The 230,686-nt window shown below is 39.5% G+C and carries 244 protein-coding genes, 1 tRNA gene, 2 other RNA genes, 3 pseudogenes and 2 riboswitches (2 of these 252 running past the window's edge); of the genes and pseudogenes, 205 read left to right on the forward strand and 45 right to left on the reverse strand.

The genetic code is table 11. From position 1 onward, the window contains the following. From LXM54_RS00895 to LXM54_RS00905, 3 genes are all read left to right on the forward strand, one after another. Positions 1–806, forward strand: partial view of a TolB family protein gene (locus tag LXM54_RS00895; protein WP_233313163.1) — the 3' portion only. Its footprint begins 307 nt before the window's first position; only the last 806 of its 1,113 coding nucleotides appear in the window; the start codon falls outside the window, past its left edge; the stop codon is at positions 804–806. A gap of 80 nt (positions 807–886) precedes the next feature. Beyond that, complete coding sequence (locus tag LXM54_RS00900; protein ID WP_233313165.1) at positions 887–1,201, forward strand: MTH1187 family thiamine-binding protein; 315 nt, start codon at positions 887–889, stop codon at positions 1,199–1,201. A gap of 28 nt (positions 1,202–1,229) precedes the next feature. Continuing rightward, positions 1,230–1,865 carry an MBL fold metallo-hydrolase gene (locus tag LXM54_RS00905; RefSeq protein ID WP_233314706.1) on the forward strand — a complete coding sequence of 212 codons (636 nt, stop codon included), beginning with the start codon at positions 1,230–1,232 and terminating at the stop codon, positions 1,863–1,865. 34 nt (positions 1,866–1,899) lie between these two features. Here LXM54_RS00905 and LXM54_RS00910 read toward each other — a convergent pair whose 3' ends face one another. The 4 genes from LXM54_RS00910 to LXM54_RS27825 form a co-directional block, all read right to left on the reverse strand. Beyond that, on the reverse strand, positions 1,900–2,619 hold the full coding sequence (locus LXM54_RS00910) for a helix-turn-helix transcriptional regulator (protein WP_233313166.1): 720 nt from the start codon (positions 2,617–2,619) through the stop codon (positions 1,900–1,902). A gap of 226 nt (positions 2,620–2,845) precedes the next feature. Next, positions 2,846–2,917 (reverse strand) — tRNA-Gln (locus LXM54_RS00915). A 58-nt stretch (positions 2,918–2,975) separates the two neighbouring features. Further along, positions 2,976–3,071: a YjcZ family sporulation protein gene (locus LXM54_RS00920; protein ID WP_233313168.1), complete on the reverse strand. Its 96-nt coding sequence runs from the start codon at positions 3,069–3,071 to the stop codon at positions 2,976–2,978. A gap of 137 nt (positions 3,072–3,208) precedes the next feature. After that, positions 3,209–3,343, reverse strand: coding sequence for a hypothetical protein (locus LXM54_RS27825; protein WP_267913252.1), 135 nt, complete (start codon positions 3,341–3,343; stop codon positions 3,209–3,211). A gap of 153 nt (positions 3,344–3,496) precedes the next feature. Here LXM54_RS27825 and comGA point away from each other — a divergent pair, with 153 nt between their 5' ends. The 8 genes from comGA to LXM54_RS00960 are packed head-to-tail and all read left to right on the forward strand — an operon-like array spanning position 3,497 to position 7,695. Beyond that, on the forward strand, positions 3,497–4,558 hold the full coding sequence (gene comGA / locus LXM54_RS00925) for a competence type IV pilus ATPase ComGA (protein WP_233313169.1): 1,062 nt from the start codon (positions 3,497–3,499) through the stop codon (positions 4,556–4,558). Then, entirely contained in the window at positions 4,533–5,585 is a 1,053-nt protein-coding gene (gene comGB, locus LXM54_RS00930) for a competence type IV pilus assembly protein ComGB (RefSeq protein ID WP_233313171.1), read from the forward strand. Before comGA ends, comGB begins: the two co-directional genes overlap by 26 nt. 11 nt (positions 5,586–5,596) lie before the next feature. Continuing rightward, complete coding sequence (gene comGC, locus LXM54_RS00935; protein WP_233313173.1) at positions 5,597–5,899, forward strand: competence type IV pilus major pilin ComGC; 303 nt, start codon at positions 5,597–5,599, stop codon at positions 5,897–5,899. Next, positions 5,896–6,339 (forward strand): competence type IV pilus minor pilin ComGD, encoded by a 444-nt coding sequence (gene comGD / locus LXM54_RS00940; RefSeq protein ID WP_233313175.1) that lies wholly within the window; start codon positions 5,896–5,898, stop codon positions 6,337–6,339. Before comGC ends, comGD begins: the two co-directional genes overlap by 4 nt. Next, complete coding sequence (locus LXM54_RS00945) at positions 6,323–6,643, forward strand: hypothetical protein (RefSeq protein WP_233313176.1); 321 nt, start codon at positions 6,323–6,325, stop codon at positions 6,641–6,643. Before comGD ends, LXM54_RS00945 begins: the two co-directional genes overlap by 17 nt. Further along, complete coding sequence (comGF, locus tag LXM54_RS00950) at positions 6,597–7,079, forward strand: competence type IV pilus minor pilin ComGF (RefSeq protein WP_233314707.1); 483 nt, start codon at positions 6,597–6,599, stop codon at positions 7,077–7,079. Before LXM54_RS00945 ends, comGF begins: the two co-directional genes overlap by 47 nt. Then, positions 7,076–7,456 (forward strand): competence type IV pilus minor pilin ComGG, encoded by a 381-nt coding sequence (comGG, locus tag LXM54_RS00955; protein WP_233313178.1) that lies wholly within the window; start codon positions 7,076–7,078, stop codon positions 7,454–7,456. Before comGF ends, comGG begins: the two co-directional genes overlap by 4 nt. A gap of 59 nt (positions 7,457–7,515) precedes the next feature. After that, a complete protein-coding gene (locus LXM54_RS00960) occupies positions 7,516–7,695 on the forward strand; it encodes a YqzE family protein (RefSeq protein ID WP_233313179.1) in 180 nt (59 codons plus the stop codon). 47 nt (positions 7,696–7,742) lie between these two features. On the opposite strand, the gene LXM54_RS00965 is transcribed toward LXM54_RS00960, so the two are convergent. Beyond that, complete coding sequence (locus LXM54_RS00965; protein WP_233313180.1) at positions 7,743–8,540, reverse strand: YqhG family protein; 798 nt, start codon at positions 8,538–8,540, stop codon at positions 7,743–7,745. Continuing rightward, positions 8,509–10,218, reverse strand: a complete 1,710-nt coding sequence (locus LXM54_RS00970; RefSeq protein ID WP_233313181.1) for a DEAD/DEAH box helicase — start codon at positions 10,216–10,218, stop codon at positions 8,509–8,511. The genes LXM54_RS00965 and LXM54_RS00970 overlap by 32 nt, the downstream gene beginning before the upstream one ends. Before the next feature lie 371 nt (positions 10,219–10,589). After that, a riboswitch (glycine riboswitch) is annotated at positions 10,590–10,680 on the forward strand. 275 nt (positions 10,681–10,955) lie between these two features. On the opposite strand from LXM54_RS00970, the gene gcvT reads away from it, so the two are divergent. The 3 genes from gcvT to gcvPB are packed head-to-tail and all read left to right on the forward strand — an operon-like array spanning position 10,956 to position 14,867. After that, positions 10,956–12,053, forward strand: coding sequence for a glycine cleavage system aminomethyltransferase GcvT (gcvT, locus tag LXM54_RS00975; protein WP_233313182.1), 1,098 nt, complete (start codon positions 10,956–10,958; stop codon positions 12,051–12,053). A gap of 20 nt (positions 12,054–12,073) precedes the next feature. Then, the gene (gcvPA, locus tag LXM54_RS00980; protein ID WP_233313183.1) at positions 12,074–13,420 is read left to right on the forward strand and encodes an aminomethyl-transferring glycine dehydrogenase subunit GcvPA; all 1,347 of its coding nucleotides are present in this window, start codon (positions 12,074–12,076) and stop codon (positions 13,418–13,420) included. After that, positions 13,413–14,867 carry an aminomethyl-transferring glycine dehydrogenase subunit GcvPB gene (gcvPB, locus tag LXM54_RS00985; protein WP_245399880.1) on the forward strand — a complete coding sequence of 485 codons (1,455 nt, stop codon included), beginning with the start codon at positions 13,413–13,415 and terminating at the stop codon, positions 14,865–14,867. The genes gcvPA and gcvPB overlap by 8 nt, the downstream gene beginning before the upstream one ends. Before the next feature lie 86 nt (positions 14,868–14,953). Here gcvPB and LXM54_RS00990 read toward each other — a convergent pair whose 3' ends face one another. Continuing rightward, entirely contained in the window at positions 14,954–15,334 is a 381-nt protein-coding gene (locus tag LXM54_RS00990) for a rhodanese-like domain-containing protein (RefSeq protein WP_233313184.1), read from the reverse strand. A gap of 191 nt (positions 15,335–15,525) precedes the next feature. Here LXM54_RS00990 and LXM54_RS00995 point away from each other — a divergent pair, with 191 nt between their 5' ends. Both LXM54_RS00995 and splB read left to right on the forward strand, forming a co-directional pair. After that, positions 15,526–16,362: a lipoate--protein ligase family protein gene (locus tag LXM54_RS00995; RefSeq protein ID WP_233313185.1), complete on the forward strand. Its 837-nt coding sequence runs from the start codon at positions 15,526–15,528 to the stop codon at positions 16,360–16,362. Positions 16,363–16,481: 119 nt separating this feature from the next. Further along, positions 16,482–17,507 carry a spore photoproduct lyase gene (splB, locus tag LXM54_RS01000; protein WP_233313187.1) on the forward strand — a complete coding sequence of 342 codons (1,026 nt, stop codon included), beginning with the start codon at positions 16,482–16,484 and terminating at the stop codon, positions 17,505–17,507. A 42-nt stretch (positions 17,508–17,549) separates the two neighbouring features. Here the strand turns inward: splB and LXM54_RS01005 are convergent, their stop codons facing one another. Next, on the reverse strand, positions 17,550–17,753 hold the full coding sequence (locus LXM54_RS01005; protein ID WP_233313189.1) for a spore coat protein: 204 nt from the start codon (positions 17,751–17,753) through the stop codon (positions 17,550–17,552). A gap of 202 nt (positions 17,754–17,955) precedes the next feature. Between LXM54_RS01005 and LXM54_RS01010 the strand changes: the two genes are divergently transcribed. Beyond that, positions 17,956–18,840 (forward strand): patatin-like phospholipase family protein, encoded by an 885-nt coding sequence (locus tag LXM54_RS01010; RefSeq protein WP_233313190.1) that lies wholly within the window; start codon positions 17,956–17,958, stop codon positions 18,838–18,840. 110 nt (positions 18,841–18,950) lie between these two features. Here the strand turns inward: LXM54_RS01010 and LXM54_RS01015 are convergent, their stop codons facing one another. Continuing rightward, complete coding sequence (locus LXM54_RS01015) at positions 18,951–19,325, reverse strand: SA1362 family protein (protein WP_233313192.1); 375 nt, start codon at positions 19,323–19,325, stop codon at positions 18,951–18,953. Between the two features lie 171 nt (positions 19,326–19,496). After that, on the reverse strand, positions 19,497–20,435 hold the full coding sequence (locus LXM54_RS01020) for a DUF1385 domain-containing protein (RefSeq protein WP_233313193.1): 939 nt from the start codon (positions 20,433–20,435) through the stop codon (positions 19,497–19,499). Between the two features lie 206 nt (positions 20,436–20,641). Here LXM54_RS01020 and LXM54_RS01025 point away from each other — a divergent pair, with 206 nt between their 5' ends. The 4 genes from LXM54_RS01025 to ssrS all read left to right on the forward strand — a co-directional run bounded on the left by LXM54_RS01025 (position 20,642) and on the right by ssrS (position 23,207). Then, entirely contained in the window at positions 20,642–21,190 is a 549-nt protein-coding gene (locus LXM54_RS01025; protein WP_233313194.1) for a YqhR family membrane protein, read from the forward strand. Between the two features lie 126 nt (positions 21,191–21,316). Beyond that, the gene (locus LXM54_RS01030) at positions 21,317–22,378 is read left to right on the forward strand and encodes a M24 family metallopeptidase (protein WP_233313195.1); all 1,062 of its coding nucleotides are present in this window, start codon (positions 21,317–21,319) and stop codon (positions 22,376–22,378) included. Positions 22,379–22,399: 21 nt separating this feature from the next. Next, entirely contained in the window at positions 22,400–22,957 is a 558-nt protein-coding gene (gene efp / locus LXM54_RS01035) for an elongation factor P (RefSeq protein ID WP_233313196.1), read from the forward strand. Between the two features lie 57 nt (positions 22,958–23,014). Next, positions 23,015–23,207, forward strand: a non-coding RNA gene (gene ssrS, locus LXM54_RS01040) — 6S RNA. 240 nt (positions 23,208–23,447) lie between these two features. Here the strand turns inward: ssrS and LXM54_RS01050 are convergent. Then, a pseudogene (locus LXM54_RS01050) lies at positions 23,448–23,846 on the reverse strand (M23 family metallopeptidase); the annotation flags it as partial. Positions 23,847–23,954: 108 nt separating this feature from the next. Beyond that, positions 23,955–25,328, reverse strand: a complete 1,374-nt coding sequence (locus LXM54_RS01055) for an alkaline phosphatase (protein WP_233313197.1) — start codon at positions 25,326–25,328, stop codon at positions 23,955–23,957. A 190-nt stretch (positions 25,329–25,518) separates the two neighbouring features. Between LXM54_RS01055 and spoIIIAA the strand changes: the two genes are divergently transcribed. The 20 genes and pseudogenes from spoIIIAA to spoIVB all read left to right on the forward strand — a co-directional run bounded on the left by spoIIIAA (position 25,519) and on the right by spoIVB (position 43,577). Further along, positions 25,519–26,445 (forward strand): stage III sporulation protein AA, encoded by a 927-nt coding sequence (gene spoIIIAA, locus LXM54_RS01060; protein WP_442780415.1) that lies wholly within the window; start codon positions 25,519–25,521, stop codon positions 26,443–26,445. A 3-nt stretch (positions 26,446–26,448) separates the two neighbouring features. Next, complete coding sequence (gene spoIIIAB / locus LXM54_RS01065; RefSeq protein WP_233313198.1) at positions 26,449–26,964, forward strand: stage III sporulation protein SpoIIIAB; 516 nt, start codon at positions 26,449–26,451, stop codon at positions 26,962–26,964. Between the two features lie 18 nt (positions 26,965–26,982). After that, entirely contained in the window at positions 26,983–27,189 is a 207-nt protein-coding gene (gene spoIIIAC, locus LXM54_RS01070; RefSeq protein ID WP_127737492.1) for a stage III sporulation protein AC, read from the forward strand. A gap of 11 nt (positions 27,190–27,200) precedes the next feature. Then, the gene (gene spoIIIAD, locus LXM54_RS01075; RefSeq protein WP_233314711.1) at positions 27,201–27,593 is read left to right on the forward strand and encodes a stage III sporulation protein AD; all 393 of its coding nucleotides are present in this window, start codon (positions 27,201–27,203) and stop codon (positions 27,591–27,593) included. Positions 27,594–27,621: 28 nt separating this feature from the next. Then, complete coding sequence (gene spoIIIAE / locus LXM54_RS01080) at positions 27,622–28,839, forward strand: stage III sporulation protein AE (protein ID WP_233313199.1); 1,218 nt, start codon at positions 27,622–27,624, stop codon at positions 28,837–28,839. A 9-nt stretch (positions 28,840–28,848) separates the two neighbouring features. Then, positions 28,849–29,475 (forward strand): stage III sporulation protein AF, encoded by a 627-nt coding sequence (gene spoIIIAF / locus LXM54_RS01085; protein WP_311315886.1) that lies wholly within the window; start codon positions 28,849–28,851, stop codon positions 29,473–29,475. 7 nt (positions 29,476–29,482) lie between these two features. After that, the gene (spoIIIAG, locus tag LXM54_RS01090) at positions 29,483–30,157 is read left to right on the forward strand and encodes a stage III sporulation protein AG (protein WP_233313200.1); all 675 of its coding nucleotides are present in this window, start codon (positions 29,483–29,485) and stop codon (positions 30,155–30,157) included. Between the two features lie 13 nt (positions 30,158–30,170). Beyond that, positions 30,171–30,746 (forward strand): SpoIIIAH-like family protein, encoded by a 576-nt coding sequence (locus LXM54_RS01095; protein WP_233313201.1) that lies wholly within the window; start codon positions 30,171–30,173, stop codon positions 30,744–30,746. Positions 30,747–30,987: 241 nt separating this feature from the next. Further along, a complete protein-coding gene (gene accB / locus LXM54_RS01100) occupies positions 30,988–31,467 on the forward strand; it encodes an acetyl-CoA carboxylase biotin carboxyl carrier protein (protein ID WP_233313203.1) in 480 nt (159 codons plus the stop codon). A gap of 18 nt (positions 31,468–31,485) precedes the next feature. Then, positions 31,486–32,844, forward strand: coding sequence for an acetyl-CoA carboxylase biotin carboxylase subunit (gene accC, locus LXM54_RS01105; RefSeq protein WP_233313204.1), 1,359 nt, complete (start codon positions 31,486–31,488; stop codon positions 32,842–32,844). A 14-nt stretch (positions 32,845–32,858) separates the two neighbouring features. Then, positions 32,859–33,266, forward strand: coding sequence for an Asp23/Gls24 family envelope stress response protein (locus tag LXM54_RS01110; RefSeq protein WP_233313205.1), 408 nt, complete (start codon positions 32,859–32,861; stop codon positions 33,264–33,266). Between the two features lie 280 nt (positions 33,267–33,546). Further along, positions 33,547–33,936, forward strand: coding sequence for a transcription antitermination factor NusB (gene nusB, locus LXM54_RS01115; RefSeq protein ID WP_233313206.1), 390 nt, complete (start codon positions 33,547–33,549; stop codon positions 33,934–33,936). Between the two features lie 110 nt (positions 33,937–34,046). Beyond that, the gene (gene xseA / locus LXM54_RS01120; protein ID WP_285109839.1) at positions 34,047–35,393 is read left to right on the forward strand and encodes an exodeoxyribonuclease VII large subunit; all 1,347 of its coding nucleotides are present in this window, start codon (positions 34,047–34,049) and stop codon (positions 35,391–35,393) included. A gap of 6 nt (positions 35,394–35,399) precedes the next feature. Further along, entirely contained in the window at positions 35,400–35,633 is a 234-nt protein-coding gene (gene xseB, locus LXM54_RS01125; RefSeq protein ID WP_233313209.1) for an exodeoxyribonuclease VII small subunit, read from the forward strand. A gap of 4 nt (positions 35,634–35,637) precedes the next feature. Continuing rightward, complete coding sequence (locus LXM54_RS01130) at positions 35,638–36,525, forward strand: polyprenyl synthetase family protein (RefSeq protein ID WP_233313210.1); 888 nt, start codon at positions 35,638–35,640, stop codon at positions 36,523–36,525. A 417-nt stretch (positions 36,526–36,942) separates the two neighbouring features. Next, a pseudogene (dxs, locus tag LXM54_RS01135) lies at positions 36,943–38,846 on the forward strand (1-deoxy-D-xylulose-5-phosphate synthase). Then, entirely contained in the window at positions 38,843–39,664 is an 822-nt protein-coding gene (locus LXM54_RS01140) for a TlyA family RNA methyltransferase (protein ID WP_233313212.1), read from the forward strand. The pseudogene dxs and the gene LXM54_RS01140 overlap by 4 nt, the downstream one beginning before the upstream one ends. Positions 39,665–39,920: 256 nt before the next feature. Then, entirely contained in the window at positions 39,921–40,370 is a 450-nt protein-coding gene (gene ahrC / locus LXM54_RS01145; protein WP_233313215.1) for a transcriptional regulator AhrC/ArgR, read from the forward strand. Positions 40,371–40,385: 15 nt separating this feature from the next. Then, the gene (recN, locus tag LXM54_RS01150; protein ID WP_233313216.1) at positions 40,386–42,074 is read left to right on the forward strand and encodes a DNA repair protein RecN; all 1,689 of its coding nucleotides are present in this window, start codon (positions 40,386–40,388) and stop codon (positions 42,072–42,074) included. Between the two features lie 216 nt (positions 42,075–42,290). Further along, complete coding sequence (gene spoIVB / locus LXM54_RS01155; RefSeq protein ID WP_411229318.1) at positions 42,291–43,577, forward strand: SpoIVB peptidase; 1,287 nt, start codon at positions 42,291–42,293, stop codon at positions 43,575–43,577. Positions 43,578–43,612: 35 nt separating this feature from the next. Here spoIVB and LXM54_RS01160 read toward each other — a convergent pair whose 3' ends face one another. Then, on the reverse strand, positions 43,613–44,530 hold the full coding sequence (locus LXM54_RS01160; RefSeq protein WP_233313220.1) for a 1,4-dihydroxy-2-naphthoate polyprenyltransferase: 918 nt from the start codon (positions 44,528–44,530) through the stop codon (positions 43,613–43,615). Between the two features lie 419 nt (positions 44,531–44,949). Between LXM54_RS01160 and spo0A the strand changes: the two genes are divergently transcribed. After that, positions 44,950–45,747, forward strand: a complete 798-nt coding sequence (spo0A, locus tag LXM54_RS01165) for a sporulation transcription factor Spo0A (RefSeq protein ID WP_233313221.1) — start codon at positions 44,950–44,952, stop codon at positions 45,745–45,747. 115 nt (positions 45,748–45,862) lie between these two features. Here the strand turns inward: spo0A and LXM54_RS01170 are convergent, their stop codons facing one another. Then, positions 45,863–46,348, reverse strand: coding sequence for a hypothetical protein (locus tag LXM54_RS01170; RefSeq protein WP_233313222.1), 486 nt, complete (start codon positions 46,346–46,348; stop codon positions 45,863–45,865). A 183-nt stretch (positions 46,349–46,531) separates the two neighbouring features. After that, positions 46,532–46,852, reverse strand: coding sequence for a winged helix-turn-helix transcriptional regulator (locus LXM54_RS01175; RefSeq protein WP_233313224.1), 321 nt, complete (start codon positions 46,850–46,852; stop codon positions 46,532–46,534). 240 nt (positions 46,853–47,092) lie between these two features. On the opposite strand from LXM54_RS01175, the gene LXM54_RS01180 reads away from it, so the two are divergent. The 15 genes from LXM54_RS01180 to LXM54_RS01250 all read left to right on the forward strand — a co-directional run bounded on the left by LXM54_RS01180 (position 47,093) and on the right by LXM54_RS01250 (position 63,063). Beyond that, positions 47,093–48,790, forward strand: a complete 1,698-nt coding sequence (locus LXM54_RS01180; protein ID WP_233313225.1) for an NAD-dependent malic enzyme — start codon at positions 47,093–47,095, stop codon at positions 48,788–48,790. Between the two features lie 203 nt (positions 48,791–48,993). Continuing rightward, a complete protein-coding gene (locus LXM54_RS01185; RefSeq protein WP_233313226.1) occupies positions 48,994–49,950 on the forward strand; it encodes an AEC family transporter in 957 nt (318 codons plus the stop codon). Between the two features lie 611 nt (positions 49,951–50,561). Further along, on the forward strand, positions 50,562–50,762 hold the full coding sequence (locus LXM54_RS01190) for a cold-shock protein (protein ID WP_127737529.1): 201 nt from the start codon (positions 50,562–50,564) through the stop codon (positions 50,760–50,762). Between the two features lie 84 nt (positions 50,763–50,846). After that, complete coding sequence (locus LXM54_RS01195) at positions 50,847–51,572, forward strand: glycerophosphodiester phosphodiesterase (protein WP_233313227.1); 726 nt, start codon at positions 50,847–50,849, stop codon at positions 51,570–51,572. 196 nt (positions 51,573–51,768) lie between these two features. Further along, a complete protein-coding gene (locus tag LXM54_RS01200) occupies positions 51,769–53,403 on the forward strand; it encodes a sigma 54-interacting transcriptional regulator (RefSeq protein WP_233313228.1) in 1,635 nt (544 codons plus the stop codon). A gap of 40 nt (positions 53,404–53,443) precedes the next feature. Next, entirely contained in the window at positions 53,444–54,517 is a 1,074-nt protein-coding gene (gene buk / locus LXM54_RS01205; RefSeq protein WP_233314713.1) for a butyrate kinase, read from the forward strand. 21 nt (positions 54,518–54,538) lie between these two features. Continuing rightward, positions 54,539–55,960, forward strand: coding sequence for a dihydrolipoyl dehydrogenase (lpdA, locus tag LXM54_RS01210; protein ID WP_233313229.1), 1,422 nt, complete (start codon positions 54,539–54,541; stop codon positions 55,958–55,960). A 53-nt stretch (positions 55,961–56,013) separates the two neighbouring features. Continuing rightward, the gene (locus LXM54_RS01215) at positions 56,014–57,006 is read left to right on the forward strand and encodes a thiamine pyrophosphate-dependent dehydrogenase E1 component subunit alpha (protein ID WP_233314714.1); all 993 of its coding nucleotides are present in this window, start codon (positions 56,014–56,016) and stop codon (positions 57,004–57,006) included. Between the two features lie 14 nt (positions 57,007–57,020). Continuing rightward, positions 57,021–58,004 carry an alpha-ketoacid dehydrogenase subunit beta gene (locus tag LXM54_RS01220; RefSeq protein WP_233313230.1) on the forward strand — a complete coding sequence of 328 codons (984 nt, stop codon included), beginning with the start codon at positions 57,021–57,023 and terminating at the stop codon, positions 58,002–58,004. 26 nt (positions 58,005–58,030) lie between these two features. Further along, positions 58,031–59,302 carry a dihydrolipoamide acetyltransferase family protein gene (locus LXM54_RS01225; RefSeq protein WP_233313232.1) on the forward strand — a complete coding sequence of 424 codons (1,272 nt, stop codon included), beginning with the start codon at positions 58,031–58,033 and terminating at the stop codon, positions 59,300–59,302. A gap of 110 nt (positions 59,303–59,412) precedes the next feature. Then, positions 59,413–59,850, forward strand: coding sequence for a BrxA/BrxB family bacilliredoxin (locus LXM54_RS01230; RefSeq protein WP_233313233.1), 438 nt, complete (start codon positions 59,413–59,415; stop codon positions 59,848–59,850). Positions 59,851–60,093: 243 nt separating this feature from the next. Next, a complete protein-coding gene (locus LXM54_RS01235) occupies positions 60,094–60,867 on the forward strand; it encodes a transporter substrate-binding domain-containing protein (RefSeq protein WP_233313234.1) in 774 nt (257 codons plus the stop codon). 85 nt (positions 60,868–60,952) lie between these two features. Then, complete coding sequence (locus tag LXM54_RS01240; protein ID WP_233313235.1) at positions 60,953–61,612, forward strand: amino acid ABC transporter permease; 660 nt, start codon at positions 60,953–60,955, stop codon at positions 61,610–61,612. Continuing rightward, positions 61,605–62,327 (forward strand): amino acid ABC transporter ATP-binding protein, encoded by a 723-nt coding sequence (locus tag LXM54_RS01245; protein WP_233313237.1) that lies wholly within the window; start codon positions 61,605–61,607, stop codon positions 62,325–62,327. The genes LXM54_RS01240 and LXM54_RS01245 overlap by 8 nt, the downstream gene beginning before the upstream one ends. A gap of 214 nt (positions 62,328–62,541) precedes the next feature. After that, complete coding sequence (locus tag LXM54_RS01250; protein WP_233313238.1) at positions 62,542–63,063, forward strand: L,D-transpeptidase; 522 nt, start codon at positions 62,542–62,544, stop codon at positions 63,061–63,063. Positions 63,064–63,200: 137 nt separating this feature from the next. Here LXM54_RS01250 and prli42 read toward each other — a convergent pair whose 3' ends face one another. After that, the gene (gene prli42 / locus LXM54_RS01255) at positions 63,201–63,293 is read right to left on the reverse strand and encodes a stressosome-associated protein Prli42 (RefSeq protein WP_233313242.1); all 93 of its coding nucleotides are present in this window, start codon (positions 63,291–63,293) and stop codon (positions 63,201–63,203) included. A gap of 163 nt (positions 63,294–63,456) precedes the next feature. On the opposite strand from prli42, the gene LXM54_RS01260 reads away from it, so the two are divergent. The 4 genes from LXM54_RS01260 (at position 63,457) to gndA (ending at position 68,118) form a co-directional block, all read left to right on the forward strand. Beyond that, positions 63,457–64,581 carry a tripeptidase T gene (locus LXM54_RS01260; protein ID WP_233313244.1) on the forward strand — a complete coding sequence of 375 codons (1,125 nt, stop codon included), beginning with the start codon at positions 63,457–63,459 and terminating at the stop codon, positions 64,579–64,581. A 209-nt stretch (positions 64,582–64,790) separates the two neighbouring features. Beyond that, complete coding sequence (locus tag LXM54_RS01265; protein ID WP_245399879.1) at positions 64,791–65,267, forward strand: chemotaxis protein CheW; 477 nt, start codon at positions 64,791–64,793, stop codon at positions 65,265–65,267. Positions 65,268–65,290: 23 nt separating this feature from the next. Further along, a complete protein-coding gene (locus LXM54_RS01270; RefSeq protein WP_233313246.1) occupies positions 65,291–66,547 on the forward strand; it encodes a DNA polymerase IV in 1,257 nt (418 codons plus the stop codon). 161 nt (positions 66,548–66,708) lie between these two features. Beyond that, entirely contained in the window at positions 66,709–68,118 is a 1,410-nt protein-coding gene (gene gndA, locus LXM54_RS01275; RefSeq protein WP_233313247.1) for an NADP-dependent phosphogluconate dehydrogenase, read from the forward strand. Between the two features lie 49 nt (positions 68,119–68,167). Here the strand turns inward: gndA and LXM54_RS01280 are convergent, their stop codons facing one another. After that, complete coding sequence (locus LXM54_RS01280) at positions 68,168–69,277, reverse strand: metallophosphoesterase (protein ID WP_233314716.1); 1,110 nt, start codon at positions 69,275–69,277, stop codon at positions 68,168–68,170. An 88-nt stretch (positions 69,278–69,365) separates the two neighbouring features. Next, the gene (gene zwf / locus LXM54_RS01285; protein ID WP_245399878.1) at positions 69,366–70,871 is read right to left on the reverse strand and encodes a glucose-6-phosphate dehydrogenase; all 1,506 of its coding nucleotides are present in this window, start codon (positions 70,869–70,871) and stop codon (positions 69,366–69,368) included. 386 nt (positions 70,872–71,257) lie between these two features. Here zwf and rnz point away from each other — a divergent pair, with 386 nt between their 5' ends. The 3 genes from rnz (at position 71,258) to msrA (ending at position 73,720) form a co-directional block, all read left to right on the forward strand. Then, positions 71,258–72,187 (forward strand): ribonuclease Z, encoded by a 930-nt coding sequence (gene rnz, locus LXM54_RS01290; protein WP_233313249.1) that lies wholly within the window; start codon positions 71,258–71,260, stop codon positions 72,185–72,187. Positions 72,188–72,214: 27 nt separating this feature from the next. Continuing rightward, positions 72,215–73,006: an SDR family NAD(P)-dependent oxidoreductase gene (locus LXM54_RS01295; protein ID WP_233313251.1), complete on the forward strand. Its 792-nt coding sequence runs from the start codon at positions 72,215–72,217 to the stop codon at positions 73,004–73,006. A gap of 198 nt (positions 73,007–73,204) precedes the next feature. Next, positions 73,205–73,720 (forward strand): peptide-methionine (S)-S-oxide reductase MsrA, encoded by a 516-nt coding sequence (gene msrA / locus LXM54_RS01300; RefSeq protein WP_233313252.1) that lies wholly within the window; start codon positions 73,205–73,207, stop codon positions 73,718–73,720. 48 nt (positions 73,721–73,768) lie between these two features. On the opposite strand, the gene LXM54_RS01305 is transcribed toward msrA, so the two are convergent. Both LXM54_RS01305 and LXM54_RS01310 read right to left on the reverse strand, forming a co-directional pair. Beyond that, positions 73,769–74,206: an ASCH domain-containing protein gene (locus LXM54_RS01305; RefSeq protein WP_233313253.1), complete on the reverse strand. Its 438-nt coding sequence runs from the start codon at positions 74,204–74,206 to the stop codon at positions 73,769–73,771. Between the two features lie 40 nt (positions 74,207–74,246). Continuing rightward, the gene (locus tag LXM54_RS01310; RefSeq protein ID WP_233313254.1) at positions 74,247–75,155 is read right to left on the reverse strand and encodes an alpha/beta hydrolase; all 909 of its coding nucleotides are present in this window, start codon (positions 75,153–75,155) and stop codon (positions 74,247–74,249) included. Positions 75,156–75,460: 305 nt separating this feature from the next. Here LXM54_RS01310 and LXM54_RS01315 point away from each other — a divergent pair, with 305 nt between their 5' ends. Beyond that, positions 75,461–75,910: an OsmC family protein gene (locus LXM54_RS01315; RefSeq protein ID WP_233313256.1), complete on the forward strand. Its 450-nt coding sequence runs from the start codon at positions 75,461–75,463 to the stop codon at positions 75,908–75,910. 20 nt (positions 75,911–75,930) lie between these two features. Further along, positions 75,931–76,176, forward strand: coding sequence for a YqkE family protein (locus LXM54_RS01320; protein WP_233313257.1), 246 nt, complete (start codon positions 75,931–75,933; stop codon positions 76,174–76,176). 37 nt (positions 76,177–76,213) lie between these two features. On the opposite strand, the gene LXM54_RS01325 is transcribed toward LXM54_RS01320, so the two are convergent. After that, a complete protein-coding gene (locus LXM54_RS01325) occupies positions 76,214–77,125 on the reverse strand; it encodes an aldo/keto reductase (protein ID WP_233313258.1) in 912 nt (303 codons plus the stop codon). A gap of 73 nt (positions 77,126–77,198) precedes the next feature. Continuing rightward, positions 77,199–77,351, reverse strand: coding sequence for a Z-ring formation inhibitor MciZ (gene mciZ, locus LXM54_RS01330; RefSeq protein ID WP_233313259.1), 153 nt, complete (start codon positions 77,349–77,351; stop codon positions 77,199–77,201). A gap of 93 nt (positions 77,352–77,444) precedes the next feature. Between mciZ and LXM54_RS01335 the strand changes: the two genes are divergently transcribed. Then, positions 77,445–77,987: an NUDIX hydrolase gene (locus LXM54_RS01335; protein ID WP_233313260.1), complete on the forward strand. Its 543-nt coding sequence runs from the start codon at positions 77,445–77,447 to the stop codon at positions 77,985–77,987. A gap of 9 nt (positions 77,988–77,996) precedes the next feature. Continuing rightward, positions 77,997–79,169, forward strand: a complete 1,173-nt coding sequence (locus LXM54_RS01340) for an endonuclease Q family protein (RefSeq protein ID WP_233313261.1) — start codon at positions 77,997–77,999, stop codon at positions 79,167–79,169. 52 nt (positions 79,170–79,221) lie between these two features. On the opposite strand, the gene LXM54_RS01345 is transcribed toward LXM54_RS01340, so the two are convergent. Beyond that, entirely contained in the window at positions 79,222–79,779 is a 558-nt protein-coding gene (locus tag LXM54_RS01345) for a GNAT family N-acetyltransferase (RefSeq protein WP_233313263.1), read from the reverse strand. Positions 79,780–79,934: 155 nt separating this feature from the next. On the opposite strand from LXM54_RS01345, the gene spoIIM reads away from it, so the two are divergent. From spoIIM to LXM54_RS01390, 9 genes are all read left to right on the forward strand, one after another. After that, positions 79,935–80,603: a stage II sporulation protein M gene (gene spoIIM / locus LXM54_RS01350; protein WP_233313264.1), complete on the forward strand. Its 669-nt coding sequence runs from the start codon at positions 79,935–79,937 to the stop codon at positions 80,601–80,603. A gap of 123 nt (positions 80,604–80,726) precedes the next feature. Next, complete coding sequence (fur, locus tag LXM54_RS01355; RefSeq protein ID WP_233313267.1) at positions 80,727–81,176, forward strand: ferric iron uptake transcriptional regulator; 450 nt, start codon at positions 80,727–80,729, stop codon at positions 81,174–81,176. Positions 81,177–81,309: 133 nt separating this feature from the next. After that, positions 81,310–81,537 carry a YqzK family protein gene (locus tag LXM54_RS01360; protein WP_233313269.1) on the forward strand — a complete coding sequence of 76 codons (228 nt, stop codon included), beginning with the start codon at positions 81,310–81,312 and terminating at the stop codon, positions 81,535–81,537. Between the two features lie 6 nt (positions 81,538–81,543). Then, a complete protein-coding gene (gene xerD / locus LXM54_RS01365) occupies positions 81,544–82,434 on the forward strand; it encodes a site-specific tyrosine recombinase XerD (RefSeq protein ID WP_233313270.1) in 891 nt (296 codons plus the stop codon). A gap of 167 nt (positions 82,435–82,601) precedes the next feature. Continuing rightward, positions 82,602–83,786, forward strand: coding sequence for a phosphopentomutase (gene deoB / locus LXM54_RS01370; RefSeq protein WP_233313272.1), 1,185 nt, complete (start codon positions 82,602–82,604; stop codon positions 83,784–83,786). A 12-nt stretch (positions 83,787–83,798) separates the two neighbouring features. Continuing rightward, on the forward strand, positions 83,799–84,620 hold the full coding sequence (locus LXM54_RS01375; protein ID WP_233313274.1) for a purine-nucleoside phosphorylase: 822 nt from the start codon (positions 83,799–83,801) through the stop codon (positions 84,618–84,620). Between the two features lie 26 nt (positions 84,621–84,646). Further along, positions 84,647–85,951 (forward strand): pyrimidine-nucleoside phosphorylase, encoded by a 1,305-nt coding sequence (locus LXM54_RS01380; RefSeq protein ID WP_233314717.1) that lies wholly within the window; start codon positions 84,647–84,649, stop codon positions 85,949–85,951. Between the two features lie 115 nt (positions 85,952–86,066). Further along, positions 86,067–86,411, forward strand: a complete 345-nt coding sequence (locus LXM54_RS01385) for a DUF6176 family protein (protein ID WP_233313279.1) — start codon at positions 86,067–86,069, stop codon at positions 86,409–86,411. Between the two features lie 118 nt (positions 86,412–86,529). Continuing rightward, positions 86,530–87,945 carry an amidohydrolase gene (locus LXM54_RS01390; RefSeq protein ID WP_233313281.1) on the forward strand — a complete coding sequence of 472 codons (1,416 nt, stop codon included), beginning with the start codon at positions 86,530–86,532 and terminating at the stop codon, positions 87,943–87,945. 45 nt (positions 87,946–87,990) lie between these two features. On the opposite strand, the gene map is transcribed toward LXM54_RS01390, so the two are convergent. After that, complete coding sequence (gene map / locus LXM54_RS01395; RefSeq protein ID WP_233313282.1) at positions 87,991–88,737, reverse strand: type I methionyl aminopeptidase; 747 nt, start codon at positions 88,735–88,737, stop codon at positions 87,991–87,993. Positions 88,738–88,964: 227 nt separating this feature from the next. Between map and LXM54_RS01400 the strand changes: the two genes are divergently transcribed. The 9 genes from LXM54_RS01400 (at position 88,965) to lysA (ending at position 96,538) form a co-directional block, all read left to right on the forward strand. Further along, a complete protein-coding gene (locus LXM54_RS01400; protein ID WP_233313284.1) occupies positions 88,965–90,128 on the forward strand; it encodes a D-alanyl-D-alanine carboxypeptidase family protein in 1,164 nt (387 codons plus the stop codon). 125 nt (positions 90,129–90,253) lie between these two features. Continuing rightward, the gene (spoIIAA, locus tag LXM54_RS01405; RefSeq protein WP_233313286.1) at positions 90,254–90,604 is read left to right on the forward strand and encodes an anti-sigma F factor antagonist; all 351 of its coding nucleotides are present in this window, start codon (positions 90,254–90,256) and stop codon (positions 90,602–90,604) included. Beyond that, positions 90,605–91,045 carry an anti-sigma F factor gene (spoIIAB, locus tag LXM54_RS01410; RefSeq protein ID WP_233313288.1) on the forward strand — a complete coding sequence of 147 codons (441 nt, stop codon included), beginning with the start codon at positions 90,605–90,607 and terminating at the stop codon, positions 91,043–91,045. It abuts the gene before it with no gap. Between the two features lie 12 nt (positions 91,046–91,057). Beyond that, on the forward strand, positions 91,058–91,813 hold the full coding sequence (gene sigF / locus LXM54_RS01415) for an RNA polymerase sporulation sigma factor SigF (protein ID WP_233313290.1): 756 nt from the start codon (positions 91,058–91,060) through the stop codon (positions 91,811–91,813). Between the two features lie 118 nt (positions 91,814–91,931). Further along, complete coding sequence (locus LXM54_RS01420; protein WP_233313291.1) at positions 91,932–92,552, forward strand: stage V sporulation protein AA; 621 nt, start codon at positions 91,932–91,934, stop codon at positions 92,550–92,552. Beyond that, the gene (locus tag LXM54_RS01425; RefSeq protein WP_233313293.1) at positions 92,542–92,961 is read left to right on the forward strand and encodes a stage V sporulation protein AB; all 420 of its coding nucleotides are present in this window, start codon (positions 92,542–92,544) and stop codon (positions 92,959–92,961) included. The genes LXM54_RS01420 and LXM54_RS01425 overlap by 11 nt, the downstream gene beginning before the upstream one ends. Before the next feature lie 34 nt (positions 92,962–92,995). Further along, positions 92,996–93,577, forward strand: a complete 582-nt coding sequence (locus LXM54_RS01430) for a stage V sporulation protein AE (RefSeq protein ID WP_233313295.1) — start codon at positions 92,996–92,998, stop codon at positions 93,575–93,577. Then, positions 93,558–95,030 (forward strand): spore germination protein, encoded by a 1,473-nt coding sequence (locus LXM54_RS01435; protein WP_282581399.1) that lies wholly within the window; start codon positions 93,558–93,560, stop codon positions 95,028–95,030. The genes LXM54_RS01430 and LXM54_RS01435 overlap by 20 nt, the downstream gene beginning before the upstream one ends. Positions 95,031–95,212: 182 nt before the next feature. Next, positions 95,213–96,538: a diaminopimelate decarboxylase gene (lysA, locus tag LXM54_RS01440; protein WP_233313303.1), complete on the forward strand. Its 1,326-nt coding sequence runs from the start codon at positions 95,213–95,215 to the stop codon at positions 96,536–96,538. Positions 96,539–96,576: 38 nt separating this feature from the next. Here lysA and LXM54_RS01445 read toward each other — a convergent pair whose 3' ends face one another. Beyond that, a complete protein-coding gene (locus LXM54_RS01445; RefSeq protein WP_233313305.1) occupies positions 96,577–97,443 on the reverse strand; it encodes a DUF1002 domain-containing protein in 867 nt (288 codons plus the stop codon). Between the two features lie 448 nt (positions 97,444–97,891). Here LXM54_RS01445 and LXM54_RS01450 point away from each other — a divergent pair, with 448 nt between their 5' ends. Then, the gene (locus LXM54_RS01450; protein WP_233313307.1) at positions 97,892–98,260 is read left to right on the forward strand and encodes a GNAT family N-acetyltransferase; all 369 of its coding nucleotides are present in this window, start codon (positions 97,892–97,894) and stop codon (positions 98,258–98,260) included. Positions 98,261–98,318: 58 nt separating this feature from the next. Here the strand turns inward: LXM54_RS01450 and LXM54_RS01455 are convergent, their stop codons facing one another. Next, complete coding sequence (locus tag LXM54_RS01455) at positions 98,319–98,843, reverse strand: DUF309 domain-containing protein (RefSeq protein ID WP_233313309.1); 525 nt, start codon at positions 98,841–98,843, stop codon at positions 98,319–98,321. 193 nt (positions 98,844–99,036) lie between these two features. Here LXM54_RS01455 and LXM54_RS01460 point away from each other — a divergent pair, with 193 nt between their 5' ends. From LXM54_RS01460 to LXM54_RS01520, 13 genes are all read left to right on the forward strand, one after another. Next, positions 99,037–99,792 (forward strand): segregation/condensation protein A, encoded by a 756-nt coding sequence (locus tag LXM54_RS01460; protein WP_233313310.1) that lies wholly within the window; start codon positions 99,037–99,039, stop codon positions 99,790–99,792. Next, entirely contained in the window at positions 99,789–100,370 is a 582-nt protein-coding gene (gene scpB, locus LXM54_RS01465; protein WP_282581398.1) for an SMC-Scp complex subunit ScpB, read from the forward strand. The genes LXM54_RS01460 and scpB overlap by 4 nt, the downstream gene beginning before the upstream one ends. A gap of 132 nt (positions 100,371–100,502) precedes the next feature. Then, positions 100,503–101,396, forward strand: a complete 894-nt coding sequence (locus LXM54_RS01470; protein ID WP_233313312.1) for a superoxide dismutase — start codon at positions 100,503–100,505, stop codon at positions 101,394–101,396. 154 nt (positions 101,397–101,550) lie between these two features. After that, positions 101,551–102,699, forward strand: a complete 1,149-nt coding sequence (locus LXM54_RS01475) for a D-alanyl-D-alanine carboxypeptidase family protein (protein ID WP_233313313.1) — start codon at positions 101,551–101,553, stop codon at positions 102,697–102,699. Then, a complete protein-coding gene (locus LXM54_RS01480; protein ID WP_233313314.1) occupies positions 102,692–103,279 on the forward strand; it encodes a nucleoside recognition domain-containing protein in 588 nt (195 codons plus the stop codon). Before LXM54_RS01475 ends, LXM54_RS01480 begins: the two co-directional genes overlap by 8 nt. 7 nt (positions 103,280–103,286) lie before the next feature. Beyond that, complete coding sequence (locus LXM54_RS01485; protein WP_233313315.1) at positions 103,287–103,820, forward strand: spore maturation protein; 534 nt, start codon at positions 103,287–103,289, stop codon at positions 103,818–103,820. A gap of 157 nt (positions 103,821–103,977) precedes the next feature. After that, complete coding sequence (locus LXM54_RS01490) at positions 103,978–104,706, forward strand: pseudouridine synthase (protein ID WP_233313316.1); 729 nt, start codon at positions 103,978–103,980, stop codon at positions 104,704–104,706. Between the two features lie 225 nt (positions 104,707–104,931). Then, the gene (locus LXM54_RS01495) at positions 104,932–105,648 is read left to right on the forward strand and encodes a response regulator transcription factor (RefSeq protein ID WP_233313317.1); all 717 of its coding nucleotides are present in this window, start codon (positions 104,932–104,934) and stop codon (positions 105,646–105,648) included. Next, entirely contained in the window at positions 105,645–107,411 is a 1,767-nt protein-coding gene (locus LXM54_RS01500) for an ATP-binding protein (RefSeq protein WP_233313318.1), read from the forward strand. Before LXM54_RS01495 ends, LXM54_RS01500 begins: the two co-directional genes overlap by 4 nt. Before the next feature lie 184 nt (positions 107,412–107,595). After that, positions 107,596–108,165: an RNA polymerase sigma factor SigX gene (gene sigX / locus LXM54_RS01505; protein WP_325169552.1), complete on the forward strand. Its 570-nt coding sequence runs from the start codon at positions 107,596–107,598 to the stop codon at positions 108,163–108,165. Next, positions 108,140–109,333 (forward strand): hypothetical protein, encoded by a 1,194-nt coding sequence (locus LXM54_RS01510; protein WP_233313320.1) that lies wholly within the window; start codon positions 108,140–108,142, stop codon positions 109,331–109,333. The genes sigX and LXM54_RS01510 overlap by 26 nt, the downstream gene beginning before the upstream one ends. Positions 109,334–109,620: 287 nt before the next feature. Beyond that, the gene (locus LXM54_RS01515; RefSeq protein WP_233313321.1) at positions 109,621–110,502 is read left to right on the forward strand and encodes a M23 family metallopeptidase; all 882 of its coding nucleotides are present in this window, start codon (positions 109,621–109,623) and stop codon (positions 110,500–110,502) included. Positions 110,503–110,719: 217 nt separating this feature from the next. Beyond that, a riboswitch (FMN riboswitch) is annotated at positions 110,720–110,852 on the forward strand. A 165-nt stretch (positions 110,853–111,017) separates the two neighbouring features. Then, entirely contained in the window at positions 111,018–111,608 is a 591-nt protein-coding gene (locus LXM54_RS01520) for an ECF transporter S component (RefSeq protein ID WP_233313322.1), read from the forward strand. A gap of 44 nt (positions 111,609–111,652) precedes the next feature. Here LXM54_RS01520 and LXM54_RS01525 read toward each other — a convergent pair whose 3' ends face one another. Then, complete coding sequence (locus LXM54_RS01525) at positions 111,653–111,901, reverse strand: ferredoxin (RefSeq protein ID WP_233313323.1); 249 nt, start codon at positions 111,899–111,901, stop codon at positions 111,653–111,655. Between the two features lie 245 nt (positions 111,902–112,146). On the opposite strand from LXM54_RS01525, the gene LXM54_RS01530 reads away from it, so the two are divergent. The 5 genes from LXM54_RS01530 to LXM54_RS01550 all read left to right on the forward strand — a co-directional run bounded on the left by LXM54_RS01530 (position 112,147) and on the right by LXM54_RS01550 (position 116,669). Further along, positions 112,147–113,202, forward strand: a complete 1,056-nt coding sequence (locus tag LXM54_RS01530; RefSeq protein WP_233313324.1) for a helix-turn-helix domain-containing protein — start codon at positions 112,147–112,149, stop codon at positions 113,200–113,202. After that, positions 113,199–114,710 (forward strand): RecQ family ATP-dependent DNA helicase, encoded by a 1,512-nt coding sequence (locus LXM54_RS01535; RefSeq protein WP_325169543.1) that lies wholly within the window; start codon positions 113,199–113,201, stop codon positions 114,708–114,710. The genes LXM54_RS01530 and LXM54_RS01535 overlap by 4 nt, the downstream gene beginning before the upstream one ends. After that, positions 114,703–115,281: a CPBP family intramembrane glutamic endopeptidase gene (locus LXM54_RS01540; RefSeq protein ID WP_233313325.1), complete on the forward strand. Its 579-nt coding sequence runs from the start codon at positions 114,703–114,705 to the stop codon at positions 115,279–115,281. Before LXM54_RS01535 ends, LXM54_RS01540 begins: the two co-directional genes overlap by 8 nt. Before the next feature lie 35 nt (positions 115,282–115,316). Continuing rightward, positions 115,317–116,144: a LysM peptidoglycan-binding domain-containing protein gene (locus LXM54_RS01545; RefSeq protein WP_233313326.1), complete on the forward strand. Its 828-nt coding sequence runs from the start codon at positions 115,317–115,319 to the stop codon at positions 116,142–116,144. 66 nt (positions 116,145–116,210) lie between these two features. Continuing rightward, a complete protein-coding gene (locus tag LXM54_RS01550) occupies positions 116,211–116,669 on the forward strand; it encodes a YpbF family protein (protein WP_233313327.1) in 459 nt (152 codons plus the stop codon). 44 nt (positions 116,670–116,713) lie between these two features. On the opposite strand, the gene LXM54_RS01555 is transcribed toward LXM54_RS01550, so the two are convergent. The 3 genes from LXM54_RS01555 to LXM54_RS01565 are packed head-to-tail and all read right to left on the reverse strand — an operon-like array spanning position 116,714 to position 117,790. After that, positions 116,714–117,283 (reverse strand): manganese catalase family protein, encoded by a 570-nt coding sequence (locus tag LXM54_RS01555; protein ID WP_233313328.1) that lies wholly within the window; start codon positions 117,281–117,283, stop codon positions 116,714–116,716. A gap of 22 nt (positions 117,284–117,305) precedes the next feature. Beyond that, positions 117,306–117,566, reverse strand: coding sequence for a spore coat protein CotJB (locus tag LXM54_RS01560; protein ID WP_282581436.1), 261 nt, complete (start codon positions 117,564–117,566; stop codon positions 117,306–117,308). Continuing rightward, a complete protein-coding gene (locus tag LXM54_RS01565) occupies positions 117,566–117,790 on the reverse strand; it encodes a spore coat associated protein CotJA (RefSeq protein ID WP_233313330.1) in 225 nt (74 codons plus the stop codon). Before LXM54_RS01565 ends, LXM54_RS01560 begins: the two co-directional genes overlap by 1 nt. A gap of 362 nt (positions 117,791–118,152) precedes the next feature. Between LXM54_RS01565 and LXM54_RS01570 the strand changes: the two genes are divergently transcribed. From LXM54_RS01570 to rpsA, 14 genes are all read left to right on the forward strand, one after another. Next, positions 118,153–118,662: an ankyrin repeat domain-containing protein gene (locus LXM54_RS01570; RefSeq protein WP_233313331.1), complete on the forward strand. Its 510-nt coding sequence runs from the start codon at positions 118,153–118,155 to the stop codon at positions 118,660–118,662. A 1,059-nt stretch (positions 118,663–119,721) separates the two neighbouring features. Beyond that, positions 119,722–120,642, forward strand: a complete 921-nt coding sequence (locus tag LXM54_RS01575; RefSeq protein WP_233313332.1) for an ABC transporter ATP-binding protein — start codon at positions 119,722–119,724, stop codon at positions 120,640–120,642. Continuing rightward, a complete protein-coding gene (locus LXM54_RS01580) occupies positions 120,639–121,430 on the forward strand; it encodes an ABC transporter permease subunit (RefSeq protein ID WP_233313333.1) in 792 nt (263 codons plus the stop codon). The genes LXM54_RS01575 and LXM54_RS01580 overlap by 4 nt, the downstream gene beginning before the upstream one ends. Positions 121,431–121,925: 495 nt before the next feature. After that, positions 121,926–122,720: a metallophosphoesterase gene (locus tag LXM54_RS01585; RefSeq protein ID WP_233313334.1), complete on the forward strand. Its 795-nt coding sequence runs from the start codon at positions 121,926–121,928 to the stop codon at positions 122,718–122,720. A gap of 83 nt (positions 122,721–122,803) precedes the next feature. Beyond that, complete coding sequence (locus LXM54_RS01590) at positions 122,804–123,388, forward strand: adaptor protein MecA (RefSeq protein WP_233313335.1); 585 nt, start codon at positions 122,804–122,806, stop codon at positions 123,386–123,388. A gap of 584 nt (positions 123,389–123,972) precedes the next feature. Next, positions 123,973–125,250 carry a Glu/Leu/Phe/Val family dehydrogenase gene (locus LXM54_RS01595; protein WP_233313336.1) on the forward strand — a complete coding sequence of 426 codons (1,278 nt, stop codon included), beginning with the start codon at positions 123,973–123,975 and terminating at the stop codon, positions 125,248–125,250. A gap of 130 nt (positions 125,251–125,380) precedes the next feature. After that, positions 125,381–126,343, forward strand: coding sequence for a YpdA family putative bacillithiol disulfide reductase (locus LXM54_RS01600; RefSeq protein WP_233313337.1), 963 nt, complete (start codon positions 125,381–125,383; stop codon positions 126,341–126,343). 46 nt (positions 126,344–126,389) lie between these two features. Further along, on the forward strand, positions 126,390–127,064 hold the full coding sequence (gene prsW / locus LXM54_RS01605; protein ID WP_233313338.1) for a glutamic-type intramembrane protease PrsW: 675 nt from the start codon (positions 126,390–126,392) through the stop codon (positions 127,062–127,064). 168 nt (positions 127,065–127,232) lie between these two features. Further along, positions 127,233–128,267, forward strand: coding sequence for a spore cortex-lytic enzyme (gene sleB / locus LXM54_RS01610; protein WP_233313339.1), 1,035 nt, complete (start codon positions 127,233–127,235; stop codon positions 128,265–128,267). A gap of 16 nt (positions 128,268–128,283) precedes the next feature. Beyond that, the gene (gene ypeB / locus LXM54_RS01615) at positions 128,284–129,630 is read left to right on the forward strand and encodes a germination protein YpeB (protein ID WP_233313340.1); all 1,347 of its coding nucleotides are present in this window, start codon (positions 128,284–128,286) and stop codon (positions 129,628–129,630) included. Positions 129,631–129,779: 149 nt separating this feature from the next. Beyond that, on the forward strand, positions 129,780–130,442 hold the full coding sequence (locus LXM54_RS28195; RefSeq protein ID WP_233313341.1) for a flagellar brake protein: 663 nt from the start codon (positions 129,780–129,782) through the stop codon (positions 130,440–130,442). 95 nt (positions 130,443–130,537) lie between these two features. Next, on the forward strand, positions 130,538–130,720 hold the full coding sequence (locus tag LXM54_RS01625; RefSeq protein ID WP_233313342.1) for a YpfB family protein: 183 nt from the start codon (positions 130,538–130,540) through the stop codon (positions 130,718–130,720). A gap of 202 nt (positions 130,721–130,922) precedes the next feature. Then, the gene (gene cmk / locus LXM54_RS01630; RefSeq protein ID WP_233313343.1) at positions 130,923–131,597 is read left to right on the forward strand and encodes a (d)CMP kinase; all 675 of its coding nucleotides are present in this window, start codon (positions 130,923–130,925) and stop codon (positions 131,595–131,597) included. A 177-nt stretch (positions 131,598–131,774) separates the two neighbouring features. Further along, positions 131,775–132,917: a 30S ribosomal protein S1 gene (rpsA, locus tag LXM54_RS01635; RefSeq protein ID WP_233313344.1), complete on the forward strand. Its 1,143-nt coding sequence runs from the start codon at positions 131,775–131,777 to the stop codon at positions 132,915–132,917. Positions 132,918–133,004: 87 nt separating this feature from the next. Here the strand turns inward: rpsA and LXM54_RS01640 are convergent, their stop codons facing one another. Further along, complete coding sequence (locus LXM54_RS01640; RefSeq protein ID WP_233313345.1) at positions 133,005–133,151, reverse strand: YpzI family protein; 147 nt, start codon at positions 133,149–133,151, stop codon at positions 133,005–133,007. 145 nt (positions 133,152–133,296) lie between these two features. On the opposite strand from LXM54_RS01640, the gene LXM54_RS01645 reads away from it, so the two are divergent. The 26 genes from LXM54_RS01645 to LXM54_RS01770 all read left to right on the forward strand — a co-directional run bounded on the left by LXM54_RS01645 (position 133,297) and on the right by LXM54_RS01770 (position 158,242). Then, complete coding sequence (locus LXM54_RS01645; protein ID WP_233313346.1) at positions 133,297–133,902, forward strand: YphA family membrane protein; 606 nt, start codon at positions 133,297–133,299, stop codon at positions 133,900–133,902. Further along, positions 133,902–134,792: a YIEGIA family protein gene (locus LXM54_RS01650; protein WP_233314720.1), complete on the forward strand. Its 891-nt coding sequence runs from the start codon at positions 133,902–133,904 to the stop codon at positions 134,790–134,792. The genes LXM54_RS01645 and LXM54_RS01650 overlap by 1 nt, the downstream gene beginning before the upstream one ends. Continuing rightward, positions 134,789–134,974, forward strand: a complete 186-nt coding sequence (locus LXM54_RS01655; protein ID WP_233313347.1) for a capping complex subunit for YIEGIA — start codon at positions 134,789–134,791, stop codon at positions 134,972–134,974. Before LXM54_RS01650 ends, LXM54_RS01655 begins: the two co-directional genes overlap by 4 nt. Positions 134,975–135,268: 294 nt before the next feature. Next, entirely contained in the window at positions 135,269–136,579 is a 1,311-nt protein-coding gene (gene der / locus LXM54_RS01660) for a ribosome biogenesis GTPase Der (RefSeq protein ID WP_233313348.1), read from the forward strand. 15 nt (positions 136,580–136,594) lie between these two features. Continuing rightward, positions 136,595–137,644, forward strand: a complete 1,050-nt coding sequence (locus LXM54_RS01665) for an NAD(P)H-dependent glycerol-3-phosphate dehydrogenase (RefSeq protein ID WP_233313349.1) — start codon at positions 136,595–136,597, stop codon at positions 137,642–137,644. A gap of 558 nt (positions 137,645–138,202) precedes the next feature. Further along, positions 138,203–139,681: a stage IV sporulation protein A gene (spoIVA, locus tag LXM54_RS01670; RefSeq protein WP_233313350.1), complete on the forward strand. Its 1,479-nt coding sequence runs from the start codon at positions 138,203–138,205 to the stop codon at positions 139,679–139,681. Positions 139,682–140,099: 418 nt separating this feature from the next. Beyond that, the gene (locus LXM54_RS01675; RefSeq protein ID WP_016203034.1) at positions 140,100–140,372 is read left to right on the forward strand and encodes an HU family DNA-binding protein; all 273 of its coding nucleotides are present in this window, start codon (positions 140,100–140,102) and stop codon (positions 140,370–140,372) included. Positions 140,373–140,571: 199 nt separating this feature from the next. Continuing rightward, on the forward strand, positions 140,572–141,135 hold the full coding sequence (folE, locus tag LXM54_RS01680; protein ID WP_233313351.1) for a GTP cyclohydrolase I FolE: 564 nt from the start codon (positions 140,572–140,574) through the stop codon (positions 141,133–141,135). A gap of 137 nt (positions 141,136–141,272) precedes the next feature. Next, positions 141,273–142,064, forward strand: coding sequence for a heptaprenyl diphosphate synthase component 1 (locus tag LXM54_RS01685; protein WP_233313352.1), 792 nt, complete (start codon positions 141,273–141,275; stop codon positions 142,062–142,064). Between the two features lie 5 nt (positions 142,065–142,069). Further along, positions 142,070–142,777, forward strand: a complete 708-nt coding sequence (locus LXM54_RS01690) for a demethylmenaquinone methyltransferase (protein WP_233313353.1) — start codon at positions 142,070–142,072, stop codon at positions 142,775–142,777. 46 nt (positions 142,778–142,823) lie between these two features. Further along, on the forward strand, positions 142,824–143,786 hold the full coding sequence (hepT, locus tag LXM54_RS01695) for a heptaprenyl diphosphate synthase component II (protein ID WP_233313354.1): 963 nt from the start codon (positions 142,824–142,826) through the stop codon (positions 143,784–143,786). Between the two features lie 86 nt (positions 143,787–143,872). Beyond that, on the forward strand, positions 143,873–144,319 hold the full coding sequence (gene ndk, locus LXM54_RS01700) for a nucleoside-diphosphate kinase (protein WP_233313356.1): 447 nt from the start codon (positions 143,873–143,875) through the stop codon (positions 144,317–144,319). A gap of 222 nt (positions 144,320–144,541) precedes the next feature. After that, a complete protein-coding gene (locus LXM54_RS01705) occupies positions 144,542–145,315 on the forward strand; it encodes a CheR family methyltransferase (protein WP_233313357.1) in 774 nt (257 codons plus the stop codon). Between the two features lie 101 nt (positions 145,316–145,416). After that, positions 145,417–146,589 carry a chorismate synthase gene (gene aroC / locus LXM54_RS01710; RefSeq protein ID WP_233313358.1) on the forward strand — a complete coding sequence of 391 codons (1,173 nt, stop codon included), beginning with the start codon at positions 145,417–145,419 and terminating at the stop codon, positions 146,587–146,589. Next, a complete protein-coding gene (gene aroB / locus LXM54_RS01715) occupies positions 146,589–147,668 on the forward strand; it encodes a 3-dehydroquinate synthase (protein WP_233313359.1) in 1,080 nt (359 codons plus the stop codon). The genes aroC and aroB overlap by 1 nt, the downstream gene beginning before the upstream one ends. 3 nt (positions 147,669–147,671) lie before the next feature. Continuing rightward, on the forward strand, positions 147,672–148,037 hold the full coding sequence (gene aroH / locus LXM54_RS01720; protein WP_233313360.1) for a chorismate mutase: 366 nt from the start codon (positions 147,672–147,674) through the stop codon (positions 148,035–148,037). A 31-nt stretch (positions 148,038–148,068) separates the two neighbouring features. Further along, positions 148,069–149,172, forward strand: a complete 1,104-nt coding sequence (gene hisC / locus LXM54_RS01725) for a histidinol-phosphate transaminase (RefSeq protein ID WP_233313361.1) — start codon at positions 148,069–148,071, stop codon at positions 149,170–149,172. 28 nt (positions 149,173–149,200) lie between these two features. Beyond that, positions 149,201–150,304: a prephenate dehydrogenase gene (locus LXM54_RS01730; RefSeq protein ID WP_233313362.1), complete on the forward strand. Its 1,104-nt coding sequence runs from the start codon at positions 149,201–149,203 to the stop codon at positions 150,302–150,304. 26 nt (positions 150,305–150,330) lie between these two features. Then, the gene (gene aroA / locus LXM54_RS01735) at positions 150,331–151,617 is read left to right on the forward strand and encodes a 3-phosphoshikimate 1-carboxyvinyltransferase (RefSeq protein ID WP_233313363.1); all 1,287 of its coding nucleotides are present in this window, start codon (positions 150,331–150,333) and stop codon (positions 151,615–151,617) included. Between the two features lie 124 nt (positions 151,618–151,741). Continuing rightward, the gene (locus tag LXM54_RS01740) at positions 151,742–152,644 is read left to right on the forward strand and encodes a hypothetical protein (protein ID WP_233313364.1); all 903 of its coding nucleotides are present in this window, start codon (positions 151,742–151,744) and stop codon (positions 152,642–152,644) included. Positions 152,645–152,656: 12 nt separating this feature from the next. After that, on the forward strand, positions 152,657–153,919 hold the full coding sequence (locus LXM54_RS01745) for a tetratricopeptide repeat protein (protein ID WP_233313365.1): 1,263 nt from the start codon (positions 152,657–152,659) through the stop codon (positions 153,917–153,919). Positions 153,920–153,998: 79 nt separating this feature from the next. After that, complete coding sequence (locus LXM54_RS01750) at positions 153,999–154,547, forward strand: ReoY family proteolytic degradation factor (RefSeq protein WP_233313366.1); 549 nt, start codon at positions 153,999–154,001, stop codon at positions 154,545–154,547. Positions 154,548–154,674: 127 nt separating this feature from the next. Beyond that, positions 154,675–155,262 carry a DUF1405 domain-containing protein gene (locus LXM54_RS01755; protein ID WP_233313367.1) on the forward strand — a complete coding sequence of 196 codons (588 nt, stop codon included), beginning with the start codon at positions 154,675–154,677 and terminating at the stop codon, positions 155,260–155,262. Positions 155,263–155,341: 79 nt separating this feature from the next. Beyond that, a complete protein-coding gene (gene ypjB, locus LXM54_RS01760) occupies positions 155,342–156,136 on the forward strand; it encodes a sporulation protein YpjB (protein ID WP_233313368.1) in 795 nt (264 codons plus the stop codon). 67 nt (positions 156,137–156,203) lie between these two features. Next, positions 156,204–156,878 (forward strand): zinc metallopeptidase, encoded by a 675-nt coding sequence (locus LXM54_RS01765; protein WP_233313369.1) that lies wholly within the window; start codon positions 156,204–156,206, stop codon positions 156,876–156,878. 140 nt (positions 156,879–157,018) lie between these two features. Beyond that, complete coding sequence (locus LXM54_RS01770) at positions 157,019–158,242, forward strand: MFS transporter (RefSeq protein ID WP_233313370.1); 1,224 nt, start codon at positions 157,019–157,021, stop codon at positions 158,240–158,242. A gap of 26 nt (positions 158,243–158,268) precedes the next feature. Here LXM54_RS01770 and LXM54_RS01775 read toward each other — a convergent pair whose 3' ends face one another. Continuing rightward, a complete protein-coding gene (locus tag LXM54_RS01775) occupies positions 158,269–159,147 on the reverse strand; it encodes a YitT family protein (protein WP_233313372.1) in 879 nt (292 codons plus the stop codon). A gap of 253 nt (positions 159,148–159,400) precedes the next feature. On the opposite strand from LXM54_RS01775, the gene LXM54_RS01780 reads away from it, so the two are divergent. From LXM54_RS01780 to LXM54_RS01860, 17 genes are all read left to right on the forward strand, one after another. Continuing rightward, complete coding sequence (locus LXM54_RS01780; RefSeq protein WP_233314721.1) at positions 159,401–159,724, forward strand: nucleotide pyrophosphohydrolase; 324 nt, start codon at positions 159,401–159,403, stop codon at positions 159,722–159,724. A gap of 72 nt (positions 159,725–159,796) precedes the next feature. Continuing rightward, positions 159,797–160,603: a 4-hydroxy-tetrahydrodipicolinate reductase gene (dapB, locus tag LXM54_RS01785; protein WP_233313373.1), complete on the forward strand. Its 807-nt coding sequence runs from the start codon at positions 159,797–159,799 to the stop codon at positions 160,601–160,603. 11 nt (positions 160,604–160,614) lie between these two features. Continuing rightward, positions 160,615–161,037 (forward strand): methylglyoxal synthase, encoded by a 423-nt coding sequence (mgsA, locus tag LXM54_RS01790; protein ID WP_233313374.1) that lies wholly within the window; start codon positions 160,615–160,617, stop codon positions 161,035–161,037. Further along, a complete protein-coding gene (bshB1, locus tag LXM54_RS01795; protein WP_233313376.1) occupies positions 161,006–161,746 on the forward strand; it encodes a bacillithiol biosynthesis deacetylase BshB1 in 741 nt (246 codons plus the stop codon). Before mgsA ends, bshB1 begins: the two co-directional genes overlap by 32 nt. Continuing rightward, positions 161,743–162,885, forward strand: a complete 1,143-nt coding sequence (gene bshA / locus LXM54_RS01800; RefSeq protein WP_233313377.1) for an N-acetyl-alpha-D-glucosaminyl L-malate synthase BshA — start codon at positions 161,743–161,745, stop codon at positions 162,883–162,885. Before bshB1 ends, bshA begins: the two co-directional genes overlap by 4 nt. Continuing rightward, the gene (locus LXM54_RS01805; RefSeq protein ID WP_233313379.1) at positions 162,882–164,078 is read left to right on the forward strand and encodes a CCA tRNA nucleotidyltransferase; all 1,197 of its coding nucleotides are present in this window, start codon (positions 162,882–162,884) and stop codon (positions 164,076–164,078) included. Before bshA ends, LXM54_RS01805 begins: the two co-directional genes overlap by 4 nt. After that, entirely contained in the window at positions 164,063–165,046 is a 984-nt protein-coding gene (locus tag LXM54_RS01810) for a biotin--[acetyl-CoA-carboxylase] ligase (RefSeq protein WP_233313380.1), read from the forward strand. The genes LXM54_RS01805 and LXM54_RS01810 overlap by 16 nt, the downstream gene beginning before the upstream one ends. 244 nt (positions 165,047–165,290) lie before the next feature. Continuing rightward, positions 165,291–166,124, forward strand: a complete 834-nt coding sequence (gene panB / locus LXM54_RS01815; RefSeq protein ID WP_233313381.1) for a 3-methyl-2-oxobutanoate hydroxymethyltransferase — start codon at positions 165,291–165,293, stop codon at positions 166,122–166,124. Beyond that, a complete protein-coding gene (gene panC / locus LXM54_RS01820) occupies positions 166,121–166,966 on the forward strand; it encodes a pantoate--beta-alanine ligase (RefSeq protein ID WP_233313382.1) in 846 nt (281 codons plus the stop codon). Before panB ends, panC begins: the two co-directional genes overlap by 4 nt. Before the next feature lie 30 nt (positions 166,967–166,996). Continuing rightward, on the forward strand, positions 166,997–167,380 hold the full coding sequence (gene panD, locus LXM54_RS01825) for an aspartate 1-decarboxylase (RefSeq protein WP_233313383.1): 384 nt from the start codon (positions 166,997–166,999) through the stop codon (positions 167,378–167,380). A 208-nt stretch (positions 167,381–167,588) separates the two neighbouring features. Continuing rightward, the gene (gene dinG / locus LXM54_RS01830) at positions 167,589–170,372 is read left to right on the forward strand and encodes an ATP-dependent DNA helicase DinG (protein ID WP_233313384.1); all 2,784 of its coding nucleotides are present in this window, start codon (positions 167,589–167,591) and stop codon (positions 170,370–170,372) included. A 119-nt stretch (positions 170,373–170,491) separates the two neighbouring features. Continuing rightward, positions 170,492–170,965 carry a cell wall elongation regulator TseB-like domain-containing protein gene (locus tag LXM54_RS01835; RefSeq protein ID WP_233313385.1) on the forward strand — a complete coding sequence of 158 codons (474 nt, stop codon included), beginning with the start codon at positions 170,492–170,494 and terminating at the stop codon, positions 170,963–170,965. Positions 170,966–171,085: 120 nt separating this feature from the next. Next, a complete protein-coding gene (locus tag LXM54_RS01840) occupies positions 171,086–172,288 on the forward strand; it encodes a pyridoxal phosphate-dependent aminotransferase (RefSeq protein WP_233313386.1) in 1,203 nt (400 codons plus the stop codon). Positions 172,289–172,572: 284 nt separating this feature from the next. Beyond that, positions 172,573–173,865, forward strand: a complete 1,293-nt coding sequence (asnS, locus tag LXM54_RS01845; protein WP_233314722.1) for an asparagine--tRNA ligase — start codon at positions 172,573–172,575, stop codon at positions 173,863–173,865. 157 nt (positions 173,866–174,022) lie between these two features. Then, positions 174,023–174,721 (forward strand): DnaD domain-containing protein, encoded by a 699-nt coding sequence (locus LXM54_RS01850; protein ID WP_233313387.1) that lies wholly within the window; start codon positions 174,023–174,025, stop codon positions 174,719–174,721. 149 nt (positions 174,722–174,870) lie between these two features. Next, a complete protein-coding gene (gene nth / locus LXM54_RS01855; protein WP_233313388.1) occupies positions 174,871–175,530 on the forward strand; it encodes an endonuclease III in 660 nt (219 codons plus the stop codon). After that, positions 175,527–176,039, forward strand: coding sequence for a YpoC family protein (locus LXM54_RS01860; protein WP_233313389.1), 513 nt, complete (start codon positions 175,527–175,529; stop codon positions 176,037–176,039). Before nth ends, LXM54_RS01860 begins: the two co-directional genes overlap by 4 nt. A 37-nt stretch (positions 176,040–176,076) precedes the next feature. Here the strand turns inward: LXM54_RS01860 and LXM54_RS01865 are convergent, their stop codons facing one another. Together LXM54_RS01865 and recU are read right to left on the reverse strand one after the other, a co-directional pair. Next, on the reverse strand, positions 176,077–178,800 hold the full coding sequence (locus LXM54_RS01865) for a PBP1A family penicillin-binding protein (RefSeq protein ID WP_233313390.1): 2,724 nt from the start codon (positions 178,798–178,800) through the stop codon (positions 176,077–176,079). Between the two features lie 47 nt (positions 178,801–178,847). Further along, positions 178,848–179,453, reverse strand: a complete 606-nt coding sequence (gene recU / locus LXM54_RS01870; protein WP_233313391.1) for a Holliday junction resolvase RecU — start codon at positions 179,451–179,453, stop codon at positions 178,848–178,850. 92 nt (positions 179,454–179,545) lie between these two features. On the opposite strand from recU, the gene LXM54_RS01875 reads away from it, so the two are divergent. The 4 genes from LXM54_RS01875 to LXM54_RS01890 all read left to right on the forward strand — a co-directional run bounded on the left by LXM54_RS01875 (position 179,546) and on the right by LXM54_RS01890 (position 182,040). Next, a complete protein-coding gene (locus LXM54_RS01875; protein WP_233313392.1) occupies positions 179,546–180,529 on the forward strand; it encodes a DUF2515 family protein in 984 nt (327 codons plus the stop codon). Between the two features lie 147 nt (positions 180,530–180,676). Beyond that, positions 180,677–180,937, forward strand: coding sequence for a hypothetical protein (locus LXM54_RS01880; protein ID WP_233313393.1), 261 nt, complete (start codon positions 180,677–180,679; stop codon positions 180,935–180,937). 50 nt (positions 180,938–180,987) lie between these two features. Further along, positions 180,988–181,344: a YppE family protein gene (locus tag LXM54_RS01885; protein ID WP_233313394.1), complete on the forward strand. Its 357-nt coding sequence runs from the start codon at positions 180,988–180,990 to the stop codon at positions 181,342–181,344. A 168-nt stretch (positions 181,345–181,512) separates the two neighbouring features. Further along, positions 181,513–182,040 carry a YppG family protein gene (locus tag LXM54_RS01890; protein ID WP_233313395.1) on the forward strand — a complete coding sequence of 176 codons (528 nt, stop codon included), beginning with the start codon at positions 181,513–181,515 and terminating at the stop codon, positions 182,038–182,040. Positions 182,041–182,100: 60 nt separating this feature from the next. Here LXM54_RS01890 and LXM54_RS01895 read toward each other — a convergent pair whose 3' ends face one another. Both LXM54_RS01895 and LXM54_RS01900 read right to left on the reverse strand, forming a co-directional pair. Beyond that, positions 182,101–182,253, reverse strand: a complete 153-nt coding sequence (locus LXM54_RS01895) for a YpzG family protein (RefSeq protein WP_233313396.1) — start codon at positions 182,251–182,253, stop codon at positions 182,101–182,103. A gap of 116 nt (positions 182,254–182,369) precedes the next feature. Continuing rightward, entirely contained in the window at positions 182,370–182,849 is a 480-nt protein-coding gene (locus tag LXM54_RS01900; RefSeq protein ID WP_233313397.1) for an Hsp20/alpha crystallin family protein, read from the reverse strand. 170 nt (positions 182,850–183,019) lie between these two features. On the opposite strand from LXM54_RS01900, the gene LXM54_RS01905 reads away from it, so the two are divergent. From LXM54_RS01905 to LXM54_RS01940, 8 genes are all read left to right on the forward strand, one after another. Continuing rightward, the gene (locus tag LXM54_RS01905; RefSeq protein ID WP_233313398.1) at positions 183,020–183,814 is read left to right on the forward strand and encodes an alpha/beta fold hydrolase; all 795 of its coding nucleotides are present in this window, start codon (positions 183,020–183,022) and stop codon (positions 183,812–183,814) included. A 221-nt stretch (positions 183,815–184,035) separates the two neighbouring features. Next, positions 184,036–186,282, forward strand: coding sequence for a DEAD/DEAH box helicase (locus tag LXM54_RS01910; RefSeq protein WP_233314723.1), 2,247 nt, complete (start codon positions 184,036–184,038; stop codon positions 186,280–186,282). 55 nt (positions 186,283–186,337) lie between these two features. Further along, positions 186,338–187,597 carry a ribonuclease H-like domain-containing protein gene (locus tag LXM54_RS01915; protein WP_233313399.1) on the forward strand — a complete coding sequence of 420 codons (1,260 nt, stop codon included), beginning with the start codon at positions 186,338–186,340 and terminating at the stop codon, positions 187,595–187,597. Between the two features lie 318 nt (positions 187,598–187,915). Beyond that, on the forward strand, positions 187,916–188,299 hold the full coding sequence (locus tag LXM54_RS27845; RefSeq protein WP_267913266.1) for a CotD family spore coat protein: 384 nt from the start codon (positions 187,916–187,918) through the stop codon (positions 188,297–188,299). Between the two features lie 241 nt (positions 188,300–188,540). Next, positions 188,541–189,101 (forward strand): DUF1273 domain-containing protein, encoded by a 561-nt coding sequence (locus tag LXM54_RS01925; protein WP_233313400.1) that lies wholly within the window; start codon positions 188,541–188,543, stop codon positions 189,099–189,101. Positions 189,102–189,174: 73 nt separating this feature from the next. Continuing rightward, on the forward strand, positions 189,175–189,480 hold the full coding sequence (gene gpsB / locus LXM54_RS01930) for a cell division regulator GpsB (RefSeq protein WP_233314724.1): 306 nt from the start codon (positions 189,175–189,177) through the stop codon (positions 189,478–189,480). 81 nt (positions 189,481–189,561) lie between these two features. Beyond that, positions 189,562–189,945: RNase P RNA component class B (gene rnpB / locus LXM54_RS01935), an RNA gene on the forward strand. Between the two features lie 182 nt (positions 189,946–190,127). After that, positions 190,128–191,261 (forward strand): THUMP domain-containing class I SAM-dependent RNA methyltransferase, encoded by a 1,134-nt coding sequence (locus tag LXM54_RS01940; RefSeq protein ID WP_233313401.1) that lies wholly within the window; start codon positions 190,128–190,130, stop codon positions 191,259–191,261. A gap of 337 nt (positions 191,262–191,598) precedes the next feature. Here the strand turns inward: LXM54_RS01940 and LXM54_RS01945 are convergent, their stop codons facing one another. After that, complete coding sequence (locus tag LXM54_RS01945) at positions 191,599–191,892, reverse strand: hypothetical protein (protein WP_233313402.1); 294 nt, start codon at positions 191,890–191,892, stop codon at positions 191,599–191,601. Positions 191,893–192,391: 499 nt separating this feature from the next. Between LXM54_RS01945 and LXM54_RS01950 the strand changes: the two genes are divergently transcribed. The 3 genes from LXM54_RS01950 to LXM54_RS01960 all read left to right on the forward strand — a co-directional run bounded on the left by LXM54_RS01950 (position 192,392) and on the right by LXM54_RS01960 (position 196,411). Beyond that, positions 192,392–192,559, forward strand: coding sequence for a hypothetical protein (locus LXM54_RS01950; RefSeq protein ID WP_233313403.1), 168 nt, complete (start codon positions 192,392–192,394; stop codon positions 192,557–192,559). A gap of 266 nt (positions 192,560–192,825) precedes the next feature. Beyond that, positions 192,826–194,745, forward strand: coding sequence for an ATP-dependent DNA helicase (locus LXM54_RS01955; protein WP_233313404.1), 1,920 nt, complete (start codon positions 192,826–192,828; stop codon positions 194,743–194,745). 151 nt (positions 194,746–194,896) lie between these two features. Next, the gene (locus tag LXM54_RS01960) at positions 194,897–196,411 is read left to right on the forward strand and encodes a carboxypeptidase M32 (protein WP_233313406.1); all 1,515 of its coding nucleotides are present in this window, start codon (positions 194,897–194,899) and stop codon (positions 196,409–196,411) included. A gap of 307 nt (positions 196,412–196,718) precedes the next feature. Here LXM54_RS01960 and LXM54_RS01965 read toward each other — a convergent pair whose 3' ends face one another. Beyond that, positions 196,719–197,171, reverse strand: a complete 453-nt coding sequence (locus LXM54_RS01965; protein ID WP_233313407.1) for a chemotaxis protein CheX — start codon at positions 197,169–197,171, stop codon at positions 196,719–196,721. A gap of 615 nt (positions 197,172–197,786) precedes the next feature. On the opposite strand from LXM54_RS01965, the gene LXM54_RS01970 reads away from it, so the two are divergent. The 3 genes from LXM54_RS01970 to LXM54_RS01980 all read left to right on the forward strand — a co-directional run bounded on the left by LXM54_RS01970 (position 197,787) and on the right by LXM54_RS01980 (position 203,280). Beyond that, on the forward strand, positions 197,787–201,398 hold the full coding sequence (locus tag LXM54_RS01970; protein WP_233313408.1) for a dynamin family protein: 3,612 nt from the start codon (positions 197,787–197,789) through the stop codon (positions 201,396–201,398). Positions 201,399–201,412: 14 nt separating this feature from the next. After that, entirely contained in the window at positions 201,413–202,249 is an 837-nt protein-coding gene (locus LXM54_RS01975; protein WP_233313409.1) for a sulfurtransferase, read from the forward strand. A 176-nt stretch (positions 202,250–202,425) separates the two neighbouring features. Continuing rightward, positions 202,426–203,280: a 5'-3' exonuclease gene (locus tag LXM54_RS01980; protein ID WP_233314725.1), complete on the forward strand. Its 855-nt coding sequence runs from the start codon at positions 202,426–202,428 to the stop codon at positions 203,278–203,280. Positions 203,281–203,318: 38 nt separating this feature from the next. On the opposite strand, the gene sspL is transcribed toward LXM54_RS01980, so the two are convergent. Continuing rightward, on the reverse strand, positions 203,319–203,450 hold the full coding sequence (gene sspL, locus LXM54_RS01985; RefSeq protein WP_233313411.1) for a small, acid-soluble spore protein L: 132 nt from the start codon (positions 203,448–203,450) through the stop codon (positions 203,319–203,321). Positions 203,451–203,569: 119 nt separating this feature from the next. On the opposite strand from sspL, the gene LXM54_RS01990 reads away from it, so the two are divergent. Both LXM54_RS01990 and LXM54_RS01995 read left to right on the forward strand, forming a co-directional pair. Then, positions 203,570–204,064 carry a divergent PAP2 family protein gene (locus tag LXM54_RS01990; protein WP_233313412.1) on the forward strand — a complete coding sequence of 165 codons (495 nt, stop codon included), beginning with the start codon at positions 203,570–203,572 and terminating at the stop codon, positions 204,062–204,064. Between the two features lie 28 nt (positions 204,065–204,092). Further along, positions 204,093–204,362, forward strand: a complete 270-nt coding sequence (locus LXM54_RS01995) for a DUF6123 family protein (protein WP_233313413.1) — start codon at positions 204,093–204,095, stop codon at positions 204,360–204,362. Between the two features lie 89 nt (positions 204,363–204,451). Here the strand turns inward: LXM54_RS01995 and LXM54_RS02000 are convergent, their stop codons facing one another. Next, positions 204,452–204,862 (reverse strand): reverse transcriptase-like protein, encoded by a 411-nt coding sequence (locus LXM54_RS02000; protein WP_233313414.1) that lies wholly within the window; start codon positions 204,860–204,862, stop codon positions 204,452–204,454. Between the two features lie 174 nt (positions 204,863–205,036). Here LXM54_RS02000 and LXM54_RS02005 point away from each other — a divergent pair, with 174 nt between their 5' ends. Both LXM54_RS02005 and LXM54_RS02010 read left to right on the forward strand, forming a co-directional pair. Further along, a complete protein-coding gene (locus LXM54_RS02005; RefSeq protein WP_233313415.1) occupies positions 205,037–205,690 on the forward strand; it encodes a reverse transcriptase-like protein in 654 nt (217 codons plus the stop codon). A gap of 47 nt (positions 205,691–205,737) precedes the next feature. Then, positions 205,738–205,947, forward strand: coding sequence for a zinc-finger domain-containing protein (locus LXM54_RS02010; protein ID WP_233313417.1), 210 nt, complete (start codon positions 205,738–205,740; stop codon positions 205,945–205,947). Between the two features lie 40 nt (positions 205,948–205,987). On the opposite strand, the gene cspD is transcribed toward LXM54_RS02010, so the two are convergent. Then, on the reverse strand, positions 205,988–206,188 hold the full coding sequence (gene cspD / locus LXM54_RS02015; protein ID WP_009791749.1) for a cold-shock protein CspD: 201 nt from the start codon (positions 206,186–206,188) through the stop codon (positions 205,988–205,990). Between the two features lie 384 nt (positions 206,189–206,572). Here cspD and LXM54_RS02020 point away from each other — a divergent pair, with 384 nt between their 5' ends. The 5 genes from LXM54_RS02020 to mntR all read left to right on the forward strand — a co-directional run bounded on the left by LXM54_RS02020 (position 206,573) and on the right by mntR (position 211,445). Next, the gene (locus LXM54_RS02020) at positions 206,573–206,884 is read left to right on the forward strand and encodes a hypothetical protein (protein ID WP_233313419.1); all 312 of its coding nucleotides are present in this window, start codon (positions 206,573–206,575) and stop codon (positions 206,882–206,884) included. A 342-nt stretch (positions 206,885–207,226) separates the two neighbouring features. Next, complete coding sequence (locus LXM54_RS02025) at positions 207,227–207,526, forward strand: hypothetical protein (protein ID WP_233313421.1); 300 nt, start codon at positions 207,227–207,229, stop codon at positions 207,524–207,526. Positions 207,527–207,529: 3 nt separating this feature from the next. Further along, a complete protein-coding gene (locus tag LXM54_RS02030; RefSeq protein ID WP_233313422.1) occupies positions 207,530–208,507 on the forward strand; it encodes an aromatic acid exporter family protein in 978 nt (325 codons plus the stop codon). Positions 208,508–208,633: 126 nt separating this feature from the next. Then, positions 208,634–210,793 (forward strand): type IA DNA topoisomerase, encoded by a 2,160-nt coding sequence (locus tag LXM54_RS02035; RefSeq protein ID WP_233313424.1) that lies wholly within the window; start codon positions 208,634–208,636, stop codon positions 210,791–210,793. A gap of 226 nt (positions 210,794–211,019) precedes the next feature. Beyond that, on the forward strand, positions 211,020–211,445 hold the full coding sequence (mntR, locus tag LXM54_RS02040; protein WP_233313426.1) for a transcriptional regulator MntR: 426 nt from the start codon (positions 211,020–211,022) through the stop codon (positions 211,443–211,445). An 84-nt stretch (positions 211,446–211,529) separates the two neighbouring features. Here the strand turns inward: mntR and LXM54_RS02045 are convergent, their stop codons facing one another. Beyond that, positions 211,530–211,736 (reverse strand): hypothetical protein, encoded by a 207-nt coding sequence (locus LXM54_RS02045; RefSeq protein WP_233313427.1) that lies wholly within the window; start codon positions 211,734–211,736, stop codon positions 211,530–211,532. A 143-nt stretch (positions 211,737–211,879) separates the two neighbouring features. Here LXM54_RS02045 and LXM54_RS02050 point away from each other — a divergent pair, with 143 nt between their 5' ends. Next, positions 211,880–212,575, forward strand: a complete 696-nt coding sequence (locus LXM54_RS02050; protein WP_233313428.1) for an AIM24 family protein — start codon at positions 211,880–211,882, stop codon at positions 212,573–212,575. Between the two features lie 76 nt (positions 212,576–212,651). On the opposite strand, the gene metA is transcribed toward LXM54_RS02050, so the two are convergent. Further along, on the reverse strand, positions 212,652–213,560 hold the full coding sequence (gene metA / locus LXM54_RS02055) for a homoserine O-acetyltransferase MetA (protein ID WP_233313429.1): 909 nt from the start codon (positions 213,558–213,560) through the stop codon (positions 212,652–212,654). Between the two features lie 424 nt (positions 213,561–213,984). On the opposite strand from metA, the gene LXM54_RS02060 reads away from it, so the two are divergent. The 4 genes from LXM54_RS02060 (at position 213,985) to LXM54_RS02075 (ending at position 217,559) form a co-directional block, all read left to right on the forward strand. Further along, positions 213,985–215,655 (forward strand): formate--tetrahydrofolate ligase, encoded by a 1,671-nt coding sequence (locus tag LXM54_RS02060; protein ID WP_233313430.1) that lies wholly within the window; start codon positions 213,985–213,987, stop codon positions 215,653–215,655. A gap of 15 nt (positions 215,656–215,670) precedes the next feature. Then, positions 215,671–216,228, forward strand: coding sequence for a hypothetical protein (locus tag LXM54_RS02065; protein ID WP_233313432.1), 558 nt, complete (start codon positions 215,671–215,673; stop codon positions 216,226–216,228). Then, entirely contained in the window at positions 216,225–216,701 is a 477-nt protein-coding gene (locus LXM54_RS02070) for a glutathione peroxidase (RefSeq protein WP_233313433.1), read from the forward strand. The genes LXM54_RS02065 and LXM54_RS02070 overlap by 4 nt, the downstream gene beginning before the upstream one ends. Before the next feature lie 63 nt (positions 216,702–216,764). Next, the gene (locus LXM54_RS02075) at positions 216,765–217,559 is read left to right on the forward strand and encodes a type II pantothenate kinase (RefSeq protein ID WP_233313435.1); all 795 of its coding nucleotides are present in this window, start codon (positions 216,765–216,767) and stop codon (positions 217,557–217,559) included. An 80-nt stretch (positions 217,560–217,639) separates the two neighbouring features. Here LXM54_RS02075 and LXM54_RS02080 read toward each other — a convergent pair whose 3' ends face one another. Further along, the gene (locus tag LXM54_RS02080) at positions 217,640–218,224 is read right to left on the reverse strand and encodes a MerR family transcriptional regulator (protein ID WP_233313436.1); all 585 of its coding nucleotides are present in this window, start codon (positions 218,222–218,224) and stop codon (positions 217,640–217,642) included. Positions 218,225–218,504: 280 nt separating this feature from the next. Here LXM54_RS02080 and LXM54_RS02085 point away from each other — a divergent pair, with 280 nt between their 5' ends. The 3 genes from LXM54_RS02085 (at position 218,505) to LXM54_RS02095 (ending at position 223,144) form a co-directional block, all read left to right on the forward strand. Then, positions 218,505–221,567, forward strand: a complete 3,063-nt coding sequence (locus tag LXM54_RS02085) for a GNAT family N-acetyltransferase (RefSeq protein WP_233313438.1) — start codon at positions 218,505–218,507, stop codon at positions 221,565–221,567. A 21-nt stretch (positions 221,568–221,588) separates the two neighbouring features. Then, positions 221,589–222,446: an amidohydrolase family protein gene (locus LXM54_RS02090; RefSeq protein ID WP_233313439.1), complete on the forward strand. Its 858-nt coding sequence runs from the start codon at positions 221,589–221,591 to the stop codon at positions 222,444–222,446. A gap of 107 nt (positions 222,447–222,553) precedes the next feature. Next, entirely contained in the window at positions 222,554–223,144 is a 591-nt protein-coding gene (locus tag LXM54_RS02095; RefSeq protein ID WP_233313441.1) for a hypothetical protein, read from the forward strand. Between the two features lie 452 nt (positions 223,145–223,596). Here LXM54_RS02095 and LXM54_RS02100 read toward each other — a convergent pair. Beyond that, positions 223,597–223,870 (reverse strand): annotated as a pseudogene (locus LXM54_RS02100) (IS1595-like element ISSpps1 family transposase); the annotation flags it as partial. A gap of 358 nt (positions 223,871–224,228) precedes the next feature. On the opposite strand from LXM54_RS02100, the gene LXM54_RS02105 reads away from it, so the two are divergent. The 8 genes from LXM54_RS02105 to LXM54_RS02140 form a co-directional block, all read left to right on the forward strand. After that, a complete protein-coding gene (locus LXM54_RS02105; protein ID WP_233313443.1) occupies positions 224,229–224,885 on the forward strand; it encodes an HD domain-containing protein in 657 nt (218 codons plus the stop codon). Continuing rightward, positions 224,866–226,749: an ABC-F family ATP-binding cassette domain-containing protein gene (locus LXM54_RS02110; protein ID WP_233313444.1), complete on the forward strand. Its 1,884-nt coding sequence runs from the start codon at positions 224,866–224,868 to the stop codon at positions 226,747–226,749. The genes LXM54_RS02105 and LXM54_RS02110 overlap by 20 nt, the downstream gene beginning before the upstream one ends. Before the next feature lie 33 nt (positions 226,750–226,782). After that, positions 226,783–227,913: a conserved virulence factor C family protein gene (locus LXM54_RS02115; protein WP_233313446.1), complete on the forward strand. Its 1,131-nt coding sequence runs from the start codon at positions 226,783–226,785 to the stop codon at positions 227,911–227,913. Between the two features lie 96 nt (positions 227,914–228,009). Continuing rightward, entirely contained in the window at positions 228,010–228,294 is a 285-nt protein-coding gene (locus LXM54_RS02120) for a YrhK family protein (RefSeq protein WP_233313448.1), read from the forward strand. A 79-nt stretch (positions 228,295–228,373) separates the two neighbouring features. Next, entirely contained in the window at positions 228,374–228,808 is a 435-nt protein-coding gene (locus LXM54_RS02125; protein WP_233313449.1) for a BrxA/BrxB family bacilliredoxin, read from the forward strand. A 100-nt stretch (positions 228,809–228,908) separates the two neighbouring features. Beyond that, complete coding sequence (locus LXM54_RS02130; protein ID WP_233313450.1) at positions 228,909–229,679, forward strand: class I SAM-dependent methyltransferase; 771 nt, start codon at positions 228,909–228,911, stop codon at positions 229,677–229,679. Between the two features lie 177 nt (positions 229,680–229,856). Further along, positions 229,857–230,447 carry a YpjP family protein gene (locus LXM54_RS02135; protein WP_233313451.1) on the forward strand — a complete coding sequence of 197 codons (591 nt, stop codon included), beginning with the start codon at positions 229,857–229,859 and terminating at the stop codon, positions 230,445–230,447. 89 nt (positions 230,448–230,536) lie between these two features. After that, positions 230,537–230,686: the 5' portion of a TerD family protein gene (locus LXM54_RS02140; RefSeq protein ID WP_233313452.1), read on the forward strand. It continues 432 nt past the right edge of the window; the window shows 150 of its 582 coding nt (coding positions 1–150); the start codon lies at positions 230,537–230,539; the stop codon falls past the right edge of the window.

Genomic DNA, 230,686 nt, shown 5'->3' on the forward strand with positions numbered 1-230,686 from the left:
ATTCTGCTATAACAGCAGTGAAAATAAGCCCTGACTTATCCAAATTGCTCGTATTTACAAATGAAGAGGACTTTCAAGGCAACATAGTGTTAATGAATAAAGAGGGAAAACAGCTATTTTCTAAACAGCTGCAAAGCTATGATGCTGAGTTTGTCTGGAATCCATATGACGAAGATCAAGTGCTTGTTTCCTCTTTTACAAAGGAATGGGCCAGCACCTCCTATCTCTTATCTATAAAGAATGAGAAGCTCCAGGAAGTCGAGCTTGACAATCCGTTTATCGTTTGGGCAGATAAGGAAACAGTCGCCTATTTAGGCTGGAAGGAAGAGACTTCTTTGTCGTCTCCTGTAACAACTAAAAATATAAAAACTGGTGAACAAACAGTAATTAGCGAAAATAACGCCTACTCTATAGGCAGTAATGGCCAAGAGATTTTTACAATTTCCGATGACTCGCAAGATATGCAGATGGCTCAATATACATTCTATGACAAGCTTAATGCCAAAGCTGCTATTTCTCTGCCCCGCTTGTCCAACTACTCGGATTGGCTTATCCCATATAATGATGCAGCAGACGATCAGCTGTTTACATTTTATCCAGAGAGTTCCGGTGATGCGACAAATTATACAGAAGGTTACTCATTTGTCTCCATAGACACGGGAAGTGGAGAAAAGCCTAAAGTGATAAAGGAAGGATTGGAGAACGAACCAATCAGTATATCACCTGACGGCAAGTGGGCATTGTATGGTTTTTATCTGGAGAAACTGATTAATCTTGAGACAGGGGAAGTTATTCCCCTGTCTTAACTAAATGAAGCAGATGCTTGAGATTCCCAATAAATTATGACATCATAAAAGAATATGGAAAGCTTTAAGGAGGACTTACAGTGGCAATAGTAGATGTAACAGTTATCCCAATTGGGACGGAGACACCAAGTGTCAGTGCCTATGTGGCAGATATCCAGAAAGTATTAAAGACATACGAAGAAAAAGGGGCAATCAGATTTCAGCTGACGCCGATGAATACGATAATTGAAGGAGAATTACCTGTTTTGTTTGAGGTAATCCAAGCAATGCATGAGGTGCCTTTCTCTAAAGGGCTAGTTCGTGTTGCTACAAATATACGGATAGATGACAGACGGGATGTAAAAAGGAAGATGGAAGAGAAAGTCGACAGAGTGCTTAGCCATCTTAAAGACTAATCATTAAAAGAAAAGTGGTGACATGATGATTCAATATAAACAGATGCCATTGGGGCCAATTCAGACAAATTGTTATTTAATCTGGAATGATAAAAAGGAATGCTTGATAGTAGACCCAGGCGAGAATGGGGGCAAAATTACGAGCACAATCAGGGAAATGGGGCTTCAGCCAATTGCGATTTTGCTGACACATGCTCATTTCGATCATATCGGTGCTGTGGAAACAGTTCGCAATGAATATAACATCCCTGTCTTTATACATAGCAAAGAAGATAAGTGGCTGAGTGATCCAAAGCTAAACGGTAGTTCTGCATTCAGACTGCCAACACCTGTGGTCGCACAGCCTGCAGATCATTTTCTTGACGAAAATCCAGCGATGACTATTGGCGGTTTTACTTTTGCCGTACTGGAGACACCGGGCCATTCCCCTGGCAGTGTTACTTTTTATTTCCCGGAAAGCGGAGTAGCATTTTCAGGAGATGCTTTATTTTATGAAAGCATTGGCAGAACAGATTTGGCAGGAGGTAATCATCGCACCTTGCTTGCAAGCATTCACGATAAACTTCTTACACTGCCAGAGGAAACCGTTATTTTGTCTGGGCATGGCAGAAGTACAACCATTGCCCACGAAATGGATCATAATCCTTATATTAATGGATTTTAATAAATAAGCGGAAAGGGTATCTTTCAGCTTATTTTTACTTAGTTATGTGAGCTGGTTCACATACATACGCCTTATAGGCGCATTGTTGGCAGCCTGTAATCATATTTCGCCGCTCTGACAGCAATACATCAGGGAAAACAGCTTCAAACATGCCAATAAAAAACTGCTGGTGCATCATACACACCTTATCCTTATGCTCGTTTGCCGCTTCCTTAAAGGGACAGTTGAAGATTTCAAAATATATGCTTTGTTCGTCGTCATCCCATTCCAATTCTGGTTTTAACCCGGATATGAGGGCAGCTTGCTTTAAAAGGTGCAGCTTATCTTGCTTAGAAAGAGCTCCTGAATTTAGGGGACTGCGGGCAATTTCCTGCTCCATCATCTCTTTACCAAAGGCGAATCCAGTTTCATACAATGCTTTGCTTCCATCTGCTCCGAGCTTTTCTAAAGATTTTAAAAGGATGCTGCTCAGCAGCTGATAGTTGCGGAAAGGAAAACTCAATTGAATAACTTCAGATGAGAGACGGTATAATTTACTTGGCCGGCCGCCTCTGCCGGTTTTTTTCGTCTCAGAATGAAGCATACGAACATCTTCAAGTTTGGAAAGATGAAGTCTTGCGACATTTGGGTGGATGGAGAATTGATCAGCAATCTCCTGAACAGTTACATCGCGGTGGCGGTTTGTTATATATTGATAAATATAAAACCGAGTTGGGTCGGATAATACATTAGTGATTTTTAGTGTCTGTTCCATAAGTTCTTACCTCCGTTTTTTCAGTATTTTTGTTCATTATAATATAGCAATCCACCATAACCACGGTAAGAACTATTTGTTTAGAAAATGTTCACATCTTTTCGACAGGAAAATTCACAAAATATACATTTTTACAGCATAATCACGATTTTCATATTGTTAACTTAGCTAAAACATGATGAATACAGAAAAAAAGCGTGAAAAGGGGATGCTTTTCACGCTAAAACTGGGCTAGCTGGATTCGAACCAACGAGTGACGGAGTCAAAGTCCGTTGCCTTACCGCTTGGCTATAGCCCAAAAATATAATCTTATAATATTATTATGGATACTATAACTCAAAATATACACTTTTTAATTAATAAACATATGCAGAACCGATAATGATCAAAAGGATAAACAACACAACAAGCAATGCAAAACCGCCGCCAAATTCAAAACCTGCTTCTCCCATTTGTGAGCACCTCCAACTTTAAACATAATGTATCGTATGCCCTTACAGGATAATTGTTTTTTAAATAGGCTTATCTCCCTTCAAAATGGACAGCAGCCCAAGCAAGACTGCTGTTCAACTTTCAAAGGTCTGCCTTATTATTTATCCTCTTTTTTAATTTTTACATGATCAGGCCGCTTTGGATTTGTTGCTTTTCCTGCATCCGGCCCAGTAAGTGTATTCCGCTTATCAAGAACTCTTCCTGAAAATTCAACTGGATCTCTTCTTTCCACAAGTACCACCCCCTTTTCTTAGAATGGTCAGCTAGCAGAAAGGTAATGCATATATTGCTTGAAAAAAAGCTAGAAGAATTGACGAATAATAGAGGGAATAAAAAAAGTCTGTCGAAATATAGAATGAACCAAAAAGAAAGGATGTGCAGACTTTTGATTTCTATTGAAGCTTTAGCGAACCGTATTATTCGGGAAGCTGTAGAAGCGAATGCCACAGATATTCACATTGTTCCGAAAGGAAAAGAATCGCATTTGCAATTTCGTATTTCCCACTCTTTATACCCCAGAATGACACTCCCTGTGAATCAATGCGACAGACTTATTTCCCATTTTAAGTTTACCGCCTCTATGGATATTGGCGAAAGGCGGCGCCCGCAAAACGGTGCTATCCGTACAAGTGCAAACGGGGAAAACATCAGCCTCCGACTGTCCACCTTGCCTGCAAGTCCCCACGAAAGCCTCGTCATCCGTCTGCTGCCAGACAAGAATAGTATACCGCTCACCCGTATATCTCTTTTCCCAAACACCACTAAAAAGCTTCTGTCACTGCTTAAACATGCCCATGGGCTTGTTATTTTCACAGGGCCGACTGGGTCAGGCAAAACAACAACCCTTTATTCTCTTCTCAGCAGCAGCTCCTATCTGTACAAACGAAAAATCATTAGTCTCGAGGACCCAGTTGAAAAGCCGCAGGATAACGTGCTTCAAGTGCAGGTTAATGAAAAAGCAGGCATTACGTATTCAGCGGGGCTAAAGGCAATATTGCGCCATGATCCAGATGTAATTATGGTTGGCGAAATAAGGGATGCAGAAACAGCTCGAATTGCTGTCAGAGCCTCGTTAACAGGGCATCTAGTGCTTGCGACGATGCACACAAGAGATGCGAAAGGGGCAATCTATCGACTCATGGAATTCGGCATCAGCAAGTGTGAGGTGCAGCAAACTTTAATTGCTGTTACAGCGCAAAGGCTTGTCGAGCTTGTTTGTCCTTTTTGCGGTCCTGTTTGTCTGCCCTTTTGCTTTCAGCTTCAAAACCGCATAAACAGAGCCAGTGTTTTTGAAATAATGACAGGGAGGACCATTCAGTCCATTCTCGCTGAAACCTTTGCTGAAAAGCTTAATCCTCGTCCTGATTTAAGAGAGGCTATTAATAAAGGAGTTGCCCTGGGGTTTGTAAAGGAGACAGAGTATGGTCGCTGGATTTATGAAGATTAATAAAGACAGCTGGAGCTTACAGGAGCAATCGATGTTTTTGAAAGTTATCGGAGAGCTGCTGACACAAGGATATTCCCTTTCCGAAGGGGTTCGCTCAAGTGTTTACTATTTGCCTGCCAACAAAAAAGAGGATATTATGTCTGTGCTCGGATCTTTAAAAGGGGGAAACTCCTTTTGCGATAACCTGGCAAGACTTAAATTTAATCAGCAGACGATCAGTTATGTATATTTTGCAGAAAAGCATGGCGGCTTTGCAGGTGCGTTTATGGATGCGAGCACTATTATGGAAAACCGGCTGCGAACAATTCAGCAATTGCAGAAAATCCTCTATTATCCTCTTTTCCTCATTGTTTTTACCCTAGTTTTATTCTATTTTGTCCACCAAGTGCTGCTTCCCCAATTTTCTTCTCTCTTTTTAACAATGAAACTGGAAACAAATCTGTTTATGGTATTCATTATCGGTGCAGGAAAAGCAATGCCTATTCTGATGTTGTCAGCTGTTTGTTTTGCATTGACTTTAGTGTTTTATTATTTCAAGTTCTTTCGGAAGAAAGATGCACTCGAAAAACTGCGCCTGTTTACAGCCATTCCAATTGCGGGCAAATGTTTTTCCCTTTATTACACCCATGTGTTTTCTCTGCAGCTTAGTCACCTGTTAGCGGGCGGTTTTTCTATTTACGAAGCATTAACATTTTTTCAAAATAATAATCAGCATGCCTATTTTTCTTTGGCTGGAAAGAAGGTCATCGAACAACTGAAGAAAGGGGAAAGAATGGAGCATGCATTTGTTGTGCTAACCTTTATGGAGAAGGAGTTTTGCCGAATATTACAGCATGGACAAGAGAACGGCAAGCTTGACCGGGAGCTTCTCTTTCTCAGCCGTTTCTGTATGGAAAACCTTCAAGACAGGGTTGCTGGACTTTTAAAGAAAATTCAGCCAATCATTTATGGTTTTATTGGAATCCTAGTTATTTCCATCTATCTTGCTGTGCTGCTGCCAATGTTCGAATTATTAAATGGATTATGAAAGGAGAAAAGATGAAAAACGAAAGCGGATTTACGCTAATAGAAATGATGATAGTCCTTTTAATCATCTCGATATTATTGATTATCACACTGCCTAATATTACGAAGCATAACTCAAAAATCAATTCGACTGGCTGTGAGGCCTTTGTGAAAATGGTTGAAGCAGAGGTGCAGGCCTATTATATGGATAAAAACAGTTATCCGCAAAGCATGAATGCCTTGGTGGATGAGGGTTATTTAAAGGAAGGGCAGACGACTTGTCCGAATGGAAAAGAGCTGTCCATTGAGAATGGTGAAGTAGAAGTGCAGAGATGAAAATAAATTCTCAAAGCGGTTTTACTTTGCTGGAAATGCTTGCTGTTCTATCTATAGTACTTGTCCTCCTCGCAGTTACTCCTATTTTATTAAAGCCTCAATCTGAATTGCTTCAGGAAAGAACCTTCTTTACTCAATTGCAAACAGACCTGTTCTACGCACAAAACTATGCGTTAGCTCACCAGAAAACTGTTTACGTCCAAATTAACCCGGCCGATAAAAGATACTATATTCGCGGAGATTTGAAGACAGGGAGAATTGTAGACAGGATTTATCATGACAGCATTAAGATAAACGAGGATGCTGTTCCCATTTATTTTACGATAACACCAAGCGGCAATGTTTCTAAATTTGCGTCCTATCGGATTAGTATTGGCAGCAAGAAATACCTTTTTACCATTCAAATTGGGAGAGGGAGGTTTTATGTTAAAAAACAATAGGGGATTTCTCCTTCCTGAGTTTTTTCTGGCTATTGGTACATGGCTAATAATTGCCTGCTTTTTTATACCTGCATACATTCATTTGCTTCAGCAAATGAAAGCAATCGAACAGGATTTAACAGCACACCAGCTATTATATGAATGCTTGTTGAAATGGAGGGCTGAGGAGTCTGTCCGCCCCTTAACGCAGACAATCGAGAAGGAAAATATCGTTTATAAGATCAGCTGGAAAGACGGAAAGGAGGCGTGTATTGAATATGTGGATGTATTTAAGAAAACACAGGCAATCTGTGAAGATAGTTAAAGGGGAGAACGGATTTCTGCTAACAGAAATGCTTGTTGCCTTGTCTTTGTTTTTAGTATTTTGTGCTTTTTTTCCCCTCGCTATCAAATTAACAACAGATGGAGCAATCATTTCCAGCAGTCTTCGCAGTCTTGAATGGGATGTGTTTTTGCATCAGTTAAAAAAAGAGGTGCGATTAGCTGAATCTGTCCGCGTAACAGAGCAAAAGCTCCATCTAACTGTTGAGGAAGAGAATATCCACTATGAGTTATATGGAAATAAAATCAGAAGAAGAGTTAATGGAACAGGTCATGAAGTATGCCTGCAGGAAGTAAAGGCAGTTAAATTTGAAGCAATCCAAAATGGTGTCATGATAGCTGTGACAGACAGCCTTCAGATTAAACGGGAGGCTGCTGTCTACTCTTTTCTACGGCTTGCAGAGGAAAGCCCATTATGATTAAGACAGAAAATGGCTTTATATATCCTGTTACCTTATCTGTTTATCTGCTAGTGATCTGTTTTTTTCTAGTCATAACAGGTATCTATATCAATGAGAAAAGAATTTACAACGACTCGAAGCTGCTTCTTATTCAAGAATATTATTTTATGAGTACAGTAAAGCAATTGGAGGAAGAGCTAAGGGCAGATCGACATATGTTAACGGGAGAGTTTCATTATCGAACAGGAGAGGTTGCTTATACAGTTGAGCAAGTATCGGACGATGTATTAAAGGTGGAATACCGTTTGTTTGCAGACAAAATGGAACCAATGAAAGCCTACAGCTATTTTGACAGGGGAGAAAACCGCATGACAAAGTGGGTAGAGGTTAAATAAAAAGGTATAGAGTAAAGATAGGTTGGTTAAACTAATCGGTAAAAAGATTAAGGTGAGTTATGAAAACAAATGATTATGTAAAATATTTAACGCAGACATTTGTACAGTACATGGACCAACCGAAAGAGGAACGTCAAAAAATAAAGGCGGCAAAGCGTGGGGAAAAAGAGCCGTTTATGCTGAGATGGTTTGGAATACTTCCGTATGTGTTCGTTTATTTTTTCAGGAAAAAATATTAATAGGCAAAAGGATGAATCCTAAGATGTTTGGGATTCATCCTTTTTATTTATACGGCATCAGAAGCTAAATAAAACAGTCCGCCATTTATGATAGAAACATTGATTTTTGGTTCATATTGTTCTTTTAATGCCAGCCGTTCAATCTCCAAGCTTTCCATCCGGTCTTCTTCTGCGTCTTCATAAAAATGCTCCAGCAGCTTTAAGTCCTTCGACCATCTTCCTTTCGCTTCTTCCGCCCATTGATGATCCTCTTGGAGGATAGTTTGTTTAATTGTGTTCTCAATCCTTATCATCCCGCTTTTAGGCATTATTAACGGTGAAAGTGTGAAGGCATAGTCTGGTATTTTGGCAGAAAGATTAAGCTTATTCACCGTTTGATGAAAGTTATCGACTAGCTGACCGTTAATAAGCTGCAGTCCAATAGAGCGAAACACATCCCTTTTGCGGTCGCATTGGTAAGAAATTTTCACGTTCATAGACAGCCAAGGACGCAGTGGTGTGTGCATATTTTTTTGTCCTGGAATATTCTCATATAAACGAATATATCCAGATAGTCTTTTGGCGCAGGAAAACAATTGATGCAATCTTGGAGATCCAAAATGAATCAGCTCTCCTTTTAAATCCTGTGGTGCTCTATTTGGATCTGTTATTAATGTAAGTCTGGCGGGGTTAGGGACACCGCCAGTTTTTTCTACATAGTGCCAATAAAAGGGGCGGTTCATCAGCTCTTTATCTAAATCAATTGTCAATTGTACAATCATATAGCCCTCATTTTCTTCTATCAGCTCACAATCATTTGCCTGAAAAAACTGTTTAAGAAATTGATGAATTTCTTGCTGCTTCATAGTTGTCACCATCCTTTAGATTTTGCGCAAATTCTATCATACTTGTGAGGTTATCCATCTTAATGCGCATCTCTCCCTCTGAATTTGAATTGGTGAATATATCATCCATATATTCTTCCATATTGCCAAAGTCCAGTTTTGTGAGAATATCGTCCAAATCGCCGATAACTTTTTCAAAAAGATGAATTTTTTCATACAATAATTTAAGAATATGGTCTTCAACAGTATCTCTTATAGCAAAGTTGTAAATCATCACATCCTTTTTCTGACCGAGTCTATGAATCCGGCCAATCCGCTGTTCAAGTCTCATTGGATTCCAAGGAAGATCAAAATTGATGATATGGTTGCAAAATTGCAAGTTAATGCCTTCTCCGCCTGCTTCAGTGGCAATCAACACTTGAGCATGGTTTTGGAACAAGTCACGCATCCAGTCCTTTTTCCCTCTTTTAAATCCGCCTCTAAAAGGAACGGAAGTGATGCCATGCTGCTTTAAGTACCATTGAAGATATAACTGAGTTGCTCTGTATTCTGTAAAGATAATCACCTTATCATCGACATTTTTTATGAGCTCGAGCGCTTTTTCTGCCTTGGAGTTTTTCGTGATTGCCATGATTTTGCTGCCGAGCAGCTGGATTTTATCTTGAAACTCCTGAGTGGGATTTTCGGTTTTTTTCATCATGTTCTGCAATGTATAATACACAGCTTCTCTGCTGCTGCAGGCTTCTCTCTGTAATGTTATCATCGAGAATGGACTTCTTGTGCCCGCTTTCTCATCGTCAGCCTCATAGCCTTTGAGAGATTCGATAGTGTTATAAAGTTCTCTTTCTTCCTCTGTAAAATCAATCGTAACGGCTTCAACAACCCGTTTTGTCCACTCAATTCCCGTATCGCTCCTGCGATTTCGAATCATTACCTTATTAACAAGTTCTTTTAAATGCTCATCATCATTAACAGAGCGTGAATCCTTTTTATATTTTTCGTAAAAGGCGGTTTCACTGCCTAAATGTCCAGGCTTCAATAAGGAAACAAGATTGAAAATTTCACTCACCCTGTTTTGAATAGGGGTTGCTGTCAGTAATAAACAGAATTTCTTTTTAAGATTTTGGACAAATTCATAGTTTTTTGTTTTATTGTTTTTTAATTTATGAGCCTCATCAATGATGACAAGGTCATAGTCCAAATTGTTGATGATACTTCTATGTGGTTCTCTTTTAGCTGTATCAATAGAAGAAACGACAATATCACACTGTTCCCAAACATAGCTTTTCCTTTGCGACACAGCCGGAATGAAAAATTTGCTGTTTAACTCCATTGACCATTGTGTGACAAGGGAGGCAGGAACAAGTATCAGCACTTTTTTTACTAACCCTCGAATCATATATTCCTTTAGAATAAGCCCAGCCTCAATGGTTTTTCCTAACCCGACCTCATCAGCCAGGATTGCTTTCCCGTTCATATCCTCGATTACTTTTTTGGCAACCTCCAACTGATGGGGCAACGGTGTCAAATCAGACAAATGCTTTGGTGCCTGCAAGCCTTCAAATTCAGGAATGATTGTATGCTGTTCTACTTCCAAAGCTAATTGGAACAGCTCCCAATTAGACCATGGACCATCATCATTCATTTTTTTCAGCAATTCTTCCTTCCAGGTTTGGTCGAAGTTGATGTTAATTGTCATATGCTGCCATCCTTTCTGTTATTTACTGGTACGTATGAACGATATAGAACATCTTGAATTATCAAAAAATATTCAAAAATCATAAAAAAGTTATTGCCTTGATATGATTGTAAATGTTAGGATAGTGGTGTAAAAAGTTTTCTGTTTTGTCGTATTTTTGGATATTTTGTCGGTAAAACATGAACGAATTTAGCGTTATTGTATAAAAATAATCGTCTTTACTAAAAAGAACGATTTTTAAGAATTTTTCATAGTTATCTATTAGTATGGCCATATTGAGGCAATCTATCCATTTGAACAGGAGAGCATTGCTAAAAAAACCAATATAACCTTAGAAGTTTTATTATTTAAATTTTATATATACATAGCGGATGATAAATAGGGGAGAGACTACATTATGTAGCGCCGAAGGAGCAAGCAAATCCTTGTGAATCTCTCAGGCAAAAGAACTCTATTTTGACGCAGCTCTGGAGAGTGCTGAGATTTCAGAAATATTGGAATCAGCTAAAAAGTAAATCTACTTTTTGACAGCCACCAAAGGGGACACCCGATTCATTTCGGTAAACTTTCAGGTGCAAGGACAGAGACCTTTCTTTATCCAAAGGATATTAGGGGAGGTTCTGTCCTTTTTTGCGTGCTTTTACAGTCCCCCCTAAGATAGGATAAACGTAAAATCCGGTTAAGCAGTGGATCTTATCATGCAATAGGAAGATAAATAGTGGAATGGGGATGAGAGGATGAATGAATTAAAACAGACCCCTTTGTATGAACTGTACAAGGAGTATGGAGGCAAAACGATTGATTTCGGCGGATGGGATTTGCCTGTTCAGTTTTCCAGTATTAAAGAAGAGCATGAAGCAGTTCGCACAAAAGCTGGATTATTCGATGTTTCTCATATGGGAGAGATTGAGGTAAAAGGTAAAAACAGCTTAGATTATCTGCAAAAAATGCTGACAAACGATGTCTCTAAAATCCAAATCGGCAAAGCGCAATATTCAGCGATGTGCTATGAAAACGGCGGAACAGTCGATGATCTTCTCACATACAAGCTTGGCGAAAACCACTATTTGCTCGTGGTTAATGCATCCAATATCGATAAGGACTTCGCATGGCTTGCAAGCCATGTAGAGGGAGAAGTAGAGCTGTCAAATCTATCAAGCGATTATGCTCAATTGGCTCTGCAAGGCCCGTTGGCAGAAGAGACGCTTAAGAAAATCAGCAGCGCTAATATAGCTGAACTCGGTTATTTTCAATTTCAGCATACAACTGTCAGCGGCAAGGAGGTACTGTTGTCAAGAACAGGCTATACAGGCGAGGATGGTTTTGAACTATACTGCAACAAAGAGGATGCTGCCCATCTGTGGAGAGAGATTTTAGATGCTGGGAAGGATTCCGGTGTTATTCCATGCGGTCTAGGTTCAAGAGATACGCTTCGCTTTGAAGCGACTTTAGCTTTATACGGCCAGGAGCTTAGCAAGGATATTTCTCCATTGGAAGCAGGGATTGGATTTGCCGTAAAGCTGAATAAAGAAGCTGACTTTATCGGCAAAGCTGCCTTGAAAGAACAGAAAGAATCTGGATTGCAAAGAAAGCTTGTTGGGATTGAAATGATAGATAGAGGGATTCCACGACATGGCTACAAAGTCTATGAAAACGGTGCTGCTATCGGTGAAGTAACAACAGGAACACAATCACCGACATTAAAGAAAAACATCGGTCTTGCGCTGATTTCCAGCAATTATGCAGAAGTCGGTAAGGAAGTGGAAGTGGAAATAAGAGGGAAGCTTGTAAAAGCACAAGTGACAGCTACTCCATTTTATAAAAGGAACAAGTGACAATGACAGGAGGAATAAGAATGAAACACCGCTATTTGCCAATGACTGAAGAAGACAGAAATGCCATGCTTAAAGCAATTGGGGCAGATTCTGTTGATGAGCTGTTTTCTGATATCCCTGAAAGTGTACGGTTTAAAGGGGAATACAATATTAAAAATGCGAAAAGCGAATCTGCACTATTAAAGGAACTAAGCAAGCTGGCTTCAAAAAATGCAGACAGCAAGTCAAATGTCTCCTTTTTAGGTGCAGGAGTTTACGATCATTATGCTCCTGTTATTGTCGATCATGTTATTTCAAGATCGGAATTTTACACAGCATATACGCCGTATCAGCCAGAAATTTCCCAAGGGGAATTACAGGCAATCTTTGAGTTCCAGACAATGATTTGTGAGTTGACAGGCATGGATGTTGCCAATTCCTCCATGTATGATGGTGCAACTTCACTTGCAGAAGCTGGAATGCTCAGCGCCGGTGCAACAAAAAGAAAGAAAATTCTCCTGTCAAGCTGTGTTCATCCTGAAGCAAAAGAAGTCGTAAAAACTTATGCAAAAGGCCAGTATATTGAAGTGGTTGAAGTGCCGCATAAGGATGGAATTACAGATGTGGAAGTGCTGAAAACTCATATGGGTGATGATGTAGCAGCAGTTATGATTCAATATCCTAACTTCTTTGGCAGAATCGAGCCTTTGAAGGAGCTCGAAGAAGTCATCCATGCCAATAAAGCAATGTTTGTTGTATCAAGCAATCCGCTAGCTCTTGGAGCATTAACACCACCTGGAGCGTTTAAGGCAGACATCGTCGTTGGTGATGCCCAGCCTTTTGGAATCCCACAAGCATTCGGCGGACCGCACTGTGGATATTTCGCTGTTACTTCTAAATTGATGAGAAAGGTGCCAGGAAGACTTGTCGGACAAACGGTTGATGAGAACGGAGCTGTCGGTTTTGTTTTGACACTTCAGGCTCGTGAGCAGCATATTCGCCGTGATAAAGCGACGTCCAATATATGCTCCAACCAGGCGCTGAATGCTTTAGCTGCGTCTGTGGCAATGACTGCACTTGGAAAACTTGGGGTTAAGGAGATGGCATTGGCCAACATTCAAAAAGCTCATTATGCAAAGATGAAATTGAAGGCAGCTGGCTTTGAGATTCGCTTTGAGGGACCTTCTTTTAATGAATTTGTAGTAGATTGCAAGTCTCCGGTTGCTGCTATTAACAGAGCATTGCTGAAAAAAGATATAATTGGCGGTTATGACCTCGGCAGGGACTATGAGGGAATGGATCATTGCATGCTGGTTGCTGTAACAGAGCTGCGTACAAAAGAAGAAATCGACGAATTTGTCAAGGAATTGGAGGATTATCATGGATAAACATCAACCCCTCATTTTTGAAAACAGCACACCCGGGCGAATCGGTTACAGCCTGCCAGAAATGGATATCCCAGAACTAGACGTAAACGAGCTGATTCCAGCAGAGTATATTCGCACGGCACCGCCAGAACTTCCAGAGGTTTCAGAGCTGGATATTATGCGTCATTACACCGCTCTTTCTAAACGAAATCATGGGCTTGATTCCGGATTCTATCCACTAGGTTCATGCACGATGAAGTATAATCCGAAAATCAATGAAAATGTAGCAAGGTTCAGCGGATTTGCTCATATCCATCCATTGCAGGATGAAAGCTCTGTTCAAGGTGCACTGGAGCTGATGTATGATCTCAAGGAGCATTTAATGGAGATTACAGGTATGGATGAAGTGACACTTCAGCCTGCGGCAGGTGCTCATGGAGAATGGACAGGATTAATGATGATTCGTGCATACCATGAAGCAAATGGAGATACATCTCGCACAAAGGTAATCGTCCCAGATTCTGCACACGGAACAAATCCTGCATCGGCGACAGTTGCCGGCTTGGAAACAATCACAGTAAAATCGGATGAAAATGGTCTTGTTGATTTGGAGGATTTGCGAAGAGTGGTCGGTGAGGATACAGCAGCACTTATGCTGACAAATCCAAACACACTAGGGCTATTTGAAGAAAATATTCTCGAAATGGCCCAAATTGTCCATGACGCAGGCGGCAAATTATACTATGACGGGGCAAACTTGAATGCTGTTCTTTCTAAAGCAAGACCTGGCGATATGGGATTTGATGTTGTTCATTTAAATCTTCACAAAACATTTACAGGACCTCATGGCGGCGGCGGTCCAGGTTCAGGTCCAGTTGGAGTAAAGTCTGATTTGATTCCATTTCTTCCAAAGCCAGTCATTCAAAAGGTTGGAGAGGAATATGTATTTGACTATGATCGTCCATTATCTATTGGAAGGGTTAAGCCTTTTTACGGGAACTTCGGAATTAATGTCCGTGCATACACATATATCCGCTCCATGGGACCAGACGGCTTAAAAGCAGTTACGGAAAACGCAGTTCTTAATGCGAACTATATGATGAGAAGATTAGCGGAATTTTATGATCTGCCATTTGACAAACACTGTAAGCATGAGTTTGTATTAAGCGGGCGCCGTCAAAAGAAACTCGGTGTTCGTACATTGGATATTGCGAAAAGACTGCTTGATTTCGGCTACCATCCGCCGACAATTTATTTCCCGCTTAATGTAGAGGAATGTATTATGATTGAGCCAACAGAGACAGAATCAAAGGAAACATTGGATCAATTCATTGATGCAATGATTCAAATTGCTAAAGAAGCAGAAGAGACACCAGAGGTTGTTCAGGAAGCACCGCATACCACAGTAATCGGACGTCTTGATGAGACGCTTGCTGCGAGAAAGCCAGTTCTTCGCTATCAAAAATAAATAAAGTAGGATTCCCCCCCCGTTGTCATAGAAGCAATGGGGGGAATTTATGTACATAAAAAAGGACACTAAAAAGTGTCCTTTCATCATTTTGTTTTTACTTTTCCAGACCATTTTTTAAAGCCGCCTTGCAGCTGTGTAAGCTGTCTGTAGCCTTTACGGTGTAAAAATTGAGCGGCTCTTCCGCTTCTCATCCCGTTTTGGCAATATAAGTAAACAGGCTTGTCCGAACGAATTTCCCCTTTTCTCATTTTTAATTGAGATAGAGGAATGTTTCTTGCCCCAAGTACGTGTCCAGCATTAAATTCATTTGGTTCTCTGACATCAATCAGCTGGGCTTTTCTGTACCCTTGGCGGAACTCCTCTTCTGAAATCGTTTTAACTATCTTGCGTTGATAGAGGTATACGATTATAGAATAGATAGCAAAAATTGCTATCGCAATTAAAAGAGTATATACTGCTTGCAATTCTCATTTCTCCTTTCGAATACATGTTGCTCTACTTCTATTATATAAGTGAAACCTTATTGTAGTAAAGCAATAGTTTACAGGGAATGCTGGCAAGTTTTTTTACAGCTTGTTTCTTTTCAACTATTGATGTTTTTGATAGACTTAATCACGTGCATAATACATATTTTAACGTAAAAGAGGGTTTACTTATGATGAAAGAAACATGGAGATTTATTGATTCTGGCAACTGTTCCCCTTCTTTTAACATGGCATTAGATGAGGCGCTGCTAGATTGGCATTCTGCTGGAGATTTTCCTCCTGTTATTCGCTTTTATGGATGGAATCCGGCAACATTATCTATCGGCTATTTTCAAAGAGTAGAAAAAGAAATTGACATGGACGCTGTAAAGGAATTGAACTTAGGGTTTGTGAGAAGGCCTACAGGGGGAAGAGGCGTGCTTCATGAGCATGAGTTAACATATAGTGTTATTGTGTCTGAGGAGCATCCGGATATGCCGAAAACAGTAACAGAAGCATATCGGGTTATTTCAGAAGGTATTCTGCAAGGCTTCCAGCTTCTCGGCCTTGATGCGTATTTTTCCGTTCCGAAAACAGAAGAGCAAAAAGCTTCACTAAAGAATCCGCGCTCTGCCGTATGCTTTGATGCGCCAAGCTGGTATGAGCTTGTAGTGGAAGGCAGAAAGGTTGCAGGCAGTGCTCAAACTAGACAAAAAGGCGTAATCTTACAGCATGGCTCTATTTTGCTTGATCTTGATGAAGACAAGCTGTTCCGTCTGTTTAAATATTCGAGTGAACGAATTAAAGAGAGGATGCAGGCGGCTTTTAAGGAAAAGGCAGTAGCAATCAATAATTTGACAGACAAGAAAATTACAATTGAGATGGCAAAAAAAGCATTTAAAGAAGGATTTGAGCGAGGTCTCAATATTGACTTGCAGGAATATGAGCTTAACCAACAGCAGCTGGACTATGTAGAAAAGCTCGCTAAAGAAAGATATGAAAACAATGAATGGAACTTTAAAAGATAAAAACAAGCTAAACGGCTTATATCGATTGAGGATGGGGATAATTCCCTGTCCTCTTTTTTTTGTTTTAGCAAACATTAAACATATAGCCATAATAAATTACGAAAGGGCGAAATTTTACTATGAAGCCGTTTGTTCCCCAATTAGTTTATATAGAACCGAAAGCATTAGAATACCAGTTAGGAAGAGAACTAAAGGAAAAATTTGAAAAGATGGGTCTTGAAATAAGAGAAACGACCTCGCATAACCAGGTGAGAGGCATTCCAGGTGAAACAGAGCTTCAGCAGTACAGAAATGCTAAATCTACTCTTGTTGTCGGCATCAGAAAAACATTAAAGTTTGATACGTCAAAACCATCAGCAGAATATGCCATTCCGCTTGCGACTGGCTGTATGGGGCATTGTCATTATTGTTATTTGCAGACAACGCTTGGAAGCAAACCGTATATACGGACATATGTCAATCTGGAGGAAATATTTGATCAAGCGCAAAAATACATGGACGAACGAGGCGATCAAATTACAAGATTTGAGGCTGCATGTACATCAGATATTGTAGGACTTGATCATTTAACGCATTCTTTGAAAAAAACAATTGAATATTTCGGACAGCAAGACAGAGGCCGTCTGCGTTTCGTAACAAAATATCACCATGTCGACCATTTGCTTGATGCAGAGCATAACGGCAGAACAAGATTCCGGTTCAGTGTGAATTCCCGTTATGTAATAAAAAATTTCGAGCCTGGGACTTCTACCTTTGATGAACGGCTAGAGGCTGCCAGAAAGGTAGCTAATGCAGGCTATCCACTTGGCTTTATTGTCGCGCCTATTTATTTGCATGAAGATTGGAAGGAAGGCTATTACGAGCTGTTTGAAAGGTTGTCCGAAAGTCTGCAGGGCGTCAATCTCTCTAATCTGACATTCGAGCTTATTCAGCATCGCTTCACAAAGCCAGCTAAAAGAGTCATTGCAAAAAGATACCCGAAAACTAAGCTTGAGATGGATGAGGAAAAAAGAAAATATAAATGGGGCAGATACGGCATAGGAAAGTATGTTTATCAAAACGATGAAGCAAAAGATATGGAGGATACAATCAGAGGCTATGTATCTCAGTTCTTTCCTGAAGCAGAAGTTGCTTACTTCACATAAAGATGATGCGCATAACAAGAGTTATGCGCATTTGTCATTATATTAATAATAATATCCTCCGTAAGGGTAGCCGAAGCCGCCATAAGGATAACCGTATCCTCCATAAAGGGCAGGGCCAAGCAGAGCTCCTGTCGCAAGTCCGCCTAAAACACCAAGACCAAATCCTGCTCCTCCAAATCCAGGTCTTCCATAACCAAATCCAGGTCTGCCAAATCCATAAGGTCTTCGAACATCGTGATGCTTCATGATGAAATACCTCCATTTTTTTTATCTATACGCTTTTATTTTATGTGCAGCAACCTATAAAAGATTGGATGAATGTCCCAGCATGTAAATAAATCAATAGGGAATTGTGGATTTACGTAAATAAATGGCTTGCCTGCTGTACTATTTTTCTGTTTTCGATATTAAAGTGTAACAATGCTGCAATAAAAGGGGAGAAGGCATTATGCACATAGATGGAGTGTTTTCAGGCGGTGGCATAAAGGGTCTTGCCTTGATCGGGGCATGTGAAGTGCTGGAAGAAAAGGGATTTGAGTTTGTTAGAGTGGCAGGGACAAGTGCTGGTTCTATTATTGCCGCGTTTGTTGCTGCGAAGTATACGAGTAAAGACATTGCGAAAATGCTGGAAGAACTCGACTTGTCCACACTTCTGGATGAACGCAAGCTTCTCGTTCCATTTCCATTTGCGAAATGGCTGTTTCTTTATTGGCGACTTGGCTTATATAAAGGCAATGCATTAGAAAGGTGGCTGGAGGAGAAGCTTGCTTATAAAGGGATTAGGACATTTGCAGATTTGCCTCCAAACTCACTGCGGGTGATTGCATCTGATATTACAAATGGTGTGATGGTTGTTCTTCCAGATGACTTGCCTAAGTATGGAATTGATCCAGGCAGTTTCTCTGTTGCAAAGGCCATTAGAATGAGCTGCAGTCTTCCTTTCTTTTTTGAACCAGCAACCCTTGGAACAAAACAAAATAAAAGCATTATTGTAGATGGTGGCGTTCTCAGCAATTTTCCGATGTGGCTTTTTGATAAAGAAAATGTAAAAAAAATCAGACCGGTTATTGGGCTAAAGCTAAGTCATAAACAGTCAGAGCATCCAAAACATATGATAAAAAACGCTTTTCATTTGTTTGGTGCAATGTTTGAGACAATGAAGGATGCTCATGATTCCAGGTATATTTCGCGCAAGCATGAAAAGAATATCATATTCATTCCCTCTGAAGGAGTTATGTCTACTGAATTCACCTTAACGAAAGAAAAACAAGTTGAAATAATTCAGATGGGCCGAGACTATGCCAATAAATTCCTACGCTCATGGACTTATTAATAAAAAAAGTCGAACCTGCCTTTAGGATAAGTTCGACTTTTTTTACATATAACAAAAATATTTATAAATGGCAAAAAGGAGGCAGGGAATTTGCCTTCTTTAAAAACAGGTCAAAAAGTTGCCCGATTTTTCTTTTTGCTTTTTTTTCCTTCAATGACAGTCAAGTGTGCACTGCTCGCGCTTCTCTTCTTGCCTTTGAAGGATGCAGGTTTTGCTTGGACGCCTTGCTTTGGCAAGGTTTTCCCTTTTGTATGTTGTCTTTTTTTCGATCTTTTTGCTGCTTTGACAAAAGCCTTCTGCTCTTTTCTTTCAGGGCTAGCTTTGGAAAAACGTCGCACGATAAACCAGATGAGAAGTCCAACAACAACTAAAGAGAGTATGTTTTGCATAAACCCAACAGGATTGGAAACAACAGACGATACCAAACCTATTAAAGCAAGTAAGCAGACGATTCCAATAACAAAAAAAGGAATTCGATTCTTCAAGAAAAAGCCACCTCCCTAAAAGCATGATGAGCATTTTTTACAACTTTTAAACTCGTATTAAAAAAAGTTTATTCACAGCTACGAAAATTGTTGCTTTGGTGAAGCGCTGTACAAAATAATTTTTTTTGGTGTCCTATAATATGCAATATCCCCTAAATATAAGAATATTAATCAGCTGCTAACTAAAATTGTATTTTCTGTTTCTTCTTCTCTGCGCTTTAATTCCTTAAAGGAATAAATGGCTACTTCTACTTGATCGTCTGTCGGCTCTTTTGTTGTCAAAAGCTGCAGCCAAAGACCTGGCAATCCTAAGTATTTTAAAACCGGGATATTTCTCAATTTATTTGTAAATTGCAGCACCTCAAATGAAATTCCAAGCACGACAGGAATTAAAGCAATTCTGCTTACTATCCGTTCAACAAATGAATCTGTCGGGAACAGCAAATATAGAAAAAGACCAACAAATACGGTAAACAAAATAAAGCTGCTGCCGCATCGATAATGGAGCCTTGATTGAGCTTGAACATTTTCTACGGTTATTTCTTTGCCATTTTCAAAAGCATTGATCACTTTATGCTCCGCACCGTGGTATTGAAAGACCCGCTTTATAAGAGGGGTTAAGGAAACAAAGTAAATATAGCCAAGCAAAAGCAGCAGTTTAATGAAGCTTTCAAGCAAAATTTGAGCAACATGTCCGCTTATAACAGGCTTGAAAAACTCAGCCAAAAAGGCAGGAACTAACGTGAAGATAAATTTGCCGAACAGAAAGGAAAGTATACCGATTGCTGCTACCCCTAAAATCATTGTCATTTTAGAAGGTTCCTTTTCTTCAATTACATTATCGTCGGCAGGGTCTACGTCATAGCGATCTGTGGAGAAATTTAAATGCTTTGTACCATTTCCGCTTGATTCAATGATGGCTACAATCCCTCTGATAAAGGGGATTTTTTTTAATTTAGCCAGCTTCGGATTATGTTTTCTCGGCAAATGGAAGTAATCAATCGATTGATCTTTACGTCTTATAGCAGTCACATAATGATGTTTTCCGCCAAACATAACACCTTCTACAACTGCCTGTCCTCCGAATACTGGTTTTTGCTTATTTGACATGAATATTTACACCAACCTCAGGTTAAATTAGGGTGGAAAAGCAAATGCGTAATTGTTTTCTCTGTTGGATGTGAGAGGTTGTCTCAAATCACTGTAAAACCCCTAATTACATATTACTAAAAATTTAGAGAAACAACTAGCCTGATGAATTAGGAGCATTTGCAAAAAGGAAGGTATGGAAGAATCTTTTGCAGGAGGCATAGGAAATGAATAATGAAAATGAAAGAGAAGCGGAAAATATCAGCGGAATTTCAAAGGAGCCATCCATGCATTTCATCAGCCTTGTTGTCTGGACAGGATTATTTGGCGGAATTTTTTGGGCGTTCATCGGATTCATCGCTTATTATTTTCATATGACAGAAATAAGGCCGAATGTCATCTTGGAGCCATGGGCATTAGGAAGCTGGAAGACTAGCTGGCTTGGAACCATTATCAGCATTTGTGCTATCGGATTTTTTTCTTTAATGGCTGCTTTCGGCTATTATCTTTTGCTGAGAAGATTCAAGTCCTTCTATATAGGTTTAGGATTTGGCATAATGGTTTTTGGTGTGGTCTTTATTATCTTAAATCCTATTTTTCCGAGTATAAAGCCATTTTTGCAGCTCAGTCTGAATACCATTATTACGTCAGTTTGTCTGTACATGCTGTGGGGGGTATTTGTCGGTTATACGATTTCTTATGAGGAAAGCGAAATACGGACAAAAAAACAAAAAGAAAAGAAGAGTGAGGCGAACATTTCGGGTAGTGAAGGATAATTAATATATGATAGAATGTTCTACATGAGCATTCTTTTTTTATAGCAGGCAAAATTTTTAAATTATTTATCAATGAGTTTGCACATTCGGAAAAAAACGAAACTAGTAATCGGGGAGAGAACCTTAATGGAGAAATTAAAAAAATTACGAGAAGCTTTGGCAGCTGCAGGTGTTGACGGAATTGTAATAGCAAGCAATTTTAACCGCCGTTACATCTCTAACTTTACAGGCTCAGCAGGTGTTGTGTTAATCAGCGGGGAAGAAGCTAAGTTCATTACAGACTTCCGTTATACAGAACAAGCAGCCAGCCAATGTGTTGGTTTTGACATTGTTAAACATACAGGCCCAATTCAAAAGGAAGTGGCAGAACAAGCAGAAAAGCTTGGTATAAAAAAATTAGCTTTTGAACAGGACTATATGACTTTTACAGAATACAGGCTGTATGAAACAACGTTTAAAGGAGAACTTGTACCAGTTTCAGGCATTGTAGAAAAGTTACGCTTGATTAAGAGTAGTGAAGAGATTAAGATATTAAAGGAAGCAGCGGAGATTGCAGATGCCGCTTTTGCCCATATCCTTAAATTTATTACGGTTGGGAAAACAGAATTGGAAGTTTCGAATGAATTAGAGTTTTTTATGAGAAAAGCAGGTGCAGTATCATCATCCTTTGATACAATTGTCGCTTCTGGAACAAGATCTGCATTGCCTCACGGTGTGGCATCAGAAAAAGTGATTGAAGCCGGTGATTTTGTGACAATGGATTTCGGAGCATATTATAAAGGGTATGTTTCTGATATTACGAGAACAATTGCTGTTGGCAAACCAGACGATAAGCTAAAGGAAATATATGATATTGTCCTCCAAGCTCAGCTGAAAGGAATGGAAGGAATCAAGCCGGGTCTTACTGGCATTCAGGCAGATGCGCTGACTCGTGATTACATAAGTGCACATGGGTATGGTGAATATTTTGGCCACTCTACAGGTCATGGAATCGGTTTAGAGGTCCATGAAGGTCCTGGACTATCCTATAAATCGGAAACAGTCCTTGAGCCCGGCATGGTTGTAACAGTTGAACCAGGCATCTATATTCCAGGTCTGGGTGGGGTTCGCATAGAGGATGATACCATCATAACAGATGATCATAATGAAGCTTTAACCCATTCACCAAAAGAATTGATTATTTTATAGGACTTAACAGGAGGATCTTTTATGATTTCAGTAAACGATTTTAAAACAGGTTTAACAATTGAAGTGGATAACGGAATTTGGCGTGTCTTGGATTTCCAACATGTTAAACCAGGAAAAGGCGCTGCATTCGTGCGTTCTAAATTAAAGAACTTACGTACAGGAGCAGTTCAAGAAAAAACATTCAGAGCTGGCGAAAAGGTTGGAAAAGCACAAATCGACAACCGTAAAATGCAATACTTGTATGCAAGCGGCGATCAGCATGTATTCATGGACCAAGAATCATATGATCAAATCGAGCTATCTGCTGATGCGATTGAATATGAATTAAAGTTCTTGAAAGAAAACATGGAAGTTCATATCATGATGTACCAAAGCGAAACACTTGGCGTAGAGCTTCCAAATACAGTTGAGCTTGAAGTAACAGAAACAGAGCCTGGCATTAAAGGGGACACAGCTTCTGGCGGTACAAAGCCTGCAATCTTAGAAACAGGTCTTTCTGTGCAAGTTCCTTTCTTTATTAACCAAGGCGACAGATTGATTATCAATACAGCTGAAGCGAGCTATGTTTCCCGCGCGTAATTAGTTTACGGTTTTTACCATTTGCGTTTCAGGATGGGATGCTGTATTATATAAATATAAACGCTGCGTTGTACGTTATCGTATGAAGTTTCAACCTTTATCGTTAATTAGGGAGTTCTATATTAAAGAAGGATCAGCATGCCTTTATGACATGTTCCTAAAGGACATATGAAGAAATCTTTTGCGAACACCCACCTGGTGGAGCAGGTTTTGAAACTCCATACACCTAAGCGGCAAATGCGGCAAAAAAGAAGAGAACTTTGTTCTCTTCTTTTTTTTTGTATCTGCAGGGACAAAATTAAGAATTACTTGGAATGACAAGCTTTTGACCTACATAGATTTGATTGATGTTTCCGATATTGTTGGCCTCTGCAATGGCTCCGACAGACACGCCATACTTCTGGCTGATTTCAGAAAGCGTATCACCGGCAACAACAGTATAAGATTTAGCAGGCGTGGCAGGAGCGGTAGTTGTTTGCTGGTTTTCCTCCAAGTAAGGAAGGGGATTGACAGCATTGGACTTGGCACTGTTCCATCTGCCTTTGTGAAGTTCAAAATGCAGATGTTGCCCAGTAGATTGCCCTGTACTGCCCATAATGCCAATTGTTTGTCCAGCTTTCACTCGTTCACCGACAGATACTCTTCTGGAACCTGCGCGCAAATGTGCATAAACAGTTTCCCAAATTTGCCCGCCGAGCTGATGGACAATCATAATGCACTCCCCATAGCTTGAAGAAACATAAGAGCGGGAAACAGTTCCGTCAGCAGCAGCTGCAATTGGATTTGTCCCGGATTTCGCAAAGTCTACCCCGAAATGCTTGTTTGATCCAGAGTAGCGAAAAGGATTGCTCACATTGGTAACGGATGTTGGCCGCCTAAACATGGATATCACCTCCATGATAGGATATTCAAAACAGAAAGTAAAAGTTTGGACAAGTATTGTCCATTTTCAAGGAAAAAGGCAGAGCGACTAAAAAAGCTCTGCCTTTTTCCTTATTTACTTAACAAAATCATAGCCTTTTAATTTGGCTATAATCTTTGGAATATCTGTATTTTCAATCACACCATGAAATTCCTCTGCACCTTTGCCAACTGCGAACAAAGCAATCATATTGCCTGTATGACCGCCTGTTGTGCTGCTGAGCTGCTGGGTTGGTCTATCCATTAAGCCGGCGTGAAAATGAGAGGCGATCATTCCCCCGATTTCTCTGCCGACCTTTTGTTCAGGGTAGAGTTTGCCATTGTCCTTTTTAATTTTTTTATTAAAGTCAGCTAATTGTTCCTCTGTTAGCGTGATGTGTGCATATGTTTGGAATACAAAAAGAATGCTTTCTTTCGTGTAGGTGCCCGTTTTTTCGTCTTTTTGTAATTTTTGGGCCATTAATTCAGGACTTATAGAAATGTTCTTCAACCCTTTTATGTCTAACGGCTCTGTCAACGATAAACCCATCGTTTCGTGATCTGCAGCGACAAGTACTAATGTGTCGTTTCTTTTTTGCGCCCACTCCACACAATATTTAACAGCTTCATCAAATTCAACCGTTTCCTTCCAAATGCCAGTTAAATCGGCGGAGTGAGCGGCATGGTCAATTCTTGCACCTTCAATTACTGCAAAAAAGCCTTTATCTCCCTTTGCGAGAGTTTCTAGCGTCTTGTTCGTCATTTCTGATAAAGTAGGTTCTTTGCTTTTTAGTTCTTCCCGATCTTGTTTATAGGAGAGATGTTTGCTGGCAAATAGACCTAATAGCTTACTTCCTTTCATTTTGGCAAGCTCCTCATTCGTAGTGGCAAGAGAATATCCGAGGTCTTTATATTTTCTTACGAGCGCTTCGTCTTTTCCAAAATACATAGAACCGCCGCCCATAATTACGTCAATCTGATTTTTTAACTGTTGTTTGGCAATTTCCTCTTGATCTGCCCACCTGTCTTTAACACTAGCTGTAAAGCTGGCAGGAGTTGCATCTGTCACACTATTAGTCGTAACAATTCCTGTCTTGCTCCCATTTTCCTTAAAAACATCCAGTATGCTTGGGTGTTCTTTACCGTCTGGGGTGAGACCGATCATTCCGTTGTTTGTTTTTTTGCCAATGGCGATTGCTGTTCCTCCTGCAGCAGAATCGGTCACATTATTGTTGGCAGAATATGTTTTAACTAAAGCTGTGTATGGCAGGGATTGTAAAAACAAACCGCCACTTTTCCCATGCTCAAAAACACTGGCAATCTCCATTTGACCCATTCCCATTCCGTCTCCAATCAGAAGAATCACATTTTTAGGGGCGCCGTTTGCTGGCTCTGCTGAACAAGCAACGCTCCCGGAAATGGTACATATGGCAATCACGATACAAATGCAGCGAATTATTGTGTTTTTCATCGTTTAGTCCCCTTTTATAAGAATTGTTTCTTATATCTTTTGGAATCAATCTTCATTTTAGTCGCCAGTTAAAAGAATAGGCAGGCATATTATGGTTTTTGTTTTCATACATTCTAGTAAGTGGCATAGTAAGCCATCCGTTTTAATGATTTAGGATTGATGGACAACCTTTATAAAGGAGAAAAGCGCTGTGAAAACACTCTATTCATTTTTGCCTAAAAAAATTGCCGATTCTATACTCACACTTACTCCTGCTGAACGAGAGCAACTAGAAGAAATCAGAATCCGTATTGGAAGGCCTTTGGAGGTTTCCTTCCATGACGGCGTACGGTTTATTGATATGGATATGACGCGTGAGGATGCCCTCCAGCTTCTCCATAAACTAAGCCATTATTCGGTTTATACACTAGAAGAAGAGCTTAAGAGAGGTTATATCACTATAGAAGGCGGTCATCGCGTTGGGCTTGCAGGCAAGGTTATCCTCGAAGACAGTGCAGTCAAGGCGATTCGGGATGTCGCTTCCTTTAATATTCGGATCGCAAAGGAAAAAATCGGTGCGGCTGAGCCTTTTTCTCCGTTTTTATATAACGGCTCGCGTTGGCTGCATACGATGATTATCGGACCCCCGCAAACTGGAAAAACAACAGTATTACGCGATATTGCCAGAATCATTTCAACAGGGAACAGCAAGGCTGGTATCGGACCGCTAAAGGTCGGGATTGTCGACGAGAGATCGGAAATCGCCGGGTGCATGGATGGAATCCCGCAGATGACCTTCGGGACGAGACTAGATGTGCTTGATTCCTGCCCAAAGGCGGAAGGAATGATGATGATGATTCGCTCGATGAGCCCTGATGTGCTAATCGTTGACGAGGTTGGGCGCAAAGAGGATGGAGAGGCGATTCTGGAAGCGGTGAATGCAGGTATCCAGCTGATGATGTCAACACATGGAACTTCATTTGATGAAATTAAAAACAGACCAACATTAAAGCCGATTATCGAAACAGGAATTTTTGAACGATATATTGAGCTGAGCAGAGCAAACGGTCCAGGGACGGTCAGTGCAATAAAGGATGGACAAGGTAGGGCTCTTGTGCAGGAAATGAAGGTGATGTAATAGATGATGAAAATAGTTGGAGCAATTATTATTCTTGCCTCCACAAGCTTTGGCGGCATGGAACTAGCCAAGACATTTAGCGAGCGGCCGAAGCAGCTAAGACAGCTTAAATCGGCATTGCAGTCATTGGAGGCAGAAATTATGTACGGCCATACACCGTTACATGAAGCAGCACGCCGGTTATCTGAGCAGCTTCAGCAGCCTTTAAGTCATTTCTTTGCGAGCTTTTCCGAAAAGCTGATGACGGAAGATACAACAGTAAAGGATGCTTGGACAACCTGTCTTGATGATATTTGGAAAAGAACAGCGATGAAAAAGCCTGAACTGGAAATCATGAAGCAATTCGGTGAAACACTGGGCAGACATGACAGAATCTCACAGCAAAAACAAATCCTGCTCACATTAACGCATATCGACAGAGAAGAACAAGAGGCAAGAGATATTCAACTGAAATATGAAAAGATGATAAAAAGCTTAGGCGTGCTCTCAGGGTTATTAATTGTCATTTTATTGATGTAGGTTTAGGAGGAGACATACATGGGTTTAGAGGTGGATATTATCTTCAAGATTGCAGGTGTCGGCATCGTAGTCGCCTTTTTGCACACGATACTGGACCAGGTAGGTAAGAAAGAGTATGCACAATGGGTTACATTATTTGGCTTTATCTATATTTTATTCATGGTTGCCAACATCGTAGATGACTTATTTCAAAAAATTAAATCGGTATTCTTATTCCAGGGATAAAGGGGGATACGATCATTGAAATACTTCAAATAGTCGGAGTAGCCTTAATCTCGACATTCTTAGCCCTAATTATAAAAGAGCAAAAACCTAATATCGCCTTTTTGTTAGTTGTATTTGTCGGCTGTGTGATTTTTCTGTTTCTTGTGGATCAAATCGCATCCATCATTGAAATGGTAGAAAGAATTGCCTTGAACGCAAAGGTGAATACCGTTTATGTGGAAACGATTTTAAAAATAATCGGCATCGCCTATATTGCTGAATTTGCCGTGCAAATAACAAAGGATGCTGGTCAAGGTGCGATTGCCTCTAAGATAGAACTTGCCGGAAAAATACTGATTCTCGCCATGGCCGTGCCGATTTTAACTGTTCTTGTAGAAACAATTATTAATATGATTCCTAATTAGTAAGACGCTTTAATCTCGAGGTGGACTGATGAAAACGAAACTAAAAGTTGCGCTACTATTCCTATTCACATTCTTTTTTGTATTTAATCCAGTTGTACAAGCAGCACCTCAAGAAGCTACAGAAGAAGAACCAACTGAGCAAAATGCAGCATTAAGCGCGGAAGAGGTCGTTCAAACTCAAATAGATAGCTTGGACTTATCCGAATTAAAAGGTTTCTGGGAAAGTATCACATCCGAGTATGGAGGGTATTTGCCAGAGATTCAGAAAGGGAGTCTATATGATTTTCTTAAAGGAGAAAAAGATTTTGATTACAGCATGTTTTTCTCTGGATTAGTTAAGTTTATTTTTCATGAAGTTGTCGTGAATGGCAAGCTCCTTGGTTCTCTTATTCTATTAACTGTTTTCAGCATGCTGTTGCAAATGCTCCAAAATTCATTTGAAAAGAGCTCCATCAGCAAGGTTGCTTATGCGATTGTATTTATGGTGATTATCATACTAGCATTGAACAGCTTTCATGTAGCTATAACATATGCCAATGAGGCGATTGGCACGATGACAAGCTTTATCCTTGCTTTGGTTCCGCTCCTGCTGGGATTGATGGCAGCATCTGGAGGAGTAATTTCAGCGGCGTTTTTTCATCCGGTAATTCTGTTTCTTATGAATACAAGCGGTATGCTGATCTCCTATATTGTGCTGCCCTTGCTGTTTTTAGCTACCTTGCTGCATATTGTCAGCAGTTTGTCAGAGCAGTATAAAGTCACACAGCTAGGTAATTTGTTGCGCAATATCTCTATCGGAATTCTTGGGTTATTCCTAACAATATTCTTAGGTGTTATATCTGTTCAAGGGATATCAACTGCTGTTACGGACGGGGTTACATTGCGAACAGCGAAATTTGTGGCAGGCAATTTCATTCCAGTCATCGGCAGAATGTTCACAGACACAGCAGATACAGTTATTAGCGCATCCCTTTTGCTTAAAAACACAGTTGGGATTGCAGGTGTTGCCATTCTGCTGTTAATCGTTGCTTTTCCTGCATTGAAAATTCTAGTGATTTCCATCATTTATAAATTTGCCGCAGCACTTCTTCAGCCACTTGGCGGAGGTCCTGTCATCAACTGTCTAGATATTATCAGCAAAAGTGTTCTGTATGTATTTGCTGCCTTGGCGATCGTTTCCTTCATGTTCTTTTTAAGTCTTACAGTCATTATCGCTGCAAGCAATGTGACGATGATGATGAAATAAGGTAGGTGAGTGAATATCAGTTATATAACAGAATGGGTCACCAATATAATTCTTTTTGTACTGCTTGCAACAGTCATCGATATGCTGCTGCCGAATTCAACATTTCAGAAATATGCGAAGCTCGTTTGCGGTCTGCTGTTGATCACGGTTATCTTAACACCTGTGTTCAAGCTTGTTTCCGGTGACTTTGAACAAGTGCTCAAAGCAGCTACTATCAATCTTCCAGAAGAAAAAAATATAGAAAATTCGATAGAATCGCAAAAAAAAGAAATACAAGCATCACTTGATGAATATACATTAGAAAAAATGGCTGTCCAACTGAAGGAGGATGCCAACAAGGAGTTGATAGCAGATTACGGTGTCGAAATCGATTCGATTAAACTATCGCTGAATGACCAAACAGAGCAAAGCTTTCCAGAGAATTTAGACAAACTTGTCCTCGTCTTGAAAGAGGCAGACGAAAACAATCAGGGGGCAGTGGAAGCAGTCAGCCCAGTATCTATTGACACACAGCAACCCCTTCTTGCAAGCAGTGACAAGGAACAAGTAGATAATGCAGATATTGTTTCATTTCTATCGGGAAAATGGGATGTACCACAAGATAGCATTGACATCCTAGCTAAAGGAGGGGAATAGTGCAGATATGGGAAAAGACAATGAAAATGACCACGAAAAGGACAAGACGCAAGGCCCGATCACCTTTTTGAAAAAGCTGATGTCTGGCAATAACAACAAGAAGCAAAACAAGGCTCAATACTTGATAATAGTCGTCCTGTTTGGAGCGGGAATCATGCTTTTAAGCAATATGTTCTTTAAAAACGACAACTCCGATGTATCTGCATTCAGCCAGAATGCGGAAAACACGTCCGAGCAGGCTGAAGAAGTTTTCGGACAGAAATCAAGCGGTTCATCTGATATTACTGATTACGAGAAACTATATACAGAAAAGATCAAAGAGGCAGTCAATTCAATGGCTGGCGTGAAAGACGCCGTTGTTTATGTGAACATTGATGGCTCTGAGAAAAAGGTATATGAGAAAAATCAGACAACTTCAAGTCAAACAACTGAAGAGGAAGACCCGCAGGGCGGGAAACGAACTGTGGAGGAAAACTCTTCAGAAGAGACGCTCGTTACTGTACCAAATGGAGATAAACAAGTTCCGATTGTGGTGGAAACAAAGAAGCCGACTATTAGAGGTGTTCTCGTCATCGCAAAAGGAGCTGAAAATATAAAAGTAAAAAGCATGATAGTCGAGGCTGTAACAAGGGCTTTAGATGTCCCAAGCCATCGGGTATCTGTTCAAGCAAAACAAAACTAAGGGGGATTCATAAATGTTATTGAAAAAACAAACTGTATGGTTATTGACAATGTTAAGCTTAGTGGTTGTATTGACTGTGTACTACACAACATCACCAGAACAGACAAATGAATTTGCTGCTACAGAAAGTAAGCAAACAGAAGATACAGCCAAGGAAAATGCAGCTGGAACTGAAAATGCTGAGCAAAGTGCAGAAACAAAAGGAGCAGAGGATGGCAGCTCTGTATCTACAGTCGCTTCAGATGAAGTGTTTGAAGAAATGCGCCTGCAACTTGATGAACAGCGCAGCAAGGAAGAAGAACAGCTGACAGAGACAATTTCAGAGGCAAAAACAGCAGAAGAGAAAAGTGCAGCTCAAGACAAAATTGATGAAATAAGAACACTTTCCGATAATGAAAAAATGGTGGAAACATTGATTAAAGCAGAAAATTATGAGGATGTACTTGTCCGCACTGTTGACGGCAAAGTTAATGTCACTGTAAAAGCAGAAGAGCTTTCTGCAGAAGCTGCAAATGATATTGTTCAGTTAGTAAGAGAAAACTTAAATCAGCCGAACGCATTTGTAGCAGTTACATTCGATCCAAAATAAGAAATTGCCGGCAAAAAGGAAAAGGCGACTTTTCCTTTTTGCTCTTTTTATGTCAAAACAGAAAATATGCTGTGAATAGTTATTTTCAGCAGAAAATGGTATGATAATTCAGCAGAAGGAATAAAAAACTGCAAGAAAAATGATACTGAATGATAGAAGTGGTTGAACTATTAGAAGGTCTTATCGTATGATATTAGTAGCTAGTCATAAAGAAATGTAATTAAAGGAGTGCAAGAATAGCATGTTGAAAATAGAAGAAATTAAGGATTTAATCAACCTAATCAATGATTCAAACATCAGCGACTTTGTATATGAGAACGAAGGAGCAAAGGTAGAAATCAAAAAAAATCGCCCTGAAGTGCAAGCAGTAGCAGCTGTAAGTGCACCAGCACCAGCACCAGTACCTCAAGTTCAAGCAGTTCAGCCTCAAGCTGTGCAAGCTGCTCCAGAAGCTAAGCAAGCAGATGTAGCAGCAGAGAACCTACATAAGGTAACTTCTCCGATGGTAGGGACATTTTATCAATCAGCAACACCAGATGCTGCTGCATATGTTTCAGTTGGAGATAAAGTGTCAAAAGATACAGTAGTATGTATTGTGGAAGCAATGAAGCTATTCAATGAAATCACGGCTGAGGTTGAAGGGGAAATTGTCGAGATTCTTGTTAAAGACGGCGAGCTAGTAGAATATGGTGAACCTTTATTCTTAGTGAAGGCACTGTAAGAAGAGAGGGTTTAACATATGATTAAGAAACTGTTAATCGCAAACAGAGGAGAAATTGCGGTCCGCATTATTAGAGCGTGCCGTGAAATGAATATTGAAACAGTAGCAGTCTACTCAGAAGCAGACAGAGAAGCGCTTCATGTCCAGCTTGCAGACGAAGCTATCTGCATTGGGCCGACTTCTTCAAAGGAAAGCTATCTAAACTTTACAAACATCATCAGTGCAGCAATGCTGACTGGCAGTGATGCCATCCATCCAGGCTACGGATTTTTGGCAGAAAATGCTGACTTTGCGGAGCTTTGCCGTGACTGCAATATCACCTTCGTTGGACCAAGTCCAGAGGCGATCAATAAGATGGGAACAAAAGACATTGCCAGAGAAACAATGCGTGAAGCTGGTGTGCCGATTGTACCAGGCTCCCAAGGTATCATTAAAGATTTAGAAGATGGTATCAGCTTAGCAGAGAAAATCGGCTATCCTGTTATTATTAAAGCAACTGCAGGCGGCGGGGGTAAAGGTATCCGTGTTGCCAGAACAAAAGAAGAGCTGATTAGTGGAATCAACATTACTCAGCAGGAAGCTTTGACAGCTTTCGGTAATGCTGGTGTATACTTGGAGAAGTTTATTGAAGACTTCCGCCATGTAGAGCTGCAGGTACTTGCTGATAACTATGGCCATGTTATTCACTTAGGTGAAAGAGACTGCTCTATCCAAAGAAGACTGCAAAAGTTGCTGGAAGAGACGCCTTCTCCTGTTTTGACAGAAGAAATTCGCAATAAAATGGGAGCTGCAGCAGTTAAAGCGGCAGAGGCAGTACAATATTCTGGTGCAGGTACAGTTGAGTTCATTTATGATTATCAAAACGAACAATTCTATTTCATGGAAATGAATACACGTATTCAAGTGGAACATCCGGTTACAGAAATGGTCACAGGTATTGATTTGATAAAAGAGCAAATACTAGTAGCATCTGGAAAACCATTGGCTATTACGCAAAAGGATGTAGAATTTAACGGATGGGCAATCGAATGCCGCATCAATGCTGAAAATCCAGCTAAGAACTTTATGCCTTCTGCCGGGAAAATCAATATGTACCTTCCGCCGGGCGGTTTAGGTGTTCGTGTTGATTCAGCAGCGTATCCTGGTTATACGATCCCGCCGTATTATGACAGCATGATTGCTAAAGTTATTACATATGGCGCAACAAGAGAAGAAGCAATATCACGTATGAAGCGTGCTCTTAGTGAATTCGTCATTGAGGGTGTTCATACGACAATCCCATTTCACTTGAAACTCCTTAATCATGAAAAATTTGTGGAAGGAAACTTCAACACAAAATTTTTAGAGATGTATGATTTGATGAAATCTGAAGATTAAAGGGAGGAACCAATATGAGCGAATCAACTATTTTAGATATGAACCAGGAATTTAACGGCTTAGGAAAAGTTGAAATTGCCCCTGAAGTCATAGAAGTAATCGCTGGAATTGCCGCATCTGAAGTGGAGGGCGTAGCCCAAATGAGAGGAAACTTTGCCTCTGGTGTTGTAGAAAAGCTTGGGAAAAAGCTGCACAACAAAGGAGTTAAGGTAGAACTTGCAGATGAAGGTATCAAGGTGGATGTTTATTGTGTCATGAATTTTGGCGTTTCCATCCCGCAAGTGGCACAGCAAATACAAGATAATATTCGCCAAACACTGATCAATATGACGGCGTTAGTGGCTGAAGAAATAAATATACATGTGGTTGGCGTTCAGTTTGAGAATGCTAAGCAAGATACAGAAACACAGCAAGAGATGTAAAAAAATAAGCTGCTATTAGGATATGCTTAACTTTCTATACATTTAGCGTTCCAAACTATGTGTAGAGAAGTAGCTATCCATGGCAGCTTTTTTCTTTGTCTGATTCATTCGTGAATAGCAGTTTCAAGCTATATATGCTATTATCTTTTTAGCAATGTTTGCAAAAATAGCATGAATGAGATCAAATAGTATAAAAATAAGAGTCCATGACAGGATTTTTTAGAGAAAAACATGACAAGCATGCAAATTACATGCAAGTGTTTAAAGGAGCATAAAGGAAATGAAAAGAAGAACGGCAAGAGAAAAGGCGCTTCAAGCATTATTTCAAATTGACCTGAGCGATATAGACAAAAATGAGGCAATCATCCATGCATTAGACGGAGAAAAGCCGGATGCCTATTTGTCTGCACTGGTGAATGGTGTGCTGGACAACCAGTTATCTATTGACGAGCATATTAAGAAGCACTTGGAAAACTGGACGATTGAAAGAATTGCCAATGTCGACAGAAATCTGCTTCGCATAGCTGTTTATGAACTTGTTTACAATACAGAGGAAGTGCCGCAAAATGTAGTAATTGATGAAGCGGTAGAAATTGCAAAAGCATATGGTGATGATAAATCAAGCAAGTTTGTTAATGGCATCCTTTCTAAAATTAAAAACAGTTTGTAAGGCTTGACTAAAGGGAATAAAAGAGTGCATGCCAAATAGGGCTTACTCGTCATTCGAAAGGGAAAAGCAGGACTACTGCCATTCCCTTTTATCCTGTATAGGAGCGTTATATAATGGAAAATAGATATTTAACAATACAAGCATTAACAAAATACATAAAAAGAAAATTTGATGCAGATCCCCATTTGCAACATGTCCATGTCAAAGGAGAAATATCCAATTTTAAACAGCATAGCAGCGGGCATATGTACTTTACATTAAAGGATGATAAAGCAAGAATTCTTGCCGTTATGTTTTCAAGAAACGCACAAGGCATGAAATTCAAGCCTGAAAACGGCATGAAGGTACTTGTAAAGGCATCTGTTACCGTATATGAGCAAAGCGGTCAATACCAAATGTATGTGCAAGAAATGAGGCCAGACGGTGTCGGCGACTTGTATTTGGCATATGAACAGCTAAAGAAAAAATTGGAGGCAAGTGGACTGTTTTCTCCTACATATAAACAAGCAATCCCAAAATATCCTGATACAATCGGGATTATCACTTCTCCTACAGGTGCAGCCATCAGAGATATACTCATCACCATCAAAAGGCGTTATCCAATCGCTAAAATCATCATTTTTCCTGCACTAGTTCAAGGAGAGGCAGCAGCACCTTCTATTGTAAAAGCAATTGAAAAAGCTAACAATCTAACGGGCCCATCCATTGATGTATTGATTGTCGGAAGAGGCGGCGGTTCGATTGAGGAGCTTTGGGCATTTAATGAAGAAGCTGTTGCTAATGCTATATTTGCATCGAAAGTTCCGATTATATCTGCTGTAGGGCATGAAACAGACTTCACGATCGCTGACTTTGTTGCAGATTTGAGAGCTCCAACGCCAACTGGAGCAGCCGAAATGGCAGCACCGCATATGGAAGAGCTTATGGAAAGAGTGCTGACCCGTAAGGCAAGGCTCATTCGCGGAATGAAAGAAAGGGTCGACAAGGAAAAGCACAGACTCGGAAAGATGGAAAAATCATATGCCTTTCGTTATCCAAAGCTACTCCTTGACCAAAAGATGGAACAATTGGATAGGCAAAATGAATTATTGCAGCGCAATATTAAAAAGCTGCTTGCATCAAATGAAGAGAAGCAGGAAGTTCTGGCACGCCGCCTTCTCAGACGTCATCCACAAGAGCTGCTGAGTCTTGCAGAAAAGGACCGAATCAGCCTAGAAAAAAACCTTGTTCGAAATATGAGTTTAATATACCAGAACAAAGCACAGATGTTTCATTCCATCATTGGCAAAATGGATGCATTGAGTCCATTGAAAATCATGGAAAGAGGCTATAATCTTGCTTATTCAACTGAAGGGAAATTAATTTCCAGCATAAAACAAGTAACCGAAAATGAAAAAATAGAACTGCGGCTTTCGGATGGAACAGTAAAAGCTCAAGTGACATCTATTAAGGAGTGAATAAATATGTCTAAAATAACCGGCTTATCCTTTGAAGAAGCGATGGAAGAGCTAGAAAAGATTGTGGAAAAGCTTGAGGAAGGCGATGTGCCTCTTGAGGAAGCAATCAATACTTACAAAAGAGGGATGGAACTATCGAAGTTTTGTCATGATAAACTAAAAAATGTGGAAGAACAGCTTGCAGAAGTTGTCCTCGATAATGGACAAAAAGAAGCATTTTCCATAGGCGAGGAGGAATAAGCGCTTGTCCGGACTTTCTTTAGCAGCTTTTACAGAAAAATATAAAAAACTAGTTGAACAGCAATTAAAAGACAGCGTTTCACAACTGGCAGCCCCGGAAGTTATTCTAGATTCCATGCACTATTCTCTTTCTGCCGGCGGCAAGCGCATCCGCCCGTTGCTCACTTTCGCCACAATGGCGGCTTTTGGGAAAGATCCCGAATCTGGACTTATACCCGCTGCGGCAATTGAAATGATACATACATATTCATTGATTCATGATGATTTGCCAAGCATGGATGATGATGATTTGCGAAGAGGTATTCCTACTAACCATAAAGTCTATGGTGAAGCTATTGCCATTCTTGCAGGAGACGCCTTACTTACATACAGCTTTCAGCTTGTAACAAGCATGAAAGACACTGACGCAGATAAAAAAATTAAAGTGCTGGAAATTATTGCGAAGGCTGCAGGTGCTGAAGGTATGGTCGGCGGTCAAGTCGGCGATATTGAAGGGGAAGGAAAACAGCTTTCTAAACAAGATCTTGAATATATCCATGTCCATAAAACAGGCAAAATGCTCGAGGCAAGTGTCTTAGTCGGCGCTCATCTTGCAGACGCAAAAAGCGAGCAGATTGAGCTTTTAACAGCTTTTGCTTATCACTTAGGTCTAGCCTTCCAAATCAGAGATGATATTTTAGATGTAGAGGGCGATGAAGAACTGATCGGCAAGCCTCTTGGAAGTGATGAAGATAATCATAAGAGTACATATCCCGCTCTCCTGACAATGGACGGGGCAAAAAAAGAGCTCGCTTATCATATTGCTGCTGCTAAGGAAAAGCTCGCCGGTTTATCGCTGGAAACTAAACTGTTGGAGGAAATGACAGATTTAGTCGGTAATCGTAACAGCTAAAAACATGTTTAACTAATAATTGAATTAGGGTATATTTGGGAGAAGACACTTCTTTTTTTTAGGACAAGTTAACCCTGCTACGTAAAGAATATACGTAAATACGACCGTTATCACTTTGTGTTAGCGGTTATTTTTAGGAGCTTTATGTTAAAATAAACATGAATGGTACTTTTTATGTGAAAAAGGTGTTCGGATTTAAGTTTTCTTTTTTAATATATATTTACCACTTAGTAAGAACTATATAGAATTACTTCCTATTAAGGATGTTTGAATGGTATAATACATATTTAATATGTATAGCTAATAATAAAGGTTAGATGATAATAAAGCATACATAATTTTAATTTATTTATAAAAAAGGAAATAAACACGGTTTTTTATATAAGGTTTAAATTGAAGGAAAGAGAGTTGTTAACGATGGATTTATCGTCAATAAAGAATCCAGCCTTTCTCAAAGACCTATCGATCGAAGAACTTGAGAAGTTGAGTGAAGAGGTTCGTCATTTTTTAATAAATAAACTGTCGGATAAGGGCGGACATCTCGGTCCGAATTTAGGTGTAGTCGAGTTGACAATCGCATTGCATAAATGTTTTGATAGCCCGAAAGACAAGTTTATTTGGGATGTAGGACATCAAGCATATGTGCATAAAATCTTGACAGGCAGAGCGAAGGATTTTGATACGCTCAGACAATATAAAGGGTTATCAGGATTTCCAAAAATGAATGAAAGCGAGCATGATGTTTGGGAAACTGGTCACAGCTCTACCTCTTTATCAGCGGCAATGGGTATGGCAGTTGCTCGTGATTTGAAGAAGGAAGACTCTTATGTTGTGCCAATCATTGGTGATGGTGCTTTAACAGGCGGAATGGCGTTAGAAGCTTTAAACCATATTGGCGATGAGAAAACTAATATGATTGTGATTCTTAACGACAATGAAATGAGCATTGCACCAAATGTTGGAGCATTGCATCATGTGCTTGGAAGACTGCGGACAGCCGGTAAATATCAATGGGCGAAAGATGAACTGGAAATGCTCATGAAAAAAATCCCCGCAGTTGGCGGGAAGCTGGCAGCGACAGCAGAAAGAATTAAAGACAGTCTAAAATATCTGCTTGTTTCTGGTGTGTTCTTTGAAGAGCTTGGCTTCACATACCTAGGTCCGGTCGACGGCCATAACTATGAAGATTTAATGGAACATTTGAATTATGCAAAGAAAACGGAAGGCCCGGTCCTTTTGCATGTATTGACGAAAAAAGGCAAAGGCTTTTCACCTGCTGAGAAGGATAAGGTCGGCACATGGCATGGAACAGGTCCATATAAAATTGAGACAGGTGCTCTAGTGAAGCCTGCCAATACTGCCCCAGCATGGAGCAAACTTGTCAGTGATACGGTGCTTAAGCTTGCTAGACAGGATGAAAGAATTGTCGCCATTACGCCTGCCATGCCTGTTGGGTCTAAACTTGAAGCCTTTGCGCAAGAGTTTCCGGACAGAATGCTAGATGTGGGAATTGCAGAACAGCATGCAGTTACACTTGCAGCAGGGCTTGCAACCCAAAACATGAAGCCGTTTTTGGCGATTTATTCTACTTTTCTGCAAAGAGCATATGACCAGATGCTTCACGATGTATGCAGACAAAATCTGAACGTCTTTATTGGTATTGACCGCTCAGGACTTGTAGGTGCAGACGGAGAGACACATCAAGGTGTGTATGACATTTCCTTCCTTCGCCATATGCCGAATTTAGTAATAATGATGCCGAAAGACGAGAACGAAGGTCAGCATATGGTTCATACAGCGCTTAGCTACAATGATGGACCGATTGCAATGAGATTCCCTCGAGGCAACGGGCTTGGTGTTCCGATGGACGAAACATTACAGTCAATTCCAATTGGAACTTGGGAAGTGCTGAGAGAAGGCACAGATGCAGCTATTTTGACATTCGGTACAACAATCGGAATGGCGATGAAAGCTGCTGAAATTCTTGAAAAGCAAGGAACATCTGTTAAAGTCATTAATGCAAGATTTATCAAGCCATTGGATGAGCAGATGCTAAATGAATTGTTCAAACTCCAAATGCCAATATTAACAATAGAAGAAGCAGTATTGCAAGGCGGTTTTGGCAGCTATGTTCTTGAATATGCACAAGGAGCTGGCTTTGGGTCTACTGTTATTGACAGAATGGGAATTCCTGATCAATTTATAGAGCATGGAGATGTTGATTCCTTGTTGGCAGAAATTCACTTAACAACAGAAGAAGCGGTTAAAAGAATTAACTCGATTGCGAGAAAAAAACAAAAAAGGGCTTAGATAATAGATGAAGAAAGAACGCATTGATGTTTTATTAGTCGAGCAAGGATTATTTGAAACGAGAGAAAAAGCAAAGAGAGCCATCATGGCAGGAATTGTGTATTGTGATGAGGAGAGACTGGATAAGCCGGGCGAAAAAATCCCGGCAGAATCCAAGCTTACTGTCAAAGGAAAAACGCTGAAATATGTGAGCCGCGGCGGCTTGAAGCTGGAAAAAGCACTGGAAGTCTTTGATTTAACAGCTCAAGACAAAGTTTTGCTCGATATAGGCGCGTCAACAGGTGGTTTTACAGATTGCGCCTTACAAAATGGTGCGAAAATGTCCTATGCACTTGATGTGGGCTATAACCAGCTTGCCTGGAAGCTTAGACAAGATGAAAGAGTAGTTGTAATGGAGCGCACTAACTTCCGTTATGTTACTCCTGCAGATTTAGAAGGAGAAATGCCGAATTTTGCATCCATCGATGTTTCTTTCATTTCTTTAAAGCTGATTCTTCCTGTGTTGAAAACCTTGCTGGTTTCTGGCAGTGATATTATTGCATTAGTTAAGCCGCAGTTTGAGGCAGGCAGAGAGCAAGTCGGCAAAAAGGGAATTGTCCGCGATAAAAAGGTTCATATGGATGTACTCGAAACGATTATTGAGTTTTCGAAGAAGGAAGGCTATCAAATCAAAAACCTGTCCTTTTCACCGATAACAGGCGGAGATGGGAACATTGAATTCCTTCTCCATTTATATTGGTCTGAAAATCAAGACGGAACAGATGCACAAATCCACATAAAAGAAGTCGTAGATTCTGCACATGAGGAACTGAAAAAAGCAAAGCAGTAAGTTAATAGGGACTCTTCTGAAAGGAATAAGTTCACACTTATTCCTTTTTGGATTGCAAAAGAATACATACAAATTATAGAATAAAGATACAATGAATATACAAGGATTAAGAAGGTTTTTGTCAAACGATGGCGAAATATAGGAGTATAGACTTTAAAGTCTGCATAATGCAGACAAAAAAATGTACTTAACTAAAAACTTTTTAAATCACAACTCTAAAAAAAGTGGACAAATTGTCCATAAAGGAATGATAGATATGAATAAAGGCCAAAGGCATATAAAAATAAGAGATATTATTGCCAATAATGAAATAGAAACACAGGATGATCTTGTAGATGAGCTGAAGAATGCTGGTTATAATGTGACACAAGCAACTGTTTCAAGAGATATTAAGGAGCTTCATCTTGTAAAGGTGCCGTTGCAGGACGGCCGCTACAAATACAGCTTGCCGGCAGACCAGCGCTTTAATCCGCTGCAGAAACTAAAAAGAACGCTAATGGATGCATTCGTAAAAATTGATTCTGCAGGAAATTTGCTCGTATTGAAATCACTTCCTGGCAATGCACAAGCAATCGGTGCGCTGATCGATAACCTTGATTGGGATGAGATTTTAGGGACCATTTGTGGAGATGACACATGTCTTATTATTTGCCGTACTGCAGAAGACGGACAAACGATTACAGACCGCTTTCTTGATATGTTGTAAAAGAGGTGACATATTTTGCTTAATGAATTATCAATTAAAAATTTTGCCATAATAGAATCCTTATCCGTCTCCTTTCAAAAAGGATTGACCGTTCTAACAGGGGAAACAGGTGCTGGGAAATCCATTATTATTGATGCGATAAATTTGCTTGTAGGCGGCAGGGGTTCTGCTGAATTTGTTCGCCATGGGGAAGAAAAGGCAGAAATAGAAGGGCTTTTTTATATTGAAAATGGCCATCCTTGCTTTCAGAAAATGGAAGAGTTCGGAATAGATATCGAGGAAGGAACCATTATCTTGAGAAGAGATATCTCCGTTTCAGGCAAAAGTGTTTGCCGAATAAACGGAAAGCTTATAACGATATCCACATTGAGGGAAATCGGCTCAAGCCTTATCGATATCCATGGCCAGCATGAGCATCAGGAATTGATGGATGAAACAAAACATCTCATGCTTCTGGATACGTATGCTCATACAGAACTCGCCCCTGTGCTAAAGGAATATGAAGCATTATACCGTTCGTATACTCAAACACAAAAAAAGCTTATGAACTTGACTGAAAATGAACAGCAGATGGCTCATCGTTTGGATTTATTAACCTTTCAGCATCAGGAAATTATTAATGCCAATCTGCAAAAGAATGAAGATGAAGAATTGCTGGAGGAAAGAAAAAAGCTCGGCAATTTTGAGAGAATCTTCGAAAGCATTCAAACAAGCTATACTGCCTTAAAGGGAGAACAAAAGGGGTTAGACTGGCTTGGTGAAGTGATGGGGCATATGGAAGAAGCAGCAAGCCTTGATCCAGAGTATAAAGAGATTGCAGATTCTGTATCTAACAGTTTTTACATACTGGAGGATGTTGCAAGCAGGCTTCGAAACAGTCTTGATTATCTTGAATATGACCCTGAACGGCTCAATAGTATAGAATCCAGACTGAATGAGATAAATTCACTAAAACGTAAATATGGAAAATCCGTTGACGAAATATTGGAATATGCCGCTAAAATTGAAGAGGAGCTCGAAACACTCCAAAATAAAGAAACACATATTGATATGCTTGAAAAAGAATTATTAAGCATCAAAAAGGATTTGTTAGTAGAAGCAAATGAGCTTAGTTCTCTTCGCAAAAAAGCTGCACTCCGATTGACAGAAGACATTCATCAAGAACTGAAACAGCTGTATATGGAAAAGACAGTGTTTGAAGTCAGAATTAATGCGGATGATGATAATGTAACTAAATCTGGTATGGATGATGTGGAGTTTTATATTTCAACAAATCCGGGCGAGCCGCTTAAGCCATTGTCTAAAATTGTTTCAGGCGGTGAATTGTCGAGAATGATGCTTGCATTAAAGAGTATTTTTTCTAAGCATCAAGGCGTGACGTCGATTATCTTTGACGAAGTGGATACAGGTGTCAGCGGTAGAGTTGCACAAGCGATTGCTGAAAAGATATCCAAAGTTGCAGCAGGTTCACAGGTGCTTTGCATATCCCATATGCCGCAAGTGGCCGCCATGGCAGATACCCATCTTTATATTGCTAAAGCCATTCATGATGGAAGAACTTCGACGACTGTCACTCCATTGGCAAAACAAGATAAAGTAAAAGAAATTGCCCGAATGATATCCGGAACAGAAATTACCGATTTGACAAAAAAACATGCAAAAGAGCTGTTAAAATTAGCCCAAAAGGTCAAGAATAATGGATAGAACAAGGAAAACCTCTGTTTAACAGGGGTTTTCTATTTTTACTAAGGAACTTTTGAGTATGCTTTTAGCTATTCAAGTTTTACAAAATTACTATTACTAACCAAAGTGTGCAGGTTTTTTATAGTTTTTACAGTAATAAATGACCGCCATGCAGGCAAACTTATATATAAGCCACAAGTTTGGTGACAAGAAGCGAGGAGAGTGAATGATTTGAAAATGGATTTCCTTAGAAAAATAATTGGTGGAATTCTCCTTGTTTCATTAATATCTTTAAGTTTCAATAAACCCTTTCAACAATATCTTCATATCCCAAAAAGCGTCACTATCTTTGAAGGCCAAAATACAGTGATAAACAGTTCATCGATACCTGCATCAAGCATGATGACAGAGGACAATTCAGTCGTTGCCTTAAGTCAAGATGAAGGGAAGTATTCGCTGCATGGTGAAGAGAATGGTAAAAACGAAATGGTTTTAGAGCTGGCAGGCTTTCCGATAAAAAAAGTTGATGTGAATGTTTTAAAAGACTTTAAAGTTATCCCAGGCGGACAATCCATCGGGGTAAAATTAAATACAGTTGGCGTATTAATCGTCGGCCATCATCAGGTGAACACGGAAAATGGCAAAGCTTCCCCTGGTGAAAAGGCTGGCATAAAAGTTGGAGATATGATTACAGAAATCAATGGCAAACAAATCGAAAAAATGGCGGACGTAGCACCATTTGTCCAAAGTGCAGGCGAAACTGGAGATCCGCTTAACTTAACAATAATGAGAGAAAAAGAAAAAATCAAAACAAAATTGGTTCCTTTAAAAGAAAAAGGATCAAGCACATATAAATTGGGGTTATATATTAGAGATTCAGCAGCTGGAATTGGAACGATGACGTTCTATCATCCGCAATCAAAAAAATATGGAGCTTTAGGCCATGTCATTTCTGATATGGATACGAAAAAGCCAATAGTTGTCGATGACGGAGAAATTTTGCGATCGACTGTTACAAGCATAGAAAAAGGGGAAAATGGCAATCCAGGTGAAAAGCTGGCGAGATTTTCTTCCGATAAAGAAGTAATTGGTAATATTACAACAAACAGCCCATTCGGAATTTTTGGTGAACTAAATAGAGGTATCTCCAATGGAGTGATGGATAAAGCAATGCCGATTACCTTATCCGACCAAGTGAAAGAAGGACCGGCTCAAATTCTTACTGTTGTTGATAATGACGAAGTGAAATTGTTTGATATAGAAGTGGTCAGCTCTGTGCCGCAGAAATTCCCAGCAACAAAAGGGATGGTTATCAAGGTAACAGACAAGGAGCTTCTGAAGAAAACAGGAGGAATTGTGCAAGGAATGAGCGGCAGCCCTATCATTCAGGACGGTAAGCTTATCGGAGCAGTTACCCATGTTTTTGTTAATGACCCGACTAGTGGATATGGTGTTCATATTGAATGGATGCTGAATGAAGCTGGAATTGACATTTATGAGGAAAACAAGCAGAAGGCTTCCTAAATGAAAAGAAGCGCACCAATTAGGTGCGCTTTTTTTTATAGGTTTGAAAAGATAAATTCAAGCAGCAAACCAATTCCTAGGAACAATCCGAAGAATGTATTTGTTTGGGCTGTTGATTTCATCGCAAGTGGTGTTTCACTGCGGCTGCCTTTAAAGCCTTTGATTGCTTGGATTGGTTTAGCAATACTTAAGAATACAATAAAGAGCCATGGACTGCTTACACCAAATAGGATAATTCCGATAACCCAAATATACGATATGGCAAATAATGCAGCAAGGAGCTGGACAGCTCTTTCAAATCCCATTAAAATCGCAATTGTTTTTCTGCCCCCGAGAGTATCCTCTTCAATATCTCTTATATTGTTAGACAGGTTAATGCAGCCGATTAAAATCGCGATTGGCACAGAAATCAAAATGCTTTGTTCATTAACAAAACCTGTTTGAATATAGAAAGAAATAAGGATGAAAATCGTTCCCATGCAAATGCCAGAAAACAATTCACCAAATGGAGTGTAGGCAATAGGAAGCGGTCCTCCTGTATATAGGTAACCAATTGCCATACCAAGCAGGCCGACAAGAGCAATCCACCAGCTTGTGCTCATACAAATATAAACACCTAAAAGGAGCGAAACAGCATAAAGGCCGACTGCCAAGTTCATAACTGTTTTCGGCTTCATCCCGTGTCTGACAATAGCACCGCCAATCCCAACAGAATCGGCAGTATCCAATCCGCGAATGAAATCATAATATTCATTGAACAAATTCGTAGCTATTTGAATAAACAAACAAGCAAACAGCATCGCCAAAAATAAACCTGGATGAATCTGTTCATATTGTAATGCTAAAACTGTTCCGATAAATACAGGAACAAAAGAAGCAGTTAACGTGTGTGGTCTTGTCAGCTGCCACAATACTTTATGTGTAGGCTGATCGTTCTTTGCAACATTTTCCATAAAAAAAATCCTTTCTGTAAAACCATTCTAAAAAATAATACGATATGCGAAAGTCCATCTTTTATAATAACTTAAATTTCCCGTCAGCAACAAGAGCGTATTCATAAAATCGCCATATTTTTTTAGTTATAAAATACTTATTTTTTTAATGGGGTAAAATTATCAGCTTTAATAACCATTAAAAGCTTTATTCTCACCTAATAAAGGTTGTATAATAAATACATAAAGATTATTCGACAAACACGCACAGAAAGCAGTTAAATGGCGAAAGTGGTCGAAAATAAGAGAATACATGAGAAAAAACGAGTTTTTCTATATTTTTTTATAAAATCAAAGGATTTTTAGTTACTTTGTCGAAATTGTCATTTAGAATAAAAGTAGAAATAGAGAGATATTGGATATTGAGGAGGAAACTATCATTGAAGAAAATACAAGTATGTGTTGTTGATGACAATAGAGAACTTGTTGGATTGCTGGAGGAATACATAAATTCCCAGGAAGATATGGAAGTCGTCGGTGTAGCCCATAACGGTCAGGAGTGTTTGGATCTTCTGGAGGATATACAGCCTGATGTTATGGTATTGGATATAATCATGCCTCATTTAGATGGTTTGGCCGTTCTCGATAGAATGAAGCAATTGAGTATTCCATCCATGCCAAATGTCATTATGCTGACAGCCTTTGGTCAAGAGGATGTCACAAAAAAAGCTGTTGACCTTGGAGCATCTTACTTTATTTTAAAGCCATTCGATATGGATTATTTAGCTAGCCATATCCGCCAGGTGAGCGGCAAATCAAACGGTTTTGTCCGCAAACAAACATCCTCAACATCTTACAGATCACAGCAGCAAGAACAAAAACCAAGAAATCTTGATGCAAGCATCACGAGCATCATCCATGAAATCGGTGTTCCTGCCCATATTAAAGGCTATCTTTATTTAAGGGAAGCTATTTCAATGGTGTATAATGATATTGAATTATTAGGCTCGATTACAAAAGTTCTTTACCCTGATATTGCTAAAAAATATAATACCACTGCGAGCCGTGTAGAGCGGGCAATTCGTCATGCAATTGAAGTGGCGTGGAGCAGAGGCAACATCGATTCCATCTCCACTTTGTTCGGCTACACTGTCAGCATGTCCAAAGCAAAACCGACGAACTCAGAATTTATCGCGATTGTGGCAGATAAGCTGAGATTGGAGCATAAGGCTTCCTAATAAAGATTGTCACTAATCTATTAGGTAAATGAAGAAAAGCACTTCCTATTTATTAATGGGAAGTGCTTTTTTCTGAAATAAAATAGTCAAGTAAGACACAAGAATACTTCTTGTTCTAATAATTCCGCTCATTTTCTAATACTTCAATAATTGCCTCAAGATTATAAATGGTTTGATCGAGCATGTTAAGCAGTTCTTCCTGCTTTTTAGTATCTTTCGTATGTAGGCTTTCTTGCGTTAATGAATGGATGGTTTCGACCTCTTCTAGTGCACCGTCCATTGCGAGCATAGTACTGCTGTATTGGAATCTTTGTTTATCTGTCAGCAAATCTTCTTTTTCCTTATAGATTGTTGGCAAAGTTTCTAAGTCACTAGACAGGATACTTTCTTCATTATTCCTTTTTAACGCAGTTAATTCATCAATCAAGCCATCGATTGTTTTATGGGTCGTGTCAATATAATCCATTTCCTTTATTTCATCAGCATTGCTTTTTTCTTCATCATCTGTAATGTTAAATTCTTCTGATCGCTTTACTTCAAGTGAACATCCTGCCAACAAAAATAAGCTTAAGACAAAAAAAACAGCAATTCTAATCTGCATATTATCTTTATTTCCTCCAGACCATTTAATGAGTATAAGTTATATACGGGTTATGATTCAGAATTGTTTCAAAATCTGAATATGTTCTTTTCGTGCAAGTAAATTTGTAAAAAAATCAGCCGAATATCTTTATGTAAATAAAAAAAGTAAAAAAAGAGACCGTGTTGAAAACCCGGTCTCTGTTCACATCCATTTTTTAGCCCATAATTCCACTGCATCCAATGCTTTGCCTAGTTCATGGCCTTTTTTTGTCAAAGAATATTCCGTTCGTATCGGTCTCTCTGTAATAACATTGCGTATGACGATGCCGTGATGCTCAAGATCCTTAATTCTTTCATTCAGCATGCGTTTGCTGAGATCTGGAATAAAGCTGTGAATTTCACTAAATCGCTTCGGTTCATCCATTAATGCGTGAATAATAAGTCCAGTCCACTTTTTGCTGATGAATTGATACAGCTTCTCCACCTTTTCGCTTAAGTTGCGCGGAGTCTTTTCTTCGCTCATTTCCTTCATCCTCATTTTTTTAGTTATTAATGATAACCAATATATTATAAATAACATAGTTAAATAATTAAAAAAATCAGCCTTACTTACATAATATCATATAAAACGTTTTCAATAAATGGTTTTGTGACAATTGTGTGGCAGTGACCGTTGACGAAGAAAAAATAGGGGAGTAGAATCTGTAACGTAAATTAACCAGTTAACTTTTAGTAACCAAGTTAAAGGAAGAAGGAATAGAAGATGAGCAAAGTTATTTTCTTAGAAAAAGACGGTTCGATTCATACAACATTAAAAGGTAAGGATGTCCTTGCAAATCCATTGCTTAATAAAGGAGTTGCCTTTACAGAAAAAGAAAGAGAGGAGCTTGGCCTTAACGGTATCTTGCCTCCAGCGGTCTTGACGCTTGAAGAGCAAGTAAAAAGAGCATATGAGCAATTTGCTTCCAAATCAAGTAATCTGGAGAAAAACAATTCATTAAATGATTTGTTCAACCGCAACGTGGTTTTATATTACAGATTGTTAACAGATCATTTGAGCGAAATGCTGCCGATTGTTTACACACCGACTGTTGGTCAATCCATCCAAGAATACAGCCACGAATATCACCGTCCAGGTGGTGTTTACCTGTCTGTTAATGATTTAGATGGAATTGAGGAAGCACTTGCGAATACTGGTGCTTCAGCAGACGATATTGATTTAATCGTTGCAACAGACTCTGAGAGCATTTTAGGTATTGGTGACTGGGGTGTCGGCGGAATCAATATCGCAATTGGAAAACTGGCTGTATATACAGCAGCTGCAGGTATCCACCCAAAACGTGTATTGCCAGTAGTGCTTGATGCAGGTACAAACAATGAAAAGCTAATTAACGATCCATTATATATCGGTAACCGCCATGAAAGAATTCGTGGTGAAAAGTATAATCAGTTCATTGATGCTTATATTGAAAAAGCACTTGACATGTTCCCGAATGCATTGCTGCACTGGGAGGATTTCGGTAATGTGAACGCACGCCATATTATTGAGAAGTATAAAGATAAAGTTTTAACATTCAATGATGACATCCAAGGTACTGGAGCAGTAACGTTAGCAGGTATTCTTTCAGGATTAAAAATCAAAAATGAATCATTAAAGGATCAACGTGTATTAGTGTTTGGACCAGGAGCTGCCGGTATTGGTAACGCAGACCAAATGAAAGATGCGATGGTTCTTGAAGGTTTGACAGAAGAAGAAGCATGTGCAAGATTCTGGGCTGTTGATCACAGAGGTCTGTTGACAGATGGCATGGACGGTATTTTGAGCTTCCAAAAACCATATGTACGTTCAGAAGCAGAAGTTGCAGGCTGGGAAAAAGAAAATGGCATTATTTCATTAATGGAGACAGTTAAACAAGTGAAGCCGACCATTTTGATTGGTACTTCAGGTGTTGCAGGTGCTTTCACAGAAGCAATCATTAAAGAAATGGCAAAACATGTTGAGCGTCCAATCATCATGCCGATGTCAAACCCAACGCATCTAGCCGAAGCAGTTCCATCAGACCTGATTGAATGGACAGACGGAAAAGCGTTAATCGCTACTGGAAGCCCATTTGAGCCTGTTGAATATAAAGGAATTAGCTATGAAATTGGTCAATCAAACAATGCCTTTGTATTCCCAGGCCTTGGTCTTGGTTCGATTGTAGTAAAAGCTAAATTAATTACAGACAGCATGTTCATTGCATCTGCAGATGCAGTTGCAAAGCTTTGTGATACTAGCAAAGATGGAGCTTCATTGCTGCCAAGTGTTTCTCAGCTTCGTGAAGTTTCCTATGAAGTAGCAGTTGCTGTTGCTAAAGCAGCCATTGAAGATGGAGTTGCACAAGATATTCCTGCAAATGTGGAGGAAGCTGTGAAGGATGCTATGTGGTATCCAGTATATAAAGATATTGAAGCAATGTAAGTATTGTTGAAAGAAATAAGGCTTTAAAGAGGGAGGCTTTTAATCTTAGTAATACGGATTAAAAGCCGGATTTACCCTAAAGAGCAGTCTCACTTATTTTTTGAAGAATTAAAACCTACTTAATAAATAGGTTAAGTAGAGTTTATTAGCACAATTTTTGAGCGTATTGATACGCTTTGGATAACATTTGGGGGATTTAAATTATGGGTATAGGTCAAATATTTATTATATTAATACCAATTTTCTTTGTCATTATTTTAGGTTATTTGGCAGGGTATTTTAAAAAGTTCGATGCTGCTTCATCTAAAGGCTTGAACACACTTGTTACAAAGTTTGCGTTGCCAGCACATTTATTTGTCGGAATTACAACAACTTCTAAACAAACACTTATCGATAAATGGCCTTTCTTTGTCACAATGTTCATAGGTATTATCGGTTTCTATGTAGTTCTTTTACTGATTTCACGTTTTGTATTTAAAACATCAACAACTCCAGCATCTATGTTTGCATTAAATTCTACGCAGCCATCATTTGCATTTATGGGTATACCAGTATTAGGAAGTATATTTGGGGCGGATGCAGTTGCAATCCCTATTGCGATAACTGGTGTAGTAGTTAATGCACTTCTTGATCCATTGGCTAGTATTATCGGAACTATTGGCCAGTCAAGCACCAATGCGAAGGAAAAGGGACAAAGCTTATGGAAAGTGACTGTTTCATCTATTCTGCATGGATTGTCTGAACCGCTTGCATGCGTGCCGTTGCTTGGTGTCGTTTTAATTCTTTGCGGCTTCCATTCACCAGATATACTAGCAGACAGCTTAGATGAAATTGGTTCTATCACTTCTGGTGCAGCTTTATTTGCGATTGGGGTAACAATTGGTATCCGCAATATTAAATTCAGCAAAACTGCTATCAGCATTGCCTTCATAAAAGCGATTATTCATCCGTTGGCAATGGTATTGATTGCTCTAATGATGGGATTATCTAAAACAGATATGACAAATGCAATCTTATTGGTTGCTTTCCCAGGCTCAGCAGTAGCTGCGATGATTGCAACAAGGTTTGAGACATTGGAAGCTGAAACAGCGTCCTCCTTTGTCCTCAGTGCCATCCTTTCCTTAATTACATTACCAATCTTCCTGTCTTGGTTGATGTAAGATCATTTTAACAGGCTGGGACACAAGTATGTAAAATACGAATCAAAACCAAACTATTTTTATCATTTATTGATTAATAGTTTGGTTTTTTTGTTTCGATTATATACAATAATTAAAAATCTTAGTGGAATCGAGCGGAGGTCACTCGACTCCTGCGGGAAATAGAGGGAAGGATGAGACCCAGCAGGCGAAGACGAGGAGGCTCATCTTTCTCCCCGCGGAAAGCAAAGTGGCCGAGAGCGCAATGAAACGAACTAATTTTAAAGCCGTATAATACCAAGCTTTATTGTTTCTAAGTTTAAGTTAGATGGAATATTATTATTCGTGTTTAGATGGGTTATATTTTGTATTGGCTCATCTTTATCGTTGCAAGGTTATTTTTTAGAAGGATTACGAAAATGACAATCAGTCGGAAAGTATAAAGAAATCATAAATTTTTCATTCTTTTTGTAAACTTTGTTGTAAAGATTTGCTTTCCCATGTTTAACCTGTTACTATAAAGGAGACTTATTTTTGTTCGAAGTAAATAGTTAGGATAGAACATTCTTTATTTTTTATGAAGAGCAAGGATAGTAATACATAGTGTGTGAAGCACATAGGAGGAAACAAAAATGGCTACAGGTAAAGTAAAATGGTTCAACGCTGAAAAAGGATTTGGTTTCATCGAAACTTCAGAAGGACAAGATGTATTCGTACATTTCAGTGCTATTCAATCTGAAGGTTTCAAAACTTTGGATGAGGGCCAAGAAGTTTCTTTTGACATAGAAGAAGGACAACGCGGACCACAAGCTGCTAACGTTACTAAAGCTTAATTAACTTTCAACAAAAACAGACTCTAACTTTCGTTAGAGTCTGTTTTACTATCAACACAATTTCTAGTTTAGGAGTGTGTGTATATGACATTGATATTTGCTCACAGAGGTTATTCTGCCCGTTTTCCTGAAAATACGATGATAGCTTTCACGGAAGCAGAGAAGGCTTCAGCGAACGGAATTGAGCTGGATGTGCAAATGACGAAGGATGGCGAATTAGTCATCATTCATGATGAAACAGTGGACCGCACGACAAATGGAACTGGATTTGTTGCAGAACATACTTTTAGTGAGTTAAGGAAATTACAAGCTTCTTATAAATTTGCTGGTGTTAACGAAAAGATACCTTCATTAAAAGAGCTGTTTGAATGGATGCAGGGCAACTCCTTATTATGCAATATTGAGTTTAAAAACAATAATGTCCCATATGATGGCATGGAAGAAAAAACAATTAATCTTATTTCTGAGTTTGGATTAGGTGACCGGATTATCTTTTCTTCCTTTAATCATTACAGCATGGTGCTCAGCCACCGAATTGCCCCAGAAATAGAAACAGCCGCACTGCTTTCAGATAGAATATATCAGCCATGGATTTATGCAACAGCAATCAAGGCTAAAGGAATTCATCCTAATTACAAAAGGATCACCATTCCAATGGTGGAGCAGGCTGAAAGGTTTGGCATAAGTGTTAGGCCTTATACCGTTAATGATGCAATGAAAATGACAGAGTTTATCCAAGCCGGAGCGTCCGCTATTATTACGGATGAACCAGTTCAAGCTATGCAAATTCTTCAGGCATCCTCTAAATAGGACTGTGCGGTTCCTGCTACTAATGCAGGTACCTTTTTTATGTAAAAAATGTAAGCGTTTAAATTGAATAAATTATCAGAATACATAAAAATCGAGAAAAAATTTGCATGGAATTGCAAATATGTTTATAGTATAGATATGAAATAAATTGCACGGTTAATATTTTATGATTATGCAAAAAGTGAGGTTTTTGCAAATGGATTTATCCTATCAATCAACAGAACAATCGATCTTTCAGGACTTAAAAGAAGCGGTCGTGCTCATTGATAAACAAGGAAGAATTGTTTATTACAACCAGCAGGCAAGCACGCTTGCTGCACATCAGAACAAAAGGCCGTTAGCGAAGGATGCGCATATTCTTGATGTCTTTCCTAAAGCAGAGCTGATGAGAGTGCTCCAGACGAAAAAGGCAGAAATCAGAAAGTTATTCCGTCTGTCTGAACATATTTCCGTGCATGTGTCCCGTTTTCCCCTTTTAAACAAGGATGGAGAATTGCTTGGAGCAGCTGCGATAATTCAGCAGGATAGGGCATTGGAAGAGGATTGGCGTGTTGATGAATACATACAACAGGGAATGCAGGCAGTACTGCAAAACGCATCACAAGCATTTGTGATTATGGATGAAAATCTGTTAGTTATCTTGCAAAATCCTGCATATGAGAAGTTTCAGTATTTATTAAAGAAAGACAGTTCTGCTGAAGCGGAATGGAAGGAACAGCTCAGTAATGTGAGCAAAAAGACGATGGAGACTAGAAGGACTGTTGTGCAAAAAGTGGCAGGACCTTCAATAGAAGGAAATATTAGATGTATTCCTAACTTGATCGATGGGATATGGAAGGGCTGTATTCTGTTTATTGATTATGATATAGAGCAGGCGGAACTAAGGAAGAAGCTTGAGCAATCTAGAAAAATTATTCGTACATTAGAAGCACAAAGCCGGTTTGAAGACTTTACAGCAGAGTCCCCGCGGATGAAGATGGCTGTGCAGCAGGGGAAAATAGCAGCTGATATGGATTATACCGTGTTTTTGCGTGGTCTTGCCGGTACTGGCAAGAAAATGTTTGCAAATGCCATCCATAATGAGGGGAAGAGAAGATATCAAGCATTTACTGCTATTGATTGTTTGCAAGAGCAGGAAAAAGTTTCAGCGTTTTTGGAAATGCTTAGAAGTGAAGATACTTCCCTGCAGCCTTCAGGTACGGTGTATATGGAAAATATTACAGATCTATCTATGGAGCAGCAAAAAAAGCTGCATCTCATCTGTTCCAATCAAGATGAAACTGCCGGATACCGTTTAGTTCTCTCCGCTTCTGTTAATGTGGAAACGGCAATGATGAAAGGTTTGTTTCTGCAGGAACTATATTATGAACTGCTGCAGACGAGCATTCATCTCCCTTCCCTTAAAGAAAGGAAAGAGGATATAGCTCCACTGGTGAAGGAATGGATACAACTAGCCAATAAGGAGTATGGCAGCTGTGTTGCTTCTGTTGACAACACTGCAATAGAAGCATTGCAAAGCTTCCCGTTTGAACATCATTTCAGAGAAATGCGGGCTGTTGTTTTTCATTCACTTGCAAAAATAGATAGACAGAAAACAATCCTTAAAGAAGCTGATCTCGCTTTTTCAAGCAGCACTGCTGACAACAGTCAGAATGCAATCCTTCTAGAACCAGAAGATAAACCGCTTTCTGAGCTTGTTGAGGAATATGAAAAAGTTATTATCGAGCGTACATTGGCAAAACTTGATGGAAACAAGACGTTAACAGCGAAGAAGCTAGGCTTATCTGTCCGGAATTTATATTATAAATTGGAAAAATATCATTTGAACTAACAAATAAAAACTGTCTGGACAGGGAGGATTATCAAAGATGATGGAAAAACATCGAATATTAGTCATAAACCCTAAATCCGAATCAACAGTTATTTCCCTATATGAAAATGAAGTGCCAATCTTTGAGCAATCTATCATGCAGGAGGATACAGCAGATTATCCTAACATCGCTGCCCAGGCGCCTGCAAGGACGAAGAAGGTTCTGGATTTTCTTCTATCTGAAGGATTTAATCTTTCCAGGCTTGACGCAATTGCCGGAATAGGCGGCTTGTTAAAGCCGATTGAAGGCGGAACATATATGGTGGACAGTGCGATGATAGCAGATCTTAAGGCAGGCGAAAGAGGAGAGCATCCTTCCAATCTTGGCGGATTAATAGCAGCGGAGATTGCCGCGGGATTAAATATCCCTGCTTTTATCACTGATCCAGTTGTGGTTGATGAACTTGAAGACATTGCCCGAATATCAGGATATCCCCTTATTTCCAGAAAAAGTGTCTTTCATGCATTAAATCATAAAGCAAGCGGCAGAAGGGCTGCGATGGAGCTTGGCAGGTCCTATGAGGATTGTAATTTTATAGTAGCCCATTTAGGAGACGGAATTACGGTCGGAGCACATAGGTGCGGAAAAGTCATTGATGTTAATAATGGTCTGAACGGAGAAGGGCCCTTCAGCCCTGAAAGAGCTGGAAGTCTTCCACATGGTGATTTGGTCGACCTCTGCTATTCCGGCAAATACAGCTATAAGGAAATGAAAGAGCAGCTGCTGTACCACGCAGGTATAAACAGCTATTTGCACAAAAAGGAACTCCGTCAATTAGAAGCCGGTATCAAGGAAGGCAGCACGCAGGATAAGCTCATTTTCGATGCACTTTCTTATCAGATTGCAAAAGAGATTGGCAGTGCAAGTACTGTTCTTGCCGGCAGAATTGATGCAATCATCTTGACAGGGGTTATGGCTTACAGCACGATGCTTGTGGACGAAATTGTCGAACGGACTAAATGGATAGCAGATGTGTTCACATACCCGGGTGAAAATGATATGCAATCATTAGCAAATGGATGTTTACGTGTTCTTCGCGGGGAAGAGCAAGCAAAAGCATATAACATAAAGTAATTTTTTAGGAGAGTGAATATAGTGGCTAACGAATATGATTTAGTTATTTTAGGAGGCGGGACAGGCGGTTATGTTGCGGCAATCCGCGCTTCCCAATTAGGTTTAAAAACAGCCATAGTCGAAAAAGGCAAACTCGGCGGTACATGCCTCCATAATGGCTGTATCCCAAGCAAAGCCTTACTGAGAAGTGCAGAGGTTTATTCAACGGCTAAAAGAAGCGAGGACTTCGGTGTGCTTGTGAATGATGTGAGCTTTGATTTTGGAAAGGTTCAAGCAAGAAAAAATAGTATTGTCACCCAGCTGCATAAAGGTGTCGAGTATTTGATGAAGAAAGGGAAAATCGACGTATATGAAGGGAAAGGAAGAATTCTCGGTCCATCTATATTCTCTCCCATTCCAGGGACTATCTCTGTTGAGATGAATAACGGAGAAGAAAACGAGATGCTGCTTCCTAAAAACGTGATTGTCTCTACTGGTTCAAGACCTAATACATTGCCCGGACTCGAGATTGACGGAGAGTTGATTATCAGCTCAGAAGAAGCATTAAAAATGGATAAACTTCCAAAATCAATCCTTATTGTCGGCGGCGGTGTCATCGGTGTAGAATGGGCTTCCATGCTTGCTGATTTTGATGTAGATGTGACCTTAATAGAATACAGCGACACAATTGTGCCAACAGAGGATAAAGATATTCGCCTTGAACTGAAGAAGCAGCTGGAGAAAAAAGGTGTCAAGGTTGTCATAGGTGCTAAAGTATTGCCTGAAACGCTGGAGAAAAATGAGCATGTCACTGTTCAAGCAGAAATAAAGGGTGAAAAGGTGTTCTTTTCAGGCGAAAAGCTGCTTGTTTCAGTCGGCAGAATCGGCAATGTGGAAGGATTGGGTTTGGAAAATACAGAAATCATCTTCGACAATAATACCATACAGGTAAATGAGAATTTCCAGACGAAGGAAGCTCATATTTATGCGATTGGCGATGTTATTGGAGGACTTCAGCTGGCCCATGTTGCTTCCCATGAAGGGATAAAGGCTGTCGAGCATATTGCAGGATTGCAGCCAGAGCGACTAGATTACAAAAAAATCGCAAAATGTATCTATACTAGTCCAGAAATAGCGAGTATTGGATATACAGAAGAAGAAGCAATAAATGCAGGCTTTACAATTAAAAAAGGGAAATTCTCCTTCCAGGCAGTCGGAAAAGCACTAGTATACGGCGAACCGGAAGGCTTTGTCAAAATAATTGCTGACAGGCAAACAGATGATATATTAGGTGTTCATATTATCGGACCTCATGCTACTGACATGATTTCAGAAGCAGCGCTAGCTGCCACACTGGATGCCGCTCCATGGGAAATAGGAGCAACGATACACCCTCATCCGACATTATCTGAAGCAATCGGAGAGGCTGCATTAGCAGTTGATGGAAAGGAGATACACGGATGACGCAAATAGCTGGAGATAAAAAAGTGAGACAAGGAAATGTAGGAGGTAATCAAATGGTAGAAAAGCGCCATTTAAATGCAGGATTAACAGATGAGCAAGTACTTGAAATGTATAGATATATGCTATTAGCACGACGTATCGATGAAAGGATGTGGCTTTTAAACCGCTCTGGAAAAATTCCTTTCGTTGTGTCCTGCCAAGGCCAGGAGGCAGCGCAAGTAGGTACGGCATTCGCCTTTGACCGAGCTAAAGATTATTCATTGCCGTATTACAGAGACTTAGGTGTTGTGCTTGCATTCGGACAAACGCCAAGAGAAATTATGCTGCAAGGGTTTGCTAAAGCAGAAGATCCTAACTCAGGCGGCAGACAAATGCCAGGACATTTCGGACAGAAAAAGAACCGCATCGTAACTGGTTCTTCACCTGTAACTACACAAGTTCCGCATGCTGTGGGCATTGCCTTGGCTGGTAAAATTGAGAAGAAAGATTTTGTAACATACGTCAGCTTTGGAGAAGGTTCCTCCAACCAGGGAGATTTCCATGAAGGTGCGAACTTTGCTGGAGTACATAAACTCCCAGTCATTTTCGTTTGTGAAAATAACAAATATGCTATCTCTGTTCCAATCGAAAAGCAATTAGCTTGCGAAAATGTGTCAGACAGAGCCATCGGTTATGGCATGCCAGGATATACAGTGGACGGCAATGATCCAATTGAGGTATATCGTGTCACTAAAGAAGCAGTTGACAGAGCAAGAAGAGGGGAAGGACCGACTCTTATTGAGACAGTCTCTTATCGTTTAACTCCTCACTCTTCTGACGATGATGACAGAACTTACAGAGGCCGCGAGGAAGTAGCAGAAGCGAAGGCGAAGGACCCTGTTATCACATTTAAAAATTATTTAACAGAAGTTGGTGTCCTGACAGAAGAAATGGACCAAGAGCTGAATGCTGATATTATGGAAATTATCAATGAAGCAACTGAATATGCAGAAAAGGCTCCATATGCAAAACCAGAAGACTCAATGAATTATGTGTACGGGAATTAAGGGGGAAAGAAATAATGGCAGTTATTTCATATATTGATGCAGTTACTATGGCCATCAGAGAAGAGATGGAAAGAGATGAAAAGGTATTTATCCTAGGAGAAGATGTCGGTGTGAAAGGTGGCGTATTTAAGGCGACAACCGGCTTATATGAACAATTCGGTGAAGAAAGAGTCATCGATGCACCACTTGCAGAATCTGCGATTGCGGGAGTCGGTATCGGTGCCGCGATGTACGGTATGAAGCCGATTGCGGAAATGCAGTTTGCTGATTTCATCATGCCTGCTGTAAACCAAATTGTTTCAGAGGCAGCAAAGATTCGTTACCGCTCTAACAATGACTGGACTTGTCCAATTGTTATTCGCGCACCATACGGCGGAGGAATTCATGGCGCTCTTTATCATTCGCAATCAGTGGAAGCAATGTTTGCCAATACGCCTGGATTGAAAATTGTTATGCCTTCCACACCGTATGATGTGAAGGGATTGCTAAAAGCAGCTGTTCGTGATCCAGATCCTGTTCTTTTCTTTGAACATAAGCGTGCATACCGCCTGATTAAAGGGGAAGTGCCTGAGGATGATTATGTACTGCCGATCGGAAAGGCAGATGTAAAAAGAGAAGGAGAAGATATTACAGTCATTACATACGGACTATGTGTACATTTCGCACTGCAGGCAGCAGAAAAGCTTGCGCAAGACGGAATATCTGCACATGTATTGGATTTGCGTACTGTTTATCCTCTTGACCAAGAAGCAATTATTGAGGCAGCTTCTAAAACAGGGAAGGTTCTGTTAATAACAGAAGACAACAAAGAAGGCAGCATCATCAGTGAGGTTGCGGCAATTATTGCAGAGAACTGCCTGTTTGACTTGGATGCACCAATCATGAGGCTCGCTGGACCAGATATTCCTGCTATGCCATATGCACCGACGATGGAAAAACACTTCATTGTCAGCCCGGAAAAAGTCGAAAATGCTATGCGTAAGCTCGCAGAATTTTAATGATTTGAGTGATAAGGAGGGATAACATGTCCAGTGAAAAGATTACCATGCCAAAGCTTGGAGAGAGCGTAACAGAAGGAACAATCAGCAAATGGCTCGTTTCTGTTGGAGATACTGTCAACAAATATGAACCATTGGCTGAGGTAATGACAGATAAAGTCAACGCAGAAATACCTTCGTCTTTTTCAGGCAGTGTTAAAGAACTGATTGCAGGAGAAGGAGATACACTGCAAGTCGGTGAAGTCATTTGCATCATTGATGTAGAAGGAGCAGAAGAAGTGACAGCAGCAGCTCCTGCTGTCAAAGAAACAGCATCAAGCAATACAACAGAAAAGCCTGCAGCAGGCAAAGCAAGATATTCACCTGCAGTACTGCGCCTGTCCCAAGAAGCAGGAATTGATCTAAGCCAGATAACAGGCAGTGGATTAGGCGGCCGAATTACAAGGAAAGATGTCTTAGCTGCTATTAACAGTGGCCAATCGATACAGCAGCCTGTTGCTGCACCAGAAAAAATCGACGTGCAAAAAGAGCAGCAAGTACACGTAGCTGTACAGCGAACAGCTCCAGCTCCTCAAGTTGTTGATGCTCAAGCAGTTCCTGGTGATATCGAGATTCCAGTAACAGGTGTGCGCAAGGCGATTGCCGCTAATATGAAGAAAAGCAAGCAAGATATTCCTCATGCTTGGACAATGATCGAGGTCGATGCAACAAAGCTTGTTCAATACCGAAACGAGGTCAAAGACTCCTTTAAAAAAGCAGAAGGCTATAACCTTACGTATTTTGCCTTCTTCGTTAAAGCAGTTGCGCAAACATTAAAGGAATTCCCGGAAATTAACTCAACATGGGCTGGCGATAAAATCATTCGCAAAAAAGATGTAAATATTTCTATAGCTGTCGCAACAGAAGATGCACTATTTGTACCAGTTATCAAAAATGCCGATGAGAAATCCCTTAAAGGAATTGCAAGAGAAATTACGGAACTTGCTGCAAAAGCAAGAAACGGTACATTGCAGCTTCATGAAATGGAGGGAGGAACCTTTACTGTGAATAACACAGGTTCCTTTGGTTCAGTTCAGTCAATGGGTATTATTAATCACCCGCAAGCGGCAATCCTGCAGGTTGAGTCGATTGTTAAGCGTCCTGTTATTAAGGATGGCATGATTGCAATTAGCGATATGGTTAATTTGTGTATGTCTCTTGACCATCGTGTGCTTGATGGTTTGGTATGTGGAAGATTTATGCAGCGTTTGAAAGAAAGATTAGAAAATACAACAAAAGACAATACGCCAATCTATTAATAGAAGATAAAACATATTAATTGAAAGTTGCGGGTCAATTGATAATAATAAGATAGATAAGTAAATACTGGACATAATGTCTTAATCAAATAAATCGGAGGGGCAAAATAATGAATATCGATTTTAATTTATTCATGAACGATGTTGTTCGCCAAGCACGCCAGGACATGGAAGAAGCTGGCTATACAGAGCTTACTACACCTGAGGCAGTAGATGAAGCTTTTGCTAAAGAAGGAACTACATTAGTGATGGTTAATTCTGTGTGCGGATGTGCAGGAGGTATTGCCCGTCCAGCTGCAGGATATTCCCTACATTATAAGAAGAAGCCGAATCATCTCGTAACGGTTTTCGCTGGACAGGATAAAGAAGCAACAGAAAAAGCAAGATCATACTTTACAGGATATGCACCATCCTCACCATCCTTTGCCTTATTAAAAGACGGGCAAATTGTGAAGATGGTAGAACGTCATGAAATCGAAGGCCATGATCCAATGGAAGTTGTCGGGAAACTGCAAAATGCATTTGAAGAATATTGTGAGGAAGTATAAACCTTCAAAATAAGTAAAAGATAGGCAGAGGAAATTATCCTCTGTCTTTTATTATAAAGTTTTTTCAGAAAAGTAGTTCAATTCATCCTTTTGGAAAATTATTTTTTTGAATGAATTTGTATAAAGTGTATTGAATAATTATTAGTTTGTGTTAAAATGCATATAGTTGTATGAATATAACTCTCATGAGAACGAAAAAACATCGCGCAAAATACATCATATTGATTATAGGGGGAAAACTTTATGAAAAAACTAATGGCACTTATGCTGTTAATGATAGCAATTCTAGCAGGTTGTGGTACAAGCACAGATGACAGCAACAGCGGAAGTTCTTCTGATAAAAAAGAACTTATTATGGGAACATCAGCTGACTATCCACCGTTTGAATACATTGATTCAGCAAAAAGTGAAGATATTATCGGATTCGATATTGATTTAGCAAATGCACTTGGTGAAAAACTGGGCTATACAATTAAAGTGAAAGACTTTGATTTCAGCGGTTTGATTCCAGCAATCCAAGCAGGCCAAGTGGACTTAGTTATGTCAGGTATGTCACCTACACCTGAAAGAAAAGAAAATGTTGATTTCAGTGATATTTACTATACTGCTCAAGATTTAGTTATTACAAAAAAAGACAGCAATATTAACAGCGTGGAAGATTTGAAAGGCAAAACAATCGGCGTACAGCTTGCATCCATTCAAGAAGATGCTGCAAATGAAATCGCAAAAAAAGTTGATGTGAAAGTCGAAAACCGTGACCGTATTCCACAGTTGGTGGAAGAAATTAAAGCAGGCAGATTTGATGCAGCAATCATTGAAGATGTAGTAGCACAAGGGTATTTGAAAAAGGATGATACTTTAAGCTCCTTTACTGCAACAGAAGCAAATGACGATGCTGGTTCTGCAATCGCGTTTCCAAAAGACAGTGATTTAACAGCGAAGTTTAATGAAGAATTGAATAAAATGAAAGAAAACGGCGAGTTGGATAAGTTAATTGTTAAATGGTTTGATAACTAACATAAATAAATAGCTTAAATAAGAAAAACGTTTAAAGAGACTCTCTTTAACGTTTTCTTATTTTTTGAAAGGATTGAGTCATTGTATGGAATTGGATTTTCAACAGTTTATTCCATCCCTTCCTTTTCTATTAAAAGGAATTATCGTTACATTAAAAATCGTATTTGTTGCAGGAATATTAGGCTTTGTATTAGGGATTGTCCTATCGATCTTAAAAATTAGCAAATTCCCAGTATTGAGCTGGATTGCAGATGCATATACGTCTATTTTCAGAGGAACGCCGCTTGTTCTTCAGTTAATGATTATCTATTACGGCACACCGCAAATTACAGGTGTGCAAATTGAACCAGCTGCAGCGGCAATCATGTCATTCGGGTTAAACTCAGCTGCCTATATTTCTGAGATTATCCGCGCAGGAATTCTGGCTGTGGATAAAGGCCAAAAGGAAGCAGCGCTTGCTCTTGGAGTTAGCAACAGACAAGCAATGTTCGATTTAATTCTTCCACAAGCACTGAAAAACATTTTTCCAGCACTTATAAACGAAGCGGTTTCTTTAACGAAGGAATCAGCAATCGTTACAGTTATTGGTGTTACGGACATAATGAGAAGGGCTTATATAATGGGTGGAGACAAATTTTCCTATTTCGAACCATTATTGCTTGCAGGGGTAATTTATTATGTAATGGTAATGGTGCTGACATTGCTTGCGAAGGTTCTTGAAAGGAGAATGAGAAGAAGTGATTAATGTTCAACAATTGCATAAATCATTCGGTTCCTTACAAGTTTTGAAAGGAATCTCAACAGAAATAAAAAAAGGTGAGGTAGTGACAATTATCGGGCCATCTGGTTCTGGTAAATCCACTTTCCTGCGCTGCCTGAATTTATTAGAAGTGCCGACTGAAGGCAAAATTTTCATTGATAATGTGGAAGTTACAGCTAAGAAGGCTAACATTAAAAAAATGAGAGAAAATGTCGGAATGGTATTCCAGCACTTTCATCTTTTCCCGCATAAGACTGTCCTACAAAATGTCACTTATGCACCAATTAAAGTTAAAGGTATGAGCAAATCTGAGGCTGAAAAGCAAGGGAAAGAGTTGCTGCAGAAAGTCGGCTTGGCTGAAAAGGCTAATGAATATCCGAATCGTCTTTCTGGCGGACAAAAGCAAAGGGTAGCAATTGCCAGAGCACTTGCTATGAATCCAGAGGTTATTTTGTTCGATGAACCTACTTCAGCTTTAGATCCGGAAATGGTTAAGGAAGTACTTGAAGTTATGAAATCATTGGCGAATACAGGGATTACGATGCTGATTGTTACACACGAAATGGGCTTTGCTAGAGAAGCTGCAAGCAGAGTATTGTTCTTGGATCAAGGCTCAATCGTTGAGGATGCGCCGCCTGCAGAGTTCTTTTCAAATCCGAAAAGTGCAAGAGCGAAAGAGTTTTTAGAAAAAATGCTGTAATAGTAAAAAGCTGTCTTGATAAAAGGCAGCTTTTTTTATTTTACTGGTTATTAGACATGATAATCTTTACCAAAGACTTGCTATCTATGTAATAGCCGCTAACTCGGCCTAGTTATGGGGAATCAAATAAATTCTAGTTATCATTTAGCTATTAATAAACTATAGTATAAAAATACAGTGTTCACACATACTAGACTAAAAAGGATGTGTGTGGATGCTGAAATTACTGGCAGGTCTGCTGCTGGCTGTGTCTCCGATTTGGCCGCTTGGCGATAATCCAATGCCGGGCGACCCGTTCGTTATTATAAATAAAAGCACGAATCAAATGGCATTAGTGGATGATAACAGGGTGCAGACACTTATTAGTGTGGCGACAGGAAAAAAGGATGAACTCACACCTGAAGGGCTGTTTACTGTGACTGTAAAGGCAATAAATCCTTATTACCGCAAGAAGGATATTATGGGCGGAGATCCGAAAAACCCGTTAGGCACAAGATGGATTGGGTTTGATGCAGAAGGCACAGAAGGAAGAACATACGGAATTCATGGCACGAACAATCCAGCCTCCATTGGCCATTATGTGTCACAAGGCTGTGTGCGTATGCAAAATGAGGCAATTGAGTCAATCTTTCAATCTGTTCCTTTAGGTACAAAGGTGCTGATTACAGATTCCAGTAAGGATGCTGAATCGTTAGCTGTTGAATATGGAGCAATTGATAAAGGCATAAATATGTAAAGAAGCACTTTTCAAATACTCTTGAAAAATATTCAGTTTGAAATTCCCACTATATTTAGCCATAAAAAAACACCTCAAAAGTTAGATTTCAACTCTAACTTTTGGGGTGCAGCACTTAATAACAGGCCATTTTTTATTTAGAACAGCATGCTCAATCCAATCATTAGAGTAGAAAGCAACATGATAAAAATCATCAAATACACGACGATCTTTTGAAATTTTTTGTTCATAAATTCCTCCATTTATCTGCTTATTCTTGTCCTTCTATTTTACTAGGAAAAGCATAAAGTAACAACTATAAAGAAATTTCCATGAATCAAAGCGAATATATTCAAACATTTGCTGATTTAGGTGTATACTAATAAAGTGAGTAATTATTTGGAGGAACGAAATATGATAAATAACGAACGTTTATTAAATCAGTTTTTGGAGCTTGTGCAAGTAGATTCCGAAACAAAATATGAAAAAGAGATTTGTGCATTGCTGAAAAGCAAATTTGAAGCACTTGGCTTAGATGTATTTGAAGATGACACAACAGCTGTAACTGGCCATGGTGCCGGAAATTTGATTTGTACACTGCCAGGAAATGCAGAGGGAGCAGATCCGATTTACTTTACTTCTCATATGGATACTGTAGTTCCAGGTGTCGGCATTAAGCCTTCCATTAAAGATGGCTATGTCGTAACTGACGGCACAACTATTTTAGGTGCTGATGATAAGGCAGGTCTTGCAGTTATGCTTGAAGTTATCACTGTCTTGAAAGAGCAGTCTATCCCGCATGGCACTATTCAATTTGTCATCACAGTCGGTGAGGAGTCTGGATTGGTTGGAGCTAAAGCGCTAGATCCGTCCCTTTTAAAAGCTAAATACGGCTATGCACTTGATAGTGATGGAAAAGTCGGCAATATTGTTGTTGCTGCACCTACACAAGCAAAAATTAAAGCGACAATCCTAGGCAAAACAGCTCATGCTGGTGTTGCACCTGAAAAAGGCATTTCTGCGATTACGATTGCATCAAGAGCTATTTCCAATATGCCTTTAGGCAGAATTGACAGTGAGACAACAGCAAATATCGGACGTTTCGAAGGCGGCCAGCAAACGAATATCGTTTGTGACCATGTAGATATCCTTGCAGAAGCGCGTTCGTTAATAGCTGAAAAAATGGAAGCTCAAGTAGAAAAGATGAAGAGTGCATTTGAAACAGCTGCTAAAGACATGGGCGGTCAAGCGATTGTTGATGTCGAAGTAATGTACCCAGGTTTCAAGTTTGGCGAAGGAGACCATGTTGTGGAAGTGGCGCGCAAAGCAGCAGCAAAAATCGGCAGAAGCTGTGAATTGCAGCAAAGCGGCGGCGGCAGCGATGCAAATGTAATTTGTGGGTTTGGTATTCCAACAGTTAACCTTGCAGTCGGTTATGAGGAGATACATACAACAAATGAGAGAATGCCAATCGAAGAACTGAATAAATTGGCAGAGATGGTTGTGGCAATTATTGAGGAAGTTGCAGCAGCAAAATAATAAAAAGCTTTCCCTTAAAAGGGAAAGCTTTTTATTATGGAGAAATAACAGGAGTGATATATTGAAATAATGTCAATTAACGGATAAAAACAGCTAGATTTAGTCGTTTTGGTAGAGGATATAAGATAAAATTAGTATAATAATACTAGAGTGACTTTCAAATAACATCCATTTACATAAAAAATTAATAGAAAGCGAGAGAAGTATAAATGATACAGGATTTAGATAAAGCGGTAATATTTCAAGTTGGTTCAGGAGAATACTCTATTTCCATTAAGCACGTTATATCCATCGAAAAAGAGGAAAATATAACAAATATAGCTCAGCTGCCTTCTTATGTGCTTGGAATTACGAAGGTGCGGGATGAGCTTATTCCCGTTATTGATCTGCAAAATGTATTGTATAATAAGGCAACGCAGTCTAATGAGCACAACAGGCTGATTGTTATTAAAACAGAAGAACTGTCATTTGCTGTCTTAGTTCATGCAGCCAAGGAAATAATAGATGTAAAAGCAGAGATGATTAAACAAGCAGGCTTGTCTGCCTATCAAAAGACAAGCTATTTCACAGGTGTCTTGAATCTGGAAGACAATCGCCTCGTTATGGTGATTGAGCCGCATATTCTGCTTGATTCCCTTGATGGCATCAAAGAAATTAAGGATTATATGAACAAACAGCCTGTGTAGTAAAGATAGGATGGGTGATTTTAATGAAGGAATTCTATCCGAAAAAGGGCAGAGTCATTCTGCATGTCGATATGAATAGTTTTTATGCATCAGTAGAAATGGCATACGAGCCTTCATTAAAAGGAAAACCGCTTGCCATTGCAGGCAATGTGGAGGAACGAAAAGGGATTATTATTACATGCAGTTATGAGGCCCGAAAGTTCGGTCTAAAGACGACGATGCCCCTTTGGGAAGCGAAAAGACTGTGTCCTGAGCTGATTATCATGAAACCCCAGTTTGACAGGTATCGCACAGCTTCTGCTGCTATGTTTGACATACTGCGGGAATTCACCGATTTAGTAGAACCTGTATCCATTGATGAAGGCTATCTTGATATAACAGAAAGCTATGAGTTTGGAACTCCCCTTGAAATTGCGGAGTCTATTCAAAAAAGGATACACGACCGCCTGGATTTGCCATGCAGTATTGGAATTGCTCCAAACAAATTTCTCGCGAAAACCGCTTCCGATTTTAAGAAGCCAATGGGCATTACTGTTCTGAGAAAAAGGGATGTGCCAAACGTCTTATGGCCTCTTGAAGTCGAGGAAATGCATGGCATTGGCACAAAAACAGGTGAAAAGCTGAGGAAGCAGGGCATAACGACAATAAAGGATTTGGCGCATGCTGATTCAATCCAGCTGAAGGCAGTGCTTGGGATAAACGGTCTCCGTTTAAAGGACAGAGCGAATGGAATGGATAACAGACAAGTTGATCCTGAAGCTGCTAAAGAGTTCAAGAGCATCGGCAATTCATCCACATTGCCGAAGGATACAGCAAATCAGCAGGAACTATTTGCAGTAATTACAGAATTGGCCCATAAGGTTGCAACCCGAATGAAGCGCAAGAAAGTCCATGCAAAGGGGTTAAGTGTTACAATCCGGTATGGAAATAGGAAGAACTTTTCAAAAAGCAGAAAGCTTAGTAACCCGGTGAAAGCGGAAAGTGACTTAATCCACATCGCAAAGGAACTGTTTCTTCAAGCCTGGGACGGCAATGCGGTCAGACTGCTTGGCATAACTGCAACTGATTTAGTAGAGAATAGCTATGTTGCCAAACAACTCGATTTATTCTCGTTTGAAAAAGAAGCAGAAAAAGAGCCTTTATGGAAAACTATTGAACAGTTAAAGGCAAAATACGGTTCGAAAATTATTGAACCGGCTTCAGAAAATGCAGTTTCAAAGGCTGATGAAAATGTAGGAACACAAACAAGTTTTAACAAAGATTTCCTCCAAGGAAAGTAGTTTTATAAGTAATTTACTTTTTAAGAAAATTTTTTTCAGAATTTCGATGAAAGTTTGTTTGGAATGAGCTAGAATAGTTGTATAAATAGTAGAATCTTGCTAAAGTAAAGTGAATTCTACTATAAAGCTAAGGATACATAGTTTAGAAGGGACGTTAAAAGATGACAAAACAGCAATTTGGGGTTATTGGTTTAGCAGTCATGGGTAAAAACCTTGCTATGAACATCGAAAGCAGGGGCTACACTGTTTCAGTATTCAACCGTTCAAAAGAAAAAACGGAAGAAATGCTGCAAGAAACAGAAGGTAAAAACATTGTTGGCACATACACAATGGAGGAATTTGTTCAATCATTAGAAGTACCGCGCAAAATCATGCTTATGGTTAAAGCAGGTCCAGCAACAGATGCTACAATTGAACAATTGAAGCCATTGCTTGATAAAGGCGACATTGTTATTGACGGAGGAAACACTTTCTTCGTAGATACGCAAAGACGCAACAAAGAATTGAGTGAGCTAGGTATCCACTTCATTGGTACTGGTGTATCTGGTGGTGAAGAAGGAGCACTAAAAGGGCCTTCTATCATGCCTGGTGGACAAAAAGAAGCTTATGAGCTAGTAGCTCCTATCTTCAAAGATATCTCTGCAAAAGTAAACGATGAGCCTTGTACAACATACATCGGTCCAGACGGTGCTGGTCATTATGTAAAAATGGTTCATAACGGTATTGAGTATGGAGATATGCAATTAATCTGTGAAGCTTACTTCATCATGAAGCATGTTCTTGGCCTTGATGCTCAAGAATTGCATGAAGTATTTGCTGACTGGAACAAAGGCGAATTAGACAGCTACTTAATCGAAATCACTGCAGACATCTTCACTAAAGTGGATGAAGAAACAGGCAAGCCGCTTGTAGACTTAATCCTTGACACTGCAGGCCAAAAAGGTACTGGTAAATGGACAAGCCAAAGTGCACTTGACTTAGGTGTTCCACTTCCAATGATTACTGAATCAGTATTTGCACGCTTCATTTCTGCAATGAAAGAAGAGCGTATTAAAGCAAGCAAAGTATTGACTGGACCAGAAATCAAGCCGTTTACAGGCGATAAAGCTGCATATATTGAGTCTGTTCGCAAAGCCCTATACTTGAGCAAGATCGTTTCTTATGCGCAAGGTTTCGCGCAAATGAGATCTGCATCTGAAGAGTATAGCTGGGATCTTAACTACGGCGAAATCGCAATGATTTTCCGCGGAGGCTGCATCATCCGTGCACAATTCCTGCAAAAAATCAAAGATGCTTATGACCGTGACCCAGAATTGAAGAACTTGTTGCTTGATCCATACTTCAGCGATATCGCAGAGCAATACCAAGCTGCTCTTCGCGAAGTAATCTCAGGTGCTGTATTGAACGGTATTCCTGTACCAAGCTTTGCTGCTGCACTGGCGTATTTCGATAGCTACCGTACAGAAACGCTTCCAGCAAACCTTCTTCAAGCACAACGTGACTACTTTGGTGCACACACATACCAACGCACGGATAAAGAAGGCGTATTCCACACTAACTGGATGAAATAAACAGTTAAAACAAAAAAACACCATTCGGTGTTTTTTTGTTTGCTGAATTTTATACAAATTCAATATCAATACATACAATCTCCGAGCGGCTGCCCATGCGGATTGGAGGACCCCAAAATCCATAGCCAGATGAAACAATGGCATGAAGCTGCTCTTTTTGTTTATAGCCCCAATCTAATTCAAATACTTTTCTAGTAATTAAATGGTTTGGTGCCATTTGACCTCTATGTGTATGTCCAGATAAAGATAAATCGATGCCCTCCTCCATAGCTTGCACTAACTCTGCTGGCTGGTGATCCATCATGATGACAGGGAGATCAGCAGGTTTTTGGTGAGCCAATTCCCTGATAGGCAAGCGGTCTTTGTCTGTCTTATCTTTTCTGCCAATCAGGATAAATCGGTCATCTATGACTTCTGTCTCATCCATTAAAATCGTTACACCGACACGATTCATTTCTTCCAAAAACTCCGGAATTTTTTTACCATAATATTCATGATTTCCTAATACACCATAAATTCCTAAAGGAGCGGTTAATTCCATCATTTTATCACCCATTCTTTTACGGAGGAAGGGAATAGGGTCATCATCAATAATATCACCTGGAAAAAGAATGATATCAGGTTCCAGTCCATTGATTTGCTCTACAAGCCGGTTTAAGTGGGCATTGCCTGATAATGTGCCAAAATGCATATCGGATGCCATTGCTATCTTCAGCTTACTAGGTTTTGCTGTACCTTTAGGGAGCATAAGCTCATATTGTTTAATAACAGGGGAGTAAGCATTATAGCTCCCTGCAATCAGTAAATAAGCAAAAGCTATAAAGGTCATAATTCCAATAATAGCAACTGTTTTATCGGCAACCGTAAATCTTGAAATAATATATGCTGCTAAGTCAGCTATTGGCAAGATAAGGACAGCATATTGAAGAAAACCGAGCCAATACGAACCGACAATCCGGAATAAGGGAATGGAACGGATGAGATGGCCGGCAAAATACGAATATGCAACGATAAGCAGTATAGCCGTCAAAACAGGAACATACACATTCGGCAGCAATACTTCAAGCCATGTGAAGATATTCCAGCCAATATATAAAATAATTAAATTATATAGAAGAAATACGAGTAAAAATTGCACGACTATTTTTGTTTTTCCCATCAAACTTCGAAACTCCCATCATAATATTGATAAGTACATAAAAACGTGAAATCGAGGATTTCACGTTTTAATATTGTTATTATTATAATCAGCAAACATCTACTTCAAACTGACTTAGCGGCCACCAGAAGAATCCGTCTTTCTCAAGAAGCTCATCTGCTTCTTTCGGACCCATGCTGCCAGAAACATAGTTCGGGAAGTTTTCTGCTGGAGTGCTTGCCCAAGCTTGTGAAATCTTATCAACATAGCTCCAGGAAAGTGCCACTTCATCCCAGTGGGTAAAGTTTGTTGCGTCACCATGAATGCTGTCATCAATCAGCTTTTCATATGCCTCTGGAGTATTGATGCTTGCGATGCCTGTGTTGGCATAGCTTAATTTAATTGGTGTAGCTTCCATGTTTTGGCCAGCTTTTTTTGCATTTAAGTGCAAAGTGATTCCTTCTTCCGGCTGGATATGGATAACAAGCAGATTTGGCGTTAACGCTTGATCTGGTCTGTCATAAAGATTCATTGGGATATCTTTAAATTGAACGACAATTTTGGTTGATTTTGATTCAAGGCGTTTTCCTGTACGGATATAGAATGGCACACCAGCCCAGCGGAAGTTATCAATCATCACTTTTCCAGCCACAAATGTTTCGGTTTGCGACTCTGGATTTACCATTTGTTCTTCGCGGTAGCTAGGAACCTCCAAATCTTCCACTACACCTTTTCCGTATTGTCCTCTGACGAAATAATCCTTCACTGCATCCCCTTCAACAGGTCTCATTGCACGGAATACTTTAACCTTTTCAGAGCGGATTTCATCTGGAGTCAGACGGATTGGCGGCTCCATTGCAAGCAAGGCAACCATTTGCAGAATATGGTTTTGCACCATGTCACGCAAAGCGCCGCTTGTTTCGTAATACCTTCCTCTTTCTTCCACACCCAACACTTCACTAGAAGTGACTTGAATATTGCTGATATAACGGTTATTCCATAGATTTTCGAAAATAGCATTGGAAAAACGAATTGTTTCAATATTTTGAACCATCGCTTTACCAAGATAGTGGTCAATGCGGTATACTTCATTTTCTGCAAATGCAGTACGAATTTGTTCATTCAGCTCTTTGGCTGATTCTAAATCATGTCCAAACGGCTTCTCGATAATCAGGCGCTTAAAGCCAGCAACATCTGTCAGACCGTCCTCTTTTAAATGTATGGCAATCGGACCAAAGAATTCAGGTGCCATTGCTAAGTAGAACACTCTGTTTCCGCCCAAATTATATTTATTATCCAAGTCGTCCGCAATGTTTTTCAAAGCAGCATAGGAACTGGAATCAGCTACATCATGCGAATGGTAGCAGAAGTGGGAAGCGAATGCTTCTAAATCCTTGCTGCCAGATATTGCTTCAGCGACAGAGTTTTGTACATTTTGTTTGAATTGCTCATCTGTTAAAGTTCTTCTTCCGACGCCGACTACAGCAAAACGAGAAAGTTTGCCTTTTTGGTATAGACGGTAAAGGGAAGGAAACAGTTTTCTGTTTGCCAAATCTCCAGTTGCCCCAAAAATCATGATTAACGCAGTAGATTGTTGATTTTGATTCACGTACATGGACCTCTTTTCTATATATATGTATGATCTTTGTATCCCCATTGTTGTTGTTCAAGTTCTTGCAAAACTCGGTTTGCAAGCCTTGAGCATCTGTACAGATATAGAATTTTAGCTGACTAAAGTTAATTTGGCAAATATTATGTTTGAATATTTGAAAATTTTTAAAAGGTAAGCAGCCTATATCCATATCTGAAAAATATGTTGTCTTTTTAGATATTACATGATAATAGGGAAACTTACTAGGAAAAAGTTTTAATATATTTGGTTTGTGGCATTTTTTGCCGTATACTGCTATTAGTATCGATTTTTTTGTGCAAAATGTCCAATCACATACCCATACTTTTAGTAGAAAGAAGCTTAGAAAAAGAGAAAGAAGTGACTTGAATATGCAGCTTACATTTTTAGGAACAGGAGCTGGCATTCCAGCCAAGGCAAGAAATGTGACGAGCATCGCATTGAAACTGCTCGAGGAAACAGGAAGCATTTGGCTGTTTGATTGTGGGGAAGCAACACAGCACCAAATTTTACATACGAACATTAAACCGAGAAGAGTGGAAAAGGTGTTTATCACCCATCTTCATGGCGATCATTTATATGGGTTACCAGGCTTCTTAGCAAGCAGATCCTTTCAAGGAGGAGAAACACCTCTTACTGTATACGGACCAAAAGGAATTGCTGAATATATTGCTGTTAGTCTGAAGGTTAGTCAAACATACTTAAAATATGAATTAAAGATAGTAGAAATAGAAGATGGCATTATATTAGATGAAGATAAATTCACAGTGGAAGCGAAAATGCTGGAGCATGGTGTGGTGAGCTTTGGCTACCGTATTGTGGAAAAGAATAAGCCTGGTGTTCTGCAAACAGACAAACTGGCAGAAATCGGAGTAAAGCCTGGACCGATATTTAAAGAGATTAAAGCAGGCCGAAAAGTTACCCTTGAAGATGGCAGTATCATTGATGGCAGAGATTTTGTTGGACCTAGTATTAAGGGGAGAATAGTCACAATTTTAGGTGATACAAGAACCTGTCAAGCAGCAGTAGAGCTTGCAAAAGATGCTGATGTGTTAGTACATGAAGCCACTTTTGCTGAAGGGGAAGCAGACATAGCAAAGGAATATTATCATTCGACGACAACACATGCAGCTGCAAACGCAAAGGCAGCGGGGGCGAAATTTTTGATTCTTACCCATATTAGCGCCAGATATGATTGTGCCGACAGCCTTCTTGAAGAAGCAAAACGAATATTCCCGCCATCCTCTGCTGCAGAGGATTTCAAGGAATATGATATTCCAGTACAAAAAGATAGCGATTAATCATGAATGATATAAGAGGTGAAACGGATGGAAAGCTTACAAGGTAAAAATATCATAATAACAGGAGCATCATCAGGAATTGGCGAAAGGCTTGCTATCAATATAGCATTGCTTGGTGGAAGACCAATCCTGATTGCGCGAACAGAGGAAAAGCTCCAAAAAATCGCAGCAAAAATACAAAGTGAAACAGCAGTAAATCCAATCTATTTCGCTTTAGATGTAAGCGATCTGGAAAAAGTGCATGAGGTATTTGCTGAAATTAAGGAACAGGTCGGTTTTGTTGATATTTTAGTGAACAATGCCGGCTTTGGCATTTTTGAGTACCTCCATGAAACAAGTATTGCTGATATGGAAAGAATGTTTGCTGTCAATGTTCTAGGACTGATTGCTTGTACGAAGGAAGTTTTGCCGTCGATGTTAAGTGCCAATAAAGGTCATATAATTAACATTGCCTCACAAGCCGGCAAGCTAGCGACAGCTAAGTCAAGCGGCTATTCAGCAACAAAGCATGCTGTGTTAGGCTTCACTAACAGCTTGCGAATGGAGGTTGCTAAAACCAATATCCGTATTTCAGCAGTTAACCCAGGACCAATTGATACTAATTTTTTTGAGATTGCAGATAAATCCGGCAACTATGCAAAAAATGTGGAGAAGTTCATGCTTTCCACAGATTATGTTGCGGACAAGATAACAGCGCTGATTTTAAAACCGAAAAGAGAGTTGAATTTGCCGAAATGGATGAATGCAGGCAGCGTTCTTTATAATCTGTTTCCTCGTATTGCTGACCGGATTATGGGCGGCATGCTGGACAAAAAGTAATCTCCTTAACGGTAATATAGCCGAAACCTTAATTTCAGCCATTTTAAGCATCTTTCTATAGCTATTTATCCAATGAATGCAAGTCCTTTTTTAGTGTTAAATGGTAGTATCCTACTAGAATTTAGTATATACTAGTTTCAATCTTAAGTTAGAAGAATCTTCCGTTTAGGAAGTTAGTGGTCAGAAAGAGGGATGAAGATGGAAAAAGCAACATTTGCAGGCGGATGCTTTTGGTGTATGGTAACGCCTTTTGAAGAGCTTCCGGGAATCGGAGGCATTGTATCAGGGTATTCAGGAGGACATGTTGAAAATCCTACATATGAACAAGTGAAAACGGGTAGCACTGGACATGCAGAAGTGGTACAAATCACGTTCGATCCAGAGGTTTTTCCATATGAGAGACTGCTGGAGCTGTATTGGCAGCAAATAGATCCGACAGACAGCGGCGGGCAATTCCAAGACAGAGGTTCCCAGTACCGTACTGCTATTTACTATCATAATGAAAAGCAAAAACAGTTGGCAGAAAACTCGAAAAAGGCAATTGAAGACAGCGGCCGTTTCAAAAAGCCGATTGTAACAGAAATTGAGCCGGCAGCTATCTTTTATCCAGCTGAAGAATATCATCAAGATTATCATAAGAAAAATAAACAGCATTACAAAGAGGACAGAGCAATGTCTGGAAGAGATGAGTATATAAACGAGCACTGGAAATAAGCAAAAAAAAGACATGCAAAGAACGAAGCTTTGCATGTCTTTTTTTGCTTAAATGGAGATATCTCCATTATATTCCCATAATCCGAGCTGCCCTTTAGCAGGGATAACTACATCCAGCTGCTTCATAGAGCTCACTTCCCAAGCATAATTGCCGACAGTGTAGTCACCAAGGAAAAATTCATTGCCGATAACAAGGCGGCCATCTGCCAACACTGCCTCATTCTCTCGGCTGTCTATCACTCGTAAGCAGTCTGTTAACATGCAGACGCCGATAATCATTCCTGTTGGGAGAGTGTCTGGCGCTTGGCCTTTTAAGTTCAACAGTTTTTGAATATTGGGATGGCTGCTTGCCTTCTTGTCTATTTTCTTACTCGTATGAATGGCAAGAGGTCCGCGGTAATTTGTTTTCCACGACCTTGTCTCGAATTTACTTTCACCAAGTACAAATAAACTTGCCCAAGGCTGGATCATGGATAGAACTTTCATATAAAGAAGCCAACCTTCCTATAAAGAATATGTGAATAAATCACTGAATGACATATTCCTGCAAAAAATCATCAATTACTTTTTCATATTCTTCTTTATTTTCATTATAGCTTTGGGCATGAAAACCATTTAATGCTAAAAAAAGCTTTTTAGGTCCTTGTTTCTTTTCAAAAAGCTCCTGTGTCATATGCGGCAAAATAAAGGAGTCTTTTTCACTATGGATAAACAGCATCGGCTTCGCGATTTTATCAATAACTGCAATGGGAGACACTTGGCGGATAGAATATCGTTCTCTTGCCCGCAGAAAAACATCAGCAATTGGCAGAAACAGTTTTCCAGGCACCTTCATTTCAGCTTTGACAAGATGATTAAGCTGTTCGCCAAAATCGGAAAAAGGGCAATCAGCAATATAAAAATCAGCACCGTCTTCGACCATCCCGGCATATAGAATCATCGTGGCAGCTCCCATCGATTCCCCATGAATACCTAAAAGTATGTCTTTGCCTTTGTCTGCCTTTAACCAATCAACAACAGCTTTTAAATCGAATTTTTCGTAATGACCAAAGCTCGTTGTTTTTCCGCCAGACTCCCCGTGACGACGATGATCATAAATGACAACATTAAATCCTCTCTCAAGAAACAAGTTCATATATTTAATGGAGTTCGTTTTGCTTTCCGTCACCCCGTGGGCAATAATAATATACCGCTTTTCAGGGAAAGGCTCTGCTACAACTGCTTTCAGCATGTATCCATATGGGGAAGGGATGGTTACTTCCCGTTTTTTTAGGGATTCCAGAACTTCTGGCTTAAGTCTTCCAGCTGCTTTTTCCCTGTTAAAAATAAATTCGTCTTCTTTTTTCTTCATATACATCAATCGGTTCGTACAATATACACCGATGGATGAGATAAAAACTAAGAATGAAAAAAAATAGCGAAAAAATTTTTTCACATTCATTCCTCCGAACAAAATATTTCATTTCAAAAAACTAATATGAGTTTACCATTATTTTCTATAGAAACAAAGCGGACAATAATATAATTTGCACCCCTTGTCTCCTTACTGGCTTTTAGCTAAGCATGAAACAAGCTTTGCTAGTATTATACATACACAAAAACACGAGATTCGATACACATAAAAGCCTAAACAGGAAAAGATGAGTCAAGTGAGTAATTGTATAAGCTTCCAACGAACAAACGCTCCAAAATTATGGTATGATACTTTCATCAGGTTTTACAGAAAGGACGATGAAAGGAATGGCAGAACATCATTTTCATTTGCAGGCAAATTGGCCAGGACTTCGTAATGATATTGGCACAATTGAAAGCGGCAATTTAAAAACACAAATTTCTATTCCAAAGGAAATGGATGGTCCAGGTGTCGGGACAAATCCTGATGAAATGCTGCTCGGTGCAGCGGCTACTTGCTTTATAATTACATTGGCAGCAATGATGGAAAGAAGCAAATTAGATAAAAATAGCTTAACATTGGCATCGGAAGCGATTGTAGATGTGACAAACGGTGTCTTTACATATAAAGAAATCATCCATCGTCCAAATATAGTTCTTCCAGCTGGATCTTCAAGCAAAGAGGTGGAGCTTGCAAAAAGGCTCGCGGAAAAGGCAGAGGCATCTTGCATGATTACAAGAGCAATTAAAGGCAATGTTAAGGTTAGCCTTGAAGAGACGATTACAATCGAAGATTAATGGAAAGGTGGTTTCTTGCCATGAGAAAACAAAACAGACCTGCAAAAAAGGATAACACAGATAAGCCTGTAACACTTGGAGATATGCTGAATGAACAGCTTGCCAAACAGCTTAAGGATAAGAAGCAGGAGCTGAAAGCTGCAGAAGAAGAAAAACTTAAAGTCGAAGAAGAAAGAAAAAAAGAAGAGCGCAGGCAGCGTGATAAAAACAAAAGCTTTGAAGAACTCTTGAACGAGACACCTATGAATTGGAAAGAATACAAATAAAAAAAGCAGGCTAAAATCCTGCTTTTTTTGTTTACTCTTATCGGTGATCCTTATAGAAGGAAGCTTTTGATACGGCTTGAATGACTTTTTGTTCGTCCTGAGTTAAGGCAATGCTGTTAACAGCTCTGGCGTTTTCCTGCAGCTGTTCCACACTGCTAGCCCCAGCAATAACAGTAGCAACTGCCGGATTGGAAAGATTGTATTGGACAGCTGCTTCCAAAATAGAGCGTTTGCCTTCAAAGCGTGCCTGTAAACCTTCCAGTGTGGAGCGGAGCTCTTCTTCACTGTAGTCTAAATAGCCTTTTGCCGTAAGCTTTTTTAGGTAATTATCACTCAGCAAGCCCTTTGCTACTGGACCGCGCGTGACAACACTGATTCCGCTGTCATGAAGAAGTGGCAAGGCTTCCTCTTCTGGACGCCTGTCCAATATGCTGTATTGCATCATAACTGAAACAATATTAGAACGCTTTACATATTCTCTAATAACGTTTGGGCGGATGGAAGAAATGCCGTAATAACGGATATAACCTTCTGCTTTTAGCTCTTCGAATGCCTCAATTGTCTCCTCAATAGGATCATCGAGCGTTCCGCCGTGAAGCTGGTACAAGTCGATATAATCTGTATCAAGGCGTTTCAAGCTTTGTTTGGCCGCTTCTTTTATATAAGCCTTGCTGGCATCCCACGTCCAGCCTTCTTTGTTTTCCTGCCACTTGTTGCCAGCTTTAGAAGCAATAATAACATTCTCTCGGTTTTGCTTAAAGAATTTACCTAAGATTTGTTCATTCTGTCCGAAATCATATAAATCGGCTGTGTCAAAATAATTAACGCCTGCTTCCAGTGCTGCTTCAAGGATAGGGAAGGCTGTTTTTTCGTCTGTCCCAAGACTCATGCAGCCTAGTCCGAGAGCAGAAACATGTAAATCAGATTGACCTAAACGATTTTTCTTCATAAGCACACCTCTCTCACTAGTATTTCCATCTTTATTTTAACGAAAAGGAGGAGAAGAAGACAAAAAAAGTGGCTTAAAGTTTGTCTTCTTTTTTCTGCAGTGTTTTTTCGCCCTTTATCCAATCCTTAATATAAACATAGTCTTTACGGTAGTTTTTAAGCATATGCCGGACTTGCCATGCCTTTCCAGTCAGTATAATGGCTTTTTCCTGTTTATAAATCTTCAAAGACATCCTCCGTTTCCTTCCCTTTTGCACAGGGAAATAAGTATAATGAAATATATGAAAAATGGAATTGCTTAGAACAGGAGTGAAGGACAAATGGAAAATTTAGAAGAAAAGACAATCAGCACAGAGAAGATTTTTAACGGGAGAATTATTTCCTTACAAGTGGATGAGGTAATGCTTCCGAATGGCAGTACTTCCAAAAGAGAGATTATTAAGCATCCTGGAGCTGTTGCTGTTATAGCGATAACAGAAGAAGGGAAGCTTGTGGTGGTGGAGCAATACAGGAAAGCCTTGGAAAAAGCGATTGTGGAAATTCCGGCAGGCAAGCTTGAAAAGGATGAGGACCCAGCTCTTTGTGCAAGAAGGGAATTAGAGGAAGAAACCGGCTATGGCTGTAAAGAAATGAAGCTTATCAGCTCCTTTTATACTTCCCCTGGCTTTGCTGATGAAATTGTCCATGTATACTTGGCGAGCGGTCTTTATAAAATAGAAAATGCGGCAGAACTAGATGAAGATGAATTCGTCAACTTGATGGAAATTACAATGGAGGAAGCACAAAGCTTAATAACGGAGCAAAAAATCTTTGATGCCAAAACAATGTATGCCGTCCAGTACTGGCAGCTTCTAGGAAAATAAGGTGATTTAATGATTCGCATATTTGCAGATTTACATATCCATATCGGCAGAACAGCAAGCGGTAAGGCAGTAAAAATCACAGGATCTCGTACATTGACGCTTTTGAACATTATCGAATATGCCAGTTTTCAAAAGGGGCTTGATATGATTGGAATTATCGATTGTCATTCGCCAGAAATACTAATGGAAATGGATGAAAACATCGCAAAAGGCAGAATGGTTCAAAAGACAGGCGGGGGACTGGAGATGGATGGAATAACCATTATTCCTGGTTCTGAGCTTGAAATATATGATGATTCTTGTAAAGGGCCTATCCATGTGCTCTGTTATATGCCGACATTGACGGCTATGAAGGAATTCTCATCATGGCTTTCTAAATACATGAAAAACATTCAATTAAGCTCACAGCGCATCTATGTGACAGGCAAAGAACTGCAAAAAAAGGTAAAGAGTCTTGGCGGTTTGTTTATTCCTGCACATATCTTTACACCATATAAAAGTTTGTACGGAAGCGGCGTAAAAGCATCCCTTTCAGAAGTTTTTGATCCAGATTTGATTGATGCTGTAGAACTGGGCCTAAGCTCGAATACTATGATGGCAGATCAGATCAAGGAGCTACACAGCTATACGTATATCACCAATTCAGATGCCCATTCTCTGGCAAAAATTGCCCGAGAGTATCAAATTTTAGAGGTAGAGGAAGCATCCTTCACAGAGCTGGAGAAAGCATTGCAGGGTGTCGATGGCCGGCAAGTCGCAGAAAACTATGGAATGGATCCTTTGTTAGGCAAATATCATAATACAGTTTGTTTAAAATGCCACAAGCCATTAGGAGAAGAGGAAGAGGTATGCTCAAGCTGCGGGCATAAAAACGGAAAAAAAGGGGTGGCTGCAAGGATAAAAGAGCTTGCCACTGCTGGTGATAAGCCGTCAAGGCCGCCCTATATTCATCAAGTTCCACTGGAGTTTATTCCAGGTTTAGGGAAAAAAACACTTGAGAAGCTGCTTCATTATTTTTCGACGGAAATGCAAATTATTCATGAAGCACCGTATGAGCAGCTTGCTGAAATACTTCCGACTCAGGTGGCCGAATATATCCAAGCTGCAAGAGCTGGCAAGCTGTCGCTCACTGTTGGCGGCGGCGGCAGGTATGGGCGTGTTTCTAATAAAAATGACGAATAAAAAACGAGAAGAAATGGCGGATTGGCCGTTTCTTTTCGTTTTTTGTCATGAGTTAAGTCAAAGCAAACACACAAGTATCTCTAAGGGTACTTCCGTCTGCGCTCATACAATCCTTCCTTTGAATTCCTTCCAGCGTAAATCCGAGCTTTTCAGGGATGTTTCTACTTTTTGTATTGAGAGGGTCACAGCGAATCTCAATTCGATTTGCTTTTAGAACATCTTTCGCAAATTGGACCAATCCCTTCGTGCTTTCCGTAATATAGCCACATCCAGCAAATCTTGAATCACACCAGTAGCCGATTTCAAAAATGCGCACATCCCAATTAATTTTGTGAAGGCCAGTTGATCCAATAAATGTGTCTGTCTCTTTCAAGAAGATATGCAAGCGAATGTCTTCTCGTAAAATAAATTTAGCATACGACCTTCTAATATTCTCTTCTATTTCTTCGTATGTCTGCTGTTTGTGGGCAAAAGGGAGCCAATCTTGCAGCTCTTGCAAGGAATGCTGGATGCTGTCCAAAACTAGTTTTCCGTCACCTGGTAGGCATGGCCTTAAATACAGTCTGTCTGTTTCTATTCTAGGAGGAAAATCAAGGAGGATTGGTTTCATAAGCGCTCGCCCCTTCTATTGGTTTCTTTTAGTATACGTGCTGCCATCTATAATTTACAGATACTTTTGGTAGAAAAATACTAGATTTGCTAGTCATATACTGCTGAATCTTTTCATAGAATGAACTAACAGATTGGCACAGAGGAGAGGTAGCAATGAAAAAAAATAAGTACCAGAACATTCTAGCAAATCATTTTCGGGAGCATTCCTCCATCTATTTATTTATTGCGGTGTTGTTTTTGATGGGTGTCATATTTGGAGCAATTGTCGTGAACAGTTTAACATTGAGCCAAAAGGAAGATTTATTCTATTATCTGTCACAGTTTTTCAGCCAAATTTCTAATGGCAAGGTTGCTGACAGCAAGGATTTATTTATTCAAAGCTTTTCTCATAACAGTAAATTCATCGGCTTGATGTGGCTCTTGGGTATTTCTATCATCGGTTTGCCGGTTATTCTCATTTTATTGTTCATTAAAGGGATGGTTGTTGGATTTACAGTCGGATTTTTAGTAAACCAGATGGGCTGGAACGGCTTCTTGCTTTCTTTTGTGTCTGTTTTGCCTCAAAATATTATCATTATCCCGATTTTTATCATCTCTGCAACCTTGTCTGTTTCGTTTTCATTTAAGATGATTAGACAGCAATTTATGAAAAAAATGGGAGAGCCGATGCTGCCGTTATTTGGAAGATATATGTTTCTGCTGTTTGCTGCTATGATATTCCTTGCTGCTGCCGCTGGAGTGGAGGCCTATATTTCACCAGGACTTATGAAATCGATTATTAATATGGTAGAATCATTTATAGGGTTCATCCCGAAAGTGTAAGTAAATTATAATTATTTTAATTAACAAATAATTATTGATTCTTATTTATAATAATTTTTATTAGGATTCTATTCCTTCTTCTGTTATAATGATATGGACAGTGGCTAGGGAGGGACTTTCGGAATGGAAAGTAGAATAGATAGAATAAAAAAGCTGTTGCATTCTTCGAGCTATAAATTAACTCCTCAAAGGGAAGCAACAGTGAGGGTTTTGCTAGAGAATGAAGAAGACCACTTAAGTGCAGAAGATGTTTACCTCCTTGTAAAAGAGAAATCTCCCGAGATTGGATTAGCGACAGTTTACCGGACATTAGAGCTGCTGACTGAGCTGAAAATAGTCGACAAGATAAATTTCGGTGACGGTGTTTCTAGATATGACTTGCGACAAGAAGGTGCAGCTCACTTTCACCATCATTTAGTATGCATAGAATGTGGAGCTGTTGATGAAATTCAAGAGGATTTATTAGGGGATGTTGAAAAAGTGGTTGAACGTGACTGGAACTTTAAAATAAAAGATCACCGTTTAACCTTTCATGGAATATGTCATCGCTGTATTGAAAAAAGTGCAGATTAATCAAAGAATGAGAAACCTTTTTCATATGGAGAAGGTTTTTTGCATTGTTTAGTAGTTTTAGGTCCTATTACAGGTATATTTACTCCGTAAACTGGCATAGCTTTTAGTATGACACTAGTTTGGAGGAGTAATAATGCTGCAATGGTCTAAAGTAGTTTTTCGGACAGCAAAGGTTTTTTTGCTGTTTGTAGGATGCACAGTTCTTTTTTATTATGCGCTTATATGGTTTAATGATGAATATCAGGATTTTCATCGTTATGATGAACCATCTGGAGCTGCTGTGAAAGTGAGCGGTGATGGAAAGGCAGAGGAATTTTCCTGGAAGGAACGAATATTTCTTTTTTACTTAAATGGGGAGTAATGACTAATGGAAGAACAGCTAAAGGACTTTATGCATTTTTTATTGGTGGAGAAGGGTCTGGCAAAAAACACTCTAGTTTCGTATGAACGGGATTTGAAATCCTACAGTAAGTACATGAAAGAAGTAGAGATGGTTGGCCTTACCGATATTCAGCGTGCACATATTGTTCGGTTTTTGGGGTTTTTGAAAGATAACGGAAAATCTTCTAAAACAATTGCCAGACACATAGCTTCTATCAGAGCGTTTCACCAATTCCTTTTTCGGGACAGGGTGACCGAAGAGGATCCGACCGTACATATTGAATCGCCGCAAGGAGAAAGGTCATTGCCTAAGGTGCTGTCTATGAAAGAGGTAGAGGCGTTGCTTGAATTTCCGAATAAGCTGGATCATTTCGGAAAAAGAGACAAGGCTATGCTGGAGCTTTTATATGCAACAGGAATACGGGTGAGTGAGCTGATTCAGTTGAATATGGATGATGTCCATTTAATGATGGGCTTCGTTCGGTGTATCGGTAAAGGGAATAAGGAGCGAATCATTCCAATCGGGGGTGCCGCCACAAGGGCGCTTACAGAATACCTTGAAGAAGGAAGACCTGCTTTTATAAGCAAAAAAGAAGTAGGAGATGCCCTGTTTCTAAACCATCACGGCAGAAGACTGTCACGGCAAGGCTTCTGGAAAATCTTAAAACGACTCGGCAAAGAAGCGGAGATTAATAAGGAGATAACTCCCCATACCCTAAGGCATTCTTTTGCGACACATCTGCTTGAGAATGGGGCAGATCTGCGGGCAGTTCAAGAAATGCTTGGACATGCTGACATCTCTACAACACAAATTTATACACATGTTACAAAAACAAGATTAAAAGACGTTTATAGTCAATATCATCCAAGAGCATAGGGGCAGCCCTTTCACCTTTTTTCATACAATGGTGGAAGGACTGGCCCTAAAATTATTTTTATGCAAATAGATGTCAGACTTCTGACAATATGCTATAATTTTTTAGGTTAAAGATACATACTAAAGGGTAAAATAGGATGATTAATTCATATATAGGAGGTAATTAAATGTCCACATATCCATTTAAAAGGGTATTCCTAATTGTGATGGATTCAGTCGGAATTGGTGAAGCTCCTGATGCTGAAAAATTCGGCGATTTAGGTGCCCATACTTTTGGTCATATAGCTGAAAAGATGAATGGTCTCCATATGCCAAATATGGGGAAACTTGGCTTGAGCAACATCGAAGAAATTAAAGGTATTGATAAAGCAGACAAGCCGATGGCTCATTATACGAAAATGCAGGAAGCATCAAACGGAAAGGATACAATGACTGGTCACTGGGAAATCATGGGCCTGCGTATTGACACACCGTTTCGTGTTTTCCCGGAAGGATTCCCGGATGAGCTGTTAAATGAATTAAAAGCAAAAACAGGCAGAGAAATTATCGGCAATAAACCTGCCAGCGGTACGGAAATTTTAGATGAGCTTGGCGAAGAGCATATGAAAACAGGTGCCTTGATTGTCTATACATCAGCTGATTCTGTCCTGCAAATTGCAGCACATGAAGAAGTTGTACCATTAAAGGAGCTTTACGAGATTTGTGAAATTGCAAGAGAATTGACACTTGATGAGAAGTATATGGTAGGCAGAATTATTGCAAGACCGTTTGTAGGTGAACCAGGCAGCTTTAAAAGAACAGCAAACCGCCATGATTATGCGTTGAAGCCGTTTGAAAGAACAGTAATGAACGAACTGAAAGACAGCGGTTTTGACAGCATTGCTATCGGTAAAATCTCTGATATATATGATGGCGAAGGTGTTACTAAGTCACTAAGAACCGTATCGAATATGGATGGGATGGATAAGCTGCTTGAAACTTTACATATGGACTTTACGGGATTAAGCTTCTTAAATCTTGTCGATTTTGATGCTCTTTACGGACATAGACGTGATCCAATCGGCTATGGCAAGGCGCTTGAGGAATATGATGCAAGGCTTTCAGAAGTGCTGCCGCACTTAAACGAGGATGATTTGCTGATTATCACAGCAGACCACGGAAATGATCCTGTCCATCATGGAACTGACCATACGAGAGAGTATGTGCCGCTGTTAGTATACAACAAAAAAATCAGTGCAGGACAACAGCTTCCGTTAAGAGAAACGTTCGCGGACATTGGCGCAACGATTGCAGAAAACTTTAATGTCTCTATGCCAAAAAACGGAAAGAGCTTTTTAAAAGAGTTAATATAAGGAGCAGTGAACATGGATTATACTAAAATTAAACAATCAGCAGACTTTTTGAAGGGAAAATATTCCGCTGTGCCAAAAATTGGCCTCATCTTAGGCTCAGGACTTGGTGTTCTAGCTGAAGAAATCGAAAATGCTGTAAAAATTCCGTACGAGCAAATTCCAGAATTCCCAGTTTCAACAGTAGAAGGCCATGCTGGTCAGCTTGTATTTGGAACAATTGGCGGTGTGGAAGTTGTTGCAATGCAAGGGAGATTCCATTATTACGAAGGGTACACTTTTGAAAAAGTGACATTCCCAGTTCGTGTTATGAAAGAATTAGGTGTCGAAAACTTAATCGTAACAAATGCAGCAGGCGGTGTGAATGAATCATACGCTCCTGGAGACTTAATGCTTATTTCAGATCATATTAATAATATGGGAACAAACCCGCTTATCGGCCCAAATGATTCTGCCCTAGGCGTTAGATTCCCTGATATGTCTGAAGCATATTGCAAAAATTTACGTTCAACAGCTAAAGAAATCGCTGCAAGCATCGGCTTAAAGGTACAAGAAGGCGTATATGTCGGTAACACAGGTCCATCGTATGAAACACCGGCAGAGGTTAGAATGCTTAGAGTTCTTGGCGGAGATGCAGTCGGTATGTCAACAGTTCCAGAGGTAATTGTTGCTAGACATGCTGGACTTAAAGTCCTTGGAATCTCTTGTATTTCCAACATGGCAGCAGGTATTCTTGACCAGCCGTTGAATCATGAAGAAGTAATTGAAACGACAGAAAAAGTTAAAGCAGACTTCCTTAAATATGTGAAAGAATTGGTTACAAAAATCGGCGAATAGTAGATAAGGGGATTCTCACTATGAAAATGCGAATGGTTGATTTAATTGAGAAAAAACGTGATGGACGCGAATTGACGGAAGAGGAAATTTCTTTCATTATCAACGGCTATACAGATGGTACAATACCTGATTATCAAATCAGTGCATTTACAATGGCAGTGTTTTTTCAAGGCATGACCGAGAAGGAACGAGCTGATTTAACAATGGCAATGGTTCATTCCGGTGATGTAATCGACCTGTCGGCAATTGAAGGAATCAAAGTTGACAAACATTCTACTGGCGGTGTCGGCGATACGACGACACTTGTACTCGGCCCGCTCGTTGCGGCTGTAGGCGTTCCTGTTGCGAAAATGAGCGGCAGGGGTCTTGGCCATACTGGCGGAACGATTGATAAATTAGAAGCAGTAAAAGGTTTCCATGTGGAAATCGATAAAGAAGAATTTATTAAACTAGTAAATAAAAATAAGGTTGCTGTCATTGGTCAAAGCGGCAATCTGACTCCTGCTGATAAGAAATTGTATGCTTTAAGAGATGTTACGGCAACAGTAAACAGTATTCCTCTTATTGCAAGCAGCATAATGAGCAAAAAAATCGCTGCCGGTGCTGACGCGATTTGTCTTGATGTTAAAACAGGGGCAGGAGCTTTTATGAAGTCATTGGATGACTCAAGGGAACTTGCAGAAGCAATGGTTCGAATCGGCAATAATGTCGGCCGCAAGACGATGGCAATTATTTCTGACATGAGCCAGCCGCTTGGATTTGCCATCGGTAATGCTTTAGAAGTGAAGGAAGCAATCGATACATTAAAGGGTCAAGGACCAGCAGACTTAACAGAGCTTTGTCTCACTCTAGGCTCTCAGATGGTGTATTTAGCGGAGAAGGCTGAAAATATTGAAACAGCAAGAGAAATGCTCGAGGATGCAATTAAGAGCGGCAAAGCCTTGGAAACGTTCAAGCTGTTTTTAGAATCACAAGGCGGCGATTCAAGTGTTGTGGATGAGCCTGAGCGTCTTCCACAAGCACAATACAAGCTTGAGCTACCTGCAAAGGAGTCCGGCTATGTGGCAGAAATCACGGCTGATAGTATCGGAACAGCAGCGATGATTCTAGGTGCTGGCAGAGCGACGAAGGAGTCAGAAATTGACTTAGCTGTTGGATTGGTTCTAAACAAGAAAATCGGTGACAAGGTGGAAGCAGGCGAATCCCTTGTGACGATTTATAGTAATACAGACAATGTCGATGATGTTAAACAAAGATTATATGAGCATATTAAAGTGACAGATCAAAAAGTAGATGCTCCTGAATTAATTTATGAAGTAATTTCAGGCTAAATAAAGCAGGAAGGAAGGTCGAGGCGAACTCGATCTTCTTTTATAGCAAACTAATTAGACGGGTATCTAATTAGTTTGCTATAATGACATTAATTACTTGAGGAGGGTGCTGCTTGTGAATATAGAGTTGACGAAAGTAAAAGTGAAAAAAGGTAAATCTGCAGTCGTGGATAAATGGATGGCGCTTCTAAATAAGGAAATGGACAAGGTGCTGCTGACGTTGGAAGATGAAAAAATGTATGTGGAAACAATCTTTCGGGAGGTTACAGGCGGTGAGGAATTTCTTTATTGGTACTCAATCCAAGGTGAAGGGGGAGCTTTGTTAGCGGAATCCAAACATGAAATAGATAACCTTCATATTGCCTATTGGGAGGAATGTATAGACAAGGAATATGAGCCAGTACATATGAAAAATGAGGTTGTCATGATACAGAATAAAGTGATGGATGTTCTTCAATAAAAATGTTTTCGTCAGATTTCCTGACTGATTAGTGGCACGAATTAAAAAGATGGGTTATGCTTTTAAAATACAGAATATTCATTCTTCTTTTTGCAACTAATTGATTAGGAGGCTTTATATGAGTAAAACAGATGTAGTAGAGTGGCTGAACGAACATGAACAATTCTTTACAGACATGGCGAAGGATATATGGGAACATCCGCAGCTTGCTTATGAGGAAACGCATGCTGTCGGGCTGCAAATAGCAGCACTGCAAAATGCCGGGTTTACGGTTACAAAAAATGCAGGAGGCTCAGAAACGGCTTTTATTGCAGAGTTTGGTAGCGGCAGTCCAGTCATCGGCATATTAGGAGAATATGATGCATTGCCAGGTCTTTCTCAAACCGTATCGCCAGTTCGGGAGGAAATAGTTGCAAACGGTCCAGGCCATGGCTGCGGACACAATCTATTAGGGACAGCAGGGGTGGCAGCAGTTATTGCCTTAAAAGAGAAAATGGCAGAGGAAAGCCTCACTGGAACGATTCGTTATTATGGCTGTCCGGCCGAAGAGGTTCTGTCAGGCAAGACCTTTATGGCAAGAGAAGGTGTATTTGATGATTTAGATTGTGCCCTTACTTGGCACCCAGGTACTGCTAATATGACGTCAAACTTTAGCATGCAAGCAATGGTGTCAATTAAATTCCATTTCAGCGGAATTGCAGCACATGCTGCAGGAGCTCCTCATGCCGGCAGAAGTGCACTTGATGCCGTGGAAATCATGAATATTGGCAGCAATTATTTGCGAGAACATATCCTCGATGGCTCGAGAATACATTATGTCATTACTAATGGAGGTCTTGCTCCTAATGTTGTTCCAGATGCTAGCACCGTGTGGTATTATATCCGGGCTGCCACAAAGGAACAAGTGGACGAATTGCTTGAAAGGGTAAAAAAATGTGCCGAGGGAGCGGCCATAATGACAGAAACGACAGTTCGTTCTGAAATTCTTGCTTTCGCCTATGAAACATTGCCCAACGATACATTAAACGGGCTAATGCTGAAAAATATGGAGGAAAACCCGTTATTCTTTACAGAAGAGGAAAAACAATTTGCAAGTGAAGTTATCGCTTCCATTGACCCAAGTATCGTTGCTACATCTAAACAGCGCATTGCAGCATTCACAGATGATCCCCTTCCAACAGTCAATATTGACGATCAAAGAATGAAAGGTGTATCAATCGGCGGTTCAACAGATGTCGGCGATGTAAGCTGGATCACCCCTGTAGGACAAGTGATGACAACTTGTGCACCGGTAGGAGTTCAAGCGCATTCCTGGCAAGCAACGGCTTGTTATGGCAGCTCTATCGGCTTTAAAGGAATGCATTTAGCTGCCAAAACAATGGCTTTAACACTTTATGATTTGTTGGAAGATCATTCTTTAATAGACGAAGCTAAACAAGAGTTTGCAAAAACATCGGCTGTGAAACTTTATGAGCCTGGAATACCGGCAGATGTAATGCCGCCAAATCAAGTGAGACAGCTTATCCACGAATAATTGCATACAAAAAGGGAAGCGTTAAAATTAGCTTCCCTTTTTTTCTTATTGCTTTGTTAATATCTCAGGCCCATTTGCTGTGATTGCGAGCGTATGCTCATATTGAGCTGAGAGACTGCCGTCTACTGTTCTTGCAGTCCAGCCATCTAAATCAACCTTCGCATGATACATTCCGGTATTTAACATTGGTTCTATCGTGATAACCATGCCTTCTTTCAGCCTTCTACCCAAATTTGGAGGACCAAAATGAGGAATTTGCGGCTCTTCATGCATGTCTCTGCCAATCGCATGGCCGACAAAGTCGCGAACAACGGCATAGCCTTTTGACTCTGCAAAGGTTTGAATGGCATGGGAAATGTCGCCGACCCTGTTTCCTACAACTGCTTGCTCTATCCCTTTATACAGGGCCTCTTCTGTCGTTTTCAGCAAGTTTTGCGCTTCCTCCGAAATCGTTCCGACCGCATAGGACCAGGCAGAATCGGCAAGCCATCCGTCTAAATTCACCACCATATCTATTGTAACGATATCGCCATTTTTCAAAGCAGTCTTGTTTGGAAATCCGTGGCAAATAACATCGTTGACAGATGCGCATGTCGCAAAAGGATAACCGTGATATCCCTTCTGCTCAGGTGTTGCTCCTCTTTTTGTGATATATTCTTCTGCAAATCTATCAATCTCAAGTGTTGTAATGCCAGGTTTAATTAACTTGCGGATTTCCTTATGGCAATCTGCAAGGATTTCCCCGGCTTTCTTCATCTTTTCGATTTGCTCCTTTGTTTTTATTTGAATCAAAATTTCTCCTCCTTTATTTCGAAAAAACCACTAAGTTAATACAGCTTATTTCTATAGCCGAACTATTTATATAACAGTCTAAAAATAGCTTAAATGCATGATTGTGTCAAGGATACTCACTCCTCGTGCGCACAGTAGTCTTCCTAAGAAAAATATTTATAGCTGACTGTATAAAAAAAACATGATTGGAAAAAATGGGACAGTATATAGAATGGAGGGTCTTTGAGATGAAACGCATCGCAACAATCTTTTTAACCATGTTACTATTTGCATCTATGTTGGCACCAAGCACACTTGCTGCAGAGAAAAGTAGTGATTTGGTGGACAATGTTAAATCAGCTATTTTGATTGACAGAGACACTGGGACAGTACTATATGAGAAAAACAGCAATGAAGAGCTGCCGCCGGCAAGTATGACAAAAATAATGACTATGCTTTTAATCATGGAAGCACTCGATCAAGGTAAACTCAAAATAGACGAGAAAATCAGGACGAGTGAACATGCAGCTTCAATGGGCGGCTCCCAAATCTTCTTGGAGCCTGGAGAAGAAATGACAACAGAGGAAATGCTTAAAGGCATTGCAATCGGGTCTGGGAATGATGCAGCAGTGGCAGTAGCCGAAAGACTTGCTGGCTCAGAAGAAGCATTTGTAGAAATGATGAACAAAAAAGCGAGCAGTTTAGGATTGAAGAATACAGCATTCAAGAATGTCACAGGCCTCCCGGTCGATGAGCATTACAGCACAGCACATGATATGGCTATCATGGCGAAGGAATTATTGAAATATGAGGATATCACTAAATTTACAGGTACATATGAGGCGTACTTGCGAGAAGACTCTGACAAGAAGTTCTGGCTTGTAAATACTAATCGTCTTGTTAAGTTTTATCCTGGAGTAGACGGCTTGAAAACGGGATTCACGAAAGAAGCAAAATACTGCCTGACAGCAACTGCCCAAAAGAATGGAATGCGTGTGATTGCTGTTGTTTTTGGTGCGCCTACATCAAAAGAGCGGAATGCACAAGTAACAAAAATGCTTGATTATGCATTTAGCCAATACGAAACGCATCCAGTCTATAAGAGGAATGAGCTTATCGGCAAAGTAAATGTAAGCAAAGGGGACCAAAAACAGGCATCAGCCGTTACAAGCGAACCAATCTCTCTATTGACGAAAAAGGGAGAAAAGGTTGATGACGTAGAGAAAAAAATCGTCATGAACAAAAACTTAAAAGCCCCAATTGCAAAGGGTCAGGAAATCGGCAAGGTCCAATTTGTGAAAGATGGCAAGACAATCGTGGAAAGTCCGCTCGTATCGCAAACAGAAATTAAAGAAGCAGGCTGGTGGACACTGTTTAAACGAACTGCCGGTATGTTTACAAAAACGCAATAAGCTTGCTAAAACTGTCAGCATTCCTCTTTTTTTAGCGAATCAACACTAGTTTTGTCTTGCTTGAAGGAAATGCAGGATTAAAGGTAGAATTGACTCACTAACCTAAAAAGAGGAGGCTATGGATAGTGAGTCTTAATATTGAGCTGGAAACAAAAAACAATGTTCTTTGTATTCGTTTAGCAGGGGAATTAGATCATCACTACGCAGAAGAGCTGCGCACAAAAGCGACTGATGCGATAGAGAGCAGAAATATTCGCCATATTGTTTTAAACTTAGAGCATTTATCATTTATGGATAGTTCAGGCTTAGGAGTAATCTTAGGCAGATATAAACAAATAAAGCAGCTAGGCGGAGAAATGGTGATTTGCGCAATCTCCCCGAGTGTACAACGGTTGTTTGATATGTCTGGCATGTTTAAGATAATGAAGCTGGAAACAAATGAACAATTTGCACTTGAAAGATTGGGGGTTGCATAAATGAGAAATGAAATGCATTTGCAATTCAGCGCACAAAGCCAAAACGAATCCTTCGCAAGGGTAACTGTCGCTGCTTTTATTACACAGCTTGATCCAACGATGGATGAGTTGACAGAAATCAAAACAGTCGTATCAGAAGCGGTCACAAACTGTATTATTCATGGTTATGAAAATGACCCTGACGGGATTGTCTACATTTCAGTCATTATGGAAGATTCCTTTATCGATTTGACCATTCGTGATGATGGAAGAGGAATTATGGATGTAGAAGAAGCAAGACAGCCGTTATTTACGACAAAGCCTGAATTGGAAAGATCCGGAATGGGATTCACCATCATGGAAAATTTTATGGACGAAATTGAAGTGCATTCTAGCCCAGAAAATGGAACTGAGATCCGCCTGCGCAAGCATTTAATAAAGAGCAAAATGCTAAGCAATTAAGGAGAATCGCTTATGGATGTGGAGGTAAAAAAGGAGAAAGAAACGTATTTAAAAGACCATGAAGTGAAGGAGCTTATCAAAAGAAGCCAAGATGGCGATCAGTCAGCTAGAGACACAATAGTCCAGAAGAATATGCGACTTGTATGGTCAGTCGTGCAAAGGTTTTTGAACAGAGGCTACGATCCGGATGACTTATTTCAGATCGGTTGTATCGGATTGCTTAAATCAGTAGATAAATTTGATTTAAGCTATGATGTGAAGTTCTCGACCTATGCAGTCCCGATGATCATTGGCGAAATTCAGCGCTTTATCCGTGATGACGGAACCGTGAAAGTGAGCCGCTCCTTAAAGGAACTGAGCAATAAAATCAGGAAAGCAAAAGATGAACTCTCCAAGCAGTACGGCCGTACACCAACTGTTGGAGAGATTTCAGAGCATCTTGATATTCCGCCGGAAGATATTGTCTTAGCACAAGAGGCCGCCAGAACACCGTCCTCTATCCATGAGACAGTATATGAAAACGACGGCGATCCTATTACCCTTCTAGACCAGATAGATGATGGCAATGAGGGCAAATGGTTTGATAAAATCGCCCTGCAAGAGGCGATTAGGGAACTCGACGAAAGAGAAAGGCTGATTGTGTATTTGCGCTATTACAAAGATCAGACACAATCTGAAGTTGCAACCCGGCTTGGAATATCCCAAGTCCAAGTATCACGCCTTGAGAAAAAAATATTGCTGCAAATGAAAGAGCAGATGGATATTTAATATCCATCTGCTCTTTTTATATGGAAATATTACCAAAAAAATTATCATTATAAATTGCCCACATTAAGCAAATACTACCATCATCGTAAAAACATTAGATGATTGGATGTGTTGATGAATGGCTGAGACAGTCTATATTCGGATGAGAAATCGTATCGAAAAAAGATTGAATGAAGATGTGCTGCTGAAGGATTTAGCCCAAGTAATAGCTGCTGATAGCTTAATGGAACAATTGAATAATTTGGTAATCTATTCTATTTCAGAAAGTGACCGTAACATCATCATCATCGACAGCACAAGGGTAATTAAGGCAATACGCAGCTTCAATCTAAACTTGGAGATACAGATTATCGGTCCTGCACAAACCATCATTGAAGTCATCCTCAAAAAAAAAGAAGTGTCTATACCGCTGTTCCTTTTGGTTTGGCTGCTCCTTTTTATTGGCTCTGCCTTGACTATTATGAATTTTCATGAAGACGTCAGCATGCAGGCAGTCCACCAAAAGCTGTATAAAATCATTACAGGAAAAGAGGTAGAAAAGCCTCTCATCTTCCAAATTCCCTATAGTCTAGGTTTAGGCTTAGGAATGATCATTTTTTTCAACCATGTATTCAAAAAGCGTTTTAATGAGGAACCAAGCCCCCTGGAAGTAGAAGTTTTCTCTTATCAGCAAGCTTTGGACCAATATGTCATCATGCATGAAAATAAAGAAAGCATGAAAAAATTAGATGATCATTAAAATACTTGCTGTCCTTTTTATTGGGGGAGCTTGGGGAATAACAGTCGGAGCCGGTTATGTTGCTTTTTTAACCGTCTTTGGGATTATTCCGAGATTGACGCAGCTGACGAAAACAGGAAGCAAGATATATTCCTATGAATGGTCTGTCGTCTGCGGTGCAGTCTGCGGTACATTCGTCTTTTTGAGAGAACCAGCCTTCTCATTACCAGCCATTCTGTTAACAGTAATGGGTCTAGCCGGTGGAATCTATATAGGTATGATTGCTGCAGCACTTACAGAAGTATTAAATGTTTTTCCTCTTCTCGCAAAAAGGGTAAGCCTCGATGATCGGCTGCTCGTATTGATGATGGCACTTGTCTTTGGTAAAATCTTTGGCTCCTTATTTCACTGGATGTATTTTGCACCGTAGATTCTAGCAAAGTGTCAAAGAAAGGAATTTGCAGATGGGTACAAAAAGAAAAATTATTTTAATAACAGATGGAGACGAATATGCAAAACGAGCAGTTGAAATGGTGGCAAAAGAAGTGGGAGGCCGCTGCATTTCTACGTCATTTGGAAATCCCTCCACCCATAGTGGACCGGAGATTTTAAATCTCATAAAAAAAGCCAAAAATGATCCCGTATTAGTGATGTTTGATGATAGTGGCTATGTGGGTGAGGGGGCAGGCGAGACAGCTTTGAAATACATAGCAGCACACAAGGATGTGGAAGTGCTTGGGGTAATTGCTGTTGCAAGCAGAACGAGAAGAGAGGAATGGACAAGGATTGATGTGGCAATCGACCAAGATGGCAATCTGACTCCTTACGGTGTAGATAAGCTTGGCATTCCAGAGTATGAGATAGGAAGAATGAGCGGTGATACTGTCTACAGTCTCGATAGTCTCGACTTGCCTTTAGTTGTCGGCATCGGTGATATAGGCAAAATGGGCAAAAGAGATTCCTATGAAAAAGGTGCACCAATAACACGAATTGCAGTGGAATATATTTTAGAAAGAAGTGGATTTTATGAGCAAGGAAACACATGATATGGAGACTATTTTTAGAAGGCTCTGCGATGTAGAAAAGTACATGACCGACAGGGTAGGCTTAGGTGTCAGCTTTGACCTTGGAGTGAGAAAAATCAGTGTTCTCCATCATGAGGTAAATGTGTACTATGTGAACGGACTCGTTGACAGTGCCATCATTTCTCAGCTTTTAGAACAGCTATTATTTTTAAATGATGAAGAACGTGTACATCAATCCGATGACTTTTTTAAAATTATTGAAAACCAGCTTGTGCACCACCAAGTAAAGCCCCTGGAAAAAATGGATGAGCTTGTAGACCAAGTGCTGTCTGGTTTAGTTGTTGCAGTCATGGAAGGCTATGAAAAAGGTATTGCCATCGATGTAAGAAGCTATCCTGGCAGAACTCCGCAGGAACCGGATACAGAAAAGGTTATCCGCGGTTCTCGTGATGGTTTTGTCGAGAATATTATCGTAAATACGGCAATTACAAGAAGACGAATACGTGATGAGCGGCTCCGTTTTGAGATTATGAAGGTCGGAGAACGGTCAAAAACTGATGTGGCAATTGGTTATATTAAAGATATTGCTGATCCAGATCTAGTTGCAATCATTAAAAAGGAGCTAGAGCAAATAAATGTTGATGGCATCTCGATGGCAGACAAGACAATTGAGGAGTTTTTGCTAAAGCAAGGTTACAATCCATATCCTCTAGTCCGCTACACAGAAAGAGCAGATGTCACAGCCAATCATTTGCTAGAAGGCCATGTTGTCATATATGTCGATACATCACCGAGTGTTATTATTACACCTGCTACGTTCTTTCATCATTTGCAGCATGCTGAGGAATATCGACAAGCTCCAATGGTCGGCACATTTGTGCGCTGGGTTCGCTTTTTAGGTGTTATCGCTTCCTTGTTTTTCTTGCCATTGTGGTTCCTTGTTACACTTGAGCCGTCTTTGCTGCCGGAAAACCTGGCCTTTATCGGACCGACAGAGCGTACCCACTTGCCGATTATTGTTCAGTTATTTATTGCTGACTTCGGTTTAGAATTCTTAAGGATTGCAGCCATTCATACACCGACACCGCTGTCGACCGCTATGGGCTTAATTGCGGCCGTTATGATTGGGCAAATCGCCATTGATGTTGGTTTGTTTGTACCAGAAGTTATTCTTTATGTGTCAGTGGCAGCAATCGGGAATTTTGCGACTCCAAGTTATGAATTAGGGATTGCCAATAAGCTCGTACGCTTTGTTCTCTTAATATTAGTCGCTATATTCCATACTCCAGGTTTTGTTGTCGGCTGTACTTTGTATGTTCTGTTTTTAGCAAGCTTGCGCACATTGAATGTTCCATATCTATGGCCTTTCATTCCGTTTTATCCAAAGGCGCTACTTAATATTCTTATCAGAAGAACAGTTCCTAGTAGTAAATTAAGACCAAGCCATGCACATGCTCAAGACCGTAATAAATAGAAATATCCAATAAAAAGAGGATTGAGAAATGGGTTTATTTATGATACATTTGTTTAATCAAGTAGGCTGTTAAATAATTGGACATAAAAAGGCAGACAGTTCGAAAGGGGAACTGTCTGCTTGTTTCTTATTTTTTCATCTTAGCCTTTCATATCAATCTTAGGGAGAATCGAGGGGGATATATGCATTATTATGGAACTTCCAGTGTGAACGAAGCTGGCCATTTGGAAATTGGCGGTGTTGACACAGTGAAAATAGTCGAAGAATTCGGAACACCAGTATATGTATATGATGTTGCACTTATCAGAGAACGAGCAAGAGGATTTAAGGATACATTCGCTAAACGGGGTATTCCGGCACAGGTTGCTTATGCAAGCAAAGCATTTTCAACAATTGCAATGGTACAGCTTGCCAATGAGGAAGGGCTGTCCCTTGACGTAGTATCCGGCGGTGAGCTTTATACGGCAATTACAGCTGGTTTCCCGATGGAAAGAATCCATTTCCACGGCAATAACAAAAGCAGAGAAGAACTGCTGATGGCAATTGAGCATAAAATCGGCTGTATTGTAGTTGACAACTTTTATGAGCTTGCCTTATTGCAGGAGCTGTGTGAACAGAACCACAGCAAGATGCCGATTCTGCTTCGCGTAACACCTGGGATTGAAGCACATACACATGACTATATCCTTACAGGACAAGAGGATTCTAAATTTGGCTTTGGACTGCAAAATGGACAAGCAGAGGAAGCGATCCTTAAAGCGATGGAATCTGAAAATCTTGAGCTGTTAGGGCTGCATTGTCATATCGGCTCTCAAATTTTTGAGACAACAGGCTTTGTGCTTGCTGCAAAAAAGATTATTGGTCAGCTTTATAAATGGAAACAGGCTTTCGGCTTTGAATCTAAAGTTTTAAACCTTGGCGGGGGCTTCGGTATCAGATATACAAACGAAGACCAACCGATCCAGCCTTCAGAATATGTGGAAGAGATTATTACTGAAGTGGAGAAAAATATGAATCAATTTGGCATGAGCATGCCGGAAATTTGGATTGAGCCAGGCAGATCACTAGTTGGGGATGCAGGCACAACTCTATATAAGATTGGTTCGAGAAAAGAAGTTCCAGAAGTGCGCCAATACTTAGCGATTGATGGAGGAATGACAGATAACATCCGTCCGGCATTGTATGATGCGAAATATGAGGCTGTTTTGGCAAATAAACCTTTGGTTGAAGCAGAAGAAACGGTGTCCATCGCTGGCAAATGCTGTGAATCAGGAGATATGCTAATTTGGGATCTACCACTGCCCAAAGCAGGAGAACAAGATATTTTAGCAGTGTTCTGCACAGGTGCATATGGTTATTCTATGGCTAATAACTATAACCGAATTCCAAGACCTCCAGTCGTTTTTGTGGAAAACAAGGAAGCGGTTCTTGTTGTAAAAAGAGAGACGTATGAGGACATAGTTCGTCTGGATTTACCTTTGAAAGAGAAGGCGTCTGTAAATAAATAAGAAAAAGGAAGTGCATTTGCACTTCCTTTTTTTTTCTATTAAGAGAAGAATGATTTTATCGCATCAACGAGACTTGCAAAAAATTCTTTTACTTTTGCAAGAAAACCTTGACCTTCTTCACTTTCAATAAATGCATTAAATTTATCTTTTGCATCTTGCAGCTGATCTCCAACCTGATTCCAGTTGATATCCAGCTCTTTAAGCTTATTGAAGAAATCCATCAATGTTTGCTTTTGAGTATCGCTTAACGAAATATTAAGCTCGCTTGCTGCATCATTGATGATTTTTTCCAGTTCAGCATCTGTCGACGGTTTATTTTCCGCGATTTTTTCTTTGATTTTTGCCATTAGTGCAGATGCTTTATCTGTTCCTATTTCTTCACCGAGGTTAGCGGTCTGCACCATCTCTTCATTGGCAGCCTGTTTAACATCCTCTGGAATTTCTGTATCTGTTGATACTTCATATGCTTTAATAAGACCTGTAAGTGCTGCTGTCCCCGAAACCTCAATTGGAGCTGTAACATAAATGTCAGCATCCTTTACACCTGCAGTTATTAACGCATTAATATACATTTCATCTGTTACCCAGTTTATATTTTTAGTTGTCACTTCTATTCCGCTTCCTGCATCATTGATGGTAATAGCGGAGGAAGAGATGGCTCTTGTGCCAATCAATGCCTTGGAAATATAGCTTCCTAGATATTGATGTTCTTCTTTATTAGAGACTGTAATGATTTGTGCATCATCAGGCGCTTTCATTTCCGTCAGAAGCAGTTTCTTCTGCTCTTCTGTCAAGTTTTCACCTAAAGTGATAATCATATCCCCTGGCGCTGCATCTGCTAATGCGTGCAATGGCAGCAGGAGCAAAAGTGAAAAGACAAGCACAGCCCATTTTTTTCTAATCATCTGTGTTTCCTCCTAAATATGTTCTATGCATATAGACGTACAGGCAAATCAAAAAGTTTCCTTCTACCCACATATTGTGTAAAGAACGGGATTTGCACTTGCTATTATAATCGATAATAAGGCTAATAAAAATAGTAGCTGAATGAATTGTTTTAGCATACTATTATAATGAGAAGATGATATATGGATTACTTGCAAACAGTAGGGATTTTGACGCAGTTACTGTAATGATGCTTTCTTCTTATAATATTTTCATTGAAGATTAATCATAATTTATGTATGATAGTATTTATAACAGGTTTCGCCAAAGTCAGATAATTTATGCTCTTATGGCGGATTTTAATACTAGTGCCGGTTTCTTCATATTTAAAATAGAATATTGTTTGGAAACAATCCATTATGGGAAAACTTACAGGTAAATATGCTTTAATAATAATGAGGGATACAAATGATTATTCGTTATAAAAAATCTTTTGAGAAAATTGCGATGGGCCTGCTTTCTTTTATGCCTGCCGAAAAGGATTTAAAAGTGCTACAGCAAACGATAAAGCAATACGAAGCTAACGAGAATTGGCAGCTTTTTTTATGGAAGGAAGAAGAGGATATTATCGGGCTTATAGGAATCAGCTTTGAAGATGCGGACAGAATCAGCATCCAGCATATATCCGTAAACCCTTCGTACAGACATCAAGGTGTCGGTAAATCGATGGTGCAAGCAATTAAGTCATTATATACCAACAAAAAAATCGAAGCGAACGAATTGACTGTAGGCTTTCTTTCTAAATGCATGAATATGGAGGAAAATCTTAATTCGTAATAAAAATAAATCCCTGACCGGATTCCTTACAGGTAAGCGGTCAGGGATTTTTTGCTACCTATTTCTTCCTGCGTTCCTTACGCTCTGCAATGGCAGCATTTCTTTCTAAGATGACCTCGCTTCTATCTCGTGTCAGATGACGATGAACAATTGCTTCAGCAGGTATTAAACTTGATTTCCACTCCATTCCATGCGATAGACACCATTTCACGCATTGCTCTTCTAAAAAAGCATCGTTAATAGGCAGGACTAACGGTTTAAAGGGAAGCTGGTTATTGATATTATGCAATCTTTCTTCCAATCTCGCCAGCAATATATGCTCATCCAGTCCATAGTCTGACCATATCCAGTTTCCATGCTTAAACATGATAATGGCTTTTTCTAATGTTTTGCGTGCGCCAGTGAAATTTCCGCGACGATGGTGATAACATGATACTGCCATTAAAATAAAGCTGACCCAAATCGATTCTTTATTGCCTGGATCCACCTCTTTCCAATATTCCTCTAATATTTCATGGCACTCAAAGAAATCTTGATCTCCATGAAAATGTGCCAAATACTCAATATATTCATCTGGATACACCACTATTTTCTCCTTCCCGACAAAAAGTATCTTTTGCTATTATACTTCCTTTACAAGCAGATAGAAAAGTCAGTTACCCTATATGCTTTTGAAGATGGTATAATTTATTATTGGATAACTTTATGGAATCATCTATACTTATACTAGCATAAGGAATATGGATGTTATTTTATTAGGATTTTGGTGAGATATAATGCAATATAATGTGAAGATTGACAGTTTTGAAGGTCCTTTGGACTTGCTGCTGCATTTAATAAATAAATTAGAAATTGATATATATGATATAAATGTCGCGGAAATAACGGAACAATACTTAGAATATATCCATGCAATGTCAGAGCTGCAGCTTGATATTGCAAGTGAATTTTTAGTGATGGCAGCGACACTTCTCGCAATTAAAAGCAAGATGCTGCTTCCTAAATACGATGAAGAGCTTCTTGATGATGACCTTATGTATGAGCCGGAAGAAGATTCAAGAGAAGACTTAATCGAAAGACTGGTAGAATATCGTAAATTTAAAGAAGCAGCGGATGATCTTAAGGAGATGGAGCAGGAGAGAGGGTTGATTTTCACGAAGCCTCCGAGCGATTTATCTGACTTTACCCAAGATGCAGATCAAAATGCTAAAAGCGATTTGGACGTGTCTTTATACGATATGCTGGCTGCGTTCCAAAAGCTGATGCGCAGGAAAAAGCTGCAGGCGCCCCTATCGACAAAAATAACAAGACAGGAAATTCCAATAGAGAGCAGGATGGAGGAAATTCTTGTTTTCATTAAAAGCAGAAGAAGAACTCATTTTGAAGAGCTTTTTCCTGTCCATGATAAAACCCATATAGTTGTGACCTTTCTTGCTCTGTTGGAGCTAATGAAGCGCCAGGCGTTATTTGTGGAACAAGAGCATAACTTTGCAGATATATTTGTGGTTGGAAAGGAAGAGGAAAGATTTTGATGGTTACAAATTGGAAAGGTATTATTGAAAGTTTATTATTCGCAGCTGGAGATGAAGGCTTGACACTTAAGCAGCTGGCCCATGTCCTGAATGTGGAGCAATTCGAGGCGGAGCAGGTAACAAGAGAGCTGATGGAGGATTATCGTAAAGATGAAAATAGAGGTATTTCCATTGTGGAAATAGCCGGGACCTTTCAGCTTGCCACGAAAAAAGAGCATTCAGTCTATTTAAAAAAGCTTGTTGAATCCCCGCATGCTTCTACATTATCACAGGCTGCACTTGAAACCCTTGCCATTATTGCTTACAGGCAGCCGATTACAAGAGCAGAAATTGAAGAAATCCGCGGTGTGAAAACAGAAAGGCCTCTTCATACCCTTTCTGCAAAAGCGCTAATAAAAGAGGTCGGCAGAGCAGAAGGTGCAGGCAGGGCAATCTTATACGGAACGACAAAGGAATTTTTAGATCATTTTGGTTTAAAGGACTTAAAGGAACTTCCTGAATTAGCAGAAAAAGAGGAAGATTATAAGCAGGAAGAGGCAGATTTGTTCTTCGAATCATTCCAGCAATTGGATGACTAAAACAAAAAGAGGCAGGATGAAAGCAACGCATTCATCCTGCTTCTTTTTTTCGGTTATTTAAACATGTTCCCCCCATTCTGCACATATTCTGTAAAGAATGACTTTAGATAGAAAAGGGGTTATCTGAGATCAATGAGCAGCTACAATGAATATGTAAAAGATGTGTTAGTCTGGAACAGAGAATTGAAGGACTTTTTAGAAACAGAGAATGTCCAAAGAAGCGCAGAAATTTGGAAAAGCCTTGATAAGTTTACATCCTTAATGGAAACGGTCCAACGCAAACCGATTGATACAGAGGAACTGATTAAAATCCAGCATAAAGCGGAAGAGCTTCAGGACGAAATGGAAGGTTACTTTAAGCAGAGACAGCAGGTTGGAACGATTTTCATCAATGAACCATCAGTAAAGGCAGGAGGCCACAAGCTGCCGCCGCTGCCGTATGCTTATAATGCATTGGAGCCCTTTATAGAGGAAGAAATTATGAGGCTTCACCATACAAAACATCATCAATCCTATGTGGATGGACTAAATAAAGCAGAAACAATGCTGGCACAAGCAAGAAAAGATCGAAAGTTTGACCTTGTGAAGCATTGGTCGAGAGAGCTAGCCTTCCACGGATCTGGTCATTATTTGCATACGATCTTTTGGAATAATATGAGTCCAAACGGCGGAGGAGAGCCTAAAGGGATGCTTCTTGAGTCAATAAAGGATTATTTCGGCAGCTTTGACGCTTTTAAGCACCACTTTACAGAAGCAGCCAAGGCGGTGGAAGGGGTAGGCTGGGCAATCCTAGTCTGGTCACCTCGGGCGCGCCATTTGGAAATTCTCCAATCAGAAAGGCATATGCTGTTGACTCAATGGGATACAATTCCCTTGTTGGCATTGGATGTTTGGGAGCATGCCTATTACTTACAGTACAAAAATAAACGTGCTGATTATATCAGTAATTGGTGGAAAATCGTTAACTGGAAAGATGTTGAAGAGAGGTTTGCGAAGGCAAGTGATTTGAAATGGAGGCCGTTTTAATTTTTTATTGAGCATGCAGGCGAACAGCAATGGTTCGTCTGTTTTTTTGATTTTAAAAAGAGAGCCTAAGTCTAAAGTTTTTACCAATTTGTCATAAGCCCGCTTGTCCTGCATAAATATGTACAAACCATATAAGGAGACGAGGTAGTGTTATATGAAACCATATAAGATATTACTCCTATCTTGCATCACGGCATTTCTGTTGCTGACTATCCCGCAAAATGCCAATGCGCAAATATATGTCAGTGCTAGCAGCGCCATTTTGATGGAGCAGGAATCAGGACGAGTCATTTATGAAAAGGATGCACATACCCAAAGAAGGATTGCCAGCATAACAAAAATTATGACAGCCATTCTTGCGATTGAGTCGGGAAAAATGAATGATATGGTGAAAATTAGCGAGAATGCAGTTAGATCTGAGGGATCTTCGATTTACTTGAAGGCCGGCGAAAAAATCTCTCTAGAAGATTTGGTGTACGGGCTGATGCTTCGATCTGGGAATGATGCAGCTACTGCTATTGCGGAGCATGTCGGCGGAAGTTTGGACGGATTTGTTTACTTAATGAATCAAAAAGCACAAGAGCTGGGCATGAAGGACACACATTTCGCTAATCCTCATGGGCTGGATGATCATGAGGATCATTATTCATCTGCCTATGACATGGCGTTACTAACAAAGTATGCGATGGATAATGAGCAATACAAAAAAATAGCAGGAACAAAAAATTACCGTTCAGAAAATCCTGATGGAGAATGGGACCGGGTTTGGAAGAACAAAAACAAGCTGCTGACTGGTCTTTATGAGTACACCACAGGCGGAAAAACAGGTTATACAAAAAGAGCGAAAAGAACCCTTGTCTCCACAGCGGAAAAAGATGGAGTCGAGCTGATTGCAGTCACTTTAAACGATCCTGATGATTGGGATGATCATATAAACATGTATGAGACTGCATTTAAGAATTATCAAATGGCATTAGTGCTGGAAAAAGGCAAAGTTAAGACAAAGGACTCCTTCTATAAAAACAAGCTGTATATTAAAGAGGATTTAGTGTATCCGATTACGGAAGCGGAGAAGGATGAGTTAAAAATCCAATTTAAGCTTTCAAAAGTCCAAGCAGATTGGAAAAAGAAGGAGCAGAGTGTTCCTGACATAGTCGGCAATGCAGAGATCTATTTAGAAGGCAAGCTGGTAGAAACTGCTCCCGTTTATTTTGAACATGCAAAAGTAAAAGAAAAGAAGAGCTTCTTTGACCATTTTAAAAGTATGTTTCTGGCAGTTATGGGAGTAGATAAGGATGGTTAATATCATTTGGGTGCTCCTGACTGTGATTGGAATAGTTTTTGCCATCTTTAATGGGACAATCGATGAAGTCAACAAGGCAATCTTTTCAGGTGCAAAAGAAGCAGTTACGATATGTATCGGATTAATCAGTGTGCTAGTCTTTTGGCTTGGCATGATGAAGATTGCGGAACAAGCAGGCCTCTTAAAAAAACTTACAAATCTGTTCAGACCCTTAGTATCCAAGCTGTTTCCAGAGGTGCCGAAGGACCATCCGGCCATGGGATATATTCTTTCCAACATGATGGCCAATATCTTCGGTTTGGGAAATGCTGCGACTCCCCTTGGAATAAAAGCAATGGAGGAGCTGAAGCGGTTAAACGGAGGCAAGACGAGTGCAAGCAACAGCATGATAACCTTTTTGGCATTAAATACCTCCAGCATAACGCTTATTCCAACAACGGTTATCGCCATTCGCATCAACTACGATTCAGCTTCACCGACTGATATAGTTGGACCGACCTTAATTGCGACGATTTTCTCCGCAATTAGTGGGATTTTAATTGATCGATATTTTTACTATCGAAGAATGAGAAAAGGATGAATTCATAATGGAAATTATTTCACTGTTGTCAGTTTGGATGATTCCTTCTTTAATTTGCTTTATTCTCGTTTATGGAACATACAAGCGTGTACCAACATATGAAAGTTTTGTAGAAGGAGGGAAAGAGGGCATTTCAATGGCCTTTTCCATTATCCCTTTTTTAGTGGGCATGCTTGTGGCAATCTCGGTATTTCGTGCATCAGGGGCATTGGAATATTTTATGGGATTTCTAAAGCCGGCATTAGACTTTTTTGGAGTGCCATCAGAGGTTGCTCCGCTTGCGTTTATTCGCCCTATTTCTGGCAATGCAGCACTTGGTATGACAAGTGACCTGATTGCCACCTATGGTCCGGACTCCTATATCGGCCGGCTTGCGGCTACTATTCAAGGCAGTACTGATACGACCTTTTATGTGCTAACTGTGTATTTTGGCGCTGTCGGCATCAAAAAGATGGGTGATGCACTTAAAGTAGGGCTGCTTGCAGACCTTGTCGGGTTTGTAGCAGCGATTGTTGTTGTGACATTAATGTTTGGTAAGTGATGCTCCGATTCGTTCGGAGTTTTTTTTATTTCAGTGTTTTTACAGACTTTCCTTTGAAAATGGGCAAACTTATGTCATAATTCAAAAGATGACAAAAAATATGGCTGTTTGAAAAGTAAGCTATTGCTGTTGATGAATTTAATGAGGTGAAACATAAATGGAAAGACTGCAAAAGGTAATTGCCCATGCTGGGATTGCATCGAGAAGGAAAGCAGAAGAATTAATTCTGGATGGAAGAGTTACTGTTAACGGTAAAGTCGTAAAAGAATTAGGTGTAAAAGTTGGACCTTCTGACAAGGTTGAAGTGAACGGTGTTCCGATTGAAAGGGAGGAGCCTGTATACTTCTTGCTGTACAAACCTCGCGGCGTGATTTCGAGTGTGAATGATGATAAAGGCAGAAAAGTCGTAACAGATTTCTTTTCTGAAGTAATATCATCAAGAATCTATCCGGTCGGACGTCTTGATTATGATACATCTGGACTTATTTTGCTCACAAATGATGGAGAATTCGCCAACTTGATGATGCACCCTAAAGGGGAAATAGAGAAGGTATATGTCGCAAAGATTAAAGGCATTCCGATGCGAGAGAAAATCAAGCTACTGGAAAAAGGCGTTATGCTTGAAGACGGTAAGACAGCACCAGCAAAAGCTAAGGTTCTGTCTGTGGATAAGAAAAAAGGAACGTCTATCGTTGAGTTGAAAATTCATGAAGGCAAAAACCGCCAAGTCCGCAGAATGTTCGAAGCGATTGGCACACCTGTGTTAAAGCTGAAAAGGGAACGATACTCCTTTTTGAATTTGAGTGGCTTGAGCCCTGGTGATGCACGTGAATTAACAGCACATGAAGTAAAACTTCTTCGCACGGAAGCGAATAAGAAAAAATAAGCTTGTTAAAAATTCATAAAACGTTCACAGAACAAGGTGCATGATTACAATATCTGCAACATTAAAATGCTATAATGATTATAAGTTTTTTACGGAAATCCCATTGATATTTAACAAGTCTTTGGGATTTTGTTGTTTATAAGATGGGCAAAAAAGGAAACATGCAAAAAAGTGTTTAGCGTGCTTCCATTATTATCATAGAAGCGTTGTAAGGAGGATTACCAAATGGAGAAGGAAATAAAAATTCTTGTCGTGGATGATGAGGACAGAATCAGAAGGCTGCTGAAAATGTATTTAGAACGAGAGGACTTTCTTGTTGAGGAAGCATCAGACGGGCAAACCGCTTTAAATAAAGCTCTTTCCAGCGATTATGATATTATTTTGCTCGATTTGATGATGCCAGGCAAGGACGGAATGGAAGTTTGCAAGGAGCTGAGGGAGAAAAAAGCGACACCTGTTATTATGCTTACTGCCAAAGGAGAAGAAATTAACAGGGTGCAAGGATTTGAAGCAGGTACAGATGATTATATTGTTAAGCCCTTCAGCCCGCGGGAAGTAGTGTTGAGAGTCAAAGCTTTATTAAGAAGATCTGCTCCAGCTGGATTTGTACAAAGTGAAAGCAGTGCAAAGGACTTAATTGTGTTTCCTTACTTAACAATTGACAATGATGCGCACCGTGTTCTTGCAAATGGCAGAGAAGTCAGTCTCACGCCAAAGGAATATGAATTGCTGTTATTTCTTGCTAAATCACCAGACAAAGTATATGACAGGGAGCTGCTGCTGAGAGAAGTGTGGCATTATGACTTTTTTGGCGATTTACGCACAGTCGATACACATGTTAAACGTTTGAGAGAAAAACTGAATAAAGTATCAGAGGACGCTGCTCGGATGATTGTTACAGTTTGGGGAGTAGGCTACAAGTTCGAGGTCAGCAATGGATGATGTTTTGGAGAAGTGTTGTATTTAAGCTTTGGAGTACCTTTTTACTGCTGATTTCAGTCGTATTGATTATATTGACTGTTATGCTCCTTGAGTATTTTGAGCAGTATCATATGGAGTTGACAAAAAAAGAGCTGACAAGCAATGCTGCCAAGGCGTCAAGCATTCTTGAGCAACATCCGGATATCGGCATGGATATCGTGTGGGAGCTGGTGGATGAATCTGCCGCTGCGGCGATTGAATTAGATGGTAAGACTTCGATATCTCCGGACAGTGAATTTACGCAGGATTCAATGGAAACGGCCCTATCAAGCAAACAGCTTAAACAAGTGAACGTTAACGGCAAGGAGACTATGCAAACAATTAAACTTGCAAGCGAAGGAACAAATGAGAATGTTGAAGTGACAGCAAGCGGTGTTCCTATACTTCAGGGAGATAAACCGATTGGTGCAGTCTATGTTTTTCAAAATCTGTCTGTTCTTAATGATACAAAAAACTCAACAACGAAGTTTATTGTGTTAGCTGCTGTTGTCGCCATTATTTTAACAACAATATTTGCTTTCTTTTTGCTTACTAGAATTACAGCCCCTCTCCGCAAGATGAGAGAGGCTGCAATGGAGCTGGCAAGAGGGAATTTCGAGACCACTGTTCCAATATGGTCTCAAGATGAAATAGGGGAGCTGTCTGTAGCATTTAATCAAATGGCAAAACGGCTGAACTTTAACATAAATGCCTTAAGCCAAGAAAAAGAACAGCTCGGTAATATACTGAGCGGCATGGCAGACGGTGTGCTTACGTTTAATAAAAACGGAAGTTTGCTTATAACAAATCCTCCGGCAGAAAGATTCCTGCAATATTGGCATTATGAACAAGGCAGCAGTGAGCCGCTGCAAGAGCAAGTGCCTGCAGAAGTGAAAGAACTGTTTCAGCTTGCCATCGGCACGGGAGAAGAGCAAATTGCCGAGATGAAGCTTTCGCATAGAGCATGGGTGATTATTGTAAGTCCCCTCTATAATAGGGAACAGATAAGAGGAGCTATTGCAGTTATTAGGGATATGACCGAAGAGCGGAAGCTGGACAAGCTGCGCAACGATTTTATTGCTAACGTATCTCACGAATTGCGCACACCGATCAGTATGCTGCAAGGCTATAGTGAAGCCATTGTAGATAATATTGCACAATCTGAGGAAGAAAAGCAGGAAATGGCCAAAATCATTTATGACGAATCTCTTCGCATGGGCCGCCTTGTCAATGAGCTCCTTGATTTAGCAAGGATGGAAGCGGGACATCTTGAGCTATTCCTAGATGAAGTGGAAATGACTTCCTTCTTTCATCGGGTTGCACGGAAGTTTAATGCAATCGCAAAAGAAAAAAATATTGAAATAACGATGGATATCCAAGAGGATATGACGCCATTTGTGATGGATGTTGATAAAATCGAGCAGGTGGTCACAAATATTATCGACAATTGCATCAGGCATACGAAAGACAATGGTACTGTGAAAATCAATGCAAAATCAGATAATGTCGGCATTTACTTGGAAATAGAAGATAACGGTGCCGGGATAAAAGAAGAGGATTTGCCATATATTTTTGAGCGCTTTTACAAGGCGGATAAGGCAAGGACGAGAGGCAGCGCGGGCACAGGACTGGGGCTTGCCATTGCCAAAAATATCGTGGAGGCTCATAATGGCCATATATCTGTCACAAGCAAGTATGGTCATGGAACGACATTTTTTATCTTTTTGCCCCGAAATGTTGAATAAATTTAGAGATGTTGCCGATTCTTCTTGATTCACAAGAAACAATTTAACATAATAGAACATAAGGAAGGATTATTCCTTCCTTTTTGTTTTGCTTAAAAATACGATTAATCTTAATAATTACATAAAAAATTATTGTAGAAGAAAAAAATCCGTAACTATTGTGGAAAACAATACGACTAATTTTATAAACGGGGAGGAGAAACTGATGGACTCCGTTTTTGATGAACTATATAAAAAATATCATCATGACGTTTTTCAATTTCTATTTTATATGGTCAGCCATAAAGAGACGGCAGAAGATTTAGTGCAGGAAGTATATATTCGCGTATTGAAATCCTATGACCGTTTCGAAGGGAAAAGTGCAGAAAAAACGTGGCTGTTCAGTATTGCACGGAATGTAGCGATCGACCATTTTCGTAAAAATAAAAACTGGAAGGACAGAATCATGGAGAAGTTTGATTGGTCTAAACAGCAAATCAAAGCTGATGATTCTCTGCCAGAGGAAGTGGCTATACTATCTGAAGAAGTGCAATATTTATATCAAGCGTTAAAGGTATGTACAGTGGACCAAAAGATGGTCATTATTCTTCGCTATATTCAGGAACGGTCCATTGCAGAGACGGCAGAAACACTCGGCTGGACAGAAAGTAAGGTAAAGACAACACAGCACCGCGCTTTAAAAGCACTAAAAAAACATATGGAGGAATGGACGAGAGAGGAGGAATACAATGGAAAAAAACAATTGGAGCGATGAGCAGCTAAAAAGCCTGTTGAGGCAATTCCCGGCCATTAAGGATGAACGGGACCCAAAGAGCATTTATCAAAATATTGCGGCCGGCAAGTCTAAACAACGGATTCGCCGTCCTTGGCTCATGCCAGCAGTCGCTTCTGTATTTGCTTTCATGCTTCTTATTGTTATAGGAGAAAGCTTCTTTCGGTCAAATAACGGCAATTATAATTTAAGTGATTCATCTTCATCCGAAAACAGCAAATATATAGCAATTAATGAAGACAGCCAAAGCACAGAAAACTCATCTTCGTTCCAAATGAAAGAGCAGTCAGGAGAAGTCGAGAATCGACAGGCAGATGTTGAATTACAAACAACAGCTTTGTATGCAGAAGAAGTAGGAGACAAAGAGCTGCTCACATACCCTATTCCTGATAAGAATCTGCAGGTGGCAGTGCCTGTCAGCATTCTTGTTGAAAATCCGGACAGCTTATCTAAATTTGACTTGTATAAAAAATACATGTCTGCCATTGAGGAAACAAGCTGGGGCCTTGATAACTATTACCCATTTGATGGGACAGTCAGTTATGACATGAGCAATAAGACAGTTATTATTGACTTCGCAGATGATGTCACATCCCTTGGAGCAATCGGTTCAGATGACTTCTTAAACTCTATTGTTTATCAGCAGCTGGAAAGTGTCGGTGCCGATAAAATGGAATTCAGGAGAAAGGGTCAAAAGGGAGTATTAGTTGGTGACAGAGATTTGACGGAGATATATTATCAGCAGCTTGAAAACAGAGGGTACTATCTCTTAACAGATTCAGTCGAGGCTGAAAATGCCCTGTATGTTCCTTGGGAGACACCGTATCATGATATTGAGACCGCACTTATCAATATGCAAAAGGATATGCCGGAATATGGTCTGTCTGCATCAATCCCTGACAATATCCGTTTCGAGAAGATAGTTCCAAATATAGAAACAAGTGAATTGGAGCTGTATTTAACAAAAGACAGCGTCCTACATGCGGATAAAGCTACACTTAGAGCTATAGAATCGATCTTGCTGACCGCTAAGGATTTCCAATTTAAAACAGTGAGATTTGAAAACGCTGGGATTAATCAAATTGGAAGATTTGTATTTACTGATGAAATCCCAGTTCCTGTAGCGGCAAATAAACGAGAAATGAATTAAAAAAGTTCCAGCTTAGCTGGAGCTTTTTTTAGTTGTTTTTGTTAGACGGTGAAAAAGAATGCATGAATTAAGAGAACATATCCCATACTAACATTTGTTTCATAGCTTTTAGGAGACTAGGCAAATGCTCTTATGCTAATGGTTGTCACTTTCATCTAGGTGGACTGATCAGTTCTATAACGAAACATGTACTCATATGGTGAAAGAGGAACTTTTCAATTTTCTTTTTTCTCTCAACAAATATTTGTTGCAGGTTATTTTCGTGTTAGGAAAAAAAGGAGGATACAATGGGAGACTATATCAGACGGCTGCTCATAGCTGCAATAATGCTTCTGTTTGTCAGCTTGTTATTTTTAGGAGGCAAGCATTCAGAAGCTAAATCACCTTCACTGTCTGAACGCACCAAAGGGTGGACTTGGCCGAGTGAAGGCATGATTTCAGATACATTTAATACAAGACATGGAGATCATAAAGGAATTGATATTGCAGGTGACCTTGGAGCTGCTGTATTTGCTGTAGACAGCGGCAATGTCACAAAGTCTTATTATTCCCAATCCTACGGGAATGTAATTTTTATTAAGCATACTAATGGCTTAGAAACCGTTTATGCCCATTTAAATGAACGAGTAGTGAAGGAAGGACAAAAGGTTGAAATGGGCGACCTCATTGGGAAGATGGGCAATACTGGCCATTCCTCTGGCGTCCACCTGCATTTTGAGATTCACGAAAAAGAATGGACGGTAACAAAGGAAAATGCGATAAACCCGATTTTGGCATTAGGAGAGGCAGAAGTGGGACAGACAGTCGAAGCAGCAGCGAAACCAGCGAGACAGGAAGCTGCTGAAGCAAAAAGCAAACCTGTAAAAAAAGAAGTAACCACGAAAGAAAATAAAAAGGAAAAGGCAAAAGCCGAAAAACAGGCAGAGGTAAAACCAGAAACTTTGGAAATAACGGTAGAAGAGCCGGTAGGCTATAACCCAACTCTTGGGCAAGTTCCATATAAAAAAGCAATCTATTACATAAAAGAAAACGAAATAAGCGCAATTTTAGGTGAACAACCTGCCTTGCTTCCCCCTGAAAGCATGAGTCTGCTTCAATTTAAGCAATTAAAGGAGCAGGAAGATAAAAATAGCGGCATCACACCTAATGTGAACATCTATTATGAATAATGTATTCCTTAAAGGTTTGACTTACATAAAAGTAGTATCACTAAGTGAGAATGGGCAATAAACAAAGTTCCCAGTATGTTTCTTTCTTTGTGAGTTGCCCCAGTTCGAAAATCTCCTTTTAATTCCGATAAAACTTCCCGCTTTTATTATAAGCAATGTTCTTCCCATAACAGCCAATCTTATGTATAATATAAATTAGTAAAAAAATAAAATATTGATCTATCTTCGGGGCAGGGTGTAATTCCCGACCGGCGGTGAGGAGTATTGCTCTAAGTCCGCGAGCCTATTCGTTAGGCTGATTTGGTGAAAATCCAAAACCGACAGTAAAGTCTGGATGGGAGAAGATGGAGGTTCTGCAATCGTTCGAAAAAATTATTAGTTAGAACGTTTGTTAAGTATGCCTTTAAACACTCCCTCAAGCTCATGTTAGCTTGAGGTTTTTATTTGGCGTGCCTTAACAAAATTGCTGAATCTCTCTTCTTAGGCAGATGGATCCTAAAAGGAGAGAGTAAGAAATGAATAAAAAGAAAATGAATGTAAGGAAATTTGTCTTGATTGGAATGATGAGCAGCATGGCTTTTGTGCTTATGTTTATCAAGTTCCCGCTTCCAACGTTTCCTCCATTTTTGACATTGGATTTCAGTGATTTGCCAGCATTGGTAACAGCGTTAATTCTTGGTCCAGTTGCAGGTATATTGGTAGAGTTGATAAAAAACCTTCTGGATTATATTGTCCATAACAGTGAGATTGGAATACCTGTAGGAAATTTAGCAAACTTCATTGCTGGAGTTGCATTTATCCTGCCTGCCTATTTCATCTACAATAAATTGAAATCAAAATTGGGAATGGTGCTCGGCCTTATCTCAAGTGCCCTTGTGATGAGTATAGCCCTTAGCTTCTTCAATTATTTTGTACTATTGCCAGTTTATATTAAATTTATCGGATGGGACCCAATGACATCTGCCGAAATGCGTGCATATGTAATTTCCTTAATCCTGCCGTTTAACCTTATTAAAGGCGCTATCGTTTCAGCCTTGTTCCTGCTTGTTTTTACGAAAATGAAAGGCTGGATCACAAAGCAAGCTCAATATCGTAAGGTAGCATAATAATAAAAAAAGCAAAAAGAGAAAAACTCTTTTTGCTTTTTTTATTATTCGAATTTTAATGCGTCGCCTTCAAACGGCTCATCTGCCACTTTAATGGAATCTGTTGGGCAGCCTTCAAATGCATCAAGCATATCGTCAAGCAATACTTCTGGAACTTCTACAGTTCCTTCGTTATCGTCAAGCATTACAAATGCCAAGCCTTCATCATCATAATCATAGATATCAGGAGCTGCAGCTCCACATGCACCGCAAGCAATACATGTATCTTTATCAACAATCGTATATTTTGCCATGAGTCGTAAAAACCTCCAGTATTCTTTTGTTAAGTAATATGCATTTATAAATAATGATACATCTTTACTATCCATCCTTTATTGTAAAACTGAATGTATAACTTTTCAATAAAAAAGACCAATATAAAGGAATAAACCTCGCATTAATGATTCAAGTTTAGCTCCAAGTACAGTTTTCGTGGTAAAATATAAAGCAAGAAAGTACATAATTCGACATGAACCATTATTTTAAGGAGTTTTCGTATATGACCTTTATTGAGGTAATCGTGTTATATTGTTTACAAAGAATAAAGGGAGAAAGAACTATCTACTCTGTCCTTCATATCCTAAACGGCAAAAAATCAGCGCAAACGATACAGGATATCCATATTTTTGAACTTATGCCTTTTTTTCAAACATACCCGAATTTATCAAGAGCAGAGTTCGACAGGATTATTTCTGCTTTAAAAGAGCAGAAATGGACTGCTGAAGGAAAAACATTTCAGCATTATGACATCAATCCGAAACAAGAAGATGAGTTTGCGCGTTTACTTATAGAATACCCTATTCCTACCCATTTAAATGGCTGGAAATATCACCGAATTGCTGTAGGATTTTGGGAGCGGCTGGCACTTTCTGTTCAAGTTGCCTCCCATCTTTCCAAAGGCGATAATCGCTATATGCCAATTCAGCGAAATATCGTAGTACAGGCGTGGATGAAGCGAGCATTGCAGAATTATGCTGGCGACAGACAATCACTGAATGAACAGCTTTACCAAGAATTGGCTGATTGCCTCGATGATGAAGCAGTGTTACCTGAATACCTTGTGTGCAGGTTAACAGGGTCAGAGCATATTGGGCTAACTCCAGAGCAAGCGGCAGCTAGTTTTGGGATAGACAGAAGTTATTATGAGCTTTACTTTCTGTCATTGCTTCACTTTATGCTGAAGAAAATTCTCAGTGCTAAAGAAAAATTCCCATTTTTAAGACAAATGGTGATGGATGATAATACTGCATATATTTTGACTAATTCAACCAAAGCGACATATGAATATATTCAAAAAGGCTTAAGCCTTGACGAAATAAGTACAATGCGACGTTTGAAGATGAGTACAATTGAAGATCATATCGCAGAACTCGTGTTGAATATCCCTGATTTTTCGATTGAAGATTATGTTAGTCCCAACAAAATAGCTAAAATAAAAAAAATCGCAGAAGTTACTGCTTCCAAGTCGTTGAAGCAAATCAAACAACAGCTTCCTGAAATGTCATATTTTGAAATAAGAATCGTTCTTGCGAAGTTAGGGGGAGGCATAAATTGAATTTAGAAAAAAACCTAATGAAATTATTTTCGCTGCCCTCTTTCCGCCCAGGACAAAAGGAAGCAATCTCAGCATTAATGGAGAATCGTCATACATTGGCAATGCTGCCGACTGGAACAGGGAAATCATTGGTGTATCAGCTGCCTGGGAAACTTCTGAAAGGGACGGTCATCATCATTTCGCCATTACTGTCACTCATGCAAGATCAAGTCGAACAAATGAAAATGAATGGCGAAAAAAATGCTGTTGCCATTAATTCCTTTTTAAGCTGGCAAGAGCGAAATGACGTAATTAAAAATATACGCAAGTATAAATTCGTGTTTATTTCCCCAGAAATGATTGGAACACCCTATATATTGAATGTTTTGAAAAAACTGGAAATTGGTTTATTTGTTGTCGATGAAGCTCATTGTATTTCCCAATGGGGCTATGATTTCAGACCAGAGTACCAAAATTTAGGGATAGTGCGCAAGGAGTTGGGAAATCCATTAACATTGGCACTTACAGCAACAGCCACTCCCGCCATCCGAAAAGATATTATATCATCATTAGCTCTAGAATTTGTTGAACAAGTCATTTACAGTGTCGACAGACCCAATATTGCCTTAACAGCAGAAATTTTATCGAGTGGGATAGAAAAAAGGAAAAGGCTTGAAGAACTGACAAACACACTGCAAGGACCTGGCATCATTTATTTTTCAAGCAAAAAGCTGGCAGAGCAAACCGCTGCAGAACTTAAGCAAAACTCGGGTAAAAGAATAAATGCCTATCATGGCGGCATGTCCCAAGAGGATCGCATCTTGATTCAGCAACAGTTCTTGAATGGCCAGCTTGATATCGTTTGTGCAACAAGTGCATTCGGCATGGGAGTTAATAAGGAGAACATCCGTTATGTTATTCATTATCATTTCCCAACACAAGTAGAGTCTTTTTTACAGGAAATCGGCAGGGCTGGCAGAGACCGTCAAAACAGTATTTCCATCCTCTTATATGTGCCAGGTGACGAAACGCTTGCTTATCAGCTCACGGAAATGGAGCTGCCGAATGAGCTGCAGTTAAATCAACTGCGAAGGTCTCTGCTTCCATATACTACATATGAAGATTGGGCTGAAAAAGAGCTGGCTTGGATAATGGAGCAATTCACTGAAACTCAATGGCGAGTGCTAACTGCCTATGTTCAGCCAGAAGGAAAAACCTGCAAGCAAATAGAAGCAAAGCTTAACCATTTTAGTGAATTTTGCAAGAACAGGCTTGCTGTTAAAAAACAAAGCATACACGATATGCTTGCATGGGTATTATTAAAGCAATGCCGCAGATCCTATTTGACGAGCTATTTCCAGGAAAAAGAAGCACCAATTAATTCCGTATGCTGTGATAATTGCGGTTTGAATATGGAGAGGTTTTATGCGGGTCAGCCTATTAATGATAAGGCAGAGCTTGTTGGTGATGGCTGGAAAAGACAGCTTGCTTTTATTCTAAATAAGAGAAGAGAAAAAGCCGATGAATAAACAAAAATATTCCCAGCTGTTAAATACTTTGTCTGATAAAGAGCTTATAAAGCACTTATATATAACACAATTTATATTATTAATTATTTCTGCAGGCTTAGGTATATTCGTATTCCAGATAGAAGATATATTTACTTCTTTAAGCCTCTTTAATTGGAACCATATTTTAATCGGCTTTGCCTTAGGTGCGGCGGTTGTTGGCCTCGATATGATATTTATGAGATATCTACCTGAAAAGTATCATGATGACGGCGGACTAAACAAACGAATATTTCAAAATATGCATCCAGCTCATATCGCCATAATCGCTGCCGTGATTAGTATCAGTGAAGAAATATTGTTTCGCGGTATCCTTCAAACAAATTTAGGATTATTGGCAGCAAGCATAATCTTTGCAGTCATCCACTACCGATATTTATTTAATTGGTTTTTATTTGTAAACATCATCTTTATAAGTCTTTTAATTGGGTTTTTATATATGTGGACAGGAAGTTTACTGGCGACCATTATCATGCATTTTACAATCGACTTTTTCCTTGGTTTGCTGATTAGATATAAGGTTTTTGACTAATATTATTACGTTTGAAATATGTTTAGGGGGAAGGGATGTTCATGACAAGAGAAGATCCTTACAGAGTTCAAGCAGAACGGCAGAAAAAACGGCTTTCTCGGTTGGAAGAAAGTGAAAAGCCAGCTCAACCGATTCCAAGCAGAGTAACAGAAGAACTGCCGTCGCGCAGAGCTGTTCATCATAAAAAGAAAAAAAAGAAAAAGAAAAACCAAAAGTATACAGGCATGACGATTCTTGCTATTTCTTTTATTGCCCTGCCTGTACTATTGCTCGGCATACATGAAATGATAAACCGCTATTCAGTTGACACAGTGCTTCCAGTGAACAGCTCTTCCAATCAATTCGAGCAGATAGGTGTTGAACAAAAGGGCAGCAGTTCTGCAACTGGTAATGTAACAGTAGAAAAAGAAGACAGTGAAGCAGAAGAAAAGCCTGATGAAACCGCAAAAGAACAAGCATCCAGCGCTGAGCAGGAAGAAAAAGAAGTAGCCAAGCAGAAAGAAACAGCACAACAGAAAGAAGAGGCTGCAAAGAAACAAGAAACAGCACAACAGAAAGAAGAGGCTGCAAAGAAACAAGAAACAGCAGCAGAACAGGAAAAAACCACAGCAGACAGCCAAGCGGAAAAGGCAGCTGCTTCTGAGGTGGAAAAGCAGGAACCAGTTGAAAAAACAGAAACAGAAAATGCAGAAGCAGCCTCCCAACAATCGGTTATCTATCATACTGTAGCAGCTAATGAAACACTATACAGAATAGCGATGAAATATTATAACTCTAAAACTGGAATAGAGATCATTAAGCAAGCAAACCAGCTTACAAGTGATAATGTACTGGCTGGGCAAGTATTAAAAATTCCACAATAACCGCTAAATAATTGATTCTAACTTGTCCTTTCCTTTCATATAGTGAAAGGGAAGGAGGATTGGCATATGGAATCGTCGATATTAAATCTTGACAGCAATACAGATGAAACGACAAAGGAAATGCTGCAAAAGCTAGTGGATAAAAAACGTAAATTTGACATGATAAAAACAAGGCATTTATTTGTTATGTGGCTGACAATTATTTTTGGATTTTTTTACGCTTACTGGCTGTATAAACATATTGCCGTTCCGTTCTCCCATTCCTTTGCCATCATGTTTTCTATTTTTATCGCTAAAACATTTAATCTCTATGCACTGGCCATGATTGTTGGTTCCTTCGGATTTATGAATGTTCTTAAACAAAAAAAGGATAAAGCAGAGAAGGAATATCATGAGCTCCGTTGTGAGATTATCGATAAAGCTAAAGATCTTTGGAAGAAGGAAGAAGAGTGGAAGGGCCGTCACCATGTTTTTTATATGATGAAACAGGAGTATGACATTAATCTTTTCCATGAAACAAAGTAGAGAAAGAGACTAAAATACTGTACTTTAGTCTCTTTTTGCATATTCTAAAATACTTTCTTTCGATCTCTGTCTTCTTTAATAATTTCAACCGCTTCTCTAAACCGCTGGGAATGAATAATTTCTCTTTCCCGCAAAAACCGCAGGCTATCATTTAAGTCAGGATCATCACTCATGTTAATAATCCATTGATAGGTCGCCCGCGCCTTTTCCTCAGCAGCAATATCCTCATATAAATCCGCAATCGGGTCACCTTTAGCCTGGATATATGTAGCAGTCCACGGATTACCTGCAGCATCATGATAAAATAACGCTTTTTCATGTGTGACATAATGCGCATCGAGGCCGGCAGCTTTTAGTTGGTCTGGAGTTGCATCTTTAGTTAATTTATAGATCATTGTTGCAATCATTTCTAAATGAGCAAATTCCTCTGTGCCGATATCTGTTAAAAGGCCAATCACTTTATCAGGTATCGTATAACGCTGATTTAAATAGCGCAGTGCTGCAGCCAGTTCCCCGTCTGCGCCGCCGTATTGCTCTATCAGAAATTTAGCCAGCATGGGATTACAGGTGCTGACCTTAACAGGATACTGCAATTTCTTTTCATAAAGCCACATATCAATGCCCCCTCAATCATTTTTATACTTGCCAAGGCCATGGCCCTGTGTCCCAATCCCATGGACTGCCTGAATAGCTGTTTCCGAATTGCAGAAGTGGACCATACCTGCTTTCATATAGCTGTTTAAACTTTTCTCTTTCTTTAACATAATGATTAAATTGATTGATTGCATCTTGATCATTCGGATGTGTATCAAGATAAAGTGTTAATTCGACCAGTACGAAGTCAACAGCTTGCAGCTGTTCAAGAAGCTGATAATATTCTGCAGGCAGCTGTTTCATCATGCATCACCTTCTCTTTTTTCATAAGGACTATAATAAGGGTCATAAAAAGCTTTCCATAATGTTCCTGCTTTGAGTGCTTCCATTGGTGAAAATTGCGGCAAATGGGGCGGCTGAAAGCCCATATATAAATTGGGCGGGGTGGAATATACTTTTGTTTTCAATGGCGGGCAAGGATCATTAGGGCTTATATAAGGGTGGTATTTTTTATAAAACTGACTCATAACAAAAAGCCCTCCTTTATTTTCATATCTTTACAATAATATGAATGATTTGCAAAATCATTCTAATGTTTTTTGACCGAAGAAGTAACTTGATGCGGATTGCTAATAGTATTTGGTTTTTGATTAATGGGTGCTATTACTATAAAGTATATAGAAAGTTAATACATTTATAGGGAAGGAAATCTTGTCTTGGCACCAAATGCCCAAGTAGGACAACAGAGTCTTGATGCTTTAGAGGAAATAGTGAAACGGTTAAGGGCTATTGGAGAAATGGGCATGACTTTGATGATATAGTTGAAGGACTTGAAGATTAAGGTGCATAGCTAGTACAAGATATTAGAAAATACAGAAGGGCTAATATTATGGATAAAAAAATTGTAAATAAAACGATAAGAAATGCTATAAAGATTGGTGATATTAATGAAGTAAAGCATTTAATAGATGATAATCCAGAATCTTTACACTTAATGACACCATTTGGTACCTGGTTACATGTTGCAGCAAAGAAAGGACATTTTGAAATAGTAGAGTATCTAGTTCAAAAAGGAATCGATGTTAATACAAAAGGTGGTATCTTTGATGCTTCTTCATTAAATTTGGCAGCAGGAGCTGGGCATTTGAAAATAGTGAAGTATTTAATAGAGCATGGTGCAGAAATAGATGTGAGCTTGGCAAACAGAAATCCGTTATTTGGAGCAATTTATGGCGGGCATAAAGATGTAGCTGAGTTTCTAGTTGAAAAGGGAATAGATATTTCAATTAGATATACAGGAGAGAATATTAAGAATATGGATGCATATGAATATGCTAGACAATTTGGGCAAACAGAAATTGCTAAATATTTAAAGCAGAAGATAGATGAAATAGAATAATTAAAAAACTCTCCGCTACTGGAGAGTTTTTCATTTCCATTAGTGAAGCGAAGGGATTTTACAATGTAAGATAGACTGGACATGATTAAAATCTGCTTGCGTTTTTGAAAGTGAAATTCTCATGACCTCTATACTATTACGATAAAAGGATGCTGATAATACCATTTTCAGAGATTAGAGTAAAAGTCCTGCAGAAAATTATTCTTTTACTTGTTATATTTGTATTGAGAATTATTTTTCCGCCACAACTTTTTGGAAACGCTTTAAATCAATGTTGACTTTCTAAGGGGTATATAAAATTTCTAAAAAATTAGAAGGGAAAAAGAAAAGCATTCTAGGCAATCGCTATTGCTTTAGTATCACCCATTGTTATTATATAGGCTGGTGCAATACCTACAAATGCAGCTGAAACTAATTCTAGCATTTCATCTATCAGTAATTATTCGAACGAGAATGTAGTTGTGCTAAACACAAATGGAGAGCTAGAGGTGGCAGGGGATAGAAGAGGCAGAGGGGTATAATTTCTATTATAAGCAAGCAGCTGAGTCAGATTCTGCTTTTGAACAGTTAGACAGTGAATGGATAAGAGAATATTCCCATTATTTAACCTCGGGTGTTCTAGGGGTTAAACAAGCTTTGTACGTTATCAAGATTTAGATGGTAAGGAAAGTTCGGGAAAATCCGTGGTTACTTCCTCTATGAACGTTAAAGGGCATTCGGGAGAAGGCTTTGCTTTCTCTAATATATTCCATGATGGGAACGCCTTCAGGAGTGGTGAATGAATGCAAGAGAACCGCAAGTTATTATATATCCGCAGTGCAAGGACAATATAACGCTGAAGTGAATGGGATAAGTATTAGAGTTATCAGAGAATTACACTGAGTTGGTTTTGTATCATTTATCTTTTGCATCTTCACGGAGATGATTTTTTGCTCTTATTGATAGCTGGCTAAAAACAAAAATCAAAATGGAGACAGCGCTACCCCAGGATTAATCTCCGGAAGAATCTGACCAACGGTTAAGAGCATAGTACTTTGATTAAAATAAGGAGGTTTGATAATGAAAGCAGTTGTTATAGATCATATGTCAAAAATATATCCCGGGGGTAAAAAGGCGGTGGATAATATAAGCATCACTCTTGAGCAAGGTGAAGTTTTTGGATTTTTAGGCCCGAATGGTGCCGGAAAAACCACTACTATCAAAGTTTTGAATGGCATGCTCACACCTTCTGCGGGAAGCTGCCGGGTGTTAGGAATTGATCCGACTCTAAATCCAGAAAAAGTGCATGGTCTATCCGGTGTTGTGACGGAACATGCGCAGATGTATGACAATTTGACAGGGATTCAAAACCTCATTTTTTATGCCTCTGCATTCGGCAAAAGTTCTGGCCAGAGTGAAAGACACGCTGAATCTCTATTAGAAAAGTTGAATCTCTCGGATGCGAAAGATAAAAAACTAACCACCTATTCTACAGGTATGCGCCAACGGCTCTCCCTTGCTCGTGCGTTGATTCATCAACCCAAAGTCCTGTTTTTAGATGAACCTACCTCCGGGCTTGATCCTGAAAGTGCCCAAAGTGTCAACAAACTGATCCAAAGTCTTGCACGTGACAAAGGAATGACCATATTCTTATGTACCCATCAATTGCGCTATGCGCAGGAGGTTTGCACCTCATTTGGATTGATGAATCAGGGAACTTTACTCGCATCTGGAAGTCTTGAGCAGCTTCGTTCCAAGGTTATTTCCGGAATGAAAGTCAAGATAAAAGCCAGCAAGCTACCCGGCAGTCTGTCATATCGAAAAATAGGAGAACGGAATTTTGAAATGGATATTCAAACGGAAGAGGAAATCCCCCATATTGTCTCTAGCATCGTAGAAGAAGGTGGCGATGTTTATCATGTGTCAATGAAGCGTCCTTCGCTGGAGGATATCTATTTCAATTTAATTGAAAAAGAAAAGCAGAAGGAGACCATTAAATGATCAACGCAATGCAAAGAGCCATCATAAAAAAGGATTTACGAGGAATCACAAGTAACAAGCAAATGTTTTCCGTTATGTTGATTGTACCGCTGGTATTGACAGTCATCCTACCCTCGATATTTATCCTAGTCATACACTTTGTGCCAGAAGAAACAGCTGAATTTCAAAAGCTGTTAGAGATGCTTCCCCTTGCGGAACAGGCAGGCAACTTCAATCAGAATATAATAAAGCTTGTGCTGAACAACATTATGCCTGTATTCTTTTTAATCATTCCAATAATGGCTTCTTCTGTAATGGCGGCAAGTTCCATTGTCGGGGAGAAAGCAAATCGCACACTGGAAACGTTACTTTATTGCCCGCTATCATTGCGGCAAATATTCCAATCAAAAATACTTGCTTCCTTTTTGATGAGCATGATTGTCTCGTTTACATCATTCTTCGCAATGATTCTTGTCATGGAAATTGAAATAGTTTTAACGACAGGCGCCATTATATTGCCTGACATTAGTTGGATGATTATCATGCTGCTTATATCTCCGGCCATCTCTTTGATTGCCATTACGCTAATTGTACGCGCATCTGCGAAAGCACAGACAGTGGAGGAAGCCCAGCAGCGCACAGTCTTCCTAGTCCTGCCGGTGATACTCCTCGTGGTTGGACAATTTACAGGATTACTGCTTGTAAGTATCTGGATTTTATTAGCTTTAGGAGTTGTGTTGGCATTGCTTGCGGCAATTCTTATGAAAGGCTCGAAGGAGAAATTTAGCTATGAATCTATTTTAAAATAGATGGTTAGATAAGAGGCATTTCAAATTAAGCAGCGTCAGCCCAAATTTGTCAAAGCAGCCATGATGCAATGGGAAGCGGAGTAACGGAGTTTACGCAAAAAAATAATATTGGAGCATAAGAACTCAGATATCCAATTTTATACCTAAATTACAAATCAAATTATTGAAAACATTGCTAGCGGTAAGCAACGGTGAAGGTAAGGTAATCCAAACTGTTCAAAGGGAGGCGAAGTATTAACATTAATCCTCATACCCAAGAAGTAATATAAAATCAAGGTTTACCAAATTGGAAAGGGAGGTCCTAAGCCTCCCTGTTTTCGTTTATGAAAACTGAAAATGTAAATTTTTTCATGAAAAGACAATTATAGTAGAAGGAACACGTAAAATGCCTTGTTAATTTGAGGACTTCGCTTAAAACAAGCTGTCGATTTATTGGTAAAAACAAAGTGAACATTATACAATAATTCAATAGACTAAAAAAAGGGGGGGAAGGGTATGCTTGTGTTGGTTGTTGTGGCAGTCATCCTGATGATCCTTGCAGGAATAGCATTGATTGTAAAGATGCATAAGAATGCAATGGAGGATAACTTGAAATATGAGATGTTTTACTTTCCTAATTTTCCAATGACATTCAAGGAAATTACGATATTTTTCATTTCTGATATACATAGAAGGGAAGTATCTCCTGCCATTGTGGAGGAAGCAAAGGGAATTGCAGAGCTTGTTATTATTGGCGGAGATTTACTTGAAAAGGGCGTCCAGTTTGATACGGTCCGCAGTAATCTCAGAAAGCTTAAAGAAATTGGCCCCGTTTTTTTCGTATGGGGAAATAATGACTATGAAGCAGATATAGAAAAGCTGAAGGAGCTTTTTGCTGAAGAGAATGTAACGGTTCTTGATAATAGATCGGTTTCCTTTACATCTCCGAAAAAACAAAAATGGCATTTAGCTGGGATTGAAGACCGTTCCTTAGAACACGATGATTTAGAAATGGCTTTACAAGGCATCAAGAAATCTGATTTCAAAATACTTGTCAGTCATAATCCGAAAGTAATGGAAGATTTAACGGACGATGATGGAGTGACTTTAGTGCTGAGCGGTCATACTCACGGTGGACAAATTCGGATATTAGGGTTCGGTCCATATGAGAAAGGAACTACGAAGGTCATTGGGAAAACGACTATTCTAGTCAGCAATGGATACGGCACAACCTCCATACCGTTAAGGCTTGGGGCTAAACCGGAAACGCATATTATTAAAATCCAGCATACTAAAGATAAACGAATCTAAATAATACAGACAAATCACCGTTTTCCTGCTTCATTCATACGCTACAGTAAGAGTTTTTTCAGATAGAAGCAGGAGGCATTGTCATGCGCTTAGAACGATTGAATCATAATAGAATAAAGATATACCTGACATTTGATGATCTGTATGAACGTGGACTGACGAAAGATGATATATGGAAAGACTCGATAAAATGGCAATATTTTTTTCATGAAATGCTCGAAGAAGCTAATGATATGTTTGATTTGGAAATACATGGTTCTGTTGCGGTGGAGATTTTCTCGATGAAGGCACAAGGAATGGTCATGATCTTGACGATGAACGAGGAAGAATTCCAAGATGAGGAACTGTTGGCAGAAGGGTTTTTGGAGATGCAGGTTACTGTTGAAGAAACTGTTGATATATTATATGAGTTCTCTGATCTTGAAGATGCCATTCAAGCATGTAAGGTGCTTTTTCAAGCAGGATTTTCCGGCGGAACATTCTCGAGCGCTGATGGCAAATATTACTTGTATTTTCCTGATATTCAGGCTGTCAAGGAAGCACAGGCAGCAGCAATCTTAAGTGAATTCGGTGAAGCAAGCATCAAGAGCATCCACATGATTGAGGAATACGGGTGTACAATCCAAAAGAAAAACGCGATTGAGATGATCAACCAATATTTTAAATGAAGACAAAATATAATGCTTTTTACTCGGTTTTTTCCCTCAAGCTCTTTTTTGGCCGCATTTTGCCAGTAAAGAGCTTTTTTGTATTTTCGCGGCCTTAAATTTACACGTGAAAAAATCAAAATCAGTTAACTTCATCATTGGTAATTTCGAGGAAAAATGATAAGATAATGATAAAGAATTATATCTTAATTCTTTATAGGTGTGTCAAGCAATCTCTATTTAGTAAAAAGAAAAGAATATGCCAAAATAGTGTGAAAGATAAGGACAAAGTTGTATCTTTTTGAATATATTATAAAGGAGAGCATACTATAAAACATCTTTCCACAGTGGCAAGTCATTTTGATTAATTGGCTCTGTCCTGCATACCAAAAAAAGGTTATGCAACGGCTACAGAGACGATCCATTTATAAAAAAAGTTAGCAGCAATGAGTTCTTTATTGAGTGTACTTCGAGAAATGTACATACTATAATTTTAAAGTAAGTTAAAATGTATGTAGACAAAAAGGAAATGCTAGTCTTTAATGAGAATTTTGACCGTTAAAAATGATAATTTAACTTTGCAGTTTTTTAGGAGGATTCATTAAATGGTAGCCAAAAAGTCTAATGAAAAAAAGATTGTTGAAGAGCAACACGATGTTTTAAAATCAACACAAACGATCATTCATAAGGCATTGAATAAGCTAGGATATTCTGATGAGGTGTATGAACTACTGAAGGAACCGATCCGTATGATGACAGTGAAGATACCTGTAAGGATGGACGATGGCAGTGTGAAAATATTCACTGGCTACCGGGCACAGCATAATGATGCAGTCGGCCCAACAAAGGGAGGGATCAGATTCCACCCTCAAGTTACAGAAACAGAGGTAAAGGCACTTTCTATCTGGATGAGCCTAAAATGCGGAATTGTTGATCTTCCATATGGCGGCGGTAAAGGTGGAATTGTCTGCGATCCTCGTGACATGTCCTTCAGAGAGCTGGAGAGATTGAGCAGAGGCTATGTAAGAGCAATCAGTCAGATTGTCGGCCCGACAAAGGATATTCCTGCACCTGATGTTTTCACGAACTCACAAATAATGGCATGGATGATGGACGAGTACAGCAGAATTGATGAGTTCAACTCTCCTGGCTTTATTACAGGCAAGCCTCTCGTACTAGGAGGCTCACATGGAAGGGAAACGGCAACTGCTAAAGGTGTGACAATCTGCATCCGAGAAGCGGCCAAGAGAAAAGGCATCGAAATTAAAGGAGCAAGAGTTGTTGTGCAAGGCTTTGGAAATGCAGGCAGCTTTTTAGCGAAATTTATGCATGATGCTGGTGCTAAGGTAATCGGAATTTCCGATGCATATGGTGCTTTGCATGATCCAAATGGTTTAGATATTGACTATCTTCTCGACAGAAGAGACAGCTTCGGAACGGTAACGAATTTATTTAACAATACGATTACAAACCAAGAGCTCTTGGAATTGGATTGTGATATATTGGTTCCTGCAGCAATTGAAAACCAAATCACTGAAAAAAATGCTCATAATATTAAAGCAAGCATTGTGGTAGAAGCGGCAAATGGGCCTACAACACTTGAAGCTACAACAATCTTGACGGAAAAAGGCATTCTTTTAGTGCCGGATGTATTAGCATCTGCCGGCGGTGTAACAGTTTCTTATTTTGAGTGGGTTCAGAACAATCAAGGCTTCTACTGGACTGAGGAAGAAGTCGAAGAAAAATTGGAAAAAGTAATGAGCAAATCATTTGAGAACATTTATGAAACAGCACAAATCCGCAGGGTGGATATGAGATTGGCTGCTTATATGGTCGGTGTTCGAAAAATGGCGGAAGCGTCAAGATTCCGCGGCTGGATTTAAGTTAGGATAACAAACTATTGTATAATAACCAAAAATCTCCTATGCTATAAATAGGAGATTTTTTTTCAGGTATTTACATATTTTGCTCATGCTGTGCATGAGAGTTGTATAGAAGTTAGGAGAGATTAACATGAACGAAGAACAAGCGATTATAATCGGTGCTGGGCCTTGTGGATTAGCTGCTGCTATCGCCTTGCAAAAAATCAACATTAACCCCCTTATCATTGAAAAGGGAAATGTGGTAAATGCGATACATGGATATCCAACTCACCAGACTTTTTTCAGCACGAGCGAAAAGCTGGAAATTGGGGATGTGGCCTTTCTTACTGAACAATATAAACCAAACCGAAATCAGGCGCTTGTGTATTATAGAGAAGTAGCAAAACGAAAAAACTTAAGGATTCATGCATATGAAGAAGTGCAGAATGTAACAAAGGAAAATAACCTGTTCAAATTGCAAACCTCAAAGGGAGAATACCGCGCTAATTATGTGATCGTCGCAACTGGGTATTATGACCACCCGAACTATATGAATGTACCAGGCGAGGATTTACCTAAGGTTAGCCACTATTTTAAGGAAGCGCACCCTTATTTTAATCATGATGTAACAGTAATCGGCGGAAAAAACTCAAGTGTGGATGCTGCGATTGAATTGGTGAAAGCAGGAGCCCGCGTAACGGTATTGTACAGAGGCACAGAATATTCAAGCAGCATTAAGCCGTGGATTCTTCCAGAGTTTGAAGCCCTTGTCAGAAACGGTGTTATAAAAATGGAATTTGCTTCAGAAGTGGTAGAAATTAAAGAAAAAACCTTAACGTATAAGAAGCAAGGTGAGAATAAGGAAATTGCGAATGATTTCGTGTTTGCGATGACTGGATATCATCCTGATCACGGATTTATTAAGAAGATGGGAGTCGAAATCGAAGCAGACTCTGGCAGGCCTGTATTTAATCCGGACACTATGGAAACGAATGTGGAAGGAATTTTCATCGCCGGGGTAATTGCAGCTGGCAATAATGCAAACGAAATATTTATTGAAAATGGCAGGTTCCATGGGGACCAGATAGCTGAAGCGATAGCGGCAAGAAAATAAGAATCCGCAAAAGTTCGCTGGCAAAAAAGGGAGAGGGAAAGAGCGAATGTTAGCCATACTATCCGCTGGTATTGCACCTGGCTTGGCGCTTTTAAGTTATTTTTACTTAAAAGATCAATATGAATCAGAACCGATAGCGCTAGTGTTTAGAGCATTTATAACAGGTGCTCTGCTTGTTTTTCCAATCATGTTTATCCAATATGTTCTTCGCGTCGAAGAAGCTGTTCCATCTCATTTATTGAATTCCTTTGTAACAACGAGCCTCTTAGAGGAGTTTTTCAAATGGTTTATTTTGTTCTTTACAGCTTATCAGCATATTGAGTTTGATGAACCATATGATGGAATCATTTATGGAGTGTCCATATCACTTGGCTTTGCGACTGTTGAAAACATTCTTTATCTTGTAGCAAATGGTGTGGAATATGCATTAGGAAGAGCCTTGCTGCCTGTATCAAGCCATGCTCTTTTTGGTGTTATCATGGGCTATTACCTTGGTAAAGGGAAGTTTACTATGCCAAGAAGCAAATGGATCTGCTATTCCTTAATTGTACCGTTCATCCTACATGGGATTTACGATTATATATTAACGTTTCAAAAAAATTGGCTTTTGTTCATTACGCCGTTCATGCTGTTTCTTTGGTGGCTTGGTTTGAGAAAAGTTAAAATGGCAAGAGAGCTGAGTCGGGAGCATGTCAGCAAATATATGAATGCAAACCTATAGAGCGCGCATGAAAGGCCGTCTTTAGCCTTTTATAAAGCTTAAAATATGCGAATATATCCCTTGAAAAGAAAATGAAATTGTTCATTTTCTTTTTTTTTGCATAAAAACCAAGTGGCTACAAAAAATAGAGTCAATGACAAATAGTATTCACATCTGGGGGTAACACGCATGAATAAAAAGTTCTTAACGAAAATTTCTGTCGTAATTTCCGCCTGTATCATTCTAGCAACATTAGCGAATGTGGAGCATAAAGCGGAAGCGTTCTCGAATCAAGTGATTCAGCAAGGTGCTGTTGGAGATGATGTAATTGAATTGCAAGCAAGACTCCAATATATAGGATTTTACAATGGCAAAATTGATGGAGTCTTTGGCTGGAAAACATATTGGGCATTAAGAAACTTCCAATATGAATTCGGGCTGCCAATTGACGGACTCGCCGGCTGGCAAACAAAACTAAAGCTAGCTAAAGCATCAAAGTATAATGAGCAATTTGTAAAAGAACAAATTGACACCGGGAAAAAATTCTCACATTACGGTGGGACAGATTTGAATAAGCAAAAAACACCTTCTGCAAATAAAAACAAGGCTGGCAATGCAAATAAGTCAGGGACTGCTAATAAGTCAAACACAGGAACTAATACAAATAAGGCAGCAAATAATAATCAGCAAAAACCAGCAACAAAAAAACAAACAAATCAATCAAAAGCAAATAACGCTGGAGCCAATAATAAAGCAAACACTAACAATAATGTCGCAAACAATAATACAAAGGCAACTCCGCCAAAAGCGAATGCTGGCGAATCGGTGAAGAAAAAAACGCCGACAGCTGCTAATGTTCCTAACGGTTTCTCACAGAATGATATTCAGCTAATGGCAAATGCCGTTTATGGAGAATCAAGAGGTGAGCCTTATATCGGTCAGGTTGCTGTTGCTTCTGTCATTCTTAACCGGGTGACTAGCCCTTCGTTTCCGAATACAGTATCAGGGGTTATCTTTGAACCAAGAGCGTTCACAGCTGTTGCAGATGGACAAATCTGGCTGACACCTAATGAGACGGCAAAACAAGCTGTCCTTGACGCTATAAATGGATGGGACCCTACAGGAAATGCTATCTATTATTTTAACCCAGCAACCGCAACTAGCGGTTGGATTTGGTCAAGACCGCAAATTAAGCAAATAGGCAAGCACATATTCTGTAAATAAAAGGGGTGAACGTTAAATGCTTAGAGGGATATTGATAGGTATTTTGACAATCGGAGTTGCAGGTGCAGCATTTTGGGGCTATCAAGAACATAAGGAAAAAAATGCAGTATTAATGAATGCTGAAAACAGCTATCAACGTGCTTTCCATGATCTTTCCTATCAAATAGATTTGCTTCATGATCAAATTGGAACAACACTTGCGATGAATTCACAAGAATCACTGTCTCCGTCACTGGCGGAAGTATGGAGAATAACTTCACAGGCCCATAGCGATGTTGGCCAGCTGCCGCTCACTTTATTGCCATTCAATAAGACAGAGGAATTTTTAGCAAATATCGGAGATTTCAGCTACCGGACGGCTGTCCGAAATTTAGATGATGAACCACTGTCCGATAAGGAATATAAATCATTGAAAAAGCTGTATGGAGATGCAAAGGATATTCAAGATGAATTGCGCAATGTGCAGCATCTAGTTCTAGAAAACAATTTACGCTGGATGGACGTTGAGATGGCCTTGGCAACGAATAAGCAAGGAGATAATACAATCATTGATGGTTTAAAAACTGTTGAGGACAAAGTAGATGGCTACCAAGAAACAAGCTTTGGCGTTACAAATGTTAATATGGAAAAAAAGGATGAAAACTTCAGCAGTTTAGAAGGAGAAGAAATCACGAAAAAAGAAGCGCAAAAAATCGCCGAAGATTATGCAGCATTTAAAGGTGATGTGGAAGTCAACATCACAGAGAATGGCAAAGGATCTGGATATGGATTTTACAGTGTCTCTCTTAAAGAAAAAGATACTGGAACAGAAGCAAATATGGATATTACCAAAAAGGGCGGATATCCAATCTGGTCGATTGTTTCAAGAGATGTTAAAAAACAAAAAATCAGTTTAAATGATGCTAGCAACAAGGCAACGGATTTTTTGAAACAGCATGACTTTAAAGACTTGGCATTATTTGAAAGTATGCAATATGACAATATCGGTGTCTTTACCTATGTAACAGAGGATAACGGGGTAAGAATTTATCCAGACAGCATTAAGATAAAAGTTGCTCTAGATAATGGGAATATTATCGGCTTTACTGCTGAAGATTACTTAAAACAGCATAAGAGTCGGGATTTTAAAAATCCCGCAATATCTAAGTCTGAGGCACAAAAGAAAATCAGCAAAAATGTTAACATAATGGAAGACGGATTGGCTGTTATTCTTAATGATTTAAACGATGAAGTATTATGCTATGAATTTATCGGCACATTGGATGATGATACGTATCGTATTTATATTAATGCTGATACTGGCACAGAAGAAAAAGTCGAAAAACTCAAAAATGCTGAACCTTTATATGATGACGTTGTTTAATAGTAAAAAAGCAGTAGGGGTATCTTGTTCCTTGCTGCTTTTTTACTACGTTTTTTTCTGTGGACTATTGATAAGGAAGATGTTTTTGCGATAATATAGGTAAAAAGAATTAATTCCTAATTAGCAAACGAAGAAAGCGTGGTACTATAGTGATAAATATCGGAGATACGTTAATATTAGAGCCAGCTCATAGTGAGAACTCAGAAAAATATAAATGCCGTTTAGTTGATAGAAAAGAAAATGAAATCTATATAGATTATCCCATCCATGCTGAAACAAAAAAGGCCGTCTTCTTGCTGAACGGAACACAGCTAAAGGTCAGCTTTGTTACAAGTCAAGGAGCGGTTTACATGTTCGACTCAGAAATTATCGGGAGAGAGAAGCAAAACAATATACCAATGCTTATCCTTCATTTCCCGAACAGTGACCAGTTTATTAAGATTCAGAGGAGAGAGTATGTCAGAGTAGAAACAAATGTGGATGTTGCCATCTCTTCTGACGACACAGAAGTTGCGCCGTTTGCGACAATAACAACAGACATAAGTGCAGGCGGAGCAGCCATTCTTGTGCCGGCAGGTTCTAATCTTAAGGCAGAGACCATTGTGTACACCAACTTTGTTTTGCCGATGCAAAACGGTGATTATTATTATTTAAAGGTGAAGGCAATCGTTAAAAAAATCATTAATTATAATGAAACACATAATAAAGCGCCGCTGGAATTTATCGAGGTAAGCGCAAATGACCGCCAGCTTTTCTTGCGTTTCTGTTTTGACCGTCAGCTTTCTTTCCGTAAGAAAGGACTGGAAATCTGAATAAACTCGATAAGATATTCCGATACTAAACAGGTAAAGTGAATTCGCCTGTTTAATATCAAAAAGGGCACAACAGAAATCGAGGTTAGTGGAAAATGAAGCGATTTGAACGGTTGTTGTTTAAGTTAATTGCCATCCAGTTGTTTTTTTTGCTAGCTGGTCAAATACTTCATCAAGTAAACATACTTCCAGAACTGCATCAGCTTGCCCAATATGAAGGGGTATCTAAGTCGAATTACACCTCCATTTTGGAAACACTCGGGCTTAGCCAGGAGTAGAGCTTGAAAAACCTTTCGATTTTAATCTGAAAGGTTTTTTTGTACTTGAAAATCAAATGTGAAAAAATAGTACGGATTTTAATAGGTTTAATCAACAAATTGGGATAGAAAATATGATAAAATAAAAACTGATAAAATTCTGTTCTAAGTAATTTCAAATTATATGTTGGATACTGGGATAGTGAAGGTTTTAGGAGGAAATATGAAAAAAATCAGCATTGCAATAGATGGACCGGCAGCTGCCGGAAAAAGCACAGTAGCCAAAATTGTAGCAGAACAACTAGGCTATATATATATCGATACTGGGGCAATGTACAGGGCGCTAACCTTAAAAGCCTTAAACACTGGGATTAACTTGGAGGACGAGGCAGCGTTAGAAAGTATGTTAGACAGTACGGCTATCGAGCTTTTCCCTGGTGAAAAGGGACAGAAAATTTTCTTGGACAGCGTCGACGTTACGGAAGATATCCGCAGAAGCAATGTGACAAATTCTGTGTCCATTGCAGCGAAGCATAAGTTAGTGCGTGAAGAGATGGTTCGCAGACAACAGGGGTTTGCAATCGGCGGAGGCGTGGTAATGGATGGTAGGGACATTGGAACACATGTCATCCCGCATGCTGAAGTAAAGGTGTTCTTACTTGCTTCAGTAGAGGAAAGAGCAGTTAGACGCCATACTGAAAATATTGCTAAAGGTTTTGAATCGGATTTGGAGCAGCTGAAGTCGGAAATAGCAGCAAGAGATAAATTAGATTCTGAACGAGAAGTGGCTCCGCTTAAAAAAGCAGAAGACGCAATCGAAATTGATACGACTTCTTTATCCATCAATGATGTGGTAGGCAAAATTATGGCATTGACAGAGGATAAGATTACAAACTGATTGCCGCTTATGCGGCTGTAAAGCGCGCTAGTGTTTCTTACTTGACAAATAATCACATTTATAAGAAGTTAGATAGAAGAAAATAAATTTTTATTATTCTATTAATTTTTTATGAAAGCTATATGGAATGAGCAATTATTGCATTATTTCATTAGAAAAGTTTAAGGAGGAGTACATATGTCTGAAGAATTAAATGATATCGTTGTTCATAACTACACAGTTGGGGACCGCGTAACAGGTAAAGTTACTAAGGTTGAAGAAAAACAAGTTATTATTGCCATCAGTGACAGTAAACTGGATGGTATTATTCCGATTAGCGAATTGTCCAGCCTTCATATTGAAAAAGCAGAAGATGTAGTTTCAGAAGGAGAAGAGCTTGATCTTCAAGTTATTAAAGTAGAAGAGGATGCTCTTGTTCTGTCTAAACGTAAAGTCGATGCTGAAAAAGCTTGGGAAAGCTTAGAAGAAAAGTTCAACTCTGGTGAAATCTTTGATGCAGAAGTGAAGGATGTAGTAAAAGGCGGGCTTGTCGTTGATTTAGGTGTGCGCGGTTTTGTTCCTGCATCGCTTGTAGAAGCACATTATGTGGAAGACTTCTCTGATTATAAAGGAAAAACTATTTCCTTTAAGATTGTAGAGCTTGAAAAGGATAAAAATCGTTTAATCCTTTCCCATAAGGCTGTTATTGAAGAAGAGAAAAGCAAGCAAAAACAAAACTTGCTTGAATCTTTGCAAGAAGGACAGACGCTTCAAGGGGTTGTTCAAAGAATAACTGACTTTGGTGCATTCGTAGACTTGGGCGGTATAGATGGTTTAGTGCATATCTCTCAGCTGTCACATGAGCATATCACTAACCCTTCAGATGTTGTTCAGGAAGGTCAAGAAGTCAATGTGAAAATCTTAAGCGTTGACCGCAATAATGACCGAATTTCCTTATCTATTAAAGATACATTGCCAGGACCGTGGGCAAATATCGCAGAAAAAGCGGAAAAAGGCAGTATTTTAGAAGGAACAGTTAAACGTATCGTTTCATATGGTGCATTCGTTGAAGTGTTCCCAGGGGTAGAAGGACTTGTCCATATTTCTCAAATCGCTCATAAGCATATCGGCACACCGCATGAAGTGCTTAAAGAAGGGCAAACAGTTCAAGTGAAGGTGCTTGATGTGAATGAAGAGGAACAGCGCCTTTCCTTAAACATCAAAGACTTGACGGAAAAAGAGCAAGAAGAAGATGAAGTATATGAGCTGCCAGAGGAATCAAAAGGGTTCCAATTAGGTGACATGATTGGCGAGCAATTGAAAAAACTAAAGCAGCAATAATAATATAGAGCTGTCCAAGAAGGGCAAACAGCTTCTCTAAAGGAGAACGTTGTTTGGTTATTCTTGGACAGCTCTTTTTAGTGTGTGTCAATCACTGGATTTATTATCGTTTAAGGCTCTGCCTTCACTAGGGCTTTGTAAACGTGTCGCCCCAGGATAATGGATAGCCTGGTCGCGGTCAGATTCGACGCGGTGGCTTTGTCTTAATTTCTTCTCTTGACGATCCTTTCCCACTTGTAACACCCCCTATCAATAGAATGATAAATAACACCCCACATTATGCAGAGGGATTTTGTCCAGCATTTGCCAAACCTTACTTTTCTAAGTTTAAAGTACATATTTAATTGACATAATGGAAAAAGTAGGAGAGTGAATAGTTATGGAAGGTAATATGTTTTTTTGGTTTGCTTGGATGCTCTGGTTAATACCCACTTTTTTTATGGAGAAAGATAATAATAATAGAAGTAAATACGCATCTTTTTTGCTTATTGCAATAATTTTATATCCTCATCAATTACCCTTTATGGGCATGGAAGTGTCTGTATTGCTGCTTGTCCAAATAGTGTCAGCTTTTATTTATGCTGCCAGGCTACGGACGTCCCAGCAGCTTTATATGGTGCTGACAGCCTTTATGACAATGCTTGCTTATTGCGCTTTGCAGCTTTTAAGCATTCTTGATCCAGTTTGGCTGTTAATAGATAAAGACGTCATGCTTGCAGTAATGCTTGCTATTTTAAGTGTGATGCTGCATCGAACAATGGCAACTCAGGGTTTAATGATCATTATAGGAAGTTCTGTTGGCGAAATGCTGTACGGATACTTGCTCCATTACTACAGGATGGACGAAAGAATTGGAACAGCGGCCTTTTTCGACAGTCTGCTCTTATGTATAGCCAGCATAACAGCGTGGAATATTGCTAAAGTTTTCCTTGCGAAATTGGAACAGCAAATATACTTAATCGAAAAGGAGAAGCAAAAACTATGATGACCACATTTACATATCCAATTCTATTTGGACTCATTATCGGAACAGCTTTACGCATGTTTATGCTTCGCACTGATTACAGGCAATACCCGACATATCTTCACGGGAAGATCATTCATGTTGCACTTGGATTCATAGCGGCAGGTCTAGGCACAGTTGCCATTCCCTCCATATTAGATAAAGACTTTACAGCTGTCACCTTTCTCACTGTCGCTGCCTCGCAATTTCGGGATGTCCGCAATATGGAAAGAAACACCTTAACAGAGCTTGACAGTTACGAGATGGTGCCACGTGGGAAAACGTATATCGAAGGAATAGCAATTGCATTTGAAAGCAGAAATTATCTTGTTATGTTTGCAAGCCTTTTGAGTACCTTTGGATTCATTACTTTCCATATATGGGGCGGAATTATTGCGGCAATTATATCGTTTTTTATCAGCAGGAAGCTCATGTCCGGCGGAAAGCTTCGCGATATTGTAACAATTGAATATGTTAAACCGAGATTTGAAGATGCTGGCTTGTATGTTGATAATATTTATATTATGAATATCGGGATACCAGCACGGCAGGAGGAAGTGCTGAAATACGGGATGGGATTTATCCTCACACCTAAAAACTTCAATGCCAGAACGACAATCGCAAATCTTGGGCAAAGACAGGCAATTCTGTACGATGTCTCGACTGCATTGGGAGTGTACCGCGATTCTGGAACACCAGCTTTAGTTCCTTTAGCAAAAAGAGACTTGGAGGATGGAAGGGTCGCTGTTTTTGTTTTGCCGCAGCATAATGACCCGGAAAAAGCGCTTGAGATTATTGGAGCAACTCCAACTCTTGAAAATGCCATCCGGATGCCGAGCAAAAGGCTGTTAAGAGAGGAAGAAGCACAGTGACGATTGAAAAGTATATATTGGCCGCTATAACAACGAAACCGGAAAAAGTAGCGCAAGGCACTGGCGTTTTTTATTGCAGCGACGTTAGTGAAATGGAAGTTGTAGCAACAAACTTGGAAGCTATTCTTGACGGAATTGCCCATAAAATCAGCGAAGATGTTTATATTATCGTCAAGCATTGAGCATTCAAGCAGTTAGTTTAGGACTGGCAAATCCCAGCATAGCTTAACAATTTTCTTGTACTTGCCTGTACAATGCTGCTCTGTTAAGATATATTAGTTAGGGGACTGCCTAAAAGCTTGGGCTAGCCCCTAATTGTTTTTAACGCTTTTGGACTGTGGCAAGCAGTATTGCGATCTTAGTTGACATGTCAGGCTGATTTAGAAGAGCTTGGAATAATAATTTACATAGTATTTGTTTGTGTAGACATAAAAGCAAAAAAGACTATTTTGGAGTATGGAAGGGTGTAAGTAAGAATGGCGAAACCTGTAATAGCAATAGTAGGACGTCCTAACGTTGGAAAGTCTACTATTTTTAATAGAATTGTCGGGGAGAGAATCTCCATTGTTGAAGATATTCCTGGTGTAACAAGAGACAGAATATACAGCTCTGCAGAGTGGCTGAATCATGATTTTAACCTGATTGATACAGGCGGAATCGATATTGGCGATGAGCCTTTTTTAGAGCAAATCAGAGCACAGGCAGAGGTAGCAATTGACGAAGCTGATGTTATCATTTTCCTTACGAACGGCCGTGAAGGTGTAACAGCTGCCGACGAAGAGGTAGCAAAAATCCTCTATCGTGCAAAAAAACCAGTTGTTCTTGCTGTAAACAAAATTGATAACCCAGAGATGCGCGAACAAATCTATGATTTCTATTCGTTAGGATTTGGTGAGCCGATGCCGATTTCCGGATCTCACGGCTTAGGTTTAGGTGACTTATTAGATGAAGCTGCCAAGCATTTCCCAAACAGAGACACAAAAGACTATGCTGATGATGTCATTAAGTTTTCTTTAATCGGCCGTCCGAATGTAGGGAAATCGTCGCTTGTTAATGCAATGCTTGGAGAGGACCGCGTTATTGTCAGCAATATTGCCGGCACAACAAGAGATGCGATTGACTCAGAAGTTACTGTTAACGGTGAAAAATACGTAATCATTGATACAGCAGGTATGCGAAAAAAAGGGAAAGTGTATGAAAGTACTGAGAAATACAGTGTTCTTCGTGCATTAAGAGCGATTGAAAGATCAGATGTTGTTTTAGTTGTTATAGACGGGGAAGAAGGCATTATTGAACAAGACAAAAAAATCGCAGGCTATGCCCATGAAGCAGGCAGAGCGGTTATTATTGTTGTAAATAAATGGGATGCTGTCGAAAAAGACGAAAAAACAATGAAAACATTTGAACAAAACATCAGAGAGCATTTCTTATTCTTGGATTATGCACCGGTTGTGTTCTTGTCTGCTAAGACGAAAAAGCGGATTCATACATTGATTCCAATGATTAATATCGCCAGCCAAAATCATACTTTAAGGGTAGAGACAAGTGTATTGAATGATGTCATTATGGATGCTGTGGCGATGAATCCAACACCAACAGATAAAGGTAAACGTTTGAAGATTTACTATACTACTCAAGTAGCTGTTGGACCGCCAACATTTGTTGTATTTGTTAATGATCCAGAGCTGATGCATTTCTCCTATGAACGTTTCCTAGAAAACCGTATTAGAGATGCCTTTGGCTTCGAAGGAACACCAATTAGAATTTTTGCGCGTGAAAGAAAATAATAGAGGTGGATCGTAATGGGTAATCATAAAAAAATTGCAATGATCGGAGCCGGAAGCTGGGGGACAGCGCTTGCGTTAGTGCTTGCCGATAATGGACATACTGTCCATCTTTGGGGTAAAAATGGACAAGATATTGAAGAAATCAACAAAAATCATGTAAACAAACGATATCTTCCAGACATAAAGCTTTCGGAAAATATCATTGGATATACGTCCATGCAGGAAAGCTTAAAGGATGTCCATTATATTGTCTTATCTGTTCCTACAAAAGCGATGCGCGAAGTAATCCAACAAATTATACCTTTCTTAGATGAACCAAAAACATTCATTCATGTAAGCAAAGGGATTGAGCCAGGAACACTGCTTCGCATATCTGAAATAATGGAAGAAGAGATTCCGGAGCGTCTGTTAAAGAGCATTGTTGTCCTGTCAGGACCAAGCCATGCAGAGGAAGTAAGCTTGCGCCATTTGACGACAGTAACAGTTTCTTCTAAAAACATGGAGGAAGCAGAAAAAGTTCAGGACTTGTTCATTAATTCAAAATTCAGGGTTTATACGAATCCTGATATTGTCGGTGTGGAAATCGGTGGTGCACTAAAGAATATTATCGCAGTCTGTGCTGGAATTACAGATGGGCTAGGTTTTGGTGACAACGCCAAAGCTGCACTTATTACAAGAGGACTTGCAGAGATGGCGAGATTAGGAACAAAAATGGGTGCAAATCCCCTTACCTTCTCAGGATTAACCGGCATTGGTGATTTGATTGTGACCTGTACGAGTGTCCATTCAAGAAACTGGAGAGCTGGTAATTTGCTTGGAAAGGGCTGTCCCCTTGAAGAGGTTCTTGAGAACATGGGAATGGTTGTAGAAGGAATCAGAACAACTAAAGCAGGCCAACAGCTTTCTGAGAAATATGGCATTGAGATGCCGATTACGAATGCTTTATATGATGTGCTGTTTAATGGGAAGAATGCGAAGGAAGTAGTGGAAGGCTTAATGGCAAGGGATAAAACACATGAGATGGAAGACCTTGTGAACATCCTTGCTTCCCAGTACGTAGAATAAGTCTTATACATCCTTTAGTGAGCTTTAAAAATCTGTTTTTCGAAATTTGTTACGATTATTAGGCATTTTATGGTGTGCGAATGATGTATTTATGCATACAATGCTTTGAAGCAACCTGGTGGAATGAACAGGTGATGGGTTATATAGTCATGAAATCAAAGTAAAGGTTCCCCTGCTTTTACTTTGATTTTTTTTTGAATGAAAATGACTCTGTAGCTCCTATGTACACCGATAAAATAAATTTTTATAGAAATAGTCATAACCCTATCATTCATGTGTATATATGATTTAGAAGGGTTATTTTTTTTGGCGTGAATAAAAATCATAAAATAAGCTGAGCATTACTTTAACTTCTTTTATGATTTGCGATAAAGTCCGCTGATTATATGTTTTTTTACGAAGTAGTTTTTTAAGGAGAAGAAATCTTCCATAAAAAAAAGGGGGAATTTATAAAAGTAGTCATAATGAGATAGGACAACATCATAAATATATATTGTCTAATTGCATTAAATGGTTTTTGCTAATCTCTACACTAGGGAGAGTTCAGGAGGGGATCATTTGGAAAAGGTAAATATTTTTAAAGATATTGCCGAAAGAACTGGCGGTGATATTTACTTAGGTGTAGTGGGTGCTGTTCGAACAGGCAAGTCTACTTTCATAAAGAAGTTTATGGAATTGGTTGTTATTCCGAATATGGATAATGAAGGTGACCGTGCAAGAACAAAGGATGAATTGCCGCAAAGCGCGGCAGGTAAGACGATTATGACGACAGAGCCAAAGTTTGTTCCAAATCAGGCGGCATCTGTAACTGTGGATGAAGGATTGGATGTAAATATCCGATTAGTTGATTGTGTCGGCTACACGGTTCCAGGCGCGCAGGGTTATGAAGACGAAAATGGGCCTCGGATGATCAATACACCATGGTATGAAGAGCCAATTCCATTTCATGAAGCGGCTGAAATTGGTACAAGAAAGGTTATTCAGGAACATAGCACAATCGGTGTTGTCATTACAACAGATGGAACGATTGGGGATATACCGAGAAGTAATTACTTAGAAGCAGAAAACAGGGTTATTGAAGAGCTGAAGGAAGTCGGCAAGCCGTTTATTATGATTGTCAACAGCGCCCAGCCTTATCACCCTAATACAGAAAAGCTTCGCAGTGAACTATCAGAAAAATATGATATTCCAGTTATCGCAATGAGTGTTGAAAGCATGAGAGAATCAGATGTCCTTAATGTAATGAGAGAAGCACTGTTTGAGTTCCCTGTACTTGAAGTGAACGTAAACCTGCCGAGCTGGGTAATGGTTCTTCGGGAGAACCATTGGTTGCGTGACAACTATCAAGAGGCTGTGAAGGAAACAGTTAAAGATATTAAGAGACTGCGAGATGTCGATCGTGTTGTGCAGCAATTCAGCGACTTTGAATTTATCGATAAGGCTGGTCTTGCAGGAATTGAGATGGGGCAAGGTGTTGCCGAAATCGATTTGTACGCACCAGATGAGCTGTATGATGAAATTTTGAAAGAGATTGTTGGTGTGGAAATCAGAGGGAAAGATCATTTGCTTGAGCTAATGCAGGACTTTGCCCATGCAAAAACAGAGTATGACCAAATCTCAGATGCACTGAAAATGGTTAAACAAACAGGTTATGGCATTGCAGCACCATCCCTTATCGATATGAGCTTAGATGAGCCGGAAATCATCCGCCAAGGTTCAAGATTCGGTGTAAGATTAAAGGCTGTAGCACCATCTATCCACATGATTAAAGTGGATGTTGAGTCAGAATTTGCACCAATTATCGGTTCTGAGAAACAGAGTGAGGAACTTGTCAGATATTTGATGCAGGATTTTGAGGATGATCCATTATCCATCTGGAATTCGGATATTTTCGGAAGAAGCTTAAGCTCCATTGTTAGGGAAGGAATTCAAGCAAAGCTTTCACTTATGCCTGAAAATGCCCGCTACAAGCTGAAAGAGACACTTGAGCGTATCATCAATGAAGGCTCTGGAGGGCTTATTGCAATAATCTTATAGGAAACTCTCTTTGTGGGAGTTTCTTTTTTTTGCATGCGTTAACTTCTCCCTACTAAATAATAAGAACTGGGCTATTTCTCTTAATTTGTCAGTTTCGGATATGTATGTAAATTTATTGATTTAATATTACACTTTTATATCAAATGATGAAAAGATTGCTATCAATATATAAAATTTCTTGATATGCTCAAACGATTATGATAATCTTTTAAAGGAATCAGCGTCATTACAGCGATTAAAGCATTATGATATACATTATAAATGCTTGTCACGTTAGTAGTAGCATTATGGAACCCTATGATGCTGCAAAGGAAAAATATTCTTGATGACGTATATAATTCCGATAAATTGTTTACAAATAATGATATGAAACGATTTTTTAGGATTTATTTGAAACATTTGGGAGGAGGTGAAAGGCATGAACAAGACAGAATTAATTAACGCAGTTGCAGAAGCAAGCGAATTGTCTAAAAAAGACGCTACTAAAGCAGTTGATGCTGTTTTTGATACAATCTTGAATGCTTTAAAAGATGGCGATAAAGTACAACTTATCGGTTTTGGTAACTTTGAGGTACGTGAGCGTGCTGCTCGTAAAGGTCGCAACCCACAAACTGGTGAAGAAATCGAAATCGCAGCAAGCAAAGTTCCTGCTTTTAAACCAGGTAAAGCACTTAAAGACGCAGTGAAGTAATTTACATACATTGCATATTATTTCTCTAAAAACCGCGAATTACTCGCGGTTTTTTCTATTTATTAGCATATTTTCCAAAAGTTTAGCCAATGGCTTAATGGGAATTGAATAGAATTAACGGTATTCGTGGTGTTCGTTCTTTTTATATGCTAATATGATTAAAGGAAATTGGATTGATAGCTTTGGGAGGAAAAAAAGAATGTCGAATGTTGATTTGGCCAAGATAGAAGATGCGGTAAAACAAATACTGGAAGCGATTGGGGAAGATCCTGAAAGAGAAGGATTGCTTGATACCCCAAAAAGAGTCGCCAAAATGTATAGTGATATTTTCTCAGGATTAAATGAGGATCCAAGAGAGTATTTTCATACTATTTTTGGGGAAGACCATGAGGAGCTTGTGCTTGTTAAAGACATTCCGCTGTACAGCATGTGTGAACATCATCTCGTTCCGTTTTATGGAGTTGCTCACGTAGCCTATATTCCTAGAAACGGAAAAGTAACGGGCTTGAGCAAATTAGCAAGAGCGGTTGAAGCTGTTGCGAAAAGACCGCAGCTGCAAGAGCGCATCACTTCAACAGTCGCTGATGCGATTCAAGAAATGCTTGATCCGCATGGTGTTATGGTCGTAGTTGAAGCAGAGCATATGTGCATGACAATGAGAGGCGTTAACAAGCCTGGTGCGAAGACAGTTACAACAGCTGTCCGCGGTAAGTATGCAGAAAATGCAGATGCCCGCACAGAGGTGCTGTCTTTAATTAAGTGACATAAAGGCTTGTCTTACAAGGCTTTTTAAGTGGTGTCAGCAAGCAAGTATGCTATAATAAGCTAGACTTTATACAAATATAATTTAGTTGTAATGTATATATAAAGAGAAATTTATGGGGGAACAAGGGTGATATTATGATGTTATTTCAAGAAATGGTGGAGAATGTGCGGGAAGAGGTATTACAAAAGATTGCTCATCCTTATCTTTTTAAGCATATTGATAATCCGATAATTGATGAAGACAAGCTTCTGCTTACCGTTTTTCTATTAAAGCAGGCTGACATAGATGACAGCCAAGTCATCACATATGCCACAACAACAATGCTTATTCAAATTGCCCTTGATACCCATGAGCTTGTAACCAATGACAGCGTTCATAAAGGAATAGAAAAGAACAGGCAGTTAACAATATTGGCCGGAGATTTTTACAGCGGTCAATATTACAAGCTGCTGGCAGACCTCGGAGATTATGAGATGATAAAAGTGTTTGCCGAAGCAATTAAAGAGGTTAACGAGAATAAGATGATTATCTATCAGCAAGCTTTTGCCGGACTTCCAGAAATGATAGATGCCATAGAAGCTGTTGAGTTTTCTATTTTAGATAAGCTTGTTGACCGTTTCCGCTTGCATAATTGGAGAACCTTTGCATTGTCGTTTCTATTTCTGAACAGAATGCTGCAAGACAGGAATACATATAACTTAACTGGGGATTCATTTTTATTCAGCATGCTGAATCGTCATAGTGGGGAGCTTGGCCGCCTTGCAGAGGATCAAGGATATCGTCTGTTCGATCCGGCAGTTCAAAAAGCGGCAGACAGCTTAACAGAAGCGCTTAAGAGCTATGCGCCTGATGAGGACAGAATCGGGGTCAGAACTGTGGCAGTTTTGGATAAAATCAAACAACAAATGTATGTGGAAGAAGGGTAAGAGCAATGCGGGAGCACCAATCAAAGGAAGAAAAAGTGCACCATGTATTCGAAAAGATATATGGCAATTACGATAAAATGAATACAGTAATCAGTTTTCAGCAGCATAAGATTTGGCGCAAAGAAACGATGAAAAGGATGAATGTTCCTAAAGGCGCAAAAGCTTTGGATGTTTGCTGCGGCACAGCGGACTGGACAATAAGTCTGGCAGATGCAGTCGGGTCAACTGGTGAAGTAATCGGACTTGATTTCAGCGAAAACATGCTGAGCATCGGCAAAGAGAAAACAAAGGATTATCAGCAAATCCAATTGATTCATGGCAATGCTATGGAGCTGCCGTTTGCTGATGACAGCTTTGATTTTGTGACAATCGGCTTTGGGCTGCGAAATGTTCCTGACTATCTGCAAGTGCTCAAGGAAATGAGAAGGGTAGTTAAACCGGGAGGCAAGGTTGTTTGTCTGGAAACATCTCAACCGACAATGCCTGTTTTTAAGCAAGGCTACTACTTCTATTTCCGGTTTGTGATGCCCCTGTTTGGAAAGATTTTCGCCAAAAGCTACAAGGAATACTCTTGGCTGCAGGAATCAGCTCGGGATTTTCCAGGAATGAAAGAGCTCGCTTCCCTTTTTGAAAAGGCAGGCTTGTCCAATGTGACGTATAAGGCATACAGCGGTGGCGTGGCTGCTGTGCATATCGGCTTTAAAGAAAAATAATGTCTGTATCTATTTTGTACAGCAGTTAAAGACGGGTGAGGCTTAAGTGAAATTAAAAATGATGTATTCATTTTTGAATTCTGATTTAGAATTAATAGAAAAAACACTGGAAGATACAGTGAATGCCAACACTTCTATATTGAGAGAGTCGTCGCTGCATCTTCTTAAAGCGGGCGGTAAGCGAATTAGGCCGATTTTTGTCCTGCTCGCTGGTCAAATTGGCAATTATGACATCCATGTCATTAAAAAGGCAGCAGTCGCACTCGAGTTGATTCATATGGCATCCCTTGTTCACGATGATGTTATCGATGACTCGGACTTGCGCAGAGGGCAACCGACGATTAAGGCGAAATGGGATAATAAAGTTGCTATGTATAGTGGTGATTATATTTTCGCTAAATCCCTTGAAATTATGAGTGAACTGGAAAAGCCGGATGCTCATAAAGTGTTGGCAGACACGATTGTTGAGGTTTGCCTCGGTGAAATTCAGCAAATTAAAGACAAATACCAGTTTGAACAAAATGTGAGGGATTACTTTCGCCGCATAAAAAGAAAAACAGCTCTGCTTATTTCTGCTAGTTCTTTAGTCGGGGCTATTGTGTCTGATGTGGAAGAGAAGCATCAGAAAAAACTACATAAATTCGGTTATTATGTTGGAATGTCTTATCAAATTATTGATGATATTCTTGATTTTGTCGGTACAGAAGAAGAACTAGGGAAGCCTGCTGGCGGCGACTTATTGCAAGGTAATATTACTTTGCCTGTTTTGTATGCAATGGAAAATGATGTTATCCGCCAAAAGGTAGAAACCGTTCATGAAGAAATGGACCGGGAAGATTTGTTAGAAATTATAAGCTTGATTAAGAGCTCTGATGCCATTGAACGCTCTATTAAGGTGAGCAATATGTATCTGCAAAAAGCACTTGATGCGCTTGTTGATCTTCCGAAGGGTAGAAGCAAAACTGCCCTCATCAATATAGCGAAGTACTTAGGGAAAAGGAAGTTTTAATATAAGCTTTGCATTGTCGCTTTATGTATGATATCGTTTTCATGAAATCATTTTTTCTTACTACTACATACATAGGAGTGAATCAAATGGAGAAAACGTTTTTGATGGTCAAACCAGATGGAGTGCAAAGAAATTTAATCGGCAAGATTGTAGAACGCTTTGAAAGCAAAGGCTTCCAGCTTGTTGGTGCCAAGTTAATGGTTGTGTCAGAGGAGCTTGCTAAAAAGCATTACCAAGAACATGTGGACAAGCCCTTCTTCATGGAGCTGGTTGATTTCATCACTTCAGGGCCTGTATTTGCTATGGTGTGGGCTGGCGAAGATGTGGTGGCAAAGGCTAGGCTCATGATGGGCAAGACAAATCCTATAGATGCTGCTGCCGGCACAATCCGCGGTGATTTTGCAGTAGTAATGAGAAAAAACGTGATTCATGGATCAGATGGTATAGAAAGCGCAGCTAGAGAAATCGGCTTATTTTTTAAAGAAGAAGAACTTGTTGAGTATAATAAGCTCAGCAATAATTGGGTTTATTAATGCCCCTTACATAATATAGGCTGCCCTTTGAGCAAGTAATTGCTCAAGGGCAGCTTTTTTATTGTTTGAAAAGTAGTATGATTGCTGCCGTAAACAAAAATAATAGGAATGTCTTGTCTTTTATTTAATAAGTAGCTGCTAAATAATTGCCCCATTTCTTATCATTATCGTTTATACTAGTAAAAAAGAAAAATTACTAGCAGCAGGATGCGAGGTTTCATTATGGAAAAAGACTATCAAGAATTTATCAGGAATTTTCAGCAAATTTCAGGCATCGATTTATCTCTCTACAAAGAAGCGCAAATGAAAAGAAGGTTAACCTCTCTATATGAAAAAAGAGGCTATCGGTCTTTTAAAGAATACTCTCAAGCAATAGGAAAGAATAAGGAGCTTCTCGAAGAATTACTGGACCGCATGACCATTAATGTTTCAGAATTTTACCGTAATTTCAGACGGTGGGAGGTGCTTGAGAATAAAATTCTGCCGACCTTGATTAAAGGCAGTTCTAGCTTGAAGGTTTGGAGTGCAGCGTGTTCAACTGGTGAGGAGCCGTATACTCTCTCCATGATTCTATCAAACCACCTCCGTCCGACTAGCTTTCAAATTACTGCTACAGACCTTGATATTAATGCTATTGAACGAGCAAAGAAAGGCCTTTATGTGGAGCGCTCGTTAAATGAAGTTCCGATTGCGCAAAAACAGAAGCACTTTACCCAATCGGGAAGCATGTTTAAAATCAGCGAGGAAATTAAAAAGCCTGTGACATTTAAGCAACAAAACCTATTGTCTGATCCCTTTCAAGGGCCTTACGATCTAATTGTCTGCCGAAATGTCATGATTTACTTTACAGAGGAAGCGAAGGATATTTTATATCAGAAATTTGCGAATGCATTAAGACCCGGCGGCATATTTTTTGTCGGCAGCACAGAGCAAATTTTTAATCCTGGCAAGTATGGCTTTGAGACAGAAGATACATTTTTCTATAAAAAAGTATAAAAAATGCAGGTTTTTAGGATTTTTTACTATCCATATTCACGAACGTATGATATATTGAAACATATTTCCTTTAAAGCGTTGAAGGGAGAAAGGATTTTGATATGAGATATTTAACTTCAGGGGAATCACATGGTCCAAAACTAATTACCATTATAGAAGGTCTGCCTGCTGGTATGCCATTGACAGCAGAGGACATCAATGAACAGCTTGCAAGAAGACAAAAAGGGCACGGAAGAGGCAGACGGATGCAGATAGAGACAGATACTGCAGAAATCGGCGGCGGAATTCGCCACGGTCTAACATTAGGATCGCCAGTGTCACTTATTGTGGAAAACAACGACTGGAAGCACTGGACAAAAGTCATGGGTCAAGGGCCTATTGATGATGAGGAATCTAGTGAAATTAAACGTAAAATCTCTCGTCCGAGACCAGGGCATGCAGATTTAAACGGCGCAATTAAATATGGCCATCGCGATATGCGCAATGTTCTTGAGCGTTCATCTGCAAGAGAAACGACAGTGAGAGTGGCTGCAGGTGCTGCCGCAAAAAAATTATTGTCACTGCTTGGGATTAAGGTTGCCTCCCATGTGTTAGAAATCGGTGGAGTGAAGGCGGAAGTGACAGAATATCCTTCCATTGACAAAATCATTGAAATCACAGAACAATCACCTGTCAGATGCTTAGATCCAGTTGCAGAGAAAAAGATGATGCAGGCAATTGATGATGCGAAGGCAAACGGAGATTCCATCGGCGGAATCGTTGAAGTCATCGCAGAAGGAATGCCTGTGGGTGTTGGCAGCTATGTTCATTATGACAGGAAGCTTGATGCTAAGCTTGCTGGAGCAATCATGAGCATTAATGCATTTAAAGGAGTCGAAATCGGCATCGGCTTTGAGGCGGCAAGTAAGCCTGGAAGTGAAGTCCATGATGAAATCATCTGGGACAGTGAAGCAGGCTATACGCGCAAAACTAATCGTTTAGGCGGTTTTGAAGGCGGTATGACGACAGGAATGCCTGTTATTGTTAAAGGTGTTATGAAGCCTATTCCAACACTTTACAAGCCTTTAAACAGCGTGGATATTGAAACGAAGGAACCATTTGCTGCTAGCATTGAGCGTTCTGACAGCTGTGCAGTTCCTGCTGCAGCTGTGGTTGCTGAAAATGCAGTGGCATGGGAGCTGGCATGTGCTATTGTTGATCAGTTCTATTCTGACCGGTTTGACGGTTTGCTTGAAAATGTCGAAAAGCATCGTCAATATGCGAGGGAATTTTAATGAAAACAGTTCAAGTAAATGCAGGCTCTAAATCGTATCCTGTTTTTATCGGTGCTAACACAGTCTCAAAGCTGAATGCCTTTTTACAGCAGCATTTTCCCAATTGCTCAAAAATACTTATCATAACAGATGAGACAGTTGCAGGATTGCATTTGGCAGCACTTCAAAAGGAGATAACAGCATTTCCTGTTGTCTCCCATATCGTGCCTGCTGGAGAACATGCGAAAACATTTGATGTTTTTTATGGCTGCCACAGCTTTGCTCTTGAAGAAAAGCTAGACAGGAAATCACTGATTATAGCTTTAGGCGGGGGAGCTGTCGGTGATCTTGCCGGTTTTGTCGCTTCATCCTTTATGAGGGGAATTCCGTTTATTCAGGTTCCGACGACCATCCTTGCACATGACAGTGCTGTTGGCGGGAAGGTGGCCATCAACCATCCTCTTGGCAAAAATATGATAGGTGCCTTTTATCAGCCGGAAGCAGTTTTTTATGAAACTAGTTATATCGCAACACTGCCTGTTATCGAGCTGAGATCGGGCTTTGGTGAAGTGATGAAGCATGCTTTAATCAGCAATATGGAGTTTTATGAATCTCTGCTCAACGATATTACGGACCTAGCGGGTGTGCCAGAAGAACAATGGGCCGTACTTTTGGAAAAAGGGATTTTAGTGAAAAGCGATGTCGTGGCACAGGACGAAAAGGAAGCAAATGTCCGTGCCTACCTTAATTTTGGTCATACTTTAGGTCATGCAATAGAAGCGGAAATGGGATATGGAAATATGTCCCATGGTGAAGCAGTCGTAATTGGCATGCTGTTTGCATTGCGTTTAAGTGAAAAGAAGCTTGGACTGGATTTCGATAGTAGCCGCTTTACACATTGGCTCAAAACTTTAGGTTATGCAACAGAAGTGCCAAGCAGCTTAAGTGTGGAAGCCTTACTTGACCGTATGAAGCAGGACAAAAAATCCGTAAAAGGAACAATTCATTTTGTGTTGCTAAAGAGTATAGGCACACCTGAACTTGTCCAAATGGATGAACAAGAATTAAGAGAAGAACTACATATATTTAAGGGAGAATAAATCATGATTAGAGGAATACGGGGAGCAATCACAGTTGAAGTGGATGAAGAAACAGTGATTCTGGATGCAGCAGAAAAACTTGTGAAGGAAATGATAAGAAAGAATGCGATAATAGCTGATAATGTTGCCTCTGTTTTCGTTTCCGTCACGGACGACTTGACGTCCGCCTTTCCTGCTAAAGTGATTCGTCTTCAAGAGGGCTGGACATATGTGCCGGTAATGTGCATGAAGGAAATTGATGTGCCTAATGCATTGCAAAAGTGTATCCGCATCATGATGCATGTTAATACAGATACCCCACAAAAGGACATCAATCATATCTATTTAGAAAAAGCAATTCAATTAAGACCAGACCTTAAAGAAAAATAAATTAACCATACATTATTAGAGGTGAAAGTTAATGAAATGGAAAGAGCAGCTCCTAAATCTTACAGCATATCAGCCAGGCAGAACAATTGATGAAGTAAAACGAGAATTTAATCTAGAAAAAATAGTAAAGCTGGCATCAAATGAAAATCCTTTTGGCAGCTCGCCGAAAGTAATCGAAAGCCTGAAGGAAGTGGACGGCTCTTTTGCATTATATCCAGATGGATATGCGACAAATCTGCGTAACGCACTTGCTGAATTTCTTCAAGTCTCCCCACAAGAGCTTATACTTGGAAACGGTTCAGATGATCTTATTTTAATGATTTCAAGAGCTTTGCTAAAACCTGGCAGAAATACGGTGATGGCAAGCCACACGTTTGGGCAATACAAGCATAACGCTGTTGTTGACGGCGCTGAAGTCAGAGAAGTTCCGCTTACGGAAAAAGGAGAACATGATCTTCCGGAAATGCTTAAGCACATTGACGAGAACACAAGTGTTGTTTGGGTTTGCAGTCCTAATAATCCGACAGGAACGTATAATTCAGAATCTTCATTAGTCAGCTTTTTGAAGCAAGTACCAGAGGATGTTCTTGTAGTTTTGGATGAGGCCTATTATGAATATGTTATTGCTGAAGACTATTATGATGCATTGGAGCTTGCTAAACAGTTCAATAACTTAATCGTGCTGCGCACATTCTCCAAAATTTACGGACTTGCAAGCTTCCGAGTAGGTTACGGTGTGGCAAATGCGAATCTAATTCAAACACTTGAGCCTATCAGAGAGCCGTTTAATGTGAATACTTTAGGGCAAATTGCTACACAAGCTGCCATTAAAGACCAGGACTTTGTAACAAACTGCCGCATCAGAAACAGAGAAGGCCTTCAGCAGCTGTATACGTTCTGTGAAGAGCATGGATTGAATTATTATCCTTCCCAAACAAACTTCGTATTAGTCGATTTTAAAGTCGACGGCAATGAAGTGTTCCAATACTTGATGAGACATGGGTACATCGTCCGTTCTGGAGTACCGCTAGGATTCCCGACTTCTGTCCGCATCACCATTGGTTCGAAGGAAGAGAACGAAGGCTTGATCAATGTGCTTGCCAAGTTCTTGCAAGAGAAAGCAGCAGCCATTTGATTTTAGAAGAAAAGAAGGCGGTGATAGGATGAATGGTCGCGTCTTCGTTATCGGATTGGGACTTATTGGGGGATCACTCGCTCTCTCTATAAAAAATAAATATCCAAATACTGTTATTATTGGTTTTGATATAGCCGAGAAAAACAAAAAGCTTGGCAAAATGCTTGGAGTCATTGATGATTCAGTCGATACGCTAGAAGAAGGAGCTAAGGATGCCGATTTGATTATTATTGCAACCCCTGTTAGGGAAGCGGAAATCATGATGGAGAAATTGGCGCAATTACCTTTGAAAGAGCAGGTCATCGTAACAGATGTAGGAAGCACGAAAGGCAAAATCGTCGAGAAATCTCATCTGTTAAAAGAAAAGGGCATCACTTTTATTGGTGGTCATCCAATGGCCGGCTCTCATAAAAGCGGAGTGTCTGCCTCCAAAGCACTTTTGTTTGAAAATGCGTTTTATTTGTTAACTCCTGAAGATACAACAGATAAGAATGCTGTGCCATTATTGATGGATTGGCTGTCTGGCACAAATGCGAAGTTTCTTGTTGTATCACCAGCAGAGCATGATTTATTGACAGGCGTAATCAGCCACCTGCCTCATATCGTGGCAGCTTCTCTTGTTCATCAAGCGGATGCAACCAGCAAGACAAACGAGCTTGTGACAAGGCTTGCTGCTGGAGGATTCAGGGATATAACAAGAATTGCTTCAAGCAGCCCTGCGATGTGGCGGGATATTCTTCTTCATAATAAAGAAGTGCTGCTCGAGCTCCTTGACAGCTGGGTGGTTGAGATGGAGAAGGTAAGGCATTTGATTAGGGAAGAGGAATCGAGTGAAATCTTTGATTATTTCCAAAAAGCGAAAAATGTCAGAGATGAGCTGCCGCAAAACCAAAAGGGTGCGATTCCTGCCTTCTATGACTTATATGTAGATGTTCCTGACTATCCAGGGATTATTTCTGAAGTAACAGGGTTTTTGGCTAAGGAAAATATTAGTATCACCAATATTCGTATTGTGGAAACAAGAGAAGAAATATACGGTGTGTTAGTGATAAGCTTCCAGACAGAAGAGGATCGTACAAGGGCGCAGGCTTGTATTGCTGCATATTCCAACTACGAGACCTCTATTGGATAAAGACTTGTATGGATTAAGGTGATAATATGGATCAAAAACAGTTGAAGCGAGCACAAGGGCCGCTTGCAGGGGAAATCGCTATACCGGGAGATAAGTCTATCTCCCATCGCTCTGTTATGTTCGGCTCAATTGCAGAGGGAAAGACGACCGTTACAAATTTCTTAATGGGAGAAGATTGTTTAAGCACAATCGCTTGCTTTAAGAAGCTCGGTGTTAACATTCAGCATGATAATGAGAAAGTAATAATTGAATCTAATGGGCTTGCAGGTCTTAAGGAGCCTAACGAACTGCTTGATGTAGGGAATTCCGGCACGACAATCAGATTGATGTCGGGAATTCTTGCAGGAAGAGATTTTCACAGCACATTGGCAGGAGACAGCTCCATCGCCAAACGTCCGATGACCAGAGTGGTCAACCCTCTTAAAGAGATGGGTGCAAAAATCGATGGAAGAAGCAACGGAGAGTTCACGCCTCTTTCCATTCGCGGACAAAAACTAAAGGCAATCTCTTATAAACTTCCTGTGGCTAGTGCTCAGGTGAAGTCCTCTATTTTGTTTGCAGGTTTACAGGCAGAAGGTACAACAACAGTTGTGGAGCCAGTGTCAACGAGAGATCATACGGAAAGAATGATCAAAGCATTCGGCGGGGATATTCGTGTAGATGGACAAAATATTCAGGTTACAGGCGGTCAAAAGCTTGTGGCAGCAGATATCCACGTGCCTGGTGATATCTCTTCTGCAGCATTCTTCCTTGTCGCTGCAAGCATTGTTCCAGGCAGCTCTGTTACATTAAAGAATGTCGGCTTAAATCCGACAAGAACGGGAATTATCGATGTTCTTGAAAAAATGGGAGCAAGAGTTACAATTATTGACTCTAAGGATGAGTTTGAACCATCCGGTGACCTTCAAGTGGAGGCTTCTTCTTTAAAGGGTACAACAGTTGAAGGCGATATTATCCCTAGATTGATTGATGAAATCCCAATTATTGCTTTGCTGGCAACGCAAGCAGAAGGAACAACTGTCATTAAAGATGCAGAAGAACTGAAAGTGAAGGAAACGAACCGCATTGATACGGTTGTCCATGAATTAAAAAAACTTGGTGCTGATATTGAAGCGACAGAAGATGGCATGATTATCCGCGGAGGTGCTACTCTTAAAGGTGCTGCAGTCGACAGCCACGGCGACCATCGAATCGGCATGATGCTTGCTGTAGCATCATTAGTAACAGAAGGGGATATTATCCTTGAAAACGCCGAGGCAATTTCCGTTTCATATCCATCATTCTTCGAACATATGGAGAGCTTGACAGTTTAAGCTGTGAAAATAAGGAAGAAAAAAGAGGTGTCTAAAAAACACCTCTTTTTTCTATGGTAAAAACATTAGTCATAAAATCTCCAAAATTATCATAGCTTGTCTTAAAAAGCTTGGTGGTGGGTATATGGCATATATCATTGAAAATATAAGTATTTTAAAAAAACAGTCACTAAAAAAGACTTCCATGCTCATTCAAGACAATCGGATTGATGCATTGAAGGAGCGCTTCGCAAAGGAGCGCAGCATAAGAATGGACGGAAATTCGTATATTATGACACCAACACCTATTGTATACGATAACGATGTGACAAAACTGAAGCCGAGTGAGCAAAAGGAGCATATTCAAGCTATGATAAAAAGGGGCTGCACAATGGTCCTGACAGCATGTGATGTCAGAAAGGAACGAGAGCTATCGGCCGAACTAAAAAAGACAAAAAATATGCTGTTGAATTGTGCCGTCGATTATGTTATATGTATTAAAATCCCCCTCAAAATCCTAACAGCAAGTCTGATCAGATCTTGTAAAAAAGAAAAAATTCCAGCTGTTATCGTGGAAATTAATCAAGCTGAAGATTTATATAAAGTTCCTTGGGGTTGGATAAAAGAGGCAGCTTTCCCGTTTAATTGTCCGCTGATCCCCCAATTTTTAATGGAAGACGAAGAGGAGCGGACAAAAGCGCAAACAGCATGGTCAATCATCATGCGAGATGCCAATATTTCTTCTCTTAAGAAAGAATTAATGGAAAATGATATTATCTCCTATGAGGCACTTATCAAGATAGGAATTTATCCGTTTAAAGGCAATATTTATCAAGGGGGAGAAGTTACCTATAATCTTTATGAAAAAAGCCGCTCAATCATAAATATTGATGAAAAGGAATTATACCATTATCATTATAATAAGATACTTGTCACCTACCATAAAGGTGCATGCGTTCGAGCTGGTGAAAAAGTGTTCTACCATCCTGGATTTGGAGATCAGATGGAAATAAAAGTACCTTCCTTCTTTAGCACAGGAGGAGTTTAGAAAGGATACAAAATGGAACGAGTAAACGAAATACTGACGTTATTAGAAAATGGTCAACAAGCTAAAGCTTTATCATATTATGAAGAGATACTCAGCCAAGGTTCAAATGAAGAAAGATTCGTACTAGGGGAGGAGTTGTTTCAGCTCGGCTTCCTTGATGAGGCAAAAGCTTTATTTAAGATGCTGCTGGAAGCTTATCCAGAAGAAGGCGAACTATTAGTATTACTTGCTGAAACTGAAATGGAAATTGGCAATGAGGAAGAGGCTATTTCACAGCTGGAAAAAATCAACCCTGAAGATGCAAGTTACCCGCAAAGCCTTCTGCTGTTAGCAGATCTCTACCAAATGGACGGGCTTTATGAAGTAAGTGAACAAAAGCTGCTTCAAGCGAAAAAAATCCTTCCTAATGAGGTAATTATTGATTTCGCTTTAGGGGAGCTATACTCTGAACAAGGCCGAATTGCAGACGCCATTAAGGCCTATCAAACAGTTGTACCAGAGCAAACAACAGTCGGCGGAGTTAATGTTAATGGAAGAATTGCCGACAATATGAGCGCAGGCGGCGCATTTGAAGAAGCGATTAATTATTATGAGCTTGCCCTTGAAGAAAAGATTGAAATTAACACACTGTTTAACTTAGCGCTGACAGCATTGCAGGCAGGACAGCTTACAATTGCTATTAACCGATTTGAAGAAGTAAAAACATTAGATCCTGATTTCCATTCCTTGTATTTATATTTAGCTAGAAGCTACGAACAAGAGGAAATGCTTCAAGAAGCATTTGAGACGGTTCAAGATGGTGTTAAGCATGATGAGTTTAATAAGGAGCTTTATCTGCTTGGAGGAAAGCTTTCACTAAAGCTAGGGGACGAAGCGAACGCTGAGAAGTATTTCAGAGAAGCCTTGGCAATTGACCCTGAATTCACCGAAAGCGTGCTGCTCTTAAATAAGCTGTTTTTAACGCAAGACCGTTTTGGGGATATTATCGAGCTGGTAGAGCTTATGGATTCTCAAGATATAGAGGAGCCTCAGCTGTTATGGGATGGGGCAAAGGCATTGCAAGGAATAGAAAATTATTCAGAGGCATTAAACAAATACCAAGAAGCATATACTTTCTTTAAAGAACTCCCAGACTTTTTATATGATTATGGTTATTTTCTTTTGGAAGAAGGAAAAAGACAGGAAGCTGCAGAAGTGTTTAGTAGCCTATTAGAAAAAGACCCGAGCAATGAAGAGTTTATCGAAATCGTTCAACGCTTAACAAGCGGCGAGTAATTAAGCCTTTATTCGCTGGAATTTAGGATCAAGGTGTTAAAACTAAAAACTTGGTTGCAAGCAGAGGAGGGAAACAAACATGAAAACCCCTGTATCTGTCAACGAAAAAAAAGACTTCATTCGTTGGTTTTTGAATCACTATCAATTGAAAAGAAGAGAATGCGTATGGATTTTGAATTATTTGATGAGTCATGATCAGCTTATGGAAAAAGTGCATTTCGTCGAAAATGCCGAGAAATGCCCTAGGGGCTTGGTGATGTCAACGCATTGTGTTGATGAAGTTCCGTTTCGCTTTTATAAGGAAAATGTCATGACGACAGATGCGGAAAAATCCTTTCACGATATTCGCTTAAACAGAGATGAAGACATCTATATCCAACTGAATTTTTATGCTTCCAATAAGGCGCATCAGTATGCGGCTGTGCTTGTAGAAAATCCTTTCATGCCTAAGAATTTGGAAATCAGTGAGAAGGACCGTTATATTGCTGAGCAATTCCTTGTTACCAGCATCGAAAAATTCCAAAAGGAAAAGCTGCTGGAACTGATTGATGAGGCTCTCGATAACGGAGATGAGCGTGCATTCCGCGAGCTGACAGATCGCCTGAAGCAATTGCAAAGTACTGAATAATAGTGTTTAAAGCGGTATGACTAGTCATACCGCTTTTTTGTTTTGTCGTGAAAAAATTAGAGATAGAATTCCGAATTATGCTATTATAAAGGGAAATGAAAAATCTTGAAAGAGGTGGCTGCCTAACATGAAATGGGTACAGCTTATATTAGGAAATCGGTCGTTTATTTGGCTGCTCCTCATCGTTAACACACTTGGGACAATCTATGGCTATTATTGGTATAGGTTTCAGTTGGCGGAGACGCCCAAGATCTTCTTATTATTTGTGCCGGACAGTCCGACTGCCAGCCTGTTTTTTATGTTTGTTTTAATAGCGTTTTTACTAAGGAAGAACACCCCATTGTTTGAAGCTTTAGCGCTTCTAACACTGTTTAAATACGGAATATGGGCGGTTGTGATGAATCTCCTTGTATACGCCAAAACAGGCCAATTAGAGATTGAATCCATGATGCTGATTGTTTCGCACGGAGCAATGGCTGTCCAAGGATTATTGTATTTACCGTATTATCGGATTAAATGGCAGCATGCAGCCATTGCGGCAGTATGGACATTGCATAATGATGTTATTGACTATGTATTTTCGATGATGCCGAATTACAGTATTCTTGATCAGTCGATGGACAAAATTGGTTATTTTACTTTTTGGCTTAGTATCGTCAGTATTGGCATCTGTTTTTATGCTGCCAAAAGGAAAACGACGCTTTCCATTCTTTAGTGTACATAGTTTTAAATTTATAGTCTAACCTTGTCCTTCCTGACATACATTTCTAATAGTATATCGGGGAGGGACAAGTATGATGAAGGCTAAATTGGTTGTATTATTAATATTATTAATCCTGCTTACGCCTATTTCTATATCTGTATATGCAGACCAAGATTCGCCTATAGACGAGTTAGATACATTATCAGATGAAGCACTGCAATTGGTTAAGTCAGAAAGATATGACGATGCAAAAAAAATTCTTGATTATTTTTCCAATCAATTCAGCATCGTAAGACAGAAAGAGCGTACCTTTACGATGGATGAACTGCAAATTTTGACCGGAGCTCGTGATGAAGCGGTTGAGGCAATTACTAGCCCTTCTGCAGATACGAATGAACGGATTAACTCGGCAATCAAGTTCAGGCTTGCAGTTGATGCTGTTTCGTCAGGGCAAGAGCCGTTATGGACACAAATGGAAGAACAGGTGATGGCTTCCTACCGGGACATGAAAGATGCTGCTGTCACTAACGATAAGCAGGAATATGAAGCGAAACTGAACTCGTTTTTAACATTGTATCAAATCATTAATCCAAGCTTGAAGCTTGATGTGACAACAGCACAATTTCAAAAATTAAATACGATGGTCGATTATATCGATACATACCGCTTGCAAATTTTTACAAAAGGTGAAACAAAGCAATTGGACGAGTTGGAATCAGAGCTTGAGGATGTTTTTAACCAGGTATATGAAGATGAGGCAGATCCATCTTTATGGTGGGTAATAATTTCAACTGGAAGCATCATTATCCTTACATTATCCTATGTAGGATGGAGAAAATATTTAGGAGACAAGGAAGAAAAGCGAAGAAGGCACAAACGGCCTTAATAATTGACTTGCGAGATTTCCCTGCTTACAATTTATAATATACTAACGAAGAATAGGGGGAAAAAGCATGTTTATTGTGTATTTTATAATCATTCTCATCATTCCTCTATGGGCACAAATGAGAGTAAGAGGATCTTACAAAAAGTATTCAAAAGTGGCATCTTCCTCCATGATGACAGGAAGAGAAGTGGCGCGCAGAATACTGGATTCTAATGGATTATATGATGTATCTGTAGAAGAAACGAGAGGGATGCTGTCAGATCACTATGACCCGCGATCAAAGGTTGTTCGTCTCTCCACTGATAACTACCACGGGTCTTCAGTTGCAGCTGCTGCAATTGCAGCACATGAGGTCGGCCATGCTATTCAGGATCAGCAAGCGTACGCTTTCTTACGTTTTCGTCACGCATTAGTACCAGTTGCTAATATAGGGAGCAATTTTTCGTGGATCTTGATTTTGATTGGTTTTATCCTTGGAGCAAGCAATTTTGTACTATTGGGCATTGTTTTTATGGCAGCAGCAGTATTGTTTCAATTCGTAACACTTCCAGTTGAGTTCAATGCATCAAGCCGTGCTATGGATGAAGTTGTTGCATTAGGAATCATCCGCAATGATGAGGAAAGAGAAACGAAAAAGGTGTTGAACGCTGCCGCCTTAACATATGTTGCAGCCGCGGCCGTTGCAGTCCTTGAACTGCTGAGACTTATCATGATATATACAGGTATGCAGCGCAACGATTAGTCTATGGACTTTATTTCCATAGACTTTTTTTATTTCCGAAGAAATATTCTGAAAGTTTCTTAAAGATTATTTCCATAATCGAAAGATAGTTGTATAATAAATCTGATTTTCCTTAATCACTAACAGAGAGAAGGGTTATATTGCAGGCTGAAAGAGCAATACATAATACTCAACCAATAACTGTATACAGAATCCTTTTTGCCATCAGTTTAGGTCACTTCATCAATGATTGCATGCAATCGGTTGTGCCGGCCTTATTTCCGATTATAGGACCGACTATGAATTTGAATTATACAGAAATAGGCTGGATTGCGTTTACGCTTAATATTACATCCTCTATCATGCAGCCTGTTTTTGGAGTGCTGGCAGATAAAAAGCCAATTCCTTATTTTTTGCCAATTGCTATGTTTTCAAGCATGCTCGGAATGCTTGGTCTAGCACTAGCACCTAATTTTATCAGTGTGCTTCTGTCTGTCTTGTTCATTGGCTTTGGGTCTGCTATTTTTCACCCTGAAGGCTCTAGAGTTGCGTACATGGCAGCAGGGAATAAAAGAGGGCTGGCACAATCTATTTACCAAGTCGGCGGGAATGGCGGCCAGTCACTCGCTCCGTTATTTACAGCATTCATTTTTATTGGCACAGGCCAATTTGGTACAATCTGGTTTACACTGTTAGCTGCATTGGGCATGCTTGTTTTGTTCTTTGTATCAAATTGGTATAAGCAAGAGCTTGTCGTTCAGGTGCCGGCAGTCAAGAAAAAAACAGCTAAAACAGAAAAAAGTGGCTGGAACAAGGAAGTTATTGTGGCAATCTGTTTATTGATCTTTTTAGTTTTCGCCAGATCTTGGTATGGTGCAGGCATTAATAACTTTTTTCATTTTTATATGATAGAAAAATTCGATAGCACAATTAAACACGCCCAAATATATGTCTTCTTGTTTATGGCTGCAGGGGTAGCTGGTACATTTTTTGGCGGACCACTCGCAGACCGGTTCGGCAAACGAACAGTCCTGTTATTTTCTCTAATTGGTTCTGCTCCATTTGCATTGTTGCTGCCATATGTTCCTCAATGGTGTATAGCTCCGCTGCTGGTTATTATTGGCTTTATTCTGCAATCAAGCTTCAGTGTTACAGTTGTCTATGCCCAAGAGCTTTTGCCTGGTATGATTGGCCTTGTGTCAGGACTGATTGTCGGTCTGGCATTTGGGATGGGAGCATTAGGAGCGGTTATTTTCGGTGTGATTGGTGATGTATACAGCCTTCAAACAATTATGGTGTTTTGCAGTATGCTGCCGTTACTAGGAGTACTCACATACTTGCTCCCGAGCGATGGACGCATAAAAGAAATCCACCATAGACCATAAAAAAAGAGGGGAGCTTTCCCCCTCTTTTAATGTTCAATCGGCTTTTTATATTCATCTAAAGTAAAGCCTTCTCCCAATACATCATGAACAACAGTCACTGATACGAAGGCATGAGGATCAACGCTTGTAATAATGGCCTTTAGCGGCACAATTTCTGTCTTAGCAACAACACAGTAAAGAACTTCTTTATCTTGTTTAGTGAATGAACCGTGTCCTTTTAAGACGGTAACACCGCGGTCCATTTCCTTTAAGATTTTATCTGCTATCTCTGGATTTTTGTCTGAGATGATGATGGCCCCCCTTGCGGCATAAGCACCTTCCTGCATAAAGTCGATTAGCCTAGTTCCTACGAAGACAGCAACAAGGGTATACATGGCTTCCCTGTAAGTTAAGTATGTTAGCAAGGATAATGTGATAACACAGGCATCAAACAAAAACATCGTTTTGCCGATACTCCAGTGAAAATATTTATTAACAAGTCTTGCGATAATATCGACTCCGCCAGTTGTGCCGCCGAAACGAAAGATAATGCCAAGCCCAATACCGATGAAGGTTCCTGCAAACAAAGCAGCAAGTGTTAAGTCCTCTTTAAGTGGTATATGGAGCTCGATTTGGGGCAGCTGGAAGAACCAGAAAAATACAGACACGCTTACCGTGCCAATAATGGTATAGATAAGGACATTGCGCCCGAGCAGTTTCCAGCCAAGAAAAAAGAGCGGTACATTTAGAATCAGGTTTGTTATCGAAGGGTCCCAGTTAAATCTTGCAAATAACAAAAGGGTGATACCTGTGAATCCGCCCTCTGCCAAGTTATTCTGCATGTTGAAATGGACAATTCCAAAAGAAAATATAGCTGATCCGAGCACAATGAAGAAAATATTTTTGAGCTTTAACGTCTTAAACATTTTTTCGCCTGCTTTCTATGTATAGCTGTCATCATTTAACCTTAGTATGAACCAATTATATTGAAGCCTATCCATTATATCGAATCGGTCTTGTATGAGCAATCTTCATTACGGAAAAACCAGCTCTGACGGGCGCCGTCCTTTTTCCGAAAAATAATAATCAAAAACATTTGTAAAAAAAGAAAATGTTAGCTAACATGAAGGGGAATAGGCAGAATAATGCAGTTTTTAGAGGTGAATAGATTTGAAGACAATGCAAGAGCTTCAAAAAGAAGTGGATGAATACATCGGACAGTTTAAGGAAGGCTACTTCAGTCCGCTGGCGATGCTTGCCAGACTGACAGAAGAGCTGGGAGAACTGGCTCGCGAAATTAATCATTATTACGGAGAAAAGCCAAAAAAGGCTTCGGAAAATGAAAAGGAAATTGCCGATGAACTGGGAGACATGCTCTTTGTTCTTATCTGTTTAGCAAACAGTTTGAACATTGATTTGGAAGATTCCCATAATAAAGTTATGCATAAATTTAACACAAGAGATAAAGATCGCTGGACAAGAAAGGACGAAAGCGAAACATAAGCAGTTAAATTGCTAACCAAAAAAAACATGCAATAATACATATGGATGCAATAAAAAGGAGCGTATTAGACAGTGGAAAAAGTAAAAATTGTAATCGCAGGACCAAGAGGGAGAATGGGAAAGGAAGCAGTTTATCTGACAGGACGTACTGATCACTTTGAACTTGTCGGCGTTTTGGATCATAAGCATGAGGGGAAAAGATTAAGTGAACTTGATGATTTCAACTCTCCTTCCTATGATGTACCGATATATACAGATGTTGAAAAATGTCTGCAGGACGTCAAACCGGATGTGTTAATTGATTTAACAACACCTGAATTCGGAATGTTCCATGCCAAAACAGCGCTTCAATACGGCGTAAGACCAGTTGTAGGGACAACAGGCTTTACAAGTGAGAATTTGAAAGAGCTTGAGGCATTATGTGAAGAGATGGACAGGGGCTGCATCATTGCGCCTAATTTTGCGTTGGGTGCCGTATTGATGATGAAATTCTCTAAGCTTGCTGCTAAGTATTTCGATGATGTGGAAATCATGGAATTGCATCATGACCGCAAGCTGGATGCACCAAGTGGCACGGCAGTTAAAACAGCAGAACTGATTGCAGAAGTAAGAAAGCCGAAAAAACAAGGACATCCAGAAGAGAAGGAAACAATCCCTGGGGCAAGAGGAGCAGACTTTGACGGCATGAGAATTCATTCCATTAGGCTGCCAGGCTTGATCGCCCATCAGCAGGTTATGTTTGGAGCAGAGGGAGAGACGCTGACTTTGAAGCATGATTCATACAATCGCACCTCCTTTATGTCTGGTGTGAGATTTGCCGTTGATGAAGTGTTAAAGGCTAATGTTTTAATATATGGATTAGAAAATATTATGGAGTAGAGGTGTAATTAATGAATATCGCATTAATAGCTCATGATAAGAAGAAAGATGATATGATTCGCTTTGTTGTAGCTTATAAAAAGATTTTTGAGAAGCATTCCCTGTTCGCAACAGGCACTACTGGTTCAAAGATACAAGAAGCAACAGGCTTGGAAGTACATCGCTTTTGTTCAGGGCCATTAGGAGGAGACCAGGAAATCGGTGCTTATATCGCCAATAATAAGATGGATATGGTATTCTTCTTCCGCGATCCATTGACTGCACAGCCCCATGAGCCTGATGTAACAGCGCTTCTTCGTCTTTGTGATGTTTATTCTGTCCCGTTGGCAACCAATATGGGTACAGGAGAAGTACTGATCAGAGGCTTAGAGCAGGGGGATATAGATTGGAGAAATATTGTACATGGAAATACAGACAGAATTACAGACATTTAGCACAGACGAAATTGATATATTAGCAATAGGCGCCCATGCTGACGATGTGGAAATCGGCATGGGTGCTACCATTGCCAAATATGCTCAAATGGGCAAAAAAATAATCATCTGTGACTTAACAAGCAGTGAATTATCATCAAATGGTACGGTTGAAACAAGAAAGGCAGAAGCACTTGCTGCAGGAAAGGTCCTTGGCATACATGGCCGGTTTACCCTTTCGTTAAAGGACAGAGGCCTTTGGAATGTGGATGAGAATATGGAAGCAATCGTGGAGCTGATCAGGCTTGTGAAACCAAAAATCGTCTTTGCTCCGTACTGGGAGGATAGACATCCTGATCATGGCAATTGTTCAAAATTAGTGGAAGAGGCTGTTTTTTCTGCCGGCATCCGAAATTACAAAGTGAAGGGTACAGAGCCGCATAAGACAAGTAATGTTTATTTCTATATGATTAACGGTTTTCATAAACCGGACTTTGTAACAGACGTAAGCGACTTTATGGAAGTAAAAAAACAAAGCTTGAACTGCTATTCAAGCCAATTTACAAAATCTGCAGGAAGTGTGGATACACCTCTTGTCAACGGATACATAGAAACTGTGGAAGCAAGAGAGCGCCTTTTTGGTAAAGAAGTCGGGCTGAACTTTGCTGAAGGGTTCAAGACGAAGAAGCCTTTATTAATACATAATGATTTGTTGGGTGGTACGGTATGAAAAAGCTGAAAATAGGAATAACATGTTACCCGACTGTCGGGGGATCTGGTGTAATAGCTACAGAGCTTGGAAAGATGCTTGCAGAAAAAGGACATGAAATACACTTTATTTCATCAAGCATGCCCTTCCGTTTAAATAAAATGTACCATAATATATTTTTTCATCAAGTAGAAGTAAGTCAATATTCCGTTTTCCAATATCCGCCATACGATATTGCATTAAGCAGCAAAATGGCAGAAGTGATAAACCGGGAAGAGCTGGATCTTCTTCACGTCCATTATGCTATACCTCACGCCGTATGCGCCATTTTGGCAAAGCAAATGAGTGGAAGAGATGTTAAAATTGTCACAACTTTGCATGGTACAGATATAACCGTTTTAGGCTATGATTCTTCTTTAGCTGACAGCATTCGCTTTGGCATTGAAAAATCCGATGTCGTTACAGCAGTATCTCAGTCGCTTGTAAGTCAGACATATGATCTGATTAATCCTAAAAAAGATATAAAAACAGTCTATAACTTCATAGATGAGCGTGTGTACCGCAAGATTGATTCCACTCATCTGAAGAAGGAGTTTGCGATTAGTCCTGATGATAAGGTTATCATTCATGTGTCGAATTTCCGGGCAGTAAAACGAGTAACTGATGTTGTGAAAGCTTTTAAAGGGATTTCAGATAAAACGTCTGCAACCTTGCTGTTAGTTGGAGATGGTCCTGAGATGGCAAATGTATGCAAGCTTGTTGATGAGCTTGGCATAAAAGCTAAAGTCCGGCTTTTAGGGAAGCAGGAAAACCTGGAAGAGCTGTATAGTATCAGTGATTTAATGCTCTTGTTATCAGAAAAAGAAAGCTTTGGGCTAGTTGCTCTCGAAGCGATGGCTTGCGGTGTTCCATGTGTCGGCACGAATATCGGTGGCATCCCTGAAGTAATTGTCGATGGGGAAACAGGTCTAATCTGTGAGCTTGGCAATATAGCAGAAATTGCCGAAAAGTCTGTAGCCCTTCTTCTTGATCAGAAAAGGCATCAGCAGTTTGCTGCCAATTCTGTCGCAAGAGTGATGGATCATTTCCGTGGAGAAACAATTGTTAGCCAGTATGAGAAAATCTATGAAGATTTAATTTTAACTGGAGAATACATATGAACCAACCGTTTGCAGCTGCAATTCCAATTATTGAAGAGATAGAGGCAGCAGGCTTTGCTGCCTATTTTGTAGGAGGCGCAGTAAGGGATTATTTGCTGAATAAGCCGATTCATGATGTTGATATTGCGACTTCTGCTACGCCGGAGGAAGTTAAGTCAATTTTTAAAGCAACAGTAGATATTGGCATCGAGCATGGAACCGTTATGGTGCTTTACAATAACGAGACTTATGAAGTTACAACATTTCGGACAGAAAGTGAATATGAAGACTTCAGAAGACCGAAAGACGTGGCCTTTGTCCGTAATCTTCGTGATGATTTACAAAGACGTGATTTTACGATGAACAGCTTGGCGATGGATAAACAAGGCCATATCATAGACTATTTTGACGGGAAAACCGATTTGGCTAACAAACGTATCGTAACGGTAGGGTCTGCAAATGAGCGGTTTGCTGAAGATGCCCTTCGGATGATGCGGGCAGTTCGATTTGTCAGCACCCTTGGATTTCAGTTAGAGGAGCAGACTCGTTTATCAGTCGAGGTCAACAGACAGCTGCTTGAAAAGATTGCCGTAGAAAGAATTACAGCGGAGTTTGAAAAATTACTGCTTGGCGAAGCAAGAAACGAAGCGCTTAAGCTTATGATGGAGACAAAGCTGTATGAGCATCTGCCTATGCTTAAATCCTATAAGGATGGTTTAAGCTTGCTGTCTGCACTTTCCGTTTGGGATTTGGACATCAATGAGATGTGGTCTCTCCTGCTAATAACGTGCGAAATCTCACATCAGGAGGCAGACAGGTTCCTGCGCAAATGGAAGCTGCCAGTCAAGCGTATTAAAACGGTTCAAGCTATCATAAAAAGTGTGATAGAGAGACAAGAAAATCACCAGTGGACAAGCATGAATCTTTATATTTTCGGCTTAAATATTGCTGTAAGTGGAGAAAAGGTGTTTAGTGTGCTTACCGGCAAAACCGAGGATGTAATTGGTGTACAAGATGCTTACAGCAAGCTTTCGATTAAAAGCAGGGAAGAACTGCAAATCGGCGGCCGCGACCTGATGGAATGGAGCGGAAAGCCTCCTGGTCCTTGGATGAAAGACACGATTGCCAATGTGGAAACCGCTGTTGTGGAAAATAGACTGGCTAATGATAGTAAGGCAATAAAGGAGTGGCTTAAGCAGTGGGAAATGATTTAAGAACAAAGCTCTTGCAAGCCTTCGCAGATAGGCCTGATGAATATTTATCAGGTCAAGAGCTAGCCGAAGTTCTGGGCTGTTCGCGGACAGCTATCTGGAAGCATATTGAAGAGCTCCGAAAGGATGGCTTTGTATTGGAAGCTATTCGTAAAAAAGGCTATCGAATTTTAGAAGTACCTCATAAAATAATACCAGATGAGATCAGGTTTGGTTTGGAAACAAAGCAGCTTGGAAGAAATATTCATTATGAAGAATCAGTGGATTCAACACAAAGAATTGCCCAAAGGCTGGCATATGATGGTGCAGAAGAAGGGACGATTGTTATTGCGGAAGAGCAGCTGGGCGGCAGAGGAAGGTTTGAACGCTCCTGGCACTCTCCTAAATATAAAGGAATTTGGATGAGCATCATCTTAAGACCGAAAGTTCCAATTATGCAAACACCACAGCTGACCCTGCTTATGGCTGTTGCTGCCGTGAAGGGGATTGAACAGGCAACTGGCTGTGAGCCAGGGATAAAATGGCCGAACGATTTGCTGATTAATGGAAAAAAAGTGAGTGGTATACTGACAGAATTACAGGCGGACAGTGACCGCATCCATTCCTTAATTATCGGAATAGGCATTAATGTAAATTTGGAGGCAGCAGATTATCCGGAGGACCTTTTAGAAACAGCGACTTCCTTGTTTATTGAAACGGGTAAGGAATGGGACAGGGCCACAATTGTCCAAAGTATTTTGCTGGAGCTTGAAAGATTGTATGCTCTCTATTTGGAAAACGGATTTTATCCAATTAAACTTCTCTGGGAAAGCTATGCAGTCAGTATCGGGAAGCGAGTGAAAGCAACAACCTTGAACGGTACTTTAGAAGGAATCGCCAAAGGAATAACAGATCAAGGCGTTCTGCTCCTTGAAGATGATGAAGGCAAAGTTCATACCATATATTCAGCCGATATCTTAATTGAATCATAAACTTTTTTGTAGTAAGACATATAAGAGGTCTGCTATAATGCTATTGCTGGGCAGTATCTATTTGAACTGCACCTAAAAGGTAAGTAATTGTAGTACATTTAAATGATGTATCTGCCTAGATCCACCAAAGAGGACAAGGACAGAGGGATAAAAAAACAAACTAGTAAACGTATCCTTCTATATTTGTATAGAGGGATTTTTCTGCTTATTTATATCCCCCTCTCCCTAAAAAGGAGGAAAAGTATTGAAAACAACAAGTGATTTTATCAAGATGAAAAATGCCGAAAAAATCAGCATGGTAACAGCCTATGATTATCCATCTGCCAAGCAGGCGGCCAAGGCAGGTGCTGATATGCTGCTAGTCGGTGATTCTGTCGGAATGGTAGTCCTCGGTTATGAATCTACTGTTTCTGTCACAATGGAGGATATGATTCACCATGGCAAAGCAGTGAGACGGGGAGCTAAAGATACATTTATCGTGATTGATATGCCGTTTATGAGCTATCATTTGTCAGACCGTGACACATTAATTAATGCCACAAGACTGATTCAGGAAACAGGAGCAAATGCCGTCAAGATCGAAGGAGCAAATGATGTGATCGACAAAATACGTTTACTCACAAATGCCGGTATTCCTGTGATGGCCCATCTTGGGTTAACACCTCAGTCTGTAGGTGTATTAGGCGGTTATAAAGTGCAAGGGAAAAGCATGGAAGATGCTATGCAACTGCTTGAGGATGTAAAAAAATGCGAGGAAGCTGGGGCTTTTTCCATCGTTTTAGAATGTATCCCCATGCAGCTGGCGAAGGAAGCAGCAGAAAGGTTGACGATTCCAGTTATCGGAATTGGAGCTGGTCGAGATACAGACGGGCAAGTGCTCGTTTATCATGACATCATTTCATATGGAGTGGACAGAGTCGCTAAATTCGTCAAGCAGTACACAAATGTAGATGAACCGATTCTTCATGCGCTTCAGCAATATGTGAAAGAAGTGAAAGCTTCGGCATTCCCGGAAACAAAGCACAGCTATACGATGAACGAAGACGTATTAGAAGGACTGTATGGAGGGAAACGATGAAAGTTATTCATTCAAAAACAGAGATGCAGCAATTGGCACTGCAATTAAAAAAACAACAAAAAACAATTGGATTTGTGCCGACGATGGGCTATTTGCATGAAGGTCATCGTGCCCTCCTTCAAGAAGCAAGAGATGATAATGAAGTGGTTGTTTTGAGCGTGTTTGTTAATCCGCTTCAATTCGGACCGAATGAAGACTTGGATTCTTATCCAAGAGCGATTGAACAGGATAAGAAGGCAGCTGAAGAAGAAGGGGTTGATTATTTATTTCTTCCAACGACAGAAGAGATGTATCCACACACACCTTCCGTTACTGTCCATGTCCAAAAAAGGGCAGATATACTGTGCGGCAGCAGCAGGCCAGGACACTTTGACGGTGTTGCGACTGTTTTAACAAAACTGTTTCAGTTAATTCAGCCTGATAATGTCTATTTCGGCAAAAAGGATGCCCAGCAAGTCGCTGTCGTTGCCGGACTTATTGAAGATTTTCATTTTCCAGTTAAGCTGCATGCTGTTCAAACAGTCAGAGAAGAGGATGGATTGGCGAAAAGCTCACGAAATGTGAAGCTTTCTCCTGTGGAAAGAAAAGAAGCAGGCATTCTTTATCAGACTCTTTCAATCGCAAGAGAAGAACTGATTAAAGGGAATCATCACCTAAAACCGTTAGTCATCAAATTGCAGGAACGCATTGAAAAAGAGACGAGCGGGAAAGTCGATTATTTGGAAATTCTCACCTATCCTGAACTCGAGGCACCATCTGTATGGGAGGGAACTTTCATTATCGCAATAGCCGTCCGTTTCCCAAGTGCCAGATTAATCGATAATATCATCTTTGAGTTATAAACAGAAAAATAGGGCAAAAGGAGCAAACACATGTTTCGAACGATGATGAATGGAAAAATTCATAGAGCGACTGTCACGGAAGCTAATTTGAACTATGTTGGAAGCATCACAATAGATGAGGATATAATGGATGCGGTCGGTATGCTTGCAAACGAAAAGGTGCAGATTGTTAATAATAATAATGGCGCACGTTTGGAAACATATATCATTCCCGGACAAAGAGGGAGCGGAACAATATGCTTGAACGGAGCCGCAGCAAGATTGGTGCAAGTTGGGGACACGGTAATAATTATTTCTTATGCGTTAATGAGCGATGAACAAGCTCACAGCCATAAGCCGAAGGTCGCGATTATGGGCGAGAACAACCGAATTGTTGAATTGTTGAGACAGGAACCGGAAAAGACAATTATTTAAACTTAAAAGGCTTTTTGTTATAATTCTTGCATTATGTAAAAGCTAGTAATGCGTGAGAAGAGGAACAAAAGGCCTTTTTTGCTGCCATCGTCTTAGTGCATTGCAGCAAAATCCAACGGCTAAACGGGCAATTATAATGAAGTAAATTCTTTTCCTTTTCTCCATTTTATGATACCGTTTGAATGACTGAAAGTTAGAGGTGGATGCAATGGGGAATAAATATGTGGTGGTCGATTTGGAGACAAATGGGAATTCACCTAAAAAAGGAGATCGGATCATTCAGTTCGCGGCAGTCGTGATCGAGGATGGGAAAATAGTAGAGGAGTATTCCTCCCTGTTGAATCCTCTGCAGCCGATTTCACCATTTATAGAGGAACTTACAGGCATTAATGACGAAATGGTCGAAGCTGCCCCGTTATTTGAAGAAATAGCTGAAAAGGTGCAGTCCTTATTAAAGGATGCCTATTTTGTTGCACATAATGTCATGTTTGATTTGACTTTTTTATCGGATGAATTAGAGCAGGCTGGGTTTGAAGCATTTTATGGTCCGATTATTGATACAGTGGAAATGGCTAGAATCCTGTTTCCGACAGCAGACAGCTATAAGCTGACAGATTTGGCCATTCAAGAAAATATTGAACATAATCGTCCGCATCAAGCGGATAGTGACGCCTATGTAACGGCAGAGCTTCTATTAATTATGCTAAATAAGATACAAGGCTTGCCGCTAGCAACAATTAGACAATTAGAGGGTTTAAGCGGCGCGTTAAAAAGCGATCTTGATCAGCTGCTAGACAACATCGCTATTCAAAAGGAGAGTAAGCTGCCCTATATTCGAGAAGGGCTGGAGCTGTACAGAGGATTGGCACTTCGGTCAGATGAAAAGGATAAGTCAGCAAAGAGCAAGCAAGAATACATAGATTTTGACAGGAATGAAGTAGAAAACAGGATGACGCAAGTGCTGCCTAACTATGTTACAAGATTAGGGCAGCAGGAAATGATCACAGATGTTCTTCACTGTTTTCAAACAGATCTTCACGGTTTAATTGAGGCTGGAACAGGTGTGGGTAAATCACTTGCTTATTTAATAGCAGCTGCATTTTTTGCGAAAAAAGAAAACAAACAAATCGTTGTTAGCACTTTTACTACACAGTTGCAGGAACAGCTTACCCGCAAGGACTTGCCGCTCTTAGCGGAAATTCTTCCATTTGCTGTTGGATATACGGTGCTAAAAGGACGCAATCATTATATCAGTTTAGATAAATTTGAGGTTTCCCTTAAAGAGCAGGATGACAATTACGATGTGATTTTAACAAAAATGCAAATCCTGATCTGGCTTACAGAAACGAAAACAGGAGATAAGGATGAACTGAACCTGTCAAGCGGCGGTATGAAATACTGGCATAAAATTAAAAATGACGGTAATTTTTCTCTGTCTTTTTCTAAAGAATGGGCACCGAAGGATTTTTATCGGCGGACAAGAAATGCAGCGCAAAAAGCGGATATTATTATTACAAACCATGCGCTGTTGTTACAAGACTTGTCTGGTGACAAAGGGCTGCTTCCGAATTATGAATATGCGGTCATTGATGAAGGCCATCACTTTGAAAAGAATGCCACGAAACATTTTGGCCATCAATTCTCTTATTTCGGCACAAAAATGAGCATTCAATCGATAGGAACATATGAGCAGAAGCAGCTCTTTTACAAGCTGTATTCAAAAGAGAAGAATTTGGAGTACACAGATAAAAAGAAGCTGAACAGACTGCTTTCCGATTTGCCGCTTGAACTAGAGGAGCTGTTTAGAACTATCTTCCGCTATGCGAAAAAAACTGGCGGCAAATCGAACAGCCCTAAAGCGAGCATCCGCATCAAAAGAGATGATTCCATTCAGTGGCAGCAAGTAGAGATTGTTGCAGAGCGGTTCATCTTTTTGCTGAAGGATTGTAAAGATGCGATTATACAATTAGTGGACGCTCTATACAGCACACATGATGCAACTCCCCTTAGTGCAGACCAAGTAATGGCTGCAGACAGAATAAAGGCAATTATGGATGAATGGGATAAATACATGCTGACACTGCGCCATATTTTTTTACGGGAGGAAGACAGCATTGCTTGGCTTGAAGTCGACTGGAAAAACTTTCCGAATCAGGCTATTCTCTACGCCCAGCCTCATTCTGTAGCGGAAATACTTCAGCAGACCCTTTTTGCTCGGAAGAAAAGTGTCGTGTTTGCTTCTGCGACATTGACGGTTAACAACCATTTTGAATACTATGCAAACGGACTCGGGCTTTCCAGTATTAAGCATTTGGAGAAGCAGATTCCTTCTCCGTTTGAGTATGATAAGCAAGTCAGACTGATTGTACCAGATGAGGTTCCAGATATAAATAATGTGCCGCTTGATGAATATATCGAGGCAGTAACAGGACATATCATTTCCATTGCAGAAGCTACAAGCGGGCGGATGCTGATTTTATTTACGTCCAATGAGATGCTGAAGAAGACGTATGAAATGATTAAAGCAAGAGGAAGCCTGCCAGATTATGCGATATTGGCTCAAGGAATTACAACTGGCAGCAGAATGAGGCTGACGAGGAATTTTCAGCGCTATGACAAGGCGATTTTGCTTGGCACGAACAGCTTCTGGGAAGGAATTGATATTCCGGGAGAGGATCTGACCTGTTTAATTATTGTAAGACTTCCGTTCTCCTCTCCAGATGAGCCGTTGAATGAAGCCAAGAATGAACGTATTAAGTCTATGGGCGGCAATCCGTTTTTGGAAAACAGCTTACCAGAAGCAGTCTTAAGATTTAAGCAAGGATTCGGCAGGCTGATTAGGACCGAAACAGATAAAGGGTTTATTGTAATCCTGGACAGAAGAATCATAACAACCACTTATGGAGAGCTCTTTTTAGAGTCCATTCCCAAAGTGCCCGTAATCAGAAAGAAGTTAGATGAAATTGAATTTTTTATCAAGGAATGGATTTAATGGATACTGTATTGTGTTAAAATAATAGACGAAATATCCAAGCAGTCTTTATACTAGAGGCTGGAGCTAAGACTCCGGCCTCTATGAAAAATAAAAAACATAAATAAAGAAGTGATGAAATGAAAAAGTGGATTTGGTCTTTTGTCGGCCTGGCAGTTGTTGTACTCGGAATTGTCATCTATACATATACAACAGCTCATCAGCCAGTATCCAAGGCTCGTGAGACCGCAGAAAAAATAGCAAAAGAAGAAGCAGGCCTTGTCAGCATGGATAATTTTTCTCTCTATAACGGCAATGACAGTTACTACGTAGTAGAAGGAAAAAATAAGGATAAGGAAGATATCGTTGTGTGGATTGAAGAAAAAAGCCATGCGGTGACGGTCAAAAATAAAAAAGATGGGCTGACAAAACAGCAAGTCATTAATAAACTATCATCGGAGAGGGAGCTTTCATCCATTGATACAGTCCGTCTTGGCATGCTTGAAGGTCTTCCTGTTTGGGAAGTGTACGCCCACACAGATGATGATTTAATCAATTATTTTTATTTTGATTATGAAACAGGAGAATTGCATAGAAATATTGAAAATATTTAGAAGTGTACAAAATTTTAGCAAGCATTACGCCATTAAGCTAAAAAAAGGGCTCTCTTAACAGAGAGCTTCGCAGGAATATATCTGAATTTTTTAAAGAATGGTATTTGGAGGAGAAAAACAATGAATGTTCAATTAGCAAAAAGAGTAAGTGCTTTAACCCCATCAACGACTCTTGCGATTACGGCAAAAGCGAAATCCTTGAAGGAAGAGGGACATGATGTCATCGGATTGGGAGCAGGCGAACCTGATTTCAACACTCCTCAAAATATCATCGATGCAGCTGTGAAAAGCATGAATGAAGGTCACACAAAATACACGCCGGCAGCTGGCCTGCCGCTTTTGAAAAAAGCGATTATCAACAAGCTGCAAAGAGACCAAGGTCTAAGCTATGAGCCTAATCAAATCATTGTTACGAACGGAGCAAAACACGGCTTATACACATTATTTCAAGTGCTGCTAGATGAAGGGGATGAAGTAATCATTCCTATTCCTTATTGGGTAAGCTATCCGGAACAAGTAAAGCTTGCTGATGGTGTGCCGGTTTTTGTAAATGGCGTGGAGGAGAACGAGTTCAAGATTACTCCTGAACAGCTGAAATCAGCTATTACACCAAGAACAAAAGCAGTGATTATAAATTCGCCAAGCAATCCGACAGGCATGATTTATTCGAAAGAAGAATTGCTTGCCCTTGGAGAGATTTGTCTAGAGCATAATATTCTGATTATTTCAGATGAAATATATGAAAAATTGGTATACGGAGATAATGAGCATGTTTCCATTGCTTCTCTTTCTCCAGAGCTGAAGGAAGCGACTATTGTCATCAATGGTGTGTCAAAATCCCACAGCATGACAGGCTGGCGCATCGGCTATGCAGCAGGGAATAAAGCAATTATTTCCGCTATGACAAACCTTGCGAGCCACAGCACTTCCAATCCAACAACTCCTTCCCAATATGCAACGATTGAAGCATATGAGGGGCCGCAAGACTCTCTGGAAGAGATGAAAGCTGCATTTAGCGAAAGGCTTGATATCATCCATAAGAAACTGAATGATATCCCTGGGATTACTTGTCTGAAGCCGAATGGCGCATTCTACTTATTCCCTAATATTGAGAAAGCGGTCGAGCTTACTGGATACGCAGATGCAGATAAGTTCGCAACTGCTTTGCTGGAAGAAGCGCTAGTAGCAGTTATCCCAGGATCAGGGTTTGGTGCTGATAACTATATTCGCTTATCTTATGCAACATCATTGGAATTGCTTGAGAAGGCTGTGGATAGAATTCATCGCTTTGTTGAAAGCAAAGCAGCAAAAGAAACGGTATAAAACGATGAAGCGGCAGGCTGGACTTGCCGCTTTTTTGTACTGCGAACAGAATTTTCTGCAAAATAATCCTTTCAGCGATTATGTTGATTGTGATTGTCAAGAAGGGTATAATGTTATGATAGATAGCAAGTAAAACTATGTAAAAATGACTCGGCATTTGTAAAGAAATGTTGCATTTTTAACGGAAATTCCTAAAGCATGCTCATGCTTTAGCTTTAATTTAACCCTTGGGTTTGCTATTACATATCATTTTGATTTTATCGTTTTTGGAGGAGTATATTGTGATTAAATCAACTATAGCTGAATTACCGAAACATGTTGATAAAGAAGTAAAACTAGGTGCTTGGATTGCTAATAAGCGTTCAAGCGGCAAAATCGCCTTTTTACAGCTGCGTGACGGCACAGGTTTTGTGCAAGGTGTAGTGGTGAAAAGTGATGTGGCTGAAGAAGTTTTCCAAGCTGCGAAGTCTGTAACACAGGAATCATCTGTTTATGTTACTGGAAAGGTACAAAAGGATGAGCGCTCACCATTCGGTTATGAGCTTCTTGTTACTGGCGTTGAGGTAATCCATACATCTGTAGATTACCCGATTACACCAAAAGAGCACGGAACAGAGTTCTTAATGGACAACCGCCATTTATGGCTTCGTTCAAAACGTCAGCACGCTGTTATGAAAATCAGAAATGAAATCATCCGTGCGACCTATCAATTCTTTAACGAAAATGGCTTCTCGAAAGTCGATCCACCAATTTTGACAGGCAGTGCTCCAGAAGGTACAACAGAATTATTTGCAACTAAATATTTCGATGAAGATGCTTACCTTTCTCAAAGCGGACAGCTGTATATGGAAGCAGCAGCAATGGCATTAGGAAAAGTATTCTCATTTGGCCCGACATTCCGCGCAGAAAAATCTAAAACACGCCGTCATTTAATTGAGTTTTGGATGATCGAGCCGGAAATGGCTTTTTATGAGTTCGAAGACAACTTAGTTGTTCAAGAGGAATATGTCTCCTTTATCGTTCAATCTGTTTTGGCAAATTGCCAGCTTGAATTGAAAACATTGGGAAGAGATGTGTCCAAGCTTGAACAAATTAAAGCACCATTCCCAAGAATCAGCTATGATGATGCAATTAAATTATTGCATGAAAAAGGCTTTGATGATATTCAATGGGGAGATGACTTTGGGGCACCTCATGAAACAGCAATTGCTGAAACTTACGATAAGCCTGTTTTCATTACGCATTACCCAACATCACTAAAACCATTCTACATGCAGCCAGACCCTAACAGGGACGATGTTGTTTTATGTGCTGACTTGATTGCACCTGAAGGCTATGGTGAGATTATCGGCGGCTCTGAGCGTATTCATGATATGGACTTGCTTGAAAAACGTGTTCAGGAACATAACTTGGATGCAGAAACATATAAATGGTATTTAGAGCTTCGTAAATACGGTTCTGTGCCACATTCCGGTTTTGGTTTAGGGTTAGAAAGAACAGTAGCATGGATTAGCGGTGTAGAACATGTCCGTGAAACGATTCCGTTCCCAAGATTGTTAAACCGTTTGTACCCATAATAATAAACATAAAAGGGAAGAATGCATCGATTAGAGATGATCCATGCATTCTCCCTTTCGTTTTTTTAGAAGGACACTTGTGTTTCCTTCAATTGCCTGTATATCCACGATACAAGCAGTACCCTTTTGTATGCTATACTAGATTAGAGGTGTTACAATGAATAAATCAGTTATGCTAAAATGGCTCCAAGAAGGAAACATCCATATTCCAACCACACTTCTAACCCATTATCATGCACTTAAACTTAATGAAAAGGAACTAGTTCTTTTGCTTCAAGTTCTTGCTTTTTTAGATAAAGGAAATGAATTTCCGACTCCGACAGAAATTGCAGCAAATATGTCTATTGATGCAGTGGAATGTCATGAACTGCTAAGTCAGCTTATTCGCCGAGGATATATCGCTATTATGGACGGCGAAAATGATCATGGCATCCGCTTTGAGCGTTATTCTGTAGAACCGCTGTGGGAAAAGCTGATTGATGAATATTTGGCTGCAGATAAAAAAGAAGAAGTAGTGCTCGATCAGAAAAAAGAAACAGATCTTTACACATGCTTTGAACAAGAGTTCGGCAGACCGCTTTCGCCGTTTGAAATTGAGACTTTAGGTATGTGGATTGACGATGATCACCATGATACAGTCATCATTAAAGCTGCCTTAAAAGAGGCTGTTATTTCTGGGAAACTGAACTTCCGCTATATTGACCGAATATTATTTGAGTGGAAGAAAAACGGTATTAAGACAATACAGCAGGCCAAAAGCCACGGAAAGAAGTTCCGTTCTTTTCAAAACAGCAACAAGGAGCAGGAAGAAGCACCAACAAAGTCTGTTCCCTTTTACAATTGGCTGGAACAGTAACATTTTAGAGACTGTTAAAATTCTCTTTTCTTAAAGGAAAATAAGAATGACAGTCTTTTCTTGTGTGAACTATCAAACTATTATATGGAAAAATCATGTGAGCCAAAGAGCATCTCTTTGGCGAAAACTAGCAAAAAGGGCTGAAGAACATGTTGAAAAAAGGTCAGATTAGACATTGTCTTGATGTGATGGGCGAAATGTTCCCAGAAGCACATTGCGAGCTTGTCCATGCAAATCCGTTTGAATTAGTCATTGCAGTTGCTTTATCTGCACAATGTACGGATGCACTAGTTAATAAGGTTACGAAAAACTTGTTTCAGAAATATAAAACGCCAGAAGATTATTTGAGTGTTCCGTTAGAAGAGCTTCAAAATGATATTCGGTCTATTGGCCTATTTCGAAACAAGGCGAAAAATATCCAAAAGCTGTGCCAAATGCTACTGGAGAACTATAATGGCGAAGTGCCGAAAGACAGGGATGAATTAATTAATCTTCCTGGGGTAGGAAGAAAGACCGCAAATGTTGTTGTGTCTGTTGCCTATAATATTCCGGCAATTGCTGTTGATACACATGTGGAAAGGGTAAGTAAAAGGCTTGGTTTTTGCCGCTGGAAGGACTCTGTTCTTGAGGTAGAGAAAGCGCTGATGAAAAAGGTGCCAGAAGAAGAATGGTCAGTCACTCATCATCGCATGATATTCTTTGGCAGATACCATTGTAAAGCCCAAAATCCTCAATGTGAGGCTTGTCCGCTGCTGACAGAATGCAGAGAAGGCAAAAAAAGAATGAAAAAGGCCGGTGTCCTTGTATGACAAGTCTCGTTATAGTGGATATTCCTGCGGAAATTAAGCATATTGCTCTTGATCCGAAAGAAGGGAAGCTAGAGGTGTATGATACGGAAAGCTTTCAAGTAAATCGGCCTTTTATGCATGAGGCAGCTTATTACCACGGGCTGAACACTCTTTACCCATGGCATCCTGACGAGCAAAAAGCTTGTATAACAGCCATTTTTAATCTTTGGAAAGAAAAAAGGACAGAGATAGAGGCTGCGATTCAAAAAAAAGATAAGGACGTAACCGTACGTACAGTCAAAACAGGGGTCCGTCTTTTCCTTGAATGTTTGTACTGGACGAATGACAGTCCTGTTCATCTGCAAAAGGGCCTTATTGCAAACGAGCTGTCGGTTAAGCCCTTTAATGCAGAAGAGAGGCTTACCTTTATTTTATCAAGACCTGGAGGCTACCATTCCTACCGCCAGCTGGATGAGCTGTTTAAAGAACTGGAAAAACAGTTTGCGATAAAAATGATTAAACGCAAATAAAAAATCGTTCCCCTTCAAAAGGAGAACGATTTTTTTATTATGGCGTTGTGGCGCTTTGCTCTGATTGGTCTGCAGAAGAATCATCTGACTGTGTGGACTCATCCGCCTCATTCTCATCAGGCTCGTTTTCGTCAGGTTCGTTTTCATCTGCTTCCTCATCTGAGTTATTGCCGTTGTTACCATTACCGTTGCCATTATTATTGTTGTTACCATTACCATTACCGTTATTGCCATTTTCATTGTTGCTGTTGTCGGTTTCCTCTTCACCTGTATTTTCATCATCGGTCGTTTGGCCATCGTCAACTGTTTCATTTTCTTCCTCTGCAGGCTGTTCTTCCACCTTGGCAGGAATTTTGACCGATGCTGATACAGCGTCGCTTGTCATGTCACCGCTCTTAGCTGTAATGGTGAATGAATACGTGCTGTCAGGATCTGGTTTGGCAATCTTAATGCTCGTATCAGATGTTGTTGTAAGCTGTTCAGAAGCGCCGCCGTTAATGCTGACACTTACATCAAACTTCACATCACTTGTATCACCGTAGCTCCAAGACACATTTACTTGATCATTGTCTTTATCATAGGAAGCTTTAGCATTTTTAGCTGGATCGAGCTTATTGTATTTCTCAGATACTTTCTGGACGATATTGCCTTTGACCGCATATTCAGTCATGATTTGACTGCTTGGCGTGTAGCTGCTCGCAAGTCGTGCTGGATATGTGCCTTTTTCGATGCTGACTTTTTCCACGCTGTCAGGCATTTTGAAATCAGCTGTTTCTACATCCTGCGAAATATATTGCATGATGTTTTTAAATAGCAGCTGGGCAATCCGCTGGTCATTGCTGACAGTATTGGAGCGCAAGTAATTTTTCCTCTCAGCGTATCCAGTCCAGACGGCCATCGTGTAATTCGTTGTATATCCTGCGAACCAGGCATCAGGTGACGCACCGGCCGGAATTCCATATTTTTGCATCTCATCAGATGAATAGTTTGTCGTACCAGTTTTTCCTGCCAGCGGCAAGCCTGGAATATTAGCAGTAGATCCTGTGCCATATGCTGAGTTAACAACACTTTTCAGCATATCTGTAATCATAAACGCTGTGTAATCCTGCATGGCCACTTCAGATTCTGGCTCCATATTGATTTTCGTGCCATCATTCAGCTTAAAGTAGCGAACAGCATGAGGGGTATTGTATACACCTTCATTACCAAATGCACTGTATGCACCTGCAAGCTGAAGTGTGGTAATCCCTTTATCTTCCCCGCCGATTCCTCCAATTGAATAGGATTCATATGCGTTCTTAAGAGGGATACCCAAGTTGTTGGCAAACTCTTTCGCATTATCAGCACCAGCTGCACGGAATGCTTCTAATGCAGGGATGTTTCTGGATCTTGCCAACGCCTCACGGATGGACATTGAACCAAGAAACTTATTATCAAAGTTATTGATTGGTGTTTTGGCAGCATCATTATACGTTGTCGGTTTATCCTCAATCGTTTCATATGTGCCCCATTTTAAATATTCTATTGCTGGACCATAGTCTAGGATCGGTTTAATAGTCGAACCAGGCTGACGCGGATTTTCTGTTGCATAGTTGAAGCCGAGCTTCACATCAGGATCACGGTCGCCGCCAAGTGCGAGAATGCCGCCTGTTTTCGTATCAAGCAATGTAATCCCTGCTTGGAACTCCTCATCCGGGAATTCAACGATATTGCCTTCATACATCACCTGATCTACATAATCTTGAGCTTTCGTATCTAAAGTTGTATGAATTTCCAATCCGTCTGTATATACATTGACATCTGGGTATTTTTCTTCAATTTCCGCAATGACTTGCTTAATGTATGGATCGTATTTCATATCAGACGTTTCTCTGTTATCTTCCGCTACAAGAGAGTCTGCAAGCGGTGTTGCCTGAGCTTCTTTCATTTCCGCTTCTGATATATATCCATGCTGGTTCATCAGCGACAAGACGATATTGCGGCGCTGTTCAGCACGGTCCGGGTTTTTGAACGGATTATAAGCGTTCGGTGCCTGTGGCATTCCGGCAAGCGTCGCTGCTTCTGGCAATGTCAGCTCATCTAGTTCTTTGTCAAAATATACCTTTGCCGCAGTTTTAATTCCGCTCATATTCTCAGACATGAAAATCTTGTTTACATACATTTCGAAGATTTCCTGCTTTGTATACTTGCGTTCAAGCTGAATGGCAAGCCATGCTTCCTGCGCTTTACGCGACAGCGTTTTTTGCGGCTGGTTGAAGAAGAAGTTCTTTACAACCTGCTGTGTGATTGTACTTGCACCTTCTGAACCAAAACCGTTGGTGAAGTTCGCGATAACCGCACCGCCTAAACGGATTGGATCAATTCCATGATGCTCAAAGAATCGGGAGTCTTCTGTTGCGATAACCGCATTTTTCACAAGGTCTGGGATATCTTCATATTGGACATAATCTCTGTTAACAGCCCCAATCTTCTCAATAGGGTTATCATCCTTGTCATAGATAGTTGAAGAGATGGAGTCCTTTAAGACGCTTTCATCAAGCTCCGGAGCATCCTTCACCATGACAGCAAATGTGATGCCGCCTGCAATAATGCCGACTATACCAAGGCTGATCAGCACAAGGAAAATCCGTTTAAAGATCTGCTTGGCGCCTTTTTTGTTCTTTTGCTTTTTATCTTTAGGCTTTTTCTCCTTCGTTTTTTTAGTATTCGCCGATTGGAGCTGCCTGCGCCGCTCCTCTCTCGTTTGGTATTTATCTGTCATACTAGTTCCTACCTTTCTTTTCCAAAAACAAACAACAAAGATATCGCTTAATCGAAGCTATAAAGATAATCTATTACTCTAATATAGTCAATCCTAGCCTGAAAGCCAAGTGCTATCGGATGGGCAGTGTTTATTAGCTCTTCCTTCGTTATGGACTTTCTTCCTCCATCTAGCATTCTATCCCAATAAATGAAGAGCTTTTCTGCCTCTAAATAGAATATCTCATCTGATGAAGAAAATCGAATAATTACAAAACAGATTCCATTTTGGTCACAAACAGACCGCATATGTTTGATTTGGTGGTCATGGAAGTTATTCAGGGGAAAAGAGGTCCCGTGCTTTGTTTCCTTAGCCTCAAAATCAATGTATTTGCCTTTATATACCCCATTATAGTCTGTTGTAGATGCCTGTTTAAAGTAAGCCTCTTTTATGACTGCCGCGCTTCTTTTCGGGTAGTCAACCTTTACGATTTGTAATGGAGTTGGCTTTTTGTGGATGACTGCTTTGCCCAGTTCTAAGTAGTATTGGTTTGTTATGTTGATATCTTCTTCAAGTGTCATGCCCCGGTTGCTGTAGCTGTGCTTTTTGCTGGCGGAGCTGTTCGTTTTTAATTTAGGTATATACTTTTTTCCGTTTGGATAATGAAGTTTCACATTTTCACCTCGCAGCTTTTAACCCTAAGAAAGAATAACTTCATGATAACAACAAACAATATAACATAATTTCTGAAAAAGAGGTGTCTTTTGTGGTAGGTATAAATGAGCATTTCTTATCAACTGAAGAGAAGGAGCTAATAAAAGACATACGCTGTTTAACAGAAAAAAATAACTTAGATAATATTACGAGAACAGACAGTTATCTCGAATATTATACCATGAATAAAGAAATCCAATGGTCACTCCTTGCAAGCCTCGTGTCAAGGAATGCGGGCTGGAATATGTGCGACTTGGCTGGAAGCTGGTTTCCCTTGTCTTTAAACGAGAAAACTCGCCTCAATTTATTTGCTACGTATGAACGGGCAAACTGGATGATTTTTCAAGATGCATACCCACAGCTGCTTCTCTATGAGTATTCGACGAAAAGAAGAGCGCCAATGTTTCATTTACTTAAATATTTTTCTGTTTCCACTTTTATGGAAAAGGAATGGCAGCATTATTGGCAGTATCGGAATAAAAAAAGGCTTGTCTTCAGCCTGATCATCAATGAACAGAATGTCATTGAAAAACCAATCATTAAAAATAAGCTGTTCCAAAAAGAGGTTTTTCATACATTCGCCTATAGGTTTCAAGATTTCTGGCATTTAAGTTCCGTGTTTTTCCCAACACTTAATGGAGACATATATGGAAGGAGTGTCTCATCATTCAGCTCATTGGATCGCCGCATTCAGCTTGGCAAAGAATTATATGCCATTTTGTTTAATACAAGGCTAAATGAGTCTTTTCTGCAATTTGCACTAAATATACCACATACAGGTTCACGGGCTGATTATGAAAAATATGTTTACCCTCGGCACCGCAAAAACACGCCCATGCTTAGGACGAGCTATCCTGTTTTTATACAAAAGGAAACGAGCGGCAATGATTGGAGTATCCATACAAGAGTGAAGGCCAAATGGAAAAAAGACAGTGTCCAAGTGGAACTAGCGCCTATGACAGAGTGGTACAAAAGAAAACAGGAAAAGCTTCACAGGATGATAAAGCTAGAAACTTTTCTTGCTGGCATTTTTTAAACTAGAGAAGCTTTGCTGTCGAAATGAAGAAGGTCGATTGGAGAATTCCCGCTTTCTTTGACGAATCCCTTCTAGTTTTGTCAGGCATGCAGGACTTAACAGGGAAACAGAGAAATCAGTATACACAATAAGCATGGAGGGGATTAGATGTCTGTTTATAATAAAGAGGAATTGATGAATTTACTGGAAGGAATACAGGAAGACTTAGTAGAACTCGACCAGTTATTACAGGATAGGAATACTGCCTTGACTAACGACATCATGCTGCATGAACAAACGCTCGACCACTTGGAAGGAGCGTTGGCCTCCTTTGAAGACAGATGCTTAACTTCCCAAAACGAATCAGATTATAATCAACACCAACCGTATATGAGCAGCCTTTCATTAAAACTTGAACTAGGATCATAAATTCACTAAAATAAAGAAAAACATGTTTTACGTTATATTGGAGTGCAGCTATGACAAATTTTCAGCGTTTAAAAGAGCTTACAGAAGAATTACAAGAAAGTGCTAATTACTTGGTGGACATCTTTCAAAAAGTAAAATCGACAGGAGAAAGCGAAGATTTTTACGAGGTTGTCAGACCATATGCCAATAAAGTGGCAGAATGGAATGCCGAGTGGAAGGATCTTGCTGAAGAGTGGGTGAAAACAGAAAAACCCCTTTATCTGCATCCAAGCCAAATAAGCACAGCTTCTGATCATCTGGAGGTTATCTCGATACAAGCCTTTTTCAAGGAGACGAGTAAAAAAAGATTTTTAGATTCAGCAAAATCAGTGCAATTTATTTTACAGACTGTTTTAGACAGACTGTAAAAAAAGATAACCATAATGTTTCTGCCGTTTATGAAGCTGTATAAAACCAGCCTCAAAATAAGGAGCATTATTTTTTTTTTGCTTCCTTTTCCCTTTTAGCAGTTAGGCACCATCTAGGCATTTTATACATAAGATAAAAGAGGGCTGCATGAATAGGAGGGGATATATATGCATCAAAACATAAATATGCATGGACATTTAACAAACAGTGGGCGTGCTTATATGAACGGCTATGCTTCTCACCCCCAAAACGTCCAAACGTTTGACCGTACATTTAATCCATATATGAATCAAGGATGGAACCCAATGATGAATCAGCATTATCCAGGGTATTACGGTAATGATGTGAACCAGCAGCATCAAGCTTTTGGCGGTTATGAGCAAAGCTATTTTCATCCGCAAAATGCTTATAAGCCAAATACCCAAAATGTGTTTCAAAACCCGCTTCACCAGCAAGAAGAAATGTATCAGCCGATGATGCAGCAAAGCATGCACCAGCAGTATATGAATCCATATCCGAAACAATCGTTTAACCAGAAAAAACAAGGCAATTTCAAAGGCTTTATGAACTCATTTAAATCACAGGACGGGTCCTTAGACTTCAATAAGATGCTAGATACAGCTGGAATGATGATGAACGCCATGAACCAAGTAACAGGAGTTGTCAAAGGTGTTGGAGGAATATTTAAAGTATAGTCATCTGTGAAAAAAAACTTGCTGCAGATATGCAGCAAGTTTTTGCTTTTTCTTTTCACCTTACCAGCGATTAGCTTTTGCATTTCGACGTAGGATAAGATTATTCCTAGACATTTCCGTATGCCCGTTTACTTGCGACTTGGAACGTTTAGGTCTAGTCCAATTATGATGAAATAGCTCAGAATGAGGATCCAAATTATCTTTGTAACTCATCAAATCACCTCTTAGCAGGATTTAAAGAAAAAGGAATGCCCAAAAAGGAATGATCCTTTATGGAACATTCTTTAGTATGCGTCTAATTCAAATTTTTACTCTAAAACAGTTATCTATTATGAAAGGATATTTATTTTTTTACCTTTTTGTTTTTTGACTCGTATTGTTAAAAGACCGTTCTGATAGGAAGCTTTCACTTTCTTTTCATCAATAATATAGGGAAGAGCGATTGTTCGGGAGCTTTTTTTGTAAGTTTGGCTTTTATGAACGAGTTGCTGGTTTTCATTCTCCTCTTGCACTAATTCTAAATGGGTGACACTGATTGTTAAACGATAATCAAATACATCAAGATGAATTTGCTCTTTATTAATACCTGCAAGCTCCGCTTTTATTATATGTTCATCTGCTGTTTCGTTGACAGAAACTGGGAAGGACATATTGGGAAAGGGATTGCTAAAGAATTCATCCATTGACTGCAGGAAATTCTTAACAGGTCTTTCTTGGAAAAATTGATTCATGGATTTTTTTATTAACTGAAACGGCTCTTGCTTTTCAGGATTGTTTTTTCTCGGTTCAAAAGGGAATTGTGATGACATGCTAGCACATCCTCCTTTATATAGGTTTTTGTGAATAGTTTATGCATCAAACATTTGTGGGTGCTTAACTATCTAGACGAAAGGTTGGCAAATCTTAAAATACATGTTTTTAAATACCGGAAAAATAGCTTAAAATATACGTAAGACGTTTAAAAAAGGAGTTAACAGTTATGGGAACAATAACGATAGATAACCGTGAGCTTAACTTTGTGGAGCAAGGCAGAGGCAATCAACAAACAGTTGTCCTGCTTCACGGCTTTTGCGGAAGTACAGAATATTGGAAAAAAATGATGGCGCCACTTTCAAGTAAATATCATGTAATCGCCATGGATTTACGCGGTCATGGCAAATCAAGCTTTGACGGCGAAGCATTCGAAATGGAGGACATAGCCCGTGATGTTAAAGTGCTTCTAGATACCCTTGAAATTGACACTGTCCATTTATTCGGCCACTCCCTCGGCGGATATGTTACATTGGCTTTTGCTGAAAATTATCCCAATAGACTTAAAAGCTATGGCCTGATTCATTCCACTGCTTATCCGGATACAGATGAGGGCAAAGCAGGCAGGCTTAAAGCGATTGAAAAGATTCAGGACTTAGGAATACATGCGTTTATCGACGGTCTTATTCCGAACCTGTTTGCAGCAGATTATAAACTCGTAAACGAAGAGGAAGTTTTGGAAGTGAAAGAAATCGGCTATAAAACAGATCCTCTTGCAGCAATGGAAACATTAGCAGCAATGAGAAAACGTCCAGATCGCAATGCTGTCATTGACCAGCAGTCTTTCAGGTTTTTACTCGTACAAGGGAAATTTGATAAGGTGGTTCCAGCTGACCGTGCTGTTCGTTCCTCTGCACCACATGTAACAGTAAAAGTACTAGATGCAGGCCATATGGGCATGTTGGAAAATCCAGAAGAACTGCATTCACTCTTGACCGATTTTATTGATAGCAGTACAAGCTAATTTACTCTGCAGGTAATTTCTGGATAGATTGAAAAAGATTCGCTTGAAAGAAAAATTGTATAAATGCATAAACGTCATACTATGTTAAGGATTATCATTCATAAGACCGTAACAAGAAGCAGGGCCTAACTTACGTCAGGCCCTTTTTCTTTGCATTTATATGCTGGAAAACCAAACGTTTATTCGGTATATTATGTACAAGAGGTGAATGAAGACTCATGATAAGGAAAAAATCCCTTTCTGAATTAATAGAGGAACTAAAGAAGAATGAAAACATTATTAACTGGCAGGAGATTGAGCCCAAGGAAGCTTCCGTGCGGCCAATGCCTGACAGTGTTGATCATAGAATTAAACTTGCCCTGCAAAAAAGAGGGATTGGCGAGCTCTACAGCCACCAATACTCAGCATATGTAACCTTAAAAAAAGGAGAGAATATTGTGGCTGTAACACCGACAGCCTCAGGGAAAACATTATGCTACAATCTTCCTGTTCTCCAATCAATTGCTGAAAATGACGCAAACCGTGCTCTTTACATCTTTCCGACTAAGGCGTTAGCACAGGACCAAAAGAGCGAATTAAATGAGATAATTGAGGAGATGGGCATTGATATTAAAAGCTATACGTATGATGGCGATACATCACCAAGCATACGTCAGGCTGTCAGGAAAGCCGGCCATATTGTAATAACAAATCCTGATATGCTTCACTCTGCAATCTTGCCTCATCATACAAAGTGGGTCAGCTTATTTGAAAACCTTAAGTATGTGGTTATAGATGAACTTCATACATATAGAGGCGTGTTTGGCAGTCATGTTGCCAATGTTATTCGCCGGCTTAAACGAATTTGTAAATTTTACGGCAGTGATCCTATTTTTATTTGCACATCTGCAACGATAGCAAATCCAAAGGAACTCGCTGAGCAGTTAACAGGCAATCCTATGCGTCTAATTGACAATAACGGAGCACCGCGCGGAAGAAAGCACTTTGTTTTTTACAATCCGCCGATTGTAAATAAACCGTTGAATATTCGCAAAAGCGCCACAGTCGAAGTCAATCAGCTGGCAAGAAAGTTTTTAAAGAATAAAATTCAAACAATCGTGTTCGCACGCAGCAGGGTTAGGGTCGAAATTATATTGAGTCATATTCAGGAGCTTGTTAAAGACAAAATCGGATCAAGGTCCATTAGAGGGTATCGGGGAGGCTATCTTCCGAAACAGCGCCGTGAAATTGAGAGAGGTTTAAGAAACGGTGAGATTTTAGGGGTAGTAAGTACGAATGCTCTCGAGCTGGGCGTTGATATCGGACAGCTGCAGGTTTGCATCATGACCGGATACCCAGGCAGTGTTGCCAGCACATGGCAGCAGGCAGGACGTGCTGGCAGAAGACATGGCGAGGCCTTAATATTAATGGTTGCCAGCTCAACGCCGATTGATCAGTATATTGTTCAAAATCCAGAATACTTTTTTGACAGATCACCAGAGTCAGCACGAATCAATCCAGAGAATCTAATCATTTTAGTGGACCATTTAAAATGTGCAGCTTATGAGTTGCCCTTCAAAGACAATGAAGAATTCGGGCCGCTTGATGTGAAAGATATTTTGGAATATTTAGTAGAAGAACGAGTAATACATCAAAATGGTGATGCTTTTTACTGGGCAAATCAGTCATTTCCAGCGGGAAATATCAGTTTGCGTTCTGCTTCTCAAGAGAATGTCGTCATAATTGATCAGTCTGAGACTGCCAGTCATAAGATTATTGGCGAAATGGATCGGTTTAGTGCCATGACCTTATTACACGATGAGGCAATATATCTTCATGAAGGTGTTCAATTTCAAGTTGAAAAGCTCGATTGGGAGCATAAAAAGGCATATGTCCGCGAAGTGGACGTCGAATACTATACAGATGCTAATTTAGCCGTTCAGCTAAAGGTGTTGGAAATTGATAAAACCGAAACGAGAAAGAAGACAGCTATCCATTATGGTGATGTTTCCATTAATATCCTTCCTTCTATCTTTAAGAAAATCCGGTTGACAACATTTGAAAATATCGGCTCAGGACCGATTCATCTGCCAGAGGAAGAGCTTCATACAAGTGCCGCTTGGCTTGAGTTGAAAGAAATTGATGAAAATCTTGGTGAGAAGACATTAGAGCAAGTGTTGTTAGGAATCTCCAATGTGCTTCAGCATGTTGTTCCAGTCCATGTTATGTGTGACCGAAATGATATCCATGTTGTTTCTCAAATAAAAGCAAATCATACAGGATTGCCGACCATTTTTCTTTATGATCACTATCCTGGCGGAATCGGGCTTGCAGAAGATGTTTATAAGCGTTTTGACCAAGTAAAGGCCGCAGCGAAAAACTTAATTCAAAGATGCCCTTGCAAAGACGGCTGTCCGGCTTGTATTGGAACAGAAATAGAAGGGATTGCTGCAAAGGAAAACAGCATCAGGATTCTCGATTTGTTTTAATCTGTCCGTTTACTTTTTTTATGTTTCATTATGCTTTTAAATTAGGAGATTGCTCATGTCTATAAAAAATAAATTGCAACGCTTAAAACCACATTTAACTAGCGGAACAAGCAGTGAAAAAAGGCTCCCTGAAACAAAAAGCCAAGCTGAAATACCGTTCATGGATGTATGGACTAATGAAAATGTTGCGCCGTATTGGGTCGATGATAATTACTGCCTTATTCGCGAGGTTCGATATCCGCTTGAGTATAAACATGGTAATTATGCCTTTCGTGATTTTTTAGGAGCTGTCAGTGAATGGAATAACACAAATAATGCTCATCCCTTATCTGCAAAAGGTCATCAGGCCGAAGACTTGTTCTTCTTTGATACAGAAACAACTGGTTTAGGGGGAGGTACTGGCAATACCATCTTTATTCTCGGTTATGCCAGAGTGCAAGGGGATGAAATTGTCCTTAAGCAGCATATTTTGCCAAATCCAGGTTCTGAAGTGCCGCTGTTTAAAAGCTTTCTGGAAAATGTTGATTATACAACACTAGTTACTTATAATGGCAAAGCCTTTGATTGGCCGCAAGTGAAGACAAGACATGTATTTGTAAGAGAGCATGTGCCGAAGCTTCCGGAATTTGGCCACTTTGATTTATATCATGCTGCTAGAAGAATGTGGAAGCATCGGTTGGAAAGAGCGAAGCTATCCATTGTGGAGCAGGATGTACTCGGTGTCGAAAGGCAAGATGATATCCCTGGATTTCTCGCGCCGATGATTTACTTTGATTTTGTGGAAAGAAAAAACCCAGAAGGGATGCTTGGAATTTTAAAGCATAATGAAATCGACATTCTTTCCCTTATTACCCTCTATACGCATTTAAGCTTTCAGTTATTGCAAAAGGATGAGTCTATGTCAGCAAGAGAAACATATGAGGTAGGCAGATGGTACGCTTCTCTTGGAGAAAGCACACAGGCAGTTGAAAGTCTGAAAACGATTATGGATGGCAATGAGGAAGAGAATCTACTGGCTCAATTTGTGCTGGCAAAGCAATACAAAAAAGACAAAAATGATGATGCAGCACAAACCCTCTGGGAAAATATTATTAAAGCAGAAGGCAAAATAGATGAAAAAGTAGTTTATGAGTCTTATATAGAGGCTGCAAAGCTTTATGAACATAAATTAAAAGAATATAAAAAGGCATTAGAATATACAACCCGTGCCCATAAATTGATAGAAGGCACGAAAATTGCTGAAAATACACGAATTATGACAGATGTTTATAAGAGGAAAAACCGTTTGTGTAAGAAAATGGGTATATTAGCCTAATTAGAAATTGAAAAAGCCACTATTTACCTTGTTGTCTAGCAGCCCCATTCCTATTAAAATAAGATAAGATTAAAGTTTATCCTATTTTATGAGTTATTGGAGTGTGCATGTTGTATAAAGTTGTAATGTTCATGTTTTTTGTCGTCGTTTGCCTGACAGCCATTTTATTTTCATCTTTAAAAGAAAATTTATACGCATTATTATAAGCTTTAAAAAGAGTGGAAATTTAGGTGTTTGTATTAGTACAAGATTACCTCTCCCAACATAAGTTGTTACTGTAAGATAATAAAACTTAAAGAATGGAGAGGAGATTTTAATATGCATTGCAAACCTAATGTACTGCCTGCTGTTGTACACCCAACGAAATGCTGTGTAAATAACACGTTCCAAAACAATATTGTTCCTCATATTCACCCATCCCATACAACGACGGTAAATCACGTGAATTATGAGCATCAGCATTATTTCCCGCACACACAATCTGTTCAGAATGTGGTGACAAATACGCAAGCAAATATGGGGCCAGCGCCAGTTCCGTTTCCGGTGCCTCAACAACCTGCACAACCTGGTGGCGTACCATTTACAGCTACTGGATTAGCTTATCCTGGAGCAGCGCCAGGAGGACCAGGTGGATTCCCAGGTGGCCAAGGCGGTTTTCCAGGAGGACCAGGTGGTTTCCCAGGCGGTTTTCCTAGAAGATAATAATTATTAATAATCCGTGGCTGCCGATTCCTTACTCGGCAGCCATTTGATATGAAGTGAGGGAAAAAAATTTCTCTTTTTGCCAAAAATGCTTATAATGTTTCTTAAGGAAGGTTAAGGTTATTTTTTTACAATATTTTGCAAATAAAAAGGTCATTTTTTAAAAGGAACAGAAATAGATTAGTTAAGGTTAAACATGAACTGAAAAAATAAGAAGTTTATAGGCAAGGGAATGGACAAAATGAAAGTAGCTGCTATTTCAGGATATAAGCCATTCGAAATTGGTCTGTTTAAAAAAAATGACCCTGCTGTAGAATACATAAAAAAAGCGATAAGAAAAGAACTGGAACAATTGCTTGAGGAGGGCCTTGAATGGGTGCTCATCAGCGGTCAGTTGGGAACAGAGCTTTGGGCGGCGGAGGTCGTCTATGATTTGCAGTTAAATGGTCATCCTGAACTAAAGCTTGGAGTAGTCACCCCATTTTTAAATCAGGAGCAAAGCTGGAAGGAAGAAAATAAAGAATGGTATGAAGAAATATTGATGCAGGCAGACTATGTCGACTCTGTATCAAAAAAAGAATACGAAAGTCCGAACCAGTTTCGGATGAAAAATGTATTTCTTTTGCAAAAAAGCGATGCATTACTGCTGTTTTATGATACAGAAAAAACGGGAAACCCTAAATATTTATACGAACTTGCAGTACAATATAAGGAAAGAAATGATTACGACATTCGATTAATCAGTTTTTATGATCTGCAGGCAATTGTGGAGGAAGAAGAATTTAATAAAGACTTCTTCTAGAAAAATTGACAAATCGCTAAATGTCTGGAAAAATTAATTTAATACGGCAATTGACTGAGGTGAGCGGAATATGATGCTATCAGATAAGATTAAGTTAACGGCAAAAGATATTCTCGAGAAGGAATTTAAAACGGCAATGCGAGGATATAAACCAGAAGAAGTAGACCAATTTTTAGACTTGGTTATAAAGGATTATGAAACATTACATCAAGAAATTGAAGAGCTGCAGCAGGAGAATATGCGCTTAAAAAGACAGGTTGACGAAAGTTCCAAAAGACCGCAGGCGCCAACAACTACTGCGGGCACAACTAACTTTGATATTTTAAAAAGACTTTCCAATCTGGAAAAGCATGTATTTGGAAGCAAGCTATATGATTGATTTGAAATGAATTAGAAAATCCAGAATCTGCTATTGCTATTATCAGCTGGACATACTATAATAGCAAATGTATCAATAACAACGCTTTGGTAATCGCTGCAAACATTGTTTGTAGAGGAAAGTCCATGCTCGCACAGGCTGAGATGCCTGTAGTGTTCGTGCCTAGCCAAAAAATAAGCTAGGGCAGCATATTTTATGCTGACGGCAGGGAAAATGCCTAAGTCCTTATAGGATATGGCATGAATACCTTGAAAGTGCCACAGTGACGGAGCCTTTTCAGAAATGAAAAGGGTGGAACGAGGTAAACCCCGCGAGCGAGAAACCCAAATTTTGGTAGGGGAACTTTCTCTGAGGAACTAAACGAGGAGAAGGACAGATTTATAATCTGTAGATAGATGATTACCGCCTTTATACGAGGCCTTTAAGGTCGTTACAGTACAAAGGAACAGAACATGGCTTATAAAGCGTTAATGTTGATTACATTATGATGATAAAAATAGCACAAGGTGACTCTGATGTTTACTCTGTTTCAATCAGGTAAACATAAGGTCATCTTTTTATTTGAAGATAAATGATAATGGCAGATGCCAAATGGACATAATAAGTGATATACATAATTAGTTATTTTTTAGAAAATAGGTGAAAGTATGAAAAAATATTCATTGGTTGCAACAGCTGCAATGGGGCTGGAGGCAATTGTAGCGAAAGAGGTTAGAGATCTTGGCTACGAGTGTACGGTAGATAACGGCAAAGTGCATTTCAAAGGTGATGAAAAAGCAATCGCAAGAAGCAATATGTGGCTGCGGACAGCAGACCGAGTTAAAATTGTTGTCGGCGAGTTTAAGGCAACTACCTTTGATGAATTGTTTGAAAAGACAAAGGCATTGAACTGGCATGACTATCTTCCTGTAAACGCTCAATTTCCAGTAGCAGGAAAATCAGTAAAATCAAAACTTTTCAGTGTTTCAGACTGTCAGGCAATCGTCAAAAAAGCGATTGTTCAATCTTTGAGTACACATTATAAAAAAACAGGCTGGCTTGAAGAAAATGGCCCACTGTTCAAACTAGAAGTCAGTATATTAAAAGATGTAGCTACATTAACAATAGATACATCTGGGCACGGACTACACCGCAGAGGCTACCGGACTGGACAAGGAGAAGCGCCAATTAAAGAAACACTTGCAGCAGCCTTGATACAGCTAACAAACTGGACACCAGACCGTCCATTTGTCGATCCATTCTGCGGATCTGGCACGATTCCGATAGAAGCAGCCTTAATCGGGCAGAATATCGCTCCTGGCTTTAACCGTGAGTTCTTATCCGAGGAATGGGATTGGATGAGCGCAAAGCTATGGGATGAAGTGAGAATGGAAGCAGAAGACTTGGCAAACTATGATCAGCCTCTTGACATAACAGGCACTGACATTGACCATAAAATGGTCAAAATCGCCGAGGAAAATGCTTTTGAGGCTGGACTTGGTGATTTAGTCCAATTCAAGCAAATGCAAGTAAGAGACTTTACAACACCTAAGGAAAATGGTGTAATTGTTGGCAACCCTCCGTATGGAGAGCGTTTAGGCGACAAGCCATCAGTGCAAAGGATGTACCGTGAAATGGGACAAGCATTCGAACCGCTTGAAACATGGTCCATTTACATGCTGACATCAGATGAAGAATTTGAAGAACAATACGGCAAAAAAGCAACGAAGAAGCGCAAGCTCTTCAACGGCTTCATCAAAACAGATTATTATCAGTACTGGGGCAGAAGAAAACGGGATTAACCTTTATATATTAAGGGTCCTAAAGAGTTATTAATTAGTGTGGGAACTTTCTGCATGAATTAACCATATATAGGAGGAATTTGGGCTTATTCTTGACTTGCTGTACTATACAACATATTTCAAATGTGGCAGACATTAAACTGTTAAATAAAATGATATGTATTCGTACAGCGAAGAAGGGAATAAGCCTTGTTCGTAAAAATAAATATTAAAGAGTAGTTTTATAAGCGTATTTGGTATTTTTCATTCTCTTCTTATTATAAATCAATAAAAAAAACGGCTAATGATAGCCGTTCATAACTACACTTTAAAATAGGCATAGTCTTTAATATTTATATTATTTACTTAACGTAGGTAAATATTTTTTATCCAGTTTATCCGCAATATTAGCTAAGAACTTCTGAACTGTCATATTTTCCACTGCTTTTGTGTACCAAGATAGCTTGGAACCATAGTCTTTCCCATCATAATACACACTGCGTGGCGTATAGCTTTTCAGCTTAGGTGTTTCCGTGTAATCAAAATCGATAATTAAAAACTTACCTTCAAGTGTTTCAAGTTTAACACCATATCTAGGACGTATATAGTCCGTATTGTACTTTGTCCCTATAATTTTAGCTTTAGTTTTCATTTTGATCTCCTTTTTCGGTATTAACACCTACCACAAGTAATAGTAGAGATACAAGTAATTTACTAAAATTATTTAAAGTGCTTACGGATAAGCATACCACATTAAATTAAATAAGTACATTTAAGGTGAAACATGGTTATTATGGTAAAGATAATAGGAAGCCCTTTAAGCATCCTAAACCATTATTAGAAATGTCTATTAACATAACTTCTTTGTTGCAGGTATTAAACCTGAAAAATTAGATTTTAATAGTATTTGTTTACACCTCTATAAAACCATAATATAATATGAAGGAATTGGGAAGCAGATAATCGGGTTGAACTGGTAAAAAGCCCACATTTCGATCAAAAACTAACAAAGAGCAGTCAACGGCTTCATCAAGTAGTACTGGGGCAGAAGAAAACGATAATCAGCATAAAAGAGACAAACCAAAAGCGTATAAAATCCCTTCAACATGTGTATATATAAGTCTATATAGTTTTGTGTGGAGGGATTTATAATGATGGACAATACGATCGATTATGAAAAAATTTTGCATGCCATTAACCAGTCATTAGACATAGTTAAAAATGAAGATATCGAAGAAGATTTGCTTCAAACTTATATAGATGCACAGCAATCCGTTAAGCAGGCAATGAATTTTTCGTTATCAAACAGCATCAAGTAGGAATAACTTGATGCTGTCTTTTCTTTTTTTGTGAGGCTCTTTTCATACTAGAGCAATAAGTTAAGAGGGGGCCTAGCTTGCGGTTGGCGGCCCTCTTTTCTCTTGCATGTTTATTTGGAATTGCCTATTATAAATAAATGCATTCATTTCGATAAGCGTAAGTTTTTAATAGAGGCAAACTTCTTCAAGCCTTGGCATAATAATTTTAGAAATTTCCTTTTAGTCAAGTGAGGAGTGTCTCGTATTTCATTTTATGGAGGGGTATCATGCAAAACAGCATGCCATTTGAGGTTTCAAAAACAGAATCATTTTACGATAAATTAGGGGAATGGATTGGGGATGTTTTTTATGACATCCTTCCAGAGGCCGGCTATGAGCTTCGCGATGAGCAAGTGTTTATGGCTTATCAGCTTGAAAAGGCGTTCAAGGAGAAAAAGACAATATTTGCAGAGGCTGGCGTTGGCACAGGCAAAACCTTTGTGTATTTACTGTACAGCATTTGCTATGCTCGATATGTGAACAAGCCTGCTATCATCGCATGCTCTGATGAAACGTTAATCGAACAGCTTGTTAAAAAGGAAGGCGATATCGCCAAACTGGAGCAGGCATTAGGACTGAAAATTGATGTCCGTCTGGCGAAGTCAAGAAACCAATATCTTTGCTTGAACAAGCTAGATCAAAAAATAACGTTTGAGGACACGTATAATTCTATTTATGATACATTACCTGACTTTGTTCACGGCAGTGGTTCACTCCAGTCATTTGCGCCATACGGGGACAGAAAGGATTACCCTGACTTGACAGATGAAGATTGGGGCGGCGTGGCATGGGATTCCATGCAGGATTGCTTCACATGCGATAAGCGCCACCGTTGTGGCCAAACTTTGCATAGAGATTACTATCGTAATGCCAAGGATTTAATCATCTGCTCTCATGATTTTTACATGGAGCATATTTGGACAAAGGAATCAAGAAAAAGAGAAGGTCAATTGCCACTGTTGCCAGATAGCGCCTGTGTCGTATTTGACGAGGGTCATCTGTTGGAATATGCAGCCCAAAAAGCATTGACATACCGCTTGACAGAACAAAATTTGGAAAAGCTACTTACTAAGCTGCTTGCCAATGATGTCAGAGAAAAAACATTAAATATTATAGAAGATACAATCTATCAAAACGAGCAATTTTTTGCTGCATTAACGAATGCTTCTTTTGAAACAGAAGGTTCGGACAAGCAGGAAATCAAAAAGACTGATACTGTTATGAAAGAAGGCCGAAGACTTGCAGGTCTAATCTCTGATTTGGAGGAAGAACTAGTCTTTGAAAGTGAGATGTATGTTATTAACGAGTATGATTTGAAAGTAGTAGAAGAATACTTGGAGCAAATCTCTCATTCCCTGCACTTATTCTTAAGAGAAATGAACGGTATTATTTGGTTTGAAGAGCATGACGGAGAGCGGACACTTGTAATTATGCCAAGACTTGTACAAGATATTATGAAGGAAGATGTTTTCAGCCAAAACAAGCCGATTATCTTCTCGTCTGCAACATTATCGGATAACAAGTCATTTGAATATATGGCAAACAGCTTAGGAGCTAAAGAGTTCTTATCCTTCTCTGTGGAGTCTCCGTTTGATTATGACGAAAACATGAATGTAATCATGACAGAATATAATCATGATGATACAGATTTGAAGAAAGATTATGTAATCGAGAAGCTAGTTGCCGCTGGCGGAAGATCGCTTGTGCTGTTTAACAGCAAGGAAGACTTAGCGAAGTTTAAGACAGCCTTGCCAAAGGATTTCACCCTTCCGATTTATTTTGAAGGAGAAGGAGAAATCAGCGGCCTTGTTTCTAAATTCCAAAATGAAGAAGAGTCTATATTATGTGCTGTTAACTTATGGGAAGGTCTGGATGTGCCAGGAAGTTCATTAGAGAATGTATTTGTTTACTCCTTACCATTCCCTCCAAATGACCCTGTTTATAAATCAAAGCGTGAAAATGCAGCAGATCCATTTACAGAAGTAGATTTGCCATATATGATTCTTCGCTTAAGACAGGGAATTGGACGATTAATCCGTACAAATGAGGACAGCGGTCATATCCATATCCTTATGGACAAAGAAGAGCAGAAGCAAGTGAAAGATGCAGTAGTTGCAGCGTTGCCGGTAGAACCTGCATATATATAAATACTTTAAGCAGTTCTTGAAAAAAGAACTGCTTTTTTATATTTATACATAAGCATCCCTTATATTCCTCGAAAGAAAAATATGGTAAGATAGTTTTCAGAAAACGCTTTGAATAAAATCAGAGGGCTTCAGATAAGGAGGAGAAGTAAATTTGAGCAATATTAAAGAAATAGAACAGGATTTTTTAGCCTATATAAAAAAAATTGGTGCATACAACGAGGCCTTGGCCCTCATTTATTGGGATTTGCGCACAGGCGCACCTAAAAAGGGTGTTGATCAGCGCACAGAGGTAGTCGGCACATTGTCTGCAGAAGCATTTAATTTGTCTGTTTCGCAAGAGCTAGAACAATATTTAAATCAATTATCTGATGCAAGTGTTCAAGATGAGTTATCTTATGTCACGAAAAAAACAGTGGAAGAAATGAAGAAGGAATTTGACCGGAACAAAAAGATTCCTCCGAGTGAATTTAAAGAATATGTGATGCTTCAATCGAAAGCAGAAAGCGTTTGGGAAGAGGCGAAAGAAAAGTCAGATTTTTCTTTATTTGAGCCTTACTTGGAAAAATTAGTAGCAACAACTAAAAAATTCATCGATTATTGGGGCTATGACAGCACGCCATATGATGTTCTTCTTGATATGTATGAGCCAGGTATTACAGTACATATATTAGACGAAGTTTTCGCTGAGTTAAGAGAAAAAATTGTGCCTCTCGTACAAAAAATTGCCAAGTCACAGCACAAACCAGAAACAAGCTTTTTGTTCGCTCACTTTCCAAAAGACAAACAGCATGGGTTTAGCCTTGAGCTGTTAAAGCAAATTGGCTATGATTTTGATGCAGGCCGCCTGGATGAAACGGTTCATCCTTTTGCTACAGGCATAAACCCAGGAGATGTGCGCATAACGACTAAATATGTGGAATCAGATTTTCGGGTAGCTGTGTTTGGAACTGTGCACGAAGTTGGGCATGCACTGTATGAGCAAAATATTTCGGAGGAACTTGTCGGAACACCGCTTAGTACAGGAACTTCGATGGGTATCCATGAGTCACAATCTTTATTCTATGAAAACTTTGTCGGACGAAACGCTTCGTTTTGGAAGAAAAATTATTCCTTGCTGAAGGAATATGCAGACGGCCAGTTTGATCAAGTTGATGTAGAAGACTATTATCGTGCAATCAATGAATCGAAGCCATCACTTATTCGGATTGAAGCAGATGAATTAACATATCCACTGCATATTATCATTCGCTACGAGATAGAGAAGGCCTTGTTTAACGGTGAACTGAAAGTAGCAGATCTTCCGAAAGTGTGGAATGAGAAATACAAGTCATATTTAGGAATTGAGCCAAAAAATGACGGGGAAGGAGTGCTGCAGGATGTCCATTGGGCAGGCGGAAGCTTCGGATATTTTCCATCGTATGCCTTAGGTTATATGTATGCAGCTCAATTTAAAGAAACACTTCTCCAAGATCTTCCTAACTTTGACGAGCTTTTAGAAAGAGGCGAGCTTGAGCCGATTAAGCAATGGTTCAAAGAAAAAGTTCATCAGTTCGGAAAAACAAAAAAACCGCTTGAAATTTTAAATGATGTAACAGGCGAAGGGCTAAACGCACAGTATTTAATACAATATCTTTATGACAAGTACTCAAATGTTTATAAGCTGTAAACAAAAAAGAGCAAGGAATATTTCCTTGCTCTTTCCTCTATTTTAAAGGGAAAGTATGCTTGCATGCACGAAAAGCGCTGTTTATAAATATACTGTTAGAGATAATAAACTGGATGTGATAATTGATGGAACATTATTATTGCAAGCACTGCCTCATTCTTTATAAAGAGAGCACTATATGCCCTCATTGCGGAATGAAGGTTGAGAACAAGATTAAGATAGAGGTGCAAAGCCAGAAGGAAAATGAGTGAATTACTGTAATAACAAAGAGTTGACTAGTAATTGCCATCTCTTTGTTATCGAAAACTTACACTTCAAGCATTAAAATGATGTGAATAGTGCCTGTGTCAGCAAGTGTCACTTTTAAACTAAGGGCCTTGTCAAAGCCATACATTTTCGTTTCTCCCACCAACACGGTCGGAGGAGTTATATCCATAGCAATCCCATTTTTAGAAACAAATGTAGTAAGATTTCCAGCGATCATATTGCCAAGCTCTCCAGAGAAAGAATCAAGCATTTCTCCTTCCAGCACCATTCCAAACATCGCTTCGCCAATCTTTCCGAATACTTCCTGGTTTCCATCTATAATGACTCTTCCACGGAAATCACCTGTTAAACCGATTAAAACACCTAATGATTTTTGCTGGTAAGGTGCCGTGATTAAAGTAGGTTTATCAATACTTAATTCAAAGGGGATTACGTTTTTAACTGATTCAATAGTCCCGTTTAATATTTCTGTTGCACTTCGCGTGATTGTCACAATTCATTCCCCCATACTGTAGTTAACAACATCTTATCATAGTTTAAATAAAATTTGGATAAGTAAATTTGGAATTTACGGAAAAAATAGCGTGGTTATATTTTCCTAACTAATATAGGCTTATACTCCTGCTTGTTTTCACGAGTACTGGATACTATTTACAATGAAATTTCAAAGCAGGCATTTTATAATAAAGATGCACAGCAACATCCTTCAAAACATTTCATTCCTCTTTTTAGAGGAATTTTTTTATATTGTAAAAAAAACAATGTCCTCCATATTGAAAATGATTATCATTAATGTTAAAATGTAACTGAATTTGAAAATCGCTCTCATTTAGAAAAGAGGTGTTCAACTATGATCGCAGTTCTTATTGCTGCTGCAGCAGTCGGTTACTTATCTGTTATGAAATATGTTCTGAAAAACGTATCCCCATCTGCTCACTCAAAATAAATACATATTTGCTTTGCAGTTATTTTTTCTCCGATATGCTAGTTTTATTCGCAAATTTCCTCAAATTTTCTCGGTTTATGTGTAAAATTCAAAATATTTTCTTTATTCCAATGTTGAAAATGGTTAAAATGAAACTAATCACCAAAGTAAAAGGAGTTAATCATGCTTCCTACAACCATTTTTCAACTAAACCACCTCACTGAATTTTATCAATTTCTTGCTAGTTATAATGATCCTGCAGCTAGCAAAAAGGTAAAGGATTTAATTAATAAGATCCATGAAGGAGATTTTATTTTTACCTTTTGCGGCCATTATTCTGCCGGCAAATCAAGTTTAATAAATGAACTTATGGGCAAGAGTCTTTTACCGAGCAGTCCTATTCCCACTACAGCTCATAAAATCAAGGTAAAACATGGAGCAGACTCTGTTAGAGTTGATTTCACAGAAGGCTCGCCTCTGTTATTTCCCAATTGCACAGACTTAAAATTAGTGGACAGCCAATTGAATAACAAGGAGTTAATTAATGGTGTTGCCTTAAATGTAAGCGATATCGAATTATCAGCCAATATCGTCTTTGTCGACACACCGGGAATTGACAGTATTGATAAAGCTCATATGCTTGCAGCAGAATCAAGCATCCATCTGTCAGATGTTCTCTTTTATGTCGTAGAATATAATCATGTTCAGTCTGAAATTAATATCGAATTTACGAAACAGCTTGTAGACAGCGGGAAAAGTTTTGTTTTAATTATCAATCAGATTGATAAGCACCGAGAAGAAGAAATCTCTTTTGAAGCATTTAAGCAAAGTGTAGAGCATGCTTTTATATCTAGTGGGGCAGTGCCTGAGAAGATATTCTACACTTCCATCAAAGACATGGACAAAAATAAAAATGAAATAAGCATGCTGAAACAATATATAGCAGAGAAAATAGCAAATAAACATTCCTTAGCAGAAGCCTCTGCAGATCAATCGTTTTTAAAAATAAAAACAGACCACAGCAATACAATGACAAGACGGAAAAAGAAAAACCTGGAAGCAGCAAGCCTGCCTCTTGCGGCAATAAGCGAGGAGCAAATAGAAAAATTAGAGCTTGAAATGGAGAATCTTAACCTGAAGCTTCAACGTCTAGTCAGTCGTAAGGAGCAGCAGGCAGAGTGGGAAGCTGAGTTTCTTTCTATTATAAAAAATGCGTATATTATGCCTTATGCAAATAGAGAGCTTGCAGAAAGCTACTTGAATTCCAAAGATAAGAAATTTAAGCTTGGACTTTTCTCCAGCAAACAAAAAATCAAAAACGAACAGGAAAAAAGATTATCAGAATTTCATGGAGTTTTGGTTAAAACAGTCCAGTTACAGCTGCTCGGCCCAATGACAGAATTTTTTAGTTCTATTGCCGGAAAAGTGGGCGGTGATGCAGGTGCATTTAAAGAGCAATATATGACAGAATCTATGTTTATTTTGGAAATGACAGCTCTGCAATCACTTGTGAACCCAAATGCACAAATGTCAGAAACATATTTGCTCCGCTATTGTGAAGAGGTCGAAGATTACATAAAAAGCAATGTAAAAAAAGAAGCGATTAAGCTGTTTTCTATCTTAGTAAGCGAGCAGGATGAGCTCACAAAACAAGAGGAGCTTGCCTTGGCAGAACAACAGCAAAACCTCGAAACCTTACTAGAAGCAAAACAGAAAATTGCTGAAATAAACACAAGCTGGGATACATGGAAAAACCGCTTGACAGAACTGATGGAGGAGCGGCGAGAAGATAAAGAGCCTCATTATTTGCAGCTGATTGAAAAGCCAGCAGAGCCGATTGTCCAGCAAATAAATCCTGTCAATGCAGCACAACCGACTCAAAGAAAAAGACAGGCGGAAGTCCGGCCTAAAACAGAAACAGTATTAACGAAGCCGGAGGAAATGATAGAACAGCTTGCATTTGTTTCTGAAGCATTAACAGGATTAACAGGTTTTAAGGAGGTTGTCCGCAATCTAGAGCGAAGAGCAGATACCATTCGCAATAAACAATATACCATCTGCTTATTCGGTGCTTTCTCTGCAGGGAAATCGTCATTTGCTAATGCCTTGCTTGGACATCCTTTACTGCCAGTGTCGCCTAATCCGATGACAGCAGCCATTAACCGCATCCTCCCTGTTGATAGAAACAATCAGCATGGTAAAATGGTTGTCTTTTGGAAAAGCGAGAGTGAGATATTAGGTGAGCTTCAAGATTATCTGCAAGTGTTTCATGAAAAAGCCGAGTCTTTGCAAGCAGCTTTGCTTGCCATCGGAAATATCAAAAAAGCAAAATCTCCGTCTTCGGCGAGTCACTTTCGCTATTTAGATGCTTTTTCTGAAGGGTATAAAGCACGTAAAGAATCACTAGGTACGGTCACAACAGAGGATATGAAGAAACTGGAGCACTATGTATCGGTTGAAGCTGTATCTTGCTTTATTGCGAAAATTGATGTGTACTTTGACTGCAGTTTGACAAGAAAAGGCATCGTATTAGTCGATACGCCTGGCGGAGATTCCATTAATACAAGGCATAGTGAGCTAAGCTTTGAATACATGAAGGCAGCTGATTCTATCCTGTACTTATCTTATTATAATCACGCGTTTGCTAAAGCAGATCGGTCCTTTTTGCTTCAATTAGGAAGAATGAAAGATTCTTTTGAGAAGGATAAGATGTTTTTTATTATGAACGCTATTGACTTGGCTAAGGATCAAGAGGAATTAGATCTTGTCTTTGATTATCTTTATGAACAGCTCGAGCATTATGGAATTAGAAATCCGCGTATTTTCCCAGTTTCCAGTCTCTTTAGCGGTGATGAACCATATAAAGGTCAAATGGAACATTTTAAAGCGAGTCTGCTCCAATTCATTGAGGATGAATGGCTTCCATTTATGCTGAAAGCAGCAGAAGCAGACTGTTTAGCTGGCATACATATGTTGGAGGACTTCATCCTGACATCTGAAACAGAGCATGAGAAGCAAAAGGAGCAAATGGAGCGGTGGAAAAGGGAAGAACAAGAACTTCGCTCCCTCCTTGTTCAACAGAAGCATTCTTATTTAAATAAAAAGCTGAAAGCAGAAATAGATGAGCAGGTTCATTACTTAAAACAGAGAATATTCCTGCAGTTCAATGATTGGCTGAAAGAAGCGTTCCACCCTGGCCTGCTTAAAGGCGAAAGCCGAAAACAGGAAGGAGAAAAAGCGTTGGATGATTTCCTTATGCAGCTTAGCCATGAAGTGGAGCAAGAGCTGAGGGCAGTCAATTTACGAAGTGAGAATTACTTTTATGCGCAAAGAAAAGAACTTTTTGAACAGTCGATTAAAAGCATTCGCCAAAAAAATAAAGAAATCATCCTGCAGCTTGATGATACAAAAAGATTGGAAGATGTTTTAACCCATCTGGCTCCATTTAGAACATTTGACAGAGCGCTTTTTAAAAAAGCATTATCTTATTATAAAAACCCGAAAGCTTTCTTTGAAAAAGGAGACAGAAAATACCTTGCCGAAGAAATAAAAACCGTAATCGAAAGCGAAGGCTATACTTTTTTTGAAACAGAAAAAGAGCGGCTATTTAATTATTTTAATGACTGTTTGGAAGAAGAAAAACAAGCAATGGTTCAAACCCTCCACAGACAAATGGAGGAATATTACAGTGGGAAAGCAGAGCTGTTCCAAAACGAAGCAACCCGTATTAACATGAAAAATGCACTGCAAGCAATTAAAGACAGAAATGTATTAACATATGCTAACAGTAGGTAAGGAGGAAAGACCAGATGGAGTTTGTAGTGGAGGCAGATTGGCTTGTGCAAAATTTGTCCAGTCCAAATTTAAGAATTATTGATTGCCGCTTTAGTCTGGCAAATCCTGATGAAGGACAGAAACTGTATGAGTCTGATCATATTCCTGGCAGTCTGTATTTCGACTTGGAAAAAGATTTGTCAGGACCAGTCAAAGAGCATGGGGGCAGACACCCGCTTCCAGATGTGGAGCTGTTCACAGAAAAACTTGCACAGGCAGGTATTAGTAATAATACAACTGTTATCGCCTATGACAACAAAGAAGGTGCATTTGCAGGAAGACTGTGGTGGCTTTTAAACTATATGGGACATAAAAATGTATATATATTAAACGGGGGAATGCAGGCATGGCTCGAGATTGGCGGCCCCATTACAGCAGAGATTCCTGCTTATGAATTATCACATTTTGTTCCTGATGTGAATAGGAGTATGGCAGCAACTTATGAAGAGGTTAAAGCTTTCGTTCGTGAGCCAAGTGATGCGACAGTATTAATTGATTCAAGAGAGCATAAAAGATTTACAGGTGAGATAGAGCCGATTGACAAAAAAAGCGGGCATATCCCGGGTGCAATCAATAAAGTATGGACAGATGGTTTAGTGAATGGAAGATTTAAAGATGCACAGCAGCAAAAGCTGCGCTTCACTGAATTGGACGAAAAAAAGCAGTATATTGTGTATTGTGGATCAGGCATAACCGCAATTCCTAACTATCTTGCGATGAAATCAGCTGGATTTAAAAATGTGTCCCTATATCCGGGCAGCTTCAGTGATTGGATTTCCTATGATGATAACAAGGTTGACGTTTTAAAATAAAAAAAGACCACAAAAAAGGATAGTCGCAGGATTATCCTTTTTTGTGCTCACTTGTCAATGGAAAAACGCACTAGCTTAAATTTGATTGGAATTCTGTTATAATAGAGTAGACTAAATGAATAGGAGCGATCTATTTGAATACAGAAAAACAGCCATCCCTGCTGCTAGTTGATGGAATGGCCCTATTGTTCCGGGCTTACTTTGCAACAGCTGTTACAGGGCAATTTATGATAAATTCAAAGGGGTTACCAACAAATGCAATCCACGGGTTTGTTAAACATTTTTTTACAGCGGTAGACCATTTTAATCCAACACATGTTGCAGTTTGCTGGGATATGGGAAGCAAAACATTTCGGACGGAAATGTATCCTGACTATAAAGCGAACAGATCGGAAGCACCAGTAGAATTGATGCCGCAATTTAATATTGTTAAAGAAGTGGTGGAAAGCTTTGATATTCCCAATATAGGTGTTGTCGGTTTTGAAGCAGATGATTGCATCGGTACAATTGCCAAAAAAATGAAGGGGTCAGCTCATGTAACGATATTAACAGGTGACCAAGATATTCTGCAGCTGCTTGATGATCATATTTCAGTAGCTCTTGTAAAAAAAGGATATGGCAATTATTTAGTGCATACACCAGATAGTTTTTATGAGGAAAAAGGGATTCAGCCTAAGCAGATGATTGACTTGAAGGCATTGATGGGTGATACGAGCGATAATTATCCGGGAGTAAAAGGGATTGGAGAAAAAACAGCTTTGAAACTGCTTCAGAGTCATGCAAGCATAGAAGGAATATTAGAGAATCTTGTTTCACTGACAAAAGGTCAGCGTGCCAAAATTGAAGCAGATTTGGACATGCTCCATCTCAGCAGAACATTGGCAGAAATTAAATGTGATGTGCCAGTGGACTGTCTTCTTGAGGAAAGTCTGTATCAAATCACTCCAGATAAAGCAATTGCCAAGTTCAGAGAATTAGAATTCAAGCATTTTGATCGTCTCGTTCAGAAAAAAGACGAGGCTCTCGCATAAGGAGAATAGTAGCAGGACCGTATGTACGGTCCTGTTTTTTATTTTGTGTTTTTCTTTTTTGCCGCGTTTTCCAGCTTGCTTTTCGGTGCAGGCGTCTGATCAGCATCTTGTCCATAGCCTTGCGGATTTACGCCGCCTGCTGCTGTGCCTCTGTTTCTATCCTTGCTCATGAAATTTCACCCCCTGCTTATGTTGGAATCGACCATTTGGTAATAAATAATCATTTGTAGTATTTGCAGGATGGAATAATCTAAACATATTTCATGAAAACTAATCTTGAGGTGACGATATGAACAAAGGTGTTTACATTGCTTTAACAAGCATCGGATTGGCTCAATTTTTGAAAATTCCCATTCATTATGTAAAAACAAAAAAATGGGATAACCGCCTGTTTTTCCAAACTGGCGGAATGCCGAGCTCCCATTCTGCTGGAGTATCATCCTTAACGACGTTTATTGCATTAAGACGAGGCGTGCCGACCATTGATTTTGCCTTATCACTTGTATACGGGCTAATTGTTATGTATGACGCACAAGGAATCAGGCGCCAGACTGGAGAGCTGACACTGAAAGTCAATGACTTGGGAGACTTGATGGAAAAGCTGAAAACAGATGAAAAGGTTCCATTTGAGGAAAAGCAGCCGCAACGCTTAAAAGAAATGCTTGGCCATCAGCCAGAGGAAGTGGTTGGAGGCGCTCTACTGGGCGTTTTGATGGGAACATTAGGGCATATAGTACTAAAAAAAGATAGAAATATGTCGAAGAATAAAGTAACATGGAAATAAGATGAAATTCGGGAGGATTGGGCGAAAGGTGAAGACAGTTGAAGAGTATTTGCTGTTTTTAGAAAGCAAAGGCTTTTCGTTCGGGGAAGATGCGGTTGGCTTTATTTACTTCGGAAAAGCTTATACAAATGCAGCAGATGAGTTAATTAACACAGCTATTGAATGCACCCTTAAAATCCAGAAGCATTTTGATGGCAGCTTTTATATGTCACTTCTAGAACGCTTTGTAAAAGCGCAGGTGACAACAAGAAAAGAAGCATTAACATACTTGAAGGATGAACAGCTATTCCCCCTATAATAGGGGGTTTTTTACTTAGATTATTCTACTCAAAAGGATTAGCTATAGGGAGTTGCAATATTAGCGACAGCAAGAAAAGAATCTTAACCTCATGAGTTTTGCATATCATTCGGATTATTTTTGCGTATTGCCAGTCGGGCTAATTCATCCGCTGTTTTATTTTCCGCACTTGGAATCCATTTCATAAAAAATAAGTCTAGCTCATCTGCCATAAGAAGTGCTTCTTCGAGAAGGGGAGAGAATTTTTTGTTTTTAGCAAACCTTTTTTCTACAGCTCTGTCGACAAGCTCAGAGTCTGTCCGAAAGCTGACTGTCCGATAGTTCTTTTCTAAACAGATCTTAAGACCGTGAATCAGCGCATAGTATTCTGCCTCATGATTGCTCATAGACCCAAGCGGCACAGAGTATTTTTCGGCGCTCCCATGCCCTTTAATGAAGATGCCAGCACCGCTCGGACCAGGATTTCCAGCACTTGCACCATCGATGTAGACTTCTATCATTTCTAAACCTCCAAATTATCTGGTATTATTATTCACAGTGGACTTGAGCTTTAAGCTATAAAAGTTAGCCAAATTACATAACATTATTTTATATGGATTTTAACTTAGTAACCATTTTATTATACCGTAACATTTCTAATGAATAGAATCTAATATAGAAGGGGCGCTTTTTAGATGAAATATAAGCTTGAATACAAATACCGCTTAAAAAAAGAAGAGGTTTATTTCACCTCTGACTGGATGGCACAAAGCACAGCCATTTTAATTGGGGAAGATATGGAGAAAAACAAAAAAGGCGTTGATTTGACTTACTATGATGAAAATGGAACGGAATGGAGCTTGAAGGAGCTTATTAAGCTGAATGCTGAAGTGGAAGAGGAGCCCCATGATTTTGTCATTTATTTTGACGGCGGGTATCGAAAGCAAACAAACACAGCTGGGCTTGGAGTTATCCTTTATTTCAACCAAGGCAAAAAAAAATATCGCATTCGGGCTAACGAATTATTTCATGATATGGAAAACAATAATGAAGCAGAATACGCTGCTTTTTATCACGCCTTGAATCTGTTGGAAGAATTAGAAGTCAAAGGAGCAACATGTGAATTTAAAGGTGATTCACAAGTAGTTTTAAATCAGCTGTCAGGAGAGTGGCCATGCTACGAAGAAGCTCTAAACAAGTGGCTTGACCGCATTGAAAAAAAGCTTTCTGATATGAAAATAAATGCTAAATATACACCGATTGGCCGCAATGAAAATAAAGAGGCGGATAAATTGGCTACCCAAGCTCTTGAAGAGAAGCGGATTTATAGCAAAATGCAAATAATTTAACGTACATGTTGCATGCCAATCATGTTAGAAAGAGGAGAGAATGCCTTGTGACGGATAGAAAAAAATGGCTGCTGCAAGCAGAAGAGCTTATAAATGATTATTGTAAAGGCTGTTTTTTATATGAGCATAACAAAATAGAAAAAGGTAAAAGGCAGGCACACCGTTTTTGTATTTCAGAATGTACTGTCGGCTTAGAAATAAAAAAATTCGGAGATATGCTGGCAGGAAATTATAAAGAGGAAGATAAAAAGAGCTGACAAAATGCCAGCTCTTGGATATTGTTGCTCTAAGTTTTTATTATAGTTTAACTACGTTAGCAGCTTGAGGTCCACGATTTCCTTCAACGATTTCGAAAGAAACTTCTTGACCTTCTTCTAGTGATTTGAAACCGTCACCTTGGATAGCTGTGAAGTGTACGAATACATCGTCTCCACCTTCAACTTCGATGAATCCAAAGCCTTTTTCGTTGTTGAACCATTTTACTTTACCGTTTTGCATGTTAAGTTTCCTCCTAAGCCTTTCAAGACACATTAGTGCTGAAAAATAAATATTCTCATAGAACAAAATAATAATAGAAAGTAATTTTTCAGAATTTTGTTAAATGATGTCTATAATATACACGATTAACCCAGTAGAGTCAAGGTTTCATAGAGTTTTTTCATAAAAAGTATTTTTGAGCTCGAAACAAAAGAAAACGGATACACGACAGTGCTTGTTTTCTTGTGAATATTAGTGTAAAAGAATATTTTTAAGTACATAAATCATCTTTTACAACATATCCATATAATGATAAGTAAAAAGGATTTGTTTATAATAGGACAGCTGTAGACAGTTGTCTGCTTTTATGCTTTTTTGCGAAGACAATAAAAGAAGGTGACAAGTATGTATCGATTTTCGATTGAAAATGCTAACTGGATTTTGCGTTTTTCGCCTAATATTGTATTGGAAGATGAAAGCAAGCAGGCTATTGTCAAAAGCATCCTTCAATTAGGCAAGGAGCTGACCACCTTTTCTCACGGTGAATCCTTTGTTATTATGAACAAAAATATCGGATTAATTGTATTTATGGTAGAAAAAATCCCTTCGCTTATATTGACGGTCTCCAATATTGTTGAAAGGGATAAATGGTATGTACAAACAGAAAAGCAAATCAAAAAATACGGCTTTGAACCAGGCAAAGAGGAATCTTTCTAGAAGGAACAAAATTCCTGTTCGTGAATGAAGATTGATTGGAGACTCCTACTCAAATTTGTGAGGAATTCCGAAGACACTATAGCTCCCTTTATTGCACAAAGAAAAAGCTGCTTTTATAACAAAGTTTTTCATCAGTCACCCCCCGGTAAAAGGCCGGTTTTTTTTATGGATAAAAATGAAAGGCTTATCATAAAAAAAACATGTGGAAATAGGAGGGAAACCATTGAAATGTCGGTGAAAATGTGTTTTTATTAACATGATAAAAAGACTTATTTTTTCTGGATTAGATGCTCGTCCATCAAACCAATGGAGCAAAAAATTTACAAGGGAAGATTTTAAAAAATGATTGAAACGATTGTAAAGAACAGTCAAAGTCCGTATTATGAAATTTCTAAGGAAGATCAAGTGATATTGAGTCCGTTTGCTGGAACAGTCAAGAAGGTTTTTGTTCAGGAAAAAGCATACTTTTATGAGTGGGAAACAATTTTGACAATCGAAACCGATCAAGGAGATTTGAAGGAGATCGGAGTTCCATTCAGCGGTTGTGTAGTATCATTGTTTGTGAAAACTGGAGATGAAATTTCAATTAATGGGAAGTTGGTTTCTTTACAGGATGATCTATTAGTTACAGGTTGTGATTGACCAATGCTAATAAAATCTCTAAAAAAATATAAAATAGGCTACCGTACTTTCAAGACTGCTGTTGCTGTAAGTTTGGGAATTACCGTTGCTCAATTATGCAGCCTTGATTTTTTCGTATCTTCTGCTATCATTACGATTCTTTGTGTGCAAAATTCTAAAAAGAAATCATTGCACAGCGCTTTTGCGAGATTCATAGCATGCATGCTTGCGATTCCGTTTTCCTACGTGTTTTTTGAGCTGATTGGTTATAAACCGTATGCGATTGGACTGTTACTCCTGTTATTTATCCCTGCAACTGTTTTGCTGAGAGTAAATGAAGGCGTCGTAACAAGCACTGTCATCATCCTTCATATCTATTCAAATGGCCATATGAACTGGGATGTCATTCAAAATGAGTTCATGCTCATTGTAATCGGAATTGGCGCAGCGCTGTTAGTCAACAGCTATATGCCGAGCCTCGACAAGGAAATGAAGGTATACCAGCAGAAGATTGAAAAGGATTTTCAGGAAATGCTTCAAGGGATGGTTGAGTTCCTGCGTTCTAATGAGTCAGCTTTCGATTATAAATTGAAGCTGATGCAAACAGCGAAGGAAGTACAGATTGCCAAGTCGCTTGCATACAGGGATGTTGAAAATCATTTTACCCGAAAAGAAAACTATTATTATAAGTATTTTACAATTAGGGAAAAACAGCTAGAAATAATAGAAGGACTTTTCGCGAAGGTAACGACAGTAAACAGGCTTCCGGAACAGCGCCATTCGATTGCTAATTTTTTGGAAGAACTGAGTCTTTGCATACATCCTGGTAATACAGCACAGCTTTTCTTGAGCAAGCTTGAAAAGCTAGAGGAAGAAATAAGGATGCAAGCATTGCCGCAGGATTGGGATTTGTTTGTAGAACAGGCTCAGCTCTATAATGTGCTGAAAGAGCTTGAACAGTATTTGAAAGTGAAAAAATCACTCAAAGTAGCTTATAATTGATATAATAGAAATGAAAAAGATTCTACCTGAACATGCTTGTCTCTTTAGAGAAAATGAGATGTTTAGGAGAATCTTTTGTTTTGATAGCAAAAAGCTCAAGGCTAAGCATATAAAAAAGGTGATAACATGAAGTTAATACTTGCTGAAAAACCATCTGTGTCAAAAAATATTGCAGATGCATTAAAAATAAAAACCAAGCAGGACGGTTATTTTGAAGGAAATGGCTATATTATTACATGGGCATTCGGACATTTACTGCAGCTGAATGATGCAAAAGATTATGATGAAAAGATGGCAACATGGAAGATGGAAAACTTCCCGTTTATACCGGAGAACTTTAAATATAAAGTAAAAAGTGACCCTCGTAACCGAGATAAGCCTGATAGTGGTGCGCAAAAACAGCTGCGGATTATCCATCAGCTTATGAGAAGAAAAGATGTCACCGCGATTATATCGGCTTGCGACTATGATCGGGAAGGGCAGATTATCGGAGACAGTATAATTTATAATCTTCGGACAGACAAGGAAGTTTACCGACTGCTTCTGAATGAATGGACACCGGATGAAGTATTGAACGGTTTACAGCAAATCAGGTCAAACAGTGAAATGAGGCCATTGCAGGATGCTGGTGTGAGCAGACAATGGGCGGATTGGCTCATCGGCATTAATCTTACCTCTGTTACAACATTGAAATATCAGAAGGGGAAAGGAAAAGCCCTTAATATTGGCCGCGTCCTCCTTCCAACCTTAAAAATAATCTATGATCGAGATAAAGAAATTCGCGAATTTGTGCCAGAGGATTATTTTAAGCTTCAAGGCACATTCTTAGCTGCTGAAGGAAAATACACAGGCATTTATACTGTCGGCAAAGAGGACAAGTTTAAAACAAAGGCAGAACTCGAGCAAATACAACAGGAAATAGTAGGAAAGAAGGCTGTTGTGGCAGACAAAACCGTCCAGAAAAAGAAAGAGTATCCTCCGTTGTTGTTCAACTTGTCTAATCTGCAAGGGTATATTACGAGCAAATATAAAGGCTGGACTGCAGATAAAGTATTGAAGGTGGCCCAAGGTCTTTATGAAAAGAAGTATATAACCTATCCAAGGACGGCAAGTATGGCACTAGAGGAAAGCTTGATCGGCAAAACTGCAAAGGTAGTCAGCGCCATTTCAGCGAACTTACCGTATAAAGACGATATTAAATTTTATGCATCCAAAAGAGTTTTTGATAATAAAAAAGTCGAAAGCCATAGTGCCATCATACCAACTTATCTTATTCCAAAGAAGCTGACTAAGGATGAGGAGCAAGTATATGAAGCAATTAGAACAAGGCTGTTGATGCAATTCATGCCTGTTGCTGAATATGAAGAAACGAGAATTGTCACAAAAGTGTTAGATGCAAATTTAAACGGTGTGTTTCATACAAAAGGCAAAGTGCAGCTTGTTGAAGGATGGAAAAAAGCGGAGAACATCAAGTCAAAGGATGTCCTTCTTCCATTTGTAAGCAAAGGAGAAGAAGTGGACATTAAAAAGATGGAAACAACTACTCATACGACACAGGCACCAAAGGAGCATACCGAAAAAACACTGTTGCGCTTAATGGAAACATGCGGAAAAAACTTCGATACTTCAGGCGATACGGAAGAAGATGTCGTTTCCATTTTAAGCGGGTTCAGTATCGGAACACCTGCCACCCGTGCAGAGACCATTAAGAAGCTAAAGGCTATCGGCTATATAGAGGCAAAAGGGAAGAACCTTAACTGCACCGACTTAGGCAAGACACTTGTTGAAACATTCCCAATCAAGGAATTGTTTAACCTCGATTTCACAGGTCGGTTAGAGAAGTCTCTGTATGATATTGAAAAAGGTAAATACACGAAAAGCGCATTTTTGCAGCTTATTGGTGAATTCACTAGAAATTCCGTTGAAAAGATTAAAGGGGAACAAGCTGTTACCATTCAAGAGGTTTCGTATACAAAAAAAACCATAGAGAATCTTGGCACGTGTCCTGTTTGCGGTCATAAAGTAATCGAGGGGCAAAAAGGCTACGGCTGCAGCAATTGGAAACAAGGCTGTAAGTTTGTAATCTGGAAGAATGACAAGTTTTTGGCAGCATTAAAGAAAAAACCGACAAAAACAATGGTGAAGTCACTGCTTAAAAAAGGGGAAGCAGAAGTTAAAGGACTGACAAGCAAAAAAGGAAATAAATTTGACGCTGTATTAAAGTATGTCAAAAATGAGGATAATGATTATTTCAGCTGGCAAATGGATTTTTCCAGCAAGAAATAAGCAAGCGATCTCCTGCCTAGTTAAGAACATGTTGTTTTATGTTCGAACCAATAGGGTAAGTGCTTGTTTCCTTAATTCTTATATAGTAAAATGCATAAAGGATATTTTCGTTCTTGCGTGTTTGGCAATAAGCCAAAGCGAAGGACAAGAGCAGTTGTGAAACTGCTCTAGTTTTGCCAAACATGGCAAGTGTTTGAGAGTATATGCAAAATTAGGAGGGTCATATATGCCAACACCCAGCATGGAAGACTATATCGAACAAATTTATAAATTAATAGAAGACAAAGGATATGCAAGAGTTTCCGACATTGCAGAAGCCTTGTCCGTGCATCCCTCCTCTGTTACAAAGATGGTTCAAAAGCTAGATAAGGATGAATATCTTGTATACGAAAAATATAGAGGGCTGATACTAACCCCGAAAGGCAAAAAAATCGGACAAAGGCTAGTTTATCGGCATGAGCTGCTAGAAGACCTTCTACGTATCATCGGCGTAAAAGAAGAAAATATTTATGAAGATGTGGAAGGCATTGAACATCATTTAAGCTGGGACGCAATAGATCGTGTTGGAGATTTAGTCCAATATTTTCAGGAAGATAATAAAAGAATAGAGGAGCTTAAAATTATCCAGCGAAAAAACGAGGAACTGGATTAATTAAGGCGAGAGACATTTTTTATTGAAAACCCCCTTTGTCAATAAGGTGTGTCTCTATGTCTAGCCCCTCTTACATAATAACGATTAAATCAGCGGGTATTCCGCAAAGGTATCCTCAATAATAAGCGCTTGTCCCTCTTCATAGCTTGCCTCACAAAGCCTTATACCATCGAGCAAGCCTTCTTCTGCTTCAAGCAGTGCTTTTCTGTAAGAAATAATCCGTTCATTTGATGTTTTAAAGCTTATAATCTCACCTAAGTAATTTCTTTCGACAGCAACGATTGTTTCCACGTTTTTTATCCATCCTTTCTCTAAAAATCAAAATCATCGATTAGTATGTGCGAAAACAGAAAAAATAATCATGAAACTTTTACCAAATGTAATCGTATTAGTAAAAAGTAAGCCTAATAGATGAAAAGAGAGGGATTAAACTTATGAGCAGATATTCCTTGGAGGACTTTGTAGAAAAAACCGAACAGCAGGATAAAGGTGAAGGACTGTTTGAACTGGAAACACAGCGGATGCTGGAAGTGAATTTAGAGGAAATGGTTTGGGCAAAAGCTGGCAGCATGGTTTCCTACATGGGAAACATTAAATTTACAAGAGAAGGCATTCTCGAACACGGCTTAGGCAAAATGTTCAAAAAAGCTTTAACAGGAGAAGGAGCTTCTCTTATGAAAGCAGAAGGACAAGGGAAATTATATCTTGCAGATCAAGGTAAAAAAATCACGATTCTTCATCTGAATGGTGAATCGATTTTTGTTAATGGCAATGATCTTCTTGCATTTGAGCCAACTGTAAAGTGGGATATTAAGCTTATGAGAAAAGTTGCCGGAATGCTGTCCGGAGGTCTTTTCAACATTCATTTGTCTGGAAGAGGGATGATTGCCATCACTTCTCATTATGAACCTCTCACATTGAAAGTGACACCAGCAAAACCTGTTTTCACAGACCCGAATGCAACTGTTGCATGGTCTGGTAACCTGCAGCCCGAATTTGTGACAGACGTTTCGTTAAAAACCTTTTTCGGAAGAGGAAGCGGTGAATCCATCCAAATGAAATTCAGCGGTGAAGGATTTGTCGTAATCCAGCCATTTGAAGAAGTTTATTTTTCTGACAGCAACGGCTGATTTACATAACAAAAGAGGATTTGGCTTTCCAACAATTGTTTGGAAGCCAAATCCTCTTTTATGTAACACGAGCCTTTCATTTCCACTCATACGGTGTTTCTTGGTATACATAGTAATTGAGCCAATTAGAAAACAGCAAATGTGCATGAGAACGCCATATATTAAGCGGTCTTCTGTTTGGGTCATTGTTTGGAAAATAATGAAGCGGCAGATGTATATCTAGTCCCTTCTCTTTATCCCGTTTATACTCTTCAGCAAGTGTTGATGAATCATACTCTAAATGGCCGGTTATCATAATCTGTTTGCCATTATTTCCGCTGATAATTAATGCACCGGCTTCATCAGATGCAGCGAGCAGCTGGAGTGATGGATGTTCATCAATTTCACGGATTTGGACATTAGTGTGTCTTGAATGCGGTGCAACGAAGCTGTCGTCAAATCCGCGCAGCAGCTTTTCAGACGGTCTAAGGACTTCATGGGAATAGATACCGTAGCATTTTTGATCAAGTTCATATTTCTTAATGCCGAAATGATGGTATAAAGCAGCTTGGGCGCCCCAGCAAATATGCAATGTGGACGTTACATTTGTTTTCGTCCAGTCCATTATTTCTGTCAGCTCTTCCCAATACTGAACATCCTCAAAATTCATCAGTTCAACTGGTGCTCCCGTAATAATCATGCCATCATATTTATTACCTTTAATGGCTTGGAAATCAGTGTAGAATTGTTCTAAATGGTTCGGACTTGTATTCTTAGAGTGATAGGATGCTGTGCGCAGCAGCGAGATATTGACTTGCAGCGATGTATTACCTAGAAGTCTAAGAATTTGTACTTCTGTTTTTTCTTTCTCAGGCATTAGATTAAGAATTAATATATTCAATGGTCTAATATCTTGAGCCTTTGCTCTTGTTTCATCCATTATAAAGATATTTTCTTCTTCGAGAATTTCCCTTGCTGGCAGCAGCTGAGGAATTTTAATAGGCATAATGGTTCGCCTCCTGTTTTTTCCTTTTTTCTTCATGTTGTACAATTGTTATGCCTTATTTTCCAAGCTGGAATAATTAATAGAACAATAAGCAAAGCTATCGTTGTATTCCGATTATTTCATAAACTTAGATTAGTTAAATAATGTATAAACATATAGCCTATTATAAATATCCTTTCGGTTTGCCGCAATATAATTGCTGAAATGTATGAAAATAAGTTTTTTTCAGCATATTTCCCCTTGGGTGTTCTTGCTGTTTTTCTATGCTGGCAAAGGTAAAAACGAACATTTCAGATATTTCCTTTTAATTTTATTCGTTCATCTGTAAAATAAGATTATTGGCAAAATAATGCTGTACATAGATTTTTTAAGATGAATATATTCATACGAAATGAAAATTAAATTTTATAAAGGCGGGAAAATAATGAAAACAGATATAGAAATTGCACAGCAAGCAACCATTCATCCTGTTCTCGATATTGCGAAGAGGTTAGGTTTAACAGAGGATGACTTAGAACTGTATGGAAAATATAAAGCGAAAATCTCTTTTGATAAGCTGGAGGAATTAAAAGATAAACAGTCAGGCAAACTCATTCTTGTCACGGCAATTAACCCGACACCTGCAGGAGAAGGGAAATCAACAGTTACAGTAGGCTTAGGTGATGCCTTGCAAAAACTTAATAAAAAAACAGCTATTGCAATGAGAGAGCCGTCCCTTGGGCCAACGATGGGAATAAAAGGGGGCGCTGCAGGAGGTGGCTATGCTCAAGTTTTGCCGATGGAGGATATCAATCTTCATTTCACTGGTGACCTTCACGCCATTACAACAGCCAACAATGCATTAGCCGCAATACTAGACAATCATATTCACCAAGGAAATGAGCTGAGAATTGACCAAAGACGGATTGTCTGGAAACGTGCTGTTGACTTAAATGATCGTGCTTTAAGAAAAGTGGTTATCGGGTTGGGCGGTCCTCTTCAAGGTGTGCCAAGAGAGGACGGTTTTGATATTACGGTTGCATCAGAAATAATGGCAGTGCTTTGTCTGGCACATGATTTAAATGATTTAAAGAAAAGACTGTCCCAAATGGTCATTGCCTATAATATGGACAAACAACCTGTAACAGTCGGCGAGCTTGGTGTGGAAGGCGCACTAACACTGTTGTTAAAAGATGCCATTAAGCCGAATCTTGTGCAGACAATTGAACATACACCTGCTATCATCCACGGTGGTCCGTTTGCCAATATCGCCCATGGGTGCAACAGTGTGATTGCCACAGCTGCCGCAAGCAAGCTTGCTGATTATGTTGTAACAGAAGCTGGCTTTGGCGCAGATCTTGGTGCCGAAAAATTCTTGAACATTAAAGCCCGCAATGAACAAATTAATCCGGAAATCGTTGTGATTGTCGCAACCATCCGAGCATTGAAAATGCATGGCGGTGTGGCGAAGAGTGATTTGGCAGCGGAAAATACAGAAGCTTTAAAAAAGGGATTTGCCAACCTGCAAAAGCATGTGGATAACATTAATCAGTTTGGACTACCATTTGTTGTGGCGATTAACCGTTTCTATACAGATACAGAGCGTGAAATCGAAGTGCTAGAAGAGCTGTGTGCAAGTCAGAGTATCCCCGTTGCTTTAACAGAAGTTTGGGAGAAGGGTTCCGAAGGCGGACTGGAGCTTGCTCGCAAGGTTTTAGAAATTATGGAACAAGAAAAGAATGAATTTAAACACTTATACAGCTTAGATGCTTCTATTGAGGAGAAAATCGACACTATTGCCACGAAAATATACGGTGCGAGCCATGTCGAGTTCAGCACAAAAGCAAAAAAGCAAATCAAGGATTTCCAAGCGTTCGGCTGGGGTAATCTCCCTGTTTGTATGGCGAAAACGCAATACTCTCTTTCAGATGACCCAAGTCTACTTGGGAGACCGAGTAACTTTGCAATCACAGTAAGAGAACTAAAACCTAGCATCGGAGCAGGTTTCCTAGTTGCCTTGACAGGAGATGTAATGACAATGCCAGGCTTGCCGAAGCAGCCAGCTGCTTTAAAAATGGATGTGAATGAGGACGGAAAAGCAATCGGCCTCTTTTAAAAAGGAGATTAATATATGTTTGACCCAACTGCTTATGATAATTTAAAAACGGTTGTAGAAGGACAGCTTTATGATAGGGATCTTGAAGGTACAATCGACATCTTAAATCGCAAAGACATTTTAGATACCAGTACAATGTCCAGGGAGTTTCATCTTGTGTTTGCCTTAAGAGGGCAACAAAATGCTCAAATTACTTTGTCGATGTATGCTTCCCTGAAAAACTTAGCAGCAGAGCTTTTAGAGCTTGAGGAGAAAATGCATTTAATAGGAGCGAAAATTCGTTTGACGATACATGTCAGACATAAGAATAATCAAGAAACAGTTTGGATGCTGCAGGACTTGCTGCAAAGAGTATGGGGAGCGGAACATGTTATTAAGCAGGAAATTCGTGTTGATCCCTTCCGTTCTGATAATATAGTAAATAATCATATCTCCATTGATTTCAGCAGATTAGTTACAGAAGGCGATATGGATGATTTAGTCAGCATGACTGATTATATGCTCGCAACATTGGCTGGCTTGCAGAGGCAGAAGGTGCTGATTGATTTGGACAGGAAGGGAATGATAGGATGACTGTTTATGATTTTGAGGTCAAAAAAATTAATGGCGAAGAAGTTTCACTGAATGATTATAGTGGGAAAGTGCTTGTTATCGTCAATACTGCGAGCAAGTGCGGATTTACTCCGCAGTTCAAAGAGCTTCAATCGATTTTTGAGGAGTACAATGATAAAGGCTTTGCTGTGTTAGGATTTCCTTGTAATCAGTTTATGAATCAAGAGCCTGGGGCTGAGGATGAAATTCTTGAATTCTGCGAATTGAATTATGGCGTTACCTTCCCGATGTTTGCAAAAGTTGAAGTGAATGGCAAAAATGCCGATCCTCTTTACAAGCATTTAAGTAATGAGGCGCCTGGTGCAATGGGGCTGAAGGCGATTAAATGGAATTTTACTAAATTTTTAGTAGACCGTTCTGGTAAAGTAGTTAAACGGTATTCTCCAAATGCTTCTCCGTATGAAATGAAAGAGGATATTGAAAAGTTATTATAAGAAGAAAACGGGAAGAATGGATTACTCTGTTCTTCCTTTTTTATAACAAAAGGAGGGAGCAGTTTGGCTAAAATCGGGATAGATGCTGGCGGTTCCATGATTAAGCTTGCATTTGAGCAGAACGGACGAATTCATTTTAGAAAATATCCTAATGCTCAAACAGATACTGCACTAAAGTGGTTGAAGCTTTTTGAATGGAATGATATAGCCCTTACTGGAAGCAAGGCTGCTTATTTAAAACAAGCGTTTTTTCCTAATGCCTCCATTCTTCCTGAATTTGATGCTGTCTGTACTGGAGCAAGATGGCTGAAGGATAGGGATTATCCTCATATTAATGACGAATTCCTGCTTGTTAATGTCGGAACTGGTACTTCCTGGTTTAAGGTTAGCAAGAAGAGTCATTCGCGGGTTTTAGGAAGCGGAATTGGCGGGGGAACAATCATGGGACTTGCAGAATTATTAACTGGAGTTCAGGATTTTGCAAAAATTACAGAGCTTGCTTCTAAAGGCAGCAAGAATAAGATCGATGTTCTTGTGAAGGATTTATATGAAGAGGATATTGGTATCAACGGAAGCTTGACTGCGAGTAATTTTGGCTATGGAAATACATTGGATGGTAGCAAGGAAGATAAATTATCGTCTCTTTTTCAAATGACAGCCGAAACGATTGTTCTACTGTCACAGCAGGCTGGCACTATTCATCAAATAGACCAGATTATCTATGCGGGTGGAGCCGTTTCAGTGAATATGCCTTTGCAAAAAAGCATTTCTTCCTTTGATTATTTATTTCCAAAGAGTCAGCTGTTTCTGCAGGATGGCCAGTTTTGCGGTGCTTGTGGTGCACTACTTTCTGTCTAAAAGAAATCAAGGATGATGGCATTTGTATAGAAAAAGACTTAACAACAGTCCATACAAATGCCATCATCTAACATGACAAATTAGCGATACGAAAACAAGCGGAATATCGCTCCTCTTCTGACTGGTGCTTCCTTCGTCGCTTTATCCTCTTCGTCTTTGCTTTTCCTTGTACCATATGTGTGTACGTAAGGCTGATTAGCAGCAGCGGTAAGGGCAGCAATCTGTTCTTTTTGTGTCTCAATAAATTCATGCTGCTGATCCATTTGCTCCTGTTGCTTTTTCAATTGTTGAACAAGCACTGAATTGAAGTTGATTTGCAGCTCAAGCTGTTCTTTTACTGTTTTCAGCTCTTGAAGCATCTCTTCTGACGGCTTCGCTACTTGCTGCTGCAAGACTTGCGGCTCCGTGTCGGTCAGCACATCTTCAATTTCTCGCAAAGATAATTTATCTTCATTACGCAGCTTTTTAATCTTTTCCAATACTTCCATTGCGTTATCATCGAAATAGCGGTAACCGTGTTCGCCGACAATCGCCGGAATAACTCCTTTCAGCTCTCTAAGCCAGTTGCGCACAACACCAGGACTTTCTTCAATTGCAACAGCTGCCTCCTTAACGCTTAATAAAATTTCCTCCGTAGCAGAAGCGACTCTCTCTTGTTCCATCATTATGCTTCATCACCTTTCGTTTTGATAGAATAAATGAACGAAGAACAAATAAGTTTTTCGACTTTAAATACTAGTTCGCTATTTTAAAAAAATCTCCTTTAGCGAGGTTTGTCTAGTTTTGTTGATTAATAGTTTCTGTTATTTTATGATAATATATTTACAATAATTTCCAAGCATAATACGATAGAAAATAGGATTGGAAAGGGTTATTACTAAATAAAATGAAAGGAAGGATTATGTTTTCCATCCATACAATATGAAGAAAAAGGTGATTCGCTAAATGACAATCCATCAAACGATTGCTGATATACAGATTGTGGAGTACGAGGATCGGTTTGCTGCTGAAGTTGCGAAGATGTGGAACAAAAGCAAGGCGGCTTGGGGCGGCAGTGTAAAAACAGAAGAACAAATAATTGATCAGCATCGCAGCACAGATAATCTGCATACTTTTTTAGCCGTACATAACGATGAGGTGGTAGGATACTGCGGGCTGTCTGTGTATAAAGAAGATGTTGGTTCGTTATATATCCCGCTGTTAAATGTTCGACCCGATTTCCATGGGAAAAAGGTCGGTAAACTGCTGCTTCTTCATGCATTACAAGCAGTTATTAATAAAAAATGGCCACGGCTCGACTTATACACATGGGCAGGTAATACGAAAGCGGTCCCCCTTTATAAGCGCTGCGGTTTTTTCTGGGAAGATGAAGACAGCTATACTCACTTAATGAACTTTATTCCAACCATATTAAATGACAAGCTGCTCGCTCCTTATATGGCTAAAATTGACTGGTACAAGGACATGCTGCGCACGATGGAATTAAAGCCAGATGGAAGGAATGTAGATGGGTTTACTTATTATGACTATGAATGGGTAAATAAAGAGACCGCACTTAAAGCAAGCTTTGAAAAAACGGGCAGAGGTTTATGTGCACTAGAAACAGATGATTTCTCGATTGAATTATCTCTAAAAAATCATGAATTGCTCGTAGGACAAGAACATGAAGTTACATGTTTTATTAAGAACAAGTCCACCACTCCTCTTTTAATTGAGTTATCATCCTGTCCAAATGAAAGAGTTATTTGTGATTTTAACCACCGCCTCTTTGTTGAAGAAGAAATGACGATAACAGATACATTCTTTTTAACCGAGGGACCTGAGGCAGAAAAGGGCAAAACATTCCCAACCATTGCGGTCAATATAGCAGCAGGTGGCACTATGACGACATTTAAACTAGGAATCTGTCCAAAAACGCCAGTAACTATCATGGCAAAACCGATTCACTATGCATTGCAGGAAGGCTTCGAGATTGCTCTCGATTTGGAATTAGAAAATAATCTTACTGAATCTGTACAGGCAACCATTATGCTTCCTGAAAGTGAATATTTGTCTTTTAAAAATTCCACATTCAGCCTTTTGCTAAAAGGCAAAGAAAAGCGGTTCGTATCAATACCTGCTTCTATATTAGCTTTAGGCTTTACGAATGAAGACATCCTTGTTCAAGTGAAATGGCAAGGTGGTGAGCTTACGGTAAATAAACCAATTGCACTGGCATTAAAGGGAATTGGTGAGAGATTTTTCGGTGAAACAAAAGATTACTATCATGTTTTTAATGGGATTTATCAAGTGAATGTCAGAAAGGCAGATAATGTAATGACAGCAGGCACCAATCAGACAGGGAACTTACCGTTCGCCATGTTTGCCCCGATGCTTGGCAAGCCCTACTCCAATGAGCTGTCAAAAAAGAAGCCAGAAAAAGTCGAAACCTCCTACGAAAAGACATCTATTATTCTCACTCTTCATTATCAATCTACTGAACATCCAGACAATAGTATAAAGCTTAACATCCAGCTATTTGCAGAAGGACTTGTGAAAAGATGGGTTCTCCTTGAAAACAAACAGACTTCTTTAGATATCCATCTGCAGGAGACCTTTTATCATGATTGGGCAGAGGTATACTTACCTTTAAAAGGGGAGGTTGTTGTATTCAAGGAAGCCGATATGGTGGAGCCGCGAGACATTGCGTCAAAAGACATGAGCAGCAACTGGTATTTCTCTCAAGATCAGTCGAGCCCTGTCGGTGTATATTGGACGCAAGGCAGTAAAATAAGGATGGAAGGGTGGAAAATGCATCTCGAGTCACAAAAAAGCAGGCAAGGTAATGTCTATTCCTTCCCGCCTCTGTATATGTCTATCGGCGCTTATAGGAATTGGAGAGAAGTAGAATCAGCAGCGGCAGGTATTCAAGCTTCTAAGAAGGAAATCCATAAAGGTCTCGAGTTAATCTGGAATGGCGGCAACCCGATGCTTGAAGCAAATACATCTTTATCCTATCAGTTTGCCAGTTACCGCAACAATGCGCTTAAATTTGATATGGATTTGATTATTAATAATGCTTCTGCCCATCTGCAAGATCTAAAAGTCAATACTCCGCTCCATTTACCGTTTGAAGCAGCTGCGTGGCAGGCAGTCAATAAAATGACGACAGTAATGAAGACGGAAATAAGAGAATCTTATTTTGATAACATCCTGTTTTATCCGCAAGGAAGGATAACAAAAAACATCATAAACGAAAAAGGATTTGAAACATATCGTCTTCATAACGGCATCCTGGAAATTTCCGCTGCAGCCGATTATTATCCAGGTATCTTTTCCTTACAAGTAAACGAAACAGAATGGCTTGATCAGGCATTTCCAGAGCTGATTGCAAAAAGCTGGTGGAACCCTTGGGCCGGCGGGATGAAGGCAGGTCCGCCTGATTTGAATGATTATTCTATGATGAAAGAATCGACTAAGCTTGCGTTTGTCGATGTGTGGGATAATTTCGCAAACAAATGGTCTGGTATCAGAATGGATACAGATATTAACCAGCACTCACAATGGAGAGGGCTTTCATTTTCTCAATACTTTGTCACAATGCCAGGATTGCCTCTTCTTGCTGTGTTTGTGTCTGTGCATAAAACGGCAGGCAGAAAAATGGAGAAGGAGCAATGGCATACAAATCTCTTTTTGCATAACAATTGTACTTTGCAGCTAGCTGATCATAAATTGCATAACCGAGTCTATACTTCAGGAGCTATGGAGCAGGATATTACTTTAAAGGAAGACTTTCATGTTAAACTACAAGGTACAGAGGATAAGCTGCATTTACTCACAGACAGAAACAGAATCAGTACACAATATTACACAAATAATGAAATCATTCAGCTTGTTTCCATGACAAATTGTGAAAGAGACAATCAGAACAGAGTATTTACACTGCCGAGCTTCCTTTATTTTGATAAGATGAATGTCAAATCATCACAGTTAGACATACTTAAATCCCTTCGGTTTACTAAATTATAGAGTGATAGAAAAGGAGAACCAATGAAAATTATTGATGCTCACATCCATTTGTCTAATATCGAATCATTTAAAGAAACAGCAAAATCATTGTCTAAAGTTGATTACAGCACGGACGGAGTTCAATCAGAAATGAAAGATGCGAATATTGTCTTAGCAATTGGCATGGGAGTGACAGAAACGCCGCATATGGGCTTTCCCGACTATAAGGCCCAAACACCGATGGGGCTTGATCTTGGAGATATACTGCCGCCTAATATCGTCTATTGTGCCGGAGTTAATCCATACAAGCTAGATTCTTTTTCTATCAGAGAACTGGAACGGGAAATCTACAAGGATCATGTAGTCGGCATAAAGATTTATTTAGGCTATTATCCGTTCTATGCCTATGATAAAGTATACAATCCTGTGTATGAACTAGCGGAAAAGTATAACTTGCCAGTTGTGTTTCATACTGGAGATACATACTCCGAAAGAGGGTTGTTGAAATATTCCCATCCGCTTGCAATTGATGAAGTTGCGGTGAAATATCGCAATATTCGTTTTATGATGGCCCATTTTGGCGATCCATGGACATTGACTGGTGCAGAGATTTTATATAAAAACCGAAATGTTTATGCTGACCTTTCCGGGCTGGTTGTTGGGGCAAGAGCGGAGTTAGAGAAGGCGCAAGAAGGAATATTTTTACAGCATTTAAGGCATGCGCTCGTATATGCCAACTCCTATGATAAGCTTTTGTTCGGGACAGATTGGCCGTTAGCTCCATTCCAACCATATATTGAATTTATTCAAAACCTTATTCCGAGTGAGTATCATGAAGATGTGTTTTATAACACAGCCTTGAAGGTTTTTCCAAAAATCAAGAAGTTTCTTTATGGTTGATTTTTAAAAAAACATTAGGGACTATCTTAAAAAGATAGTCCTATAAGCATTATTAATTTGGAAAATGGAAAAACTACTACCTACACAATAGGTAGCAGGTGTATAAAATGAAAACTATTTTAGCTTGTTTTTTTATCTTAATACTCATGGGTTCTATCTCCTGTTTTGCTAAAGAAACAATAGACTATGGGAATTATGAAGTAGATTTACCAGAGAAAGAATTAACTCTTAAAGAAGCGTATAATTTAGGATTAGAACTAGGGAAAAAATTCGATAAAGAAGCAATTCTTTTATTTATGAACAGTGTTGATGATGAAACTTTAAGTGGCTATAATGGAAAAAAAGGAAATTGGCAAGGCGTGTTTGCTTTACCATCAGTTAAACGCCAGATGGTATTTGTTATTGAAAAAGGCAAACATAAAAGTCACAGAATAATTGGCAATTCCGATGAACTAACTATTCCACATTTAGAAATTAATATTGATAGTAGTCAAATTATTAAAATTGCCGTTGAAAAATATCATTTGCAACCAAGCCCAAAAGATGCCCCTTTCTCACACGGATATCATTTTAGATTAATGCGAGATGAAAATTACATTTTTCTTGGTGTAGATGGAAAAATAAATGGTCTAAATGCAGAGGTTTTATTTAATCCTAAAACCGGCGAATACTTAGGACTTACAAAAGAAAATAAATAACTTATGCCTCTATTAACGAGAGCATTAACCCAATTACGATTAATGCTCTTTTTCGAATATTGTTATTAAAAAAATACTAAGAAGAAATTGTTATTTAGATTGGCTATGTTAAAGTATACACATATGCTCATATAATCACGTTCGTATGACTAAAGTATAAGAATAGAATAGTTTAGAAGGTTGAAAAAATTAACGATGAAAATGTAATATATAGCATTGCTTATGATTTAAAAAGTTCTTACAAGAGCTTTGGAACAGGACATAAGTTAATTACTTTAGAGAAAAATCCGGTTACAAGCAAAAGAACTTGGTATATCACGAAAATCGTTACATTGTATAAACAATATGAAGGAGTTACACCAGCTGAAACAATAATCAAATAAAGTTAGGAGTCTATGCTCCCTATACCTACTTAGAACTTGGAAATGCAGTTACCAAGTTTTTTTCTCTTCCTAAAATGCCGTATCTCTAAGTCGTAAAGTTTCTGCTGTTTCCCAAGTTCCGTTAACACTTGCTAGGATAAGCATTTGTTTTTTCTTACTTAATTCACTCTCTGTATTCCTATTGTCAAGGAACTGAAACCATACTAAATATAATAGTAAATACTTTGTAGAAACTCAAATTAAACCGACGTATCCATTTCTTTAAACGGGAATGGTAACTATTAATATTGTTTAAATGGTAGATTCCTTTCTTTACATATTCTTTCTTGCTGCCATTTATAATGCTGAATTTACTGTTGTCGTAAAAAAGCTCTGCCGCATCACTCCCTCTCATACAAATGGCCCGTTCCCCTAAAAGATGTGTTTCAAATATATCAGACTGATAAGCTTGACATCTGTTTGATACAAATTGATAGCCTTCCTATAGCACGTCTAAGCTGTGATCTATTCCTGCTTCTTTTGGCATTGAGTTAGACATCTTTTTATCTTCCGCTTTCTATTGTTTAGTTATCTTTTTCCTCTTTTGCAAACTTTAAACGAGATAGGAAAAGAGTATCGGTGCTTAAAACGGTTTTGTAGTTGATTTTTTTCATTCGTGTTACAATATTTCGGTAGGATATAGATAGGAGTTCATTCAAATAATGGATATCATTCAATTAACAGAGAATTTTGTGAAAGATAAATTAAAAGATGATGTGACAGGCCATGATTGGCATCATATTGACAGAGTGCGAAATACTGCGCTTTTCATCTGTGAAAAAGAATCAAGCGGAAATCCATTTATTATAGAGCTTGCCGCTATTTTACATGATGTGGCAGATGCAAAACTGAACGAATCTAAAGAGGAAGGTACTCGGCTGCTTGAGCAGTTTTTAGAAAGTCTCCCGCTTGAACAGAATGATCGAAATCATATAGTAAGGGCAATTGCAACGGTTTCATACAGCGGCGGAAACAACGCGGAGCCAGAGTCGATTGAAGCGAAAATTGTTCAAGATGCGGACAGACTGGATGCGATTGGCGCAATCGGTATCGCTAGAACCTTTGCATATGGCGGAAAAAAGGGACATGTCATATACGATCCTTCTGTCGGTGCTAGAGAAAACATGACAGAAGAGGAATATCGGAGCGGCCAGTCTAGCACCATCCAGCATTTCTATGAAAAACTCCTGAAATTAAAGGACTTGCTTCATACGAATACAGCCAGAACGATTGCAGCAAAAAGGCATCAATTGATGGAAAATTACTTAAAAGAATTCTATAAAGAATGGAATGGTAGTTATGAAGAGTATTTCAATTGAAAATTTAACAAAAACTTACGGGGAAAAAGAATTATTTCATTCCATTTCCTTTTCTATAAGTGAAAAAGAAAGAGTTGGACTGATTGGTATTAATGGCACAGGCAAGTCATCGCTGCTGAAGATAGTGGCAGGTATCGATTTGCCTGATGAAGGCGAGATTATCGCCCCGAAAGATTACCGAATCGCATACTCCTCCCAAAGTCCGGAAATCCATCCCGAAATGACTGTTTTAGATTATGTGTATACAGGTGATGCACCAGTATGGAAAGTGGTCCGGAATTATGAGGAAATATTGCTCAAGTTAGAAAAGGACCCGGAAAATAATAAGCTGCACGGCGAGCTGTTCGAGATCCAAAAAAGAATGGATGCCCAAAACGGCTGGGATGTTCATACGAATACGAAGACTGTATTAACAAAGCTTGGCGTCAGCTTTTATGACAAAAAGATTGGTGAGCTGTCAGGCGGCCAGAAAAAGCGTGTTTCTCTTGCGCAAGTCCTTATTCAAGAGCCGGATTTGCTCATTTTGGATGAGCCTACAAACCATCTTGACTTTGATGCGGTTAAATGGCTGGAAGACTATTTAGGTAAATTTAATGGTGCCCTGCTGCTTGTCACACATGACCGTTACTTCTTAGACAAGGTTACCAACCGGATGTTTGAGCTAGAGGGAGGCAATTTATACAGCTATAAAGGCAATTATGCAGAGTTTCTGCAAGCAAAGGCAATCAGAGAAGAAAACGAGGCAGCAACTATTGATAAACAAAAGAATTTGTTCAGACGAGAGCTGGAATGGATTCGCAGAGGTGCTAAAGCCCGTTCAACTAAACAAAAAGCAAGAATTCAGCGCTTTGAAGAATTAGATGACAAACTTGCATCCGTTCAGGATAAAGGCAAGCTTGATATTTCCTTAAAAGGCAGCAGGCTAGGTAAACAGGTTTTTGAGCTTGTGTCTGCTTCCAAATCCTTTGAAAACAAAACGATTCTGAAGGACTTTAATCTCCTTGTAAAGCCTGGAGACAGAATTGGCATTATCGGTCATAATGGTACAGGAAAATCAACGCTGCTTAACATTCTTGCTGGCAAGATTCCGCTAGACCATGGTGACTATATTATTGGACAAACAGTGAAAATTGCTTACTATACGCAGGAAAACGAAGAAATGGACCAATCAAAGCGCATGATTGAGTATTTAAAGGAGACGGCTGAAATCATTGAGACAACAGACGGGAAAACGATCTCTGCTGCACAAATGCTCGAAAGATTCTTGTTTCCGCCCCATACGCATGGAACCATTATCGGCAAGCTGTCTGGCGGGGAAAGACGAAGATTATACTTGCTGAAAATACTAATGGGCGAGCCGAACGTCCTGCTTTTAGACGAGCCGACGAATGATCTTGATACACAAACACTGATGGTGTTGGAGGATTATTTAGATGAGTTCAAAGGTGTTGTTATTACAGTATCCCATGACCGCTATTTCCTAGATAAAGTAGCGCAAGAGCTGTTAGTGCTCAGAGGCGGAGGTAATATAGAGAGCTACTACGGCAATTACACCGAATATCTCCAATCCGAAAAACAAAAAGAGCAGGCAGAAAAAGCGGTGAAGGAAAAGCCGAAGCAGCAAGAACAGCCGAAACAGAAGAAGGTTAAACTAAGCTATAATGAACAACGAGAATGGGCGACAATCGACAGTGATATAGAAAACTGCGAAAGCCGCCTTGAAGCGATTGAAACAGAGATGGAAAACACAGGAAGTGACTTTGAAAAAGCCAACGCTCTGCTTAAAGAACAAGAAGAATTAAATGAGAAATTGGAATTTTTAATAGAACGGTGGAGCTATCTGTCTGAGATTGCTGAAAGTTAACCGTTAAAAAATGATTTTGAGGGGGATTTTTTGATGAAAATTATGGCGATTGAACCTACTCCTAGCCCGAATACGATGAAAATCAATTTAAATGAAGAGCTGCCGATGGGAACAAGCAATAACTATAAAAAGGACAATGCCGAAGAAGCACCGAAGGTAATCCAGGACATTCTGGCAATTGAAGGTATTAGAGGGGTTTACCATGTTGCTGATTTCTTGGCAGTTGAACGAAATGCCAAATATGACTGGAAGGAACTTCTTGCCCAAGTACGAAATGCTTTTGGGGAAGAAGCAGAAAGTTTAGAAAAAGAGCCGGAAGTGAACGAGCATTTCGGTGAAATAAAAGTGCTTGTGCAAATGTACAAAGGGATACCTATGCAAGTAAAGCTGACGGATGGAACGGAAGAAAAGCGTTACGGCTTGCCAGAGCAATTCATGAAGGCCGTTTCAGAGGTAAGAATGCCGCAAGATAATGTTGTGGCAAGCAGAAAATGGCAGGAATTCGGAGTGCGCTACGGTGAGTTTGACGAAATTGGTCAAGCTGTCCAAGAGGAAATGATGGCTGCATATCCTGATGAAAGAATTGCAAGCCTAGCAGAAGCTGCAAAGAACCCAGAAACAGCAGAAGCAACTTTGAACAAGCGGGAAAAAATCAAACTGACCTTTCAAGATTTAGAGCATGAAGATTGGAAGATTAGATATCAGAGATTAGAACAAAGTGAGGATCCGACGGTTGATGATATACCAGTGTTAACGGCAGCACTTGATGATGAAAAGCCGTCCATTCGCAGACTGGCAACAGTATATCTCGGAATGATTGAAGATGTAATCGTGCTGCCGTCCCTTTATAAAGCACTTCAAGATAAAACGGTAACAGTAAGACGAACTGCAGGTGACTGCTTGTCAGATTTAGGCTTCTCTGAAGCAATGGAAGAAATGATGAAAGCTTTAGATGACAAAAGCAAGCTTGTAAGATGGCGTGCTGCAATGTTCTTGTATGAAGTGGGAGATGAAAGGGCTTTGCCTTCATTAAAGGCTCATGAAGATGATCCTGAATTTGAAGTAAGTCTGCAAATTAAAATGGCTATCGAAAGAATTGAGCTTGGAGAAGAGGCGAAAGGTTCTGTCTGGAAACAGATGACTGAAGCACGCAAGCAGGATTGACTTTAGAAAATATTTCTTGTTGGACTAATTGTGTTTAGACTCCCCGTTAAAAGGAATACATTCACTAGTATTTCTTTTAGCGAGGTGTTAAAAAACATGAATAAACAGTCAGAAGAAGAAGAAAATCATGTTATCTCTATCGGTTCTTTAGCTATCATTTTAAAGGATAAATATCAGGCGATATATACAATCAATGATATCCTGATTGGACTGTTATTCCTGTTAGGAACGATTTTCAACATGCTGTTGAGCTGGAAGATAACAGGTGCCGTTCTTTATATCTCAGGAAGTGTCTTGCTTCTTATTCGTCCAGTTATCCGAACATGTCATCTTTTACAGGTAAAAAGAGTGGGAAAAGAAAAAAGAAAGAAACACGCCTAATCAGATTCATTTCGTTGCATGTATGCATTTCATTATTGTATGCTTATAGCACATGCATAAATAAAGGAGGAAAATAGTAATGTCGATGGCATATGAAGAATATATGAGACAAATGGTAAAGCCGATGCGAGCAGAGCTTGTGCACGCAGGTTTTCAGGAATTAACAACAGAAGAAGAGGTAGAGGAGTTTATCAGCAGCAATAAAGGAACTTCACTGGTTGTTGTTAATTCTGTATGTGGGTGTGCTGCAGGTCTTGCAAGACCTGCTGCAACACAGGCCGTATTACAAGCAGAGAAAAAACCGGATAATCTTATTACAGTATTTGCAGGTCAAGATAAAGAAGCGACTGCAAGAATGAGGGAGTTCTTTGGAGATATCGAGCCATCATCTCCTTCTATGGCTTTAATTAAAGACAATCAGGTTGTCCATTTTATCCCTCGTTATGATATTGAAGGCAACTCCATGGAAGCGATTATGGAAAATTTGATGTCTGCTTTCGAACAAAACTGCTAATAATAAAAGCAATAGAACAAGCAAAGAGGGGCACACTAGCAGCCCCTCTTTTTTTCTTATAAAGGCAATTCCTTTTAAGTGTTAAGAAAGGTGAATGAAAATGATAGTTACAACTGCAGGAAGAACAAATCAAGAAATGATAGACAAAGCGAAAACGGCAGCAGCCTTGCTGCAGTGCAGCTATGTGGACAGAAATAAAAGGACAGTCAAATCTCTGATCACTAAGTATCAAGAAGATGTGTTAGTGGCGGGCAAGGAAAGATATGAACTGTTTGCAGCAAATGCGAGCGAGCCTTTTTTCTTTCATCCTAGCTCTGCAATGTTCCGAATTAAAAGACTGCAAAAGGAGGAGCATGATCCTTTCGTTGATGCTTGCAATCTAACAGAGGGAAAGTCTCTTTTTGACTGTACGCTCGGCTTAGCATCTGACAGCATTATCGCAAGCTTTGCAGTCGGAAAATCAGGAGCAGTTGAAGGAGTGGAAGCAAGTCCGGTCATTGCCTTTATTGTCAAAGAAGGTCTTGCTGTCTGGCAGTCCCATGATGAGCAAATGGATGAAGCTATGCGAAGGGTGAAGGTGACGAGCGGACATGCACTTGATGAGCTGAGAAAAAAAGAGACAAACAGTATCGATTGTGTGTATTTAGATCCAATGTTTGAGGAAAGCATTGATTCAGATGGAATTAAACCATTAAAGCATTTAGCTGTTTATGAAGACTGGACAACCACGATGATAGAAGAAGCACGCCGTGTCGCCAAAGAAAGGGTTGTACTGAAGGACCATTATAAAAGCACGCGCTTTGAAGCCTTTGGTTTTCAGCGAATACAGCGGAAAACAGCCAAATTTCACTATGGCATCATTGAATTATAGGAAAAATTAAGGATAACAGGCTATTATTTTTAAATAATACTGTATAAATAGTGGCTGAATAATTGTACTTTATTATATACTTGAATAGTACTGTATATATATTAGAGCACCATTAAACAAAGAAAAAAACTGGCTTTACATAGGATTAACAGGATTTTTGAAAGTGAGGTGTTTACAATGCCTAATTGGATTCGAAAAAGTCTTGTTGTCTTTGTGTCGATCTTAACATTTGGACTGGTAACTCCGTCCCCTTCCGCTTTTTACAATACTAGCAATGGTGATGAAAAGAAGCCTGCTGATGAAAGCAAGCTGCCAGTCTCTTCAGAAGAATTAACCCTTGATACGGGGATTCTGGATGAGCGTTCGGAAAGGGATAAGGTCGTGGGCAAGCTGATGGAAGAAGCAGAAGTGCAAAGCTATACGAAATTCGGGAGCAAGATTAAACCGGTGATTGAGGATGAATTCAGAATTGCGATTTTACCGAATATTGAAAAAGCGATTAACAATGTGACTTCAAGCTTCCCTGATGAAGATTTGAGCCAGCTTACGGTTACAGAAATGCCGAGCCCTGGGACGAGCGAGCGGATTTTCCACATAGTGAAAGAAAATCAAGACGTGATTCGCTTTCATGTAAGAAGGGATCGCCCCCCGCAAGATGGCTATTGGTTCAATTTTCATTATCACACGTTTCAGGATAATTTCCAAAATCATTATGCACTAGGCAATATCTACTGGGATAAAAATACTCCGCCTAAATGGATGAGTTAAAAAAAAATCCCGACAAATAATAAAAATGCGAAACTATTGAAGCATTTGAAACGTAGATAATAAAAATGAAAAAAATGGAGGAATTAATCATGGCAATCAGTTTATCAAAAGGACAAAAAGTAGACTTAACAAAAGGAAACCCAGGATTAACGAAAGTTATCGTAGGACTTGGCTGGGATGTAAACAAGTATGACGGCGGAAATGACTTCGACTTGGATACTTCTGTATTTTTGCTTGGT

It is taken from the genome of Bacillus sp. Au-Bac7 (assembly GCF_021341655.1).
In the GTDB taxonomy this organism is placed as follows: Bacteria; Bacillota; Bacilli; order Bacillales; family Cytobacillaceae; genus Niallia.

What these genes read in the sequence shown, in the direction of transcription:
- gcvT (WP_233313182.1), top strand. Translation starts at nt 10,956, where the DNA reads ATGAATGAATTAAAACAGACCCCTTTGTATGAACTGTACAAGGAGTAT.
- aroA (WP_233313363.1), top strand. Translation starts at nt 150,331, where the DNA reads ATGGATCAAAAACAGTTGAAGCGAGCACAAGGGCCGCTTGCAGGGGAA.
- LXM54_RS01885 (WP_233313394.1), top strand. Translation starts at nt 180,988, where the DNA reads ATGACAAATTTTCAGCGTTTAAAAGAGCTTACAGAAGAATTACAAGAA.
- splB (WP_233313187.1), top strand. Translation starts at nt 16,482, where the DNA reads ATGAAGCCGTTTGTTCCCCAATTAGTTTATATAGAACCGAAAGCATTA.
- LXM54_RS01525 (WP_233313323.1), bottom strand. Translation starts at nt 111,901, where the DNA reads ATGGCAAAATATACGATTGTTGATAAAGATACATGTATTGCTTGCGGT.
- LXM54_RS02000 (WP_233313414.1), bottom strand. Translation starts at nt 204,862, where the DNA reads ATGATAGAAGTCTACATCGATGGTGCAAGTGCTGGAAATCCTGGTCCG.
- LXM54_RS01185 (WP_233313226.1), top strand. Translation starts at nt 48,994, where the DNA reads ATGGGTATAGGTCAAATATTTATTATATTAATACCAATTTTCTTTGTC.
- ahrC (WP_233313215.1), top strand. Translation starts at nt 39,921, where the DNA reads ATGAATAAAGGCCAAAGGCATATAAAAATAAGAGATATTATTGCCAAT.
- LXM54_RS01375 (WP_233313274.1), top strand. Translation starts at nt 83,799, where the DNA reads ATGGATTATACTAAAATTAAACAATCAGCAGACTTTTTGAAGGGAAAA.
- LXM54_RS01025 (WP_233313194.1), top strand. Translation starts at nt 20,642, where the DNA reads ATGAATAATGAAAATGAAAGAGAAGCGGAAAATATCAGCGGAATTTCA.
- LXM54_RS01905 (WP_233313398.1), top strand. Translation starts at nt 183,020, where the DNA reads ATGGGAACAATAACGATAGATAACCGTGAGCTTAACTTTGTGGAGCAA.
- LXM54_RS01425 (WP_233313293.1), top strand. Translation starts at nt 92,542, where the DNA reads ATGATCATTAAAATACTTGCTGTCCTTTTTATTGGGGGAGCTTGGGGA.
- LXM54_RS01580 (WP_233313333.1), top strand. Translation starts at nt 120,639, where the DNA reads ATGATCAACGCAATGCAAAGAGCCATCATAAAAAAGGATTTACGAGGA.
- LXM54_RS01500 (WP_233313318.1), top strand. Translation starts at nt 105,645, where the DNA reads ATGATGTTTTGGAGAAGTGTTGTATTTAAGCTTTGGAGTACCTTTTTA.
- LXM54_RS01140 (WP_233313212.1), top strand. Translation starts at nt 38,843, where the DNA reads ATGAAGAAAGAACGCATTGATGTTTTATTAGTCGAGCAAGGATTATTT.
- LXM54_RS01835 (WP_233313385.1), top strand. Translation starts at nt 170,492, where the DNA reads ATGAAAAAGTGGATTTGGTCTTTTGTCGGCCTGGCAGTTGTTGTACTC.
- zwf (WP_245399878.1), bottom strand. Translation starts at nt 70,871, where the DNA reads ATGTACGTGAATCAAAATCAACAATCTACTGCGTTAATCATGATTTTT.
- deoB (WP_233313272.1), top strand. Translation starts at nt 82,602, where the DNA reads ATGTCCACATATCCATTTAAAAGGGTATTCCTAATTGTGATGGATTCA.
- LXM54_RS01805 (WP_233313379.1), top strand. Translation starts at nt 162,882, where the DNA reads ATGAACCAACCGTTTGCAGCTGCAATTCCAATTATTGAAGAGATAGAG.
- ypeB (WP_233313340.1), top strand. Translation starts at nt 128,284, where the DNA reads ATGCTTAGAGGGATATTGATAGGTATTTTGACAATCGGAGTTGCAGGT.
- LXM54_RS02030 (WP_233313422.1), top strand. Translation starts at nt 207,530, where the DNA reads ATGCTAATAAAATCTCTAAAAAAATATAAAATAGGCTACCGTACTTTC.
- comGB (WP_233313171.1), top strand. Translation starts at nt 4,533, where the DNA reads ATGGTCGCTGGATTTATGAAGATTAATAAAGACAGCTGGAGCTTACAG.
- LXM54_RS01945 (WP_233313402.1), bottom strand. Translation starts at nt 191,892, where the DNA reads ATGAAAACTAAAGCTAAAATTATAGGGACAAAGTACAATACGGACTAT.
- LXM54_RS02105 (WP_233313443.1), top strand. Translation starts at nt 224,229, where the DNA reads ATGGATATCATTCAATTAACAGAGAATTTTGTGAAAGATAAATTAAAA.
- xerD (WP_233313270.1), top strand. Translation starts at nt 81,544, where the DNA reads ATGGAAGAACAGCTAAAGGACTTTATGCATTTTTTATTGGTGGAGAAG.
- comGF (WP_233314707.1), top strand. Translation starts at nt 6,597, where the DNA reads ATGTGGATGTATTTAAGAAAACACAGGCAATCTGTGAAGATAGTTAAA.
- LXM54_RS01020 (WP_233313193.1), bottom strand. Translation starts at nt 20,435, where the DNA reads ATGTCAAATAAGCAAAAACCAGTATTCGGAGGACAGGCAGTTGTAGAA.
- sleB (WP_233313339.1), top strand. Translation starts at nt 127,233, where the DNA reads ATGAATAAAAAGTTCTTAACGAAAATTTCTGTCGTAATTTCCGCCTGT.
- LXM54_RS01565 (WP_233313330.1), bottom strand. Translation starts at nt 117,790, where the DNA reads ATGAGTCAGTTTTATAAAAAATACCACCCTTATATAAGCCCTAATGAT.
- LXM54_RS01530 (WP_233313324.1), top strand. Translation starts at nt 112,147, where the DNA reads ATGACCTTTATTGAGGTAATCGTGTTATATTGTTTACAAAGAATAAAG.
- LXM54_RS01745 (WP_233313365.1), top strand. Translation starts at nt 152,657, where the DNA reads ATGGAACGAGTAAACGAAATACTGACGTTATTAGAAAATGGTCAACAA.
- gcvPA (WP_233313183.1), top strand. Translation starts at nt 12,074, where the DNA reads ATGAAACACCGCTATTTGCCAATGACTGAAGAAGACAGAAATGCCATG.
- LXM54_RS01420 (WP_233313291.1), top strand. Translation starts at nt 91,932, where the DNA reads ATGGCTGAGACAGTCTATATTCGGATGAGAAATCGTATCGAAAAAAGA.
- lysA (WP_233313303.1), top strand. Translation starts at nt 95,213, where the DNA reads ATGCATTATTATGGAACTTCCAGTGTGAACGAAGCTGGCCATTTGGAA.
- LXM54_RS01195 (WP_233313227.1), top strand. Translation starts at nt 50,847, where the DNA reads ATGACATTGATATTTGCTCACAGAGGTTATTCTGCCCGTTTTCCTGAA.
- LXM54_RS01055 (WP_233313197.1), bottom strand. Translation starts at nt 25,328, where the DNA reads ATGAAAAACACAATAATTCGCTGCATTTGTATCGTGATTGCCATATGT.
- accC (WP_233313204.1), top strand. Translation starts at nt 31,486, where the DNA reads ATGATTAAGAAACTGTTAATCGCAAACAGAGGAGAAATTGCGGTCCGC.
- LXM54_RS01320 (WP_233313257.1), top strand. Translation starts at nt 75,931, where the DNA reads ATGAGAAAACAAAACAGACCTGCAAAAAAGGATAACACAGATAAGCCT.
- LXM54_RS02135 (WP_233313451.1), top strand. Translation starts at nt 229,857, where the DNA reads ATGCCTAATTGGATTCGAAAAAGTCTTGTTGTCTTTGTGTCGATCTTA.
- spoIIAB (WP_233313288.1), top strand. Translation starts at nt 90,605, where the DNA reads ATGAGAAATGAAATGCATTTGCAATTCAGCGCACAAAGCCAAAACGAA.
- LXM54_RS01625 (WP_233313342.1), top strand. Translation starts at nt 130,538, where the DNA reads ATGAAGCGATTTGAACGGTTGTTGTTTAAGTTAATTGCCATCCAGTTG.
- LXM54_RS00970 (WP_233313181.1), bottom strand. Translation starts at nt 10,218, where the DNA reads ATGACAATTAACATCAACTTCGACCAAACCTGGAAGGAAGAATTGCTG.
- LXM54_RS01390 (WP_233313281.1), top strand. Translation starts at nt 86,530, where the DNA reads ATGAGTAAAACAGATGTAGTAGAGTGGCTGAACGAACATGAACAATTC.
- LXM54_RS01840 (WP_233313386.1), top strand. Translation starts at nt 171,086, where the DNA reads ATGAATGTTCAATTAGCAAAAAGAGTAAGTGCTTTAACCCCATCAACG.
- LXM54_RS01495 (WP_233313317.1), top strand. Translation starts at nt 104,932, where the DNA reads ATGGAGAAGGAAATAAAAATTCTTGTCGTGGATGATGAGGACAGAATC.
- accB (WP_233313203.1), top strand. Translation starts at nt 30,988, where the DNA reads ATGTTGAAAATAGAAGAAATTAAGGATTTAATCAACCTAATCAATGAT.
- gpsB (WP_233314724.1), top strand. Translation starts at nt 189,175, where the DNA reads ATGCTATCAGATAAGATTAAGTTAACGGCAAAAGATATTCTCGAGAAG.
- mntR (WP_233313426.1), top strand. Translation starts at nt 211,020, where the DNA reads ATGCCAACACCCAGCATGGAAGACTATATCGAACAAATTTATAAATTA.
- LXM54_RS01550 (WP_233313327.1), top strand. Translation starts at nt 116,211, where the DNA reads ATGGAATCGTCGATATTAAATCTTGACAGCAATACAGATGAAACGACA.
- LXM54_RS01305 (WP_233313253.1), bottom strand. Translation starts at nt 74,206, where the DNA reads ATGAAAGTTCTATCCATGATCCAGCCTTGGGCAAGTTTATTTGTACTT.
- LXM54_RS01485 (WP_233313315.1), top strand. Translation starts at nt 103,287, where the DNA reads ATGGAAATTATTTCACTGTTGTCAGTTTGGATGATTCCTTCTTTAATT.
- panC (WP_233313382.1), top strand. Translation starts at nt 166,121, where the DNA reads ATGAAAGTTATTCATTCAAAAACAGAGATGCAGCAATTGGCACTGCAA.
- LXM54_RS01240 (WP_233313235.1), top strand. Translation starts at nt 60,953, where the DNA reads ATGGAATTGGATTTTCAACAGTTTATTCCATCCCTTCCTTTTCTATTA.
- LXM54_RS01460 (WP_233313310.1), top strand. Translation starts at nt 99,037, where the DNA reads ATGCAATATAATGTGAAGATTGACAGTTTTGAAGGTCCTTTGGACTTG.
- LXM54_RS01595 (WP_233313336.1), top strand. Translation starts at nt 123,973, where the DNA reads ATGGTAGCCAAAAAGTCTAATGAAAAAAAGATTGTTGAAGAGCAACAC.
- LXM54_RS01435 (WP_282581399.1), top strand. Translation starts at nt 93,558, where the DNA reads ATGAGCAAGGAAACACATGATATGGAGACTATTTTTAGAAGGCTCTGC.
- LXM54_RS00960 (WP_233313179.1), top strand. Translation starts at nt 7,516, where the DNA reads ATGAAAACAAATGATTATGTAAAATATTTAACGCAGACATTTGTACAG.
- LXM54_RS01540 (WP_233313325.1), top strand. Translation starts at nt 114,703, where the DNA reads ATGAATAAACAAAAATATTCCCAGCTGTTAAATACTTTGTCTGATAAA.
- LXM54_RS02005 (WP_233313415.1), top strand. Translation starts at nt 205,037, where the DNA reads ATGAAATATAAGCTTGAATACAAATACCGCTTAAAAAAAGAAGAGGTT.
- LXM54_RS01250 (WP_233313238.1), top strand. Translation starts at nt 62,542, where the DNA reads ATGCTGAAATTACTGGCAGGTCTGCTGCTGGCTGTGTCTCCGATTTGG.
- LXM54_RS01010 (WP_233313190.1), top strand. Translation starts at nt 17,956, where the DNA reads ATGCACATAGATGGAGTGTTTTCAGGCGGTGGCATAAAGGGTCTTGCC.
- LXM54_RS01295 (WP_233313251.1), top strand. Translation starts at nt 72,215, where the DNA reads ATGGAAAGCTTACAAGGTAAAAATATCATAATAACAGGAGCATCATCA.
- LXM54_RS01270 (WP_233313246.1), top strand. Translation starts at nt 65,291, where the DNA reads ATGAAGGAATTCTATCCGAAAAAGGGCAGAGTCATTCTGCATGTCGAT.
- LXM54_RS01515 (WP_233313321.1), top strand. Translation starts at nt 109,621, where the DNA reads ATGGGAGACTATATCAGACGGCTGCTCATAGCTGCAATAATGCTTCTG.
- LXM54_RS01970 (WP_233313408.1), top strand. Translation starts at nt 197,787, where the DNA reads ATGCTTCCTACAACCATTTTTCAACTAAACCACCTCACTGAATTTTAT.
- LXM54_RS01755 (WP_233313367.1), top strand. Translation starts at nt 154,675, where the DNA reads ATGAAATGGGTACAGCTTATATTAGGAAATCGGTCGTTTATTTGGCTG.
- LXM54_RS01340 (WP_233313261.1), top strand. Translation starts at nt 77,997, where the DNA reads ATGATTCGCATATTTGCAGATTTACATATCCATATCGGCAGAACAGCA.
- LXM54_RS01225 (WP_233313232.1), top strand. Translation starts at nt 58,031, where the DNA reads ATGTCCAGTGAAAAGATTACCATGCCAAAGCTTGGAGAGAGCGTAACA.
- LXM54_RS01380 (WP_233314717.1), top strand. Translation starts at nt 84,647, where the DNA reads ATGCGAATGGTTGATTTAATTGAGAAAAAACGTGATGGACGCGAATTG.
- LXM54_RS01750 (WP_233313366.1), top strand. Translation starts at nt 153,999, where the DNA reads ATGAAAACCCCTGTATCTGTCAACGAAAAAAAAGACTTCATTCGTTGG.
- xseB (WP_233313209.1), top strand. Translation starts at nt 35,400, where the DNA reads ATGTCTAAAATAACCGGCTTATCCTTTGAAGAAGCGATGGAAGAGCTA.
- LXM54_RS01975 (WP_233313409.1), top strand. Translation starts at nt 201,413, where the DNA reads ATGGAGTTTGTAGTGGAGGCAGATTGGCTTGTGCAAAATTTGTCCAGT.
- LXM54_RS01730 (WP_233313362.1), top strand. Translation starts at nt 149,201, where the DNA reads ATGAATGGTCGCGTCTTCGTTATCGGATTGGGACTTATTGGGGGATCA.
- spoIIIAC (WP_127737492.1), top strand. Translation starts at nt 26,983, where the DNA reads ATGGGTTTAGAGGTGGATATTATCTTCAAGATTGCAGGTGTCGGCATC.
- LXM54_RS01315 (WP_233313256.1), top strand. Translation starts at nt 75,461, where the DNA reads ATGGCAGAACATCATTTTCATTTGCAGGCAAATTGGCCAGGACTTCGT.
- LXM54_RS01325 (WP_233313258.1), bottom strand. Translation starts at nt 77,125, where the DNA reads ATGAAGAAAAATCGTTTAGGTCAATCTGATTTACATGTTTCTGCTCTC.
- LXM54_RS01950 (WP_233313403.1), top strand. Translation starts at nt 192,392, where the DNA reads ATGATGGACAATACGATCGATTATGAAAAAATTTTGCATGCCATTAAC.
- LXM54_RS02060 (WP_233313430.1), top strand. Translation starts at nt 213,985, where the DNA reads ATGAAAACAGATATAGAAATTGCACAGCAAGCAACCATTCATCCTGTT.
- ndk (WP_233313356.1), top strand. Translation starts at nt 143,873, where the DNA reads ATGGAGAAAACGTTTTTGATGGTCAAACCAGATGGAGTGCAAAGAAAT.
- spoIIM (WP_233313264.1), top strand. Translation starts at nt 79,935, where the DNA reads ATGAAAAAAAATAAGTACCAGAACATTCTAGCAAATCATTTTCGGGAG.
- comGD (WP_233313175.1), top strand. Translation starts at nt 5,896, where the DNA reads ATGAAAATAAATTCTCAAAGCGGTTTTACTTTGCTGGAAATGCTTGCT.
- gndA (WP_233313247.1), top strand. Translation starts at nt 66,709, where the DNA reads ATGACAAAACAGCAATTTGGGGTTATTGGTTTAGCAGTCATGGGTAAA.
- LXM54_RS01865 (WP_233313390.1), bottom strand. Translation starts at nt 178,800, where the DNA reads ATGACAGATAAATACCAAACGAGAGAGGAGCGGCGCAGGCAGCTCCAA.
- LXM54_RS01850 (WP_233313387.1), top strand. Translation starts at nt 174,023, where the DNA reads ATGAATAAATCAGTTATGCTAAAATGGCTCCAAGAAGGAAACATCCAT.
- LXM54_RS02065 (WP_233313432.1), top strand. Translation starts at nt 215,671, where the DNA reads ATGTTTGACCCAACTGCTTATGATAATTTAAAAACGGTTGTAGAAGGA.
- aroH (WP_233313360.1), top strand. Translation starts at nt 147,672, where the DNA reads ATGATTAGAGGAATACGGGGAGCAATCACAGTTGAAGTGGATGAAGAA.
- LXM54_RS01110 (WP_233313205.1), top strand. Translation starts at nt 32,859, where the DNA reads ATGAGCGAATCAACTATTTTAGATATGAACCAGGAATTTAACGGCTTA.
- panD (WP_233313383.1), top strand. Translation starts at nt 166,997, where the DNA reads ATGTTTCGAACGATGATGAATGGAAAAATTCATAGAGCGACTGTCACG.
- LXM54_RS02085 (WP_233313438.1), top strand. Translation starts at nt 218,505, where the DNA reads ATGACAATCCATCAAACGATTGCTGATATACAGATTGTGGAGTACGAG.
- LXM54_RS01665 (WP_233313349.1), top strand. Translation starts at nt 136,595, where the DNA reads ATGGGTAATCATAAAAAAATTGCAATGATCGGAGCCGGAAGCTGGGGG.
- LXM54_RS01705 (WP_233313357.1), top strand. Translation starts at nt 144,542, where the DNA reads ATGGAAAAAGACTATCAAGAATTTATCAGGAATTTTCAGCAAATTTCA.
- LXM54_RS01180 (WP_233313225.1), top strand. Translation starts at nt 47,093, where the DNA reads ATGAGCAAAGTTATTTTCTTAGAAAAAGACGGTTCGATTCATACAACA.
- aroB (WP_233313359.1), top strand. Translation starts at nt 146,589, where the DNA reads ATGAAAACAGTTCAAGTAAATGCAGGCTCTAAATCGTATCCTGTTTTT.
- bshB1 (WP_233313376.1), top strand. Translation starts at nt 161,006, where the DNA reads ATGGAAATACAGACAGAATTACAGACATTTAGCACAGACGAAATTGAT.
- sspL (WP_233313411.1), bottom strand. Translation starts at nt 203,450, where the DNA reads ATGAGCAAGGATAGAAACAGAGGCACAGCAGCAGGCGGCGTAAATCCG.
- prli42 (WP_233313242.1), bottom strand. Translation starts at nt 63,293, where the DNA reads ATGAACAAAAAATTTCAAAAGATCGTCGTGTATTTGATGATTTTTATC.
- LXM54_RS01690 (WP_233313353.1), top strand. Translation starts at nt 142,070, where the DNA reads ATGCGGGAGCACCAATCAAAGGAAGAAAAAGTGCACCATGTATTCGAA.
- LXM54_RS01585 (WP_233313334.1), top strand. Translation starts at nt 121,926, where the DNA reads ATGCTTGTGTTGGTTGTTGTGGCAGTCATCCTGATGATCCTTGCAGGA.
- LXM54_RS01335 (WP_233313260.1), top strand. Translation starts at nt 77,445, where the DNA reads ATGGAAAATTTAGAAGAAAAGACAATCAGCACAGAGAAGATTTTTAAC.
- LXM54_RS01545 (WP_233313326.1), top strand. Translation starts at nt 115,317, where the DNA reads ATGTTCATGACAAGAGAAGATCCTTACAGAGTTCAAGCAGAACGGCAG.
- LXM54_RS01175 (WP_233313224.1), bottom strand. Translation starts at nt 46,852, where the DNA reads ATGAGCGAAGAAAAGACTCCGCGCAACTTAAGCGAAAAGGTGGAGAAG.
- efp (WP_233313196.1), top strand. Translation starts at nt 22,400, where the DNA reads ATGATTTCAGTAAACGATTTTAAAACAGGTTTAACAATTGAAGTGGAT.
- comGG (WP_233313178.1), top strand. Translation starts at nt 7,076, where the DNA reads ATGATTAAGACAGAAAATGGCTTTATATATCCTGTTACCTTATCTGTT.
- msrA (WP_233313252.1), top strand. Translation starts at nt 73,205, where the DNA reads ATGGAAAAAGCAACATTTGCAGGCGGATGCTTTTGGTGTATGGTAACG.
- LXM54_RS02130 (WP_233313450.1), top strand. Translation starts at nt 228,909, where the DNA reads ATGATAGTTACAACTGCAGGAAGAACAAATCAAGAAATGATAGACAAA.
- sigF (WP_233313290.1), top strand. Translation starts at nt 91,058, where the DNA reads ATGGATGTGGAGGTAAAAAAGGAGAAAGAAACGTATTTAAAAGACCAT.
- LXM54_RS01915 (WP_233313399.1), top strand. Translation starts at nt 186,338, where the DNA reads ATGTCTATAAAAAATAAATTGCAACGCTTAAAACCACATTTAACTAGC.
- LXM54_RS27845 (WP_267913266.1), top strand. Translation starts at nt 187,916, where the DNA reads ATGCATTGCAAACCTAATGTACTGCCTGCTGTTGTACACCCAACGAAA.
- LXM54_RS01510 (WP_233313320.1), top strand. Translation starts at nt 108,140, where the DNA reads ATGGAAAAAAACAATTGGAGCGATGAGCAGCTAAAAAGCCTGTTGAGG.
- bshA (WP_233313377.1), top strand. Translation starts at nt 161,743, where the DNA reads ATGAAAAAGCTGAAAATAGGAATAACATGTTACCCGACTGTCGGGGGA.
- nth (WP_233313388.1), top strand. Translation starts at nt 174,871, where the DNA reads ATGTTGAAAAAAGGTCAGATTAGACATTGTCTTGATGTGATGGGCGAA.
- LXM54_RS02125 (WP_233313449.1), top strand. Translation starts at nt 228,374, where the DNA reads ATGTCGATGGCATATGAAGAATATATGAGACAAATGGTAAAGCCGATG.
- LXM54_RS01575 (WP_233313332.1), top strand. Translation starts at nt 119,722, where the DNA reads ATGAAAGCAGTTGTTATAGATCATATGTCAAAAATATATCCCGGGGGT.
- LXM54_RS02120 (WP_233313448.1), top strand. Translation starts at nt 228,010, where the DNA reads ATGAATAAACAGTCAGAAGAAGAAGAAAATCATGTTATCTCTATCGGT.
- LXM54_RS01890 (WP_233313395.1), top strand. Translation starts at nt 181,513, where the DNA reads ATGCATCAAAACATAAATATGCATGGACATTTAACAAACAGTGGGCGT.
- LXM54_RS01990 (WP_233313412.1), top strand. Translation starts at nt 203,570, where the DNA reads ATGAACAAAGGTGTTTACATTGCTTTAACAAGCATCGGATTGGCTCAA.
- rnz (WP_233313249.1), top strand. Translation starts at nt 71,258, where the DNA reads ATGCAGCTTACATTTTTAGGAACAGGAGCTGGCATTCCAGCCAAGGCA.
- LXM54_RS01030 (WP_233313195.1), top strand. Translation starts at nt 21,317, where the DNA reads ATGGAGAAATTAAAAAAATTACGAGAAGCTTTGGCAGCTGCAGGTGTT.
- LXM54_RS02020 (WP_233313419.1), top strand. Translation starts at nt 206,573, where the DNA reads ATGTATCGATTTTCGATTGAAAATGCTAACTGGATTTTGCGTTTTTCG.
- LXM54_RS01955 (WP_233313404.1), top strand. Translation starts at nt 192,826, where the DNA reads ATGCAAAACAGCATGCCATTTGAGGTTTCAAAAACAGAATCATTTTAC.
- der (WP_233313348.1), top strand. Translation starts at nt 135,269, where the DNA reads ATGGCGAAACCTGTAATAGCAATAGTAGGACGTCCTAACGTTGGAAAG.
- LXM54_RS01360 (WP_233313269.1), top strand. Translation starts at nt 81,310, where the DNA reads ATGCTGCAATGGTCTAAAGTAGTTTTTCGGACAGCAAAGGTTTTTTTG.
- nusB (WP_233313206.1), top strand. Translation starts at nt 33,547, where the DNA reads ATGAAAAGAAGAACGGCAAGAGAAAAGGCGCTTCAAGCATTATTTCAA.
- LXM54_RS01775 (WP_233313372.1), bottom strand. Translation starts at nt 159,147, where the DNA reads ATGTTTAAGACGTTAAAGCTCAAAAATATTTTCTTCATTGTGCTCGGA.
- LXM54_RS00910 (WP_233313166.1), bottom strand. Translation starts at nt 2,619, where the DNA reads ATGGAACAGACACTAAAAATCACTAATGTATTATCCGACCCAACTCGG.
- LXM54_RS01170 (WP_233313222.1), bottom strand. Translation starts at nt 46,348, where the DNA reads ATGCAGATTAGAATTGCTGTTTTTTTTGTCTTAAGCTTATTTTTGTTG.
- prsW (WP_233313338.1), top strand. Translation starts at nt 126,390, where the DNA reads ATGTTAGCCATACTATCCGCTGGTATTGCACCTGGCTTGGCGCTTTTA.
- LXM54_RS01280 (WP_233314716.1), bottom strand. Translation starts at nt 69,277, where the DNA reads ATGGGAAAAACAAAAATAGTCGTGCAATTTTTACTCGTATTTCTTCTA.
- LXM54_RS01230 (WP_233313233.1), top strand. Translation starts at nt 59,413, where the DNA reads ATGAATATCGATTTTAATTTATTCATGAACGATGTTGTTCGCCAAGCA.
- LXM54_RS01645 (WP_233313346.1), top strand. Translation starts at nt 133,297, where the DNA reads ATGGAAGGTAATATGTTTTTTTGGTTTGCTTGGATGCTCTGGTTAATA.
- folE (WP_233313351.1), top strand. Translation starts at nt 140,572, where the DNA reads ATGTCGAATGTTGATTTGGCCAAGATAGAAGATGCGGTAAAACAAATA.
- metA (WP_233313429.1), bottom strand. Translation starts at nt 213,560, where the DNA reads ATGCCTATTAAAATTCCTCAGCTGCTGCCAGCAAGGGAAATTCTCGAA.
- LXM54_RS01200 (WP_233313228.1), top strand. Translation starts at nt 51,769, where the DNA reads ATGGATTTATCCTATCAATCAACAGAACAATCGATCTTTCAGGACTTA.
- cmk (WP_233313343.1), top strand. Translation starts at nt 130,923, where the DNA reads ATGAAAAAAATCAGCATTGCAATAGATGGACCGGCAGCTGCCGGAAAA.
- LXM54_RS01430 (WP_233313295.1), top strand. Translation starts at nt 92,996, where the DNA reads ATGGGTACAAAAAGAAAAATTATTTTAATAACAGATGGAGACGAATAT.
- spoIIIAE (WP_233313199.1), top strand. Translation starts at nt 27,622, where the DNA reads ATGAAAACGAAACTAAAAGTTGCGCTACTATTCCTATTCACATTCTTT.
- spoIIIAG (WP_233313200.1), top strand. Translation starts at nt 29,483, where the DNA reads ATGGGAAAAGACAATGAAAATGACCACGAAAAGGACAAGACGCAAGGC.
- LXM54_RS01160 (WP_233313220.1), bottom strand. Translation starts at nt 44,530, where the DNA reads ATGGAAAATGTTGCAAAGAACGATCAGCCTACACATAAAGTATTGTGG.
- LXM54_RS01215 (WP_233314714.1), top strand. Translation starts at nt 56,014, where the DNA reads ATGGTAGAAAAGCGCCATTTAAATGCAGGATTAACAGATGAGCAAGTA.
- LXM54_RS01005 (WP_233313189.1), bottom strand. Translation starts at nt 17,753, where the DNA reads ATGAAGCATCACGATGTTCGAAGACCTTATGGATTTGGCAGACCTGGA.
- LXM54_RS01675 (WP_016203034.1), top strand. Translation starts at nt 140,100, where the DNA reads ATGAACAAGACAGAATTAATTAACGCAGTTGCAGAAGCAAGCGAATTG.
- LXM54_RS01445 (WP_233313305.1), bottom strand. Translation starts at nt 97,443, where the DNA reads ATGATTAGAAAAAAATGGGCTGTGCTTGTCTTTTCACTTTTGCTCCTG.
- LXM54_RS01475 (WP_233313313.1), top strand. Translation starts at nt 101,551, where the DNA reads ATGAAACCATATAAGATATTACTCCTATCTTGCATCACGGCATTTCTG.
- mgsA (WP_233313374.1), top strand. Translation starts at nt 160,615, where the DNA reads ATGAATATCGCATTAATAGCTCATGATAAGAAGAAAGATGATATGATT.
- LXM54_RS01095 (WP_233313201.1), top strand. Translation starts at nt 30,171, where the DNA reads ATGTTATTGAAAAAACAAACTGTATGGTTATTGACAATGTTAAGCTTA.
- dinG (WP_233313384.1), top strand. Translation starts at nt 167,589, where the DNA reads ATGGGGAATAAATATGTGGTGGTCGATTTGGAGACAAATGGGAATTCA.
- LXM54_RS00920 (WP_233313168.1), bottom strand. Translation starts at nt 3,071, where the DNA reads ATGGGAGAAGCAGGTTTTGAATTTGGCGGCGGTTTTGCATTGCTTGTT.
- LXM54_RS01590 (WP_233313335.1), top strand. Translation starts at nt 122,804, where the DNA reads ATGCGCTTAGAACGATTGAATCATAATAGAATAAAGATATACCTGACA.
- aroC (WP_233313358.1), top strand. Translation starts at nt 145,417, where the DNA reads ATGAGATATTTAACTTCAGGGGAATCACATGGTCCAAAACTAATTACC.
- LXM54_RS01940 (WP_233313401.1), top strand. Translation starts at nt 190,128, where the DNA reads ATGAAAAAATATTCATTGGTTGCAACAGCTGCAATGGGGCTGGAGGCA.
- LXM54_RS02115 (WP_233313446.1), top strand. Translation starts at nt 226,783, where the DNA reads ATGAAAATTATGGCGATTGAACCTACTCCTAGCCCGAATACGATGAAA.
- LXM54_RS01600 (WP_233313337.1), top strand. Translation starts at nt 125,381, where the DNA reads ATGAACGAAGAACAAGCGATTATAATCGGTGCTGGGCCTTGTGGATTA.
- LXM54_RS00965 (WP_233313180.1), bottom strand. Translation starts at nt 8,540, where the DNA reads ATGAAGCAGCAAGAAATTCATCAATTTCTTAAACAGTTTTTTCAGGCA.
- LXM54_RS01265 (WP_245399879.1), top strand. Translation starts at nt 64,791, where the DNA reads ATGATACAGGATTTAGATAAAGCGGTAATATTTCAAGTTGGTTCAGGA.
- LXM54_RS01235 (WP_233313234.1), top strand. Translation starts at nt 60,094, where the DNA reads ATGAAAAAACTAATGGCACTTATGCTGTTAATGATAGCAATTCTAGCA.
- LXM54_RS02110 (WP_233313444.1), top strand. Translation starts at nt 224,866, where the DNA reads ATGAAGAGTATTTCAATTGAAAATTTAACAAAAACTTACGGGGAAAAA.
- LXM54_RS01900 (WP_233313397.1), bottom strand. Translation starts at nt 182,849, where the DNA reads ATGTCATCACAATTCCCTTTTGAACCGAGAAAAAACAATCCTGAAAAG.
- LXM54_RS01480 (WP_233313314.1), top strand. Translation starts at nt 102,692, where the DNA reads ATGGTTAATATCATTTGGGTGCTCCTGACTGTGATTGGAATAGTTTTT.
- LXM54_RS01570 (WP_233313331.1), top strand. Translation starts at nt 118,153, where the DNA reads ATGGATAAAAAAATTGTAAATAAAACGATAAGAAATGCTATAAAGATT.
- LXM54_RS00945 (WP_233313176.1), top strand. Translation starts at nt 6,323, where the DNA reads ATGTTAAAAAACAATAGGGGATTTCTCCTTCCTGAGTTTTTTCTGGCT.
- comGC (WP_233313173.1), top strand. Translation starts at nt 5,597, where the DNA reads ATGAAAAACGAAAGCGGATTTACGCTAATAGAAATGATGATAGTCCTT.
- LXM54_RS01560 (WP_282581436.1), bottom strand. Translation starts at nt 117,566, where the DNA reads ATGAAACAGCTGCCTGCAGAATATTATCAGCTTCTTGAACAGCTGCAA.
- LXM54_RS01860 (WP_233313389.1), top strand. Translation starts at nt 175,527, where the DNA reads ATGACAAGTCTCGTTATAGTGGATATTCCTGCGGAAATTAAGCATATT.
- LXM54_RS01220 (WP_233313230.1), top strand. Translation starts at nt 57,021, where the DNA reads ATGGCAGTTATTTCATATATTGATGCAGTTACTATGGCCATCAGAGAA.
- LXM54_RS01880 (WP_233313393.1), top strand. Translation starts at nt 180,677, where the DNA reads ATGTCTGTTTATAATAAAGAGGAATTGATGAATTTACTGGAAGGAATA.
- LXM54_RS01490 (WP_233313316.1), top strand. Translation starts at nt 103,978, where the DNA reads ATGGAAAGACTGCAAAAGGTAATTGCCCATGCTGGGATTGCATCGAGA.
- LXM54_RS02095 (WP_233313441.1), top strand. Translation starts at nt 222,554, where the DNA reads ATGAAAACTATTTTAGCTTGTTTTTTTATCTTAATACTCATGGGTTCT.
- LXM54_RS01925 (WP_233313400.1), top strand. Translation starts at nt 188,541, where the DNA reads ATGAAAGTAGCTGCTATTTCAGGATATAAGCCATTCGAAATTGGTCTG.
- LXM54_RS01190 (WP_127737529.1), top strand. Translation starts at nt 50,562, where the DNA reads ATGGCTACAGGTAAAGTAAAATGGTTCAACGCTGAAAAAGGATTTGGT.
- spoIVB (WP_411229318.1), top strand. Translation starts at nt 42,291, where the DNA reads ATGGATTTCCTTAGAAAAATAATTGGTGGAATTCTCCTTGTTTCATTA.
- cspD (WP_009791749.1), bottom strand. Translation starts at nt 206,188, where the DNA reads ATGCAAAACGGTAAAGTAAAATGGTTCAACAACGAAAAAGGCTTTGGA.
- LXM54_RS01780 (WP_233314721.1), top strand. Translation starts at nt 159,401, where the DNA reads ATGCAAGAGCTTCAAAAAGAAGTGGATGAATACATCGGACAGTTTAAG.
- LXM54_RS01520 (WP_233313322.1), top strand. Translation starts at nt 111,018, where the DNA reads ATGAATAAAAAGAAAATGAATGTAAGGAAATTTGTCTTGATTGGAATG.
- LXM54_RS02080 (WP_233313436.1), bottom strand. Translation starts at nt 218,224, where the DNA reads ATGATGGAACAAGAGAGAGTCGCTTCTGCTACGGAGGAAATTTTATTA.
- LXM54_RS01400 (WP_233313284.1), top strand. Translation starts at nt 88,965, where the DNA reads ATGAAACGCATCGCAACAATCTTTTTAACCATGTTACTATTTGCATCT.
- buk (WP_233314713.1), top strand. Translation starts at nt 53,444, where the DNA reads ATGGAAAAACATCGAATATTAGTCATAAACCCTAAATCCGAATCAACA.
- LXM54_RS01740 (WP_233313364.1), top strand. Translation starts at nt 151,742, where the DNA reads ATGGCATATATCATTGAAAATATAAGTATTTTAAAAAAACAGTCACTA.
- LXM54_RS01765 (WP_233313369.1), top strand. Translation starts at nt 156,204, where the DNA reads ATGTTTATTGTGTATTTTATAATCATTCTCATCATTCCTCTATGGGCA.
- ypjB (WP_233313368.1), top strand. Translation starts at nt 155,342, where the DNA reads ATGATGAAGGCTAAATTGGTTGTATTATTAATATTATTAATCCTGCTT.
- LXM54_RS02035 (WP_233313424.1), top strand. Translation starts at nt 208,634, where the DNA reads ATGAAGTTAATACTTGCTGAAAAACCATCTGTGTCAAAAAATATTGCA.
- fur (WP_233313267.1), top strand. Translation starts at nt 80,727, where the DNA reads ATGGAAAGTAGAATAGATAGAATAAAAAAGCTGTTGCATTCTTCGAGC.
- LXM54_RS01650 (WP_233314720.1), top strand. Translation starts at nt 133,902, where the DNA reads ATGACCACATTTACATATCCAATTCTATTTGGACTCATTATCGGAACA.
- LXM54_RS02050 (WP_233313428.1), top strand. Translation starts at nt 211,880, where the DNA reads ATGAGCAGATATTCCTTGGAGGACTTTGTAGAAAAAACCGAACAGCAG.
- LXM54_RS01685 (WP_233313352.1), top strand. Translation starts at nt 141,273, where the DNA reads ATGATGTTATTTCAAGAAATGGTGGAGAATGTGCGGGAAGAGGTATTA.
- LXM54_RS00995 (WP_233313185.1), top strand. Translation starts at nt 15,526, where the DNA reads ATGATGAAAGAAACATGGAGATTTATTGATTCTGGCAACTGTTCCCCT.
- LXM54_RS02090 (WP_233313439.1), top strand. Translation starts at nt 221,589, where the DNA reads ATGAAAATTATTGATGCTCACATCCATTTGTCTAATATCGAATCATTT.
- LXM54_RS02025 (WP_233313421.1), top strand. Translation starts at nt 207,227, where the DNA reads ATGATTGAAACGATTGTAAAGAACAGTCAAAGTCCGTATTATGAAATT.
- rpsA (WP_233313344.1), top strand. Translation starts at nt 131,775, where the DNA reads ATGTCTGAAGAATTAAATGATATCGTTGTTCATAACTACACAGTTGGG.
- LXM54_RS02070 (WP_233313433.1), top strand. Translation starts at nt 216,225, where the DNA reads ATGACTGTTTATGATTTTGAGGTCAAAAAAATTAATGGCGAAGAAGTT.
- LXM54_RS01450 (WP_233313307.1), top strand. Translation starts at nt 97,892, where the DNA reads ATGATTATTCGTTATAAAAAATCTTTTGAGAAAATTGCGATGGGCCTG.
- spoIIIAB (WP_233313198.1), top strand. Translation starts at nt 26,449, where the DNA reads ATGATGAAAATAGTTGGAGCAATTATTATTCTTGCCTCCACAAGCTTT.
- hisC (WP_233313361.1), top strand. Translation starts at nt 148,069, where the DNA reads ATGAAATGGAAAGAGCAGCTCCTAAATCTTACAGCATATCAGCCAGGC.
- LXM54_RS01470 (WP_233313312.1), top strand. Translation starts at nt 100,503, where the DNA reads ATGAGCAGCTACAATGAATATGTAAAAGATGTGTTAGTCTGGAACAGA.
- LXM54_RS01260 (WP_233313244.1), top strand. Translation starts at nt 63,457, where the DNA reads ATGATAAATAACGAACGTTTATTAAATCAGTTTTTGGAGCTTGTGCAA.
- LXM54_RS01895 (WP_233313396.1), bottom strand. Translation starts at nt 182,253, where the DNA reads ATGAGTTACAAAGATAATTTGGATCCTCATTCTGAGCTATTTCATCAT.
- LXM54_RS01980 (WP_233314725.1), top strand. Translation starts at nt 202,426, where the DNA reads ATGGCCCTATTGTTCCGGGCTTACTTTGCAACAGCTGTTACAGGGCAA.
- LXM54_RS01345 (WP_233313263.1), bottom strand. Translation starts at nt 79,779, where the DNA reads ATGAAACCAATCCTCCTTGATTTTCCTCCTAGAATAGAAACAGACAGA.
- gcvPB (WP_245399880.1), top strand. Translation starts at nt 13,413, where the DNA reads ATGGATAAACATCAACCCCTCATTTTTGAAAACAGCACACCCGGGCGA.
- LXM54_RS01555 (WP_233313328.1), bottom strand. Translation starts at nt 117,283, where the DNA reads ATGTGGCTTTATGAAAAGAAATTGCAGTATCCTGTTAAGGTCAGCACC.